The sequence below is a fragment of the Chromobacterium sp. CV08 genome (genome assembly GCF_051129845.1).
Classification (GTDB): Bacteria; Pseudomonadota; Gammaproteobacteria; order Burkholderiales; family Chromobacteriaceae; genus Chromobacterium.
Map to the genome: position 1 here is coordinate 2,475,092 of NZ_CP150453.1, position 223,423 is coordinate 2,698,514.

At 63.8% G+C, this 223,423-nt stretch carries 216 protein-coding genes, 1 tRNA gene and 2 other RNA genes (2 of these 219 cut by a window edge); 120 read left to right on the forward strand and 99 right to left on the reverse strand.

The features are described from left to right. From WNM05_RS11560 to WNM05_RS11675, 24 genes are all read left to right on the forward strand, one after another. Positions 1-262: the 3' portion of a hypothetical protein gene (locus tag WNM05_RS11560; protein WP_434626713.1), read on the forward strand. It extends 113 nt beyond the left edge of the window; the window shows 262 of its 375 coding nt (coding positions 114-375); the start codon falls outside the window, past its left edge; the stop codon is at positions 260-262. Between the two features lie 16 nt (positions 263-278). Further along, positions 279-2,882 (forward strand): hypothetical protein, encoded by a 2,604-nt coding sequence (locus WNM05_RS11565; RefSeq protein ID WP_434626716.1) that lies wholly within the window; start codon positions 279-281, stop codon positions 2,880-2,882. A 145-nt stretch (positions 2,883-3,027) separates the two neighbouring features. After that, positions 3,028-3,792: an AraC family transcriptional regulator InvF gene (gene invF, locus WNM05_RS11570; protein ID WP_434626717.1), complete on the forward strand. Its 765-nt coding sequence runs from the start codon at positions 3,028-3,030 to the stop codon at positions 3,790-3,792. Between the two features lie 41 nt (positions 3,793-3,833). Continuing rightward, positions 3,834-5,495 carry a type III secretion system outer membrane ring subunit SctC gene (gene sctC / locus WNM05_RS11575; RefSeq protein ID WP_434626719.1) on the forward strand — a complete coding sequence of 554 codons (1,662 nt, stop codon included), beginning with the start codon at positions 3,834-3,836 and terminating at the stop codon, positions 5,493-5,495. 6 nt (positions 5,496-5,501) lie between these two features. Beyond that, entirely contained in the window at positions 5,502-6,617 is a 1,116-nt protein-coding gene (locus WNM05_RS11580; protein WP_434626722.1) for a YopN/LcrE/InvE/MxiC type III secretion system gatekeeper, read from the forward strand. A 101-nt stretch (positions 6,618-6,718) separates the two neighbouring features. Continuing rightward, a complete protein-coding gene (locus WNM05_RS11585; protein ID WP_434626724.1) occupies positions 6,719-8,788 on the forward strand; it encodes an EscV/YscV/HrcV family type III secretion system export apparatus protein in 2,070 nt (689 codons plus the stop codon). Positions 8,789-8,803: 15 nt separating this feature from the next. Next, the gene (spaK, locus tag WNM05_RS11590; protein WP_434626726.1) at positions 8,804-9,211 is read left to right on the forward strand and encodes an SPI-1 type III secretion system chaperone SpaK; all 408 of its coding nucleotides are present in this window, start codon (positions 8,804-8,806) and stop codon (positions 9,209-9,211) included. After that, on the forward strand, positions 9,208-10,497 hold the full coding sequence (gene sctN, locus WNM05_RS11595; RefSeq protein WP_434626728.1) for a type III secretion system ATPase SctN: 1,290 nt from the start codon (positions 9,208-9,210) through the stop codon (positions 10,495-10,497). Before spaK ends, sctN begins: the two co-directional genes overlap by 4 nt. Then, positions 10,481-10,936 (forward strand): hypothetical protein, encoded by a 456-nt coding sequence (locus tag WNM05_RS11600; RefSeq protein WP_434626730.1) that lies wholly within the window; start codon positions 10,481-10,483, stop codon positions 10,934-10,936. Before sctN ends, WNM05_RS11600 begins: the two co-directional genes overlap by 17 nt. Beyond that, positions 10,924-11,946, forward strand: a complete 1,023-nt coding sequence (locus WNM05_RS11605) for a SpaN/EivJ family type III secretion system needle length determinant (RefSeq protein ID WP_434626732.1) — start codon at positions 10,924-10,926, stop codon at positions 11,944-11,946. The genes WNM05_RS11600 and WNM05_RS11605 overlap by 13 nt, the downstream gene beginning before the upstream one ends. Beyond that, positions 11,946-12,839: a YscQ/HrcQ family type III secretion apparatus protein gene (locus WNM05_RS11610; protein WP_434626734.1), complete on the forward strand. Its 894-nt coding sequence runs from the start codon at positions 11,946-11,948 to the stop codon at positions 12,837-12,839. The genes WNM05_RS11605 and WNM05_RS11610 overlap by 1 nt, the downstream gene beginning before the upstream one ends. Next, complete coding sequence (locus WNM05_RS11615) at positions 12,826-13,488, forward strand: EscR/YscR/HrcR family type III secretion system export apparatus protein (RefSeq protein WP_434626736.1); 663 nt, start codon at positions 12,826-12,828, stop codon at positions 13,486-13,488. The genes WNM05_RS11610 and WNM05_RS11615 overlap by 14 nt, the downstream gene beginning before the upstream one ends. A 27-nt stretch (positions 13,489-13,515) precedes the next feature. After that, the gene (locus WNM05_RS11620) at positions 13,516-13,776 is read left to right on the forward strand and encodes an EscS/YscS/HrcS family type III secretion system export apparatus protein (RefSeq protein WP_065202245.1); all 261 of its coding nucleotides are present in this window, start codon (positions 13,516-13,518) and stop codon (positions 13,774-13,776) included. A 4-nt stretch (positions 13,777-13,780) separates the two neighbouring features. Beyond that, complete coding sequence (gene sctT, locus WNM05_RS11625; protein WP_434626738.1) at positions 13,781-14,548, forward strand: type III secretion system export apparatus subunit SctT; 768 nt, start codon at positions 13,781-13,783, stop codon at positions 14,546-14,548. Between the two features lies 1 nt (position 14,549). Beyond that, entirely contained in the window at positions 14,550-15,596 is a 1,047-nt protein-coding gene (locus WNM05_RS11630; protein WP_434626740.1) for an EscU/YscU/HrcU family type III secretion system export apparatus switch protein, read from the forward strand. 118 nt (positions 15,597-15,714) lie between these two features. Beyond that, the gene (gene sicA / locus WNM05_RS11635) at positions 15,715-16,218 is read left to right on the forward strand and encodes a type III secretion system translocator chaperone SicA (RefSeq protein WP_434626742.1); all 504 of its coding nucleotides are present in this window, start codon (positions 15,715-15,717) and stop codon (positions 16,216-16,218) included. After that, entirely contained in the window at positions 16,215-17,960 is a 1,746-nt protein-coding gene (locus tag WNM05_RS11640) for a type III secretion system needle tip complex protein (RefSeq protein WP_434626744.1), read from the forward strand. Before sicA ends, WNM05_RS11640 begins: the two co-directional genes overlap by 4 nt. Positions 17,961-17,979: 19 nt before the next feature. Beyond that, on the forward strand, positions 17,980-19,233 hold the full coding sequence (locus tag WNM05_RS11645) for an IpaC/SipC family type III secretion system needle tip complex protein (RefSeq protein WP_434626746.1): 1,254 nt from the start codon (positions 17,980-17,982) through the stop codon (positions 19,231-19,233). 140 nt (positions 19,234-19,373) lie between these two features. After that, positions 19,374-20,549, forward strand: a complete 1,176-nt coding sequence (gene sctA, locus WNM05_RS11650; protein ID WP_434626748.1) for a type III secretion system needle tip protein SctA — start codon at positions 19,374-19,376, stop codon at positions 20,547-20,549. A 22-nt stretch (positions 20,550-20,571) separates the two neighbouring features. Next, a complete protein-coding gene (locus tag WNM05_RS11655; protein ID WP_434626750.1) occupies positions 20,572-22,845 on the forward strand; it encodes a hypothetical protein in 2,274 nt (757 codons plus the stop codon). Continuing rightward, positions 22,832-23,083: an acyl carrier protein gene (locus WNM05_RS11660; protein ID WP_434626752.1), complete on the forward strand. Its 252-nt coding sequence runs from the start codon at positions 22,832-22,834 to the stop codon at positions 23,081-23,083. The genes WNM05_RS11655 and WNM05_RS11660 overlap by 14 nt, the downstream gene beginning before the upstream one ends. A gap of 105 nt (positions 23,084-23,188) precedes the next feature. Continuing rightward, positions 23,189-23,866 carry a hypothetical protein gene (locus WNM05_RS11665; protein WP_434626754.1) on the forward strand — a complete coding sequence of 226 codons (678 nt, stop codon included), beginning with the start codon at positions 23,189-23,191 and terminating at the stop codon, positions 23,864-23,866. A gap of 79 nt (positions 23,867-23,945) precedes the next feature. Continuing rightward, the gene (locus WNM05_RS11670) at positions 23,946-24,881 is read left to right on the forward strand and encodes a substrate-binding domain-containing protein (protein ID WP_434626756.1); all 936 of its coding nucleotides are present in this window, start codon (positions 23,946-23,948) and stop codon (positions 24,879-24,881) included. Position 24,882: 1 nt separating this feature from the next. Continuing rightward, positions 24,883-25,638, forward strand: coding sequence for a hypothetical protein (locus WNM05_RS11675; protein ID WP_434626758.1), 756 nt, complete (start codon positions 24,883-24,885; stop codon positions 25,636-25,638). An 80-nt stretch (positions 25,639-25,718) separates the two neighbouring features. Here the strand turns inward: WNM05_RS11675 and WNM05_RS11680 are convergent, their stop codons facing one another. Further along, complete coding sequence (locus tag WNM05_RS11680) at positions 25,719-26,711, reverse strand: hypothetical protein (RefSeq protein ID WP_434626760.1); 993 nt, start codon at positions 26,709-26,711, stop codon at positions 25,719-25,721. A gap of 226 nt (positions 26,712-26,937) precedes the next feature. Between WNM05_RS11680 and WNM05_RS11685 the strand changes: the two genes are divergently transcribed. Together WNM05_RS11685 and WNM05_RS11690 are read left to right on the forward strand one after the other, a co-directional pair. Beyond that, positions 26,938-27,240: a hypothetical protein gene (locus WNM05_RS11685; RefSeq protein ID WP_434626762.1), complete on the forward strand. Its 303-nt coding sequence runs from the start codon at positions 26,938-26,940 to the stop codon at positions 27,238-27,240. A gap of 58 nt (positions 27,241-27,298) precedes the next feature. Next, entirely contained in the window at positions 27,299-28,072 is a 774-nt protein-coding gene (locus tag WNM05_RS11690) for a substrate-binding periplasmic protein (protein WP_434626763.1), read from the forward strand. 26 nt (positions 28,073-28,098) lie between these two features. Here WNM05_RS11690 and WNM05_RS11695 read toward each other — a convergent pair whose 3' ends face one another. Beyond that, positions 28,099-29,247 carry a hypothetical protein gene (locus WNM05_RS11695; RefSeq protein WP_434626765.1) on the reverse strand — a complete coding sequence of 383 codons (1,149 nt, stop codon included), beginning with the start codon at positions 29,245-29,247 and terminating at the stop codon, positions 28,099-28,101. Positions 29,248-29,640: 393 nt separating this feature from the next. On the opposite strand from WNM05_RS11695, the gene WNM05_RS11700 reads away from it, so the two are divergent. From WNM05_RS11700 to WNM05_RS11710, 3 genes are all read left to right on the forward strand, one after another. Beyond that, positions 29,641-33,093: an alpha/beta fold hydrolase gene (locus WNM05_RS11700; protein WP_434626767.1), complete on the forward strand. Its 3,453-nt coding sequence runs from the start codon at positions 29,641-29,643 to the stop codon at positions 33,091-33,093. Positions 33,094-33,154: 61 nt separating this feature from the next. Then, positions 33,155-35,041 (forward strand): hypothetical protein, encoded by a 1,887-nt coding sequence (locus WNM05_RS11705; RefSeq protein WP_434626769.1) that lies wholly within the window; start codon positions 33,155-33,157, stop codon positions 35,039-35,041. Between the two features lie 13 nt (positions 35,042-35,054). Further along, entirely contained in the window at positions 35,055-36,239 is a 1,185-nt protein-coding gene (locus WNM05_RS11710; protein ID WP_434626771.1) for a metallophosphoesterase family protein, read from the forward strand. Here WNM05_RS11710 and WNM05_RS11715 read toward each other — a convergent pair. Beyond that, positions 36,236-36,553 carry a hypothetical protein gene (locus tag WNM05_RS11715; protein WP_434626773.1) on the reverse strand — a complete coding sequence of 106 codons (318 nt, stop codon included), beginning with the start codon at positions 36,551-36,553 and terminating at the stop codon, positions 36,236-36,238. The genes WNM05_RS11710 and WNM05_RS11715 overlap by 4 nt on opposite strands. Positions 36,554-36,752: 199 nt before the next feature. On the opposite strand from WNM05_RS11715, the gene WNM05_RS11720 reads away from it, so the two are divergent. Together WNM05_RS11720 and WNM05_RS11725 are read left to right on the forward strand one after the other, a co-directional pair. Beyond that, entirely contained in the window at positions 36,753-36,884 is a 132-nt protein-coding gene (locus tag WNM05_RS11720; RefSeq protein WP_434626774.1) for a hypothetical protein, read from the forward strand. A gap of 65 nt (positions 36,885-36,949) precedes the next feature. Then, positions 36,950-37,939, forward strand: a complete 990-nt coding sequence (locus WNM05_RS11725; RefSeq protein WP_434626776.1) for a hypothetical protein — start codon at positions 36,950-36,952, stop codon at positions 37,937-37,939. Here the strand turns inward: WNM05_RS11725 and WNM05_RS11730 are convergent. Next, positions 37,932-38,264 carry a hypothetical protein gene (locus tag WNM05_RS11730; RefSeq protein ID WP_434626778.1) on the reverse strand — a complete coding sequence of 111 codons (333 nt, stop codon included), beginning with the start codon at positions 38,262-38,264 and terminating at the stop codon, positions 37,932-37,934. The genes WNM05_RS11725 and WNM05_RS11730 overlap by 8 nt on opposite strands. 257 nt (positions 38,265-38,521) lie before the next feature. On the opposite strand from WNM05_RS11730, the gene WNM05_RS11735 reads away from it, so the two are divergent. The 4 genes from WNM05_RS11735 to WNM05_RS11750 all read left to right on the forward strand — a co-directional run bounded on the left by WNM05_RS11735 (position 38,522) and on the right by WNM05_RS11750 (position 44,362). Next, entirely contained in the window at positions 38,522-40,024 is a 1,503-nt protein-coding gene (locus WNM05_RS11735) for an alanine/glycine:cation symporter family protein (RefSeq protein WP_434626780.1), read from the forward strand. Positions 40,025-40,226: 202 nt separating this feature from the next. Then, a complete protein-coding gene (locus tag WNM05_RS11740; RefSeq protein ID WP_434626782.1) occupies positions 40,227-41,426 on the forward strand; it encodes a nitrate/nitrite transporter in 1,200 nt (399 codons plus the stop codon). A 38-nt stretch (positions 41,427-41,464) separates the two neighbouring features. Continuing rightward, positions 41,465-41,632: a hypothetical protein gene (locus tag WNM05_RS11745; protein ID WP_434626784.1), complete on the forward strand. Its 168-nt coding sequence runs from the start codon at positions 41,465-41,467 to the stop codon at positions 41,630-41,632. An 18-nt stretch (positions 41,633-41,650) separates the two neighbouring features. Further along, positions 41,651-44,362, forward strand: coding sequence for a nitrate reductase (locus WNM05_RS11750; RefSeq protein WP_434626786.1), 2,712 nt, complete (start codon positions 41,651-41,653; stop codon positions 44,360-44,362). 6 nt (positions 44,363-44,368) lie between these two features. On the opposite strand, the gene WNM05_RS11755 is transcribed toward WNM05_RS11750, so the two are convergent. Continuing rightward, on the reverse strand, positions 44,369-45,130 hold the full coding sequence (locus tag WNM05_RS11755) for a 4'-phosphopantetheinyl transferase family protein (RefSeq protein ID WP_434626788.1): 762 nt from the start codon (positions 45,128-45,130) through the stop codon (positions 44,369-44,371). Between the two features lie 241 nt (positions 45,131-45,371). On the opposite strand from WNM05_RS11755, the gene WNM05_RS11760 reads away from it, so the two are divergent. The 5 genes from WNM05_RS11760 to WNM05_RS11780 are packed head-to-tail and all read left to right on the forward strand — an operon-like array spanning position 45,372 to position 51,168. Beyond that, complete coding sequence (locus WNM05_RS11760; protein WP_434626790.1) at positions 45,372-46,346, forward strand: hypothetical protein; 975 nt, start codon at positions 45,372-45,374, stop codon at positions 46,344-46,346. Between the two features lie 36 nt (positions 46,347-46,382). Next, positions 46,383-47,855, forward strand: a complete 1,473-nt coding sequence (locus tag WNM05_RS11765; RefSeq protein ID WP_434626792.1) for a scabin-related ADP-ribosyltransferase — start codon at positions 46,383-46,385, stop codon at positions 47,853-47,855. Continuing rightward, positions 47,852-48,931: an RHS repeat-associated core domain-containing protein gene (locus WNM05_RS11770; protein WP_434626794.1), complete on the forward strand. Its 1,080-nt coding sequence runs from the start codon at positions 47,852-47,854 to the stop codon at positions 48,929-48,931. The genes WNM05_RS11765 and WNM05_RS11770 overlap by 4 nt, the downstream gene beginning before the upstream one ends. A gap of 49 nt (positions 48,932-48,980) precedes the next feature. Further along, positions 48,981-50,042: an RHS repeat-associated core domain-containing protein gene (locus tag WNM05_RS11775; RefSeq protein WP_434626796.1), complete on the forward strand. Its 1,062-nt coding sequence runs from the start codon at positions 48,981-48,983 to the stop codon at positions 50,040-50,042. Between the two features lie 13 nt (positions 50,043-50,055). Continuing rightward, positions 50,056-51,168, forward strand: coding sequence for an RHS repeat-associated core domain-containing protein (locus WNM05_RS11780; protein ID WP_434626798.1), 1,113 nt, complete (start codon positions 50,056-50,058; stop codon positions 51,166-51,168). On the opposite strand, the gene WNM05_RS11785 is transcribed toward WNM05_RS11780, so the two are convergent. From WNM05_RS11785 to WNM05_RS11795, 3 genes are all read right to left on the reverse strand, one after another. Next, complete coding sequence (locus WNM05_RS11785; RefSeq protein ID WP_434626800.1) at positions 51,156-52,268, reverse strand: RNA methyltransferase; 1,113 nt, start codon at positions 52,266-52,268, stop codon at positions 51,156-51,158. The genes WNM05_RS11780 and WNM05_RS11785 overlap by 13 nt on opposite strands. 74 nt (positions 52,269-52,342) lie before the next feature. Then, complete coding sequence (locus WNM05_RS11790; RefSeq protein ID WP_434626802.1) at positions 52,343-53,557, reverse strand: MFS transporter; 1,215 nt, start codon at positions 53,555-53,557, stop codon at positions 52,343-52,345. After that, positions 53,554-53,994: a MarR family winged helix-turn-helix transcriptional regulator gene (locus WNM05_RS11795; protein WP_434626804.1), complete on the reverse strand. Its 441-nt coding sequence runs from the start codon at positions 53,992-53,994 to the stop codon at positions 53,554-53,556. Before WNM05_RS11795 ends, WNM05_RS11790 begins: the two co-directional genes overlap by 4 nt. Positions 53,995-54,261: 267 nt before the next feature. On the opposite strand from WNM05_RS11795, the gene WNM05_RS11800 reads away from it, so the two are divergent. After that, positions 54,262-55,311, forward strand: coding sequence for an SGNH/GDSL hydrolase family protein (locus WNM05_RS11800; protein ID WP_434626806.1), 1,050 nt, complete (start codon positions 54,262-54,264; stop codon positions 55,309-55,311). Positions 55,312-55,399: 88 nt separating this feature from the next. Here WNM05_RS11800 and WNM05_RS11805 read toward each other — a convergent pair whose 3' ends face one another. After that, positions 55,400-55,741 (reverse strand): hypothetical protein, encoded by a 342-nt coding sequence (locus tag WNM05_RS11805; RefSeq protein WP_434626808.1) that lies wholly within the window; start codon positions 55,739-55,741, stop codon positions 55,400-55,402. 310 nt (positions 55,742-56,051) lie between these two features. Between WNM05_RS11805 and WNM05_RS11810 the strand changes: the two genes are divergently transcribed. Continuing rightward, a complete protein-coding gene (locus tag WNM05_RS11810) occupies positions 56,052-57,227 on the forward strand; it encodes an RHS repeat-associated core domain-containing protein (RefSeq protein WP_434626810.1) in 1,176 nt (391 codons plus the stop codon). Positions 57,228-57,396: 169 nt separating this feature from the next. On the opposite strand, the gene WNM05_RS11815 is transcribed toward WNM05_RS11810, so the two are convergent. From WNM05_RS11815 to WNM05_RS11825, 3 genes are all read right to left on the reverse strand, one after another. Beyond that, positions 57,397-57,816: an SRPBCC domain-containing protein gene (locus tag WNM05_RS11815; protein ID WP_434626812.1), complete on the reverse strand. Its 420-nt coding sequence runs from the start codon at positions 57,814-57,816 to the stop codon at positions 57,397-57,399. A 111-nt stretch (positions 57,817-57,927) separates the two neighbouring features. Further along, positions 57,928-59,034, reverse strand: coding sequence for an RHS repeat-associated core domain-containing protein (locus WNM05_RS11820; RefSeq protein WP_434626814.1), 1,107 nt, complete (start codon positions 59,032-59,034; stop codon positions 57,928-57,930). A 128-nt stretch (positions 59,035-59,162) separates the two neighbouring features. Continuing rightward, a complete protein-coding gene (locus WNM05_RS11825) occupies positions 59,163-60,380 on the reverse strand; it encodes an RHS repeat-associated core domain-containing protein (protein ID WP_434626815.1) in 1,218 nt (405 codons plus the stop codon). 143 nt (positions 60,381-60,523) lie between these two features. Between WNM05_RS11825 and WNM05_RS11830 the strand changes: the two genes are divergently transcribed. After that, on the forward strand, positions 60,524-60,904 hold the full coding sequence (locus WNM05_RS11830) for a hypothetical protein (RefSeq protein ID WP_434626817.1): 381 nt from the start codon (positions 60,524-60,526) through the stop codon (positions 60,902-60,904). Between the two features lie 487 nt (positions 60,905-61,391). Here WNM05_RS11830 and WNM05_RS11835 read toward each other — a convergent pair whose 3' ends face one another. From WNM05_RS11835 to WNM05_RS11845, 3 genes are all read right to left on the reverse strand, one after another. Continuing rightward, positions 61,392-62,069, reverse strand: a complete 678-nt coding sequence (locus WNM05_RS11835; protein WP_434626819.1) for a hypothetical protein — start codon at positions 62,067-62,069, stop codon at positions 61,392-61,394. Positions 62,070-62,579: 510 nt separating this feature from the next. Further along, complete coding sequence (locus tag WNM05_RS11840) at positions 62,580-62,966, reverse strand: hypothetical protein (RefSeq protein WP_434626821.1); 387 nt, start codon at positions 62,964-62,966, stop codon at positions 62,580-62,582. Beyond that, positions 62,963-63,199, reverse strand: coding sequence for a hypothetical protein (locus WNM05_RS11845; RefSeq protein WP_434626822.1), 237 nt, complete (start codon positions 63,197-63,199; stop codon positions 62,963-62,965). Before WNM05_RS11845 ends, WNM05_RS11840 begins: the two co-directional genes overlap by 4 nt. A gap of 493 nt (positions 63,200-63,692) precedes the next feature. On the opposite strand from WNM05_RS11845, the gene WNM05_RS11850 reads away from it, so the two are divergent. Beyond that, on the forward strand, positions 63,693-64,334 hold the full coding sequence (locus WNM05_RS11850) for a hypothetical protein (RefSeq protein ID WP_434626824.1): 642 nt from the start codon (positions 63,693-63,695) through the stop codon (positions 64,332-64,334). After that, positions 64,335-65,888, forward strand: coding sequence for a T6SS phospholipase effector Tle1-like catalytic domain-containing protein (locus tag WNM05_RS11855; RefSeq protein WP_434626826.1), 1,554 nt, complete (start codon positions 64,335-64,337; stop codon positions 65,886-65,888). 161 nt (positions 65,889-66,049) lie between these two features. On the opposite strand, the gene WNM05_RS11860 is transcribed toward WNM05_RS11855, so the two are convergent. From WNM05_RS11860 to WNM05_RS11895, 8 genes are all read right to left on the reverse strand, one after another. Beyond that, on the reverse strand, positions 66,050-66,616 hold the full coding sequence (locus WNM05_RS11860; RefSeq protein ID WP_434626828.1) for a GNAT family N-acetyltransferase: 567 nt from the start codon (positions 66,614-66,616) through the stop codon (positions 66,050-66,052). 418 nt (positions 66,617-67,034) lie between these two features. Further along, positions 67,035-67,349 (reverse strand): hypothetical protein, encoded by a 315-nt coding sequence (locus WNM05_RS11865; RefSeq protein WP_434626830.1) that lies wholly within the window; start codon positions 67,347-67,349, stop codon positions 67,035-67,037. Between the two features lie 521 nt (positions 67,350-67,870). Beyond that, positions 67,871-68,470, reverse strand: a complete 600-nt coding sequence (locus WNM05_RS11870) for a HEPN domain-containing protein (protein ID WP_434626832.1) — start codon at positions 68,468-68,470, stop codon at positions 67,871-67,873. Then, the gene (locus tag WNM05_RS11875; RefSeq protein WP_434626834.1) at positions 68,467-69,510 is read right to left on the reverse strand and encodes a ParA family protein; all 1,044 of its coding nucleotides are present in this window, start codon (positions 69,508-69,510) and stop codon (positions 68,467-68,469) included. Before WNM05_RS11875 ends, WNM05_RS11870 begins: the two co-directional genes overlap by 4 nt. A 140-nt stretch (positions 69,511-69,650) precedes the next feature. Beyond that, positions 69,651-70,733 carry a ribonucleotide-diphosphate reductase subunit beta gene (locus WNM05_RS11880; protein ID WP_434626836.1) on the reverse strand — a complete coding sequence of 361 codons (1,083 nt, stop codon included), beginning with the start codon at positions 70,731-70,733 and terminating at the stop codon, positions 69,651-69,653. A 46-nt stretch (positions 70,734-70,779) separates the two neighbouring features. Further along, positions 70,780-70,992 carry a hypothetical protein gene (locus WNM05_RS11885; protein WP_434626837.1) on the reverse strand — a complete coding sequence of 71 codons (213 nt, stop codon included), beginning with the start codon at positions 70,990-70,992 and terminating at the stop codon, positions 70,780-70,782. A 14-nt stretch (positions 70,993-71,006) separates the two neighbouring features. After that, positions 71,007-71,399 (reverse strand): hypothetical protein, encoded by a 393-nt coding sequence (locus WNM05_RS11890; RefSeq protein ID WP_434626839.1) that lies wholly within the window; start codon positions 71,397-71,399, stop codon positions 71,007-71,009. A gap of 656 nt (positions 71,400-72,055) precedes the next feature. Beyond that, a complete protein-coding gene (locus tag WNM05_RS11895) occupies positions 72,056-74,902 on the reverse strand; it encodes a ribonucleoside-diphosphate reductase subunit alpha (RefSeq protein ID WP_434626841.1) in 2,847 nt (948 codons plus the stop codon). A 659-nt stretch (positions 74,903-75,561) separates the two neighbouring features. On the opposite strand from WNM05_RS11895, the gene WNM05_RS11900 reads away from it, so the two are divergent. Further along, positions 75,562-76,218 carry a class I SAM-dependent methyltransferase gene (locus WNM05_RS11900; protein WP_434626843.1) on the forward strand — a complete coding sequence of 219 codons (657 nt, stop codon included), beginning with the start codon at positions 75,562-75,564 and terminating at the stop codon, positions 76,216-76,218. Positions 76,219-76,606: 388 nt separating this feature from the next. Here the strand turns inward: WNM05_RS11900 and WNM05_RS11905 are convergent, their stop codons facing one another. Next, positions 76,607-77,293: a substrate-binding periplasmic protein gene (locus WNM05_RS11905; protein ID WP_434626845.1), complete on the reverse strand. Its 687-nt coding sequence runs from the start codon at positions 77,291-77,293 to the stop codon at positions 76,607-76,609. A gap of 570 nt (positions 77,294-77,863) precedes the next feature. On the opposite strand from WNM05_RS11905, the gene WNM05_RS11910 reads away from it, so the two are divergent. Beyond that, positions 77,864-78,424: a hypothetical protein gene (locus WNM05_RS11910; protein WP_434626847.1), complete on the forward strand. Its 561-nt coding sequence runs from the start codon at positions 77,864-77,866 to the stop codon at positions 78,422-78,424. Positions 78,425-78,585: 161 nt separating this feature from the next. On the opposite strand, the gene WNM05_RS11915 is transcribed toward WNM05_RS11910, so the two are convergent. Beyond that, positions 78,586-79,305: a type III secretion system effector phosphothreonine lyase gene (locus WNM05_RS11915; RefSeq protein ID WP_434626849.1), complete on the reverse strand. Its 720-nt coding sequence runs from the start codon at positions 79,303-79,305 to the stop codon at positions 78,586-78,588. Positions 79,306-79,706: 401 nt separating this feature from the next. Here WNM05_RS11915 and WNM05_RS11920 point away from each other — a divergent pair, with 401 nt between their 5' ends. Both WNM05_RS11920 and WNM05_RS11925 read left to right on the forward strand, forming a co-directional pair. Next, a complete protein-coding gene (locus WNM05_RS11920; protein WP_434626851.1) occupies positions 79,707-80,630 on the forward strand; it encodes a hypothetical protein in 924 nt (307 codons plus the stop codon). A 402-nt stretch (positions 80,631-81,032) separates the two neighbouring features. Then, the gene (locus WNM05_RS11925; RefSeq protein ID WP_434626853.1) at positions 81,033-81,332 is read left to right on the forward strand and encodes a hypothetical protein; all 300 of its coding nucleotides are present in this window, start codon (positions 81,033-81,035) and stop codon (positions 81,330-81,332) included. Between the two features lie 565 nt (positions 81,333-81,897). Here WNM05_RS11925 and WNM05_RS11930 read toward each other — a convergent pair. The 9 genes from WNM05_RS11930 to WNM05_RS11970 form a co-directional block, all read right to left on the reverse strand. Continuing rightward, positions 81,898-81,987 (reverse strand) — tRNA-Ser (locus WNM05_RS11930). Positions 81,988-82,034: 47 nt separating this feature from the next. Continuing rightward, positions 82,035-83,705: a DNA repair protein RecN gene (gene recN, locus WNM05_RS11935; RefSeq protein ID WP_434626855.1), complete on the reverse strand. Its 1,671-nt coding sequence runs from the start codon at positions 83,703-83,705 to the stop codon at positions 82,035-82,037. A gap of 17 nt (positions 83,706-83,722) precedes the next feature. After that, positions 83,723-84,598, reverse strand: coding sequence for an NAD kinase (locus WNM05_RS11940; protein WP_434626857.1), 876 nt, complete (start codon positions 84,596-84,598; stop codon positions 83,723-83,725). A gap of 9 nt (positions 84,599-84,607) precedes the next feature. Then, complete coding sequence (locus WNM05_RS11945) at positions 84,608-85,276, reverse strand: response regulator transcription factor (protein ID WP_101708329.1); 669 nt, start codon at positions 85,274-85,276, stop codon at positions 84,608-84,610. Continuing rightward, positions 85,276-87,543 carry an ATP-binding protein gene (locus WNM05_RS11950; protein ID WP_434626859.1) on the reverse strand — a complete coding sequence of 756 codons (2,268 nt, stop codon included), beginning with the start codon at positions 87,541-87,543 and terminating at the stop codon, positions 85,276-85,278. Before WNM05_RS11950 ends, WNM05_RS11945 begins: the two co-directional genes overlap by 1 nt. Before the next feature lie 69 nt (positions 87,544-87,612). Continuing rightward, a complete protein-coding gene (msrA, locus tag WNM05_RS11955; protein WP_434626861.1) occupies positions 87,613-88,158 on the reverse strand; it encodes a peptide-methionine (S)-S-oxide reductase MsrA in 546 nt (181 codons plus the stop codon). 17 nt (positions 88,159-88,175) lie between these two features. Beyond that, a complete protein-coding gene (locus WNM05_RS11960; protein WP_434626863.1) occupies positions 88,176-89,102 on the reverse strand; it encodes a histone deacetylase family protein in 927 nt (308 codons plus the stop codon). 4 nt (positions 89,103-89,106) lie between these two features. Further along, positions 89,107-89,322, reverse strand: coding sequence for a DUF1653 domain-containing protein (locus WNM05_RS11965; protein ID WP_434626865.1), 216 nt, complete (start codon positions 89,320-89,322; stop codon positions 89,107-89,109). A 59-nt stretch (positions 89,323-89,381) separates the two neighbouring features. Further along, positions 89,382-89,837, reverse strand: coding sequence for a GNAT family N-acetyltransferase (locus tag WNM05_RS11970; RefSeq protein WP_434626867.1), 456 nt, complete (start codon positions 89,835-89,837; stop codon positions 89,382-89,384). 68 nt (positions 89,838-89,905) lie between these two features. On the opposite strand from WNM05_RS11970, the gene WNM05_RS11975 reads away from it, so the two are divergent. Both WNM05_RS11975 and WNM05_RS11980 read left to right on the forward strand, forming a co-directional pair. After that, positions 89,906-90,853, forward strand: a complete 948-nt coding sequence (locus tag WNM05_RS11975; RefSeq protein ID WP_434626869.1) for a tRNA dihydrouridine synthase — start codon at positions 89,906-89,908, stop codon at positions 90,851-90,853. Between the two features lie 204 nt (positions 90,854-91,057). Continuing rightward, positions 91,058-92,590 (forward strand): cyclic nucleotide-binding domain-containing protein, encoded by a 1,533-nt coding sequence (locus WNM05_RS11980; RefSeq protein ID WP_434626871.1) that lies wholly within the window; start codon positions 91,058-91,060, stop codon positions 92,588-92,590. A gap of 91 nt (positions 92,591-92,681) precedes the next feature. Here the strand turns inward: WNM05_RS11980 and WNM05_RS11985 are convergent, their stop codons facing one another. Both WNM05_RS11985 and WNM05_RS11990 read right to left on the reverse strand, forming a co-directional pair. After that, the gene (locus WNM05_RS11985; RefSeq protein WP_434626873.1) at positions 92,682-92,828 is read right to left on the reverse strand and encodes a hypothetical protein; all 147 of its coding nucleotides are present in this window, start codon (positions 92,826-92,828) and stop codon (positions 92,682-92,684) included. An 18-nt stretch (positions 92,829-92,846) separates the two neighbouring features. Beyond that, positions 92,847-93,443 carry a LexA family protein gene (locus tag WNM05_RS11990; RefSeq protein WP_434626875.1) on the reverse strand — a complete coding sequence of 199 codons (597 nt, stop codon included), beginning with the start codon at positions 93,441-93,443 and terminating at the stop codon, positions 92,847-92,849. A gap of 200 nt (positions 93,444-93,643) precedes the next feature. Here WNM05_RS11990 and WNM05_RS11995 point away from each other — a divergent pair, with 200 nt between their 5' ends. From WNM05_RS11995 to WNM05_RS12005, 3 genes are read left to right on the forward strand one after another with little or no spacing between them, the layout of a single operon-like run. Then, positions 93,644-93,871 carry a ParD-like family protein gene (locus WNM05_RS11995; protein ID WP_434626877.1) on the forward strand — a complete coding sequence of 76 codons (228 nt, stop codon included), beginning with the start codon at positions 93,644-93,646 and terminating at the stop codon, positions 93,869-93,871. Then, entirely contained in the window at positions 93,868-94,659 is a 792-nt protein-coding gene (gene map / locus WNM05_RS12000; protein WP_434626879.1) for a type I methionyl aminopeptidase, read from the forward strand. Before WNM05_RS11995 ends, map begins: the two co-directional genes overlap by 4 nt. A gap of 3 nt (positions 94,660-94,662) precedes the next feature. Beyond that, complete coding sequence (locus WNM05_RS12005; protein WP_434626881.1) at positions 94,663-95,355, forward strand: helix-turn-helix transcriptional regulator; 693 nt, start codon at positions 94,663-94,665, stop codon at positions 95,353-95,355. Here WNM05_RS12005 and WNM05_RS12010 read toward each other — a convergent pair. From WNM05_RS12010 to WNM05_RS12025, 4 genes are all read right to left on the reverse strand, one after another. Further along, positions 95,352-95,921, reverse strand: coding sequence for a type 1 glutamine amidotransferase family protein (locus WNM05_RS12010; RefSeq protein ID WP_434626883.1), 570 nt, complete (start codon positions 95,919-95,921; stop codon positions 95,352-95,354). The two genes, WNM05_RS12005 and WNM05_RS12010, sit on opposite strands and share 4 nt — an antisense overlap. A gap of 79 nt (positions 95,922-96,000) precedes the next feature. Beyond that, positions 96,001-96,606 (reverse strand): GrpB family protein, encoded by a 606-nt coding sequence (locus WNM05_RS12015; RefSeq protein WP_434626885.1) that lies wholly within the window; start codon positions 96,604-96,606, stop codon positions 96,001-96,003. Beyond that, entirely contained in the window at positions 96,599-97,024 is a 426-nt protein-coding gene (locus tag WNM05_RS12020; RefSeq protein ID WP_434626887.1) for a GNAT family N-acetyltransferase, read from the reverse strand. Before WNM05_RS12020 ends, WNM05_RS12015 begins: the two co-directional genes overlap by 8 nt. A 9-nt stretch (positions 97,025-97,033) precedes the next feature. Further along, complete coding sequence (locus tag WNM05_RS12025) at positions 97,034-97,567, reverse strand: GNAT family N-acetyltransferase (protein ID WP_434626888.1); 534 nt, start codon at positions 97,565-97,567, stop codon at positions 97,034-97,036. Positions 97,568-97,789: 222 nt separating this feature from the next. On the opposite strand from WNM05_RS12025, the gene WNM05_RS12030 reads away from it, so the two are divergent. Continuing rightward, positions 97,790-99,616, forward strand: coding sequence for a hypothetical protein (locus WNM05_RS12030; protein ID WP_434626890.1), 1,827 nt, complete (start codon positions 97,790-97,792; stop codon positions 99,614-99,616). A gap of 42 nt (positions 99,617-99,658) precedes the next feature. Here WNM05_RS12030 and WNM05_RS12035 read toward each other — a convergent pair whose 3' ends face one another. Together WNM05_RS12035 and WNM05_RS12040 are read right to left on the reverse strand one after the other, a co-directional pair. Next, the gene (locus WNM05_RS12035) at positions 99,659-100,402 is read right to left on the reverse strand and encodes an alpha/beta fold hydrolase (protein WP_434626892.1); all 744 of its coding nucleotides are present in this window, start codon (positions 100,400-100,402) and stop codon (positions 99,659-99,661) included. A 7-nt stretch (positions 100,403-100,409) separates the two neighbouring features. Next, positions 100,410-100,613, reverse strand: a complete 204-nt coding sequence (locus WNM05_RS12040; RefSeq protein ID WP_434626893.1) for a tautomerase family protein — start codon at positions 100,611-100,613, stop codon at positions 100,410-100,412. A 158-nt stretch (positions 100,614-100,771) separates the two neighbouring features. On the opposite strand from WNM05_RS12040, the gene WNM05_RS12045 reads away from it, so the two are divergent. Beyond that, entirely contained in the window at positions 100,772-101,140 is a 369-nt protein-coding gene (locus tag WNM05_RS12045; RefSeq protein WP_434626895.1) for a VOC family protein, read from the forward strand. Positions 101,141-101,146: 6 nt separating this feature from the next. Here WNM05_RS12045 and WNM05_RS12050 read toward each other — a convergent pair whose 3' ends face one another. From WNM05_RS12050 to WNM05_RS12065, 4 genes are all read right to left on the reverse strand, one after another. Next, the gene (locus WNM05_RS12050) at positions 101,147-101,701 is read right to left on the reverse strand and encodes a thymidine kinase (protein WP_434626897.1); all 555 of its coding nucleotides are present in this window, start codon (positions 101,699-101,701) and stop codon (positions 101,147-101,149) included. Positions 101,702-101,759: 58 nt separating this feature from the next. Continuing rightward, positions 101,760-102,449, reverse strand: coding sequence for a nitroreductase family protein (locus WNM05_RS12055; RefSeq protein WP_434626898.1), 690 nt, complete (start codon positions 102,447-102,449; stop codon positions 101,760-101,762). Positions 102,450-102,748: 299 nt separating this feature from the next. Next, positions 102,749-103,597: a 23S rRNA (adenine(2030)-N(6))-methyltransferase RlmJ gene (locus tag WNM05_RS12060; RefSeq protein ID WP_434626900.1), complete on the reverse strand. Its 849-nt coding sequence runs from the start codon at positions 103,595-103,597 to the stop codon at positions 102,749-102,751. A 13-nt stretch (positions 103,598-103,610) separates the two neighbouring features. After that, entirely contained in the window at positions 103,611-104,357 is a 747-nt protein-coding gene (locus WNM05_RS12065) for a tRNA pseudouridine(65) synthase TruC (protein ID WP_434626902.1), read from the reverse strand. A gap of 37 nt (positions 104,358-104,394) precedes the next feature. Between WNM05_RS12065 and WNM05_RS12070 the strand changes: the two genes are divergently transcribed. The 7 genes from WNM05_RS12070 to WNM05_RS12100 all read left to right on the forward strand — a co-directional run bounded on the left by WNM05_RS12070 (position 104,395) and on the right by WNM05_RS12100 (position 111,172). After that, positions 104,395-104,682 carry a hypothetical protein gene (locus WNM05_RS12070; RefSeq protein WP_434626903.1) on the forward strand — a complete coding sequence of 96 codons (288 nt, stop codon included), beginning with the start codon at positions 104,395-104,397 and terminating at the stop codon, positions 104,680-104,682. A gap of 135 nt (positions 104,683-104,817) precedes the next feature. Continuing rightward, entirely contained in the window at positions 104,818-105,822 is a 1,005-nt protein-coding gene (locus tag WNM05_RS12075) for a BMP family lipoprotein (protein WP_434626905.1), read from the forward strand. 115 nt (positions 105,823-105,937) lie between these two features. Beyond that, positions 105,938-107,467, forward strand: coding sequence for an ABC transporter ATP-binding protein (locus WNM05_RS12080; RefSeq protein ID WP_434626907.1), 1,530 nt, complete (start codon positions 105,938-105,940; stop codon positions 107,465-107,467). Beyond that, positions 107,464-108,555 carry an ABC transporter permease gene (locus tag WNM05_RS12085; protein ID WP_434626909.1) on the forward strand — a complete coding sequence of 364 codons (1,092 nt, stop codon included), beginning with the start codon at positions 107,464-107,466 and terminating at the stop codon, positions 108,553-108,555. The genes WNM05_RS12080 and WNM05_RS12085 overlap by 4 nt, the downstream gene beginning before the upstream one ends. Further along, positions 108,556-109,521, forward strand: a complete 966-nt coding sequence (locus WNM05_RS12090; RefSeq protein ID WP_434626911.1) for an ABC transporter permease — start codon at positions 108,556-108,558, stop codon at positions 109,519-109,521. A gap of 122 nt (positions 109,522-109,643) precedes the next feature. Continuing rightward, on the forward strand, positions 109,644-110,837 hold the full coding sequence (locus WNM05_RS12095) for a molybdopterin molybdotransferase MoeA (RefSeq protein ID WP_434626913.1): 1,194 nt from the start codon (positions 109,644-109,646) through the stop codon (positions 110,835-110,837). Further along, positions 110,834-111,172, forward strand: coding sequence for a 2Fe-2S iron-sulfur cluster-binding protein (locus WNM05_RS12100; protein WP_434626915.1), 339 nt, complete (start codon positions 110,834-110,836; stop codon positions 111,170-111,172). Before WNM05_RS12095 ends, WNM05_RS12100 begins: the two co-directional genes overlap by 4 nt. A gap of 65 nt (positions 111,173-111,237) precedes the next feature. Here WNM05_RS12100 and WNM05_RS12105 read toward each other — a convergent pair whose 3' ends face one another. After that, the gene (locus tag WNM05_RS12105; RefSeq protein ID WP_434626916.1) at positions 111,238-112,332 is read right to left on the reverse strand and encodes an AI-2E family transporter; all 1,095 of its coding nucleotides are present in this window, start codon (positions 112,330-112,332) and stop codon (positions 111,238-111,240) included. A 63-nt stretch (positions 112,333-112,395) separates the two neighbouring features. Next, on the reverse strand, positions 112,396-114,183 hold the full coding sequence (dsbD, locus tag WNM05_RS12110) for a protein-disulfide reductase DsbD (protein WP_434626918.1): 1,788 nt from the start codon (positions 114,181-114,183) through the stop codon (positions 112,396-112,398). A 234-nt stretch (positions 114,184-114,417) separates the two neighbouring features. Here dsbD and WNM05_RS12115 point away from each other — a divergent pair, with 234 nt between their 5' ends. From WNM05_RS12115 to WNM05_RS12165, 11 genes are all read left to right on the forward strand, one after another. Next, positions 114,418-115,212 (forward strand): alpha/beta fold hydrolase, encoded by a 795-nt coding sequence (locus tag WNM05_RS12115; protein WP_434626920.1) that lies wholly within the window; start codon positions 114,418-114,420, stop codon positions 115,210-115,212. Between the two features lie 99 nt (positions 115,213-115,311). Continuing rightward, positions 115,312-116,382 (forward strand): prephenate dehydratase, encoded by a 1,071-nt coding sequence (gene pheA / locus WNM05_RS12120; RefSeq protein ID WP_434626922.1) that lies wholly within the window; start codon positions 115,312-115,314, stop codon positions 116,380-116,382. Positions 116,383-116,443: 61 nt separating this feature from the next. Further along, on the forward strand, positions 116,444-117,025 hold the full coding sequence (locus tag WNM05_RS12125; protein ID WP_434626924.1) for a TIGR00730 family Rossman fold protein: 582 nt from the start codon (positions 116,444-116,446) through the stop codon (positions 117,023-117,025). Positions 117,026-117,034: 9 nt separating this feature from the next. Then, positions 117,035-117,631: a hypothetical protein gene (locus tag WNM05_RS12130; RefSeq protein WP_434626926.1), complete on the forward strand. Its 597-nt coding sequence runs from the start codon at positions 117,035-117,037 to the stop codon at positions 117,629-117,631. Positions 117,632-117,635: 4 nt separating this feature from the next. Beyond that, positions 117,636-118,574, forward strand: coding sequence for a 3-deoxy-7-phosphoheptulonate synthase (locus WNM05_RS12135; protein ID WP_434626928.1), 939 nt, complete (start codon positions 117,636-117,638; stop codon positions 118,572-118,574). After that, on the forward strand, positions 118,571-119,152 hold the full coding sequence (locus tag WNM05_RS12140; protein ID WP_434626930.1) for a uracil-DNA glycosylase family protein: 582 nt from the start codon (positions 118,571-118,573) through the stop codon (positions 119,150-119,152). Before WNM05_RS12135 ends, WNM05_RS12140 begins: the two co-directional genes overlap by 4 nt. A gap of 103 nt (positions 119,153-119,255) precedes the next feature. Continuing rightward, entirely contained in the window at positions 119,256-120,524 is a 1,269-nt protein-coding gene (locus WNM05_RS12145; RefSeq protein ID WP_434626932.1) for a nitronate monooxygenase, read from the forward strand. Positions 120,525-120,833: 309 nt separating this feature from the next. Continuing rightward, a complete protein-coding gene (folE, locus tag WNM05_RS12150) occupies positions 120,834-121,535 on the forward strand; it encodes a GTP cyclohydrolase I (protein WP_434626933.1) in 702 nt (233 codons plus the stop codon). A gap of 13 nt (positions 121,536-121,548) precedes the next feature. Beyond that, on the forward strand, positions 121,549-121,965 hold the full coding sequence (locus WNM05_RS12155; protein ID WP_434626935.1) for a BLUF domain-containing protein: 417 nt from the start codon (positions 121,549-121,551) through the stop codon (positions 121,963-121,965). Between the two features lie 60 nt (positions 121,966-122,025). After that, complete coding sequence (locus WNM05_RS12160; RefSeq protein ID WP_434626937.1) at positions 122,026-122,433, forward strand: FKBP-type peptidyl-prolyl cis-trans isomerase; 408 nt, start codon at positions 122,026-122,028, stop codon at positions 122,431-122,433. Between the two features lie 740 nt (positions 122,434-123,173). Continuing rightward, a complete protein-coding gene (locus WNM05_RS12165) occupies positions 123,174-123,920 on the forward strand; it encodes a substrate-binding periplasmic protein (RefSeq protein ID WP_434626939.1) in 747 nt (248 codons plus the stop codon). Positions 123,921-124,313: 393 nt separating this feature from the next. On the opposite strand, the gene WNM05_RS12170 is transcribed toward WNM05_RS12165, so the two are convergent. From WNM05_RS12170 to WNM05_RS12190, 5 genes are all read right to left on the reverse strand, one after another. Then, on the reverse strand, positions 124,314-124,805 hold the full coding sequence (locus tag WNM05_RS12170) for a GAF domain-containing protein (protein WP_434626941.1): 492 nt from the start codon (positions 124,803-124,805) through the stop codon (positions 124,314-124,316). A 120-nt stretch (positions 124,806-124,925) separates the two neighbouring features. Continuing rightward, a complete protein-coding gene (phbB, locus tag WNM05_RS12175; protein ID WP_434626943.1) occupies positions 124,926-125,666 on the reverse strand; it encodes an acetoacetyl-CoA reductase in 741 nt (246 codons plus the stop codon). Positions 125,667-125,780: 114 nt separating this feature from the next. Continuing rightward, complete coding sequence (rsgA, locus tag WNM05_RS12180; protein ID WP_434626945.1) at positions 125,781-126,656, reverse strand: ribosome small subunit-dependent GTPase A; 876 nt, start codon at positions 126,654-126,656, stop codon at positions 125,781-125,783. Further along, entirely contained in the window at positions 126,653-126,979 is a 327-nt protein-coding gene (locus WNM05_RS12185; protein ID WP_434626947.1) for a 4a-hydroxytetrahydrobiopterin dehydratase, read from the reverse strand. Before WNM05_RS12185 ends, rsgA begins: the two co-directional genes overlap by 4 nt. Then, on the reverse strand, positions 126,976-128,223 hold the full coding sequence (locus tag WNM05_RS12190; protein ID WP_434626949.1) for a M48 family metallopeptidase: 1,248 nt from the start codon (positions 128,221-128,223) through the stop codon (positions 126,976-126,978). Before WNM05_RS12190 ends, WNM05_RS12185 begins: the two co-directional genes overlap by 4 nt. Positions 128,224-128,302: 79 nt before the next feature. On the opposite strand from WNM05_RS12190, the gene orn reads away from it, so the two are divergent. The 3 genes from orn to WNM05_RS12205 all read left to right on the forward strand — a co-directional run bounded on the left by orn (position 128,303) and on the right by WNM05_RS12205 (position 131,400). Beyond that, positions 128,303-128,848, forward strand: coding sequence for an oligoribonuclease (orn, locus tag WNM05_RS12195; protein ID WP_434626951.1), 546 nt, complete (start codon positions 128,303-128,305; stop codon positions 128,846-128,848). A 409-nt stretch (positions 128,849-129,257) separates the two neighbouring features. After that, on the forward strand, positions 129,258-130,910 hold the full coding sequence (gene pgi / locus WNM05_RS12200; protein WP_434626953.1) for a glucose-6-phosphate isomerase: 1,653 nt from the start codon (positions 129,258-129,260) through the stop codon (positions 130,908-130,910). Beyond that, a complete protein-coding gene (locus WNM05_RS12205; RefSeq protein WP_434626955.1) occupies positions 130,900-131,400 on the forward strand; it encodes a CinA family protein in 501 nt (166 codons plus the stop codon). The genes pgi and WNM05_RS12205 overlap by 11 nt, the downstream gene beginning before the upstream one ends. Here the strand turns inward: WNM05_RS12205 and xerC are convergent. From xerC to WNM05_RS12225, 4 genes are all read right to left on the reverse strand, one after another. Continuing rightward, positions 131,397-132,296, reverse strand: coding sequence for a tyrosine recombinase XerC (gene xerC / locus WNM05_RS12210; RefSeq protein ID WP_434626957.1), 900 nt, complete (start codon positions 132,294-132,296; stop codon positions 131,397-131,399). The two genes, WNM05_RS12205 and xerC, sit on opposite strands and share 4 nt — an antisense overlap. A gap of 1 nt (position 132,297) precedes the next feature. Then, entirely contained in the window at positions 132,298-133,149 is an 852-nt protein-coding gene (locus tag WNM05_RS12215) for an AAA family ATPase (RefSeq protein WP_434626958.1), read from the reverse strand. A 69-nt stretch (positions 133,150-133,218) separates the two neighbouring features. Next, on the reverse strand, positions 133,219-133,632 hold the full coding sequence (locus WNM05_RS12220) for a TerB family tellurite resistance protein (protein ID WP_434626960.1): 414 nt from the start codon (positions 133,630-133,632) through the stop codon (positions 133,219-133,221). An 18-nt stretch (positions 133,633-133,650) separates the two neighbouring features. After that, positions 133,651-134,079, reverse strand: coding sequence for a thioesterase family protein (locus WNM05_RS12225; RefSeq protein ID WP_434626962.1), 429 nt, complete (start codon positions 134,077-134,079; stop codon positions 133,651-133,653). A 116-nt stretch (positions 134,080-134,195) separates the two neighbouring features. On the opposite strand from WNM05_RS12225, the gene WNM05_RS12230 reads away from it, so the two are divergent. Then, positions 134,196-134,645 carry a universal stress protein gene (locus tag WNM05_RS12230; RefSeq protein WP_434626964.1) on the forward strand — a complete coding sequence of 150 codons (450 nt, stop codon included), beginning with the start codon at positions 134,196-134,198 and terminating at the stop codon, positions 134,643-134,645. Between the two features lie 131 nt (positions 134,646-134,776). On the opposite strand, the gene WNM05_RS12235 is transcribed toward WNM05_RS12230, so the two are convergent. Both WNM05_RS12235 and ffs read right to left on the reverse strand, forming a co-directional pair. After that, the gene (locus WNM05_RS12235) at positions 134,777-135,100 is read right to left on the reverse strand and encodes a helix-turn-helix domain-containing protein (RefSeq protein ID WP_101708278.1); all 324 of its coding nucleotides are present in this window, start codon (positions 135,098-135,100) and stop codon (positions 134,777-134,779) included. A gap of 264 nt (positions 135,101-135,364) precedes the next feature. Further along, positions 135,365-135,463, reverse strand: an RNA gene (gene ffs / locus WNM05_RS12240) — signal recognition particle sRNA small type. Positions 135,464-135,601: 138 nt separating this feature from the next. Here ffs and argE point away from each other — a divergent pair. Then, positions 135,602-136,768, forward strand: coding sequence for an acetylornithine deacetylase (argE, locus tag WNM05_RS12245; protein WP_434626966.1), 1,167 nt, complete (start codon positions 135,602-135,604; stop codon positions 136,766-136,768). Between the two features lie 206 nt (positions 136,769-136,974). Next, positions 136,975-138,354, forward strand: a complete 1,380-nt coding sequence (locus WNM05_RS12250; RefSeq protein WP_434626968.1) for a sodium-dependent transporter — start codon at positions 136,975-136,977, stop codon at positions 138,352-138,354. Between the two features lie 54 nt (positions 138,355-138,408). Here the strand turns inward: WNM05_RS12250 and WNM05_RS12255 are convergent, their stop codons facing one another. Continuing rightward, positions 138,409-138,687 carry a hypothetical protein gene (locus WNM05_RS12255; RefSeq protein ID WP_434626970.1) on the reverse strand — a complete coding sequence of 93 codons (279 nt, stop codon included), beginning with the start codon at positions 138,685-138,687 and terminating at the stop codon, positions 138,409-138,411. Positions 138,688-138,958: 271 nt separating this feature from the next. Between WNM05_RS12255 and WNM05_RS12260 the strand changes: the two genes are divergently transcribed. Together WNM05_RS12260 and WNM05_RS12265 are read left to right on the forward strand one after the other, a co-directional pair. Beyond that, positions 138,959-140,167 carry an amino acid aminotransferase gene (locus WNM05_RS12260; protein ID WP_434626972.1) on the forward strand — a complete coding sequence of 403 codons (1,209 nt, stop codon included), beginning with the start codon at positions 138,959-138,961 and terminating at the stop codon, positions 140,165-140,167. Between the two features lie 341 nt (positions 140,168-140,508). Then, on the forward strand, positions 140,509-140,865 hold the full coding sequence (locus WNM05_RS12265; RefSeq protein WP_434626974.1) for a hypothetical protein: 357 nt from the start codon (positions 140,509-140,511) through the stop codon (positions 140,863-140,865). A gap of 64 nt (positions 140,866-140,929) precedes the next feature. Here the strand turns inward: WNM05_RS12265 and WNM05_RS12270 are convergent, their stop codons facing one another. The 3 genes from WNM05_RS12270 to WNM05_RS12280 form a co-directional block, all read right to left on the reverse strand. Next, positions 140,930-141,574, reverse strand: coding sequence for a TetR/AcrR family transcriptional regulator (locus tag WNM05_RS12270; protein WP_101708272.1), 645 nt, complete (start codon positions 141,572-141,574; stop codon positions 140,930-140,932). Between the two features lie 66 nt (positions 141,575-141,640). Further along, a complete protein-coding gene (locus tag WNM05_RS12275; protein WP_434626976.1) occupies positions 141,641-142,489 on the reverse strand; it encodes a mechanosensitive ion channel domain-containing protein in 849 nt (282 codons plus the stop codon). 3 nt (positions 142,490-142,492) lie between these two features. Next, a complete protein-coding gene (locus tag WNM05_RS12280; protein WP_434626978.1) occupies positions 142,493-144,103 on the reverse strand; it encodes a peptide chain release factor 3 in 1,611 nt (536 codons plus the stop codon). 134 nt (positions 144,104-144,237) lie between these two features. Here WNM05_RS12280 and WNM05_RS12285 point away from each other — a divergent pair, with 134 nt between their 5' ends. The 9 genes from WNM05_RS12285 to WNM05_RS12325 all read left to right on the forward strand — a co-directional run bounded on the left by WNM05_RS12285 (position 144,238) and on the right by WNM05_RS12325 (position 154,695). Then, positions 144,238-146,463: a TonB-dependent receptor domain-containing protein gene (locus tag WNM05_RS12285; RefSeq protein ID WP_434626980.1), complete on the forward strand. Its 2,226-nt coding sequence runs from the start codon at positions 144,238-144,240 to the stop codon at positions 146,461-146,463. Positions 146,464-146,583: 120 nt separating this feature from the next. Next, a complete protein-coding gene (locus WNM05_RS12290) occupies positions 146,584-147,198 on the forward strand; it encodes a riboflavin synthase subunit alpha (protein ID WP_434626982.1) in 615 nt (204 codons plus the stop codon). Continuing rightward, positions 147,195-147,860 (forward strand): diphthine--ammonia ligase, encoded by a 666-nt coding sequence (locus WNM05_RS12295; protein ID WP_434626983.1) that lies wholly within the window; start codon positions 147,195-147,197, stop codon positions 147,858-147,860. Before WNM05_RS12290 ends, WNM05_RS12295 begins: the two co-directional genes overlap by 4 nt. Before the next feature lie 29 nt (positions 147,861-147,889). Continuing rightward, a complete protein-coding gene (gene ribBA / locus WNM05_RS12300) occupies positions 147,890-149,014 on the forward strand; it encodes a bifunctional 3,4-dihydroxy-2-butanone-4-phosphate synthase/GTP cyclohydrolase II (protein WP_434626985.1) in 1,125 nt (374 codons plus the stop codon). A 59-nt stretch (positions 149,015-149,073) separates the two neighbouring features. Beyond that, the gene (gene ribH / locus WNM05_RS12305; protein WP_434626987.1) at positions 149,074-149,541 is read left to right on the forward strand and encodes a 6,7-dimethyl-8-ribityllumazine synthase; all 468 of its coding nucleotides are present in this window, start codon (positions 149,074-149,076) and stop codon (positions 149,539-149,541) included. 72 nt (positions 149,542-149,613) lie between these two features. Continuing rightward, entirely contained in the window at positions 149,614-150,063 is a 450-nt protein-coding gene (gene nusB, locus WNM05_RS12310) for a transcription antitermination factor NusB (protein ID WP_434626989.1), read from the forward strand. Positions 150,064-150,120: 57 nt separating this feature from the next. Beyond that, the gene (gene thiL / locus WNM05_RS12315) at positions 150,121-151,071 is read left to right on the forward strand and encodes a thiamine-phosphate kinase (RefSeq protein WP_434626991.1); all 951 of its coding nucleotides are present in this window, start codon (positions 150,121-150,123) and stop codon (positions 151,069-151,071) included. After that, positions 151,055-151,561 carry a phosphatidylglycerophosphatase A family protein gene (locus tag WNM05_RS12320; protein ID WP_434626993.1) on the forward strand — a complete coding sequence of 169 codons (507 nt, stop codon included), beginning with the start codon at positions 151,055-151,057 and terminating at the stop codon, positions 151,559-151,561. The genes thiL and WNM05_RS12320 overlap by 17 nt, the downstream gene beginning before the upstream one ends. A gap of 281 nt (positions 151,562-151,842) precedes the next feature. Further along, positions 151,843-154,695, forward strand: a complete 2,853-nt coding sequence (locus tag WNM05_RS12325) for a DNA translocase FtsK (protein ID WP_434626995.1) — start codon at positions 151,843-151,845, stop codon at positions 154,693-154,695. Positions 154,696-154,770: 75 nt separating this feature from the next. On the opposite strand, the gene WNM05_RS12330 is transcribed toward WNM05_RS12325, so the two are convergent. From WNM05_RS12330 to WNM05_RS12350, 5 genes are all read right to left on the reverse strand, one after another. After that, the gene (locus WNM05_RS12330) at positions 154,771-155,250 is read right to left on the reverse strand and encodes a hypothetical protein (RefSeq protein WP_434626997.1); all 480 of its coding nucleotides are present in this window, start codon (positions 155,248-155,250) and stop codon (positions 154,771-154,773) included. 201 nt (positions 155,251-155,451) lie between these two features. Then, the gene (locus WNM05_RS12335; RefSeq protein ID WP_434626999.1) at positions 155,452-155,589 is read right to left on the reverse strand and encodes a hypothetical protein; all 138 of its coding nucleotides are present in this window, start codon (positions 155,587-155,589) and stop codon (positions 155,452-155,454) included. A 123-nt stretch (positions 155,590-155,712) separates the two neighbouring features. Next, on the reverse strand, positions 155,713-156,903 hold the full coding sequence (locus WNM05_RS12340) for a vWA domain-containing protein (RefSeq protein WP_434627001.1): 1,191 nt from the start codon (positions 156,901-156,903) through the stop codon (positions 155,713-155,715). A gap of 132 nt (positions 156,904-157,035) precedes the next feature. After that, complete coding sequence (locus WNM05_RS12345) at positions 157,036-158,049, reverse strand: alpha/beta hydrolase (protein WP_434627003.1); 1,014 nt, start codon at positions 158,047-158,049, stop codon at positions 157,036-157,038. A gap of 26 nt (positions 158,050-158,075) precedes the next feature. Beyond that, positions 158,076-158,501 carry an organic hydroperoxide resistance protein gene (locus WNM05_RS12350; RefSeq protein WP_434627005.1) on the reverse strand — a complete coding sequence of 142 codons (426 nt, stop codon included), beginning with the start codon at positions 158,499-158,501 and terminating at the stop codon, positions 158,076-158,078. Between the two features lie 133 nt (positions 158,502-158,634). Here WNM05_RS12350 and WNM05_RS12355 point away from each other — a divergent pair, with 133 nt between their 5' ends. The 4 genes from WNM05_RS12355 (at position 158,635) to WNM05_RS12370 (ending at position 163,132) form a co-directional block, all read left to right on the forward strand. Continuing rightward, positions 158,635-159,465, forward strand: a complete 831-nt coding sequence (locus WNM05_RS12355; RefSeq protein ID WP_434627007.1) for a cupin domain-containing protein — start codon at positions 158,635-158,637, stop codon at positions 159,463-159,465. Between the two features lie 118 nt (positions 159,466-159,583). After that, the gene (locus tag WNM05_RS12360; RefSeq protein WP_434627009.1) at positions 159,584-161,014 is read left to right on the forward strand and encodes a coniferyl aldehyde dehydrogenase; all 1,431 of its coding nucleotides are present in this window, start codon (positions 159,584-159,586) and stop codon (positions 161,012-161,014) included. Position 161,015: 1 nt separating this feature from the next. Beyond that, positions 161,016-161,528 (forward strand): twin-arginine translocation signal domain-containing protein, encoded by a 513-nt coding sequence (locus WNM05_RS12365; RefSeq protein WP_434627011.1) that lies wholly within the window; start codon positions 161,016-161,018, stop codon positions 161,526-161,528. Next, the gene (locus WNM05_RS12370; RefSeq protein WP_434627013.1) at positions 161,525-163,132 is read left to right on the forward strand and encodes a GMC family oxidoreductase N-terminal domain-containing protein; all 1,608 of its coding nucleotides are present in this window, start codon (positions 161,525-161,527) and stop codon (positions 163,130-163,132) included. The genes WNM05_RS12365 and WNM05_RS12370 overlap by 4 nt, the downstream gene beginning before the upstream one ends. A gap of 695 nt (positions 163,133-163,827) precedes the next feature. On the opposite strand, the gene WNM05_RS12375 is transcribed toward WNM05_RS12370, so the two are convergent. From WNM05_RS12375 to WNM05_RS12390, 4 genes are all read right to left on the reverse strand, one after another. Further along, complete coding sequence (locus WNM05_RS12375) at positions 163,828-164,508, reverse strand: winged helix-turn-helix domain-containing protein (RefSeq protein WP_434627015.1); 681 nt, start codon at positions 164,506-164,508, stop codon at positions 163,828-163,830. A gap of 214 nt (positions 164,509-164,722) precedes the next feature. Beyond that, positions 164,723-165,631 (reverse strand): hypothetical protein, encoded by a 909-nt coding sequence (locus tag WNM05_RS12380; protein WP_434627017.1) that lies wholly within the window; start codon positions 165,629-165,631, stop codon positions 164,723-164,725. A gap of 36 nt (positions 165,632-165,667) precedes the next feature. Next, positions 165,668-165,928, reverse strand: coding sequence for a hypothetical protein (locus tag WNM05_RS12385; RefSeq protein ID WP_434627019.1), 261 nt, complete (start codon positions 165,926-165,928; stop codon positions 165,668-165,670). Positions 165,929-165,995: 67 nt separating this feature from the next. After that, positions 165,996-167,324, reverse strand: a complete 1,329-nt coding sequence (locus tag WNM05_RS12390; RefSeq protein WP_434627021.1) for a hypothetical protein — start codon at positions 167,322-167,324, stop codon at positions 165,996-165,998. Positions 167,325-167,701: 377 nt separating this feature from the next. On the opposite strand from WNM05_RS12390, the gene WNM05_RS12395 reads away from it, so the two are divergent. Continuing rightward, complete coding sequence (locus WNM05_RS12395; protein WP_434627023.1) at positions 167,702-168,532, forward strand: metal-dependent hydrolase; 831 nt, start codon at positions 167,702-167,704, stop codon at positions 168,530-168,532. A 9-nt stretch (positions 168,533-168,541) separates the two neighbouring features. Here WNM05_RS12395 and WNM05_RS12400 read toward each other — a convergent pair whose 3' ends face one another. Next, on the reverse strand, positions 168,542-169,156 hold the full coding sequence (locus tag WNM05_RS12400) for a TetR family transcriptional regulator (RefSeq protein ID WP_434627024.1): 615 nt from the start codon (positions 169,154-169,156) through the stop codon (positions 168,542-168,544). Between the two features lie 112 nt (positions 169,157-169,268). On the opposite strand from WNM05_RS12400, the gene WNM05_RS12405 reads away from it, so the two are divergent. Continuing rightward, positions 169,269-170,636: an MATE family efflux transporter gene (locus tag WNM05_RS12405; protein WP_434627026.1), complete on the forward strand. Its 1,368-nt coding sequence runs from the start codon at positions 169,269-169,271 to the stop codon at positions 170,634-170,636. 64 nt (positions 170,637-170,700) lie between these two features. Then, positions 170,701-171,912 carry a M24 family metallopeptidase gene (locus WNM05_RS12410; protein WP_434627027.1) on the forward strand — a complete coding sequence of 404 codons (1,212 nt, stop codon included), beginning with the start codon at positions 170,701-170,703 and terminating at the stop codon, positions 171,910-171,912. On the opposite strand, the gene WNM05_RS12415 is transcribed toward WNM05_RS12410, so the two are convergent. Beyond that, positions 171,890-172,219 carry a hypothetical protein gene (locus WNM05_RS12415; protein WP_434627029.1) on the reverse strand — a complete coding sequence of 110 codons (330 nt, stop codon included), beginning with the start codon at positions 172,217-172,219 and terminating at the stop codon, positions 171,890-171,892. The genes WNM05_RS12410 and WNM05_RS12415 overlap by 23 nt on opposite strands. A 118-nt stretch (positions 172,220-172,337) precedes the next feature. Here WNM05_RS12415 and WNM05_RS12420 point away from each other — a divergent pair, with 118 nt between their 5' ends. Continuing rightward, a complete protein-coding gene (locus WNM05_RS12420) occupies positions 172,338-173,096 on the forward strand; it encodes a hypothetical protein (RefSeq protein ID WP_434627030.1) in 759 nt (252 codons plus the stop codon). Between the two features lie 278 nt (positions 173,097-173,374). On the opposite strand, the gene WNM05_RS12425 is transcribed toward WNM05_RS12420, so the two are convergent. Beyond that, the gene (locus WNM05_RS12425; protein WP_434627032.1) at positions 173,375-173,641 is read right to left on the reverse strand and encodes a hypothetical protein; all 267 of its coding nucleotides are present in this window, start codon (positions 173,639-173,641) and stop codon (positions 173,375-173,377) included. A gap of 303 nt (positions 173,642-173,944) precedes the next feature. On the opposite strand from WNM05_RS12425, the gene WNM05_RS12430 reads away from it, so the two are divergent. The 3 genes from WNM05_RS12430 (at position 173,945) to WNM05_RS12440 (ending at position 178,303) form a co-directional block, all read left to right on the forward strand. Continuing rightward, the gene (locus tag WNM05_RS12430) at positions 173,945-174,541 is read left to right on the forward strand and encodes an MFS transporter (protein WP_434627033.1); all 597 of its coding nucleotides are present in this window, start codon (positions 173,945-173,947) and stop codon (positions 174,539-174,541) included. Next, positions 174,538-175,416 (forward strand): Hsp33 family molecular chaperone HslO, encoded by an 879-nt coding sequence (gene hslO / locus WNM05_RS12435; RefSeq protein WP_434627035.1) that lies wholly within the window; start codon positions 174,538-174,540, stop codon positions 175,414-175,416. The genes WNM05_RS12430 and hslO overlap by 4 nt, the downstream gene beginning before the upstream one ends. Before the next feature lie 211 nt (positions 175,417-175,627). Further along, positions 175,628-178,303, forward strand: coding sequence for a M9 family metallopeptidase N-terminal domain-containing protein (locus WNM05_RS12440; protein ID WP_434627037.1), 2,676 nt, complete (start codon positions 175,628-175,630; stop codon positions 178,301-178,303). A 98-nt stretch (positions 178,304-178,401) separates the two neighbouring features. Here the strand turns inward: WNM05_RS12440 and WNM05_RS12445 are convergent, their stop codons facing one another. After that, complete coding sequence (locus tag WNM05_RS12445; protein ID WP_434627039.1) at positions 178,402-179,475, reverse strand: hypothetical protein; 1,074 nt, start codon at positions 179,473-179,475, stop codon at positions 178,402-178,404. A 135-nt stretch (positions 179,476-179,610) separates the two neighbouring features. On the opposite strand from WNM05_RS12445, the gene WNM05_RS12450 reads away from it, so the two are divergent. The 3 genes from WNM05_RS12450 to ssrA all read left to right on the forward strand — a co-directional run bounded on the left by WNM05_RS12450 (position 179,611) and on the right by ssrA (position 181,443). Further along, positions 179,611-180,333: a GAF domain-containing protein gene (locus WNM05_RS12450; protein ID WP_434627041.1), complete on the forward strand. Its 723-nt coding sequence runs from the start codon at positions 179,611-179,613 to the stop codon at positions 180,331-180,333. 59 nt (positions 180,334-180,392) lie between these two features. After that, positions 180,393-181,010 (forward strand): GTP cyclohydrolase II, encoded by a 618-nt coding sequence (gene ribA / locus WNM05_RS12455; RefSeq protein ID WP_434627042.1) that lies wholly within the window; start codon positions 180,393-180,395, stop codon positions 181,008-181,010. A gap of 68 nt (positions 181,011-181,078) precedes the next feature. Then, positions 181,079-181,443, forward strand: a transfer-messenger RNA (tmRNA) gene (gene ssrA / locus WNM05_RS12460). A gap of 110 nt (positions 181,444-181,553) precedes the next feature. Here the strand turns inward: ssrA and WNM05_RS12465 are convergent. Together WNM05_RS12465 and WNM05_RS12470 are read right to left on the reverse strand one after the other, a co-directional pair. Beyond that, a complete protein-coding gene (locus WNM05_RS12465) occupies positions 181,554-181,811 on the reverse strand; it encodes a hypothetical protein (protein ID WP_434627044.1) in 258 nt (85 codons plus the stop codon). A 106-nt stretch (positions 181,812-181,917) separates the two neighbouring features. Continuing rightward, positions 181,918-182,235 (reverse strand): hypothetical protein, encoded by a 318-nt coding sequence (locus WNM05_RS12470; RefSeq protein WP_434627046.1) that lies wholly within the window; start codon positions 182,233-182,235, stop codon positions 181,918-181,920. An 896-nt stretch (positions 182,236-183,131) separates the two neighbouring features. On the opposite strand from WNM05_RS12470, the gene WNM05_RS12475 reads away from it, so the two are divergent. Beyond that, positions 183,132-184,463 (forward strand): DUF3422 family protein, encoded by a 1,332-nt coding sequence (locus WNM05_RS12475; protein ID WP_434627048.1) that lies wholly within the window; start codon positions 183,132-183,134, stop codon positions 184,461-184,463. A 78-nt stretch (positions 184,464-184,541) separates the two neighbouring features. Here the strand turns inward: WNM05_RS12475 and WNM05_RS12480 are convergent, their stop codons facing one another. Both WNM05_RS12480 and WNM05_RS12485 read right to left on the reverse strand, forming a co-directional pair. Continuing rightward, the gene (locus tag WNM05_RS12480; protein WP_434627049.1) at positions 184,542-185,768 is read right to left on the reverse strand and encodes a DUF3443 family protein; all 1,227 of its coding nucleotides are present in this window, start codon (positions 185,766-185,768) and stop codon (positions 184,542-184,544) included. Between the two features lie 11 nt (positions 185,769-185,779). Then, the gene (locus tag WNM05_RS12485; protein ID WP_434627051.1) at positions 185,780-186,289 is read right to left on the reverse strand and encodes a DUF2844 domain-containing protein; all 510 of its coding nucleotides are present in this window, start codon (positions 186,287-186,289) and stop codon (positions 185,780-185,782) included. Between the two features lie 433 nt (positions 186,290-186,722). Here WNM05_RS12485 and WNM05_RS12490 point away from each other — a divergent pair, with 433 nt between their 5' ends. From WNM05_RS12490 to serC, 9 genes are all read left to right on the forward strand, one after another. After that, entirely contained in the window at positions 186,723-188,150 is a 1,428-nt protein-coding gene (locus tag WNM05_RS12490; RefSeq protein WP_434627053.1) for a S10 family serine carboxypeptidase-like protein, read from the forward strand. Between the two features lie 285 nt (positions 188,151-188,435). After that, complete coding sequence (locus WNM05_RS12495) at positions 188,436-189,185, forward strand: endonuclease/exonuclease/phosphatase family protein (protein WP_434627055.1); 750 nt, start codon at positions 188,436-188,438, stop codon at positions 189,183-189,185. Positions 189,186-189,517: 332 nt separating this feature from the next. Further along, a complete protein-coding gene (locus WNM05_RS12500) occupies positions 189,518-190,255 on the forward strand; it encodes a methionine ABC transporter ATP-binding protein (protein ID WP_434627057.1) in 738 nt (245 codons plus the stop codon). Beyond that, on the forward strand, positions 190,255-190,941 hold the full coding sequence (locus tag WNM05_RS12505; protein ID WP_434627059.1) for a methionine ABC transporter permease: 687 nt from the start codon (positions 190,255-190,257) through the stop codon (positions 190,939-190,941). Before WNM05_RS12500 ends, WNM05_RS12505 begins: the two co-directional genes overlap by 1 nt. 35 nt (positions 190,942-190,976) lie before the next feature. After that, positions 190,977-191,786, forward strand: coding sequence for a MetQ/NlpA family ABC transporter substrate-binding protein (locus WNM05_RS12510; protein WP_434627061.1), 810 nt, complete (start codon positions 190,977-190,979; stop codon positions 191,784-191,786). A gap of 232 nt (positions 191,787-192,018) precedes the next feature. Continuing rightward, positions 192,019-194,613, forward strand: coding sequence for a DNA gyrase subunit A (gene gyrA, locus WNM05_RS12515; RefSeq protein WP_434627063.1), 2,595 nt, complete (start codon positions 192,019-192,021; stop codon positions 194,611-194,613). Beyond that, a complete protein-coding gene (locus WNM05_RS12520) occupies positions 194,613-195,080 on the forward strand; it encodes a PaaI family thioesterase (protein WP_434627065.1) in 468 nt (155 codons plus the stop codon). The genes gyrA and WNM05_RS12520 overlap by 1 nt, the downstream gene beginning before the upstream one ends. After that, entirely contained in the window at positions 195,077-195,517 is a 441-nt protein-coding gene (locus tag WNM05_RS12525) for a PaaI family thioesterase (RefSeq protein WP_434627067.1), read from the forward strand. Before WNM05_RS12520 ends, WNM05_RS12525 begins: the two co-directional genes overlap by 4 nt. Positions 195,518-195,646: 129 nt before the next feature. Next, positions 195,647-196,735, forward strand: coding sequence for a 3-phosphoserine/phosphohydroxythreonine transaminase (gene serC / locus WNM05_RS12530; protein WP_434627069.1), 1,089 nt, complete (start codon positions 195,647-195,649; stop codon positions 196,733-196,735). A gap of 24 nt (positions 196,736-196,759) precedes the next feature. Here serC and WNM05_RS12535 read toward each other — a convergent pair whose 3' ends face one another. From WNM05_RS12535 to fliD, 4 genes are all read right to left on the reverse strand, one after another. After that, positions 196,760-197,167: a hypothetical protein gene (locus WNM05_RS12535; RefSeq protein WP_434627071.1), complete on the reverse strand. Its 408-nt coding sequence runs from the start codon at positions 197,165-197,167 to the stop codon at positions 196,760-196,762. A 167-nt stretch (positions 197,168-197,334) separates the two neighbouring features. Continuing rightward, a complete protein-coding gene (locus WNM05_RS12540; RefSeq protein WP_434627073.1) occupies positions 197,335-199,785 on the reverse strand; it encodes an alpha/beta hydrolase family protein in 2,451 nt (816 codons plus the stop codon). A gap of 84 nt (positions 199,786-199,869) precedes the next feature. Further along, positions 199,870-200,949: an LD-carboxypeptidase gene (locus WNM05_RS12545; RefSeq protein WP_434627075.1), complete on the reverse strand. Its 1,080-nt coding sequence runs from the start codon at positions 200,947-200,949 to the stop codon at positions 199,870-199,872. Positions 200,950-201,076: 127 nt separating this feature from the next. Further along, on the reverse strand, positions 201,077-202,453 hold the full coding sequence (gene fliD, locus WNM05_RS12550) for a flagellar filament capping protein FliD (RefSeq protein ID WP_434627077.1): 1,377 nt from the start codon (positions 202,451-202,453) through the stop codon (positions 201,077-201,079). 345 nt (positions 202,454-202,798) lie between these two features. On the opposite strand from fliD, the gene cysD reads away from it, so the two are divergent. Together cysD and cysN are read left to right on the forward strand one after the other, a co-directional pair. After that, entirely contained in the window at positions 202,799-203,725 is a 927-nt protein-coding gene (gene cysD, locus WNM05_RS12555; RefSeq protein WP_434627079.1) for a sulfate adenylyltransferase subunit CysD, read from the forward strand. Continuing rightward, on the forward strand, positions 203,725-205,164 hold the full coding sequence (cysN, locus tag WNM05_RS12560) for a sulfate adenylyltransferase subunit CysN (RefSeq protein ID WP_434627081.1): 1,440 nt from the start codon (positions 203,725-203,727) through the stop codon (positions 205,162-205,164). The genes cysD and cysN overlap by 1 nt, the downstream gene beginning before the upstream one ends. 100 nt (positions 205,165-205,264) lie before the next feature. Here the strand turns inward: cysN and WNM05_RS12565 are convergent, their stop codons facing one another. From WNM05_RS12565 to WNM05_RS12590, 6 genes are all read right to left on the reverse strand, one after another. Next, complete coding sequence (locus tag WNM05_RS12565; protein ID WP_434627083.1) at positions 205,265-205,690, reverse strand: organic hydroperoxide resistance protein; 426 nt, start codon at positions 205,688-205,690, stop codon at positions 205,265-205,267. Between the two features lie 96 nt (positions 205,691-205,786). Beyond that, a complete protein-coding gene (locus WNM05_RS12570; RefSeq protein WP_434627084.1) occupies positions 205,787-207,901 on the reverse strand; it encodes a putative bifunctional diguanylate cyclase/phosphodiesterase in 2,115 nt (704 codons plus the stop codon). A gap of 310 nt (positions 207,902-208,211) precedes the next feature. Next, positions 208,212-209,171 carry a hypothetical protein gene (locus WNM05_RS12575; protein WP_434627085.1) on the reverse strand — a complete coding sequence of 320 codons (960 nt, stop codon included), beginning with the start codon at positions 209,169-209,171 and terminating at the stop codon, positions 208,212-208,214. A 271-nt stretch (positions 209,172-209,442) separates the two neighbouring features. Continuing rightward, entirely contained in the window at positions 209,443-209,844 is a 402-nt protein-coding gene (locus WNM05_RS12580) for an antitoxin Xre/MbcA/ParS toxin-binding domain-containing protein (protein ID WP_434627087.1), read from the reverse strand. Between the two features lie 53 nt (positions 209,845-209,897). After that, positions 209,898-210,809, reverse strand: coding sequence for a hypothetical protein (locus WNM05_RS12585; protein WP_434627089.1), 912 nt, complete (start codon positions 210,807-210,809; stop codon positions 209,898-209,900). A gap of 32 nt (positions 210,810-210,841) precedes the next feature. Further along, positions 210,842-211,543: an HNH endonuclease gene (locus tag WNM05_RS12590; RefSeq protein WP_434627091.1), complete on the reverse strand. Its 702-nt coding sequence runs from the start codon at positions 211,541-211,543 to the stop codon at positions 210,842-210,844. Positions 211,544-211,660: 117 nt separating this feature from the next. On the opposite strand from WNM05_RS12590, the gene WNM05_RS12595 reads away from it, so the two are divergent. Then, a complete protein-coding gene (locus WNM05_RS12595; RefSeq protein ID WP_434627093.1) occupies positions 211,661-212,410 on the forward strand; it encodes a DUF2971 domain-containing protein in 750 nt (249 codons plus the stop codon). A 40-nt stretch (positions 212,411-212,450) separates the two neighbouring features. Here the strand turns inward: WNM05_RS12595 and WNM05_RS12600 are convergent, their stop codons facing one another. From WNM05_RS12600 to WNM05_RS12630, 7 genes are all read right to left on the reverse strand, one after another. Beyond that, positions 212,451-212,720, reverse strand: coding sequence for a HigA family addiction module antitoxin (locus tag WNM05_RS12600; RefSeq protein WP_434627094.1), 270 nt, complete (start codon positions 212,718-212,720; stop codon positions 212,451-212,453). Positions 212,721-213,049: 329 nt separating this feature from the next. Beyond that, positions 213,050-213,886, reverse strand: a complete 837-nt coding sequence (locus WNM05_RS12605; protein ID WP_434627096.1) for an alpha/beta fold hydrolase — start codon at positions 213,884-213,886, stop codon at positions 213,050-213,052. 36 nt (positions 213,887-213,922) lie between these two features. Beyond that, on the reverse strand, positions 213,923-214,354 hold the full coding sequence (locus WNM05_RS12610) for a hypothetical protein (protein WP_434627097.1): 432 nt from the start codon (positions 214,352-214,354) through the stop codon (positions 213,923-213,925). Positions 214,355-214,388: 34 nt separating this feature from the next. Next, on the reverse strand, positions 214,389-216,722 hold the full coding sequence (locus WNM05_RS12615) for a hypothetical protein (protein WP_434627098.1): 2,334 nt from the start codon (positions 216,720-216,722) through the stop codon (positions 214,389-214,391). Further along, positions 216,719-218,239 carry a tyrosine-type recombinase/integrase gene (locus tag WNM05_RS12620; protein WP_434627100.1) on the reverse strand — a complete coding sequence of 507 codons (1,521 nt, stop codon included), beginning with the start codon at positions 218,237-218,239 and terminating at the stop codon, positions 216,719-216,721. Before WNM05_RS12620 ends, WNM05_RS12615 begins: the two co-directional genes overlap by 4 nt. A gap of 9 nt (positions 218,240-218,248) precedes the next feature. Beyond that, on the reverse strand, positions 218,249-219,472 hold the full coding sequence (locus tag WNM05_RS12625; RefSeq protein WP_434627102.1) for a tyrosine-type recombinase/integrase: 1,224 nt from the start codon (positions 219,470-219,472) through the stop codon (positions 218,249-218,251). A 1,053-nt stretch (positions 219,473-220,525) separates the two neighbouring features. Then, positions 220,526-221,371 carry a trypsin-like serine peptidase gene (locus WNM05_RS12630; protein ID WP_434635149.1) on the reverse strand — a complete coding sequence of 282 codons (846 nt, stop codon included), beginning with the start codon at positions 221,369-221,371 and terminating at the stop codon, positions 220,526-220,528. On the opposite strand from WNM05_RS12630, the gene WNM05_RS12635 reads away from it, so the two are divergent. Continuing rightward, complete coding sequence (locus tag WNM05_RS12635; protein WP_434635197.1) at positions 221,295-221,480, forward strand: hypothetical protein; 186 nt, start codon at positions 221,295-221,297, stop codon at positions 221,478-221,480. The genes WNM05_RS12630 and WNM05_RS12635 overlap by 77 nt on opposite strands. A 406-nt stretch (positions 221,481-221,886) precedes the next feature. Beyond that, positions 221,887-222,399: a hypothetical protein gene (locus WNM05_RS12640; protein ID WP_434627104.1), complete on the forward strand. Its 513-nt coding sequence runs from the start codon at positions 221,887-221,889 to the stop codon at positions 222,397-222,399. Positions 222,400-222,528: 129 nt separating this feature from the next. Here WNM05_RS12640 and WNM05_RS12645 read toward each other — a convergent pair whose 3' ends face one another. Then, a complete protein-coding gene (locus WNM05_RS12645; RefSeq protein WP_434627106.1) occupies positions 222,529-222,975 on the reverse strand; it encodes an SRPBCC family protein in 447 nt (148 codons plus the stop codon). Positions 222,976-223,181: 206 nt separating this feature from the next. Beyond that, positions 223,182-223,423 carry the end of a bifunctional aconitate hydratase 2/2-methylisocitrate dehydratase gene (gene acnB / locus WNM05_RS12650; RefSeq protein WP_434627108.1) on the reverse strand. It continues 2,347 nt past the right edge of the window, so only the last 242 of its 2,589 coding nucleotides appear in the window; its start codon lies beyond the right edge, outside the window; it ends in the stop codon at positions 223,182-223,184.

The following is a 223,423-nucleotide window of genomic DNA, read 5'->3' on the forward strand; positions in this document are numbered from 1 at the left end:
CTCGGGGCGGGCACCGACGCGCGAAGCGGCGGCGCCCGGCGCCGCGGACGGATTCCGGGCTTGCCTGTCGCAGTTGTGCGGGGAACTGGATACCGCTGTCGGCATGTTGCGGCAGATGGGTGGCGACGGCCGGCTGGCGGCGGCCGAGCGCGGCAAGGCGGACGGGCTGGCCGACAAGCTGGGCGCCTTGCGCGACCAGGTGGGCGCGGCGGTCAATCCCTTGTCGCTGGCGTCCAATATCGCCGCCGCGCGCGGGGAATGAGCGAGGGGAGGCAGTCATGCTGGATGCGATAAGCAGGGGCGCCGTCGCGGCGCCGGGTGGCGCGGCGGTGATGGCGAGCGGTGCCGCCGCCGAGGCGCCGGGGCTGGCGGGCGCGCTGCGCTCGGCCCAGTGCCGGCCGGCGGAGGCGGCGCGCGCGCCGGACGAACTGAAGCTGAGCGCGGCCGATTCGAGCCTGCAGCGGCGCGACGTGGGCCGGGTGCTGGCGGCGCTGGAAGGGCGGGTCGGCAGCCTGGAGGCGCCGGCGCGGCCGCGCTGGGTCGAGGCCCTGCGCATCGGGCCGTTTCGCCGGCAGGAGACGCCGCCGGCCTTGGCCCTGCTGCGGGATCTGCAGCGGCAGTTGGCGGCGGGCTCCGGCCCGACGCTGGACATGCGGGAAAGCGCGCGCTTCTCGCTGCAGCTGGAAAAACTGGCCGGTCTGCTGCCGTCTGGCGGTCCGAGGGCCGAGCTGGGCCGCGGGCTGGCCGAATTGAGCGAGCGGCTGGCGCTGCATGGCCATGCCGCCTGGGCGCGCTTGGCTCGAGCCGAGGCCGAGACGCAGCTGCTGCCGCAGTTCGCCCGTTTCGATCGTCCCGGCGCCAGTTCCGAGCGCCATGTCGGCATCGATGCCGGCATAGGCCTGGGCCTGGGCGAGGGCGGCACGGGCGCCAAGGCGGTTTTCAAGGTCGGCGTGGGCTGGGGGCGCAGCGTCGACAACGATGACGAGGGCTTTGTCTTCCGCAACCGCAGCAAGGCCGCGTCGGCGTCGGCGTCCATCGCCGGCGGCGTCGGCGTCGCCAAGCTGTCGGGCGGCGTGGACGGGCGGGTGCAGCATACGCGTTACGAGGAGTATGACAGCGCCACCGCCTTCGTGAAGCTGAACGCCGACACGCTCGGCCACGCGTCGCGGCGCGACACGCTGGGCCAGGGCGCCCGCGCCGCCGTCGGCGCGCTGATCCGGCTGTTCCGCCCGGGGCACGGCAACGAACTGAAGCATTACCACCGGCTGCAGCAGCAGGCGGCCGACCAGCAGCAGCGTCTGGGCGTGCTGCTGGGTTGGCTGGGTCAGCGCGACGCCTCGGCGCCGCTGCCGGGTTCGCGGCCGGCCGTGGTGCCGTCCGGCGACATCGTCAGCGTCAAGGGCGGCGCCGGCGCGAGCGCCTCCGCGGCCGGACTGAGCGCCGGGGTGGGCGTCTCGGTGGAGCGCATCGACATCCACGCCAAGGCCTGGACGCCGTACTGGCGCGCGCTGGCCTCGCCGCGGCAGGCGGCGCGCGACCCCGAAATCGCCGCGCAGCGGCTGGCGGGCATCGAGGCGCGGGCCCAGGGGCTGTTCGACGGTCCGCGCGAGCGAGCCGGCGCGCGGCCGCTGAGCCGCTTGACCGGCGCCGCGTCGGCGCAGGCCTTGCGCGATAGCGGGCCGGACGCCTTGCTGAAGGCGGCGCGGGGCCTGGCCGCCGAGTTCGACCATTTCTGCGCGGTGGCGCAGCAGCTGGACGCCGGCGTCGGCCGGCGTCACGGCGGGGCGCGGGTCGAGCGGTCCATCGCCGACAGTTGGCGCGGACGCAGCCGCGAGGATGTGCTGGCGAACATGGCGCTGGCGCACGCGGCGCTGATGCTGGCCGCCGCCGAACGGCCCGAGGCCGCGCCGGCGGCGCAGGCATTGGCCGACATCGCGCCGCGGCTCTACGCGCCGCCGATCCGCCACGACGCCGAGGCGCTGGCCCGCCGGACGGCCTTCCTCGATACGCTGGAGCTCAGGATAGTCGAGCGCAGCCACACGCTGAACCTGGGCGGCGGCATCGGTCCGCTGGGGCTGAAGGCCGAGGCGACGCTGATCGAGCGCCAGCGCGTGCATCTGAATCCGGTGCGCGCCGGCGATTACAAGGACCTGCGTCTGACGCTGTCCGGCAGCCTGGCCGATGCCGGCGCGCTGGACAAGCTGAAGGGCGCGCTGATGGCGCAGCTGGCGCCGCACGGCCTGGCCGAGGCCTTGCCGGCGGCGCTGGCCGACGCGCAGTCGGCCTTGTCCGGCCAGCTGGGCGGCGGCGTCACGCTGCTGCTGCGTTTCTACAAGCCGCAATACCAGGGCGAGGCCGACTTCCCGTCGTCGGCGGCCGGTTTCCGCTTGCAGCTGTCGCGGGTGCTGGCCAGCGGCGAGGCCGCGCTCGCGCTGTCCGGCGGCGTGCCGCTGCAGCCGGGCGTCTCGCTGGAGCTGGGGCTGAACGCCGGCGCGTCTGCCGGCATCGTGCTCCGCGAGCGTTGGGGCGACAACAGCCTGAGCGCGCCGATGATGCACTATCTGCATCTGCAGGCCGTCGGCGAGGCGGCGCGCTGGCCGGACCTGAGGCTGGATCAGCGGCCGGCGCTGCAGGGGCTGTTCCGCCGGCTGGCCGAGCCGGGTTCGGCGGTCCGCGCCGAAGCCGAGTATTTCCTGCGCCGTCAGCCGCAGGACGGTTTCGGCGAGCGCTTCGACGCGGCGATGCGCGGCCACGGCGACGGCGAGGCCGGTTTCCGGCGCGCCGAGGCCGCGCTCGAGGAGCTGATGCAGCGACAATACCCGCTGTGGCAGGCCGACAAGCTGGCGTTCCCGGGCTGGTCGGAGTCGCCGGTCGCCGCCTAGGCGCCGTTGCCGAGGTTTGCCGGAGATGATTGAACTCAGATCAGGCAAACCTCGGTTCACCATCAGATTTGCATCAGGATTCCCTGGCGAGGCTGCGGGAAACTGTCCGTCATCGAAGCAAGAGCCCACTAAACGGGCGTGACAGATGACAGACAACGATGTGTTGAATCCGCTGGAAACATTGGGGGCCGCCGCCAAGCGCGGCGTGGCCGCCCAGGAGGCCTGGCTGTTGCAACCGCAGGAGGGGGCGGCGAGCCTGGCCCTGGCCTGGACATCGGGCGGCGCCACCGTGGAGCTGCCCGCCGGCCGGCGCGGCCTGCTGCTGCTGGACCGCCTGGAAGCGACGGTCGCGTCCGGCCGGCTGGCCTTCCGCCCGCTGCGGCTGGAGGCGCTGACCAAGCTGCTGGCTTTCGTGGACGAGGCCCGAGACGAGGCGCAGCGGCCGTGCGAGAAGCGCTGGGCGCTGCTGCCGCTGGCCGACGACGAAATCTGGGACGAGCGCAGGGCTTGCGAATACTGGTTTCTGCGCCAGGTGTTGCAGCCGGACGAGACCTTCGCCGACCTGCTGGCGCTGCTGCGCCACAACGAAAGCTATTGGCTGGTGCGCTTTCTGCTGGCCCAGTCAGCCGGCGGCGACAAGCTGCAGCAGCTGGGCGAGCGCTATGGCGTGTCCTACTCGCATTTTCGCCGCCTGTGCCGCAACGCGCTGGGCTCCGCCGCCAAGACGGAGTTGCGCGACTGGCGGATGGCGCGCTCGCTGCTGGACGTCGCCGAGGGGCGGGACAGCCTGACCCAGGTCGCCTTGAAGCACGGCTATGCGTCATCTTCACATTTTTCCAATGAAATCAAAGGTCTGATCGGTGTTTCTCCACGCGGTCTGTCCAATATCATCCAACTGGCCACCAAATGAAAAAACACCTGTTATGCGCATCGCTGCTGGGATGCGTTTTATTGTCGCCGCCGCTCATGGCGGCGCCCGCCGCCGCCGCGGAGCGGGCCGCCACCGATAGCGGCTATGTCGCAAACAAGGACAGCCTGCGCGGCTTTTTCGACGCGCTGTCGTCGCGGCTGAAGAAGCCGGTGATCGTCAGCAAGCTGGCCGCGCGCAAGCAGATCAGCGGCCAGTTCGACCTGTCCAATCCGCAGGCGATGCTGGACAAGATGGCCCAGCAGCTGGGCCTGATCTGGTATCACGACGGCCAGGCCATCTATGTCTACGACGCCGGCGAGACCCGCAGCGCGGTGTTGTCGCTGCGCAACGTCACCTTGCAGGCCTTCAACGACTTCCTCAGGAAGTCCGGCCTGTACGACAAGCGCTATCCGCTGCGCGGCGACGCCCGCAGCGGCACCTTCTACGTCTCCGGCCCGCCGGTCTTCGTCGACCTGGTCAGCAACGCCGCCGCGATGATGGACAAGCAGAGCGACGGCCTGGACCTGGGACGGCAGAAGATAGGCGTGATCCGGCTTGGCAATACCTTCGTCAGCGACCGCAGTTACGAATTGCGCGACCAGAAGATCGTCATTCCCGGGATGGCGACGGTGATAGAACAGTTGCTGCAGGGCGAGCAGAAGCCGCTGCAGACCGTCGCCGGCGCACCGCCGGAGAAGCGCGGCGACATTCCGGCGATGCCGGATTTCACGCCTGGCGAGGCCAAGGCGGCGCCGTACCAGGCGCGGCTCAGCCTGCCGGAGGCCTTGAAAAAGGACGCGGCCGCCGGCGACATCCGGGTGATCGCCTATCCGGACACCAACAGCCTGCTGGTCAAGGGCAGCGCGGAACAGGTGCGCTTCATCGAGAGCCTGGCGCAGGCGCTGGACGTGGCCAAGCGCCATGTCGAGCTGTCGCTGTGGATCATAGACATGCAGAAGGAAGACCTGGACCAGCTCGGCGTCAACTGGAGCGGCAGCGTCACCGTCGGCAACAAGCTGGGCGTGGCGCTGAACCAGGCCGGCTCGCTGAGCACGCTGGACGGCACCCGCTTCCTCGCCTCGGTGATGGCGCTGTCGCGCAAGGACAAGGCCAATGTGGTGTCGCGGCCGGTGGTGCTGACCCAGGAGAACGTGCCGGCCATCTTCGACAACAATCGCACCTTCTACGCCAAGCTGGTCGGCGAGCGCAGCGTCGATCTGCAGCACGTCACCTACGGCACGCTGGTCAGCGTGCTGCCGCGCTTCGCCGCCGACGGCCAGATCGAGATGTCGCTGAACATCGAGGACGGCCGCGAGACCCGCGCGCCGGACTACACCCAGGACAACAAGGATGCGGGGCTGCCCGAAGTGGGTCGCACCCGCATCAGCACGGTGGCGCGCGTGCCGCAGGGCAAGAGCCTGCTGATAGGCGGCTACACCCGCGACGCCAGCGACAGCGGCCAGGCCAAGGTGCCGCTGCTGGGCGATCTGCCGCTGGTCGGCGGGCTGTTCCGCTACCGCCGCGACAGCCAGACCAATACGGTGCGGATCTTCCTGATCCAGCCGCGCGAAATAGACGAGCCGCTGACGCCGGACGCCAGCGATCTGTCGGCCGACCTGGCGCGCCGCGGCGGCATCGAGACCGATCCGCTGCAGCAATGGGTGCGCGACTACCTGGACCGCGAGCAGCGGTCCGGCGGGTAGGCGGCGATGGACATCACGCCGCGCGCGGTATTCAGCATAGGCCTGCGCTCGCCGAAGCAGATGGCCAGGGCCGAGGCGCAGAAGGACGCGCAACGCCAGAGCGAGGCCAGGCAGGCCGAGGCGCAGCAGACCGAAGACGCCAGCCCGGCGGCCGAGGTGCAGCGCTTCGCCCAGGCGACCGACGAGATGGCGGCGGTGCTGACCCAGTTCCGCAACCGGCGCGACTACGACAAGAAGCTGGGCCATCTGGCCGACAGCTTCGAGCGGGTGCTGGACGACGAGACGCTGCCGAAGGCGCAGCGCGTCATCCAGGTGGCCAAGACGCACGGGGTGTCGGCGGAGGAGTTGCTGCGCCAGGCGCGCGCGCTGTTCCCCGACGCCAGCGACCTGGCGCTGGTGCTGCGCGAGCTGCTGCGCCGCCGCCAGCTGGACGAGGTGGTGCGCAAGCGGCTGCAGGCCTTGCTGAAGCAGGTGGAGGACGAGGCCGAGCCGCGGCAGCTGAAGGCCGGCATCAATTGCGCCCTGAAGGCGCGGCTGTTCGGCAAGGCGCTGGACCTCAGCCCCGGCCTGCTGCGGGCCAGCTACCGCCAGTTCCTCGAGAGCGACGCCGCCGAGGCCGAGGTCTACGCCGACTGGGTGGCCAGCTACGGCCTGCGGCGCCGCGCCGCGGTGCTGGACTTCATCGAAGGCGCGCTGCTGGCCGACATCGACGCCCAGGACCCCAGCTGCTCGCGGTTGGAGTTCGGCCAGCTGCTGGGCAGGCTGACCCAGCTGAAGCTGCTGCGCTCGGCCGACAGCGAGTTCGTCGGCCGGCTGCTGGCCGATCCGCTGGCGAGACGATTCAACGCGGACGAGGGCGGCTGGCTGCTGTTGATGCTGGGCCTGCTGCAGCAGCCCGAGCAGGTCGACGCGCTGCTGGCCGACACGGTCGGCGCCGAGGCGCTGCTCAGCCGCCACGCCGAGCATTCCTCGCTGCTGCAGCTGCTTTACCAGGCCTGCAAGACGCTGCCGCCGCGGCTCTTCCTCGACGAGGCCTGGCAACCGGCCTTGCTGGAGGCGCTGCGCGACATGGCCGCCGTCGCCTACCGGCGCGAACAGGCCGAGCGGCGGCGCGAGAACTGATCGCGAGAGCCGCCAGCCAAGCCGCGCCCGGCGCGGTTTGGCTGGCCGTTTTCCCTGAACCCCGGCGCGGGCCGCGCCGGCTTTGACTGGACGAAACACAGGTGTTGAATTCCCTGCTCAACGGCGCGCGCTCGCGCCCGGAACTGCTGATCCTGCTGCTGATGGTGATGATCATCGCGATGCTGATCATCCCGCTGCCCACCTATCTGGTGGACTTCCTGATCGGCCTCAACATCGTGCTGGCGGTGCTGGTGTTCATGGGCTCGTTCTACATAGACCGCATCCTCAGCTTCTCGACCTTCCCGTCGGTGCTGTTGATCACCACGCTGTTCCGGCTGGCGCTGTCGATCAGCACCAGCCGGCTGATCCTGATCGAGGCCGACGCCGGCGAGATCATCGCCACCTTCGGCCAGTTCGTCATCGGCGACAGCCTGGCGGTCGGCTTCGTGGTGTTCTCCATCGTCACCGTGGTCCAGTTCATCGTGATCACCAAGGGCTCGGAGCGGGTGGCCGAGGTCGCGGCGCGCTTCTCGCTGGACGGCATGCCGGGCAAGCAGATGAGCATAGACGCCGATCTGAAGGCCGGCATCATCGACGCCGACGGCGCGCGCGAACGCCGCAGCGTGCTGGAGCGCGAAAGCCAGCTGTACGGCTCCTTCGACGGCGCGATGAAGTTCATCAAGGGCGACGCCATCGCCGGCATCATCATCATCTTCGTCAACTTCATCGGCGGCATCGCCGTCGGCATGACCCAGCACGGCATGGATCTGTCCACCGCGCTGTCGACCTACACCATGCTGACGATAGGCGACGGCCTGGTCGCGCAGATTCCGGCCCTGCTGATCGCCATCAGCGCCGGCTTCATCGTCACCCGCGTCAACGGCGACAGCGACAATATGGGCCGCAACATCATGAGCCAGTTGCTGGGCAACCCGTTCGTGCTGGTGGTGACGGCGGTGCTGGCGCTGGCGGTGGGCATGCTGCCCGGCTTCCCGCTGATCGTGTTCCTGATCCTGGCCGCGGCGCTGGGCGGCCTGTTCTATTACAAGCGACGCGCGGCCGCAGGCGGGAAGACCGCGGCGGGGGCGGCTGCGCCGGCGGCGAAGGGCGGCGGCCAGGCCGAGGCGGCGCACGCCGCCGACAGCTCGCTGGGCCTGATCGGCGATCTGGACAAGGTCGCGGCGGAGACGGTGCCGCTGATCCTGCTGGTGCCGAAAAGCCGCCGGGCGGCGCTGGAGAAGGCGCAACTGGCCGAGCGGCTGCGCAGCCAGTTCTTCATCGATTACGGCGTGCGGCTGCCGGACATGCTGCTGCGCGACGGCGACGGACTGGAGGACGACCGCGTGGCGCTGCTGATCAACGAGATCCGCGCCGACGCCTTCGCGATCCGCTTCGACCTCTTGCGGGTGGTCAACCATTCCGACGAGCTGGAGGCGCTGGACATCGAGCTGCAATGGAGCAGCCACGGCGGCAGCCGCTGCGCCTGGGCGCGGCCGGAGCAGGCCGAGAGGCTGACGACGCTGGGCTACCAGCTGCGCCCGGCGCTGGACGAGCTCTACCACTGCCTGGCGGCGCTGCTGGCCCGCCACGTCAATGAATACTTCGGCGTCCAGGAGACCAAGCACATGCTGGACCAGCTGGAGGGCAAATACCCGGACCTCTTGAAGGAGGTGTTGCGCCACGCCACCGTCCAGCGCATCGCCGAAGTGCTGCAGCGCCTGCTGGCCGAGCGCATCTCGGTGCGCAATATGAAGCTGGTGATGGAGGCGCTGGCGCTGTGGGCCCCGCGCGAGAAGGACGTGATCAGCCTGGTCGAGCACGTGCGCGGCGCGCTGGCGCGCTACATCTGCCACAAATTCGCCGGCGGCGGCGAGTTGCGGGCGGTGATGGTCTCGGCCGAGGTCGAGGACATGGTGCGCAAAGGCATACGCCAGACCTCGGCCGGCGCCTTCCTGAATCTGGAACCGGCGGCGTCCGACGAGCTGATGGACCTGTTCGCGCTGGGCCTGGACAACCTGGGCGTCGCGCACAAGGACATGGTGCTGCTGGCTTCGGTCGACGTGCGCCGCTTCATCAAGAAACTGGTCGAGACCCGCTTCCGCGAACTGGAAGTGGTGTCCTTCGGCGAAATCACCGACAGCGTGTCGGTCAACGTGATCAAAACCATCTGACGAGGACACAAGCTTATGTTCGCACTGGATATCGCCCAACTGGTCCGCTCGGCGCTGCAGGAAAGCGGCTGCGACCCCAGCCTGCTCGGCGAGCTGGACGGCCATTCCACCATCGCGCTGGACCTGCATGACCTGCCCAGCATCCACATCGCCGCCGACGGCGACGAAGTCTGGCTGTGGGCCCGGCTGACCGAGCACGGCGACGAGGCGCTGGCGCAACGCGCGCCCGAGCTGCTGGACGCCTTGCTGGAAGGCTGCGGCTACGCGCGCGGCGGCCAGCTGCAACTGGCGCGAGCCGACGGCGCGCTCGAACTGAAGGCGCTGTTGGATCCGGCCAGCCTGGTCGACGGCAAGCGCTTCTCCGAGGCCTTGAACGGCTTCTTCGACAGCCTGGAGCGCTTCTGCGGGACGGTGCTCAGATGAAGCCGCCGCGGCTGCTGCGCCGCCTGGCCAGCCCGCACAAGCTCAGCGGTCCCATCCTGGAGGCCTCGCTGCCCGGCGTCGCCATAGGCGAATTGTGCGAGATCCGCGCGAACTGGCGCGAGCGCGACGCGACGGCGCGGGCCCAGGTGGTCGGCCTGAACGGCGAGCGCGCGGTGCTGAGCCTGATAGGCAACGCCCGCGGCCTGTCGCGCGAGGCGGTGCTGCAACCCACCGGGCGGACGCTGTCGGCCTGGGTCGGCGCGGACACGCTGGGCGCGGTGCTCGATCCGACCGGCCGGGTCGTCGAGAGGCTGGCGCCGGCGGCCGGCGCCGGCGGCGAGGCGCGCGGCATAGACGCCGATCCGCCGCCTTACGCCAGCCGCGTCGGCGTGCGCGAGCCGCTGGCCACCGGCGTCCGGGCGATAGACGGCCTGCTGGCCTGCGGCGTCGGCCAGCGCGTCGGCATCTTCGCCTCCGCCGGCTGCGGCAAGACCATGCTGATGCACATGCTGATCGAGCGGGCCGACGCCGACGTCTTCGTCGTCGGCCTGATAGGCGAGCGCGGCCGCGAAGTCACCGAATTCGTCGAGGCGCTGCGCGGCTCGGACAAGCGAGACCGCTGCGTGCTGGTGTACGCCACCTCGGACTTCGCCTCGGTGGACCGCTGCAACGCCGCGCTGCTGGCCACGACGGTGGCCGAGTACTTCCGCGACCAGGGCAAGAAGGTGGTGTTGTTCGTCGACTCGATGACCCGCTACGCCCGCGCCCTGCGCGACGTGGCGCTGTCGGCCGGCGAGCCGCCGGCGCGGCGCGGCTACCCGGCCTCGGTGTTCGACAGCCTGCCGCGGCTGCTGGAGCGTCCCGGCGCCACCGGAGACGGCAGCATCACCGCCTTCTACACGGTGCTGCTGGAGAGCGACGACGAGCCGGATCCGATGGCCGACGAAATCCGCTCCATCCTGGACGGCCACATCTATCTGAGCCGCAAGCTGGCCGGGCAAGGTCATTACCCGGCGATAGACGTGCTCAGAAGCGCCAGCCGGGTGGCGGGCCAGGTGACCGGCGCCGGTCAGCAGCGCGCCGCGGCCGCCGCGCGCGGGCTGCTGGCGCGGCTGGAGGAACTGCAGGTCTTCATCGACCTGGGCGAGTACCGGCCGGGCGACAACGCCGACAACGACGACGCGATGCGGCGGCGCGAGCCGCTGCTGCGCTGGCTGCGCCAGCGCATGGACGAGGACGCGCCGCTGGCGGACACGCTGAGGGAGCTGGATGAGCTTGCTGGCTAGGCTGGGCGCCTTGCTGGGCCGCTGCCGGGCGGCGCAGCGCCGCAGCGAGCAGGCGCTGGCCAAGCTGGCGCGCGAGGACGAGGCCTTGCGGCGCGAGCAGGACGACATCGCCGGCCAGCGGCACGGTCTGCGCCAGCTGCTGCAGGCGCAGCGACCGCAGCGGACGGTGTTCGACCGCGGCGGCCTGTTCGCGCTGCAGCGCCGGCAGGCGGTGCTGCGCCGCCAGTTGCAGAACCTGGACCTGCAGGACGGAGAGTTGGCGGCGCAACGGCAGCGGCTGGAGCAGCTGCGCGCCGAGGAGGTCGAGCGGCGCAGCCTGTGGCTGCGCAAGGAAGACAAATACCAGCGTTGGGCGCGGCTGCAGCGCCGGCGCGAGAGCCTGTCGCGCTTGCGTCGCGAGGAGGCCGAGCAGGAGGAGACGAGGAAATGGACGTGGTGATCCCGACAATCGCTGTGGCGGCGGCGCCGGCGCAGCAAACCGAGACGGCCGGCGTGGCCGAGGCCTTCGAGCGCGAGGCCGGCCGGCTGGCGGAAAAAACGGAGCGCGACCCGCGCAAGCCCGGCGACGAGCCGGGCGCGGACCAGGCGATGCCGCCGGCGGCATGGCCGTGGCAGCCGCCGCCGCCGGCGGCGCTGCGTCTGAAGCACGGCGGCCTGCGGTCCGGCGAAACGCCGGCGCAGCAGCGCGGCGAGACGGGCAAGGCCGCCGGTCCGGCGCATCGGGACGATGCCCGGCGGGGGCAGGCCGGCGCAGCCGCGCAGCCGATGCCGGCGTCGCATTCGGCGCACGGCGCGGCGCGTCTGCCGCTTCGGCTGCAAGACGTGGCGGCCGAAGCCGCGGCGGAAACGATGTCGGCGTCGACGCCGGCGCGCGACAAGGCGAAGCCGGCGGGGCATGCGCCGGCGCCGGCCGCGGCCGAGCCGCGCGCGGAGACGCCGGCGGCGTGGCCGCAACAGCGGGAGGGCCTCGAGCCGTTGCTGCGAGAGCATCTGCGCGCGACGGCGCCGCAGGCGGGCGAAACGCCGGCGGCCCCGCCTCCGGCGCCGGCCCGTCCGCCGCGCAAGCCGGAAACGGAGGCGGCGCCGGCCGCCGCGCCGGTGCGGGCGGAGGCGGCCAGAATCGATGCGCCCCAGGTTCCGGCCGAAGCGCCGCGACAGCCGAAACCGCAGCCGCAGACCGCGCCGGCCGCGCCGCAAGCGGCACCGGCGCCGGAAGCCTCCGGCCTGACCTACCGCTTCCAGAGCTGGGGCGCCACCCACGCCGTCACCGTGCAGGCGACGCCGGGATCGGCGCAGCTGACGCTGCAGCCGTCGGACAGCCTGGTGCAGCAGCGGCTCGGCGAGCAATGGCAGAGCGGCAATCCGCAGCAATGGAATCTGGCCGGGGACGGCAGGGACGGCGGCGGGCAGGACAGGCGCCGGCAGCGTGACGAGGAGGAAGAGGGCTGATGCTGAAACTGAGACAGCTGGATGGGCGCGACCGCGCGCTGCGCCGCGTCGCGGCCGCCTGGGCGGCCCAGGGCTGGCACGCCGAGATGGCGTACCCGCCGCAGATCGGCCGCTGGCTGGAAGTGGAGGACGCCGACGGCCGCTGGCGCGGCTGGCTGGAGCCGCGGACTTGGCTGGAGCACATGGCGCCGGAGCTGGCGGTGCTGGCCAGCGCCGCCGGCGGCGACGAGCAGGCTGCCGGGCTGATCGCCGCCTGCGAGGCGCCGCTGGCGTGGCCGATGCCCGGGATGGGCGGCGGCCGGCTGACGGTTGGCGCCTTCAGCGACGCCGGCGAACTGCCGCGGCGGCCGCTGCTGCGGGCGCAGACCGCCCAGGGCCCGGTATGGCTGGAGCGGGCGCCCGAGCCGCTGCCGGACGCCGGCGCCGATGCGCTGGACGGCCTGCCGCTGCCGCTGAGCTTCATCGTCGGCGCCAGCGACATCAGCCTGGCGCTGCTGGCCACCGTGCGCGCCGGCGACGTGCTGCTGATCGCCGAAACCGGCGCCGACGTGCGCTGCAACGGCCGACTGGTCGGACATTATCGATGCATCGAGGAAGGAATCGTCATGGAATGGCGCAATGAAGAGGAAGCGGCGCAGGAACAGCGTCCGCTGGAGGGATTGGGCCGGCTGCCGGTGCGGCTGGAGTTCGTGCTGCAGCAAAGCAGCGTGACGCTGGACGAGTTGCGCCGGCTGTGCGAAGGCGGCTTGCTGCCGCTGATGCCCGACGCCGAGCGCCGCGTCGAGGTGCGCGCCAACGGCGCGCTGCTGGGAAGCGGCGAGCTGGTGCAGATGGACGGCAGGCTCGGGGTCGAGCTGGCGCAGTGGCGGGGCGGGCTGGATGATGTCGAATGATATTTCGCTGATCGCGCTGCTGGCGTTTTCGACGCTGCTGCCGTTCCTGATCGCCTCCGGCACCTGCTTCGTCAAGTTCTCCATCGTCTTCGTCATGGTACGCAACGCGCTGGGGCTGCAGCAGGTGCCGTCCAATATGACGCTCAACGGCATCGCGCTGATGCTGTCGATGTTCGTGATGATGCCGATCGCGCAGCAGGCCTACAGCTACTACCAGCAGGAACGGGTCAGCTTCAGCAGCGTCGAGGCCGTCAGCGGCTTCGTCGAAAACGGCCTGGACGGCTACCGCGGCTATCTGAAGAAATATTCCGACCCCGATCTGGTGGAATTTTTCGAGAAGGCGCAGACGCAGCGGACCGAGCGCGAGACCGGCGAGGCGGCGGCCGACGAGGAGCCGTCCATCTTCGCGCTGCTGCCGGCCTACGCGCTCAGCGAGATCAAGAGCGCGTTCAAGATCGGCTTTTATCTGTACCTGCCTTTCGTCGTCGTCGATCTGGTGATCTCCAGCGTGCTGCTGGCGCTGGGCATGATGATGATGAGTCCGGTGACGATATCGGTGCCGGTCAAGCTGGTGCTGTTCGTCGCGCTGGACGGCTGGACGTTGCTGTCCAAGGGCCTGGTCCTGCAATACCTGGACCTGGCGACCTAGCGCCGGGCTCCGCATGAAAGGTTTGTCATGAACGATCTGGTTTTCGCCGGCAACAAGGCGCTGTACCTGGTGTTGCTGATGTCGGCCTGGCCCATCGTGGTCGCCACCGTGATCGGCCTCCTGGTCGGTCTGTTCCAGACCGTCACCCAATTGCAGGAGCAGACGCTGCCGTTCGGCATCAAGTTGTTCGGCGTCAGCCTGTGCCTGTTCCTGTTGTCCGGCTGGTACGGCGAGACGCTGCTGGCCTTCGGCCGCGAGGTGATGCGGCTGGCGCTGGCCAGGGGATAGCCGCATGCAGTTCGGGCTGTTCTTCGAAGTCCACGGCTGGGTGGCGGCGGCGGCGCTGGGCTTCGCCCGCGTGGCGCCGGTGTTCTTCATCCTGCCCTTCCTCAACAGCAATGTGCTGACCGGCATGGTGCGCACCGCGGTGGCGATGATGGTGGCGCTGGGCCTGTGGCCGCATCCGCCGCTGGCCCAGGCGGCCTTCCAGGCGCTGCCGCTGATGGCGCTGCTGATGCGAGAGGCGGCGGTCGGCCTGCTGCTGGGCTGCCTGCTGGCCTGGCCGTTCTGGGTCTTCCACGCGCTGGGCAGCATCATAGACAACCAGCGCGGCGCCACGCTGAGCAGCAGCATAGACCCGGCCAACGGCGTCGACACCTCGGAGCTGGCCAATCTGTTCAATCTGTTCGCCGCCGCCGTCTATCTGCAGGGAGGCGGCATGGGGCTGATGCTGGACGTGATGCGGCAGAGCTACCAGCTGCTGGACCCGCTCGGCGACGGCCTGCCGCCGCTGGCGCCGGTGCTGGGCCTGCTGAACCAGATCATCGCCAAGTCCATCGTGCTGGCCAGCCCGGTGACGGCGGCGCTGCTGCTGTCCGAGGCGGTGCTGGGACTCTTGTCGCGCTTCGCGCCGCAGATGAACGCCTTCGCGGTATCGCTGACGGTGAAGAGTGCCGTCGCCCTGCTGATCATGCTCTTGTATTTCGCGCCGGTGCTGCCGGACACGGTCCTGCGGCTGGGCTTCCGGCCCGAGGCGCTGGGCGGCTGGCTGGTGCGCTGAGATGGCCAACAAGACCGAACAACCGACCCGCAAGCGGCTGCAGGATTCGGCCAAGAAGGGCCAGTCCTTCAAGAGCCGCGATCTGGTGGTGGCCTGCCTGACGCTGTGCGGCGTCGCCTACCTGGTGTCCTTCGGCTCGCTGGTGGAGCTGATGGGCGCCTTCCGCCAGGCGATAGCCGGCGGCTTCCAGCAGGACATGCACGGCTACGCCCAGGCGGTGTTCTGGCTGGGGCTGAAGCTGCTGCTGCCCATCTTCCTGCTGTGCGTCGTCGCCTCGGCGCTGCCGGTGCTGCTGCAGACCGGCTTCGTGCTGGCCAGCGAGGCGTTGAAGCTCAATCTGGAGGCGCTCAATCCGGTCAACGGCTTCAAGAAGCTGTTCAGCCTGCGCACGATCAAGGAGGCGGTGAAGGCGCTGCTGTACCTGGCCAGCTTCGCGGTGGCGGTGGTGCTGATCTGGCGCAAGCACAAGGCGCTGCTGTTCGCCCAGCTGAACGGCGGCGTGATGGACGTCGCGACGGTCTGGCGCGAGTTGCTGCTGTCGCTGGTGCTGACCTGCCTGGGCTGCATCGTGCTGATCCTGATCCTGGACGCCGTCGCCGAATACTTCCTGTTCATGAAGGACATGAAGATGGACAAGGAGGAGGTGAAGCGCGAGATGAAGGAGCAGGAGGGCAATCCGGAGATCAAGTCGCGCCGGCGCGAGGCGCATATGGAAATCCTGTCCGAGCAGGTGAAGTCGGACATCGAGAACTCGCGGCTGATCGTCGCGAACCCCACCCATATCGCCGTCGGCATCTATTTCCGGCCGGAGCTGGTGCCCATCCCCTTCGTCTCGGTGATGGAAACCAACCAGCGGGCGCTGGCGGTGCGCGCCTACGCCGAGAAGGTCGGCGTGCCGGTGGTGCGCGACGTGCCGCTGGCGCGACGCATTTTCGCCAGCCACCGCCGCTACTCCTTCATCAGCCTCGAGGAGGTCGACGAGGTGCTGCGGCTGCTGGCCTGGCTGGAACAAGTGGAAAACGCCGGTCGTCCCGACGACGAACCGTGAGCGATTCCTGAATGTTTGACCCCGGCAGGCGCGGTTAAATGACGGTGTCCCCGGTCGAGAGGCCGGGGCGCCAGCCAGCTCTGCCGGGTTGGTGACCTTACTCAGGAGCAGATTTGTGATGGACGCTAATGAAAACGTCAGCGACGACCGTTTTGCAGAGATGGTCTGGGAGGCCGTGAGCGGCGGCGCCACGTTGAAAGACGTGCACGGGATTCCGCAGGACATGATGGAAGGCCTGTACGCCCACGCTTACGATTTTTACCACAAGGGACGGCTCGACGAGGCGGAGACCTTTTTCCGCTTCCTCTGCATCTACGACTTCTACAACCCCGATTACATCATGGGCCTGGCGGCGGTGTGCCAGCTGAAGAAGCAATTCCAGAAAGCGGCCGATCTGTACGCGGTCGCCTTCGCGCTGAGCAAGAACGACTACCGGCCGGTGTTCTTCACCGGCCAGTGCCAGCTGTTCATGCGCAAGGCCGTCAAGGCCAGGCAGTGCTTCGAACTGGTGCTCGAACAAAGCGACGACGAGTCGCTGCGCGCCAAGGCCCAGGCGTATCTGGACAGTCTGCAGCAAGCGGAGGCCGAGCAGTCCCGTCAGCAGGAAAAGGAACAGGCATGAGTGACGCAAGCACAATCGGCCGCAGTGCGTATCTGCACAATCCCAAGCTGGCCGAAACCGCGTTCGAGAGCGTCCGCAAGGACGGCAGCTTCCTGGACGCCGCGGACAAGGCGCTGAAGGCGGTGCTGGCCACCAAGGCCGGCGCCGGGGACGCGCAAGTCCGCGAGCGCGATCTCGCCACGCCGACGCTGACCCAGCCGACGGACAGGGCCAAGAAGGAGCTGGACGGCAGCGGCAAGTTGACGCTGCTGCTGGGCCAGCTGATGTCGGTACTCGGCGATGTCTCGCTGTCGCAGCTGGAAAGCCGCATCGCCACCTGGCGGGCGATGATGGCGGCCCAGGTGGAGATGGGCGACAAGCTCTCCCGCGAGTTTCAGCAGGCGCTGAAGGAGGCCGCCGAGGCCACCGAGGCCTTCAAGGGCGCGTCCGGCCAGTACGACAGCGCCAAGCAGGCCGCCGACGCCGCGCAGCAGAAGGCGGACGCCGCCAAGGCCAAGGTCGACGCGATGACGCCGGAGGAACCCGGCTACGCCGAGGCCCAGGCCGCCAGCCAGCAGGCCGCGTCCGACGCGCTGCAAGCCAGGCAGAAGGCCGACAAGGCCCAGGACGTGGCGGAAAAGGCCCGCATCGTCGCCGTGGACAAGGCCAAGATCGCCGACGACCTGGCAGGCAAGGTGCAGGGCGCCAATGTCAGCGCCGACGTCTCGCGCAAGACCGGCGAGGACAATCTGTCCAATGTCGCCAAGCTGACGATGCTGATGGCGATTTTCGTCGAGCTGGTCGGCAAGAACAGCGAAGAGAGCCTGAAAAACGATCTGGCCTTGTTCCAGTCGTTGCAGGAGGGCCGACAGAAGGAAATGGACAAGAAGTCCGCCGAGTACCAGGAAGAGGTGCGCAAGGCGGAGGAGCTCAATCGCACCATGGGGTGCATTGGCAAGATTCTGGGCGCGGTGCTGACGGTGGTCAGCGTCGTGGCCGCGGCATTCACCGGCGGCGCCAGCCTGGCGCTGGCCGCGGTGGGCGTCGCGCTGATGGTGGCTGACGAAGTGGTCAAGGCCACCACCGGGGTGTCCTTCATGGAAGAGGCGTTGAAGCCGCTGATGGACAAGGTGCTCAAACCGTTGATGGACCTGATAGGCAAGGCCATCACCAAGGCGCTGGAAGGCATGGGGGTGGACAAGAAGACCGCCGAGCTGGCCGGCTCCATCATCGGCGCGGTGCTGGCCGCCGTCGCCATGGTCGCGGTGATGGTGGTGGTGGCCGTCGTCGGCAAGGGCGCCGCCAGCAAGCTGGGCGGCGCGCTCAGCAAGCTGATGGGCGACACCATCAAGAAGATGGTGCCCACGGTGATGAAGGAACTGGCCAAGAACGGCAGCAAGGTGCTGAGCCAGGGCTTCCAGCGTCTGGCCAACAGCATGGGCCTGCAGACCGACGCCGCCGCCAAGCAGATGATGGCCAACACCCTGGGCCGCGTGGTGGTCGGCGGCGAGGTGGCGCAGGCCACCACGCAGGCCGGCGGCAATGTGGCGCAGGGCGTGTTCATGAAGAACGCCAGCGACGCGCTGGCCGACTTCACGCTGGCCCGCGCCGCGATGGAACAGATCGAGCAATGGCTGAAGCAGGCGGTGGAAGTGTTCGCCAGCACCCAGAAGATCACCCAGGAACTGACCACGACGATGTCCGCCGCGCTGCAGCAGAACGGCGAAGCCGGCCGCTTCGTGCTGCGTCAGAGCCACGTCTGAAGAATATGAGGAATCGATGATGAATAACGCCATTACTTCTTCCCCGCTGTTCCCGTCCCGCCTGTCCCAGGCCGTTTCCGAGCAAGCCGACGGCGTAGCCAAGCCGCGCGCGCAGGACGGGCTGATCTCGGTCGGCACGCTGCAGGCCATCCTGAGCCAGAGCGGCGGCGCGGGCCGCGAACTGGCCGGCGCGCTGGCCGGCAAGCCGGACCTGGCCCAGCCGAAACTGAAGCCGCAGGACGCCGGCGTGCTGCACGAGTGGCTGGCCTCCAAGCGCGAGGACGCGGGCTTCACCGCCGGCGTCGAGCACACCGCCAACAAGCTGGAGCAGGCGATAGACAAGGAGCTGGAGCAGCGCAGCGCCGAGAAGGGCGCAGGCTTCGACATCAGCGGCCTGTCCACCCGGATGGCGGCGCTGCTGTCGCAGGCCATCGTGCTGATGTCGGCGCTGCGCACCGCCGACAACGACTTGAGCACCAAGCTGTCGCTGGTCAGCTTCGACGCCACCAAGGCCACCGCGGCCTCGATGGTGCGCGAAGGCATCGCCAACCTGTCCAGCAGCATCGTGCAGAGCGTCGGCCAGGTGGCCATCACCGGCGTCGGCGCCAAGAAGAGCCTGAACGGCCTGAGCGCCGAGCGCGGCGCCTTGAAGAACAACGCGCCCAAGCTCGGCAAGCTCGGCGATGAGGGCCGCAGCATCCAGACCACGCTGGGCCGCCAGAACGCGGTCAAGCTGGGCGCGGACGCCGACAGCCTGAAGCAGGTCGGGCTGAAGCCGCAGAACGGCGCGGCCCGTCCGGAGGTTGGCGCGCTGAGCGGGCAGCCCGGCGCCGCGGGCAGCGTGGCGGACGGCATGGCCGGCGACCAGATCGGCCTGCAGTCCAGCAACGCCCGCCTGGCCAAGCAGCATGAGACGGCCCTCGGCGGCACCGCCGACGGTCTGGCGGTCAAGAGCCAGGCCGAACAGCTGGCGCTGGACGACACCAAGCTGAAGGCCCAGGCCAAGCAGACCACCGGCAAGGCGATCATGGACAGCTCGGCCGCGGCCGGCAGTATCGCCGGCGGCTCCGGCCGCTACGCCTCCACGCTGGAGCAGTCCGAGCAGCAGATCAGCCAGGCTTCCAGCCGCGTGGCCGGCACCGCTTCCGAGGAAACCCGCGAAAGCAGCCGCAAGGCCGACAGCATCATCCAGGAACTGCTGCGCACGCTGGACGGCATCAGCCAGTCCAAGAGCTCGGCGATGGCCGCGATCGCCGGCAACATCCGCATCTGATCCATCCGATCGGAAAGCGGCGGGGCGCGCCAGCGTCCCGCCCGCCGCCCCGGCCCGCCCGGGGCGGGCTTCCGCACCATTGATCCCGCCAGCGTCGCCGACGTGCTACGGCGCCCATGCTGGCCATGCAGGGGAATCCCATGTACGGCATTCAAACTTCGAACTCCATGTCGCCGATGCGGCCTCAGGCACCGGAAGTCCGGACCGACGCGCCGCGTCCGGACGCGGCCGGCGCCGCCGGGACCGCGCGCGTCGTCGCCCAGGGACCGTCCGTGCCGGCGCTCGATGCCGCCAGGACCAAGGCCGACGAGTTGAGCCGCGCCGCGCAGGACGTCCGCCGCGGCGTCGAGCGGCAGGTCTCCCATGAAATCAAGCTGGCCGAGCAGCGCTCGCCGTCTTCCGGCGCGCAAGCGCCGTCGGCCGAGTCGGTGCGCGCCAGGCGCGAAGCGCTGGCCGGCGAACTGGACGATGCCAGGAACAGCCTGACCGTCAGCGCCCGGCTGCTCGACGGCAATCTGCGGGGCATCGCGCAAAGCGACTACGCGATGAGCGCCGAGCAGAAGCAGGATCTGGGCGCGGCGCTGGAAGACGCCTTCGCCGACGCCGAGCCGCAGGCCCGCGCCATCGGAGCGCCTATGCTGTATTCGGCCAAGGCCCCTACCGGCGAGGACATGTCGGACAGCAAGCTGTGGAAGGAGATCGCCGACGCGATAGGCGGGATCAAGGACAACTACCTGGGCATCTACGAAAACGTCGTCGGCCAGTACACCGATTTCTACAAGGCCTTCAGCGACAAGGTCTTGGCGAAGATCGGCAAGTGGATCGAGTCGGGAGGCGACGGCAACAAGGTCAAGCTCAACGTCGGCGAACTGAAGAAGGCGCTGGAGGACTTGATCAAGGATTTCTCGCTGCCGAACAAGGCTGCCGTGCTGTTTCCGACCCAGGCCAAGGGCGACGGCGCGATCGAGGGCGGGGACAAGGCCGCTGCCGAAAAGTGGGCGGACGAGATGGGCCTGCCGAGGTCCTGCGTCCAGCAGACCGGCGGCAAATGGGTGGTGGTGATCGACACCACGCCGATCACCACGATGAAAGACAACGTCCCGGCGCCGGGCACGGGCGTCGTCGAGATGGACAATGCCAAGTTCCAGTCCTGGCAGTCCGGCTTCAAGGCCCAGGAAGAAAACCTGAAGAACACCTTGCAGACGCTGACCCAGAAATACAGCAACGCCAACTCGCTGTTCGACAATCTGGTCAAGGTCCTGAGCAGCACCATCAGCAGCTGCCTGGAAACCGCCAAGTCCTTTCTGCAGATCTAACACCTGATCGGGAGCAAGCGATATGCCCATCACAGCTTCATTGTCGCGCGCGGCGTCCTGCCCGGACCTGAGCGCGCTCCACGCCGGCGCCGGCGCGCCGCGCACCGGCCTGGCCCGGCAGCTGAGCGCCGCCGAAGGCCGCGCCGGCACGCCGCCGGCGCGCGCGCTGTCCGACGGCGATCTGGCCGGCTACCAGGCCGGCTTCGTCAACCGCAGCCTGGAGGCGCTGTTCGCCAGTGCCGGCAGCGCCGACGCGCTGCGTGACGTCTACCACGGTTCCAACAATGTCTACGCCAAGCTGGAGGTCGCCGAATTCGCCAAGGTCTACCATCAGCTGTCGCGGCAGCCGGGTCTGAGCGCCGAGGCGCGCGGCGTGCTGGACGGCCAGGCGCGCCGGTACGCGGAACAGATCTTGAAGGACGGCCTCGGCGAGCGTTCGGCCTTCGGGCCGTGGACGCCGAAAACCGCCAAGGGCTATCAGTTGCGCAGCGCGCTGGAGCGCCAGCTGGGTCAGTTCGCCGGCAAGCATCTGGCCGGCGACGCCGCCAAGCTCGGCGACGCGATGATGCGTGACGAGGTGATGCCCTTCGTGCGGCAATACCTCGAGCACCAGCTGGGCGGGCGCCTGAGCGAAGACGCGCTGCGCCAGCTGTGCGGCGTGTTCGACCGCGCAGCCTTCCAGGCCTTCGAGGCCTTGCGCGAGGCGCGCGGCCACTTGCAGGAGCTGCACGGCCTGGGCGTCGGCAAGCTGGCGCGCGATCTGGACACCGTGGCGGTATTGCCGCTGCTGCTGCGCAATGTATTGGCGCAGTTGGCGCCGCCGCCGCCGAACGGCGCGCGGCCGGAGCCGCCGGCCGCAGCCGAGCCGACCGGCGACAACGGCCCGACGCCGCCGCAGGCGGGAGGCGTGACGATCAATATCGGCGACATCCATATCGACAACAGCCGCCACACCGATAATAGCCGGCGCGTCGTCCACCGCCATGGCGGCAGGCGGCGCGGCGACGGCCCGACGCCGCTGGCGGTGTCGCTGCGACTGCGGCAGGACGGCGCGGCGCAACGGGCCGATTCCGGCCGCGACCGCGGCGCCGAACGCGCGGGCAACCGCTCCGTCGGCGTTGACGCGGCGACCGGGCGCGAGACCGGCGTCAGCAAATCGGGCGTCGACGCCTCGACGCAGACGACGGCAGGCGCCGGGCGCTCAAGCGTAGTGGACGCGCCGCGCGATGCCGGCGTCCAGGCGGGCCCCGTTGCGGATGCGCCGACACCGGGCCCGGCCGCCTTGCCGTTCGCAACGTGGCGCAGCTACTACCCGGAGGCGGTGCTGCGTTCGGTCGGCTTTCAGCAGAACGGCGACGCCCATCCGGCGGCGCGGGCGCTGGTCACCGATTTGCGCAACGCGCTGAGGCTGAACGGCGGCGAGTTGGGAGCCGTGCCGGCGCAGGCCGCCCTGGTCGCGGTGCGCGACGGTTTCCTGCGCGAGGCGCCCGGCAGGGACGGCGCGTCGCAGCCTTACCGGCAGCCGCTGGACGACGGCCAGTGGGAGACGCTGAGGGGCGCGCTGGACGCCCACCCGCAACACGATCAGTTGCGCGGCCAGGTGCAGAGGCTGGCGCGGCTGACCAATCTGACCGGCGGAGACTGGCCGGCCGACAGCGCCGTCGCCAGGCTGCTGGACTGGGCGCGGCCGACGCAGGACGCGCGACAGGCGCCGCCGGCGCCGCAGCCGTCGCTTGCCGCGACCGAGCCGGCCGGCGACCTGGCCGGCGCCGGTCTGGATTTCGCGCCGATGCGCGAGCTGCCGACCGCCGCCTATCTGCGCAGCCTGCAGTTCATCAGCCAGCCGCGCGCGGCCGGAGACCTGCTGCTGGGCACGCTGCGCGGCGCCCTGCAGGTCGACCCGGCCACGCCGGCGGCGCGGCGGGCCGACTTCGAGAAGAGCCGCGACGCGCTGTTGCCGAGCTTCAATCGGGGCGCGGTGCTCGACGACTTCGCCGCCGGCCGGACGGAAAAGCTGGAACCGGCACTGGAGCGGCTGCTGCCGGCGCTGGAGCGCCATCCGCAACGCGAGAAGCTGGCCGGTTTCGCTCGGCAGATGGCGCGCGACACCGCGCTATTGCGCGGTGGCGAGCCCAATCCGCTGCTGAGCCGGCTGTTCGGCGCGCTGGGTCTGGACGCGGCGGAAGAAGCCGCGCGCCGGCCGCAGCCGGCGGCGGCGTCCGACGTCATCCTCACCGTCGACGGCCAGCATGTGAACGCGGCCGCCGTCCGGGAGCGCGGCGATGCGAAGCGTTGACGAGCAGGTCAGGGCGGTGATCGAGGCCAGCCTGGCCGCCGACGCCGCCCGCATCGAGCCGCAGGCCCGGCTGGTCGACGATCTGTACGCCGACTCGCTGGAGCTGCTGGACATGGTGATGGCGCTGAACGACGCCTTCGGCATCGAGATCGGCGTCGACGACATCGCCGGCATCCGGACGGTGGCCGATGTCTGCGCCGTCGTCCGGCGTCTGCTGGGGGCGGGCGAGCCTGCCTGACGGCCGCAGCGGGCCCCGTGAGGGGCCCGTCGTCATCGTCCGCGGATCGGGACCGCGGCAAACCGGTGTATGCTAGCCGGTTTGATCGATACGGAGGAGGTCGCGATGAAGCGGCTTGTTGCGGTTTTATCGTTGTTGCTGGCCGGCGGCGCTTGCGCGTCCGGTCCGGCGCCGTCGGAGCCGGCGCTGGCCGGCCATTACTACCTGCAGGGCGTGCGCGAGGTCGGCGGCGAGCTGCTGCTGAAACCGGACGGCAGTTTCGAATGGGGGCTGAGCTACGGCGCCGTCGACCAGTACGCGCAGGGCCGTTGGACGCTGCGCCAGGGCAAGGTGGAGCTGGATGCCGCCGGGCCGGACAAGGAGCCGGCGTTCCGTCCGTTCCGGGACGAGGAGATGCGGGTGCGCAGACCGGCCGAGCCGGGGCACTGGATCGCCATCGTCGGCATGCCCGGCGTCGGGCCGATGCAGGGCGTGGAGGTCAGCTTCGTCAGCCGCTCCGGCAAGACGGCCTCCGCCGTCACCGACGCCAACGGCGACGCCAGCGTGGAAATGCCGGAGACGGAGCGCTGGACGCGCGCCGGCCTGCGCCGGACCGGCGCCGCCCCGCAGCAATGGTTCGACGTCGCCGGCGACCGCGCCGACCGGCGTCTGGCGGCGTTCGCGGTGGACGACGCCGCCTATCTGGCGCGCGCGCCGTTCCGGACGATGACGCTGACGCCCGATGGGGACGGCGGCCTGGCGACCGACGACGACGGCGGCCGCATGGTGTACCGTCGCCGCTGATCCGTATCGCCCGGCGCTTGAGAGCGGCCCGCAAGCTTGGCTATAGTTTGAGCTAACCGACAGCGAGGACGTGACACGCATGAGGCGTCGCCAATTCTTGAGCACGGCAGCGGGCGGTTTGCTGGCCCTGCCGTTTTCCTTCGGAGCCGCGCGCAAGCCGACCATCACGATTGCGCTGAAGTCGCTGCGCAACCAGTTCTTCACGATGATGATCGCCGGCGCGGACCAGCATCGGGTGACCCACGCCGGCGAGTACCAGCTGACCGTCGAGGGCGTGCAGGAGGAGACGGACGTCAAGGGCCAGCAGGCCATCGTCCAGCGCTGTCTGGAGCGGCGCGACGACGCGCTGATCATCGCGCCCGCCGATTCCAGCGCGATGATCCCCATCCTGCTGAAGGCCATCGCCGCCGGCACGCTGGTGATCAATGTCGACAACAAGCTGGACGAGCGGGCGCTGGTGAAGGCCAACGTCAACATCCCCTTCGTCGGCCCCAGCAACTTCAATGGCGCGCGCGGCGTCGGCGACTACATCCTGCGCGGCCTGAAGCCCGACAGCAAGGTCGGCATCATCGAGGGCTTGCCGCAGTCTATCAATGCCAAGGCGCGCAGCGACGGCTACCGCGAATCCATACGCAGAGCCGGCATGACGCTGGCCGGCATGCGCTGGGGCTACTGGGTCAGCGACAAGGGGCGGCAGGCGGCGCTGGAATTGCTGGACGCGGCGCCGGACCTCGCCGCGCTCTTGTGCGGCAACGACAATATGGCGATAGGCGCGGTCGAGGCGGTCGCCGCGAGGCACCGCATCGGCAAGGTGCTGATAGGCGGCTACGACAATATCAGCGATGTCGCGCCGTATCTGGCCAGCGGCCGTATCGCCGCCACCGCCGACCAGCATCCGGAGCTGCAGATGCAGTACGCGCTGGACCTGGCGCTGCAATCGCTGCGCAACCATACCCGGCAGGCCGATATCCAGACCATCATGCAGACACCGGTGGACCTGGTGAAAGGACGCTGACATGAGGCGGTCGCAACGCTGGCTGGGCCTGGCGCTGGCGGGATGCTGCCTGCAGCTGGCCGCCCAGCCGCTCAAATTGACCGTGGTGGCCGACGAGTCTCCGCCGTTCCTGGTGCACAGCGGCGGCGGTCTGACCGGGCCGTACGCCGACGCGTTCCGGCTCTTGATGAGCAAGGCCGGCGTCGCGGTGGTCTATCAGGCGGTGCCGGCCAAGCGCGCCTTCCTGGACGTGGCCACCCGCGACGATACCTGCGCGCTGGCCGTAAACTTCGACCAGGGCGAGAGCGAAACCGTCAATTTCGTCGGCGTCGTCGGCCCGATCGCGCTGACCGCCTACAAGCGCGGCGACGACAAGGCGGCCATCGCCAACGCGGCGGCCTTGCGCAAGCGCAGGCTGGGCGCCGTCGACATCGCCGAGGTACGGGACTTCCTCGGTTCGGCCGGCTTGTCGTTCACGCCGGTGAAAAACGCCTCCAGCGGCTTTTTGATGCTGGCCGCCGGCCGTTTCGACGTCTTCATCAGCGATGTGCCGCCGGCCCAGGCGCCGGGCAAGGACGCGCGGGCGCCGGCGCCGTTGTTCATGCTGGCGCAGGTGGAACGCTGGGTGGCCTGCAATGCCGGGCTGCCGCCGGCGGTGCAGGCGAGGATGAGGGCGGCGCTGAAGGAGGGCGTGTTCGCCGAGGAGGCGTTGCCGGTATGGAGCCGTTACGGCATGGCGGACTATTACCGCGAGACCCGGAGCCGCTGGCTGAAGTGAGCGCCGGCGCGGACGCAAAAAAACCGCCATGACTACAGGGGGGCTGCAAGGTCACGGCGGTGAAAAGCGGATGTCGTCCGTCAGTAGCTGAGGCTGCTGACGGTCGGGCTGGCGGCGGCGTTCAGATTGCAGCCGGCCTGTTGCTGCAGCACATTGGCGCGCCAGCCCAGCTGGGAGGGCTGGGTGATCGGCTGCTTGTTGACGTCCAGCAGCCTGACGGCGGTGAAGCTCATCGCGCCGTCGCCCGGATAGTCGTCGCAGCTGTTGACGCCGTACACCTCCAGCACGCCGCCGAACGCCCAGTTGAAGGTCTGGCCGTAGTTGCTGGTGCGGCTCAGCGTGCTGGCGACATTGCTCGTCGCGTCGCGCGTGACGATGTTCCACGACGAGCAGGTGGCGGTGCCGGCGGCGCAGTTGTTCGCGACGGTGCCGACGATCTGGTTGCCGCTGGCCGTCGGTTGCGGCGTGCTGTAGTTCACCGCGCCGTCGCGGCAGCAGTTCCAGCTCGCTATGGTCCAGCGATTGTCGTTGAAGGCGTTCCAGCCCAGCACCGGCTGCAGGATGCTCTGCACATTGTTGCGGTCCTGCAGGCCGGGGAAGAAGTAGACCACCTGGCCGTCGCTGGAGGCCGGCGCCGCAGGCACCGTCCAGTTGGCGCTGATGCCGGCGTAGGCCGAACGGGTGATCAGCTCGGTGTCCAGCACCCAGCCGTTGACCTGGTCCAGGGTCGCCGCCTGGGGCCGCGGCGCCGGGCCGTCTGCCGCGACGGCCTCTCCATTCGGGCCAAAGCGCGCGTGCCGGCAACGGGCGCCGGCGCGCAGGCCTCCGCCGACGGCGCGGATGCGGCCGTCGGCCAGCAGCGTTTCGCCGGGACGGACCTCCTGCACGCAGCTCGGGTGGAAGTAGCCGAACGGCGTGATCACGTAATCGGCCGGCACGCCGGCCGGGCGGTGGGCGGCGGCTGCGGTCGGGCGGACGGCGTCCGCCGCCAGGGCCGGGGCCTGAAGCGCCGCCAGCAGCGCGACGCCGCGCAGCAGGCGGCGCATCCATGCTTGCCTTGTCGGAATACTCATGCTCGCTCCTTTCCTGGATGGGGCGGGCGTGTTCTGGCTGCGCGCGCCGGTCGTCTCCGAATGAGCGTAGTTGCTCCTGCCGGTTTCAGGCCTGTCCCTTCTGTCAGCGGAAAACGTCGGCCGGCGGCGGCGATGGCGGCTATGGGGAACTTGCGTCGGACGCCGGCGTTCCAATCGAGTTTGAGCGCCGCCGCCCTGCAGGCGGCGGACATGCCGAGGGGTGGATATGACGAAGGTGATGGCGGTCGTGGCCGCATGTCTGGCTTTGAGCGCCGCGATGGCGCTGGCGGACGGGCATTATCCGGTACGCAGTTCCCAACATGTCAGCGACAGCGACTTCAACAATCAGGTGATTTCCTGCTTCCAGGGCGGCGTCGAGATCATCCACGTCGACGGCGCCCGCAACATCACGATGAGCTATGTCGACGGCGAGCTCCGCCAGCTGTCGTACTACACGAACGAGCGCCCGATGGAGCAGCGCTCGCTGGCGGTGCCGCCCAGCCTGGCTTGCCGCGTCGCGCGGCAGTGAACGACCGCAGCCGGCAGCGGCTAGAATGAAGTGAGGAAACCGCGCAGGCCGATCGTCCATGATCCGTCATCTGCTGCCGTTATGGCTGGCCGCCGCCAGCGCCGCCGCCTGTGCGGCCGCGCCGCCGTTGAACATCCTGACCGAGGACGACCCGCCGTTGAGCTTCGTCCGGGACGGGCGTCCGGCCGGGCTGGTGGTGGAGGTGGTGCGCGAAATCCAGCGCCGGGTCGGCAACCATGACCCCATCTTGGTGGTGCCCTGGGCGCGGGCCTATCGCCAGGCGCAGCAGGAGCCCAATACCGCGCTGTTCAACACCAACCGCATCGCCGAGCGCGAGCGTCTGTTCAAGTGGGTCGGGCCGGTCACGGTGACGCAGGGCAGCTTCTTCGTCCGTCGCGACAGCAAGCTGACGCTGGATTCGCTGGACGGCGCCAAGCGTCTGGGCCAGGTCCTGGTGGTGCGCGACTGGTATCTGCAGCTGGCGCTGACGGCGCACGGCTTCGCCAATCTGAAGCCCATCGCCACGCCTAGCCAGATGGTGTCGATGCTGATGCGGGGCCGGGCGGATGTGATCGCCAGCGAGAACACCACGCTGCCGACCCAGCTCAGACAGCTGGGCTACCGCCCGACCGACGTCCGGCCGGCGTACACCTTCATCCACACCTACGGCTATATCGCCTTTTCGCCGCAGACCTCGGACGAGGTGGTGCGGGCCTGGCAGCGGGCGCTGGACGGCATGAAGCGCGACGGCGGCTTCGCCGCCATCTACCGGCGCTGGCTGCCGGGCGAGCCGGTTCCCGAGCTGCGCGCCGCGCCGCCGAAAAGCGGCTGAGCCGCTCTTAGAGCCTGTTCAAGGTCTTACGCCGCCACCATCGCCGAATAAAGCTTGCCGCGGCGGGAGCGGGCGTCCCTGGCTCCATCGTCCGGGCCGCCGAACACGCCGCCGCCGTGGCTGGCCGCGTTGTGGCACAGCAGCATGCCGACCAGGCGGACCGGGAATCCGGTTTCCGGCTCGGCGAATTCTCGCTGCTCGACGTATTCCTGGAACATGTAGCGCGGCCATTCCCGCCGCACCAGCCGCCGCCATTCGTCGGCGTCGCAGCCGTGGCTGACGCGGGAGCCCGCTTCCCGGCCTCCGCTGTGGGGCTTGGCGATCAGCCGGCAGGACCGGGCCAGCAGCGCCTCGGCCTCCTGCTGGCTGGACAGCGCGAACGACGGGATCAGAAAGGGGCGCAGCGCGGCGTAGTCGGCGGCTTCCATGCAGTCTCCCATGATGCCGGCGTGGTTCAGCGCCGCCAGCAGCCGCTTGTCGTCCACCAGGATCAGCGTGCGCACGTCGTTGCAATAGGCGCCGGTCTCGATCAGCCGCGCCAGCGCGGCGGCCGGTATCAGCGGCAGCTCGCTGCGGTCCATTTCCAGAATGCAGCGGTCCACCGGCTGATCGCGAACCCGGACGCGACCGCCTTCGCATTGCAGCTCCATCGGATGGGCTTGCAGCAGGCGCACGCCGCAGCGGCGCAACTCGTTTTCCAGCAGCAGGACTTCCCCGCCGCGCTCGCCGGTGTGGACCATCGCCGCCGCGCTGCCGGGCGGGTGCATCTCGCGCAGCATGCGCAGGAAGGCGTCGTGGCCGGGCCGCCGTTCGGGGGCCTGGGCGTGGAAGGCGTCCATCAGCTGGCCGGCCATCCAGCCGTTCAGCGGATAACGCGCGCCGAGCCCGCAAAGGCGGGCCTGGCCGTCGCGGTCGTAGACGAATTCGGGCCGGTAGAAACCGACCTGGTATGGGCGGCGGCCAGCTGCGCGCAGCAGGTTTTCGCTCGCCGCCGGCAGTCGGTAGATCGCGCGTATCCGCCGATCGCGGAAATACTGGCCGACGACGGCGCGCAGCGCCGCGTCCAATAGGCGGCTGAGCTCCCGCGGTACGGCGGGGACGGCGGGCCAGGGCGGGGAGCCGCCGGCTCGGTAGGCGGGGCCGGGCGCATCGTCCTGCGTCGGGGTGTCGGTCATGGCTTTTCATCCGCTCGGGTCGACGCGATCGCCGCGGAAAGACCGCGGGCGCGCTGTCTGACCTGTTCTTTGGGACGGTTGAAAAAAATATAGGAGTGGAAATTTTGAATGGATATAGGTACTTACACTGTCTTGCAAACCGGACGGGGTGAGCTATCGCTTGGAATGGGGGGACCATTTTCGACACGGTTCTCGCGGCGAGTCATAAAAGCGTCATACCGTCGTTGACAGCATTGTTCGATTGATCTAGATCGAACAGAAATGTCGGATTTATTTTTACGCCCTTGATTTTATTAAAGATAGATTGAACGCTGCCGCGCGCGCCGCAACGCCGCGCCAGCCTTGCGCATGGTTTCGTGGGCCGGCTTTCCTTCAATGCCAGGGAGCAAGCAAATGGTCCGGATCGCAACTCCAATCAGTGAAATCAAGGAGCGTTACGAAGTCGTGGTGATCGGTTCCGGCTATGGCGGCGGCATCGCGGCGTCGCGGATGGCCCGGGCCGGACGCACGGTCTGTCTGCTGGAGCGGGGACGCGAGATCGTTCCCGGCGAATACCCGAACACGCTGGTCGAGGCGACCGAGGAATTCCAGGTCCACCACCCGGAAGGCCATCTCGGTTCCCGCACCGGACTGTACGACCTGCACGTCAACGCGCAGCAGAACGTCATCGTCGGCTGCGGCTTGGGCGGCACCTCGCTGATCAACGCCAATGTGTCGCTGCAGCCGGAGCCGCAGGTCTTCGACGACCCCCGCTGGCCGGAAAGCATACGCGCCCACGCCGACACGCTGCTGCGCGACGGCTACGCCCGGGCGCGTGACATGCTGAAGCCCGTCCCGTATCCGGACGACGCGCCGCCGCTGCCGAAGATGCGGGCCAATCAGAAATCGTCGGAGCGGCTGACGGCGCAGCACACCTTCTACCGGCCGCCGATCAACGTCAATTTCGATGCGCTGCCGGACGGTCGCAACCACGTCGGCGTCGAGCAGCTGCCGTGCAACTACTGCGGCGACTGCGTCTCAGGCTGCAACAACAAGGCCAAGAACACCACGCTGATGAATTATCTGCCGGACGCCTGCAATCACGGCGCCGAGATATTCTGCCAGGCGTCGGTGCGGCATCTGGAGCGCGACGGCGACGGCTGGATCGTCCATTTCCAGTACGTCGGCACCGGCCGGGAGAAATTCGACGCGCCGACGCTGTTCGTCAAGGCCGACATCGTCATCGTGTCGGCGGGCACGCTGGGCTCGACCGAAATCCTGCTGCGCTCGCGCAATATGGGCCTGGCGCTGTCCGGTCAGCTGGGCCGGCACATGAGCGGCAACGGCGACATCCTGGGCTTCGGCTACAACAACGACGACAAGATCAACGGCATAGGCTTCGGCACCCATGCCGCCAGCGAGGTGGGCCCGGTCGGCCCCTGTATCACCTCCATCATCGACATGCGGGACGAGTCGGACTGGCGCCGGCGCATGGTCATAGAGGAGGGCTCGATTCCGGGCGCCATCGGCGGCGCCATCGTGCCGGCGATCGCTGCGGCGGCGGCGGAGATAGGCCAGCCTACCGAAACCGGCGCGCTGGCGCGGATACGGCACGCCGCCAGAGAGGTGGAGAGCGCGCTGCTCGGGCCCTACCGCGGCGCGGTCAACCGGCTGCAGACGTATCTGATCATGAGCCACGATAATGGCGGCGGCACGATGGCGCTGGACGACAGCGACCAGTTGCGCATCGACTGGCCCGGCGTCGGCGAACAGCCCAACTTCAAGATAGGCAACGACCGCCTGTACCAGGCCACCCGCGCGCTGGGCGGCGATTACGTGCCCAATCCGATCTGGACCAAGCTTTTCAAGCACAGCCTGATCACCGTGCATCCGCTGGGCGGCTGCGTGATGGGCGAGAACGCGGAGCAGGGCGTGGTCAACCACAAGGGCCAGGTGTTCAGCGACGTGGCCGGCGACGCGGTCTATCCGGGCTTGTACGTCACAGACGGCTCGGTGATCCCCACCTCGCTGGCCGTCAATCCGCTGCTGACCATCTCGGCGGTCAGCGAGCGGGCGATGGCGCTGCTGGCCGCCGATCGCGGCTGGACGATAGATTACGCGCTGCCGTCGGTCTCCAGCCGGGCGCCGCAGCCGCTCCGGCCCGGCATAGAGTTCACCGAGACGATGAAGGGTTTCTTTTCGACCGCGCACCGACAGGCGGCCGGCGTCGACCTGGCCGCCTACCAGGCCGCCGCCGACGCCGGCCGCGAGGCCGGCTCGACGATGGGCTTCACGGTGACCGTGGCCTCGGACGATCTGGACAGGCTGATCTCCGACCCCAGCCACCCGGCCGCCATCGTCGGCACGCTGGACGCGCCGGCCTTGTCGCCGCTGCCGCTGACCGTCAGCCACGGCGTGTTCAATCTGTTCGAGACCTATCCGCAGCAGGTCGGCGTCCGGCATATGAACTACAAGATGCGCTTGAGCGCCGAGGACGGCGCCGAGTACTTCTTCAGCGCGTTCAAATCGGTTCCCAGCGACCACGGCGCGCTGCGGGCCTGGGCCGACACCAGCACGCTGTACGTGACGGTCTACAAGGGCGTGGACGCCGGCGGCGAGGTGGTCGGCAGCGGCGTGCTGCATATCGAGCCGGCCGACTTCGCGCGGCAGATGACGACGATGAAGGTCCTGAACGTCTCCGGCGAGGAGCAGCGGCTGAAGCAGTTGGCGCGCTTCGGCGAATACTTCGCCGGCGTGCTGTGGGAGAGCTACGGCGGCGTGCTGGCGCCCAATGTCTACTTCAATCCGGACGCGCCGCCGCGCAAGAAGCGGCCGCTGGCGGTCGACGCGCCGACGGTGGAATTCTTCCGCACCGAGGACGGCGTCGATCTGCGCTTGACGCGCTACCATGGCGGCGACAAGGGACCGGTGATGCTGGTCCACGGACTGGGCGTCGGCTCCAACATCTTCTCCACCGACACCATCCCGACCAATCTGCTGGAGTTCCTGTACAAGCACGGTTACGACGTGTGGCTGCTGGACTTCCGCGTCAGCATCCTGCTGCCGGCCAGTCAGCGGCAATGGGACGGCGACCAGGTGGCCCGCTACGACTATCCGGCCGCGATAGACCGCATCCGCCAGATCACCGGCGCGCGCGACGTGCAATGCGTCGTGCACTGCTACGGCGCCACCACCTTCTTCATGTCCATGCTGGCCGGCCTGGAGGGCGTGCGCTCGGTCGTGTGCTCGCAGATCGCCACCGACATCGTCGTGCCGGCCGCCACCGCGGTGAAGACCGGCCTGCACCTGCCAACGGTGCTGGACAAGCTGGGGGTGAGGTCGCTGAGCGCCTATACCGCGTCCGATTCGGACTGGTTCGAGAAGCTGTACGACGTCGCGCTGAAGGGCTACGCGCTGGCCGAGGCCCAGGGCTATTGCAACAATCCGGTCTGCCACCGCATCACCTTCATGTACGCGTCGCTGTACCGCCACGACACGCTGAACGAGACGCTGCACGACAATCTGCACGAGCTGTTCGGCGTCGCCAATATGCGGACGATGGAGCATCTGGCGCGGATGTGCCGGGAAGGGCGGCTGGTGGCCTTCGACGGCGCCGACGTCTACATGCCGCACTTCGACCGGCTGCAACTGCCGATGCTGTTCATCAGCGGCGGGCAGAACGAGTGCTATCTGCCGGAGAGCACCGAGCGCACCTACGACAGGCTGGTGAAGCTGTTCGGGCCGCAGCGCTACGACCGGTTGGTGGTGCCGGGCTACGGCCACATCGACTGCATCTTCGGCAGCCGGGCCGCCGCCGACGTCTATCCGGCCATCGTCGCCCATCTGGACAAGACCGCAAGCGCCTGACGCCGCCGGGCCGGGACCGCGACGGTCCCGGCCGCGCCGCCGTCCTCACGAGGGATTCGACATGAACAAGACTAGTTGCGCCGAGCGCGGCCTGCGCTGGTTCCAGCGCTTCATCTGGATAGGCATCGCCGTCAATATGGTGTTCGCGATTCCGGCGCTGTTCTGGCCGGACTATCTGAACGGCAGCTTCGGCCTGCCCGGCCAGGCGGTCTATCCGTGGCTGCAGAACGCCGGCATGCTGCTGGTCGGCGTCAGCCTGTTCTACGCGCCGGCCGGCGTCAATGCCGCGCGCTATCCGGTGTATTCCTGGCTGTGCGTGCTGTCCCGGCTGATCGCGGTGGCGTTCTGGATCTATCTGATCCAGACCTCCGGCTATCCGGACGCCTTCCAGCCGCTGCTGTACACCGACGGCGCGATGTTCGTGATCCTGGGCGTCCTGCTGTACATCGGCCTGCCGGCGGATCAGCGGCCGTGGCCCTTGATCCGGGCCGGCCTGTGCGGCTTGTGCCGCTGTCTGGCCAAGTGCTGTTCCGGCGCCCGCCGCAAGATCGCCGTAGTCGTGGTGCTGGTGTTGGCCTTCGTCGGCTACGAGGCTTGGGCCAATCTGCTGCGCGAGGTGCCGCAACCGCCGCTGGCGTCCGACGTCGACCACTTCAAGTACGCGGCGATAGGCCTGGGGCCGGACGCCCGCATTCCGCTGTACGTGTTCTCGGTGCTGCCGCAGGTGTGCGCCGGGCGCATGCCCAGGATGGGCAGCGGCTGGCGGACCTTCGGCTTCATCTACGAGGGCGGGCACGATCTGCCGATAGGCCTGGCCAAGCGGCAGATAGGCTATCCGTCGGTCGAGCCCAACTGCGCGCTGTGCCACACCGGCCAGTACCGCAAGAGCGCCGCCGACGTGCCGGTGCCGGTGCCGACCGCGCCGGCGGCGCTGCTGGATCTGGAATCGTTCCAGTGGTTCCTGTACGACTGCGCCGGCGACGCCGATTTCAACGCCAAGGTGATGGACGCCATCGAGCAGCATTACGATCTGGGGCCGATAGAAAAGCTGTTCTACCGCTTCCTGATCGTGCCGGCCACGCGCCAGGCCTTCCTGAAGCAGAAGCAGCAGTACGCCTGGCAGAAGCTGCGGCCGCTGCAGGGGCCGGGCCGCACCGACACTTTCAATCCGACCAAGATGGTGGTGTTCGGCTTCCCGGACGATTCCACCATCGGCACCGTCGACCTGCCGCAGATCTGGAACCAGAAGCCGCGCGAATCGCTGTATCTGCACTGGGACGGCAATAACAACGACATCCACGAGCGCAACTACGCCGCGGCGATGGCTGTCGGGGCCACGCCGCAGTCGGTGCTGCCGGACGAATTCAAGCGCGTGACCGACTGGCTGCTGTCGCATCCGTCGCCGAAGTGGCCGTTCGGCGGCCTGGACCAGGTCAGGGTGGCGCGCGGCGGGACGCTGTGGCAGCAGAACTGCGCCGCTTGCCACGACTTCGGCAAGGCCGCCACCGGGCAGGTGACGGTGGGGCTGGACGAGCTGGGCACCGACCCGTACCGGGTCCAGTCGTTCACCGTCGGCCTGGTCGACAAATTCCATCAGTTCAAGAAGCCGCCGTTCGACTTCGGCGCCTACCGCAAGACCCAGAGCTACAGCAACACGCCGACCGACGGCATCTGGCTGCGCGCGCCGTATCTGCACAACGGCTCGGTGCCGACGCTGTGGGATCTGCTGCAGCCGCCGGACAAGCGGCCCAAGGTGTTCTATCGCGGCTCCAGCGTGTTCGATACCCGCAAGGTCGGCTTCAGCAGCGCCGCGCCGGACGCCGGGGACGGCGGCTATTTCAAGTTCGACACCAGCCTGCCGGGCAATCACAACAGCGGTCACGAGTACGGCATCCATTTGAGCGACAGCGAGAAGTGGGACCTGATCGAATACATGAAGACCTTGTAGCTGGAGGTGTGCGATGGATTTCGGAGACTGGAAGAGCCGGGTCGAGGCCGGCCTGAGCGACGTCAGGCAGACGCTTGAGCAGAAGCAGCAGATACTGGACCGGCTGCAGCAGGTGCATCAGCAGGTCAGGGCGGTGATAGACTCCGGCAGCACCGAGTCGGGCGGCATCCCGTGGGAGCTGGCGCGGGGCCTGTCGATACTGGACAAGGTGCTGGACGGCAAGCCGCTGCCGACCACCGAGGACGAGCTGCCGACCCGGGTGATGGACGACGGCACGCTGCTCGGCTGCCGCAAATGGGAGCTGCTGGACCCGCTGTGGGGCGAGGCGCTGGTGCAGTGGATAGGCCATTTGTGGGACTACGCGCCGTGGCCCGGCCAGCCGGGCCGGGTGCAGATCGCCGACAAGGTCAGTTTCTCTATCGCCGGCGACTGGGGCACCGGCGACTACATCGCGGCCAAGGTGGCCGAGGCGATGCGGCGGCAGCCGGCCGACTACACGATACATCTGGGCGACGTCTACTACGCCGGCGTCGGCACCGACGAGAGCAACGACCTCGCAGGCTGGCCGCCCGGCCTCAGCGGGCAGTTCACGCTGAACTCCAATCACGAGATGTACAACGGCGCGCTCGGCTATTTCGGCGAATTGTCGAGCAAGTTCCCGATGCAGCAGGGCACCAGCTATTTCAGCCTGCACAACGGCAACTGGCTGATCGTCGGCCTGGACAGCGCCTACCACTCGGACAAGATGAGCCTGTACATGGACGGCGCGCTCGGCGACGCGCAGACCGCCTGGCTGAAGCAGCTGGCCGCCGGCTGGGGCGGCAAGATCATGCTGCTGTCCCACCACCAGGGCTATGTGATGGACGGCTCGGCCACGACGCCGCTGTACCAGAGCGTGGTCGCGGCGCTGGGGAGGGAGCCGGACTACTGGTATTGGGGCCATCTGCACAACGTCATCTGCTACCGGCCGCAGGGCAAGCTGGTGGCCCGCTGCGTCGGTCACGGCGCGATCCCGTACGGGCCGGCCAAGCTGCTGGACGGCAAGCCCGGTGTGGAGTGGGCGGAGACGCGTTCCGCCGACGACAGCCAGTATCCGGAGCGGGTGCTGAACGGCTTCGTCCGGCTGGAACTGGACGGGGCGGCGCTGAGCGAGCGCTTCTACGACGAAAACGGCTGTCAGCGCTGGCCCGAGCGCTAGCCTGCGCGCCGAGTCAGCACGGCAGGCTGGCTCGGCCGCTTTCTGTTTCCATCATCACGGCGCGCGCCGGCGTTTTCAGATGCCGTTTCTCTTCCCCCCTTGGGCCAGGAGTCGATCCGGCGCAGCGTGCCGATGGCGTCCACCAGACTGATCAACGCGATCTGAACAGTGAAGCGGAAGCGGCGGTAGGCGGTGATCGCGTCATGGCGGTCTTCCGGATCGGTGTCCGGAATCGACGGCTGCCGCAGAACCTGGATGCGCCCGGTCTCGTTGGCCGGTATGCCGGGAAGCCGCATGACGCCCCCTTCCAGCATCAATAAGCATTTGCATGATAGAGCGGGTTGGGTATCAGAATGCGGCAGCGATAATGCCAAATGGGTATTTAGGATAATTCTGATAGCGTAAAAGATACTAATAAGAAGTAGAACTTATGCATCTATTATGCGTCTGTAATAGTGTTAGGGTATTTGCTCTAACGGTTACTCATCCCAAACGAATGAAAAGGAGATCGCGATGAACAATCAAGTCCAAACCGCCGACATCGAACTGGACGCCTGGTTCCAGGAGGAAACCTTCGCCGAGGCCGTGGAAATGCTGCAGGACAAGGCGGTGATCCCGTTCGGCACCGCGCTGTGGCCGGTCTAGCAGACCATGCCGTCCAGGTAGTTGACGACGGGGCCTCGCGCCCCGTTTTTTCAGAGGAGAGTTCGATGCGCATCAACGACGATCAGGCGCAAAGCGTCCGCAATATGTATGCCTGCCTGGCCCTGCATCCGGCGGTCAGCGGCAAGGCCGCCGCCGGCGGGACCGTGTGCCTGCTGCTGGGTTTCGACGACTACCACCGCGAGGTCGCCGCCGACATCGCCGAGGGAGCCGGCGCCGGCCTGAAGCTGGAGCTGCAGCTGGCCGCGCTGGAGAGCGCGGCGGCGGACGAGGTGGCGGCGGCGATCGCGCAGTGCGACGCCTTCATCTTCCTGTATCGCTCGTCGACAATGCCCGCGGTCGATCCCAAGGGACCGGCCTTCCTGCTGCCTGTCAAGCAGGCGATGCAGGCCAACTGGAAGAAGTCCATCGTGTTCAAGGACTACGGGCCGCATTTCTACGAGGCCTTCGCCGAGAATCGCGAGCGCATCGCCGCGCGCAACCGCCGGCTGATCGAGCTGGCCGGACAGGCGCGGCAGGTGGTGTTCGAGCAGGCCGGAGGCGGGCGGCTATGCGGCTCCATCGCGCCGGACCAGTCGTGGACCTCGATAGACGGAGACGGCAACGTCGACCTGGTGCCCGGCGAGATCGCCACCTCGATCAAGGACCTGGAAGGCGAGCTGCGCTTCGGCGGCGCCTTCCTCAGCACGATACCGTTCGCCGTCAAATACGGCGTGGTCAGCGATTTCGCGACGCTGCGGATACGCGGCAGCCGCGTCGTCGATTTCAGCTGCGACGACGCGCGCTTCGCGGCGGACTTCGACAAATACCTGAGCGCCAACGCCGGCAACGCCGTGGTGGAGGAGTTCGGCATCGGCACCAACTGCGGCATCCGGGGGCTGTACGGCTTGAACGCCGGTTTCGAGGAGCGCCATCCGGGTCTGCACCTGGGCTTGGGCGGCGGCGCGCTGGGCAGCCATCACCTGGATCTGATCTTCTCGAGCGGGCGCCTGAGCTTCGACGGGCAGGCCTGCTTCGACGACGTTTTCCTTATTTGAGCGGATCCAGCCTGCAGGCCTTGCCGGTGCCGGCGAAGCCGCCGTACAGCTTCATCTGGTCCGGCGTCTTGCGCGAGATGAAGAAGCTGTCCGGCAGCGCCTTGCCGGCCAGCGGCTTGGGCCAGGTCAGCAGGCCTTTCTCGTCCATGTATCCCTTGAAACTCTCGCCGCCGCGGACGACCTCCACCGTCTGGGTGCGCCGGTCGAAACGGAAGCGGATCTGATCGTCGCAGTGGTAGTCGGCCTGGATGCGCTGCGGCGGCTGGCAGCCGCCCAGCGCGGCCAGCAGCAGGCAGGCTGCGGACAGGCGGAAGGGGGTAGGCATGGCTTGAAGCTTTCTACTGGGAGAACCGGGGCCACACTATACCATGCGAGGGCATGCCGCTTGGACCGGCGGCCTTGCAGGCCGACGTCCCCGACTCGGCTCCATGCCATTTATTTAGGGTATTTACTTTATTTTTACAGTAAACCATCTGGCAACACCGAGGCTTTGACCATTATCTTGCGGGTTCCGACAGGACAATCGGCAGCAGGAATATAAAAACACGCCGGTTGCGTATCTTTGCTTACAAAGGAGAACCCATGGAGGAGTTGGTCAATGTCGTCAACGGCGTGGTCTGGAGCCCGGCGCTGATTTACCTGTGCCTGGGCGTGGGCCTGTATTTCTCGCTGCGCACCCGCTTTCTGCAACTGCGGCATTTCAAGGAAATGCTGCGCCTGATGTTCAACCGCCAGAGCAGCAGCGCCGGCGTGTCGTCGTTCCAGGCGCTGGCGATGACGCTGGCAGGAAGGGTGGGCACCGGCAATATCGCCGGGGTGGCCACCGCCATCACTTTCGGCGGGCCGGGCGCGATGTTCTGGATGTGGCTGGTGGCCTTTCTCGGCGCCAGCTCCGCCTTCGTCGAATCCACGCTGGGCCAGGTGTACAAGGAAAAGATAGACGGGCAGTACCGCGGCGGTCCGGCCTTCTACATCGAGAAGGGCCTGGGCATGAAGTGGTACGCCTGGCTGTTCGCGCTGACCACGGTGGTGGCCACCGGCGTGCTGCTGCCCGGCATCCAGGCCAATTCCATCGCCAATTCGATGCAGTCGGCCTTCGGCATCGCGCCGACGGTGACGGCCGCCGTGCTGGCCGTCATGCTGGGCTTCATCATCTTCGGCGGCGTCAAGCGCATCGCGGTGTTCGCCGGGGCGGTGGTGCCCTTCATGGCGCTGGGCTACATCATCGTCGCCTGCGTGGTGATCGCCCTCAACATCGAGCAATTGCCGGGCGTGGTGGCGCTGATCTTCAACAGCGCCTTCGGTCTGGAGGCGGGCATGGGCGCGGTGCTGGGCTTCGCCATCCAGTGGGGCGTGAAGCGCGGTATCTACTCCAACGAGGCCGGCCAGGGCACCGGTCCGCACGCATCCAGCGCGGCGGTGGTCAGCCATCCGGCCAAGCAGGGACTGGTGCAGGCGTTCTCGGTGTACATCGACACCCTGTTCGTCTGTTCCGCCACCGCCTTCATGCTGCTGATCACCGGCCAGTACAACGTTCAGGGGCCGGACGGCGCGGCGCTGTACACCGGCATCGCCGGCGTGGCCGCCGGTCCCGGCTATGTGCAGACCGCGATGGAGAGCATCATGCCCGGCTTCGGCTCGGTGTTCGTCGCCTTGGCGCTGTTCTTCTTCGCCTTCACCACCATCATCGCCTACTACTACATCGCCGAGACCAATATCGCCTTCATCAATCGCAAGGCGCGGCGGCCGTGGCTGATGTTCGCGCTGAAGGTGGGCCTGATGGCGGCCACCGTCTACGGCACGGTGAAGACCGCCGACCTGGCCTGGGGCCTCGGCGATATCGGCGTCGGCCTGATGGCCTGGCTGAACATCGTCGCCATCATCCTGATGCAGAAGCCGGCGCTGGCCTGTCTGCGCGACTACGAGGCGCAGAAGGCGCTGGGCGTGGACCCGGTGTTCCATCCGGAGAGACTCGGCATCGCCAATGCCGCCTACTGGGCAGGCCGTCGCGCCGAAGACAATCTGGATGGGGAGCGGGACGGTCCGCCGCCGGGCGGCAAGCCGGAACCGGTCAGAGCCGGCTAATCATCGTGACGCCCGCGCAAGCGGGCGTTTCATCGACCGCCGCCGGACAAGGGGTCTGCGTTCACGGGCGGCGCGAAGGCGTGCCGCCGGCTGGCAGATTCGGGTAGGTGGTTGCCACAAGGGACAACGGCGTCCTCTCCTGTTTTGATAGCGGAGAGGGCGCCGTTTTGTTTGACGATCCGCATGCGCGCCGGGAGCGATCATGGACCGTACCTTCTGGCAGGCCGGACACCGGCCGACGCTGGCCTGTGCTTTTCTGTATTTCGACCTGAGCTTCATGGCCTGGTACCTGCTGGGGCCGCTGCAAGTGCCCATCGCCGCCGCCTTGCGGCTGTCCACCGGACAGCGCGCGCTGATGGTGGCCGTGCCGATACTGGCCGGCGCGCTGCTGCGTCCGCCGATGGGCATGCTGGTGGACCGCATCGGCGCCAAGCGCGCCGGCCTGCTCGGACAGGCGGCGGTGCTCGCCGCGCTGTTCGGCGCCTGGTTGGCGCAGCTGTCCAGCTTCGGCGGCATGCTGTTGCTGGGCGCCTTGCTGGGCGTGGCCGGCGCCTCGTTCGCCGCCGCGCTGCCGCTGGCCTCGCGCTGGTATCCGCCGCAGCACCAGGGCACGGCCTTGGGCATCGCCGGGGCCGGCAATTCCGGCACCGTGCTGGCGGTGCTGTTCGCGCCGGCGCTGGCCGCCGCCGTCGGCTGGCGGAACGTGTTCGGCCTGGCCTGCCTGCCGCTGGCCCTGGTCTTGCTCGTCTACGCCGCCTTCGCCCGCGAGGCGCCGGCGGCGGCCCCGCCGAAGCGGCTGGCCGATTATCTGCTTGTCTTGAAACAAGGCGACGCCTGGTGGTTCATGTTCTTCTACTCGATGACCTTCGGCGGCTTCTCCGGCTTCGCCAGCGCCTTGCCCGGCTATTTCCACGACCAGTTCGGCTTCGGCGCCGGAACGGCCGGCCTCTACACCGCGGCCTGCGTGTTCGCCGGCTCGGCGATGCGGCCGCTGGGCGGCGTGCTGGCCGACCGCTGGGGCGGCACCCGCTCGCTGCTGTCGGTCTACCTGGCCTGCGCGCTGCTGTTGGGCGCCGCTGCGCTGAACACCGGCGCCGGCGCGGCGCTGATGCTGTTCGTGCTGGCGATGCTGTGCCTGGGCGCCGGCAACGGCGCGGTATTCCAGCTGGTGCCTCAGCGTTTCGGCCGGGAGCTGGGCGTGGTGACCGGCCTGGTCGGCATGGCCGGCGGCATCGGCGGTTTCACGCTGGCGGCCGGCCTGGGCATGATCAAGCAGGCCGGCGGAGACTACGCGCCGGGCCTGTGGCTGTTCGCCGGCCTGTGCCTGCTGGCCTGGCTGGGTCTCTCCGGCGTGCAGCGGCAATGGCGCGACAGCTGGGCGGCGGCGGCCGCCCGCGTCTAAGCGCCTGTTCAAAGCCTTTATTTAAGAGCGGAATGAGCATGGAAAACGGGCCCCGAGTCTGCACGCCGGACGACATCCCGTCGCTGGACGGCCGCATGCTGATAGGGCCGGGCAGCGATATTGCGCGGTTCCGCGCCCGGGGCGGTCCGCTGCGCGGTTGGAACATCGACCTGGCCTGCGGCGAGGCGCGGGCGTCGGTCCGGTAGCGGACGGGGAGGCACGGCATGGCGAAGACGGAGACCCGATCGACCTGCTGCTACTGCGGCGTGGGTTGCGGCGTGCTGATAGAAAGCGAGGACGGCCGGATCACCGGGGTGCGCGGCGACCCGGATCACCCGGCCAACTACGGCCGCCTGTGCGGCAAGGGCCTGAGCCTGGCGGCCAGCGCCGCCGGCGACAGCGGCCGCGCGCGGTTTCCCGAAATGCGGCCGGCCAGGGGCGAGCCGCGCCGGCGCGTGTCCTGGGACAGGGCGCTGGACGAGGCGGCCGACCGCTTTGCCGACATCGTCCGCCGCCACGGCCCGGACGCGGTGGCCTTCTACGCGTCCGGCCAGCTGCTGACCGAGGACTACTACCTGTTCAACAAGCTGGCCAAGGGCGTGGTCGGCACCAACAATATCGATACCAACTCCCGGCTGTGCATGTCCAGCGCCGTCACCGCCTACAAGATGGCCTTCGGCGCCGACGGCCCGCCCACCTGCTACGAGGACCTGGAGTCCGCCGGCTGCGTGCTGTTCGCCGGCAGCAATATGGCCTATGCGCACCCGGTGCTGCTCCGCCGGCTGGAAGACGCCAGGCGCACCTGGGGCGACACGCGCTGGATCGTCGTCGATCCGCGCCGCACCGACACCGCCGCGATGGCCGACCTGCATCTGCAGATCCGGCCCGGTACCGACGTGGCGCTGTTCCACGCGATGCTGCACCACCTGATCCGGGAGGGACTGACAGACCCCGGCTACATCGCCGCCCACACCGTGGGCTTCGAGGCGCTGAAGCGCATGGTGCGAGACTGCACGCCGGCGGCGGCGGCGGAGATCTGCGGCGTCGGCGCCGACGACATCGTCACCGCGGCCGAGTGGTTCGGCCGCAGCCCGGCCAGCCTGTCGCTGTACTGCATGGGTCTGAACCAGTCCAGCCAGGGCACGGCCAAGAACCTGGCGCTGATCAATCTGCATCTGGCCACCGGCCAGATCGGCCGGCCCGGCGCCGGTCCGTTCTCCTTGACCGGTCAGCCCAACGCGATGGGCGGGCGCGAGGTCGGCGGCATGGCCACGATGCTGGCCGCGCACCGCGACATCGCCGATCCCGGGCACCGGCGCGAGGTGGCCGCGCACTGGGGCGTGCCCGAGGGGCGGCTGTCGCCGCGGCCCGGCCTGCCGGCGGTGGCGCTGTTCGAGGCCCTGGCGCGCGGCGACGTCAAGGCGGTGTGGATAGTCTGCACCAATCCGGCCCACTCGATGCCGGATCTGGCGATGGCGCGGCGGGCGCTGGCGCGCGCCGAGCTGGTGGTGGTGCAGGACGCCTATGCCGATACCGACACCACCGCCTTCGCCGACATCCTGCTGCCGGCGGCCAGCTGGGGGGAGAAGGAGGGCACGGTCACCAATTCCGAGCGCCGCGTCAGCCGGGTGCGGATGGCGGCGCCGCCGCCGGGCGAGGCGATGCCGGACAGCTGGATCGCCGTCCAGTTCGCGCGCCGGCTGGCGGCGCGGCTGCATCCGGGCGAGGCCGACCATTTCGACTATGCCGACGCGTCGGCTGTCTTCGACGAGCACCGCGGTCTGACCGTCGGCCGCGATCTGGACATCGGCGGCATGGACTACCGCCTGCTGGAGACGGCCGGGCCGCAGCAGTGGCCGCTGCCGGCGGGCCGCGGCGAAGGGCAGGCGAGGCGCTATGTGGACGGCCGCTTCGCCACCGGCGACGGCAGGGCACGCTTTCACGCCATCGCCTACCGGCCGCCGGCCGAAACGATATCGGCCCGCTATCCGTTCCGGCTGATCACCGGCCGGCTGCGGGACCAGTGGCACGGCATGAGCCGGACCGGGCGGGTCGCGCGCCTGTTCGCCCACAGTCCGGAGCCGGAGTTGCGCATGCATCCGGAGGACGCCGACAGGCGGAAGCTGCGGGACGGCGATCTGGTCCGCGTCGTCAGCAAGCGCGGCCAGTGGGTGCTGCCGCTGAAGACCGACGGCGACATGGCGCGAGGCAGCGTGTTCGCGGCGATGCACTGGAGCCGGCAATTCCTCAACAGCGGCGGCAGCAACGAGGCGACCGTGTCGGCGGTGGACGGGCTGTCGTTCCAGCCCGAGCTGAAGCACGCGGCGGTGCGGGTGGAAAAGGCCGGGCTGCCGTGGCGGGTGCTGGCCGCGCTGCGCGTCGAGGATCCGCCGGCGCTGCAGTCCAGCTTGGCGCCGCTGCTGGGAGCCGTCGGCTATGCGGCGATTTCGCTGGCCGGGCCGGACGTCCTCTTGCTGCGCGGCGCCGACGCGGCGCCGAGGCCGGACTGGCTGGCCGGCGTGCTGGACGCGCTGGCGCTGCAAGCCGGACCGGATGTGCTGGAATACCGCGACGACGGCCGCGGCGTGTTCAAGCGCGTGGCCTGGCGCGGCCAAGGCCTGGCCGGCCTGCTGTTCGCCGGCGGAACCGAGGCCGACAGGGAGGCCGGCGAGCGGCTGCTGCAATGCCTGCTGGCCGGCGAGCCGTGGCAGGAGCCCAGGCTGGCGGCCTTTTCGCCGGGACGGGAACGCGCCGTCAGGCGCGACCGCGTCGTCTGCCAGTGCACCCAGGTCGGCGAGGCCGCCATCGTCGACAGGCTGGAGCAGGGCCTGGATCTGGCCGAGCTGAAGCGGACGCTGGGCTGCGGCACCGTCTGCGGCTCCTGCGGGCCGGAGCTGGAGCGGCTGGCCCGGGCCTGCCCGGTCCGTTCCGCCTGATCCCGCCTAGAGGGACGCCGCCTCGTCCCCGTTCATCGCGATCCATGTCATCACCCGCGCCGCCTCGACGGCGAAACGGACCGGGAAGCGCTGGCCGGCCCGATAGGCCCGGCCCAGGTCCTCGGTCAGCGTCAGCGTCAGTCGGCCGGCCGCCGCGTCCAGCTCGCCCAGGGACGCGGCCTGGAAGTCGAAATACGCCCCCACCCGCGGAAACAGCGCCTTGAACAAGGCCTCCTTGGCCGAGAACAGCAGCGTCAGCGCCGTGTTTTCGCCGACCGGCGAAGCGTTCAGCAGCGGCAATTCCTCATCGCGCGTGCACATGCGCAGCACCGCCTCGCGGCCGCTCGCCGCCAGCAGGTTCTCCACGTCTATGCCGACCAGCGCGTCGGCCGCCGTCGTCGCCAGGCAGACGGCCAGATCGCCGCTGTGGCTGATCGAGCCGCGCACGCCGCCGGGCCACAGCGGCTCGCGCTGCGGGCCGATGGCGATGTCGGCGGCATGGCCGGTCAGCCGGACGACGGCTTCCCGGCCCAGGCGGCGGCCGGCCAGGAATTCGGCGCGGCGCTTGGGCACCGCCCGTCCCAGGCTGTCGGGGAAGGCGACGCCGAAATCGGCGAAACCGTCGTCGTGGTAGGCGGCCAGCTCGAAGCGCGAGGCCAGGCAGACCCAGGGACCCGGCGGCAGGGCGATGGCCGCCGGCTCGGGCGGCGCCATGAAGGCGTCGGCCTGCCAGGTGGTCGGGCGATCCAGGGCTGCGGGGCTGGGCATCATGCCTCCTTCTTCGGGTGTGAGAGTCCGGGCGGATGATGATACCCGCGTTTCTGCCGCCGATGTCGGCGCCGGTATCGGAACGCTCCGAAAAGGCGGCCGCCTCCGGCCGCCGGCGCCGGGGCGGCGTACGGTTGGCCTTGCGGGGCCGCTTCTGGCTGCAGTCCGGTGGTGGAGCCGGACAGGCGGACGGGGAGGAGCGGTCCCGCACCCGATTCAATGGAGAAGAGGAAAGACCCGAATGCCGGCAGACTATGGAAAAGTGCAATGCATCGCCCACGTGCTGGATACCAGTCCGCTGATGGCGGGCAGCCGGGAGCGCTACATCGGCCTGGCCGACGAGGCGCAGGACATCCGGGAGCGCGCCAGGCTGGTGGCCGCCGTACTGGACGCCGCGCACGGCTTGCCGGCGGTGTCCGGCGCCGACGACACGCTGAAAATCCTGATGCTGCCCGAGTTCTTCTTTCGCGGCGCCGGCGGCGCCTACGGCATGGACGGCATCCAGGCGGCGGTGTCGGCCCTGCAGGACCTGGTCCGGGACGCCAAGTGGCGACACTGGCTGTTCGTGTTCGGCACCATCGTCGGACAGTCCTCCCCGACCAGGGACGTCGCGTCGGGCGCGGACAGGCATCCTGTCGACGCCGACGCGAAGGTCGAGGTGTACAACTACGCGCTGGTGCAGAAAGGCGGCTTCGGCAGCGGGGAAGGCGCCGGGCCGGCGGCGGCCCACGCGGTGATCAAGCAATACCTGTCCGGCATCGACTTCATCGAGCATGCCAGTCTGGCAGGCAAGGGCCTGAGCGAGGAGTGGGTCCACCATCTGCAGCCCGAGGGCGACAAGCGCGACGAACGGCAGTCCGTCCCCTACGACGGTTCGGCGGTCTTCCGGCTCGACGGCCTGAGCTTCGGCGTCGAAATCTGCCTGGACCATCTGAACGGCAGGCTGGCCCGTTCGCTGAACCGGCCCGTCGTCGACATCCAGCTGATACCGTCGTGCGGCGGCTATATCAAGCCCAGTTCCGTGGTGGCGCGCCGGGGCGGCTACGTCTTCAACTGCGACGGCTCCGACTATCCGCTTTGCCGTTTGCAGAAAGTGGGCAGCGGCGATCTGGTCGCGGCGAAGACACTGGTGCTGGATGCCGGCTCCACGAGGGTCGGAGAGTTGTTCGCGGCCGGCATCGGCAGGCTGGTCGCGTATCCGGCGCAGGATCTGTAAGCCGGTCCGGGCGACGAGGAGCGGAAGGGAGACGATATGCCGAGGTCTGACATCGCGCCGGCCGTGGGCCGGCTTGCGCGGAGCCTGTTCATATTGGCGATGGCCTGGCCGGCGCTCGGCGCCGCCGCCGAACGCCCCGCCGCCTGCGTGCCGGTGGAGGGGAGGCGTCCGCCATGGCTGGCGGCCATGGATGCCGGGGCGCGGGATGCCTTGCTGGGGACGTCGTGGTATCGGGACTGGCGGACGGTGACGGCCGACCTGTGCACCGATGTCACCCATATCGGCCGCGACAACCCCGGAGTCAAGATAGTCTGGCGCGGCCGGGCCGCCGCCGACGACAAGCTGCTGTTCTACGGCGCCGGCAACCGCCATTACGAGCCGGACACGGTTTTCGGCCAGGGTCTGCAGGTGATCCGGGCCGATGGCAGCCTGAAACTCCGGCCCGGCACCGGCGTGGGCACCGCCAGCGCGCTCAAGAGTTCGACGTATCTGTATGCGTTGGCGGAGCGCTTTGCGCTGGTCAGCCACAACGAGCGCCATTATGTCTACGTGATCCATGCGCCGGGCGGCGTCGCCGTCGACGAGTCGATCGGCATCGCCGGCCCCGACGTCGAGATCCCCGGCGCCGGCAACGAGGAGGAAATCGCCTTCCCGGGCGGCGTGCGCTCGCGCTTTGTCAAAGGCCTGTTCGAAAGCCGTCTGGTCCGTGACGCGGCGTCGCGCGTGTCCTATGTGGAAACGCTGAGCTACACGCCCAACCCGGGATACCTGCAAGGGGCCGGGCCGGCCGGCGACGGCGAGGTGGACGTGATGGTCGCGTCGCACGCGGCGGTGGACGTCGCCGGCGGGCGGTCCGTCGATGCCTCGACCTGGCGCTTTGCCGCCAGGGACGCCGGCGGCGCGGCCACCCAGGTGCGCCTGGCCAGCCATGACGGTTCCGCCGCGCGGTGGGTGGCCACCGGGCGCCGGCAGATGCGCTTTCCGCCGCCGGCCGGCTATGCCTGCGCGCTGGTGGACACGGCCTTGCAGCGCAACCGCGCGCTGGCGGTGACCCGGACGCCGATCGACGAGGCGGAAACGCCCAGGCGCAATGCCGGCACCTGCGTCTATCTGTCGGACCGGGACATCGCGGTGCGCAATGCGTCCGCCGTGGCGGTGCGGGGGCCCGATCATGTCTGGACCCGCCTGTCCGTGCATTGGGACAAGCCGGCCGATACGGCGCGGATCAGGGGGTATCGCCTTTATCTGATGGATATCTACGGCACGCCGGTCCGGCTGATCGGGGAGGTCGACAATCCGGAGGCCACCCGCTACGCGGTGGCGGAGGAAATGGCCCGCAAGCTGGGCCTGAGGGATGCCGTCGACGGCCTGATACAGGGCGCCATCGCCATTTACACCCTGATCGACGGGGCGCCGGAGGCGGAGTCGTCGGTTCCGGTTCGGGTCGGCGTCAGCCACCCGCCGGCCGGCGCTGATCGGCTCACGGTGGCCGGGGGCGCCGAGCGGTGAGCGGCTGCGTACTGGCTTGCGCAGGCGAGCGTTTTGACCCGGTCGGCGGGATGTATCTGCCGGGCCGGGGCGCACGCGGCTACCGTCCGGCGCTGATGCGCTTCGCCGGTCCCGACGCGCTCAGCCCCTTCGGCGCCGGCGGCGTCAACCCGTACGCCTATTGCGACGGCGATCCGGTCAACCGCGCCGACCCGTCCGGCCATTTCAGCGTCGGCGGCGCCGTCGGCCTGGGCCTGGGCTTGCTGGGCGTGCTGCTGACGCCGCTCAGCTTCGGCACCACGCTGGCGGCGGCCTTGTCGATAGGCGCGGTGGTGGCCGGCATCGCGTCGGTCGGCTTGGGCGTCGCGGCGGAAGTGATCGACGACCGCAAGACGGCGGAGATACTGGGCTGGTCCAGCCTGGCGGCAGGCATTGCCAGCTGTATGGCGCCAAAGGCCGAAGCGCTGGTCGGCGCGTTGGATCGCAAGCTGGGTACCTGGCTGCAGCGCCGCAGCGGACTGCTGGGGCGCATCGAGCGCGGCGAGCGCGGCGCTTACGGGTACGCGTTGGGCGGGCGGTTGGGCAGGTGCCTGCTGCCGGCCGCGGAGCCGGAGACCGCGCCAGGCGAAACCGGTCTGGCGCCGTCCCCCTTGTCGATGCTGGACATGAGAATCGTCCTGGCCCTGCCGGAACGGCAGCGCCCGCTGATCGCGATCGGAACGCAGGGCGCGGTTTACGGCGTCGGCAGCTATTGGGTGGTCAAGGCGGCGATGCAAGGGGTGCATGAGTTGTGCGACTCCGCCGCCTTGCAATGCGAGGCCGATATCTTCAACAGGGTATATGGCGCAGGGGCGGCGTGGGTGGTCGAGGACATGTTGTGGATGCGGAAAATCCCGGGCCGCCCGGTCGGTTCGCTCGATCTTTCCGGCAGCGCCGGCAGGGCGATGGGGCGGAAGATCGTCGCCGAGCTGCGGCGCTTGTCGGCGATGGGCATCAGCCATGGCGATCCCCACTGGGATAATGTGCTGGTCGATGATAGGGGCATCGTCAGATTCGTCGATTTCGGCAAATCGGTGCTCCGGACGCCGGCCGCCTAGTCGCGCGGCAGCGAGCGCTGCGGACGGTTTCCGAGGACAGGGGCTTGCGATGAACGAGTGGACGATGGGCTACGATGGCGAGCGTCTTGACCCGGTCGGCGGGATGTATCTGCCGGGCCGGGGCGCGCGCGGCTACCGTCCGGCGCTGATGCGCTTCGCCGGTCCCGACGCGCTCAGCCCCTTCGGCGCCGGCGGCGTCAACCCGTACGCCTACTGCGACGGCGATCCGGTCAACCGCGCCGATCCGTCCGGCCATTTCAGCGTCGGCGGCGCCGTCGGCATAGGCCTGGGCGTGCTGGGCGTGCTGCTGACGCCGCTCAGCTTCGGCACCACGTTGGCGGCGGCCTTGTCGATAGGCGCGGTGGTGGCCGGCGTGGCCTCGGTCGGGCTGGGCATCGCGGCCGAGATGGTCGACGATCGCGGGCTGGCCGACAAGCTGGGTTGGACCAGTCTGGCGGCCGGCGTCGTCGGCTGCGTCGCCGCGATCGGTGTCGGTCGCCTGGCATTCAGGGCCGAAGCGCTGTTTGGCGCGGCCAGTAGCCGCTTGCCGGGGAGTGCCGTCCAGGGCGGCGGGGGGGTATTCGGCCGTTCGCTGCTTGCGCGGCTGGGGGCTCGTTTCCGGCCCGGCGCCGGGCGGGAGGCGGCGGCGATCGGGATCGGGGAGATGAGGCGCGCGTCGTCGACACCGGACATGGCCGCCTTCCTGGCCTTGCCGGAGCAAGAGCGAACCTGGCTCGCGCAGGGCTCGCAGGGCGTCGTCTATGACGTCAGCGAGCACTGGGTGGCCAAGGCGCCGATCCCGGGTGCCGGCAGCCCGAGGAGCGTCGACGCGCTGCGGCGGGAGGCGGATATTTTTAGAAAAGTGTACGGCGCGGAATCGGCGCGGGTCGAGCATGGCATGCTATGGATGCGGAAAGTCCCCGGCCGCCGGGTGCAGGAGCTTCCTCGCAGTGAATACCGGCGGATAGAGGGACGGATCGTTGCCGAATGGAGGCGGCTGGAACGGATCGGCATCCATTACCGGGATCTCAACGGAGAAAATGTGCTGGTCGATCATGACGGTGTCGTCCGCTTCGTCGATTTCGGCATGGCGACGCTCCGGGCGGACTAGGGAGGCGGTCTCAATGAATGGCCTGGCACTGGCTTGCAACGGCGAGCGTTTTGACCCGGTCGGCGGGATGTATCTGCCGGGTCGGGGCGCGCGTGGCTACCGTCCGGCGCTGATGCGCTTCGCCGGTCCCGACGCGCTCAGTCCCTTCGGCGCCGGCGGCGTCAACCCGTATGCCTACTGCGACGGCGATCCGCTCAACCGCGCCGACCCGTCCGGCCATTTCAGCGTCGGCGGCGCCGTCGGCCTGGGCCTGGGCGTGCTGGGCGTGCTGCTGACGCCGCTCAGCTTCGGCACCACGCTGGCGGCGGCCTTGTCGATAGGCGCGGTGGTGGCCGGCGTGGCCTCGGTCGGCTTGGGCATCGCGGCCGAGGTGGTCGATGATCGCAAGGCGGCGGAAATCCTGGGCTGGACCAGCCTGGCGCTGGGCGTCGTCAGCTGCGGCGTGGCGATGGGCGTCAGCCGGCTGGCGCCGAAGGCCGCGACCTTGATCGGCGAGGCGGACATCAAGCTGGGCGCCTGGCTGCAGGGCCGCGGCGGGCTGCTGGCGCGGATCGAGCGCGGCGAGCGAGGCGGCTTCGGACTGGCGCTCGGCGGACGGCTGAGCCGATGCTTCCGTCCGGCCGCGGAACCGGCGGAGGCGCCGATTGAAATGACCGTGGCGCGACGCTCCTCCTTGTCGTCGGAGATGGACGCCTTCTTGGCCTTGTCCCGACGGCAGCGCCAGGGCCGGCTGATCGGGACGGGGACCCAGGGAAGCGTTTACGCCGTCGGCGAACGCTGGGTGGTCAAGGAGCCGCTGCTCGGCGTCCGCGCCGCGCGGGACATCTTCGCGATGCAAAACGAAGCCTATGTTTTCAGCCGCGTGTATGGGGAGGGATCGGCCGTGGTCCGCCACGACAGGCTGTGGATGCGGAGGATTCCCGGCAGGCCGGTCAGCTCGCTCGATCTTTCCTCCTATGAAGTCTGGGAGCTGCAACGGAAGGTTGCCGCCGAACAGCGGCGGCTGGCGGACATGGGCATCTTCCATGGCGATCTCAGCGGGGATAATGTGCTGCTGACCGACGAGGGCGAGGTCCACTTCATCGATTTCGGCAGGGCCACGCACCTGAGGGTTTACTCGGGCTGATGCGCTTGCGCCGTGTCGCGCCGCCGCAGGCGGCTGCTGTCTATCAGGTGGGCGGCGCGCGCCCGCAGCTGGCCGCAGCCGCCGTCCACGTCCTGGCCGGCGGAGTCCCGCACCTTGGTCAGCACGCCGTTGTCGTGCAGATGGCGGCGGATTTCCGCGACGCGCCCGGCGTCCGGCCGCTGGAATTCGTCGCCGTCCACGCTGTTGTACGGAATGATGTTCAGCACGCCGTACTTGCCCTTCAGCAGCCGTATCGCGGCGTCCATCTCCTCGCGGCTGTCGTTGACGCCGGCCAGCAGCGTCCATTGATACTGGATCGGGTAGCCGGTCGCGCGGGCATAGGCCTCGCCCAGCTCCACCAGCTCGGCCGGAGCGAGACGCGGCGCGCGCGGCAGCAGCCGCTCGCGCAGATCGGCGCGGGTGGTGTGCAGCGACAGCGCCAGCGCCGGCTTGACCCGCTGCTGCGGCAGCCGCTCGAACACGCGAGGATCGCCGACGGTGGAAAACACCAGATTCTTGTGACCGATATTGCCGTCGGTGCCCAGCCAGTCTATCGCCTCCAGCACATTGTCCAGATTGTGCGCCGGCTCGCCCATGCCCATGAACACCACCTTCTTCACCGGGCGGATGCGGCGCGCCAGCGCCAGCTGCGCCGCGATCTCTGCGCTGCCCAGCTGGCGCAGCAGGCCGGACTTGCCGGTCATGCAGAAGGTGCAGCCAACCGCGCAGCCGACCTGGCTGGACACGCAAAGCCCGTCGCGCGGCAGCAGCACGCTCTCCACCATCTGGCCGTCGTTCAGCGCCACCAGCAGCCGCAGCGAGCCGTCGGCCGCCGTGTGCTGCGAATGGATGCGCGCCAGGCCCTCCAGCCGCGCGGCGATCGGCGCCAGGCCGTTGCGGACCGACAGCGGGAAGTAATCCTCGCTCTTCTGATGGCGGGTGCCGGCGTCCAGTGGCTGGCCCTTCAGCCAGGCGCGGTTGATGCGGCCGACGTGGCAGGGGCGGGCGCCGATGTCGGCGAGGGCTTGGTGGAATTCCTGGATGCGCATGGTCTGGATACGGTAGTGTCGCCGCGCGGCCGGGCCGCGCGTTTTGCTCAAGGCGCGTAGGGTAGCGCAAGACGGCGGCGAGCGGGCGACGATTTTGCCGGCCGTGGCCGCCGTTTCGCGCGGTCTCAGCCGCGGGCCGCCTGTTCCGCCGGCTGTATCAGCAGCCGGTTGGCGAAGAAGCAGATCAGCGCCAGCACCAGGTAGACCGCCAGCAGCGCCGGCGCGTCGTGGATGGACAGCAGGCTCAGCAGGAAGGACGTCGCGCTGGTCATCAGGATGTTGATCAGGAACATCAGCGCGGTGGCGGTGCCGGCGATATGGCGGAACAGCGCCAAGCCGCGCCCCATCGACATCGGGAACAGCATGCCCTGGCCGAAGAACATCAGCGCGCTGACGGCGCACAGCAGGGCCAGGCTGTCCGGCCACAACCACGACAGCGCCAGGCCCGCCAGCGTGACGGCCAGCAGCAGCCGGGTCATGCCCTGCTGCACGCCGGCCACCGGGAAGCGGCTGAGCAGGTAGCGGCAGATGAAGGTGGCCAGCAGGAAGACGCAGCCCAGGCCGAAGGCGATGTGGCCGAACACGATGGGCGAGTAATGCCAGCCGGACTGGATGATGAACGGCCCGACGGTATTGAAGGCGATGCTCATCGAGTAGATGGCGCCCATCAGCACCACCATGCCCATGAACTGGCGGTGACGGACCACCTCGCCGAGATTGCGGCGTATCGTCGGCAGATTCAGCGGATGGCGGCGGAAATGCGTCTCGGGCACGAAGCGGGCCACCAGCGCGCCCATCACGGCCATCGAGGCGGCGAAGAACACGAAGCAGGCCTGCCAGCCGGCGTAAACCTGCAGATAGCCGCCCAGCACCGGGCCGATGATGGGGCCCAGGCCGAACATGCTGCCGGACACCACGCCTATCTTCACCAGCTCCTGCGGCGCCAGCACGTCCGGATAGACCGAGCGCGCCACCACCGAAATGGTGCCCACCATCAGGCCCTGCAGCAAGCGGGTGGCCAGCAGCGCCGGCAGCGTCGGCAGCCACAGCGGCAGCAGGCTGATCAGCGCGAAGCCGGCCATGCCGCCCAACAGCAGCTTGCGCCGGCCCCAGGCGTCGGTCAGGAAGCCGGAGCAGAAATTGCCCAGCGCGTAGCCCAGCAGATAGAGGCTGATCAGATTCTTGATCGAATTGTCCGATTCGCCCAGCTGGGCGGCCATCGCCGGCAGCGACGGCGAGACCAGGTCGACGGCCATGCCGAAGAACGGCATCACCAGCAGCAGCACCAGGATCAGTCGTTTCAGCTGCTTCTGCGGCAGCGGATGGATGTCCACGCTCATCGCGGGCTCCCTTCGTCTTGCATCTGCATATTGGCTTGCATCCTGTCCAGCAGGCGCTGGGTCTGCTGCAACTCGTCGGCGCTGAAGCCCTGGAACAGCCGCCGGTCCACGCTGTCTACCGCGGCCAGCAACGCCGGCATCAGCTCGGCGCGGCAGTGCTCGGTCATCTCCACGAACATGCAGCGGCGATTGGCCGCCCAGGGGCTGCGCCGCACAAGGCCGTCCTTCTCCAGTCCGTCCAGCGTTCTGGCCAGCTGCGCCGGGTCCATGTCCAATTGGCCGAGCAGGGTCTTCTGCGTGCAATCGCCGCATTGATGCAGCATCAGCAGGATCTGGCGCTGCGAACGGGTGATGGTTGTGTTTTGCAGGCGGCTGTCCATCAGGCGCCGCTTCAGGTTGACGATATGCGCCAAGCGATGGCCAAGGAGGTGGATCATGTTTGTTCCGATATTGACTTTGCAAACAATTGTATTAGTCAATTGTTGATAAAGTCAATTTAATTGGAGGGGACTGTCTGATGTCGGATCGCGGCGGGCGCATGAGGATGGCGCCGCTCAATCGCCGGCATGGTCGTTTCACGCAAGCCCATGCCATTGCCGTTTGCTAGCCTGGCCGGCGACAACCTATCGACAAATCGCACAGGAGATCGAAGCATGCCCGTCGTACCCGTACCCGGTAAATTATTCGTGCCCAGAAAGCACTGCATGAGCGCGCAGACGCGCGCGACCGAGCTGGGGGCCCGGATCCGGCAGGTCCGCCACGATGTCGCGTCGCCCGCTCGGCATGCCGCCAGCCATGGGGGAGGCGGGGCCGCGGACAGGCCGGGCCTGTTCGACCTGGCGGTCAGGGACCAGCAAATCCGGGGCGGGCAGTGCGGCGGCGGGCTGCGGACCGAGAACGGCGCGCTGGCCCATGTCAGACGGCTGGTGGTGATAGGCGACAGCCTGTCCGACTCGGAAGGGCGGATGTGGAAAAAGACCTGCGGCATCATGCCCTCGTCGCGCCAGTATTACGATGGGCGCTTCACCAACGGCTTCGTCTGGACCGACTTCCTGGCCTCACGGGCCTTCTTGGACAAGGAACTGGTCAATTACGCCGAAGGCGGCGCCGTCGCCGGCAAGTATTCCAAGCTGAATCCGGTCTTCCTGTTCATTTCCCATATGGAGCGTCAGATAGACAAGCATGATTTCCGGCCCGGCGACATGGCGGTGCTGGCGCTGGGCAGCAACGACTACATGACCTTCGGCAAGACCGACGTCGGCAAGGTGATGCGCAGCTACCAGAAACAGATAGACCGGCTGGTCGACAAGGGCGTGACGGACATCCTGGTGCTTGGCGTGCCGGACCTGTCGAAAACGGCGTATGCGCGCACCCAGCCGCAAGCGTATCGCGACACGATGCAGGCATTGTCGCGGCAGCATAACGACGAGTTGCGGCAGAAGATCGCGGAGCTGAACGACAGCCAGCGCGGCAAGCAGGTGGCGATCCGCTTTTTCGACACCGCCGGCGAACTGGATGGCCTGATGTCGCTGGCCGACGAGATCGGCTACGACACCCGCCATCCCAATCACGAAGGTTATATCGACTTGCCGCGCGTCATCGGCCTGGCCGGCGACAGGCGGCCGCTGGACACCGCGCCCCGCCGGCTGTTCCACGACACCGTGCATCCCAGCCAGGAGGCGCATCAAATCCTGGCCTCGCGGATGGCGGACTTCATCCGCGAGCAGTTCGGCCGGGAGGCCCCGGCAGGCTGAGCGGCGCAAGGACGGTGGCCCGCCCCCCGCGGCCGCCGTTCACTGCGGGATCGGACGGATGGATGCAGCCGGCGATGCCGAAACCGCCTTATTCCGCCTGCTGCCCTGCCATCTGTCCGCCGCCGGGGCCGAGGCGGACGGTGCGGCTGAACTGAGGCTGCGCGCCGCCCTGGGTGCAGTTCATCCAGTCGGTGGTGAAATCCTTGCCGCTATGGTCCGGGTAGACGGCATAGTATTTTATCCCGGCCGAAACACCGCCGTTCTCCGCCTTGCCCGAAGCCAGTTCCAGGTAACAGGACTCGTACATAAGCATCGTGCCGTACGAGTAAGTGCCGATGCCGTCGATGAAAACCGGCGGGACGATGGCGGAAGCGTCGGGAATATACGGGTAGATGCGAACGTTTTTGACTGGATGTGGAATGGGGGTCATGACGATTCTCTCCTGATAAATGGCGCGGGCTTGAAAAAATAATCAGCCGCGTCGGGTTGGAAGGCCCGCCCACCTTAAATTAAAAGAAATGCCTTATCGCCTGCCTCAAAGGGTAATATTTGATTGCGGAGCATGGTTTGGCGATTGTCGGCGTATTTTCAGGAAAGTCGTATTTGCTCATTGATCTATTGATTTGTCTTGTCGATTTATTTGCCGGGTCGGATTCGTCCGATATTCACGGCGGCGGCGAACAATTGCGGCGGGCTTCAGTCATATAATCGCGAATATCACTTGGTATCCATGCCTTAAAATGAAAATCGACAGCGTCTTGGGATTCAATGGAGAGCGTATCGATCCGGTCAGCGGCGCGACGCATCTGGGCAACGGCTACCGGGCCTACAGTCCCGCCCTGATGCGTTTCCATTGTCCGGACAGCCTCAGTCCGTTCGGCGCCGGCGGCGTCAATGCCTACGCCTACTGCGACGGCGATCCGGTCAACCGGGCCGATCCGTCCGGCCACTTGGGCTGGCAGGCCTGGACCGGCATAGGCCTGGGCATCGCCGGCCTGGGCTTGGCGGCCATCAGCGCGGGGACGTCCATCATCGCCTCGGGCGGCATCATCGCCGCGCTGGAGAGCGCCTCGGCCGTATCGCTGGCGATAGGCGGAGCGGCGGCGGTGGCCGATGTGGCGGCGATAGCCAGCGGCGCGATGGAGGAAATCCGTCCGCGAGCGTCGGCGGTACTGGGATGGGTGTCGTTGGGGGCGGGCGTCGCGGGGGCCGTGCACGGCGCCTTCGGCCTTGGGCGGATATTGACGGCCGGGCTGCGCCGGCGGCTGGGCACGCTGATGAGCATCGGCCTCAGCGGGCGGGGGGCCGCGGCGATGGCGGACCCTATTATCGTCTCTCGCATCAGCACCTTGCCGCAGAGTGGGGTCTATACCCTGGGCATTAGCACCAGGCTCAATTCCGGCGGCGAGATCGAGCGGGAGGTGGCCCTGGCTTATCGCGGGATCGCGAATGCCCCGAATCATCTGGACGTGGTCATCAATATGAGCATGCGCCAAAACAGGGGCGCCCACGTCGCCATCAACGGTGTGTCATGGGAACTGAAGCGACTGGTCAAAGAGCTTAAAAAGGTGGTGCCCGATTTCGATCAGATCAGGAGCGTCAGAATACTGGGCAGAGGAACCGGCAGGATGGCCCATTCGCTGCCAAGGGGAAGCAAGTTCCGCATGTACACTTTTGGCGGCAATCATTTTTTTACCCATGCCAATGATAATTTCCTGTACCGGAATGTACTCAGGGCGGCCGTGGAAAGATTTGACGCGATTGGTCTTGAAGGCGGGACGTATAATCGCGCCATTGCCGAAACGAATGCCTTTTTGAATGCCGAGCTGACTCAAATACCCAACGAAAACACCCGGATATTGACGATAAAAGGCATACGGAACAGCGATGTCTGGCTTACGCCGGCATCGGCTTGAGCGGTGGGTGCGCGCCGGGTCGCGATGCTCGGCGCCGCGTCGTTTGCCATCCGCTTAGACCCGCTAACAAAACCGCGCAGCGTACCTGAGCCAAGGCGCGCCGACGCAGGCAGGACAAGTAGTACGACAAGGAGGCGCAACGCAGGATCAGGGGTTTTGTTAGCGGGTCTTAGCGCAGTACCTCGGCTTCCAGCCGCTCCAGGTTCTGCTCATTGGCCGGGACGACGATGGCGGCCATGCGCTCGGCCAGCTCCGCGCTTTCAAACCGCTGGACCCAGGACACCCGCGTGCCGCCCGGCGTGGCGGCCAGCGATATCGTCAGCCGGTATTTCGGATTGGCGACATGCTGCACCACCACGGTGGTCGGCGCGGCGATCTCGGCAAACACGTTCTCGTTCGGGTAATGCCGGCCGTCCGGCCCGTGCATCGTGAATGCCCAGCGGCCGCCGGTCCGGAACTCGCACACGTCGAAGGTATTGCTGAAGCCGGCAGGCCCCCACCAGCGGGCCAGCCGCGCCGGATCGCTGATCGCGGCGAAGACCTGTTCCACGCTGGCGGGAATCTCGCGGGAAGTGGTGAAAGGATTCATGGCTTGCTCCATTGCAATGCCTGCCCCGGATGGGGCGAAACCGGCTGAATCCTGACAGCATAGCAGCTGGATCGCCGGACAGGGCAGGCCCGAACACGGTTTCCCGCGTGTTCAAGAGGCGCCGGTCCAGGGCTCCAGGGGGAGCAGGCCGTCGATTTCCGTCTGCGTGACCTCCGAAATGTCAGCGACGGTGATGCTGCTGAGGCGGACGTGGGCCTCGGTCAGGATATTGGCGCCGCCGGTCTGTCGGAAGAGCTGTTCCTCGGTCCGGATTTCCAGGCTGGGCCGAACGGGAACGAACGAGGGGATTTTCAGCAAATGGCGGCTCAAGGCGGCAGACGGGAAATTGCGCAGCAGGGAGACGCCTTCCACCCGCTCCGCCTTGATCCGGTATAGAAAACCCGCGCCGTTCAAGCCCAGTGGCGACTGCTTCCAGTGCAGTGCGCCGATCATGGTCTCCGAAACAATCAGCGTAGGATCCGCCGCGCCCCGCATATCGGGGACGCCCCTGAATTCGGTGGACGGCGGGAAGCCCGTCCGGCGTATGGTGGCTGGCGAGCGCATATCGGCACGATACAGTCCTCCGGCAAACCCCGTTTGTTCGATCAGCCCCAAGGCGTTGCGCGTCGCCGTCGCCGGGGGAAGCGCCGCCGGGGCCCCGCGTCCGCTTAGCCCCGCCTGCAGTAAATTGCCCAGCCTGGCCCGGAGACCGGCCGTGGCCCTGAGCGCACCGGCCCCGATGGCAGCCATGCCGCCCGCCGCGCCGGCGCCCAGCGACATCCAGGCGAGTATCGCCGACGCCTGCGGGGCGCGTTCCTCCAGCGAGCCGCTGGCGATCGCCGCCGCATCGGCCGCCACGACGGCTCCGCCGATGGCCAGCGATAGGGCCGAGGCGGTTTCCAGCGCCGCGATCACTCCGCCGGAAGCGGCGATCGAGGCGCCCGCGGTGACGGCGGCCAGCGCCAGGCCGGCCACGCCCAGGCCTATCGACGTCCAGGCCTGCCAGCTCAGGTGGCCGGACGGATCGGCCCGGTTCACCGGATCGCCGGCGCAATAGGCGTAGGCATCGACGCCGCCGGCGCCGAACGGACTCAGGCTGTCCGGGCAGCGGAAGCGCATCAGCGCCGGGCTGTAGGCGCGATAGCCGTTGCCCAGGTGATACTGCCAGTTGGCCGGGTCTGACCGCTCGCCATTGAATTGCAGCGCACTATCGCTCATCGTCCACCCCCATTCTGCAATCAGCCCAGGCTCTCATTGCGAGCCGTTAACCATGCCGGCACCGCCCGTATCGGCGCCGCTCGCTTCTGGCGCGCTGCGAGGTTTTTCGGCGGCGAGTGGTCGGGAAATCAATAATAGGCGCCGATATGTTCTTCCAATATGCCCGGGGAAATCGGCCGATAGGTGACGGGAACGCCTTCCGTTATCTGCAATAATTCCGAGCTGCGGCCGACATTTTCCACGAAGTGATTCGCGACACCTTCCGTAAACAGCCGGTTGCCGGGGAATTCCACATCCATATTCGTGATCAGTACATCCAATGGGCCGCCAATGACGAGACGTCCTCGCCAGCCGGTTGTCGTGATGCCGGACTTTTCCGCAAATTTGGCGGCGAAACTGCCGTAACCATTTGTCGCGCTATCGCACATCAGAAATCGAACTCTTTTGATGACGCCGGAGTCCAGCGGATAGTTTTTGTTTCTGAGCCATGCGAGCGCCTGGGTCACGGTGAATCCCTCGTCGCCGGCATCCGCCACCAGCAGGCGGGCGACCCTGCTGCTGGTGCCGTGCACTGCCAGGGTCAGCCTGAGTTCGTTATCGGCATGATCATAAAAAGAGTAATCCAGCCAGATGCCGGGCACGCCCCATGGAAACCCAGGCGATTGTCCCAATAGGCTGAAGTTATGCGGGTTGACGCCGTCCAGCGGCGATATCGATGGATGCCATGCCGGTCCTCGGCCGCTCAAACCGTTTTTCAGAAGCGGTGCGATATGGGATTGCAAGCGTTTCAGCCCGGCCGCAACGCGACCGGCTGCTTGAGCCGCGCCGACGCCGGCCCCCGCCGCGCCGGCGCCCAGGGATATCCAACCGAGTATCGCCGACGCCTTCGGGTCGTATTCCTCCAGCGCGCCGCTGGCGATCGCCGCCGCATCGGCCACCACCGCGGCGGCGCCTATCGCCAGCGAGACGGCCGAAGCGCTTTGCAGCGCGGCGATGATTCCGCCGGAGGCGGCGATCGAGGTGCCCGCGGTGACGGCGGCCAGCGCCAGGCCGGCCACGCCCAGGCCTATGCCGGCCCACGCCTGCCAGCTCAGATGGCCGGACGGATCGGCCCGGTTGACCGGATCGCCGGCGCAGTAGGCGTAGGCATTGACGCCGCCGGCGCCGAAGGGACTGAGGCTGTCCGGACAGCGGAAGCGCATCAGCGCCGGGCTGTAGGCGCGATAGCCGTTGCCCAGATGGACGGCGCCGCTGAAGGTATCCCGACGTTCGCCATTAAATCCCAGCACACCGTTCTCCATTGATTTTCCTTTCCGGACATAGTAGATCAGACTCAATCGCCTCATGCGGCTTTTCCATATTGTTCTGGGCAATATCCGATATGGGCTGCTGCCTGCTCCGCATGGCCCGAGTCTGAGCGTCAGCTTACCGCGCGTCCTGCGCGCAGTTTGTCGCGAGGCGCGTGAGCCACGCGCCACGATGTCTGCGCATGGCTTTGCCGATCATGCATTACAATCGTAAGTCCGCATGCGGGAGGCAATTCATCCGAGGTAAATCATGCGGGCTTGGCCGGGCAGGGCGGCTGGTGTCGGACGAGGTTGGGTCAACGGCGATGAGTGTTCATGCGATGAGTGATGAGATGCGGAAAATAAAGATAAGCGAAGGAAAAAGGTTTTTGATCCTGACGGTGAGCTATTGGGTGTTCGCCATCGCGTGGTTTTGGCGCGCAACGGATGGGGAGTGGATGTATTTCATGGTTTTCCTGCAGATGGCGGCGATGTATTTCCTGCCGATAATGGGGGCGCTGTGGATGGCTTGCTCGGCCATCTCATGGCTGCTTTCCCGCCATGCCGGGCGCAGTCTGGGCTGAGTGCCGAGGAGAATCGGGCCGCGCCCCCGTATGGTGCATCGCCCCGAGGGGTGATGCATCCTACAGTCTTCCTTTTGGCGATGTGTCACGCAGCTGACAGGCGAACTGGCTGGCTGTGCATGTTCGAACCTTGCGCACCACCCGCTAGGCGGATTGCGTTCAGCCCGCTTGCCCATACGCTTCGCAAGGCGGCAAGTGTCGAGCTTGTCAATTCGCTTCGCCAGGCGCAGCTGGCGGGCGGTGGCCAGCTTGAGCAGCTCCGCGCTGGTGGCTGGCATCCTGCCGGGCGGGGCGATCAGCTCTGCCATGCCGCTTAGCGTGGAGACGCTGCTGGAGAGGCCGATCAGCCTGCCGTGCGGCCAGCGATGTCGTTTGTTCGGCGCAAAATCCGGTAGGGTGCGTCACCCCGCAGGGGCGACGCACCAACAATGAAGTGTCATCGTCGGATAAGGCCAAATTAACCGGCCATCCGCCAATAAACCCAACATCAAGCTGTCATCCGCCCCATCCGCTCGGCCAAGCGCAAATGGCAGGCCGCCGCCAGCTTGATCAACTCGACGGTGGTGACCGGCAGCTTGTCCGGCTCGGCGATCCGCTCCGCCAAGCCTCCCAAGGTACTGACGGTGCTGGACAGGCCGATCACCCGGCCGTGCGGCCAGCGTTGCTGGTTGTTCGGCGCGTAATCCAGCGCCACCACCCAGCGCGAGTGCTGCCACGGGCCGGGGCCGCGCAGCACGTCCTCCATCACCGCGCGGCTGACTTGCTGCGCCGCCTCGGCGGCCAGCGCCAGGGCCAGATGCAGGCGGGCCGCCGTGCCGGCCGCGCCATTCGTGCCATTGTCCCGCAGCAAAGCCGGCCGGGTTTCCTCCTCCCACCAGCGCCGCAGTCGCCGCGCGCCCGGCTTCTTCACTCGCCGCAAGGCCTCGTCCAGCTCGCCCTCGGACAGGCACAAGGCCGGTTCCTCGCCATCGGCCAGCCGCAACAGCCGCCCGGCCGGCTCGCCCAGGATTTGCAACAGGCCGGCCAGCTCCAGCTTCATCGCGGCCGCGACGTCCGCCGCGACAAACCAGAAGCCCTCCGACCGCCGCACCACACGCATCGCCAGGCTCTTGGCGTAATCGAGGCGCAGCGGCGTCTCGATAGCCTGATCGTTTGGCGGGTTCATGGCCGGATCTCCAGTGCGAGCTGGCTTGAGTCGTTCGGATACAAGGGCGGAGCAGGGCGCTCAAGGCAACGGACGGGATGAGAATGGAGAGAAGAAAGAGAAACGACAAACACAAGACGAGCATCCATGGTCATGGACTCCTAGCGGTTTTGTCTAAAGCGCCCCCTGTTGAGAGGGGCGGCCGGGTACTTCAACACCGCCGCTAGACGGCCCGCAGATTTTCCCCGTTGCCGGGGTATTGTATGGCTGCACGCTACCCGGCCATAAGCTTTGGGCGTGCCGGGACAGCGGCACGACAGGAAACCTATGGACGCAAAAGCCACGACTTACGGGCGCGGGCTAACCGCTAGCGGAGAGGTGTGTTGAGCACCAGAGGCAAATCTAACAGCGACGCTGCTTGGGGTCAATAAATTCTGGACTTTCTCGTATTCCTATATAAATTAGCGATGAGCTGACTAGCTTTCGTTGATTTATTTTCACTGCTGGGGTGGGTTTATGCGCCAAATCATGTTAAACGTAGTTTGATTCCGTCTCTTTTTTCAGTTTTATTTTTATAAATATGGCAGCGGAAATACATATTGCTGTGAATGCCAGGCCAAAAAGATAGATTGCGGGCAGGGTTTTTTTCTCACTCCCGTAGGTGCCGTGGCCGGCGATGGTGATGAAGAGAATCAGGCTTGTGATATACATCCCTACGACTATTTTATTTGCATTATTTTGCCATTTTCCATTTGATGTGGCACCAGCCAGCAGGACAACGATGGGCGGCAGGGAGAATATTGACGATGCAAGGTAGGTTTGCCAGTTTTGCAAATCAGAGCCTTCGCCACCGAATACCATGCCAGTCGTAAACCAATAGATCACTGCAAAAAAAGAAACTAAGAGAGAAAAATTCATTTGGCAGGCTCCAGGCTGTCGACGTCTATCCCCATCGCTTGCCCTATCTTTTTCCGCTGATAGCAAGTTCTACAGCCTTCGCCGGCTTGTATCTTGTTGGATGGCAGGCCTTTATTTTTGGCAAGAAAGCGCTTGAAATATACCGGACCTTGCTTGAAGTATGTAACCAGGACAGCCTCTTGCTTTCTTGGTGGCAAGTCTTTAATTGCGGGCCACATGTCTTTTTTTTGCATGCATAATTACAAGTGCAGAGAAGTGTGCGCGTCCTTTAGAGCCGCTAACAAAACCGCGCAGCGTACCTGAGTCAAGGCGCGCCGACGCAGGCAGTACAAGTAGTACGACAAGGAGGCGCAACGCAGGATCAGGGGTTTTGTTAGCGGGTCTTATTGGTCAAAATGGGTCACGCTGGCGATGGGGCGGGCCATGTTCATGATGATCAAACCTCTTAGGTATTTGACTGATTTGAAAAAAAACTACTCAGATGAGTCGCCATCTCCGGAGTGGGCGGTTTAAAGTCGACATCGGGAGTAAAGGTTAATAGGAATTATTGTCGGTAACAGATGGTATGCGTTTCATCTGCGTTCTACCTCAATTACTCTCCCATAACATTCCGCCAAACACGGTATCGACCAGTTCAATAAGTATGCCAACGCAAGAATGATTTCATTGGCATAGTCCCCCCCTCTGGGACGTAATGCCTTGCAACGCAGGGATGCAGTTTCGCACATGGAACGCACTGTAGGGCTATTTACGGGGCAGGAGTCGCCGCCTTGCTGCACAGCATGCCCCTGCGGGGCTGTTCAGTGCATCAAAGGACAGGTTTCAAAACTCACCAGTGTGGTAAGGTACTACCCTGCTTACAATCTCGGCATGTCCATGAAATCGCTCTTCCCCCTCCTAGCCCTGTTGACCGCCTGCACTACAGCCAATGCGGATGATCCCTACCTGCGCAAGGGCATCAGCATGGATAATGCTGCCTTGAACTACGTCAATCGCGGAGTCTTCTTCCGCCTTGACGGTGGGTACAATGGTGGCGGTCTTGCGCGAGCGGCAAAAGACGATAAGCTCGGTACTGCTGGTTCTTCATGCTGCTTTACAATTACTGATTTGAAGAAGCCCGTGCAGGTTGAGCTGAGGTGGAGCCCGATCAATGAACCAACTGTTCTAGACTCAAATGGAAGGTTGGTTTTCGGAAAAGAATTAACTCCTGCAGTTACAAAAAATGTAACTGTAAACCTCCCACATCGCTTACCTAGGATTATACCAAATGATTACAAGAACAGTGAAGACGTGATGTGCCTTGTAATCAAAGGACTTGAAGACGTAGAGCTAAAGTACTCCAAGGGCTATGATTGCAAAGATGAATGAATGGCACTGAGGCAAGCTGGCGCATATATCGAAGATGAAGTGCTATTGGCTGCGCACAAGGCTGCCAAAATGGCCAAGCTATCGTGCGAACTCGGTGGTCAGACTTGGAAAGAGCGCATTGAATGCAAGTTCTTCCCAAAATTCACCATGTTTTTCGATGGCACGATGAACAACCTGAATACCTCGCCAGACAACAAGTCCAATGTGGCGCGGCTATTTCTGGCCGCCTACGACGACAGGGGGAAGGAATACTATCCCCGCTACATCACCGGCGTTGGCACCTTATACGAACCCAAAGACAACCCAGAGGTCGGAGTAGACAAGGGTGGTGCGATGGGTGCTGGCTTTGGCAAGGGTGGCGACATGCGTTTAAAAGACGCCATCCTCTTTATCGAGAAGACGCTAGGCAAGAATTACACGACGGCTATCGCCCATATCAAAATGCTACGGGTGAATGTAATTGGTTTCTCGCGTGGCGCAACCCTTGCCCGGGCATTCGTTAACAAGCTTTTGAATGAAAAATCCGGCGAGGACTCGAATGGTCGACTGGTTTACAAGCTCGACTACTACGGCATAACTGTACCGCTGGAAATCGGATTTCTCGGCATATTCGATACTGTGGCCTCGGTAGGTGGTCCACAGCTGCATGCGGATTGGGCTAAGGATTTGCGTGTACCTTCCGCAGTGAAGCACTGCCTCCACCTTGTGGCCGCGCACGAGGTCCGGAACGCCTTTCCACTGGATTCAATTGAATACAAAAACAACTATCCCGACAATAGCGAAGAGGTTGTCTATCCGGGCGTACATTCCGATGTCGGTGGCGGCTATTACCCGAATGAGCAAGGGCGAAGCCTGGAATACACCAAAATACCTCTGCGGGAGATGTATTTTGAGGCGCTGAAAGCCGGTGTAGGGCTACAGTCGCTTATGGAAATGGAAGACGAAGTCAAAAAAGAGTTTGTTCCTGTAGAAAAAGATGCGCTCATCCAAAAATACCATCAGTACATGGAATATGTGAAAGCACCATCCGATAATCTAGTTTCAGCGGTCCAAGGCCACCGTCCTGTATTCTTCAGATGGCACGCGGATGTAGAGCGCAGTGGCAATAAGACTCGATTGTTTGCCGGTTTGGCTAAAGAAGCCGACTGTTCCGAATGCCTATCTGCGCCAGCAGAACGTATTCGAGTCGAGCGGAACGAAAAGATGTGGACAAGCAGGAAGATGAAGGACGCGACAGGGCAAGGCAAGGAATTGGTCACCGAGCACAAACGACTGGTTCGTCGCATACCGTTCATTAAGGACCCGTACGAGCGCGTCGGTGGTGAAACTGTCGGTCGGCCCAGGAATGCCTACGAGGAGCTAATCTACAGCGCCTGGACCAGCCCGCATCCGCTGCCTGGCTACATCAACGAATTCTTTGAAAATTACGTACACGATTCGGTCGCCGCGTTCGATAGCTGGCCATGTGCCCTGTACGATCCTCGGAAGATATTCATGCATGAGGATACGGTGCTTGCCCAGAACAGGAAGCCCGAAACGGACGCGATAGCGTAACCATCGGACAATATTGTCCTAACTCGCTTTGGCGTGCAAGAGCCGCTAACAAAAATCAGTTTCACATCTGGAGCAAGGTGCGCTGATGCAGGCTAGAAATCTCTACTTTTCGCCGCTACAGTTTTAGGAAGAAGGTCATTTGTATATACCATGGTTGGTGATCATCGAGTAATCGCATATATGCATGTATTACGTAGATTACCATTTGGTTCTCTACGTTCATTAAGCATGATTCCTTCTAGATGGTACCCTGCGCGCTCTGCAACTAACCGACTTGGCCAGTTTTCACTATCTGGAAAACATTCCAAACGGTTTGCGTTCAAGTAAGTGAAGGCGAATTCTGTGATACCCTTTACGGCTTCTGTAATGAGCCCTTTCTTACAAAATCGGGTTCTTCCCCAATAACCAACTTCAAATTTTGGAATGTCCCAATTTATGCGGTGAAGCCCTGTAGCCCCGACAAGTGCGTTATCTGATTTTTGAAAAATTAGCATCGGAAGATCTTTACGTGCAAGGAACGCAGAATGGCAAATTCGGCAATAAGCCTCGGATGAGTCAAGAGAAGGTTCCTCAAGTGACCAAGGCAGTGATGCTGGCCATTTTCTCAATTCGGCTAGAGACTCGATAACAGCCTCATAAACAATTTTTCCATCCCCCGATAGGGGGGAGCGAATAATGAGGCGTTCGGTCTCGAAGTGATCGGGAAAGTTTAGAAGAATCTCTGCCATAGACAGCCTTTTTTAGAATATAAAATAAAAAGCGACGTTAGTCGACATTTTTCCAATTGACATGTTGCTGATTAGGTGGCAATCCGATTTGGTGTTCCGGTTGATGGCACGCAGGATGTCGCCTTTGTTGTCCAAGCAGGGGAAGACTGCTTTTTTGCCGAGGAACAGCAGAACAAGGTCTATCTGTTCAAGTGGTTTGAGTGTGACGACCAATCTGGCGGGACGCCTGACGGGGCTGACTTCAAGGTTCAGAAGTAAGAAGAACCACGCTGGGCTAAAAGGAGAAGCGCAGTAAAACGGACAAGCTTGCACACTAAATGTAAGTTGTGCCCGAATCCGCTATCTCTCGTAGGTAACTGCCACTTGGTCCACTTAATGGGCCGGGTTGGTAAATATTGGGTATTTTTGGCTTTAAAGTTTATTGTGTTGGTTTTGCTCTCCGGATGTAAATGACTCGGACTTTGTCATTGAAAATGCCAGCAAGAAATGAACCAATCTTCAGCTTGATATCGAAGTCCTCATTTTTCGACGTGTAAACCTTCATTTTCACCACGACAGGCCAGCTCCATTTGGATGACTCCATCGATCGGATATAGCATCCGGCATAGTTGGTCTGCAACCAATCCTTGGCCATGTCTCGAGCGATGTTTTCACGTCTCTTGTTTTCGAGAGATGCGCCGTAAATAAATAATGGTGCGATGAGGAGTGTTGGTAAAAATTTCTCCCAGGCCATTTTGTAGTATCTCGCTATGTATGGTTTTCAAGCTAGTATGATCGAATCAACTTGCCAGAATCTCCATCAGCGCAAGCCGGCTTTCGAATCAGACTCTGGGTTTCAAGCTGCCGGTTGTCCGACGTGGGGAGACGGTAGCACCTACTGCTGAGCGGATCAAAGATTCGCACGCATGTAGTTCCGGCAGCTCCCCGAGTCTGGTTTGAAAGACGGGGTTTCGCAGCGCGGTAGGGGCGGCCTGGGGTTGTCTGCGTGCGAACGGGACATGCTAGGTTGGCCCTGCATGTCCCGTTCGCTCAGCGATGGGATTGGTCGCACAATCCTTTTGCCTGTTTGCCAAGCGGAACTGGCATGAAAAACATTATCCGCGAAGCGGATTCCAAAAATATAATAATCGTCTCAATGGGTTGTTTCAACTTCGCAGTAAACGTTGGGCTTCACAAGTTCAGCCCGACCTGCCGTGCTCGTGATGGGAGTAATTGGGCAAATTTTAGATCGTTTGGGCTTAAAAAGATGCTTGATTAATATGTGACATCATCAATTGCATGTGCAACCATTTTTACAAATTCTAAGACTTTCTGTACTTCTGTAATATCAATTGGCCAAAGCTCAATTGGTAGTCCAGGTCTTATATCAGCTTCGTGAGCAATTTTGTTTCTTCTTTCGATGATTAACTCTAATCTTCGTTTGACTTCATCTGCTCGTTGGCCCAATTTATTGGCTACTTCTTTCCATAGTTCTACATTGGAAAAGAGGCGAATGGCGTCAGATATTTTGTCTGGCCTTTGAAAAGATAGGAATGAATGTTTTGTTCGGACCTCTTCCAAAAGAACATCTCTTACATCTGCACCTCGGGAAATTGCGAGTAAGCTGTTGGCCCCGACAGGAAATTTTCGGAGGGCGTCCGTAATGGGTCTTTTCCCCTCGGCAATTTCTGCAATCCTAGTTAAAGATATTTGATGCACATACTGGTCGAGGGCGCTTACTATTTGAACTAGTGTGGAACGTAGTAAGTCGCTTAAATCGATGATGGCTGTAGTACTCTTGGAAAGGTGCAAGTACAGACCAATGTTGTTGTTTATCCTCTCTGTGCTGAGGTTAAATTGCTCTATGGGGGTCATTTTGATGTTAATGTTATCAGGCGGTTTGCTGCGAGATTAAATAATTCATCAAACTCTTGCATTGATTTTTTGGTATTTTTTAAAATGGCCCCGCCTAGTTTAAGCTGATCATCGCTTAGTGCGAAGATGGGTACTTGATGTTCCTGAGATGCGGCGATTAAACTGTTGAAGTCGGACATTTGAATTAGTGGCTTGTCTGGGGTGAAGCCAGCGTCAGTATACTTTTGAGAGTCTAGCAGCATGCCGTTGGAGATGAGAGCTGGTAGAAGTACATCTCTAAGCCCGGCTTCCAATTCATCAATCCAGCGTTGGAAAGCACGAGAGGCCTTGCCATTTCTGGGGCGGTACTTCTGAATTATCGCTCCAAGGAATTTTGGGCTTACCTTAGGGAAAGGGTAGCTCGCTTCAAGCAAAGACTTGCTCTCGCTGGCGATGGAAGACCAATTGCGCCATCTTGGTAAAACAGCCGCTAGTGAGTGAACTGCCATTGTGGAAAAATAGTCTGGATGCATCGGTACAATAAAATAGTCCGAAGTCATTGTCAGGTTTTGATTCATGGGTCCAAGACTAGGGCTCATGTCAACCAGTACGCAATCAATCTTATATTTTTTGGCAGTTATGTCTATCAAGTAGCGCACAGAGCCTGGTAGGTTCCGAAGTGCTCCGAGGGAGCCCGATAGTTCTTGAGCAATGCCTAATGTTACCTCGTACTCGGCTATCCCAATATGACCCGGCAGTAGAAATAAATTCGCCTGATCACCCACTTGAGCGCACGAGACGGGCTTAATAGGGCTTGGCCTGGATTCAAAGGCTGGGGCTAATCCATCACGTAGATTGTAAGGTTGCTTGTCGGATGCAAGTGCCGAAAAATCATCCAATCCCTTGAAACCCATCACCATGCCTGTAAGGTTACATTGGGGATCTGCATCTACTAGAAGGGTTCGTACTCCCTTGGAGGCTAGCTTCCAGCCGAGATTGAAGGCAGTTGTTGTCTTACTAACGCCACCTTTATGGTTAAATAAACTAATAACAGAAGCCATAAGAATTCCTTCTAGGTGTATTGTTTCTTAATTTTGCATTTTAAAGTGCTTAAGGGTTTTCTCTGTCTAGATGGACATAAAATAAAAAGGCATACCGAAGTATGCCTTTTGACTTGTTGCTTTGCAACTTTTACGACATATCAATCCCAGCTCAACGCCCCGCCAGTCTGATACTCGGTCACGCGAGTCTCGAAGAAGTTCTTCTCCTTCTTCAAGTCGATCATCTCGCTCATCCACGGGAAGGGGTTGTTCACGCCCGGGAACAGCTGATCCAGACCGATCTGCTGCATGCGGCGGTTGGCGATGAAGCGCAGGTATTCCTTGAACATGCTGGCGTTCAGGCCCAGCACGCCGCGCGGCATCGTGTCTTCGGCGTAGGCGTATTCCAGCTCCACGGCTTGCTTGAACAGCTCGACGATCTCGGCCTTGAAGCTTTCGGTCCACAGCAGCGGGTTTTCCAGCTTGATGGTGTTGATCAGGTCGATACCGAAGTTGCAGTGCATCGATTCGTCGCGCAGGATGTACTGGTACTGTTCGGCGGCGCCGGTCATCTTGTTTTGGCGGCCCAGCGCCAGGATCTGCACGAAGCCGACGTAGAAGAACAGGCCTTCCATGATGCAGGCGAACACGATCAGCGACTTCAGCAGCTTCTGGTCGTTTTCGACGGTGCCGGTCTTGAATTCCGGGTTGCACAGCACGTCGATGAACGGGATCAGGAATTCGTCCTTGTCGCGGATGGACTTCACTTCGTGGTAGGCGTTGAATACTTCGCCTTCGTCCAGGCCCAGGCTTTCGACGATGTACTGGTAGGCGTGGGTGTGGATGGCTTCGTCAAAGGCCTGGCGCAGCAGGAACTGGCGGCATTCCGGGCTGGTGATCTGGCGGTAGGTGCCCAGCACGATATTGTTGGCGGCCAGGCTGTCGGCGGTGACGAAGAAGCCCAGGTTGCGCTTGACGATGCGCATTTCGTCTTCGGTCAGCTGGCCGGTTTTCCATTGCTCGATGTCGCGCTGCATGTTCACTTCCTGCGGCATCCAGTGGTTGGCGCACTGCGCCAGGTACTTTTCCCAAGCCCACTTGTGCTTGAACGGTACCAGCTGGTTGACGTCGGTCGTGCCGTTGATCACCTTCTTGTCCACCACGTTTACGCGGCCGGTGCCATGGGCGTCCATGGAGGAGGGGGCGGCGGACGGGGCGGGGACGGTGTCTTCGAAGTTCAGCATGGATGCTCCTGATTTCTGGTTTTGCCGCGCCGGGCGCGGCGGTTGCTTATGCGGTTTTGACTGCTTGTTCTTTGCGCAGCTGCGCGGCCTGGGCCGGCTGCAGCTGGTCTTGCCGGTCTATGCGGACCTCGCCCGGCGCCGGCGGGTCCGGCTCCTGTTGCGCGGCCGGCACGGCCACGGCATGGGCGCCGACGTCCACCATGGCGGGGCGGCGGCCGCTGATGCTCTTGCGCAGCAGGTAGTAGGCGGTGGTGCTCATGGCGTCTCCCGGGATTAGAAACGCAGTTGTTGGGCCAGTTGGCGGATCAGCCGGCGTTCGCAGGCTTCCTCTTCCACCTGCTCCTGCAACCGCTTGCGCTGGGCGCGCAGCGCCAGCAGCTGACGGTATTGCAGGTTGGCGGCGGCCAGGTCCTGTTTCAGCGTTTCGATCTCGGTCTGCAACTCCTCCGGCTGGCAGTAGACCACCAGGGTGTCGCCTTCTATCCAGGCCTTGCGCCAGACGCTGCCGCGCGGCAGGCGGCGCGATTCGTTGAAGTAGTCCTTCCACTCGCTGGGCGGCGCCAGGCTCAGCTGCAGATACATATTGAACAGCAGGAACTGCTTGTCGGGGTTGTGCGATTTGTCTTCGCAAAAGCCGGTAATGCTGATGTTTTCAAATGCCTGCATCTGACCCTCCCATACTGCCTGTTGCAAAGCTGCCGGGCCGGCGGCGCCGCTGTCGCGGTTTGCCGCCCTGCCTGGCGGCGGCCTGCGGAGGCGACGCTTCAGGCGTCGCCATCGTGCACTGCATCGGCATCGGTGTCGTACTGCACCACGCCGTCAATCTTCCAGTCGTCGGCTCCGTGGCCGGCGCGGCTAGATGAAACGCCATCGATCTGTAACGATCCGGCCGGACCGCCGCATCGCGGCGGGACCTGTGGTCCGCATCCCGAAACCGCCTGTCGCCAGGCGGCTTGAGGATGGGGAGGCTGGCGGCCTCCCTGGCTGGCGTCGCCTCGCCGGTTTGGTGGAGCACCATCGTTAGATGGTGTCCCAAGAGTGATGCCTCTTTTTCAACGCAATTTAGTTGAAATTGGTTTGAAGAAGAGGGCTGGCTGTATTGCACAGCCAGCACCCCCAAAAATAATTGGTTCAATTACTTCTTGTTGCTTACGGGGTTGAGCTCAAGTGAGCTTTTAATGCGAGGGGCACTAAGAGAGCCCTTCACCGAGTAACCGTTCGATACTGCGAAAACAATTACCCCTCCAATTACCAGCACAACCACTACAGTAACCACAACCAAGCCTATGACGGAAGATTTATCCATGTTGTGATGCGATCCATCACTGGCAGGATTCGCAATCGGGATTGTCGATGCTGCAGAACTTGGCGTCGGTGGCCGGGGTGTTGTCCACCGCGGCGGCCGGAGCCTGTTGCACCTGGCTGGACACGGCGTTCAGCTCGCCGCCGCGGCCGGTGGACTTCTCGGCGCTGGTGGCGGCCAGGGTGCGCAGGTAGTAGGTGGTCTTCAGACCGCGCAGCCAGGCGTGCTTGTACAGCTCGTCCAGTTTCTTGCCGGAGGCGCCGGCCATGTACAGGTTCAGCGACTGGGCCTGGTCGATCCACTTCTGGCGACGGGAGGCCGCTTCCACCAGCCATTTCGGATCCAGCTCGAAGGCGGTGGCGTAGATGGCCTTCAGTTCGGCCGGCACGCGGTCGATCTGGCCCAGGCTGCCATCGAAGTACTTCAGGTCGGCGACCATCACTTCGTCCCACAGGCCGGCTGCCTTCAGGTCGCGCACCAGGTATTCGTTGGTGACGGTGAATTCGCCGGACAGGTTGGATTTGACGAACAGGTTCTGGTAGGTCGGCTCGATGGATGCGGACACGCCGATGATGTTGGCGATGGTCGCGGTCGGGGCGATGGCCAGGCAGTTGCTGTTGCGCATGCCGTGCTGCTTGATGCGCTCGCGCAGCTTGTTCCAGTCCATCCGCTCGGTGCGGTCCACTTCCAGATAGCCGCCGCGTTCGGCCGCCAGCAGGTTCAGGCTGTCGTGCGGCAGGATGCCGCGGTCCCACAGGCTGCCCTTGTACGACGGGTAGCGGCCGCGTTCCTCGGACAGCTCGGTGGAGGCCAGGTAGGCGAAGTAGGCCACCATTTCCATCGATTCGTCGGCGAATTCGACGGCGGCGTTGGAGCCGTACGGCACGCGCTTGATGTGCAGGCAGTCCTGGAAGCCCATCACGCCCATGCCCACCGGACGGTGCTTCAGGTTGGAGTTGCGCGCCTTCTTCACCGGGTAGAAGTTGATGTCGATGACGTTGTCCAGCATGCGCAGCGCGGTGCGGATGGTGCGTTGCAGCTTTTCCGCGTCCAGCGAGCCGTCGGCCTGCAGGTGGGCGGCCAGGTTGACCGAACCCAGGTTGCACACGGCGATCTCGTCTTCATTGGTGTTCAGCGTGATCTCGGTGCACAGGTTGGAGCTGTGTACCACGCCCATGTGCTGTTGCGGGCTGCGGATGTTGCACGGGTCCTTGAAGGTCACCCACGGGTGGCCGGTCTCGAACAGCATGGTCAGCATCTTGCGCCACAGCGACAGCGCCGGGATGCGCTTGTATACCTTCAGCTCGCCGCGCGCGCCGCGGGCTTCGTAGGCGGTGTAGGCCTTTTCGAATGCCTGGCCGAACAGGTCGTGCAGGTCCGGGGTTTCGGACGGGGAGAACAGGCTCCACTCGCCGCCTTCCATCACGCGCTTCATGAACAGGTCCGGAATCCAGTTGGCGGTGTTCATGTCGTGGGTGCGGCGGCGGTCGTCGCCGGTGTTCTTGCGCAATTCGAGGAATTCCTCGATATCGGCGTGCCAGGTCTCCAGGTAGGCGCAGACGGCGCCCTTGCGCTTGCCGCCCTGGTTCACCGCCACGGCGGTGTCGTTGACCACCTTCAGGAACGGCACCACGCCCTGCGATTTGCCGTTGGTGCCCTTGATGTGCGAGCCCATCGCGCGCACCGGGGTCCAGTCGTTGCCCAGGCCGCCGGCGAACTTGGACAGCAGCGCATTGTCCTTGATGCCTTCGTAGATGCCGTCCAGATCGTCGGCGATCGTGGTCAGGTAGCAGCTGGACAGCTGGCTGCGGCGGGTGCCGGAGTTGAACAGCGTCGGGGTGGACGACATGAAGTCGAAGCTGGACAGCACCTTGTAGAATTCCACGGCGCGGGCTTCGCGGTTCACTTCGTTCAGCGCCAGGCCCATGGCGACGCGCATGTAGAAGGCCTGGGGCATTTCGATGCGGGTGCCGTCGATGTGCAGGAAGTAGCGGTCGTACAGCGTCTGCAGGCCCAGGTAGCCGAATTGCAGGTCGCGTTCGGCGTCCAGTGCCGCGCCCAGCTTTTTCAGGTCGTATTCGGCCAGCCGTTCGTCCAGCAGCTCGGCGGCGATGCCCTTCTTGATGTAGTCGGCGAAGTAGGGCGCGTATTGCTTGCCCATTTCGTCCTGGCTGACGGCCTCGCCCAGGATCTCCAGGCGGATGTTGCCCATCAGCAGGCGGGCGGTCACGTAGTCGTAGGCCGGGTCCTGCTCGATCATCGAGCGGGCGGCCAGGATGGCGGACTTGCCCACTTCTTCTTCCGGCACGCCGTCATAGATGTTCTTCAGCGTCTCGCCCAGGATGGCGTCCACGTCGATGCCGGCCAGGTTCTTGCTGGCGGCCTCGATATTGGCGCGCAGACGGGCCACGTCCAGCGGCAGCTTGCGGCCGTCCTTGCGCAGCACGTTGATCTGCACGCTGGTCAGCGCTTCGCCGCGGGCGGCGCGCTCTTGCGAACGCTGTTCGCGGTACAGCACGTAGGCGCGGGCCACGTCGTGCTCGCCGAAACGCATCAGCGACAGTTCGACCTGGTCCTGGATGTCTTCGATGTGGATGGCGCCGCCTTCCGGCTTGCGGCGCATCAGCGCGTTGACCACCTGTTCGGTCAGCTGGGCCACCTTGTCGCGGATGCTGGCGGAGGTGGCGCCTTGCTGACCCATCACCGCCAGGAAAGCCTTGGTCATGGCAATGGAGATCTTGACGGGTTCGAACGGCACCACCGCACCATTGCGACGGATGGTCTTGTACAGGCTGAAATCGGCTTGCGGTGCTGCTTCGCGGCCGAGTTCCGCGGCGGTTTGCCCTTCAAAGGTGGTCAGTTGCATGTATCCCTCGATAAAGAGAAGTTTACGTCCGGCCGCGCTGCGTTCTTGAGGGGCAGGTCGGCTTGTGGACAATTCTGTTGAAAAGCTGTGTGCGGGCTGTGGGTAAACACAAGATGTACCGTTTGCACCGCTGAATCTGCCCAAATTCTAGTGGTGGGGGTGACGTAGTTCAAGTCTTGACTTTAGGCGGGAATCTGGCAGCTGGGGCGGAAAGCCGCGCCGTTATTGGCTTTGCGGCGACAGAAATTTTTTGATGGCCGATTTTGACTTGAAATGCGGCCGTCAGAAAATTGCAGAAAGTCGCCGGAATCCTAGCAGCAGGTGCCCGTGGTTAGGCCGTCACTAGATGTTGTGTCATCAACTGTTGCGTGGCCGCTACGCTGTTGGCGTAAAATTGCGCGGCTGGCGGGTATGGCAGCGGTCGGGGAGAGGGTGGCAAGCCGAAAACACGCCAAAAATGCCAATGACATATCCTTTGTGCCGGTTTTGCGCTCCTGTCCGCATGGTATATGGTGGCCAAGTGTCCGCCATGCCGTATCGGAGCCTGTCATGCCAAGCGTGATGTCGTTCGCCGCCGCGGCCAGCAGCGAGGCGGGGGCAAAGTCCTGTAGCTTGCAAGCCGGCGGCGCCTGCCGTTCGGCCACCCCATGGAGAACGCCATGCCTTCGCCGCGAACGCAGTATATACACGCCCTCCGGTTTTCCAGCCTGACCTCGCTATACGATCCCCTGATCGCGCTGACCGGGCGCGAGCGCCACGTCAAGGAAACCCTGTTGACCATCGCCCGGCTGCAGCCGGGTCACTGCGTGCTGGACGTCGGCTGCGGCACCGGCACGCTGGCGGTGATGGCGGCGCGCAAGGTGCCGGCCATCGCGCTGCACGGCCTGGACGGCGACGCCGAGATCCTGCGCCGCGCCGCGCTGAAGGCGACCGAGGCCGGCGTCGGCCTGCGGCTCAGCCACGCGATGTCGGATCGCATGCCGTACGAGGGCAGGCTGTTCGACAGGGTCCTGTCCAGCCTGTTCTTCCACCACCTGCCGATGGATGGCAAGCGGGCCACGCTGCGCGAGATGCTGAGGGTGCTGAAGCCCGGCGGCGAGCTGGTGATAGGCGATCTGGGCAAGCCGCAGAATGCGCTGATGCGGGTGCTGAGCCTGACCACGCAGTTTCTGGACGGTTTCGAGACCACGCGGGGCAACGTCCAGGGGGTGCTGCCGCGGCTGATGCGGGAGGCGGGCTTCGCCGAGGTGGCGGTGGCGTGTCAGATTCCCACTTTCTACGGCACTGTGGCCATCTACCGCGGCATCCGGCCTTAGCCCGCTGACAAAACCCCCGACCCGGCGTTGCGCCTCCTTGTCGTACTCGCTGTACTGTCTGCGTCGGCGCGTCTTGGCTCAGGCGTTCTGCCAGGTTTTGTCAGCTGTTCTTGGCGCCGGCTTGCGATTTCACGAGCAGCGCAGTCCGGCCCGGCAGGCCGGATGCGTGGCGGCGGACATAGGACCGGAGGGGCTAGGCCTGCGTCTTCCCGCGAGGCGGCCTGTCGGAGGCGGCGCGCGGTTTTGCGGCTTGACGGGCTTGCCGGCAGGCGTCAAACCCTTGCGTGGCAGCGGCCGCGCAGGCGGGTGCAGGCGGCTTGCGGTCCCGGCATGGTTCGCTTGCCGTCCCGGCCGTGCGCGGCCCACTGACGCGCGCTGCCAGGCGGGTTCAATTGCCGGCGGGGTCGGGGAACTTCAGCATGTCCGCCGCGTATTTCTCGCCGACGTATTTGGTGTAGATCTTTTTCAGCGTGCCATCGGTCACCATGCTTTTGACGATCTTTTTCCACATTGCGATCTCCTCCTTGGTGAAGGCTTTTCTGGAGAAGACCAGGTTGTGGATGATGGGCGGATCGGGAAACCAGTCCGCTATCACCACGCGATCCCGGATCATGAACTGGTCGAGATAGAACATGCTGGCCGGCGGCAGGGCCACGATCAGGTCCAGGCGCTTCGTCTGCAGCATCCGGTACAGCTGTTCCTGTTCCGCCACTTCCAGCACGCGATGCTGCGCGCGCAGCGCGTCGATTTCGGTATCGGCGGCCGTGCCGTGCTTGTAGCTGCGGATCACGCCCACCATCTTGCTGCTGGCCTTGAACTGCTCCAGGCTTCTGAACGGCTCGTCCTTGTTGAAGATCACGTAGTTTTTCAGTTGCATGCAGGGAATGAACCAGGCGAATTTTTCCCGGGCGTCGTTCTGTATCCCGCTGCCGGTCATCATCACCGTGCCGTCCTCCAGCTTTTTCCAGATCCTGGCCCTGGGCATGTACTCCAGCTGGAATTCCCGTCCGCTCCGCTTGGCCAACTCGTTGGCGATGTCCTTGTCTATGCCGGCCTTGGTGGCATCGTTATACAAATAACCCAGCTCATATAAGGCAAAACTTATCGGTTTGGTATCGGCGTAAGTCGTCGATGCCGCATTTATGCCGATAATGCATGCAAATATGCTGGGAAGAACACTCGGCTTTCCAAAATTCATACGTTTCTCCCGCGACCTCAGCCACTTCCGATTGCCACCTTATATCCGTATCGAATTTGGTTTTCCATTTTTGATCTATCTGGTTTTTATGATCGAAATTTTGATAAGTGTATGAATGTTTTAGGAATATTTCCGATAAATATCGCCGGTTCGGCGCCTTGCTTCGGCCGTGAAACTGATTTCTGTTCGCCGCGCCTAGGAATGATCCTAAAAACCGTCGCTGACGCATCGTGGGCTGGGCCGCTGTGTTGTCCTTCACGTCGGGCCTGCTTGCGGCGTTACGGCCCGGCGGTGGGCGTGGTCGGGGAGGCCGCGAGCGGGGGCGGGTGATCCGTCCGTTGATGCTGTCACGGATGGCCGACGCTTCCGGCGACGCGAGGATTCGCGGCGCGCGCTGGTCGAAGCGGCCCGGCCATATTGAGGCAACATCGGTTTCCAGGAGTGTAAATGTCATCAGGCGCGGATATCCGGCAACAGTCGTCGGCGCTGCCGCTGTTCATCGGCTTCACCGAGGCGGGCGAGGCGGGCTTGCATTTGTTGCATGACTGGGAGGATTACAGGCATTGGCTTTGCGCGGTGATTCCAGATCCGCTGGAGCAATCGTTCTTCGCCTGCCATTGCCGTTTGCAGGCCGCCGTTCAGCGCTATTTCGACAGCGGTGGCGAGGCTTGCCTGGTCTATTCTGTGGCGACGTACTCGGAGGTGTTCAGCTATTCGGCCGCCGGTTTGCAGTCGGCGCTGTGCTCGGACGAAATGTTCTACCGGATCACGCGTCAACCCGGCATCACCGCGCTGGCGGTGCCGGATCTGTCGGTGCTCGACGACGGCAGCGCCGATGCCGGCGACGAGTTCATCAAGGCATGGCACCGGATGCTGGCATTCTGCCGATGCCTGCGGATGCCGTTCAGCGTGCAGGATGTGCCCAGCCATCCGGACGCGGCGCGAATCTGCGTGGCGCTGGCCAGGGAAACGCTGGGGGCCGAATACTGCATCGCGCACTGGCGATAAGGGGCTTGGCGGCGTATCCCCGGCGACGGAGCGGTGGGGGGCTCGGGCTGTTGTTGCCGAAGACGCGGCAGGCGGAGCCCGGATCGTCGATTGGAGATCGCACCGGACCCGAACCCCGTCGATGTGGATGGCCGGCTGGCCTCGGCCGGCCGCGGCTGACCTTATTCCGTCATCAGGCGGTAGAACGGCTCCTCCCGCAGGGCCTGGCTTTGCGCCTCGCCGCCATCGCGGTCGCTGCGCAACTCGTTGCGATAGCTGACATATCGCCAGCCGTCGGGACGCACATCCGACTCCGGATAGTGTCCGGGCTCGATCCCTTGTTCGAACAGGCTGTTCTCCAGATTCTCGATGAAGTGCCGGGTCTTGTTCAAGGCCGCGGCGCTGTAGATCGAGTCCGCTTGATCAGGCTTCACATACAGCGTGATTTGCGCGCCGGCCCCGACGCGGGCTTGGTGGTCGACGCGCGCCATATCGGTGACTTTCCACTTGTCTATCGGGCTGTCGTCGGAAAACAGCAGGCCGGTCAGCGCCTGAAACGCTTGCGGCACTTGTTCGCTGTGGATGCTGATATGGAACTTGTCGCCGGCGAACTCGCCCAGGTTCTGCGGATTTTCGCGGCGGGCGTGCATGAAGACATCGCCGCCATGGTTTTCCATCCGGAAACCGTTGCTGACGGCCGAGAAACCGCTTTGACGCATGCCGGCATAGTCCGGCGCATGAAACGCCTGTCGAAAACTCGGCAGCGGCAGTTCCCGCATTTGCTTGCGCAGGCCGTCAAAATGGCTGTGCAGCTGCTCGCGGGTCGAGGGCGCGTTTTTCTCCATCGGAGAGCTGAAATCCAGAGGCGTCAGGTTCAGTTTGAATTTGGGTCGGATCGGCATGGTGGGCGCTCAAGGGAAAACCGGATATTCCATTGCCGTGTCGACTTTCTCTTTCAGAAAATGTCCATTCAATAACGGTTGCGACGGCTGCCGCGGCGGCGCTAGCTCAGACGCTGGACCGGCACGGGATGCGCCGCCGCGCATCGGCCGTTTTTTGAAAGTGGATCTTCGGACCGCCTGATATAAGAGCCCGTTCAACGTCTTTTGCGGCAGCAGCCAGCTCTGCCGGATACCGGGCGGCCAAAGCGGCTTGCCGCAGCGCATTCACTGCAACAGACGTTTGACAATGCCATGTGCCGGCAGAAAACGGCCCCGGAGGGCAGCCCACGACAGCTTGATGCGGCGCCTGGGCCCTCCCGGTATCGGTGGTTTTCAATGACTTATTTTTGGAGCGTCAAGACATGTATGGAATTACAGCTTCGGGCGGTTTGAACACGATCCAGAGCCATGCGCCTGAGCATTCCTCGGTGGGGGAAAGCAAGCGGCTGGAAGTGGCGGATTTGAAAAAGACGATGCGGCCGGAGGACTTGAAGGCCAGAGGGGCGGCGATATCCGAGTTGTCCAAGCTTGCGCCGAGCAATGGCATGAACTTGTGGAAGGTCAATGTCGACGGGGCGGAGCTGCATCTGCTGGGAACGATGCACAGGGAAGGCATCATCCAGGACAAGCATCATGGCGTTGAGCTGTTGAATCTCGTCCGGGACAAGAAATTCGATGTGGTCTACCTGGAAGTGCCGGGCAACTCGACCGGGAAAAGCCTGGATGAGCTGGCCGGGCAGGTCCAGGAGGTGCGGAAAGGCCGCGAGCAGCTGGCATCGGCGCAGGAGGGCGGGAAGCGGGCCGATATCCTCCGCGCGGAGATGAGGTTGAAGCAGTACGAGTCGGTTTGCGAGATCAACAAGGCGCCATACGACGATTTGTTCCTCAGCGCGGCGGGCAAGGTCGAATATCTTGAAACGGCCGATTCGCGGGTCCAGCTCGCCAATCATTACAAGGATGACGGGGACCAGGTCAGGACTTATCGCCAGGGCGGGGAGACGACGGACGCGGATCATGGCGACGACACGTTCATGACCGGTAACGAGAACGCCAGCTTCCTCGAATATGGCCAAAGGCTCGCGGAAGAGGGGAACGATTACGCCTGTTGCGAGGCGCGGAGCAATCAATGGCTGAGCGACAAGTTTTTTGACAACAAGGGCGATTACGAGAACCGGAACATCCTCTGGGTGGTTGGTGCCAATCACATCCCCGGGCTGCTGGTGACGCTGCAGGCGATTGGCGGCGACGGGGTGAGTTTCGAGCCGGTGCTGCCTCGCGGGCAGTAACGGAGGAGTCGATACCCAAAGCATTTCAGGATCATGCAGCGGATCCCATGCCTGTGTGCCCCTCATGACCGGATCCGCGAGCAGATCAGGACGCCAACACTCCTGGCGGCCTGGTCGCCAAGGAAGTGAGCGGCGTTTCACTGATAACGACGTGCCGTAGCGGCAGATGTTCCCTTGAACGTACAGAAGCCCGTATCTACAGCCAAGGGCGGCTCGCCATCCCTCCATGCTCCATTTGGTATTCAATGCGTCTTCCTAACGCTGCCTCTATGCCTGATGTTGCTGGACGATCATAGGGGACGGCCATGCCATTAAAAAAAGAATTTTAAGATTGGTCTTATTTCGGGTGGGGCATGTGAAAAATAAAATTTGTTGAACGCTACTTGAGAGGAGTTGATGTTGATGGAAGATCACGCGGCTATCGACGGATTGACGAAAATCCTTATATCTACTTCTGAAAAAGGAAAGGATATCAGCCCTTTTCTACTTCGCCGCGTAGACAATCTCTTGAAGGCGGCACAAGCCAAGCAAACGGATAGGCGCAAACTCCATGTCTTAATTGTTGCACGAGCTAAGTGTAGAAAAATAATAGCAGAAACCAGAGCGGGATGGCCGAGCAAATTAGCCAAGCAAGATGTATGTCTGCTGATCAAAGCATTTAGAGATAACTTGACAAGCAAATGTGCCAAAAGCTTAACTTAACCAATCGATTAAGCTCAAGCATTCTGAGTCGGTTTTGTTTTAATGCTTTGCGGTGAAAATTCATATCGCAGGCCAACTTATCTTTTCCTCCGCGTCGTAGTGATGAAAGATGGGCGTGAAAATTTCTCCCCCAATTTTTTCATCATTTGTGCGGAGCTTTTCCAGGCAAGCGCAACAAGAGGCGCTTTCAACCCACGAAATTGGGGCCACCCGCCGGTTACGAAGCTTCGACCGGCCTGGCAGACGTTGAGCTCCCGGACGACGTCGTCGGCCTCGGCGGCGAGCCGGGAAGCATCGTCTCCATCCACGGCAGAAAGGTCGGCTGGCGTCGCCACTGCGGCAAGTACCAAACAGCCTAATGGGATGTCCTGCGTGGCGACTGCTCCGGCTTTGGGACTTGATGGAAGGGGGGAAGCGGAGTGCCCTAAAATTTGGGGCAGATTTGGGGCACGCTAAACCACTTAAACCCGTCTTGGGCGCTGAGCGTGCCCAAAAGGAAAACCGCCGAAACCCGCACCACGTCTAGACTGTACGTGGATTAATGCGGATTTCGGCGGCTAGTATTTGGCGGAAGCGGTGAGATTCGAACTCACGGTGGGCTCGCACCCACGACGGTTTTCAAGACCGTTGCATTAAACCACTCTGCCACGCTTCCTTAATTCGGTAAGAGCCCGCAATTCTATAGCGAATCGCCGTTTCTGCCTAGAGGGCGGCGGCGTTGGCGGCCAGCATTTCCGCCGCGTGCTCGCGCGTGGTCTGCGTCAGCTCGGCGCCGCCCAGCATGCGGGCGATTTCCAGCACCCGCTGTTCGGCGTCCAGCGGCGCGATGCGGCTGAGCACCTGGCCCTTGTGCTCGCGCTTGCTGACCTGCCAGTGATGGCGGCCGCAGGACGCGACCTGCGGCAGGTGGGTGATGCACAGCACCTGGTAGCGCTGGCCCAGCTCGCGCAGCATGTGGCCTATCACCTCGGCCACCCGGCCGCCTATGCCGACGTCCACTTCGTCGAAGATCAGTGTCGGCACGCTGGCCACCTGGCTGATCACCACTTGCATCGCCAGGCTGATGCGCGACAGCTCGCCGCCGGAGGCCACCTTGGCCAGCGGGCGCAGGCTGGTGCCGGCGTTGGCCGCCACCAGGTATTCTATCGACTCCATGCCGTGGGCGCCCGGTTCGGCCAGCGCCGACAGCTCGATGGCGAAGCGGGCGCCGCCCATCGCCAGCCGCTGCATTTCCTTGCCGATGCGCTCGGACAGCTCGCTGGCGGCCTGGCGGCGCTTGGCGGACAGCGCCTCGGCCAGCGTGCGGTAGCGGGCCAGGCTGGCGGCCTCGGCCACGCTGAGCGCCTCGACGTCGACGCTGGCTTCCAGCGCGGCCAGCTGCTGCTGCCAGTCGGCCAGTTTGTCGGCCAGGTCGGCCGGCTGCACGCGGTATTTGCGCGCGGCGCTCATCAACAGGTCCAGCCGGCGTTCCATCTCGGCCAGCTGGCTCGGGTCCTGCTCGATGTCGCTGGCGTAGTCGCGCAGGCTGTACACCACTTCGCGCAATTCGGCGTCCACCGAGTCCAGCAGCGACAGCGTGTCGGCGAGTCTGGGGTCGAGGTTGGCCAGCTTGGACAGCCGGTTCTGCACATGGGCCAGCTGCGTCAGGCAGCTGTTGTCCTGTTCGGACAGCATGTCCACCGCCAGCTCGGCGCTTTGCACCAGTTCGGCGGAGTGGGAGAGGCGGGTGTGGTTCTGGCTCAGCGCGTTCCATTCGTCCGGCTGCAGGTTCAGCTCGCTCAGTTCGCCTATCTGCCAGGTCAGCCGCTCGCGCTCCACTTCCGATTCGCGCGACAGCCGTTCGGCGTCCTGGCGCGCCTGGCGCGCCGCCTGCCATTCCTGCCATACCTTGTGGGTGTCGCGCGCCAGCGCGGTGGAGCCGGCGTAGGCGTCCAGCAGCTGGCGCTGGGTTTCGCTTTTCATCAGCGACTGGTGGGCGTGCTGGCCGTGGATGTCGACCAGGAACTCGCCCAGCTGCTTCAGCTGGGCCAGCGTCGCCGCCTGGCCGTTGATGAAGCTCTTGGAGCGGCCGCTTCGGTCCACCAGTCGGCGCAGCAGCAGCACGCCTTCGTCGCCGGCCAGCTCGTTGCCGGCCAGCCAGGCCTCCACTTCGGGGCGCCGTTCTATCGAGAATTCGGCGGTGATTTCGGCGCGCTCGGCGCCTTCGCGCACCTGGGCGCCTTCGGCACGGTCGCCGAGCAGCAGGCCCAGGGCGTCGAGCATGATGGATTTGCCGGCGCCGGTCTCGCCGGTCAGTACGGTGAAGCCGGCGGCGAAGTCCAGCGCGATGCTGTCGACGATGACGAAATCCTTGACGGTCAGCGAGAGAAGCATGGTGTGGTCTGTTCCGTTCAGATCAGGCGCTCGCCCCAGTGCAGCTTGTGGCGCAGCATGTCGTAGTAGTTGTAGCCCTCGGGGTGCAGGATGCGCAGCGGGTTGCGGTAGCGGCGGATCAGCACCCGGTCCATTTCCATCAGGTCGCAGTGCAGCTGGCCGTCGAAGTGCACGCGCGCGTCCAGGCCGCGGGTCAGCATGAACTCCACCTCACAGGAGTCGTTGACGGCGATCGGACGGTTGGACAGCGACTGCGGGCAGATCGGCACCAGCGCGATGGCTTGCAGCGTCGGGTGCAGGATGGGGCCACCCGAGGCCAGCGAGTAGGCGGTGGAGCCGGTGGGGGTGGACACGATCAGGCCGTCGGAGCGCTGGCTGTAGACGAACTGGTTGTCGATGAAGACTTCGAATTCGATCATCGAGCCCACCGCGCCGCGGCTGAACACCACGTCGTTGAAGGCCAGCGCGCTGGCCACCTCGGCCTCCTCGCGGACGACGGCGGCCTGCAGCAGGATGCGGTCTTCCGGCACGAACTGGCCGTGCAGGATGGCGTCGATGGAGCTGAGCATCTCGTGCAGCGGGATGTCGGTCATGAAGCCCAGCCGGCCCTGGTTGATGCCGACCAGCGGCACGCGGTACGGCGCCAGCAGCCGGGCTATCGACAGCATGGTGCCGTCGCCGCCGAGCACGATGCAGAGATCGGCCAGCTTGCCCATGTCGTTGCGGTCTATCAGCACGTGGCCGTTGGCTTCGTCCGGGCCCACGCTTTCCTTGTCGATCAGCACCGTGGCGCCGCCGGCGGCCAGGTGGTCGGCCAGCAGCAACAGCGACGGCGTGATGCCGGGCTTGCTGTGGCGGGCTACCAGGCAAATATGTTTGAACAATCGTTCCATGCGGCGATTCTACTGGGTCGGCGGCGTTTCTGTGAGGGAAATATCCTTGTTGCGCTTTTTGCCTGTGGCTTCAAGCGCTTTCAGATAGAAGCGGATCAGGTCGGCCAGCGAGTCCACGCCCAGTTTGCTGAACAGATTGGCGCGGTGCACTTCGATGGTGCGCGGCGACAGATCGAGCTCGCGGGCGATCTCCTTGCTGGACAGGCCGTCGGCCACCAGCTCCAGCACCTCGCGCTCGCGGCCGCTGATGCGGGACAGCTGGGTCATCACTTCCTGGGTTTCCTCTTCCTGCTGGTGCTGCTGGATGCTGATCAGGATGCACTTGCGCAGGCTGGAGATCAGCCGCGCCTGGTCGATCGGCTTGGTCAGGAAGTCGTTGGCGCCGTTCTGGAAGGCCCGGCGGCACTGTTCGATGTCGCCGTGGCCGGTGATGAAGACGATGGGAATGTGGATGCCGCGCTCCAGCAGCTGTTCCTGCAGCGCGAGGCCGGTGATCTGCGGCATGCGGATGTCCAGCACCAGGCAACAGATCTGGTTGCCCTGGTAGTCGTCGAGAAACTCCATCGCGTTGGGATAGGTGACGGTGCGCATACCCTGGGCCGTGATCAGCATGGCCAGGGAGTCCAGTACCGCCGTGTCGTCGTCCACGATGAAGACGGTCGGGGTGGTGTTTTGCATCAGGCTTCTACTCCGGAAGGTACGGCCATGCTGCGCGCCGCGCATGGCAGGTCGATGATGAACTCCGCGCCGGATCCGGGCTTGTTGCCGGCGCTCAACTTGCCGCCGAAAGCTTCGATCGCGGTCTGGCAGATCGCCAGGCCCAGCCCCATGCCGTTGGGCTTGGTGCTGAAGAACGGGTCGAAGATCCGATCCAGCTTGTCGGCCGGAATGCCGCTGCCGTTGTCGCTGATGATCAGCTGCACCCGCTCTCCTTGCTTGCGGGTGGTGATGTTCAGCCGCCCCCATGGCCGGGTGTGCTCCATGGCTTCCACCGCGTTGCGCGCCAAGTTCAGCACCACTTGTTCCAACTGGATAGTGTCAGCGTATACCACTGGCAACTCGGGCGCGAAGTTTTGCTCAATATGGATGTCGTGATCCTGCAATTCGTAATCCAGCAGGGACAGCGCGTTGTGAACAGCCTGATTCAACTGTACCGGCACCAGTTGCTGGTTCTTGCGGGTGACGAATTCGCGCAGTCGGTGGATGATGCGGCCGGCGCGGTCGGCCTGATTGACCGACGAGGTCAGCGCGCGGCGCAGCATGGCCATGTCGATCTCGTCGTCGTCCAGCAGGCTGAGGCCGGCCTGGCAGTAGCTCATGATGGCCGACAGCGGCTGGTTGATCTCGTGGGCGATGCCGGAGGCCATCTCGCCCATGGTGTTGATGCGGGCCACCCGCGCCAGTTCCATCTCGTGCTGTCTCAGCCGGGTCTCGCTCGCTTCCAGCGCGGCCAGCATGCGGCGGCGTATCGGCGCGGTGTCGCGGAAGGTGAGCACGGCGCCTATCAGCTGGCCGTTGCGGCCGAGCAACGGCGCCACCGCGCCCTCCACCAGCAGTTTCTCGCCGCTGTGGCGCTTCAGGTAGCAGTTTTGCGCCAGGTGGACCACTTGCCGGCTGGCGATCGCCTGCTCCATCGGGTCCTGCGTCGGTTGGCGCGAGAATTCGTAATGCAGCGGCGCCACCTGCTGCAGCCGGCGTTGCAGCGCCTGGGCGGCGGGCAGGCCCAGCAGCGTTTCCGCCGCCGGGTTCAGGTACTGGATGATCTGGCGGGTGTCGACGCTGATCACCGCGTCGCCGATGCCGCGCAGCGCCACGCTGGCGTATTCGCGCTCGCGAAAGATGTCGTCCTGTATCTGCTCGCGCGCCTGGCGGTTGTATTCCAGCAGCGACAGCGCCGTCCACAGCAGATAGGCGGGGACCAGCGCGAACAGCATGCACAGCGCCAGTTCGGCGGCGGAGAGGCGCTCGAACTGCAGCTGCCGCTCCAGCACCAGCTCGTAGGGCAGCGACGGCAGGGCGCTGCGATGACTGAGCCGAGGCAGCAGCCGGGCCAGCCGTCCGCCGTCGCGCTCGGCCACCAGGCGCAGCGGCGCCGCCTCGCCGTCCCGGCGCAGCAGTTGCACCGAATAACGAGCGGCCTGCGACGGCGGCAGGGCCAGCAGCGGCTTCAGGTAGAGCACTTGCATCACCACGCCGGCGGCCTGCTCGATGCGCACCATGGGCACGGGCGACGGCGGCGCGGCCTTGTAGACGGTCTGGAACAGCGCGATGCCGAATTCGCCGTTGCGCAGCCGCAGCGTCGGCGACACGGCCTGCATATGGCCGAGCGCCCGGTTGATCGACGAGGACAGCACGCTGTCGTTCAGCAGGTCCAGACCCATCTCGCGCCAGTCGGCCGAGCCCAGTCCTGGTTCGGCCATGCTCAGCGGCAGATAGCGCGAGCGCGGCGGGGCCGGGCGCCAGGCGGCCGGGTCGCGCCAGTCGTTGCGCTGGCCGTGCAGGTAGTCGCGGATGGCGTAGCGCTTGCCTAGGCGCTGCGACAGGCGGGTCTCGAAGTCGGCCCGCTGCTCCTGGGCTATCAGCGGCTGGTAGCCGATGAAATAAAGCTGGGGCTGGCTCTGGCCGGCGGTGAGCGCCAGCGCGCGGATGCGGTCCTGGCTGTCGCCGCGGGCGAGGCCGGCGATGTCGGCCGCCTCAGCCTGCAGCAGTTCGCTGCCGCGCAGCCGATGGCTGCTGTTTTGCAGCAGTTGCTCGGCCGCCTGGTGGAAGGCCTGGCGTTGCTGGCGCAGATCCTGCAGCAGCGCATGGGCCAGCAGCAGGCCGAAAGCCAGCAGCCAGCACAGGGCGCCCAGCCATTTGCTGCGTGTCGTGGAGGCGCGCAGCAACTGCAGATGGATCTTGAGCGCGCGAAGGGGGGAGGGGCGGGGCACTTCGACGTCTGGCATGCTTCTGGTTTCGATGAATGCGGGTATGGGGCTCGTGCCGCAGGACGGCCGACATTATACCGGCCGCATTCAGTTTTGCGCCTCCGGGTTTTGCAGCAGATGGGAAAATTTTCGCCGGATCTTGGCCAGCTTCGGCGATATCACCAGCTGGCAGTAGTTCTGCTGCGCGTTCTGCCGGTAGTAGTCCTGATGGTAGTCCTCGGCCGGATAGAAGCGCGGCGCCGGCGCGAGCCGGGTGACGATGGGATCGGCGAACACCTGCTCCCGCTCCAGCTCGGCGATGGTGCCGGCGGCGGTTTCGCGCTGGACTTCGTCCAGGTGGAAGATGACCGAGGCGTACTGGCTGCCGACGTCGTGGCCCTGGCGATCCAGCGTGGTCGGATCGTGCACGGCGAAGAAGACCTGCAGCAGCGTGGCGTAGTCGACGACGGCCGGATCGTATTCGATCTCCACCACTTCGACGTGGCCGGTGGCGCCGGAGCAGACCGCCCGGTAGTCCGGATCGTCGACATGGCCGCCGCAGTAGCCGGACACCACGCGCCGCACGCCCTTCAGGCCGGAGAAGGCCGCTTCCAGGCACCAGAAGCAGCCGCCGCCCAAAATCGCTTTTTCCATGATTCCTCCGTGGATGGTTAACCGTGCCGCGCCGCCGCCTGGCGGAGCGCGGCGTCGCCGAACAGCTGACAAGCCAGTCTGACGGTTTCGGCCTGGATTGTCACGGTGTCGGCGATGGGATCGGCGTAGCCGCCGCCCATCGCCACCACCAGCGCCGTGTCGTGGCGCCGGCAGGCCTCCATCACCAGCCGGTCGCGCGCCGCCAGCCCTTCGAACGACAGCGCCAGCCGGCCCAGCCGGTCGCCGCGGTAGGGGTCGGCGCCGGCCAGGTAGAACACCAGGTCGGGCCGCGCGGCGGCGAAGACGCGCGGCAGCGCGTCCCGCAGCGTGTCCAGATAGGCCGCGTCGCCGGTGCCGTCGGGCAGGTCGATGTCCAGCGAGCCGGCGACGCGCCGGAACGGGAAATTGCGCTCGCCGTGCATCGAGAAGGTGAAGATGCGCGGCTCGCCGGCGGCGATGGCCGCGGTGCCGTCGCCCTGGTGCACGTCGAGGTCGATGACCAGGACGCGGCGGGCGAGCGCCTCGTCCAGCATCAGCAGCGCGGCCACGGCGATGTCGTTGAACACGCAGAAGCCGGCGCCGCCGTCGCGGCAGGCATGGTGGGTGCCGCCGGCCAGATTGACGCCGCAGCCTTGCTGCAGCGCAGTGCGGCTGGCGGCGATGGTGGCGCCGACCGAGCGGCGGCTGCGCTCGGCCAGCTGAGGCGACCATGGCAGGCCGATCTCGCGCTGGGCGCGGGCGTCCAGCGAGCCGTCCTCTACCGCGGCGACATAGTCCGGATCGTGGGCGCGGGCCAGTTCGTACGGCGTGGCCGCGGCGGCGACTTCCATCCACGGCGCGGCCCAGACGGCCACCCGCTCCGCCAGCAGCCGGTATTTCTCGGCCGGAAAACGGTGGCCGGCCGGCAGCGGCAAAGGGAAGGCGTCGGTGCGGTACAGGCGCATCGGTCTACAAGGGCTGGATCAGCGCGAAGCGCGGCACCCGTTCGCCCTCATGTTCCACCGTCTCGTCGAACATCGCCGCCGGGCGGGCCCACAGGCCGTAATCGCCGTACAGCGCGCGGTACATCACCATGGGCTCCTGGGTCTCCGAATGCTTGGCGACGCCCAGCACCTGGTAGAGCTGGCGGTTGCGGAAGTGCTGATAGATTCCGGGAGACGGCATGCGGGCTTCCTGTGTGGATTGGGAACGGGCGCCGAGGATGCCGCAGCCGGCCGGCAGCGTCAAGACGCGTCGCTGCTCCAGTAGTAGACATGAAAGTCCTGGTCCTGGACGAAGCCCAGCCGTTCGTATAGCTGCTGTGCGCGCAGATTGTCGTGGGCGGTCTGCAGCATGATCTGGCCGCCGCCGAGATCGCGCGCATACTGCTGGCAGCGCGCTATCAGCTGGGCGCCTATGCCCAGGCTGCGCGCTTCCGGCGCCACGAACAGGTCGTGCAGCATCCAGCACGGTTGCAGCGTCAGCGAGGAAAAGCCGGCGTACATCAGGGCGAAGCCTTGAGGACGGTTGCCGACGCTGGCCAGGAAAGCCACGGCCTGGCGCCGGCGCAGCCGCTCGCCCAGGTATTCCAGGCAGGCTTCGGGAGGCTGGCTCACCCGGTAGAAGGCGAGGTAGGCGGTGAACAGCGGCAGCCAGCTGCCGACCGATTCCGGCGTGGCGATGGTGAGGTTGGCGCTCAATCGATAATCTCCGTCATGTTTTTATCCGCGCTGCGTTACAATAACGCCCTTTTTCAGCAGGTTAGATAATGAAGCTGGTGCTTGCCCCGATGGAAGGGTTGGTTGACGATGTGATGCGCGACGTGTTGAGCCGCATCGGCGGCATCGATCTGTGCGTCACCGAGTTCGTGCGCGTCACCTCGGTGCTGCTGCCGACGCGTACCTTCATGCGGCTGGCGCCGGAGCTGGCGAACGCCGGCAAGACCCGCGCCGGCGTGCCGGTCCGGGTGCAGCTGCTGGGCTCGGACGCGGCCTGTCTGGCCGAAAACGGCGCCAAGGCGGCCAGCCTCGGCGCGCCCGGCGTTGATCTGAATTTCGGCTGTCCAGCGCCCACTGTCAACCGTCATCGCGGCGGCGCGGTGTTGTTGAACGAACCGGAGCTGTTGCATGAGATCGTCGGCGCGGTGCGGCGAGCGGTGCCGGCCGCCACGCCGGTCACCGCCAAGATGCGGCTGGGCTACGAGGACAAGAGCCGGGCGCTGGAGTGCGCCCAGGCCATCGCCAGCGCCGGCGCCGACGAATTGACGGTGCACGGGCGGACCAAGGTCGAGGGTTACCGGCCGCCGGCCCACTGGGACTGGATCGCCCGCATCCGCGAGGCGGTGGCCATACCGGTGACGGCCAACGGCGAGGTCTGGACGCTGGACGACTATCGCGCGATCCGAGCCGACAGCGGCTGCGACACGGTGATGATAGGCCGCGGCCTGGTGGCCTGTCCGGATCTGGCGCTGCGCATCGCCGGCGGCGGTCCCGCCGAGCCGATGCGCTGGGACGCCATGCTGCCGTGGGTGAGGGATTTCTTCGGCCAATGCCGCGACAAGTCCGGCGAGAACCGCTACCCGGTGGCGCGGCTGAAGCAGTGGCTGGGCCTGCTGAAGCGCACCTGGCCGGAGGCCGGCTATTTGTTCGATGAAATCCGCCGCGAGCAAGAGCCTGAAATCATTGATGATATTCTGATGGCAAAATTGGGTAAGTAGATATACTCATACCGGAAATCGGGAACAGTTGTTAACATGAAATGGTGTCCTGTTTTGGTAAAACAGGGCTCTGTAATTTCTGCCGGCCAGCTCGGCCGCGGATCTTACACTTCCCCGATACCTTGCACCCCTCCCTCGCGGGAGGGATTTTTTTTATCCGCCGCCGTGAGCTATGAATAGAGCAAAAATCATGGCGGAGCAGGCATGGAGTCCACCCCCGCGGTCGGCTGGCTGGAAAAACTGATTCCGGCGGTATGGTATGGCCCGCTGACGGTTTTCGTCGGCGTCACCGCCGCGTTCGCGGCGCTGCTCTACCTGTTGCGGCCGGACAGCCGCAAGCGGGTGCTGCGCACGCTGCTGATCGCGTTGGCGGCCTTGCTGGTGGTCAATTTCAGCGGTCAGGGCGCCGCCGGCCAAGTCGTCCGGCAGACGGCGGTGATCGTGATGGGGCTGGCGCTGATCCGGCTGTGGGCGATGCTGCTGTTCCGCCTGCTGATGCCGCTGCTGCGGCTGCATCCGCCGCGCATCCTCGAAGACATCCTGGTCACGATAGGCTACGTCGGCTGGGGCCTGGTGCTGCTGCGGCTGGCCGGCCTGGACTTGAGCCACATCGTCACCACCTCCGCTGTCATCACCGCCGTGCTGGCGTTCTCGATGCAGGACACGCTGGGCAATATCCTGGCCGGCCTCTCGCTGCAGTTCGACAATTCGGTCGAGATCGGCGAATGGATCAAGGTCGGCGACCTGGTCGGGCGGGTGGTGGAGATCAATTGGCGCGCCACCACGGTGGAGACGCGCAATTGGGAAACGCTGGTGATCCCGAACAGCGTGCTGATGAAGAACCATTTCGCCATTCTCGGCAAGCGCCACGGCTGTCCGCAGCAGTGGCGGCGCTGGGTGTGGTTCAGCATCAGCTGGGACACGCTGCCGACCCAGATCATCTCGGTGGTGGAGAAGTCGCTGCGCGAGGCGCAGCTGCCCGGCGTGGCGCTGACGCCGGAGCCCAACTGCATCCTGATGGGCTTCGAGAACGGCTACAGCCGTTACGCCGTCCGCTATTGGCTGACCAATCTGGCGGCCGACGACCTGACCGATTCCATCGTGCGCACCCATATCGACGCCGCGCTGCGCCGGCACAATCTGCGCATGGCCTCGCCGCACTACAATGTGCTGACGATCAAGGAGAACGAGAAGTATATGGAGGCGCGGATGAAGAAGCACCTGGAGGAGCGGGTGCAGGCGCTGCGCCGGGTGGAGTTGTTGTCCGGACTGAACGACGAGGAGATGGTGATCCTGGCCGATCAGCTGAAGTTCACCCCCTTCGTCACCGGCGACATCATCATGCACCAGGGCTCGGTGGCGCACTGGCTGTACATCATGCTGTCCGGCGAGGTGGAAGTATGGGTGGCGCTGCCGGACGGTGAGCGCAAGCTGGTCGATGTGCTGAAGGCCGGCAGCTTCTTCGGCGAGATGGGGCTGATGACCGGCGAGTCGCGCTCGGGAACGGTGATCGCCCGTTCCAATGTGGAGTGCCTGAGACTGGACAAGGAGGCCTTCCAGTCGATACTGGAGTCGCGCAAGGAACTGGCCGAGGCGATTTCGGCGATATTGGCCGAACGGCTGGAGGAGCGGCGCAACCGCCTGCCGGAGGACTGGCAGGATGTCGCCGGCAACGCGCCGCGCCGCGGCGAGCTGGTGGACCGCATCCGCAATTTTTTCGGGCTCAGCAAGCACTGAGCGTCTGTTCGGGGGCGGCCCGGCATTGTCGACTCTCGCCGGTGTGCCGCCCAGTATCCGCGCGGTGGGCCGGAACGCCCGCAGCGGCCACTCAGACGAACTGCACCGGCATGTAGTAGTCGCGGCCCGGCCGGCTGACCAGCACCTGGGGCTGGCCGGCTATCATCGCGCGGTAGGAGCGCGGCAGCCGCTTCCAGTCGTTGAATTTCATCTTGATGCTGTCGTTCTGCTGTCCCATTGCTGTCTCCGTCGCTGGCTAGTCCACTTTATGGATGACGTTGGTCACCACGCCCCAGATATGAAACGAGGCATCCTCGGGCACGTCTATCGGCCGATAGGCCGGGTTTTCCGGCAGCAGCCGCAGGCCGTTCGGGCCGCGCTCCAGCCGCTTCACCGTCAGTTCGCCGTTCAGCGCGGCCACCACCACCTTGCCGCTGCGCGGCTCGCGGCTGCGCTCCACCAGCAGCAGGTCGCCGTCGTGTATGCCGGCGCCCTGCATCGAGTCGCCTTTCACCGTCACCATGAAGGTGTCGCCGGGGCGGCTGACCAGATGGGTGTTGAGGTCGATGTCGGCTTCTTTCAGATCGTCTGCCGGCACCGGCGAGCCGGCCGGCACGCTGCCGGCGAACAGCGGCAGCGAGAGCTCGCTGAGCTGGGCGCCCAGCGTGCGGAAGTCGGAAGCCTGGGCGCTGTCCGCCGTGCGCCAGCTGCGATAGTCGTCCAGCCACTGCTGCAGGATGGGCTTCAGCGGCTCCGGCACGCGCAGGGCGACGGTCTTGTCGCCGCCGAAGACCGATTTCCGGCCGGCGCCGGAGCGCTTGCCGCCGTGTTGTCTGGGTGTGTCCTTGTCCATGTTTTGATTCTGTACAATATCAAATGGAATTGCAAGAAGGCCGGCGCCGCATCGGGGCCAGGGGATGGTTCAAAGGCGTCGGAGCCGCGCCGTCAAAGGCTTGGCCGGCTGTTGGCAATCGGAGACAGGAGACGGAAAGCTTGCCAGTGGCCGCCAACTAATATACGTTCCATATATTAAACGTATATCGAGGGGCGCCGATGGGCATCGTCAAGATTTCGGAGCAGATGCATGACAATCTGCGCGCGGCCAGCGAGGCGCTGAGCCGTTCGATCAATTCCCAGGCCGAGCACTGGCTGCGCATAGGCATGCTGGCCGAGCTGAATCCGGACCTGCGCTACAGCGAGATCTGCCAGTTGCTGCTGCGCGCCGGCCAGGATGGAAGCGGACTGGATATTCAGCGGCAGGCGGAGGAGGCGGCGCGATGAGCAAGGTGGTGATCAAGTCGCCGGCCGAGGTGGCCAAGGCGCGCGAGGCGGGCAAGCTGGTGGCGGAGCTGCTGGCGATGATAGGCGAGTATGTGAGGCCCGGCGTCAGCACCGAGGAGCTCGATGCGCGCTGTCACGAATACATCGTCAAGGTGCAGCGCGCCAAGGCGGCCAATGTCGGCTACTACGGCTACCCGAAGGCCATCTGCTCGTCGGTCAACCAGGTGGTGTGCCACGGCATTCCGTCGACGGAACAGGTCTTGCGCGACGGCGACATCGTCAACATCGACGTGGCGGTGATCAAGGACGGCTGGCACGGCGACAGCAGCCGGATGTTCTACGCCGGCGCGCCGTCGCCGGAAGCGCGCCGGCTGGTCGAGACCTGCTATGACGCCACGCGCGCCGGCATCCTCGCGGTCCGTCCCGGCGCGACGCTGGGCGACGTCGGCCACGCGATCCAGAACGTGACCGAGGCCGCCGGCTTCAGCGTGGTGCGCGAATACTGCGGCCACGGCATCGGCCGGGTCTATCACGAGGAGCCGGAGGTGCTGCACTACGGCCGCCGCGGCGCCGGCCTGAAGCTGAAGCCCGGCATGGTGTTCACCATCGAGCCGATGATCAACGCCGGCAAGGCGGGCACCCGGCAGTTGAGCGACGGCTGGACGGTGGTGACGCAGGACGGCTCGTGGTCGGCGCAATGGGAGCATATGGTCGCCGTCACCGACGACGGTTTCGAAGTGTTGACCGCCTGGCCGGACGGGCTGGGCGGCTATCCGGCGCTGGCCTGAGCGATGGCGCGTTCCGAGCGCCTGCTGGCGCTGTTGCAGCTGCTGCGCCGCCACCGTCGCCCGGTGACGGCCCAGGCGCTGGCCGACGAGCTGGCGATCAGCGTACGCACCGTCTACCGCGATATCGCCAGCCTGCAGTTGCAGGGCGCCGACATCGCCGGGGAGGCGGGCATAGGCTATCAGCTGCGTCCGGGCTTCCTGTTGCCGCCGCTGATGTTCGCCGAGGAGGAGATCGAGGCGCTGGTGTTGGGCATGCGCTGGGTGGAAAAGCGGGCCGACCCCCGGTTGGCCGGCGCCGCAGGCAATGCGCTGGCCAAGGTGGCGGCGGTGCTGCCGGACGATTTGCGGCGGCGGCTGGACGACGAGACGCTGCTGGTGGGGCCGGCCGAGGCGCCTGACATCGCGGTGGACATGGGCGCCTTGCGCGACGCGATACGCCGCCAGTGCAAGCTGGTCCTCTGCTACCGGGACGCCGACGGCGGCGACAGCCAGCGGGTGGTGTGGCCGTTCGCGCTGGGTTTCTTCGAGAAGGCGCAGGTGCTGGCGGCCTGGTGCGAGCTGCGCCAGGACTTCCGCCATTTCCGCTGCGACAGGATAGGGCGCTGCGACAGCCTGGACGAGCGCTATCCGCGCCGGCGCCAGGCCTTGCTGAAGGAATGGCGGCAGCGCCTGGGCATCGCCGCGGACGCGCGCTAGCGTTTGCGGTGCTCGGCGGCGTGCAGCGCCAGATAGGCGTCCAGATCGGCGCCGCCGATGTCCAGGGCGGCCAGGATCTCCTCCATGAAGCTGACCGGCGCGGTGCCGGGCGCGGTGACGACGCCCCGGTCTCCGACGGCATGGGGCACGTTCTGATAATGGGCGCCGCCGGCGTAGCCGGGCAGCGCCAGGTTGTCGGCCGAATTGGAGGTGTGGCGCACCTTGTCGAGCACGCCGGCCTGCGCCAGCACGCGGGTGCCGTCGCAGATGCCGGCGACGACGACGCCGCGGGCGTGGGCGGCGGCGACCAAGCCCGCGATGTCCGGCGCCTGTTCGGTTTGCCAGATGGTGCCGCCGCAGACGATCAGCAGGTCCAGCGGTTCCAGTTCGATCGCTTCTATCGCCAGATGCGGCGTGACCATCAATCCGCCGGCGGAGGTGAGCGGCTTGCCGCCGGGCCCGGCGTAACGCACGTCGAAGCCGTAATAGCCGCGGGCTGAGGCGTTGATCAGCGCGGTTTCCCAGTCGGAAAAATTTTCGGTGATGATGGTGAGGGCGCGTTTCATCGGATTGCCTTGAAGTGTTTGGAGGGGAACCGGGACCTTGCGGGGTCCGCAGGTGGCCAAAAGGTAATCGATGCCGCTGTCAGTTTCTGTCAGCAGTCTTTGTCGACGCTGTTTTTGTGAAGCCAAACCTGCGCTGCGCGACGGTTTGCGATGCCCATTGCTCGGCCGCGAGATAGATCAGGTCCACTGCGGGGTCTTTCACGTCCGGATAGCTGTCCGGATCGGCCAGACCCGCCGCCAGGCGCCGTTTCAGTTCCCCATAGGCGTCCACCGTCGCCGGATGCGCGCGCAGGTAGTCGCGGAACAGCAAGGCATAACGCTGGTTGGCGCTGCCGGCGCGGCGCACGTGGATGTGCGCGCGGCGCAGACCTTCCGGTTCCCGGAAGAAGAATTTGCGCCATTGCTCCGGCGCGGCGTCGCTGCCCGGCGGCAGGTGATCGCGATTGAACGGCTTGCGCTCGAAACCGGCGTCCTGCAAACGATTGGCAACCGCCTCGTCCAGTTCCGCGACTGTGATCTGGATATCGATCACATCCTTGGCTGCCAGGCCGGGCACCGAGGTGGAGCCGATATGGTCGATGCTCAGGGCCAAATCCCCCAGCGCGGCGCGCAATCTTTCCGCCATGGCCTCGAACTCGTCCGCCCAGCGCGATTGATGCGGAATGATCGTCACCGCTTCAGTCATGCTTGAGCTGCTCCGAGAAATGGTGGGCGACGATGTCCATATTGCGGTTCAAATAGAAGCGGTGGGCGCGGTGTCGCTGCACGCCGGAATCCAGATGGATTTCGCCGCAGCCCTCGGCTATTGCCAGCTGGCGCAGCCAGGCCATCATCGCCGCGCCGTGGCCGCGCGAACGGGTGGTTTCATCGGTGGCGAGGTCGTCGACGTACAGGCTTCGTCCGGCCACCAGCGTGCGTTGCAGGCGGAAGCCCGCCACGCAGGCGACGGCGCCATCTTCTTGCAAGTAGGCCAATTGGTAGCCTTCGGCCATTTGCGCGCGCACCGCGGCGACGAAGGTCTCCGACCGCAGATGCGGCCGCAGTTGCCGCATCACGGGGAAGCAGCGCTCGATTTCCTGGTCCTGCCGGGCCGGTTGGATCATAGGTTTCTCCTAATCCTTGATGTGGCTGTACATCCAGAAGTCGCGCGACGGGCCGCGCACCTTGCGATAGCTGCGCATCAGGCCCTCGCGCTGGAAACCGTTGCCTTCCAGCACCCGTATCGAGCGGATGTTTTCCGGCAGCGCCGTCGCCTGGATGCGTACCAGGCCGGCATGACCGTGGCCCCAGTCGAGCAGGGCGGCGCAGGCCGCTGTCGCCAGCTTGCGGCCCCAGGCGGACGGACTCAGGTCGTAGGTGATCTCGGCGCTGGCATTGAGCGGCGAGACGGTATGGAAGCCGGCGGTGCCGAGCAGGCGGTCGCTGCCCCTATCGGCGATGGCGAAGCGCAGCGCGCTGGATTCGGTGAAGCGCTCCGCTTGCCAGGCGTAGTCCGCCAGCTCGGACTGTGCCCGCAGATTCCAACTGGTGTGTTCGAACACCTGCGGCAGCGTCAGGTAGTCGTACCAAGCCAGGATGTCATCCGGGTACAGCGGGCGAAGAATGGCGTCAGGGTGGTCCAGCGTGGGCATGGCGTCGAACAGCATCGGTTTTCCGTTTCGTGCGTGGTGGGTCTGCGGCCGCAGCACTCGGCGATGAGGTCCGCCATCGCCTGCATTGTCGGCAGCTCGGGCATTCGGTCAATATGATGTCATGTTGGCGGCATGCCCGCCACAGGCGGAAACCGGCGGCGCATAGGATTATCAGGTTGACAGGCATCGAGCCGTTTACTGAAATTCGAACAGGCTCCGGTATGAGGATGTGCTCAAATGCGGGCAATTCCATTGCGTTGGTCTTTTCTGCTACCGGTGGCGCTGCTGATCGCCTGCGGCTCATCCCAGGGCGTCGACGGCTATGCGATTTCCGGCACGCTGTCCGGGTTGCCGGCGGGCGCCCAGCTGGTATTGGCCAATAACGGAGCGGATTTTCTGACGCTACGGGCCAACGGCAGTTTTGTGTTTCCCAAACGAATTTCCGCAAAGCAGCCTTACAATGTGACGATCAAGTCCATCGCGGCCGGAGAGTCCTGCCTGCTGTCGAACGCTTCCGGCACGGCGGCGTCCGATGTCAGCGATATTTCCGTCGTTTGCGCCAGTACGCCGAGCACGCAGTCCAGCTATATTGTCGGCGGCACCGTTTCCGGCCTGGCGGGCGGGGGCTCGCTGGTCTTGCTCAATAACGGCTCCGACGCCATCACCTTGAGTGCAAACGGGCGCTTCCAGTTCGGCGCGTCCGTCGCCTCGGGAAATGCCTTTGCCGTTTCAATCAAGACCCAGCCGACAGGGCAGGTCTGCAGCTTGACGAATAATTCGGGCATCTCGATTGTCGATGTCGGCAGTCTCGCCGTCACTTGCGCGAATACTTCGTCGACTCCGCAGCAGCGCTACACGGTCGGCTTGACCGTGAGCGGCCTGGATGCCGGCAGCGCGCTGCTTCTGAAGAACAACAACTCCGATACGCTGAATGTGTCCGCCAATGGCGCGTACACCTTTGCGCTGCCCTTGCTTGCCGGCAGCCAGTACAACGTCACGCTCGCCTCCCAGCCGGTTTGGCAGTCCTACTCGCTGAGCAATCCATCCGGCACCGTCACGGCCGATGTGGCGAATATCGCGGTCAGCTGCTCCGACAGGGTGGCTACGGTGACCACGCTGGCAGGATCGGGCGCCGCCGGTTCCGCCGATGGGCAAGGGGCCAGCGCCTCGTTCAATTTTCCGGCGGGTCTCGGGCTGGACGGCAGCGGCAATTTGATCGCCTCTGACTACGGCGACGGGACGATACGCAAGATAGACGCGGGCGGCAATGTCACGACCTATTCTTCGTTGACCTATGTCGGAACCGGCGCCATCAGCCAGCCCTTTGGCGTAGCGGTGGCGGCGGACGGCTCCATTTACGAGGGGTGCGGCGCTTGCAATCTGATTTACAAGATCATTCCGACCGGGACGAACAGCGCCACCGTGACGGTATTGGCCGGATCGGGCGCGACCGGCTCCGCCGACGGGCAGGGCGTCGGCGCGTCGTTCAACTCCCCGCTGGGCGTGGCGGTGGACGCCGGCTCCAATGTCTACGTGGCGGATACCGGCAACAATCTGATCCGCAAGATAGATCCGAGCGGCAATGTCGTGACCCTCGCCGGGTCGGGAACGCCCGGGTCCGCCAACGGCCAGGGGACCAGCGCGTCGTTCAACTCCCCCGCGGGGATCGTGATCGACAGCGGCGGCAATCTCTACGTGGCGGAGGCGGGCAACGGGCTGATCCGCAAGATAGATCCGAGCGGCAATGTGGTGACCTTCGCCGGGTCGGGCGGGCCCGGTTCCGCCGACGGCCAGGGGACCAGCGCGTCGTTCAATGCGCCCACGGGTCTAGCGATAGACGGCAGCGGCAATATCTATGTGGCGGACTCGGGCAACAATCTGATCCGCAAGATCGATCGGAACGCCAATGTCGTGACGCTGGCCGGCTCGGGAACGGCCGGTTCCGCCGACGGCCAGGGCGCGGCCGCGTCGTTCAACGGCCCGACGGGCATTGCGCTCGATGGCAGCGGCAATGTCTATGTGACGGACCAACTCAACAATCTGATTCGCAAACTATCGCCATGAGCGCTTGTTTGGGCGCGCGGCATGCGATGGCCGGCGCGGGCTTCAGCCCAGGCAGTGGGCCGCGATGAAGTCCGCCGCCGCCTGCAGCGTGGCTTGCGGCGCCTCCAGGTGCGGGCTGTGGCCGCAGCGCGGCAACGTCGTTTGCCGGCCGTTGCGCGTTTGACCGGCGATGGCGTCCAGCTGGGCCGCGCTGCCGTACTGGTCGTCGGCGCCCTGCAGCGCCAGCAGCGGGCAGCCGATGGACGGCAGCGCGTATGCTATGTTCCAGTGGGCGAAAGCGGGACTCAGCCAAGTGCCGGACCAGGCGTGGAACAGCGTCTCGGCCTTGTCTCCGTGGTATTTGACCAGGCCGTCCAGCTTGCCGGCCCGCCAGGCGTCGACAGCCGCGCGTACGCCGGCGAGCGTGGCATCCTCGACGAAGACATGGGCGGCGACGGTGATCGCGCCCTTCAGCCGGGCCGGCTGTTCCGCCGCGTGCAATAGCGCGATGCTGCCGCCGTCGGAATGGCCGATCAGGATGTAATCCCGCTCGGGCAGGCAGGCCGCCAGCACCGCCGGCAGCTCGTTCAGCGCGTATTCGTGCAGATAGTGTATCGTCCGCGGCCGCGCCAGCGGCTCGGACCGGCCGTAGCCCTGGCGGTCGTATACCAGGCCGGCCAGTCCGGTGGTCTGGCACAGCCGGTCGGGAAAGCCGCCCCACATCGCGTCGCAGCCCAGGCCTTCGTGCAGGAAGACCAGGCAGGGGCGCGACGGGTCGCCGTCTATGAGCCGGTGGTGGTGTCGCATGCCGATCTCACTCCGCGCTGCCGCGTTTCCCGTCGTTCGTCAATTGGCCGGCGTCGCCCCGGCTCTCTTCGAGGGTTTCCCGGATCACGATATGGCTGTGTTCCGGTTTCTTGCCCGGATGTCGGACCCGCGACGCGCGGATGTCCTTTACCCGTTCGGCTTTTTGTCGGCGGGGCGCGCAGGCGGTGATCTGCGCGTTGACATCGGGCATGGCTTGAATCCTTCGTCGGTATGCCGGGTGGCGCCATTGGCGGATGGCGCGATCATGTTGTCATGGTTGCCGGATGATCGCTACTGACAGAAACTGACAGTAGCGGGGAGTAGCATGGGGACCTGCCGCAAGAAGCGGCATCAACCAGGAGAACCATCATGCAATATCCCGACCTTGTCATTCTGTATGTCGAACAGCCGTCGCGGAGCGCGCGTTTCTATTCCCGCCTGTTCGATCTGGCACCATTGGAGGAGACGTCGACTTTCGCGATGTTCCGCTTCGCGTCGGGCATGCGTCTGGGACTGTGGGCGCACAAGGAGGTGAAGCCGGACGCGGAGCTCGTGAGCGGAGGAGGGGAGCTGGCCGTTCGGCTGGACGATTTCGCCGCGCTGGATGCCTGCTTCGACAGTTGGCGGGCGCAGGGACTGCGCATTGTCCAGCCGGTCACCGACATGGATTTCGGCCGCACCTTCGTCGCCCTGGACCCGGACGGCCATCGCCTGCGGGCCTATGTGGCGACGGAGTGATGGGCCTCAGTCGGTGTGGAAGCAGTTGCCGCACACGGCGCGGTAGCGCGCCTCTCCGCCGATCTCCACTTGCGGGCCTTCCTTGACCCGCTTGCCGGAGTCGTCGATTCGGATGTGCATCGTCGCCTTGCGGCCGCACTGGCAGATGGTCTTGATCTCTTCGACGTCCTCGGCCAGCGACAGCAGCCAGGCCGAACCGGGAAACGGATGGCCCTGGAAATCGGTGCGCAGGCCGAAGCAGATCACCGGGATGTTCCGGGTATGGGCCAGCCGGTGCAGCTGCTGAACCTGTTCCGGGGTCATGAACTGCGCCTCGTCCACCAGGATGCAGGCGGTATCGCCGTAGTCCTGGGCCAGGAAGTCGAAGCCGGCGTCGAAGGTGTCGGACTCGCGCTGGATGTTGAGCCGCGAGGTGATCATGCCTATACCGTAGCGGTCGTCGATGGCGCTGGTGTACAGGGCCACCTTCTTGTCCATCGATTCGTAGTTGTTGGCGATCTGCAGCAGCTGGGTGCTCTTGCCGCTGTTCATCGCGGCATATCGGAAAAACAGTTTGGCCATGGCGTTTCTGGGCGCGTGGGAGCATTGCCGGGCGCGCAGCATACCATGGCCGGCGCGTTCAATAGAAGCTGGCGATCTCGTCCAGAGGCTTTTTGCCGATATTGGGCACCATGCAGCCGTCCGCCGGGTAGCCGACCACCAGCAGGATGTAGGGCTTCTCGTGGGCGGGGCGGTTCAGCAGCTGGTTCAGGAAATTCATCGGGCTGGGCGTGTGGGTCAGCGTGGCGAGGCCGGCGTGGTGCAGCGCGGCGATCAGGAAGCCGGCGGCGATCGATACCGATTCCGGCACGTAGTAGTTCTTGATCTCGCCGCCGTCGGCCAGCATGGTTTTCTTCTGGCCGAAAATGGCGATCAGGTACGGCGCGGTTTCCAGGAAGGGCTTGTCGGCGTCGGTGCCCAGCGGGGCCAGCGCGTCCTTCCATTCCTGCGGCGCGCGGTGTGTATAGAATTCGCGTTCCTCGGTTTCGGCGCCTTCGCGTATCTTCCGTTTCAGCTCCGCGTCCTCGACGACGACGAAATGCCAGGGTTGGTGGTTGGCGCCGGACGGCGCGGTGCCGGCGGCGAGCAGCGCGTTCTCTATCACTTCGCGCGGAACCGGCTGGCTGGTGAATTCGCGCACCGTCTTGCGGCGGCGGATGTCGGCGTAGAAGGCGCGGGAGCGCTCCACCATCTCGGCTTCGGGATAGCGTCGGTAGGTGCTCAGCGGTATGAAGGCCGGCTGGCCCTGGTTGAACGGCAATCTGCTCATGGCGGCTCCTGTCGGTGGGCGTAGCGTTGCCGGCGCGTCGATCCGGCGGTTTGGCGGCGACGCGGCTTTCCGTGCCCGTGTCCGGGCGGCCGGTGGCCGATTCGGTCGCCTTCCGGCGATAGCATGGCAGCCTTTTTCGTTGAAATGCAATCGGCATTATGCATTTGAGTAGCTGTTTGTCATGTAATTTTATTTCATGTCAAAATACTTCAAGTAAAGCGATGCGACTTGACGGGGCGGGGCGGCCGGACGTAAAAAAGCGCCCTACGCGGGCGCTTGTCTCCGAGTGGCGCGAGGTTTTACAGATCGCCGCCGGTTTCCAGCACGAAGCCGGCCTTGGCGTCCCGGCCCAGATGCGCGACCAGGTAGGGCAGCACCTCTTTCAGCGTCTGCGGCAGCGTCCACGGCGCGTTCAGGATGAACATGCCGCTGCCGTGCATGCCGAAACCGTCGGCCGACGGGCCCTGCACCTGCAATTCGGCGCGCAGCCAGTTCTTGGCCGGCAATTTCTTCAGTTCCGGCAGCATCTCCTTCATTTCCGCCCGTTGCAGGCACGGATACCACACGGCGTAGACGCCGGTGGCGAAGCGCTTCAGCCCTTCTTTCAGCGCGGTGGCCACGTTCTGGTAGTCGCGCTTGTCCTCGTACGGCGGGTCGATCAGCACCAGCGCGCGGCGCGGCGGCGGCGGCAGCACGGCCTTGATGCCGTCGAAGCCGTTGGCCTGCTGGATCTGCACGCGGCGGCCGCTGCCGTCGAAATTCTGCTGCAGGATCTGCGCGTCGCTGGGGTGCAGCTCGAACAGCCGCAACTTGTCGCTTTCCGGCATCACGTCGGCCGCGCACCACGGCGAGCCGGGGTAGAACTTCAGCTCGCCGTCCGGATTCATCCGCTTGACCACGTCCACGTAGTTGCGCACGGCCTCCGGCAGGTCGTCGCGCTGCCACAGCCGGGCGATGCCGGTTTCGAATTCGGCGTTCTTGACGGCGTAGCCCTCGGTCAGCGAGTAGGCGCCGGCGCCGGCGTGGGTGTCGATATACCAGTAGGGCTTGTCTTTCTGGCCCAGGTAGTTCAGCAGCTCGATCTCGATCAGGTGCTTGAGCACGTCGGCGTGGTTGCCGGCGTGGAAGGCGTGGCGGTAGCTGAGCATGGTTCTTGTTCTTTCAGATGGTTGATTCGATTCCGGCGGCGCCGGCGGCGTCTAGCCAGCCCAGCCGCGACAGCAGCGCGGAGAAGTCGCGCTCCAGCGGACAGCGCAGCAGCAGCGGGCCGCCGTCGGGCAGCGTCAGCCGCATTTCCACGCAGGCCAGCAGCATCCGGCGACAGTCCAGCTGGTCGGCGAACATCCGGTTGTGGCGGCCCTTGCCGTAGGTGGAGTCGCCGATGATGGGATGGGCGATGTGCTTCAGGTGGCGGCGCAGCTGGTGGCGGCGGCCGGTCTGCGGCGACAGCTCCAGCAGGCTGTAGCGGCTGCTGGGATAGCGTTCCACCATGATGGGCAGCTCGACGCGGGCCAGCGTGCGGTAGTCGGTGACGGCCGGCTGCGGCGCGGTTTCCACCGCCTCGCCTATCCATTCCAGGTCGTCGGGGCGGCGGTTCAGCGGGTGGTCGATGTGTCCGGCGCCGTCGGTATGGCCGCGCACCACCGCCAGGTAGCGTTTCTCCACCTGCTGGCGCTCGAACTGCCAGCTCATCTCGCGGCCGGCATCCTTGTCCAGCGCGAACAGCAGCGCGCCGGAGGTGCCTTTGTCCAGCCGGTGCACCGGATAGACGCGCTGTCCTATCTGGTCGCGCAGCAACTGGACGGCGAAGCGGGTTTCATGGCGATCCAGCACGGTGCGGTGCACCAGCAGGCCGGCGGGCTTGTGGATGGCGATCAGGCGATCGTCCCGATAGAGTATCTGAAGCATGGAAACGGAGGTCTTGAGCAGGGCGGAATTGTAGGGCTTGCACGCTGCTTTGGATATAGCCCTTATGTTTTGTGTTGGATCAATTCAGTCATTGACAGTCATGACAATCGGTAAATGTCAATCGCATAATCCAGCACTGGCGCGGCTTGCGGGCGAATCAGTATTTTTAGGTGAAGAAATGTTTGCGACACGGTATTTCAAAGTCGAGAGGAAATTGTTTACAGGCAGGTTAACGCTCATTACAATTCGCCGCGCTCAGAAGAACGACAAAGTGGTGTCTGCAGCCGGTTTTTGCATTGCGCAGGAGGCGGTTCAGGCCGCTTAGGCACAGCTGGAGCTGTAGTCGGCAGGTTACATGCCGATCGCAATTCGGCTGTCACCATCAAAGTCCGCGCTGTTGCAATCGCCGCGCCTGCATGGAGCCTGGCGCGTTGACCCAACTCAACCAAGAGTTATAGAGATGACCATCCAACTGAAACGACTCAGCTTCGCGGTTGCCGCCGCGGTCCTGTCCGCAGCCGCCTGCGCCAAGGACTTCACTCCCGCCGTGATCTACGATCAGGCCGGCAAGTTTGACAAGAGCTTCAGCGAAGCCGCCTACAACGGCGCCGAGCGTTTCAAGAAGGACTTCAAGGTCAGCTACCGCGACGGCCAGATTTCGTCCGACGCCCAGAAGGAACAGCTCTTGCGCAAGATGGCCGGACGCGACACCGACATCGTCGTCGCCGTCGGCTTCAACTTCGCCCAGGCCGTGGAAACCGTGGCCAAGGAATTCCCCAAGGTCAAGTTCACGCTGATCGACGCCGTGGCCAAGGGCCCGAACGTGCAGAGCATCGTGTTCAAGGAGCAGGAGGGCAGCTTCCTGACCGGCATGGCCGCGGCGCTGAAGTCCAAGACCGGCAAGGTCGGCTATATCGGCGGCATGGACATCCCGATGATCCGCGCCTTCGGCTGCGGCTACGCCCAGGGCGCCAAGTACGCCAACAAGAACGTCGTCGTGCTGCAGAACATGACCGGCACCACCCCGCAGGCCTTCAACGACCCGGCGCGCGGCACCGAACTGGCCAAGAGCCAGTTTGACCGCGGCGCCGACGTGATCTTCGTCGCCGCCGGCGGCACCGGCCTGGGCGTGCTGCAGGCCGCCAAGAACGCCGGCAAGTTCTCCATCGGCGTCGACAGCAACCAGAACTACCTGTATCCGGGTTCGGTGCTGACCTCGATGGTGAAAAAAGTGGACGTCGCCGTCTACAACACCTTCAAGGAAGCCAAGGACGGTTCCTGGAAGTCCGGCGTGAAAGTGCTGGGCCTGAAGGAGCATGGCGTAGACTGGGCGCTGGACAAGTACAACCGCCCGCAGATCACGCCTGACATGGAGAAGAAGATCAACGAGGCCAAGGCCGAGATCATGGCCGGCAAGATCAAGGTGGTCGACTACCGCGCCAACAACAGCTGCCCGGTGCAATAAACCGGCAGCGACTTCCCCGGAAAGTGGGGCACAGCCGCGGTGATCCATCATCGCGGCTGTTTGTTCATGCCGCCGGGGAAACACGAATCGAAGAAGAATCGGGAACATATCAAGCATGACCGAGTTTGCCATTGAGCTGGCCGGCATCAACAAGAGTTTTGGTGCGGTCAAGGCCAACCGCGACGTGACGATGAGCGTGCCGAAGGGAAGCATCCACGGCATCATCGGCGAGAACGGCGCCGGTAAATCGACGCTGATGAGCATTCTGTACGGCTATTACCACGCCGACAGCGGCACCATCCGCGTGGACGGCAGGGATGCGCGCATCCGAAACAGCCAGGAAGCGATCCGCCTGGGGATAGGCATGGTGCACCAGCACTTCATGCTGGTGGAGACCTTCACCGTGCTGGAGAACATCGTGCTGGGCGCCGAAGGCGGCCGGCTGCTCAAGGGCGGCATGGACGAGGCCCGCGAGCATCTGAAGCAGCTGAACGAAAGCTACTCGCTGGAGGTGGACCCGGACGCGCTGGTCAGCGATCTGGGCGTCGGCCTGCAGCAACGGGTGGAAATCCTGAAGGCGCTGTACCGCGGCGCCGACGTGCTGATCCTGGACGAGCCGACCGCGGTGCTGACGCCGCAGGAGGCCGACCACCTGTTCCACATCCTGCGTTCGCTGAAAGAACAGGGCAAGACGGTGATCCTGATCACGCACAAGCTGCGCGAGGTGATGGACATCACCGACAACGTCAGCGTGATGCGCGCCGGCACCGTCGTCGACAATGTGCGCACCTGCGACGTCGACAAGGAAAAGCTGGCCGACCTGATGGTGGGCCGCAAGGTGTCGCTGAAAGTCGACAAGGCCGACTGCAAGCCCGGCGCCGCCGTGCTGGACGTCAAGGGCCTGACGCTGATAGACGCGCGCCAGGTCAAGCTGCTCGACAATCTGAACTTCCAGGTCAAGGCCGGCGAGATCGTCGGCGTGGCCGGCGTGTCCGGCAACGGCCAGTCCGAATTGCTGGAAGTGCTGGCGGGCATGCGCGAGCCCAGCGCCGGCAGCATCGTCTACAAGGGCGAGGACCTGCTGAAGCTGCCGTGCCGCCGCAAGCCGCGCGCCGCCGTCTACCGCCAGCGCGGCATCGGCCACGTGCCGGAGGACCGCTCGCGCGAGGGCCTGGTCAAGGCCTTCTCGACGTTCGAGAACGCGATACTCGGCTACCACGACGACAAGTCGCTGAGCAGCGGTCCGCTGTATTCGCGCAAGAAGCTGGTGGAGCGCACCCGCGACTTCATCGCCCAGTTCGACATCCGTCCGGGCAATCCCTTGCTGCGCGTGGGCCTGTTGTCCGGCGGCAACCAGCAGAAAGTGGTGCTGGCGCGGGAGATACACGCCGACCCGGACCTGCTCTTGATCGGCCAGCCGACGCGCGGCGTCGACATCGGCGCGATCGAGTTCATCCACAAGCGGCTCGTCGAGCTGCGCGACCAGGGCAAGGCCATCTTGCTGGTCTCGGTGGAACTGGAAGAAATCCTGGCGCTGGCCGACCGCATCCTGGTGATGGCGGGCGGTCAGATTACCGGCGAAGTGGCGGCCAAGGACGCCGATACCATTTCCCTCGGCCTGCTGATGGGGGGGCACAAGCATTGAAATTCGGACAACCATCGACCTTGCCGCGTTGGGCGCAGCTGACCGTGCTGCCGGCGCTCAACCTGCTGGCCGCCTTGCTGGTGACGGGCCTCGTCACCTGGATGATTGGCGAGAATCCGTGGGAATGCCTTAAGCTGCTGATCAACGGCGCCTTCGGTTACGGCGAGGGCATAGGCTACACGCTGTTCTACACCACCAGCTTCATCTTCGCCGGTCTCGCCGTCGCCACCGCCTTCCATGCCGGCCTGTTCAATATCGGCGGCGAAGGCCAGGCCTACCTGGCCGGCCTGGGCGTGACGCTGGTGATGCTGGGCCTGGACCACGTGCTGCCGTCCTATGTGCTGATTCCGCTGGCGGTGCTGGCGGCGATGGGTTTCGGCGCCGCCTGGGCCTATATTCCGGCCTATCTGCAGGCCAAGCGCGGCAGCCACATCGTGGTGACGACGATCATGTTCAACTTCATCGCCTATTCGCTGATGTTGTACCTGATCAGCCACCAGCTGATCGAAGCCGGCTCGCAGAATCCGACCACCCGCCTGTTCGGCCAGAACGGCTGGATTCCGCAGATGCACGAACTGTTCTCCGGTCTGCCCAGCTCGCCGCTGAACCTGTGCTTCGTGTTCGCGCTCCTGGCCGCCGGCCTGTTCTACCTGATCGTCTGGCACAGCCGCTGGGGCTTCGAATTGCGCACCGTCGGCACCAACGAGCACGCCGCCGGCTATGCCGGCATGAGCGTCAGCCGCGTCATCATCGTCGCGATGTGCGTATCGGGCGCGCTGGCCGGCCTGTCCTCGGTCAACGATCTATTGGGCTCCTCGCACCGGATGAACGTGCTGTTCACCAACGGCGTCGGCTTCGTCGGCATCGCCGTCGCGCTGATGGGCCGCAACCATCCGGTCGGCATCGTCCTGTCGGCGCTGCTGTTCGGCGCGCTGACCCAGGGCGGTTCGGACCTGTCGTTCGAGAAGCCGATGATCACCCGCGAGATGATCCTGTTCATCCAGGGCCTGATCATCCTGTTCTGCGGCGCGCTGGAAAACCTGTTCGAGCCGTTCATCGCCGGCCTGTTCAAGCGCAAGGACAAGTAAATGGAAATGTTCTTCAGTCTCCTCGATTCCACCGTGCGCGTGGCCACGCCGCTGGTGCTGGCGGCGCTGGCCGGCATGTTCTCCGAGCGCTCCGGCGTGGTGGACATCAGCCTGGAAGGCAAGATGCTGGCGGCGGCGTTCGCCTCCGCGGCGGCGGCCTATCTCACCCACAATCCGTGGATAGGCCTGCTGGCCGGCATGATGGCCGCCGTGTCGCTGGCCATGGTGCACGCCTTTGTTTCGGTCACCTACAACGGCAACCAGCTGATCTCCGGCATGGCGATCAACACCATCGCCTCCGGCATCACGCCGGTGCTGGGCCTGGCCTGGTTCCAGCAGGGCGGCAACTCGCCGCAGCTGCCGGACGACGGGCGCTTCCACGAGATCACGCTGCCGTTCGCCGACGCCGTGCGCGACGTGCCGGTACTGGGCCTGGTCTACAGCAAGCTGATATCGGGCCACAGCATCCTGGTATATCTGACGGTGCTGGTCGTCATTCCGCTGGTCACCTGGGTGCTGTACAAGACCCGTTTCGGCCTGCGCCTGCGCGCGGTCGGCGAGAACCCGCACGCGGCCGACACCGCCGGCATCTCGGTGGCCAGGGTGCGCTACACCGCGCTGTTCTGGGGCGGCATATTGTGCGGCATGGCCGGCACCTATCTGTCCGTCTACCAGACCGGCAGCTTCATCAAGGAAATGACCGCCGGCAAGGGCTTTCTGGCGCTGGCCGCGCTGATCTTCGGCAAATGGCGTCCGGTTCCGGCGGTGATAGGCTGCCTGCTGTTCGCCTTCGCCGACGCGATCCAGATCCGCCTGGAGGGCGTGGCGCTGCCGGTGATAGGCCAGATTCCGTCGCAGGCTATCGCGGTCATCCCCTATGTGCTGACCGTGCTGCTGCTGGCCGGCTTTGTCGGCCGCGCGATGGCGCCGAAGGCGATAGGCGTGCCCTTCGTCAAGTCGCGCTGAACCGGCGGCCCTGTCTGCAAAAGCCCGCCCGGCATGGCCCGGCGGGCTTTTCTCATGGCGGCCCGTGCTATGATGGAGGCTTGTCAGGCGGGCGGGGCCCGCCCATCAACAGGACGTTTCGCATGCTGAGCTATCAAGAGGCGCGCGACTGGCTGCAACAGCGCGCCAGGCCGCTGACCCTGCGTCAAACCGTGGCGCTGCCGCAGGCCGCCGGCCGGGTGCTGGCCGAGCCGGTGGAGGCCGGCATCGACGTGCCGCCGCATCCGAACAGCGCGATGGACGGTTACGCCGTACGCTGCGCGGAATTGAGCGGGCCGTTGCCTGTGTCGCAACGGATACCGGCGGGCGCGGACCCGCAAGCGTTGCAGCCGGGCAGCGTCGCGCGCATCTTCACCGGCGCGCCGATTCCCGCCGGCGCCGACGCGGTGGTGATGCAGGAGCAGGCGACGGTGGACGAGGCCGGCCTGGTGAGCTTCTCCGTCGCGCCGAGGCCGGGGCAGAACATCCGCCCGCGCGGCGAGGACATCGCCCGCGGCCAGTGCGTCATCGCCGCCGGCCGCCGGCTGTCTCCGGCCGACCTGGGCCTGGCCGCCTCGATAGGCCTGGCCGCGCTGCCGGTGCTGCCGGCGCTGCGGGTGGCGGTGTTCTTCACCGGCGACGAGCTGGTGGAGCCCGGTCAGCCGTTGGCGCCGGGGCAGATATACAACTCCAACCGCTACTGGCTGCAGCCGGCCTTGCAGCGGCTGGGCTGCGAGGTGATAGACCTCGGCCGGGTCGGCGATGCGCTGGAGCCGACGCGGCAACTGCTGCGCGACGCGGCGGCGGTGGCCGACGTCATCGTCACCTGCGGCGGCGTGTCGGTCGGCGAGGAGGATCATGTGCGCGCGGCCGTGGAGGCCGAGGGCGAGCTGACGCTGTGGCAGGTGGCGATCAAGCCCGGCAAGCCGCTGGCCTTCGGCCGCGTCGGCGAGGCGGACTTCATCGGCCTGCCGGGCAATCCGGTATCCGGCTTCGTCACCCTGCAGACGCTGGTCCGGCCCTTCCTGCTGCTGCGCATGGGCCTGAAGCCGGACGAGGCGGCGCCGGCGCGGCACCGCGCCGATTTCGAATGGACGCGTCCCGATCCGCGGCGCAGCGAATTCCTGCGCGTGCGCAAGGTGGCCGGCGACGGCGGCTGGATGCTGCAGCTGTATCCGCAGCAAAGCTCCGGCGCGCTGACCTCCTGCGCCTGGGCCGACGGCCTGGCCTGGCTGGCGCCGGGGCAGGCGGTGTCGCCGGGCGACGAGCTGGCCTATCTGCCGCTGGACGGGCAATGAGCCGCATCCGCTTCGTCGCCGAAGACGGCGCCTTGCTGAACGAGGCCGAGGCGACGGCCGGCGACAATCTGCTGGACGTCGCCCGACTGGCCGAGGTGCCGCTGCACTGGCGCTGCGGCCAGGGCACCTGCGGCACCTGCAAGGTCCGGATAGCCGGCATGGCCACGCCGCAGCGGCCCGGCCGCAAGGAACGCAATGTGCTGCTGCGCGCCGGCGCGATAGACGCCGAGCTGGCGGCCAGCGACGAATGGCGGGAGGCCGAGCCGTGGCGGCTGGCCTGCCACCTGGCGGTGGAGGAGGGCGCGGACTGGGAAGTGCTGTGTCCGGACTATTGAGCCGGCGCGCGGCGATGACGAGAAAAGCCCCCTGACGGGGGCTTTCGCTTTACGGCGGGGCGGGTTCAGCCCTGCTCGCCCTCGCAGGCCAGCTCCTCGTTGTCGTCCTGTTCCAGCCAGTGACGCAGCATGGTCAGGCCCACCGCCAGCAGCGTCGGGCCGATGAACAGGCCGATCACGCCCCAGGCGATCAGGCCGCCGATCACGCCGAGGAAGATCACCGACAGCGGCATCTGCGCGCCCTGGCTGATCAAGAGCGGCTTCAGGACGTTGTCTATCGTGTTGATCAGCAGGAAGCCCCAGATCAGCAGGAACACGCCCAGGCCGGTGTGGCCGGTGTAGAACACCCAGGCGGCGGCCGGCAGCCAGACGATCAGCGTCGGCAACTGCGCCACCGCGACGATGAAACAGACGAAACCCAGCACCAGCGCGCCGGGCACACCGGCGATCAGCAGGCCGATCACGCACAATATGGTCTGAGCCAGCGCGGTGCCGACGACGCCGGTGGTGACGCTGCGTATCGTGCGCGCGATCACTTCCGGCAGCTCGCTGGCGGTTTCGCCGCCCAGCTTGACCACGATGCGCTCCACCAGGTCCCACAGCTTGTCGCCGTTGATCAGCAGCAGGCCGGCGACGGCGATCGCCAGCACGATCTCCAGCAGGCTCAGGCCCAGGTTGGCGCCGCCGGACAGCAGCCACAGCGCCGCCTGATTGATCGCCGGACGGACTTTCTCGAAGAAGCCGGGCAGATCGGCCTGGGTGTTCTGCCACAAGGTCTGCAGGCTGTTGCCGACCACCGGCAGGTTGATCAGCCAGGCCGGCGCGTCCGGCAGCCGGAAGCTGGTCAGGTCGTGCGCCAGATTGGCCAGGTGCGGCAGCGTGTCGGCCAGCGTCAGCGCCATCAGGCCGATGGGAATCGCCAGCGCGGCCGACAGCGCGAGCACGATCAGCAACGCCGCCAGCTTGTGGCGGCCGCGCAGCCGAAGCTTCAGCCGGCAGTACAGCGGCCAGGCCGAGATGGCGATGATGGCGGCCCAGGTCAGCGCGCCGAGGAACGGTTGCAGCACTTTCAGGCAGGCGACCACCAGCAGCGCCAGTATGGCGACGCGGAAGACCCCGAGTATGCTGACATTGGAAAAGGCATTGGACAGGGGAGGCATGGAGGCATCCGTTCAAGGTGGCGGAAATGGCGGCCGGCGCGACGGCGCCGGCCGGATACGGCGCTAGTTTGCCACCTTGCCCAGTTCGCCGGCAAATGCGGCGGCCGGCGTGTAGCCGACGACGCGGCCCGCCTCGCGGGACTGCGGGTCGAACAGGATGATGCCGGGCGGGCCGAACAGGCCGAAGCGCTTCAGCAGCGCCTGATGCTCGGCCTTGTTGGCGGTGACGTCGGCGCGCAGCAGCACGAAGCGCTGCATCTGCGAAGCCACCTGCGGCTGCGGGAACACCTCGGCCTCCATCTCCTTGCAGGCGATGCACCAGTCGGCGTAGAAGTCCAGCAGCAGCGGCTTGCCGGCGGCCTTGGCCTCGGCCAGCTTCGCGTCCAGCTCGGCGGTCGAGCCGACCGGCTGGAAGTTCTGCTGCGCGTGCGCTGCTTCGGCGTTGCCGGCGGCGATCAGTTTCAGCGGATAGCGCGGATTGTCGGCGCCGGACAGCAGGCCCAGCAATTGCGCGCCGCCGAGCAGGAACAGCAGCAGGCCCAGCGCTTTGCCGAGGCGCGCGCGCGCGCCGGAGCCGGCGGACAGGCTGTCGAAGGCGCCGAGGAAGACCGCCGCGCCTATCAGCAGCGCCGCCCACAGCAGCATCACCAGCGAGGCCGGCAGGAAGGGCGTGGCCAGCCAGATGGCCAGGCCCAGCATCACCACGCCGAACACCGACTTGACCGCCTTCATCCAGTTGCCTGCGCGCGGCAGCACGTGGCCGCCGAAGGTGCCGATGACGATCAGCGGCAGACCCAGGCCCAGCGCCATCGCGTACAGCGCCGCGCCGCCGAGGGCGGCGTCGCCGGTGCTGCCGATATAGCCGAGCGCCAGCGCCAGCGGCGGGGCGACGCAGGGGCCGACGATCAACGCCGACAGCGCGCCCATCAGGAAGACGGTGACGGCCTTGCCGCCGGACAGGCGGTTGGAGGTGTCGGCCAGCCGCGACTGCAGGCCGCTGGGCAGCTGTATCGAGAACAGATCGAACATCGACAGCGCGAACACCACCATCAGCGCGCTGGCCGACAGCACCACGGCCGGCTGCTGCAGCCAGACGGTCAGCAGCGAGCCGGTCAGGCCGGCGACGACGCCGACGGCGGTGTAGGTCAGCGCCAGGCCTTGCACATACAGCAAAGACAGCAGGAAGCCGCGGCGACGGGTGAGAGTGGCGCCCTGGCCGGCAATCAGCGACGAGACGATGGGCAGCAGCGGATACATGCAGGCGGTGAACGCCATGCCGAGTCCCGCCAGCAGAAAGGTGCCCAGTGTGGCCAGCCACCCGCGGCCGGCCAACTCGCTGTTACCGGCCGACGCTTTTCCCGCGGCGTCGGCGCCTCCCGTCCACATGCCCAGCTTGCCGCCGGCGCCGCCGACCTGCAGCTTGTGGGTGTACGGCGGATAGCAGACGCCGGCCTCGGCGCAGCCCTGCAGCTTCACGTCCAGCCGGAAGTCGGCCGGCGCCCCGGCGGCCAGCGGAATGGTGACCAGCTGCTTGCCGTGGTAGATGGTCTGCTTGCCGAAATAGGGGTCGGATTTCTCCTGGCCGGCAGGCAGCTCCGCCTTGCCGGTCAGGTCGGCCGGCACGGTGCTGATATGGATGCGGTCGCGGTACAGGTAGTAGCCGGGCGCGACGTCCAGCGTCAACCGCAGCGTGTCGCCGTCGCGGCTGACCTGGGCGGCGAAGGCTTTCTCCGGCGGCAGCAGGTCGTCCTGGTTGACCGCGTGGGCGGGCAGGGCGATGCTCAGGCAGGCGACGAGCGCCGCCAGCCAGCGCCAGGCCGAGCGGTAAAGGGAGTTGAGGTATGCTTGCACTTGCAGACTCTGTTCTGGGGTTGGCGATAGGGTTCTGACGCGGCGGTCGGAACATCGGTTCCGTGTCGCCGGATCGTGATGCAATATGCATTAAATCGCCTGATCCGGCAAATGGCGCGGCAGGGGGCCAGTATAGCCCCGCCGACCGGACGGCGACAGCGCCCGGCTTGTGAAAAATAAGAATGAGCATATCAGGCCCGCTCAAGGATTTTGAACGGGCTTTCAGAGGGATCTATGAGGGAAACCATTCATTTCGCCCACGCCAACAGCTTTCCGGCGTCGGTCTACCGCAAGCTGCTGTCGCGGCTGGGCGAGCATCACCAGGTCGGCTTCCTGGACACGATAGGCCACGACCCGGCCTATCCGGTCACCGACTGCTGGCCGCATCTTGTCGACGAGAGCATCGCCCACATCGAGGGCCACTACGCCGGCCCGGTGGTCGGCGTCGGCCATTCGCTGGGCGGCTTCCTGATGTTCTACGCCGCGTTGAAACGGCCGGACCTGTTTCGCGCCATCGTCATCCTCGATTCGCCGCTGATGGGGCCGTCGCGCTCGCTCGGCATCTGGCTGGCCAAGCGCTTGGGCTTCATCCAGCGGGTGACGCCCGGCGGCAACTCGCTGAAGCGGCGCGACAACTGGGCCTCGGCGGCGATGGCGCGCGACTATTTCGCCCGCAAGGCGATGTTCGCGCGCTTCGACCCGGACTGCCTGGACGACTACGCCGAGCTGGGCACGCAGGAGGACGGCCGCGGCGGCCGGCGGCTGAAATTCCGGCCCCGGGTCGAGCACGACATCTACGCGACGCTGCCTCACGACTTTCCGCGGCATCGGGGGCGTCTGAAAGTGCCGGCGGCCGTCATCGCCGGCGAGGAGTCCGATGTGCTGGGAGAGGCCGACATCCGTTTCATGCGGCGCCATTTCGGCCTCCGGGTCGAATTCCATCCCGGCAGCCACCTGTTTCCGCTGGAGCGGCCGCTGCAGGCCGCCGAACACATCCTCGAGCTGCTGGAGCGGCTGCCGCGCGGCTGACGGCGGTCTTGCTGCGGCGCGACAAAGCTTGCGACGGATGATGTTCTCGCGGAAACTAAGGCTAACTCCAGCCTGCATGAAAGACCGAAGCCTGTGACGATGGAACACCTGCTGAAGCAACACCGAGACGCCATCGACGCCATCGACGTCGAAATCCTCAACCTGCTGAACCGGCGCGCCAGCCATGCCCGCGAAATCGGCGAGATCAAGGGCGGCGGCGTCATCTACCGCCCGGAGCGCGAGGCCCATGTGCTGCGCCGCCTGAAGGATCTGAATCCGGGGCCGCTGCCCAGCGAGTCGATCGCCCGCCTGTTCCGCGAAGTGATGTCCGAGTGCCTGGCGCTGGAAAAGCCGTTGTCCATCGCCTACCTGGGACCGGAGGGCACGTTCAGCCAGCTGGCGACGATCAAGCACTTCGGCCACGCCGCGCGCACCGTCGCCTGTAGCTCGGTGGACGAAGCCTTCCGCCTGGTGGAGTCGCGCGCGCTGGACTACGTGGTGGCGCCGGTGGAGAATTCCACCGAGGGCGCGGTCGGCCGCACGCTGGACCTGATGGTCAGCTCGCCGCTGAAGATCTGCGGCGAAGTGGTGCTGCGCATCCATCATCATCTGCTGCGCCAGGCCGAGGGCCTGGACGGTATCCGTCGCGTCTACGCCCATGCGCAGGCGCTGGCGCAATGCCACGAATGGTTGAACAAGAACCTGCCCGCCGATGTCGAACGGGTGTCGGTGGCCAGCAATGCCGAAGCGGCGCGGCTGGCGGCCGAGGACGAGTCGGCCGCCGCCATCGCCGGCCAGGCCGCGGCTGAACGCTACGGCTTGCTGAAACTGGCGGAGAACGTAGAGGACGAGCCGAACAACACCACCCGCTTCCTGGTGCTGGGCCTGCAGGACGTCGGCGCCACCAGCCAGGACAAGACCTCCATCGTCGTGTCGGCGCCGAACCGGCCGGGCGCGGTGCACCAGTTGCTGGAGCCTGTGGCGGCCAACGGCGTGTCGATGAGCAAGTTCGAGTCGCGTCCGTCGCGGGCCGGCTTGTGGGACTATGTGTTCTTCATCGACCTGGAGGGCCACCGCCAGGACGAAAACGTGCAACGCGCGCTGCAGGGCTTGTCCGAGCGCACCTCCTTCGTCAAGGTGCTCGGCTCCTATCCGACGGCGGTGTTGTGAGTCTTCCGGCATGATCGGGGGGCGGAATCTTCCGGCCCTTGTTTTTTAACGGATAAAGAAAATGAAATCGATCTGTCTGTTCTGCGGTTCCAACAAGGGGACGCGGCCCGAGTACGAGGCCGCCGCGCGGACGTTCGGCCGCACGCTGGCCGAGCAGGGCATCACCCTGGTCTACGGCGCCGGCAAGGTGGGCCTGATGGGCGTGGCCGCCGACGCGGCGCTCGAAGCCGGCGGCCGGGTGGTCGGCGTGATTCCGGAATTCCTGAAGGCCAAGGAAGTGGCCCATATGGAGCTGAGCGAGCTGCATGTCACTGAAACCATGCATCAGCGCAAGGCCATGATGGCGCAGCTGTCCGACGGTTTCGTCGCGCTGCCGGGCGGCTTCGGCACCTTCGACGAGCTGTTCGAGATACTGACCTGGGCGCAGCTGTCGGTGCACGACAAGCCGGTCGGCGTGCTCGACGCCGGCGGCTTCTACCAGCCGCTGAGGGCGCTGGTCGAGCACGCGGTAGGCGAAGGCTTCGTGCCCAAGGGCAATCTGGACCTGTTCCGCATCGAGCGGGACCTGCCGACGCTGCTGGACTGGATGGGGCAATACCGGCCCAGCCGCGTCGCCAAGTGGCTGGACCTGACCCGCACCTGAGCGCGCGACATGGGAAAGGCTGATACGCGGGCGTCGCCGTGGTCGCGCGCGCGGCGGGCGATGGCCTGGCCGCTGGTGCTGCTGCTGGCGGCGGTCATCGTTTTTGAAGAGTGCGCGTGGGACGAACTGGCCGCGGCGCTCGCCAGGCTTGGCCGCTGGCCGCCGTTCGCGGCGCTGGAACGCTGGGTGGCGAGTCGCGCGCCGAAGACGGCGCTGGCCCTGTTCCTGGTGCCGGCGCTGGCCCTGCTGCCGGTCAAGCTGGCGGCGCTGTTCCTGATCGAGCAGGGACATGCCCTGCTGGGCCTGGCGGTGATCCTGCTGGCCAAGGTCGGCGGCACCGCGCTGGCGGCCTGGCTGTTCACGCTGACCCGGCCGGCCCTGATGTCGGTGCCGTGGTTCGTGCGCTGGTACGAGCGCTTCGGCCGGCTGCGCGCCTGGGTGTTCGAGCGATTGCGGACCTCGCTGCCGTGGCGCTGGGCCAGGCTGGCGAAAATGCGGGCGCGCCGTTTCTGGGCGCAGCCATCGCCGCTGACGCGTCTTGCCCGGAGACTGGCCGATCGCTGGCGCCGGAACGCTTCCGCCGGAGGCAGGGGACAAGGAGACTGAGTAGATGATCGTCGTGATGAGAGCCCGCGCGAGCGAGGCCGAAGTGCGGGACGTGGTGTCCAGAATAGAGGGAGCCGGTCTGGCTGCCCACGTGTCCCGCGGCATCGAGCGCACGGTGATAGGCGCGGTGGGAGAGGAAAGGGGCATGGACGCGGCCGCGTTCGAATCCATGGCCGGCGTCGAGCGCGCGCTGAGAGTGGTCGGCGATTACCGCATCGTGTCGAGGGCGGCGCAGCCGCAGGATACGCGGGTGAGGATGGGACGGACGGTGTTCGGCGCGGGCGGGACGGCCTGGCTGGGCGGCTGCGCGCAGGACTGGAGCGAGGACGCGCTGCGCGCCGTCGCGCGCCAGGTCGCCGCGGCCGGAGGCGGTCTGTTGTACGCCGGCGGCGGGCGCAGCCACGCCAGCCCCTACCATTACCGGTCCCTGGGCGTCTCCGAACTGGAGTGCCTGCAGGACGTCGCCGGAGAGGTCGGCCTGGGCGCCGTCGCCGAGCTGTGCGACGTCCGTCTGCTGGATGCGCATCTGGAGCGGCAGACCGAGGCGCTGCTGCTGCCGCCGCAATCGTTGAGCAATGTGGAATTGCTGCGGGAAGTCGGCCGCATCAATAAAGCTGTCATCTTGCAGCGGGACAATCGTCTGAATTTGGACGAGTGGCTGACCGCGGCGGAACACGTCGCGCTCGGCGGCAACCATCAGATCGTGCTGTGCGAATGCGGCGGCGACGGCCAGTCCGTCAGCCTGGACGTCGGCGGCCTGGCCAGTCTGCGCAGGCGGACCCATCTGCCGCTGATCGTGGCCGCGCCGATGATAGGCGGAGTGGCGCTGGCCCGCGCGGCGATGATCGCGGGCGCCTGCGGCCTGATGCTGGATGGCGCGGCGTGGACCGAGGAGGAGACGCCCGCCTGGCGGGAATGGTTGCTGGCCGGCGCCGCCCCATGAGCGCTCTGGAGGGCTTGCTGACGGAGATCGCGGCCTGTCGGGCCTGCGAGGCGTCGCTGCCCTGCGGCCCCCGGCCGGTGCTGCGGGCAGCCGCCTCCTCGCGCATCCTGCTGGCCGGCCAGGCGCCGGGACGCAAGGTGCACGAGAGCGGGGTGCCCTGGGACGACGCCAGCGGCAAGCGTTTGAGGGAGTGGTTGAGCGTCGACGCGGATACGTTTTACGATCCGGCGTGTTTCGCCATCGTGCCGATGGGCTTCTGCTACCCCGGCACCGGCTCGAACGGCGATCTGCCGCCGCGTCCGGAATGCAGCCGGCTTTGGCATCCGCGCCTGCTGCCGCTTCTGGGCCGGGTGGAACTGGTGCTGGCGGTGGGCGCCTACGCGCAGGCCTACCATCTGCCCGCGCGAAAGCGCACGCTGACGGAAACGGTGGCCGCCTGGCGCGAATATTGGCCGGCCGTGGTGCCCTTGCCGCATCCCAGTCCGCGCAATCAGATGTGGCTGGCGCGCAACCGGTGGTTCGAGGCCGAGTTGCTGCCGGCTTTGCGCGGAAGAGTGGGGGAGGTGTTGGCGCGATAGTTCGGAGCGTTTTGCGCAAGCATGAGCAAAAACTCTAAAAATATGGATTTCCACCGTTCCGCAGGTGATAATTCGGCCCAGTTCTATGGAGAGACCCGTCACGATGAAGTGTGTTGATGATTTTCGCCTGAAACTGGGCAGGCACGAACTGGTGCCCGTCGTCATCGGCGGCATGGGCGTCGACATTTCCACCGCGCAACTGGCGCTGGAAGCCGCTCGCCTCGGTGGCGTCGGCCATATTTCCGACGCGATGGTGCCGACGGTGACCGATCGCCGTTTCAATACCAAGTTCGTCAAGAACAAGCTGGCCCAATACAAATTCAATGTCGAGAACCCGGACAAGTCCGTGGTGCGCTTCGATCTCGGCGTGCTGGAAGAGGCGACCCGCCTGCACGTCGGCAACACCATGCAGCAGAAGCGGGGCGATGGCCTGGTCTTCATCAACTGCATGGAAAAGCTGACGATGAACGCGCCGAAGGAGACGCTGCGGACGCGGATGCGCGCGGCGCTCGACGCCGGCATCGACGGCATCACGCTGGCGGCCGGCCTGCACCTGGGCTCGTTCTCGCTGATCGAGGACCACCCGCGCTTCCATGACGCCAAGCTCGGCATCATCGTCTCGTCGCTGCGCGCGCTGCAGTTGTTCCTGAAGAAGAACAGCCGCAGCGGCCGCCTGCCCGACTACGTGGTGGTGGAGGGGCCGCTGGCCGGCGGCCACCTGGGCTTCGGCATGGATTGGGCCGAGTATGACCTGGGCACCATCTTCGCCGAGATTCGCGACTGGCTGCGCGCGGAGCAACTCGACATCCCGCTGATTCCGGCCGGCGGCGTCTTCACCGGCAGCGACGCGACCGCCTTCCTAGAGGCCGGCGCCGGCGCGGTGCAGGTGGCGACCCGCTTTACGGTGGCCCGCGAATGCGGTCTGCCGGAAAAGGTCCAGCAGGAGTACTTCAAGGCCAGCGAGGACGACATCGAGGTCAATCAATTGTCGCCGACCGGCTACCCGATGCGGATGATCAAGCGTTGTCCGGCCATCGGCGACAGCATACGGCCGAATTGCGAGGCCTATGGCTATCTGCTCGACGCCAAGGGCAGCTGCTCCTACATCGACGCCTACCACAAGGCCCAGGCGGAAAATCCGGGCGCCAAGCGCGTGCCGGTGTGGGAAAAGACCTGTCTGTGCACCCATATGCGCAATTTCGACTGCTGGACCTGCGGTCATTACGCCTACAGGCTGAAGGACACCTCGCACCGGCGCGACGACGGCAGCTACCAGCTGCTCAGCGCCGAGCATGTGTTCCACGACTACCAGTACAGCCGCGATCACAAGATCGCGCTGCCCAAGCGCGAAGAATACCTGCTGGTGGGCTGACGGCTGGGTTTCGAATGGGGCGGCATTCCTCGCAAGGGGAATGCCGCTTTGTTTTGCTTGTGATAATGTCAATGTCAGGTATTGCTACTGCGCTTTCAATTATATAGCATTAATGATTTGCGCCCGACGTCCGCGGGCGCGGGAAGGGCGGCGATGCCAGCGTTTGCATCGAATTGCCGGCTGATCTACCATCGGCGCACCATGTCAGGCTTCCGGCATGTTGATGGCAGACCAGGCTCTTGCAGCCGCGCCGCGCGGTTGCCACCTACCCGGAATGATTTCCATTTTCTTGCGAACAAGTAATAAACAATGAGCAAAATCGACAAGCAGAACCAGCAGGAAGCCGTTTCCCACAAGATCCGTTACCGTCTGCAGCAGGCGGGCGCCCGTTTCCATGCCAACGATAATATCGCCGACTTCATCGAGGACGGCGAGCTGGACGCATTGCAGGACGAAGTGCAGGCCAAGCTGAAGGGCGTGCTGGAAAGCCTGGTGATCGATACCGAGAACGATCACAATACCCAGGACACCGCCAAGCGGGTGGCCAAGATGTTTCTGCGCGAGGTGTTCCGAGGCCGCTATGTGCAGATGCCGGCCAGCACCGAGTTTCCCAATGTCGAGCGGCTGAACGAATTGATGATCGTCGGCCCGGTCACCGTGCGCAGCGCCTGCTCGCACCATCTATGCCCCATCATCGGCCGCGTCTGGGTGGGCGTGATGCCGAACGAGAATTCCAATCTGATCGGCCTGTCCAAGTACGCCAGGCTGATAGACTGGGTGATGACGCGCCCGCAGATCCAAGAGGAGGCGGTATCGCAGATCGCCGACCTGCTGATGCGCAAGCTGCAGCCGGACGGCCTGGCCATCGTGATGGAGGCCGACCATTTCTGCATGCACTGGCGCGGCGTCAAGGACAGCAACAGCAAGATGACCAACAGCGTCATGCGCGGATCGTTCCTGACCGATGCCAATCTGCGTCGGGAATTCCTGTCGCTGATGCATAAACCGTAACGGAGGCATGGCCATGCTGGTTCGCCTGATTTATTGCAGCCGAGCGCAAGAGCCGATCAGCGAGGCTCTGGTCGACGAGATTCTGGGCGTCGCCAGGCGGAACAATCCGGCGCAGGGGATTACCGGGCTGCTGTGTTACAGCCAGGACATCTTCATGCAGGTGCTGGAAGGCAGCAGGGCCCATGTCAACCGCCTTTATCTGAAGCTGGCGCACGACGCCCGCCATCATTCGCTGACGCTGCTGTCCTTCCAGGAGATCGAGCAGCGCAAGTTCGCCAACTGGAGCATGGCCGAGGTGGCGCTGGACAAGCTGAACGCCTCGTTGATCCTGCGCCATTCCCCGCTGCCGATGCTGGAGCCGTTCACGATGCCGGGCGCCGGCGCCGAGCGCCTGCTGGAGGATCTCGCCGAGTCCGGCAGCATACAGTAGCGACGCATTCGCACCGGCGGGCCGTCCGGCCCGCCGTTCATCAAACCCATGGAAAGAATCATGTCCCGACTCAGCATCATCGCCGCGCTGGCCCTGCTGGCCGGCGGCGCGGCCGCCCAGGCCGCCCCCGTCACCAAGACGCTGCCATCCGGCGTCAGGATAGAGACCCTGGTCGCCGGCAAGGGCGCGCTGCCGAAGCCGACCGACACCGTCAAGGTCAACTATCGCGGCACCTTCAAGGACGGCAAGGAATTCGACAGCTCGTACAAGAACGGCGGCCCGATCAGCTTCCCGCTGAACCGCGTGATTCCGTGCTGGACGCAGGGCGTAGGCACGATGGCAGTCGGCAGCAAGGCCAAGCTGTTCTGCCCGGCGGCCACCGCCTACGGCAGCCGCGGCGCGCCGGGCGCGATCCCGCCCAACACCGACCTCTACTTCGAGGTGGAGCTGCTGGACATCCAGAAGTAGCCCGCGAAGCGCCGGAAAAGCCCGGACCGGCCTAATGCCGGTCGGTTAAGAAAAAAGCACCGTGGTCCAAAGATGGGACGCGGTGCTTTTTTGTGATTTCACCTGCGCTTGGCAGCAAGAATGACTGAGCGTGCTTGGCCGCTCGAACGGGTTTGATCGGCTAGGAGCCGCTAACAAAACCGCGCAGCGTACCTGAGCCAAGGCGCGCCGACGCAGGCAGTACAAGTAGTACGACAAGGAGGCGCAACGCAGGATCAGGGGTTTTGTTAGCGGGTCTAAGGGAGAGACCGCTTTTCACTATGCGGGGGCATTCATGCCCCCGCCGTCGTTTTGAATGTCGGAAGTCGGCTGACCGGCGGCGGGTATCCAAGACCCGCATGCGGGCGGTGCCGATTGTACCGATGCAATGTACGCGGATGCCGGCATCGCGCATCGGACGAGCCACACGCTGCCGACTGATGCGGATGCCTGTTCTGACGCGGCATGCCGGGAGGGAGAGCGTCCAGCTTGAACGAGTCCGGCGATCTGTTGACGGAATGCTTGGGCTCCTTGAGCACAAGCAGTGATGTGTCTACGGAACGGAGGCAACGTCAGTGGCGGAAATTATATTGTCTATATTTGACTTGTCGAGTATTCACAAGTGTTGCATTGCCGCGCCGGAAAGATTTGGGTGACGATTGAAGTTGCTCGATTTTTTAATTCCCTGCCTCATTATTGCCTGATGATTTGGGAGAGGAAGTGTGATCAATAGAATTGTTGGATTAGTCATTGCCTTATGGCTTGTGCCAATCTGTATGGCGGAAGGCGTTCTTTCCATCCAATACCGAGACAAGCCTCCTTATAGCTACGAAAAAGATGGCAAGCCTGCAGGTTTTTTGATTGAGCGAACGGTTGAAGTGCTACGTTATGCCGCAATCGATGCCGAGTATGTGGAGGTTCCCATTAAAAGAATTGTTGTGGATATTAAGGCAAATAAAAAAGCCATTTGCTCTCCGGGATGGTATAGGACCCCTGATCGAGAGGGTTTTGCTCAGTTCTCGTTGGCAATTCATAAAGATAAGCCGCACATTGTATTGGCCAATGCCAACGTGGCAAGGAAAATTAAAAGCAATGGCACTTTGAAAGAGTTGCTTTCCAATAAGGGATTTGTGCTTGGCAGGGTGGTAGGAGTCTCTTATGGCCCAGAGCTGGATGCCATGATGAATAGTGCAACGGCTACAGTCATGAGCGCCACGGTAGAGCCAGGCGATCTCGCCAGGATGATTGCCACTCATCGCGCAGATTATATGCTGATTGATGTGGAGGATTACAATTTTTTATTAAAAAACAAGGTGGTGGATCAGGCTGATTTGACGGTTGTAAAGTTTGATGATATTCCGGCTGGACTGACGCGCTATATCATGTGCAGCAAGAATGTTTCCGCTGAGACTATGCGGCGTATCAATAAGGCCATACAAGCCGTTCTGTCGGATGTTCAGGCGCAATAGCTTTTGACCGCCTGGTTTGGGGGCGGTGTGGCGAGGCCGGTTGAAATGTCAGCCCAGAAACCGGTTGACGATCTCTTGAGTAGCAAGGCGAGGATGGGAAAGTAAGCAACTTGAATTGATATGGCAATCGAGCGGCATCAAGACGGGGGCTGCCAGACCAGGTCTGAATTCATATGTCAGTAAGATTCATTCTCCATGAAAAATGCCGCCCACTTGGCTTAAGACCCGCTAACAAAACCCCTGATCCTGCGTTGCGCCTCCTTGTCGTACTACTTGTACTGCCTGCGTCGGCGCGCCTTGGCTCAGGCACGCTGCGCGGTTTTGTTAGCGGCTCTAAGTGAACGGCATTGCGGACCGGCCGGCTTTTTCCATTGCGGCCGCTGTCCGGCGGCTTCAGCCGGCCGGGAACAGCGCCGCCAGCGGCGCGACGATGCGCTCGAGGTAGTCGGCGTCGGTCTGGTCGAAGCTGGAAAGCTGGTCGGAATCGATGTCGAGCACCGCTACGACCTGGCCGGCGGCGTCGCGGATCGGCACGACGATTTCGGAGCGGGCGCTGGACGAGCAGGCGATATGGCCGGGGAAGGCGTCGACATCGTCGACCAGCAGCGTACGGTTCTGCGCCCAGGCGCTGCCGCACACGCCGCGGCCGTAAGGGATGCGGGTGCAGGCGATCGGCCCCTGGAACGGCCCCAGCACCAGTTGTTCGTTCTTCACCAGATAGAAGCCGGTCCACAGCCAGTCGAAGGTGGCCGCCAGCGCGGCGGACAGATTGGCCAGCGCGGCGACGAGATCGGTCTCGCCTTGAATCAGCGCGTGGGCTTGCGGCAACAGGGTCTGGTATCTCTCCGCCTTGTCGGCGCCGTCTATGATCAGGTGTTCTGCCATCGGTATCGCAATGTTTCGGGATTATGGAGCTGACAGCATACACGGCTTCAGCGAAAAGAAAACGCCGCCCGGAGCGGGGCGGCGTCAATGGGGTCTGAGGAATCTTGGCAGCCCGAGGGCTTACATCATGTGCTGGCCGCCGTTCATCGCGATATTGCTGCCGGTGATGAAACCCGCGTTGTCGGAGCAGAGGAAGCCGACCAGCGCTGCGATCTCCTCGGGCTTGCCGAGGCGGCCGACCGGTATCTGGGCGATGATCTTGTTGCGGACGTCTTCCGGCACCGCCATCACCATTTCGGTGGCGATATAGCCGGGGGAGATGGTGTTGACCGTCACGCCCTTCTTGGCGACTTCCTGGGCCAGCGCCATCGTGAAACCGTGCATGCCGGCCTTGGCCGCCGAGTAGTTCGTCTGACCGAACTGCCCCTTCTGGCCGTTGATCGACGAGATGTTGACGATGCGGCCGAAGCCGGAATCCAGCATGCCGTCCAGCACCGGCTTGGTCATATTGAACACCGAGTCCAGATTGGTGCGGATCACGGCGTCCCAATCGTCCTTGCTCTGTTTCCTGAAGCTGGCGTCGCGGGTGATGCCGGCATTGTTGACCAGGATGCCGACCGGGCCGATGTTCTTGGCGATGCGCGCCGCCACTTCCTGGCAGGCGGCGAAGTCGGTGACGTCGCACAGATAGCTGTGGATGTCGTTGAAACCCAACCCTTTCATGTCGGCATGCCAGGCCTGCTCGCGGCCGGGCCGGCTGTAGGTGGTCACCACCACGTGTCCCGCTTCGGCCAGGGCCCTGCAGATGGCGGTTCCGATACCGCCCATGCCGCCTGTGACAAGCGCAATCCGTTTCGTCATGATGCTGGCTCCTCAGTTGGATTTGAAATTTTATGCTTGCGTGATACCAATCCCTTTTGTTACAGCATATTCAGGCAGCGATGAAAAGTAAATAAAGAGTGTGTGCTTTCTTATTTACAATCTGGCCGGCGCCAACTCCTGCGTCAGCCTCTGTAGCAAGTTTAGCCGATGCCGCGCGATGCCGCCTTTTTCCGCTGCGGCCATAATCGCACAATTCGGCTCGACGCAATGCGAACAGTTATGGAACCGACACTGGCCAATATACTGGCGCATTTCCGGAAAATAACGGATCAAATCGGATGCTTGCAGGTGTTTCAAGCCAAACTCCTGCAATCCGGGCGAGTCGATCAGGTGGCTGTCGGCGTCCAGATGGTAGAGCGTCGCGTGGGTCGTGGTGTGACGGCCGGAATCCAGAGCGGTGGAGATATCGCCGATGCGGGCGTTGGCATCCGGCAGCAGCGCGTTCGTCAGCGTGGACTTGCCCATGCCGGACTGGCCGACCAGCACGCTGGTATGGCCGCTGAGCAAGGGCCGCAGCGGGGAGAAGTCCTGCTTGGCCGACAGGGTCAGCAGCCGATAGCCTAGGTCGGCGTACAGCTGCAGCTTGTTCAGCAGCGCCGCGGTTTCCGGCAGGTCCGACTTGTTGACGACGATGACGGGTTCGATGTCGCCGGCCTCGGCGGCGATCAGGCAGCGCCCGAGCAATTCCTCGTTGGGGCTGGGTACGGCGGCGACCACGAACAGGATGCGGCTGACGTTGGCGGCGATCACCTTGGTCTTCCAGTCGTCCTGGCGGTAGAGCAGGCTGCGGCGTTCGTGCGCGCGTTCGATGACCGCCTGTTCCTGGTTCTGGATCAGGATGTCGACGTGGTCGCCGCAGGCGTAGTCGACGCGCTTGCCGCGGGTGGTGCAATCGTAGACGCGGCCGTCCGCTTCCACGATGAAGCGACGGCCGTGGCTGCGGATGATCTGTCCGGTGCTGGCGGTCATGGGCGGCGCATCAGCGCTTCGGTCTTCGCCGCGCAGATGAAATCGTTGAGGGTCAGGCCGCCGGCGTCGTGGGTGCTGAAGTTCACCACGGCGCGGTTGTAGTGCACGGACATGTCCGGATGGTGGTCCTCACGATGGGCGATCCAGGCCAGCGCGTTCACGAAGGCCATCGTCTCGTGGTAGTTGGCGAAGCGGTAGGTCTTGTTCAGCTCGATGCCGTTGACCTGCCAGCCGGGCAGGCCGGACAGCAGCTGGGTCACGGTGTTTTCGGCCAGCGGGTCCCGGCCGTGTTGCGGGGTGCAGGACAGTTCCAGCAGATTCATGCTCGGTTTCCTTTCAGGTGTTGGATGCGCAGCGCGGCGGGCGGATGCGAATCGTAGAAAGTCGAATGGATGGGGTCGGGCGTCAGCGTGGACGCGTTGTCGCGGTACAGCTTGACCAGCGCGGAGACCAGATCGTCGGCCCGGGTCTGCTCGGACGCGAAGTCGTCGGCCTCGTATTCATGCACGCGGGACAGCCGGCTGGACAGCGGCGTCAGCGGGAAGGTGAAGGCCGGCGTCGCGGTGAAGAACAGGATCAGCGCCATCGCGGTGCTGGGCGCGGAGACGCCGAGCCCGGCGTAGAACCACGGCGCATGCAGCAACTGCCCCAGCAGCCACAGCAGCGCCAGCGACAGGACGAAGACCGTCGCGATGCGCTTGGCGATGTGGCGGCGCTTGAAATGGCCGAGCTCGTGGGCCAGCACCGCCTCGATCTCGGCGTGGTTCAGCTGAGACAGCAGCGTGTCGAAGAACACGATGCGCTTGGCGGCGCCGAAGCCGGTGAAATAGGCGTTGCCGTGATTGGAGCGGCGCGAACCGTCCATCACGAACACGCCCTGGCTCTGGAAGCCGGCGCGCTGCAGCAAGGCCTCTATCCTGGTCTTCAGCGCCTCGTCCTCCAGCGGCTGGAACTTGTTGAACAGCGGGGCGATCAGCGTCGGGAACAGCGCCACCATCAGCAACTGGAACGCGGACCAGACCAGCCATACCCACAGCCACCACAGCGGACCGGACACGTCCATCAACCACAGGATCAGCGCGATCAGCGGCAGGCCGATCGCCGCGCCTAGCGCGATGCCCTTGAGCTGGTCGACCAGATACAGGCCAGCCGTCATCTTGTTGAAGCCGAAACGGCTCTCGATGCCGAAGGTGCCGTACAGCGCCAGCGGCAGCGACACCAGGCCGGAGACGACGGTGACGGCGGCGATCAGCGCGACGCCGGACAGCAGCGGCTGGGGAAACCATTGCATGCAGCGTTCGGCCAGCCATTGCAGGCCGCCGCCGAAAGTGAGGGCGGCGATCAGCGCGGTGTCCACCCATGCGCCCAGCAGGCCCAGCCGGGTCTTGGCTATGGTGTAATCAGCGGCGTGGCGGTGTTGTTCGGCGGTGATGCTGTCTTGGAAATCGGCCGGCACCCGGTCTCGGTGGCGGGCGATGTGGCGGATATGCCGCCAGCCCAGCCACAGCTTCAGGCACAGCGTCAGCGTCAGCGCGGCGGCGAATAGCAGGGAGAATGCTTCAGTCATGGGTGTCCGTGCAGGTATCGGGTTTGCCGCGCGGGCGGCAATGAAGGAAAATGGCAGGGTTTTCCAAAGATTGACTAGTATGGCACAAGATACCAATAACCTCATCTGGCTCGACATGGAGATGACGGGCCTGAATCCGGACAGCGACCGCATCATCGAAGTGGCGATGATCGTCACCGACAGCAACCTGAACGTGGTGGCCGAATCGCCGGTGCTGGTGATCCACCAGTCCGACGCCATCCTCGACGGCATGGACGACTGGAACAAGAACACCCACGGCAAGAGCGGGCTGATCGAGAAGGTGAAGAACTCGGCCGTCAACGAGACCGAGGCCGAGCAGCGGCTGCTGGACTTCATGGCCCAGTACGTGCCGGAGCGCGGCAGCCCGATGTGCGGCAACACCATCCATCAGGACCGCCGCTTCATGGCGCGCTGGATGCCCAGGCTGGAAGCCTATTTCCACTACCGCAACCTGGACGTGTCGACGCTGAAGGAGCTGTGCAAGCGCTGGAAGCCGGAAGTGGCCAAGGGCGTGGTCAAGCGCGGCAAGCACGAGGCGCTGGCCGACATCATGGAATCGATCGAGGAAATGCGCTACTACCGCGAGCACTTCCTCAAGCTGTAGTTAAGAGCGGCTAACAAAATTCCTGGTGCGGCGTTGCGCCGACTTGTCGTACTCAGGTACTGCCTGCGTCGGCGCGCCTTGCCCCAGCCGTGAAAAAGATTTTTGTTAGCCACGCCGGTTCAAGGTCTTTTTGCGAGCAGCGCAGCCCAGCCGCAGGCGGCCTGCTGGCTGGGCTGTCCTCCGGGCCGTTTTCTGCCGGCACATGGCATTGTCTAACGTCTCTGGCGGTGAATGCGCTGCGGCGAGCCGCTTCGGGCGGCCTGTATCCGGCAGAGAATGGCGGCTGCCGCAAAAAGACTTTGGACAGGCTCCAAGAAGCTCCAAACGCGGCGGTTGCCGCGACGGCAGGGCCGGCCGGATACCGGGCGTCCCTTTTCCTGGCGTTCACATTATTCCATTGGCAGGAAACATGGTTTCTCAGCGCCACACCGACATCAATTCCACCCAGATCTGGTCCAAGCTGCACCAGCATCAGCGCGCGACGCGCCATATGCACATGCGCGAGCTGTTCGATCTCGATCCGCAGCGCTTCCAGCGCTTTTCGCTGGAGCTGGACGGCCTCTTGCTAGACTATTCGAAGAACCGCATCACCGAGCGCACGCTGGAGTTGCTGTTCGAGCTGGCCCGGGCGGCCGATCTCGCCGGCTGGATGGAGAAAATGCGCACCGGCGCGCACATCAATGTCAGCGAGGGACGGGCGGCGCTGCACACGGCGCTGCGGCTGCCTGCCGACGCGCGGCTGAGCGTCGACGGCCGCGACGCGGTCGCCGACGTCCACCGGGTGCTGGCCCGGCTCAAGGATTTCAGCGAAGAAGTGCGCGACGGCCGCTGGCTGGGCTTCACCGGCCAGCCGATACGCGACGTGGTCAATCTCGGCATCGGCGGTTCCGACCTGGGGCCGCTGGTGGTGAAAGAGGCGCTGTCGGCCTATGCCGACCGGCGGCTCAATGTCCATTTCGTGTCCAATGTGGACGGCCAGCACCTGGCGCGCACGTTGGAGGGGCTGGATCCGGCCCGCACGCTGTTCATCGTCGCCTCCAAGTCGTTCACGACGCCGGAGACGCTGCTGAACGCCCAGGCCGCGCGCGGCTGGTTTCTGCAGGCCGGCGGCGAGGCCGACATCGCCCGCCATTTCGTCGCGGTGTCGACCAATGAGGCCGCGGTCAGGGCCTTCGGCATCGACCCCAGGCATATGTTCGGCTTCTGGGACTGGGTGGGCGGCCGCTATTCGGTATGGTCGGCGATAGGCCTGCCGGTGATGCTGGCCATAGGCTACGACCATTTCCGCGCCTTCCTCGACGGCGGCCATGCGATGGACCGCCATTTCTTCGAGGCGCCGTTCGCCGCCAATATGCCGGTGCTGCTGGCACTGATCGGGATCTGGTACAACACCTTCTATCGCGCGCATACTCATGCGATCATGCCGTATGACCACGGCCTGCGCCGGTTGCCGGCCCATATCCAGCAGCTGGACATGGAGTCCAACGGCAAGCGGGTGGGCCGGCTGGGCGAGGCGCTGGATTTCGACACCGGTCCGGTGATCTGGGGCGAGGAGGGGGCGAACAGCCAGCACGCCTTCTTCCAGTTGCTGCACCAAGGCACCCGGCTGGTGCCCTGCGACTTCATCCTGCCGCTGAACAGTCATTATCCGCTGGCCAATCAGCACGACGTGCTGGTGGCCAACTGCCTGGCGCAGACCGAGGCGCTGATGCGCGGCAAGACCGAGGCCGAGGTGATGCAGGAGCTGAGCCGCTTGACGGGAGAGGAGCTGGACATGCTGCTGCCGCAGAAGCTGTTCCCCGGCAACCAGCCGTCGAACACGCTGGCGCTGGACAAGGTGACGCCTTACAGCATGGGCATGCTGATGGCGCTGTACGAGCACAAGGTATTCGTGCAGGGCGTGATCTGGGGCATCAATTCATTCGACCAGTGGGGCGTCGAGTACGGCAAGCAGCTGGCGCGGCGCATCCTGCCCGAACTGGCCGGCGACGCCGGCGGGCTGGCGCACGACAGTTCCACCAACGGTCTGATCCGACATTACAGGGAGCGCCATGTCAAATAACAGGCAATTGGCCGCCGATCTGGGCGCGGCCCTTCTGTCGCGCGGCGAGAGCGTGGCGACGGCCGAATCGTGCACCGGCGGCCTGATCGCCGCGGCGATCACCGACGTGCCCGGCAGCTCCGCCTGGTTCAGCCACGGCGTCGTCAGCTACGGCAACCAGGCCAAACAGCAGCTGCTGGGCGTGCAGGCGTCGTCGCTGATGAATCACGGCGCAGTCAGCGAGCTGGTCGTGCGCGAGATGGCGGCCGGCGCGCAGGCGCTGGCCGACGCCGACTGGGCGGTGGCGGTGTCCGGCATCGCCGGACCGGACGGCGGCACGCCGGAGAAGCCGGTGGGCCTGGTCTGGCTGGCCATCGCCCATCCGGGCGGCCAGACCGAGGCCTGGAGCTGCCGCTTCGCCGGAGACCGCCAGCAAGTGCGGGAGCACGCGGCGGCCGAAGCGCTGTCGCGGCTGATCGAGCGCATCCGCGGCCACGTCAGGCCGGCCTAGTTCTCGTCGTCGTCCGGCTTGCGCCCCTTGCGCGCCCGCGGATGGGCCTTGTCGTACACCTTGGCCAGATGCTGGAAATCCAGCGCCGTGTAGATCTGGGTGCTGGACAGATTGGCGTGGCCCAGCAGCTCCTGCACCGCGCGCAGGTCGCCCGACGATTGCAGCAGGTGGGAGGCGAAGGAATGGCGCAGCATGTGCGGATGCACGTGCTGTTCGGCGCCGGTCTTGATCGCCCAGTCGCGCAGCCGCTTTTCCACCTGGCGCCCGCCTAGCCGCCTGCCGTGGCGGCCGGTGAACAGCGCGGCCTCGTCGGCGGACGCCTGCCGCGACTCCAGCCACTGCCGCAGCCTCTGCATCGCCTCGGCGCCTATCGGAACCAGCCTGGTCTTGCCGCCCTTGCCGCGCACGCGCACCAGACGGTCGGAAAAATCGACGTCCTGCAGGTCCAGCCCCACCGTTTCCGACAGCCGCAGGCCGCAGCTGTAGACCAGCTCGAACAAGGCGCGGTCGCGGATGTCGAGTTCGCCGTCTCCGTCTATCCGGTCCAGCAGCGCGGCGGCGCCGTCGACCGGCAGCGCCTTCGGAAGCAGCTTGTCGCGCTTCGGCGGGCGCAGGCCGGCGGCGGGGTTGTCGTCGCGCTGCAGACCCTGCTGCAGCCAGTGGTAGAAGCGCCGCCACGACGACAGCCGCCGCGCGAGGCTGCGGCTGCCCAGGCCCTGGGCGTGCAGCCGAGCCAGCGCCTTGCGCAGATCCGCCGCGCCGGCGTCGCGCAGCGGCAGCGGCTGCAGCAGCTCCTGCAGCAAGGAAAGATCGGCCCGATAGGCTGCCAACGTGTGCGGGCTGCGGCCGGCCACGGTCAGGTGGGCGGCGAAGCGGGCGATCAGGTCGTCGTCCACGTCAGCCCCGGCGCAGCCGCGCCATCTGCATCAGCCGCTCGAACAGCTGCAGGTCCTGTTCGTTCTTCAGCAGCGCGCCGGCCAGCGGCGGCGGCGCGCTCTGCGCGTGGCGGGCAGCCAGCTCGTCCGGCGCGACCGCCTCGCCGACCAGCAGCTTCAGCCAGTCCAGCAGCTCCGAGGTGGTCGGCTTCTTTTTCAGGCCGGGCAGCTCGCGGATGGAGAAGAATACCTCCAGCGCCTGCTTGACCAGCTGCTGGCGGATGTCGGGGAAGTGGACGTCGACGATGGCCTGCATCGTCTCGGCATCGGGAAAGCGGATGTAATGGAAGAAGCAGCGGCGCAGGAAGGCGTCCGGCAGCTCCTTCTCGTTGTTGGAGGTGATGATGATGATCGGGCGCTGGCGCGCGCGGACGAATTGCTGGGTCTCGTGGACGAAGAATTCCATCTGGTCCAGCTCGCGCAGCAGGTCGTTGGGGAATTCGATGTCGGCCTTGTCTATCTCGTCTATCAGCAGCACCGGCGCCGTCTCGGCCTCGAAGGCCTGCCACAGCTTGCCCTTGATGATGTAGTTGGCGATGTCGTGCACTTTGGCGTCGCCGAGCTGCGAGTCGCGCAGCCGCGACACCGCGTCGTATTCGTACAGACCGTGCTGGGCCTTGGTCGTCGACTTGATCGGCCAGATGATCAGTTCTCGGCCCAGGCTGGCGGCCACTTCCTCGGCCAGCATGGTCTTGCCGGTGCCGGGCTCGCCCTTGATCAGCAGCGGGCGTTGCAGGGCGATGGAGGCGTTGACGGCCATCATCAGGTCGTCGGTGGCGATATAGCGTTCGGTGCCGGTAAAGCGGGTAGTCATCGGGATAGGCTGTGGTACGTGGTGGTGGGTGGTCGAAAGGGCGGCGCCGGATCCGGGCCGCCCAAGGGATCAGCGGGTGAATTCCCGCGCCAGGTCGTCCAGTGTGACGCCCCAGCTCTTCATCATGTGGCTGAGCAATGCCATCTCGCTGTCGCTGATGGTGCCGTCCGACTTGCCGATGTCCATCGCCAGCACGCAGGTCAGGATGCGCTTGCGGCGGTCGGTCACGTCGGCCAGCAGATTGTCTATCCGTTCGCGGTCGAGCAGGCGGATCGAACCGTCGTCGCCGGCCTCGTCGGAAATGTCGTCGCACAAGTCGCGGAAGACCTGGGCGAACTGTTTGCGCGGCAGATTGATCAAATGGTAGACGTGCAGTTTCTCCAGCAGCTCGAGTTCGCGCGGATCCATGTTGCCATCTGTGATCATGAACATGGCCAGGAGTCTGGCCATCGCCTCTGGGCTGTTGGGCGGGTAGTGTCTCATGGCGCCATTCCTTGTTTGCTATTGGCTGAGCTTCCCGGAAAAGGCTTCCGGCATATGGGCGATCTTGCGTATCCGGTAGTCGAAAAAAACGATACCTGTCTTCAATCTTGCCACTTCTGCACCGCTGTTGTCATCGACTGCCTGATAAATCAGATCCAGCCCGTAGCGGCCGGGGTCGGCGACGCCGATGCGGAAGCGCAGCCTGTCGCCGTGAAAGGCCTCCGTCTTGTAGCAGGCGGCGATGTCGGCGACGACCAGGCCCAGCCCCTCTATCTGCAGCTCGTGCGGGTAGCCCAGGTGCTTCAGCAGCCGTATCCTGGCCTCGTGGGCCAGGCGGAGCATCGCGTCGTTGCCCAGGTGGCCGGCGTAGTTGATGTCTCCGATGCCGACGTCGAGGCAGGTCTCGAACACAAAGCGTTCCGGCAATGCCAGTTCGATGCGGGCCATGCTGGGTCTCCGAGTGGGTCATGGCATTTATGTCAAATAAAACCGGCCGCTGTCAAACGCCGGGCGGCAGGATTTGATAGACTGAGGGCAGGCCCTCTCTATAGGAGTGGAACATCATGTACCAGAGAATCTTTGTTCCGGTCGACGACAGCGATACCTCCAATCTGGCGCTGAGCGAGGCGTGCAAGCTGGCCAAGGTCTTCGGCTCCTCGATCAAGCTGGTCCACGTGGTCGACCTGGCCCAGTTCGGTTGGGGCGGCACCGAGTTCCTCGACGCGACCGAGTTGCAGAAGTCGATCAAGCAGGCCGGCGAGCAGGTGCTGGGGCAGGCCGGCGAGCGCGCCAGGGCGCAGGGCGTCGAGCCCGAGTGCAAGATACTGGAGAGCTGGGGCGACAAGATCGCGGCGGTGCTGTCCGACGACGCCTCGGAGTGGGGGGCGGATCTGATCGTGATGGGCACGCACGGTCTCGGCGGGCTGATGCACCTGCTGATGGGCAGCGTCGCGGAAGGCGTGCTCAAGGTGGCCGATATGCCGGTATTGTTGCTGCGCGCCCCGGAAGACTAGCCGCTTGCCATATTGACGGCGGTGAAGCCGAGGAGGGTCCTCGGTGGGCCCGGCGCCGTTTTGTCCGACATTCGGGCGATAAAAAAGCCAGCCGGGCGTCGCCGGGCTGGCTTTTCTGCGGGGAGGGGCGCTTAGCCGGCTGCGACTTCCGCGCCGCCTTCCTGTGCCTCGATCTTGGTACGGACCGCCTTGCGCAGGCTCTTGTACAGATCGGGGTGGGTTTCCTTCAGGTATTCGACGATCTCGAAGTCCTCGCGGCGGACCTTGGACAGGTCGATCTGCTCGACGTGCACCAGGCGCAGCAGCTCGCGTACCGGCTTCGGCATGTTGCGACCGCTTTCATAGCGGGAGCCGCCGGACTGGGTAACGCCGATGCGGCTCCAGAACTCTTGTTGGTTCAGGCCCAGCTTGCGGCGGATCTCCCGCGGATTCGGGATTTTTTCAAACAGTTTCATGAGTGTTCCTCTCGTATCTGAAACAAATGGTTCTAATATTTTTTTAGGACTTCGCCCTGCTTTTTAAAAATAGCAAAAAAAATCCAACAGGAATATTTATGATGCAGGGAAATTAGTGAAGTTCCATGAATTTGAAAATTCAGCTTTGCTAATGTTAGCGGAATCTAATCGTCAAGGACAATGGAATCAGTTCTGAACGATGTAATATGGCTGAAAAAGTGTCGCAATTTTGCAATTGTACTGGGCACAAACAGGGAAGGGAGGGGTGGCGAGCCCGACCCCCGGCACTTGCACTAAATAACTGTGGCTGCTTCCTTCCGGACCTGACCAGGTTCGCTACCGTGCAATGCGGGGAGGCCCGCCATAGAGAAAACGGATTCTATCCAACGATTCGCTATTTGCCAAGCATTTTTTGCATGGAATGATGCCGCCGAAGACGCTATTGCCTGCCGGGCACGGCGGGTGCAGACTCTGCCGATACCGCTACCGACAGGATTGCCCATGCCCAACGACGCTCGAAGCCTGCTGGCCGAACTGATACGCTTCGACACCACCAGCCGTTATTCCAATCTGAAGCTGATCGAATGGGTCCAGGCCTATCTGGCCGGCTTCGGCATCGCCGGCCGGCTGACGTACAACGACGACGGCAGCAAGGCCAATCTGTTCGCGCGCATCGGCGCGCCCGGGCTGCCGCTTGTCGTGCTGTCCGGCCATACCGACGTGGTGCCGGTGGACGGTCAGGACTGGAGCCGGCCGCCGTTCGAGCTCGGCGACGGCGGCGACGGGCGGCTGTACGGGCGCGGCAGCGCCGACATGAAGGGCTTCATCGCCTGCGTGCTGGCCCGGGTGCCGCTGTTCGCGGCGCTGGCGGCCGACGGCAAGCTGGCCCAGGGCATAGGCATCGCGCTGTCCTACGACGAGGAGGTCGGCTGCCTGGGCGTCGGGCGCCTGATCGACGGCCTGCAGGCCGACGGCGAGAACATCGCCGGCTGCCTGGTCGGCGAGCCGACCTCGATGCGGCCGGTGATCGCCCACAAGGGCATCGCCCATTACCGCTGCAAGGTGAAGGGCAGGGCCGCGCACTCGTCGCTGACTCCGCAGGGCGTCAACGCCATCGAATACGCGGCCCGGCTGATCACCCATATCCGCAAGCTGGCCGACGCGGAGGCCGCGTTCGGTCATCGGCAGTCCTTATATGATGTGCCGTTCACCACGATGCAGACCGGTTTGGTGCACGGAGGCGTGGCCTGCAATATCGTGCCGGCCGACTGCGAATTCATGTTCGAGTGCCGCTGGCTGCCGGGCGACGATCCGCAGCGCCTGGTGTCGTCGGTGTCCGATTACGCCGCCAATCTGCTGTTGGAGATGCGAGCCGTGGCGCCGGAGGCCGACATCGTCATCGAGCCCATGGTGTACAGCCCGGCCTTCGAGTCGGACCCGGCTTCGGCCATCCGCCAGTACGTCGCCAGCCTGTGCGGCTGCGACGGCGGCTCCGGCGTCGCCTATACCACAGAAGCGGGGCTGTTCAGCCAGGCCGGCATACCGTGCGTGGTGCTGGGCCCGGGTTCGATCGAGCAGGCGCACCGCCCGGACGAGTATATCGAGGCGTCGCAGTTGCAGGCCTGCTACGACTGGCTGGGCGCACTGGCTAACAAGTTAATCAAATAGACGTAAAAAATGCTTTGCCTGTATCAGCGTTAGGCCTCAAAATTCTGCCCCGGTAACATCGAAGGTCGACGAGTCGCCAACAAAACCACGCAGCGCATGAGCCGGACGCGCCGGCGAGGCGCGGTATCCGCGGTTTGTTGACGGCTCCATAAAGAAGCCCGCTCGGAGATTTCCGCGCGGGCTCGTTACATTAGCGAGAGAACAATATGCAGGACAAATCGAAATCGGGTGGAGAGGCGAAGTCGCGGGACGGATTCACGTCCAGCTTCGGCGTGCTGGCGGCGACCTTGGGCTCGGCTGTGGGACTGGGCAATATCTGGAAGTTTCCGTATCTGACCGGCACCAACGGCGGCGCCGGCTTTCTGGTGGTGTATGTGCTGGCCACGCTGGTGGTCGGCCTGCCGGTGATGATTTCCGAAATCATGCTGGGCCGCAAGGCCAAGCGCGACGCCGTGACCACGCTGGCCAAGCTGGCGCCGGCGGGTAAGCCTTGGTGGCTGGTCGGCGCTTTCGGCGTGTTCGCCGCCTTCCTGATCATGGCCTTCTATTCCGAGGTGGCGGCCTGGGTGTTCGCCTACATCTTCAAGGCGATAGGCGGCGAAATCCTGTCGCGCGATCCCAAGGTCACTTCTGACGCGTTTTCTTCGCTGATTTCCGATCCGCTGCAGTCTCTGCTGTGGCAGTGGCTGGTATTGGCGCTGATCGGCGGCATCCTGCTCTTGGGCGTGTCCAAGGGCATAGAGGCGGTGACCAAGAAGCTGATGCCGCTGCTGTTCGTGCTGCTGCTCGTCATCGGCGCGCGCAGCCTGATGCTGCCGGGCGCCGGCCAGGGTCTGGCCTTCCTGTTCGCGCCCGACTTCTCCAAGATCAGCGCTGCGGTGGTGTTGACGGCGATGGGCCTGGCCTTCTTCAAGCTGTCGATAGGCATGGGCACGATGATCACCTATGGCAGCTACTTCCGCGACGACCAGGATATTCCGCTGACGACCTTCCGCGTGATGTGCGCCGACCTGTTCGTGTCGCTGCTGGCCGGCATCGCCATCTTCCCGGCGGTGTTCGCCTTCGGCTTCAAGCCCGAGGCCGGCCCGTCGCTGCTGTTCATCACCATTCCGGCGGTATTCGCCAGCATGCCGCTGGGCCATCTGTTCATGGTGGTGTTCTTCGTGCTGGCCGCCATCGCCGCCACCGGCGCGATGCTGTCGATACTGGAAGTGCCGGTGTCGGTGCTCAGCGAGCGCTTCGGCATCAGCCGCGTCCGCTCCACCGTGATCAATCTGCTGCTGCTGGCGGTGGTCGGCGCCGGTTGCGCGCTGTCCAACAGCCTGACCGCCGACTTCAAGATCCACGGCATGACGCTGTTCGACCTGTTCGACTTCATCACGTCCAATGTGCTGATGCCGCTGGGCGGCATCTGCCTGTGCCTGTTCACCGGCTGGGTCTGGGGTTTCGACCGCTTCCGCGATGCGCTGAGCAACGGCGGGACGCTCGGCAACGAGCGCCTGCTGAGGGGGCTGTTCTTCGTGCTCCGCTTCGTTTCGCCGCTGCTGATCCTGGCGGTGATGCTGAAGGGGTTGAAAGTGTTCTAAAACGGAAAGGCCGGACGATGTCCGGCCTTTTTCGCATCGACGTCCGGTGCGCCCTCAGGGCAGCGGAATCTCCTCGTCGGGCGCCTGCGCCGGCGGCGGGGTGAAGCCGTTGATGTCGCGGGCGCTCTTTTCCAGCAGCAGCACGATGGATGTGTTCAACGCGCCGAAGGCCCAGCTGGCCAGCAGGAACACCGAATAGGCGCTCAGCTTGTCGGCGAACAGCGCGTGGCCGTGCAGCGTCAGTTCGGCGGGGTCGAAGATGGAGTAGAACACGCCGGTGGCGATGACGGCGATGATGAACGACGGCCAGAACAGCAGGATTCCCTTTTTCATCGAGTGTCTCCGGATGGCATGGAGCGGCAGGTAAGGCGCCGCGCGCGCGGCGTCACGCTTCTGATTATGCCATCGGCGGGCATTTGTCGATGTGCGGTCGCAATATCCTGCCGTGCCGGCCAGGGCCATGGTTTGTCGCCGGTCGGCGCGCTCGTGTTAGACTGTTGTTCGACAGCGAACAGCCTTGCATTCGGAAGGCAACAGCACGATACGGTTTTTCTTATGGCCGGCGCCGAGCCGCCGGCCGATCTGCAAAGCAATGGAGCCTGGTATGACTTCTTCGATCTTCGCCGGCGTGGAGCTGGCGCCGCGCGACCCCATTCTCGGTTTGAACGAGGCCTTCAACGCGGACGGCCGCGACACCAAGGTGAACCTCGGCGTCGGCGTCTATTCCGACGACAACGGCAAGATTCCGCTGCTGGCCGCGGTGCGCGCCGCCGAGAAGGCCAGGCTGGAAGCGCTGCCGGCGCGCGGCTATCAGCCGATCGAGGGGGGCGCCGCCTACGACGCGGCGGTGCAGAAGCTGCTGTTCGGCGAGGGCAGCGAGCTCTTGGCCGCCGGCCGGGTGGTGACCGCCCAGGCGCTGGGCGGCACCGGCGCGCTGAAGATAGGCGCCGATTTCCTGCGCCGACTGAATCCGAAGTCCAAGGTCTACATCAGCGACCCGTCGTGGGAAAACCACCGCGCGCTGTTCGAATCGGCCGGCTTCGAGGTGGAGAACTACCCGTACTACCACGCGGCCAGCCGCGGCGTGGACTTCGCTGCGATGAAGGCCTTCCTGGCCTCGCTGGACGCAGGCTCCGTCATCGTGCTGCACGCCTGCTGCCACAATCCGACCGGCGCCGACCTGTCGGCCGCGCAATGGGAAGAAGTGGTGCGGATTTGCCGCGAGCGCGGCCTGCTGCCCTTCCTCGACATGGCCTACCAGGGCTTCGCCGACGGCATAGACGCCGACGCGCTGGCGGTACGGCTGTTCGCCGGCTCCGGCCTGCAGTTCTTCGTCGCCAGTTCCTTCTCGAAGAGCTTCTCGCTGTACGGCGAGCGGGTCGGCGCGCTGTCCATCGTCACCGCGTCCAAGGACGAGTCGGTCCGCGTGTTGTCCCAGCTGAAGCGCGTGATCCGCACCAATTACTCGAATCCCCCTATCCACGGCGCCGCCATCGTCGCCGCGGTGCTGTCCAGCACCGAGCTGCGGCAGCAGTGGGAGGACGAGCTGGCGGGCATGCGCGACCGCATCCGCGCGATGCGGCTGGCGCTGCTCGAGGCGATCCGGGCGCGCGGCGTCGCCGCCGACTTCTCCTTCATCACCGAGCAGCGCGGCATGTTCTCCTACACCGGCCTGAGCGCCGCGCAGGTGGAGCGCCTGCGCGAGGAGTTCGGCATCTACGCGGTGTCCACCGGCCGCATCTGCCTGGCCGCGCTGAACAGCCGCAACGTCGAGTACGTGGCCGGGGCGATAGCCGCGGTGGTGCAGGGTTGACAGGCCTGGCCCGACAAAGCGAACCCCGGCATCCGCCGGGGTTTTCACATGCTTTGCCGCCGCGCTGATTAAGTGGATGGCAGTTTTGGGCGAATTTTTAATGCATTTGACATCAATGGCTTGCGCTTGTGACGCGGCCGTCCAAAAAGCAGTGGCCAAAAGGACAGGTTTGGTCTAGTAGCCATAGGATTTGCCCGCTGCGCCATTGTCTACGCCGAGAAATATCCGCATGATGCTGGAAGACATCAATGAATGTCGGATTGCTGACCCTGGTTCAAACGGGGCGGCAAGAACAATAATCCAACAGCTTGTTTAGAGGGGAAACCCTCGGGGTAGATGCCATGACTGCGACTTTTCCTGAAGTGCTGGTTCCGCAGGCCATCTCTGCGGGTGCTTTTGACGCGGACGATGCCGATGTCCGCAACAACCTGGGCCTTCTCGGCCTGCTTGACGTTTATTCCCGCGACAGCCGCTATCGGCTGACAGTATCGCTGGAGCCGGTGGATCCGGATGCGCGCCCCGCGCTCTGGAACCTTGAAGTGGAAATGGAAGTATGCGCCGACGGCAGCGTCGCCCGTCGCGCAGGGCGGCAGCTGGAGTACTCCGGCTCGGCTCCCGGCAGTCATTTGCGCAAATTGTTGGCCAATGGCGAATTGCTGGGCTATCTGATGCCCGGCACCGCCGCAGCAGCAGCCTGAAGCGGCACGCGCCAAACGAAAAGCCACTCCCAGGAGTGGCTTTTTTGCTTGCCTGCGCCGGGTCTTACACTGCGTGGCGCTCGCACAGCGAGCGGAAGGCGTGCATGTACTCGGGTTGAACGTAGGGCTTCAGCAGTGCCAGCACCTGCAGGACGCCGCGATGGCCCGACTCTTCGGTGATCGGGGCCTTGGGCCGCGAGGTCTGTTCGAAGGCGAACCAGAATTTCACCACCAGCCAGATATTGATGCTGACCGCCTCGATGTCCTCCTCGTCCATTTTCAGCAGGCCGAGGCGGATGAATTCGCGGAAGTGCTCGCCCAGGATGTTCTTCAGCTCGGTGTTGACGAACTGATGGTACTCCGACTGCATCTGCGGATTGCGCGCCAGCATGCCCGGCAGGTCGTAGAACATGAAGCGGAACTGCCACATCGCCAGGAAGGCGGTGTCCAGGTAGTTGACCAGGTCGTCCACCGTCATCTTCCGGTCTTCCGGCACGGCCAGGCGCTGGTTGATGAACTCGCGGTACATCGTGAAGATTTGGTAGACGATTTCTTCCTTGTTGCGGAAGTGGTAGTAGAGATTGCCGGGGCTGATGCCCAGATGCGCCGCGATGTGGTTGGTGGTGATGCTGCGTTCGCCCTGTTCGTTGAACAGCTTCAGGCTCTCTTGGATGATGCGGTCGTAGGTCTTGATTCTGGTTTTACTCATGAGGCACCGGCTGGGAGGAACTTCGCATAGCGCAATTGTATACGATGTTTGGAGTTGTTGCTCTATTCATTGCGGGTTGACGACGGGATAGCAATCGGCCATGAATCGATGCAGGATGGCTTGCTCGATACGTTGCCGCTCCCGCGCCGGAATCGCGATGCGCAGGATCAACTGGTAGCGTTTTTCGTCGACGGGCTGGATGGAAATGCGGGGCTCGACCGACGGAATGTCGACCAGGTAGCGCTTGGCCATGTCTTCCATGTGGCGGCGCGCCACGTCCACATGCGACTGGCAGGCGCCCTCGGCCGCCGACATCAGCATCCGCTCGGCCTGCGTCGGCGGCACCGAGTAGGCCATCGGCACGTTGATGATGTGCATCACGTACTCGCCCATATAGTTTTCCCGTATCACCGGCGTCGACAGCAGCAGGCTGTTGGGAAAGGTCAGCGCGCGGCCTGTCATCTGGTGCGAGCTGTGGTTCGGTCCGATCTCCATCACGGTGGTCGACAGCAGGCCGATGTCGACGACCCGGCCGCGCACCGTACCGACCTCGATGTGATCGCCCAGCGTGTAGCTGTTCGACATCTGCCGGACCACGCCGCCGGAAAGGCACATGATCAATTCCTTGGTGGCCAGGATCAATGCGGCGGCGAAGGCCAGCATCGACACCGCCAGCGTCTGCAGCTCATTGGCCCAGATGAAGCCTATGCCGGCCAGGCCGGTGAAGAACAGGCCGTTGCGGGTGTTGATGGACCAGCGCCGGCGCGCCTCGACCGGCACGCGGCTGTTGGCCGCCAGCAGCCGGTCCACCGCCACGCGGGTGATCAGCAGCGTCAGGATCAACAGCAGCGAGCGGGTGATCTCGTGCGAGTAGTTCTCCCGCAGGAAGGCGATCAGGTCGAGGATGGTCCGCATGCCTCAGTCGTTCAGTTTCACCGCATGTTCGCGGGTTTCGTGGAACACGATGTCGGGCCAGCGCTCCTGCGTCAGTTGCAGGTTGACGCGGTTGGGCGCCAGATAGGCGAGGTTGCCGCCGGCATCGGTTGCGATGTTCATCTGCAGCGTCTTGACGAATTCGTCCAGCTTCTTGCGGTCGTCGCAGCTGAACCAGCGCGCCGACCAGATGCTGGCCGATTCGAAGATGGCGTCGACGCCGTATTCGGCGGCCAGCCGGCTGGCCACCACCTCGAACTGAAGCACGCCGACGGCGCCGAGGATCAGGTCGCCGCCGCTGTGCGGCTTGAACACCTGCACCGCGCCTTCTTCGCCGAGCTGTTGCAGGCCCTTTTGCAGTTGTTTCAGCTTCAATGGGTTTTTGATCCGCACCGAGCGGAACAGTTCCGGCGCAAAGAAGGGGATGCCGGTGAAGGCCAGGTCCTCGCCCTCGGAGAAGCTGTCGCCGATCTGGATGTTGCCGTGGTTCGGGATGCCGATGATGTCGCCGGCGAAGGCCTCTTCCACGATTTCGCGGTCGTGCGACATGAAGGTCACGACGCTGGAGGCGGCGATGTCGCGGTTCAGGCGCAGGTGCTTCATCTTCATGCCGCGCTCGAACTGGCCCGAGCAGACGCGCAGGAAAGCGATGCGGTCGCGGTGCTTCGGATCCATATTGGCCTGGATCTTGAACACGAAGCCGGAGAACTTGGCCTCCTTCGGGTCCACGCTGCGCGAGGTGGCGTCGCGCTCCTGCGGCGCCGGCGCCCAGTCGATCAGCGCGTTGAGGATTTCGCGCACGCCGAAGTTGTTGATCGCGGAGCCGAAGAATACCGGCGTCAGCTCGCCGGCCAGGAATTCGTCCAGGCTCCATTCATTGGAGGCGCCCTTGACCAACTCGATCTCCATCCGCAGCTGTTCCATTTCCAGCGGGAACAGTTCGTCCAGGCGCGGGTTGTCTATGCCCTGGATCACCTCGATGTCGGAAACCAGTTTTTCGGTGCCGGCCTCGAAAAGGATCACCGCGTCGTTCAACAGGCTGTACACGCCGCGGAAGGTCTTGCCCATGCCGATCGGCCAGGTGATGGGCGCGCAGCGGATCTTCAGCACGTTTTCCACTTCATCCAGCAATTCCAGGCTGTCCCGCACTTCGCGGTCGCACTTGTTCATGAAGGTGACGATGGGCGTGTTGCGCAGACGACAGACGTTCAAGAGCTTGATCGTCTGTTCTTCGACGCCCTTGGCGGCGTCGATCACCATCAGCGCGCTGTCGACGGCGGTCAGCACGCGGTAGGTGTCCTCGGAGAAGTCCTGGTGGCCCGGGGTGTCCAGCAGGTTGACGGTGTGGTCGCGATAATCGAACTGCATCACCGACGACGCCACCGAAATGCCGCGCTGCTTCTCGATCTCCATCCAGTCCGAGGTGGCGAACTTGCCGCCTTTCTTGCCCTTCACCGTGCCGGCCATCTGGATGGCGCCGGAGAACAGCAGCAGCTTTTCCGTCAGCGTGGTCTTGCCGGCGTCGGGGTGGGAGATGATGGCGAAGGTGCGGCGGTGCGAGACTTCTTCGGCGATGCGGGAGAGTTCGGCGGACATGGGCGATGGCTTGAGAATTCAGTAAAACCGGGCATTTTACCGGAGTTGAGGCGGCGATGAAATTTATATGTTAATATTTGATAACGATTATCAATTACAAAAATGTCCACCCCGTGATGTTGCACCAGAAAAGCATGGCCAATGGCCGCAGTCCGTCCGCAGTCTTCCCATTCTGCCTGACCGTCCTCTCCCTCAGTCTCGCCAGTTCGCCGTCCCGGGCCGCCGAAGCCGGCCTCCAGCTCGACACCGTCAAGGTCAGCGCCGACGCGGTCGCGCTGACGCCGGCGGTCAGCAAGCTCGGCCGGGAGGAGATCGCCCGTCCGCAAGCCCGGTCGCTGGCCGAGGTGCTGGACGCGCTGCCGGGCGTCAATGCCGGCGGCTCGCCGCGTCCGGGCGGCCAGACCATCAATGTCTGGGGCTTCGGCGACGTCGAGCAGGTGCAGGTCTATCTCGACGGCGCCGGCCAGGGCTTCGACAAATACCAGCAGGGCACGTCCTTCGTCGATCCCGAGCTGCTCGGATCGGTGGAGGTGATCAAGGGCGGCCATTCGCCGTTCTACGGCAACGGCGCCTTCGGCGGCGTGGTGAAGGCGGAAACCAAGACCGTCGACGAGCTGCTGCTGCCGGGCCGCAGCGTCGGCGGTTTCGCCAAGCTGGGCTACCAGGACAACGGCCGCCGCTTCAGCCAGTCGCTGGCCGCCTACGCCGGCGGCGCCGGCAAGCCGGCCGACATCCTGGCCTACATCACCCACAGCCGAGGCGAGGACGGGACGCAGCCGGACGGCACGCCTTATCGCTTCTCTGGCGGCGAGCAGCAGGGCGGCATGCTGAAGCTGGGCTGGCGTCCGGCCGAAGGCCACAGCCTGAAACTGGGCCTGGTGCGCCAGGACGACGAGTTGCGCACGCCGTGGGCCGCCAGACGCGGCGACATTCCGGCGCCGTCGGCGGCCGACATCAAGAAATACGGCCTGGACCAGGCCTGGCTGTTGAAGACGGTCTGGCGGGAGCAGCGGATGGATTCGATGAACGCCAGCTGGAACTACGTCGGCAGCCGGATGCCGTGGCTGGACCTGACACTGAGCTACGCGCAGTCGCGCCGCTTCCAGCACGACACCCGTCCCGACAACGCCAGCAGCACCGCTTTCGACTCGCAGTTCGGCAAGGAGAGCTGGGTGACCCAGCGCGACAAGCAATGGGATCTGCGCAACGTCGCCAATATCGGCGAAGGCTGGAGCAGCCAGGTGGTGACCGTCGGCGCCAGCTGGTCGCGCAAGGACCGCGACGCGCTGGCCTATATGCCGAGCAAGGCCAAGGACAAGGCCTATAACTATGGACTGATGAATCCGCGCTACTCGCCGCCGGGCAGCGAGACGATGCAATCGGCCTATTGGGTGCACGAGTGGAAGCCGCTGGACGGCGTCAGCCTGACGCCGTCGCTGCGCTACGACGACATCGAGGTGCGCGGCAGGCGGAATCTGGCGTCCACCTACAACAACCCGGCCAAGGGCCACGACTACAGCCCGCTGCATTTCTCCGGCTGGTCGCCGCGACTGGCCGCCAGCTGGCGCTTCCTGCCGAACTGGACGCTGGACGCCGGCTATGCCCGCACCTGGCGCGCGCCGAACGCCGACGAGGTCTACGACGTGCAGACGCTGGGCAGCACCACCGCCAGCAGCCGTCAGCTGCGGCCCGAGAAATTGAAGGCGCTGAAGTTGGGGCTGTCCTTCGACGGCGGCGGCGTGCTGGCCGCCGGCGACAGGCTGGCCGCCAGCCTGACCTGGTTCCGTCAGGACGTCACCGACGCGATAGGCCAGCGCATCGGTCCTAACCGAGGCGACGCGCCGGGCGCGCCGCTGCCGGCGGTGATAGGCTTCTACCGCAATCTGCCGGGCTATGTGGTGGACGGCTTCGAGTTCGACAGCCGCTACCAGTGGCGTGGCTTCTTCGCCGGTCTGTCCTTGTCGTCCATCGTAGGCGAACGCCGCCACAGCCTGCGCGATCCCTGGGGCAGGGACGAGCCCATGGTGGATGTGCCGCCGCGCAAGGCGGTGCTGTCGGCCGGCTACACTTTCGCGCCGATAGGGCTGACGCTGGGCGCCCAGGGCAAGTTCGTCCGCGCCCAGGACCGTGTGCCGCAGAACGTCAATCCGGAGGCGGTCAGCTACGCCTATCCGGCCCAGCACGGCTATGCGCTGGCCGGTCTGTTCGCGGTGTGGCAGCCGAAGCAGGCCGCGTTGAAGGGCATGGAGGCGCGGCTGTCGGTCGACAATCTGTTCAACCGCAGCTATCAGCCGTATCTGACCGAGGGCGCCGAGGGCATGGGCCGCGCGATCCGCAGCAGCGTGTCCTGGCGTTTCTGATCCGTCGCGCAGCTTTCCCGAACCGGCCTCTGGCCGGTTTTTTTATGCATGCCGCGGATTGGAAAACGGCCGTTCGGCTACAATATCGTCCAAACGACAATCAAAGCGAAGGAGCTTGCCGTGTTCACCGGTATCGTCCAGGGCGTGGCCGAAGTGGTCGCCATCGAAGAAAAACAGGATTTCCGCACCCATATCGTCCGTCTGCCCAAGGACATGCTGCCCGGCCTGCAACTCGGCGCCTCGGTGGCCCATAACGGCTGCTGCCTGACCGTCACCCGCGTCGACGGCGACCTGGTCCATTTCGACCTGATGCAGGAAACGCTGCGCGTGACCAATCTGGGCGCGCTGAAGGCCGGCGACGGCGTCAATGTCGAGCGCGCCGCGCGCTTCGGCGACGACATCGGCGGCCACGCGATGTCCGGCCATGTGATGGGCCTCGCGGCGGTCTCCGACGTCATTGAATCCCCGAACAACCGCACCGTCTGGTTCGAGCTGCCGGCCGGCCTGGAAAAATACGTGTTCACCAAGGGCTATATCGGCATAGACGGCATCAGCCTGACGATAGGCGCCGTCGAAGGTCGCCGTTTCTGCGTCCACCTGATCCCGGAAACGCTGAACCGGACCAATATCGCCGGCCGCAAGCCGGGCGACAAGATCAATATCGAGATCGACCCGCAGACCCAGGCCATCGTCGACACCGTCGAGCGCGTTCTGGCGCAGCGCGGCCAGGCGTGATTTTGCGCGATCTGCCGGTGCTGGCGTCGTGGAGCGGCGGCAAGGACAGCTGCCTCGCGCTGTGGCGTGCCGTCCAGGCCGGCGCCGAGCCCAGGGCGCTGCTGACGATGCTGGACGAGGCGGGCGGGCGCTCCCGCTCGCATGGCGTGCGACCCGAAGTGCTGGCCTTGCAGGCGCGGGCGATGGATTTGCCGCAGCGGCTGGGCCGCGCAAGCTGGGACGATTACCGCGAAGTCTTCATCGGGCAGTTGCGCGCGGCGGTGGCCGAGGACGGCGTCGAGGCCGTGGTGTTCGGCGACATCGATCTGGACGGGCATCGCGAATGGGAAGAGAGTGTCTGCGTCGAAGCCGGACTGGCGGCCGTGCTGCCGCTCTGGCGGCAGCCGCGGGCCGAGCTGGCGCGGGAATTCGTCGCCGCGGGCTTCGTCGCCCGCGTCGTGATGGTCAACACCGCGCTGACAGACGAAAAGTGGCTGGGCCGGACGTTCGACCAACGCTTGATAGAAGACATGATGGCCGACGGCGTCGATCCGTGCGGCGAGGCGGGCGAGTTCCACACGCTGGTGCTGGACGGACCCTTGTTCAAACGGCCGCTGGCGCTGCGTGACGGCGCGGTGGCGAGGCTCGGCGAATACCGGGCGCTGGATTTATTGCCCGCATGAGACGGGCGGACAGACAAAGGAACAGAGAAATGGCCATTTCCCCGATTCAAGACATCATCGCCGACATCCAGGCCGGCAAGATGGTGGTGCTGATGGACGCCGAAGACCGCGAGAACGAAGGCGATCTGGTGATGGCGGCCGAGTTCGTCACGCCGGAGGCGATCAATTTCATGGCCAAGCACGGCCGCGGCCTGATCTGTCTGACGCTGAGCGAGGAGCGCTGCCAGCTGCTGAACCTGCCGATGATGACCGGCAACAACGGCACCAGCTTCGGCACCAATTTCACCGTGTCCATCGAAGCCGCCGAGGGCGTCACCACCGGCATTTCCGCCGCCGACCGCGCCCACACGATCAAGACCGCCGTGGCGAGACTGGCCAAGGCCGGCGACCTGGTGCAGCCGGGCCACGTGTTTCCGCTGAAGGCGCAGAACGGCGGCGTGCTGATCCGCGCCGGCCACACCGAGGCCGGCTGCGACCTGGCGATGCTGGCCGGCGTCGAGCCGGCCGGCGTGATCTGCGAGATCATGAACGACGACGGCACGATGGCGCGTCTGCCGGAACTGCTGGAGTTCGCCAAGCAGCACGGCCTGAAGATAGGCACGATCGCCGATCTGATCCAGTACCGCAGCCGCACCGAATCGCTGGTGGAGAAGGTCGGAGAGCGGCCGGTGGAGACGCCGTTCGGCAGTTTCGACCTGCACGTGTTCCGCGACATCACCACCTCGGCCACCCATCTGGCGCTGAGCAAGGGCACGATCCGCGCCGACCGCGAGACCCTGGTGCGGGTGCACGAGCCGCTGTCGGTGATCGACGTGCTGGCGCCGTTGTGCAGCCATCATTCGTGGACGCTGCCGAATGCGCTGGAGACGATAGAGGAGGAGGGCTGCGGCGTGATGGTGTTGCTGTACCGCGACGAGACCGGCGTCGACCTGGCGCAGCGGGCGCTGGGCCAGGAGCCGCAGCGGCAGAAGTGGGACAGCAAGACCTTCGGGATAGGCGCGCAGATGTTGAAGGCGCTCGGCGTCGGCAAGATGAGGCTGATGTCGAGTCCGGTCAGCCTGCCGTCGATGGCCGGCTTCGAACTGGAGGTTACCGGCTTCAGCCAGCCGGGCCATTTCCATGTCGACGGCCAGGACGGCGCGGGCGTGGCCTAATCGCCGCGCTTGGGGTACAATCGCCGGCTTTCCTTAGTGTTTTCGCCGCGAGGACTCCCATGCTTGAAACCATCCAGCGTATCGAACCCAACCTGTCCGGTCAGGGCCTGAAAATCGGCATCGCGATGGCGCGCTTCAACACCCCGGTATGCCACGGCCTGCGCGACGCCTGCCTGGCCGAACTGAGCCGGCTGGGCGTGGCCGCCGCCGACGTGACGCTGGCCACCGTGCCGGGCGCGCTGGAGGTGCCGCTGGTGCTGCAGACCATGGCCAAGACCGGCCGTTTCGACGCGCTGGTCGCGCTGGGCGCGGTGATCCGCGGCGAAACCTATCATTTCGAGCTGGTATCGAACGAATCCGGCGCCGGCGTCACCCGCGTCGGGCTGGACTTCGACATTCCGGTAGCCAACGCCATCCTGACCACCGAGAACGACGAGCAGGCGGAAGTCCGCATGCAGGAGAAGGGCGGCGACGCCGCCCGCGTCGCGGTGGAGATGGCCAATCTGCACAAGGCGCTGCGCGGCTGATCCGGCCCGCCGCCATAGACGGGAAGCGCGCGCCATCGCCGCTTCCCTTGCTCTTTTCAAGGAATCGCCAACATGAAAACCGCCCGCCGCCGCGCCCGTGAATTCGCCGTGCAAGGCATTTACGAATGGGAGCTGAATCCGGACCGTCCGGCTTCGCTGATTGAAAAGCACCTGCGCGAGAACGAATACTTCGCCAAGGCCGACGAAGCGCTGTTCCGCAACATCCTGTACGGCGTGCTGAAGGACGTGGGCACGCTGTCCGTCCAGATCGGCCGCTATTACGAGCGCGCCGAGGACGAGGTCAGCCCGGTCGAGCGCGCCGTGCTGCTGATGGCCGCGCTGGAACTGACGCAGAGCCCGGAAACGCCGTACCCGGTGATCATCAACGAGGCCATCGAGATCACCAAGACCTTCGGCGGCACCGACGGCCACAAATTCGTCAACGGCGTGCTGGACAAGCTGGCCGCCGAAGTGCGCGGCGACGAAGTGCTGGCGCAGAAGCAGCGCCGCAAGCAGGACTGAGCCGGCGCCGCCGTTCGATCACACCCGCCGCCGGCGGGTGTTTTTGCGTGAGGGGCCATGAAGGAATTCGAACTGATAGGCCGTTACTTCCAGCGTGCCGCGCCGTCGGCGCTGCTGGGCGTCGGCGACGACGCCGCCATCGTGCGGACACGGCCCGGCCATGATCTGCACGTGTCGGCCGACATGCTGGTCGAGGGACGCCATTTCTTCGCCGACGTCGCGCCGCGCGCGCTCGGCCATAAGACGCTGGCCGTCAATCTCTCCGATATGGCGGCGATGGGCGCGACGCCGCGCTGGGCGCTGCTGGCCATCGCGCTGCCGCGCGCCGACGAGGCCTGGGTGGCGGAGTTCGCCGCCGGCTTTTTCGCGCTGGCCGACGCGCACGGCGTCGAACTGATAGGCGGGGACACCACCGGCGGCCCGCTGACGCTGTCGGTCACGATAATGGGGGAGGCGCCGTCCGGCCGAGCCTTGCGGCGCGGCGCCGCCAGGGCCGGCGACGATATCTGGGTGTCCGGCGAATTGGGTCTGGGCGCGCTGGCGGTGCGCCATCGCCTGGGATGGCTGAATGTAAACGATGCGGAACTGCTGGCCGCGGCCAGACACAAACTGGAGTATCCGGAGCCGCGGCTGGCGCTGGGCGCGGCGCTGCTGCCGCTGGCCCATGCCGCCGCCGACGTGTCCGACGGATTGATGGCCGATCTCGGCCACATCCTGAGCGCCTCCGGCGTCGCCGGCGAAGTCTGGGCAGACAGCCTGCCGTCGCATCCGCTGCTGGAGGCCGACAGACTGGCATACCTGGACTGCCTGGCCGCCGGCGGCGACGATTATGAACTGGTGTTTACCGCGCCGACGGCGAAGCGAGACCGCATCGAGGCCGCCGCCGCGGCCTGCGGCTGCCGCGCCACCCGCATCGGACGCGTGCTGGACGGGCAGGGCGGCCGCCTGCTGGACGCCGCCGGCCAAACCGTAAAATTGCACAAGGAAGGTTATGACCATTTCGGCTGAGACTCCGAAACCGGCGCCGAACTGGCGCTTTCTGCTGAGCCGGCCCGAGCATCTGCTGGCCTTCGGTTTCGGCAGCGGCCTGATGAGGAAGGCGCCGGGCACCTGGGGCACGCTGGTGGCCTACCCGTTGTTCTTCCCCTTGCAGGCGCTGGGCGTTTCCGGCTGGATGCTGACGGCGCTGTGCCTGCCGCTGTTCCTGCTCGGCGTATACGTATGCGAGGTCACCGGCAAGGCCTTGGGCGTGCACGACTACGGCGGCATCGTCTGGGACGAGATCGTCGGCATGCTGCTGGTGCTGGCTTTCGCGCCGGCCGGCTGGGCCGGCTGGATCCTGGCCTTCGCGCTGTTCCGCCTGTTCGACATCGTCAAGCCGTGGCCGATACGCTGGTTCGACCAGCGCGTAGGCGGCGGTTTCGGCGTGATGGTGGACGACGTGATCGCCGCGCTGTTCGCGCTGGCGGCGCAAGCGCTGATCTGGCGCTGGCTGTAAGAGCCTGTTCGGGCGGCCCTTCGGGGCGCTCTTGCCGGTGCATGGCTTTGTCGAACGTCTCTTGCGGTGCGCGACGCTGCGGCGGGCGGTTTTCCGCGAGATGCCGTAAAGGATCGTAAACCGGCGCCAACGCAAATCGGCCTGCCGGGCAACGGCAAAGTCGTTACAATTCGACGATAAAAGTGACAGGCGGCTTGATGGATGCGTGCGCGCATCTCGCCGCCATCGACCAAAACGCGCCCGCGGCGACGGCGGGCGGCTAGAATTCGGGGTTTTCGACTGTGTGGTTTGTAGTCCTACTGTTGCCGCTGCTGGCGCTGGCCGGCTGGTTGATCAAGAGCGGAAAGCTGTCCTTGCCGATGCTGACGCAGAAGCTGGACCGCATGCTCGGCGTCGAGGGCCGGGCCGAGCGTTACGAGCCCGATTACTTCGCCGACGAGCCGCGAGAGGCGGCTGCGGCCGATGCGGAAACCGCGGTGGCGGCCGAGGCCGCCGAGATCGAATCCCCGCCCGCGGCGCCGACCGCGCCGGAGCCGGAGGCGGTCCCGCCGGCGGTACGCCCCGCGCGCAGCGAGACGGCCGCCGAGCCGGCGCGCGAAACCATCGTGCTGCCGCCGCGGCAGCCGGCCGCGCGGCGGGATCCGCCGGCCGTGTTGCCGACGCTGGAGCTGTCGCGCGACTACCGCAAGAAAGCGCGTCCGTTGCCGCGCGTCGCCGAGCGCGACGACCTGCCGGTGATAGGCCTGTCGGAGATGCAGGACAATCTGAAGCAGGACTACCGCCGCCGGCAGCACGCGCGCGGTGCCGAAACCGATAAGGACCGCGGCGGCGAGTTGCCGGTGATCGGCAGCCACGAGGTGCGCGCCAAGATCGCCAGCCTGCACGCCCATCGCCGCGCGGCCTCTTCCGCGCCGGCGCCGCTGCCCCCCGTGGAGCTGGTTCCGATTCCGCGCGCCAAGCCGGCGGCCCGGCCCGAACCCGTCAGGCCGCTGCCTGTCGTCGAACTGCCGCGTCCGCCGCAGGCGGCGAACCCGGGGCCCGCCGAACCGCCGGCGGCGCCGATAGCCGAGATCATCGTCGAGCCGGTGGGCATCCCGCTGGCCGAAAACCTGGCCGTCGAGTTTGAAGCGTCGGCGCCGCTGCCGCCGGAGAAGACCGTCGCAGAGGCGTGCCACGCAAGCGCCGAAAGCGTCGAGTCGTGGCCCGGTATAGGCGAGCCTGAGCCGGCGGCGGTCGACTCCTTGCCCGAACTCCCGTCTCCGATCGAGGTTGTCGCCGAAGCGGAAGTCGAAGTCGAGGCGAAAGTCGAGGCGAAAGTCGAGGCGAAAGTCGAAGTCGAGGCGGACGCGCCGGCGACTCAGCCGGAAGCCGAGCCGCCCGCCGTCCGCACGCCATGGCGCTGGCCGCAGACGCGCGACGTATTGGTTCAGCAGCAGGACGCCAAGCCGGCCATCGTCCAGCAGACGGTGCTGCAGGAGCCGGCGCCGACACTGGCGGCGACCGCGGAAAAGCTGGCCGCCAGTCCGCTGCCTTGGGTGTTGATGGATGCGCCGGCCGCGTCGCCGGCGCCGCAGGAGCCCGTCCCGCCGACGGTCGCGGCTACGATCGATGCCGATGCCGAAACGCCGCCTACGCGCGTCGATTACGACGACTCCATGCTTCCCGGTCTGGACTTGCTGAATCCCGCCGATGCGGCGATGGAGGTCTGCAACCAGGACGAACTGATCGAGCGCGGCATCGTGATCGAGGAGAAATGCGCCGAATTCAAGGTCAAGGTCAGCGTGGTGGACGCCTACGCGGGTCCGGTGATCACCCGCTACGAGGTCGAGCCGGCGGTCGGCGTGCGCGGCAACCAGGTGGTGAACCTGATGAAGGACCTGTCGCGCGCGCTGGGACTGGCCTCGATCCGGGTCGTCGAGACGATACCGGGCAAGACCTGCATGGGCCTGGAGTTGCCGAATCCGAAGCGGCAGATGATCAGGCTGTCGGAAATCTTCTCCGCCGACGTCTTTCGCGACTCGGCGTCGCGGCTGACGATGGCGCTGGGCAAGGACATCACCGGCGAGCCGGTGGTGACCGATCTGGCCAAGGCTCCGCACCTGTTGGTGGCCGGCACCACCGGTTCCGGCAAGTCGGTCGGCGTCAACGCGATGATATTGTCGCTGCTGTACAAGGCGACGCCGGACGAAGTCCGTTTCATCATGATCGATCCGAAGATGCTGGAGCTGTCGGTCTACAACGACATCCCGCATCTGCTGGCGCCTGTGGTCACCGACATGAAGCTGGCCGCCAACGCGCTGAACTGGTGCGTCGGCGAGATGGAGCGCCGTTACCGGCTGATGAGCGCGCTGGGGGTGCGCAATCTGGCCGGCTACAACCAGAAGGTGTGCGAGGCCGCCGAGCGCGGCCAGCGCATCGTCAATCCGTTCAGCCTGACGCCGGAAACGCCGGAGCCCTTGGACAAGCTGCCCTTCATCGTGGTGGTGGTGGACGAATTCGCCGACCTGATGATGGTGGCCGGCAAGAAGATAGAGGAGCTGATCGCCCGTTTGGCGCAGAAGGCCCGCGCCGCCGGCATCCACCTGATCCTGGCGACGCAGCGGCCGTCGGTGGATGTGATCACCGGCCTGATCAAGGCCAATATCCCGACCCGTATCGCCTTCCAGGTGTCCAGCAAGATAGACAGCCGCACCATCCTGGACCAGATGGGAGCCGAAAGCCTGCTGGGCCAGGGCGACATGCTCTACCTGCCGCCGGGCACAGGCTATCCGCAGCGCGTGCACGGCGCCTTCGTCACCGACGACGAGGTCCACGCGGTGGTCGAGCATCTGAAGCAGTTCGGCGAGCCGGACTATGTGGAAGGCTTGCTGACCGGCGAGAGCGAAGCCGACGACGCTTCCGCGGACGCCACGACCAAGGCGCAGGCGGCGACTGAGAGCGATCCGCTGTACGACGAGGCGGTGGAAATCGTGCTGCGTACCCGCAAGCCGTCGATCTCCGGCGTGCAGCGCCATCTGCGCATAGGTTACAACCGCGCCGCGCGGCTGATCGAGGAGATGGAGGCCGCCGGCATCGTCAGCGCGATGGAAAGCAACGGCAACCGCACGGTGCTGGTGCCGCAGCGCGATTTCTAGCGCGGCTCCCGCATCGCCCGCAATGAAAAGCGCGCCTTTCGGCGCGCTTTCTTCATCCGGGGCGCTGGACGAGGCTTACGGCCACAGCTGGCAGTATTCGGTATTGGACTCGTAGTTGCCGCTGACGGAGCCGTCGCTGTTGATCTTCTTGGTCCAGCCGTTGGGCTGGCGGCTGCTGGGTTTGACGCCGCAGTTGATGTGCACCCAGTGGATGCCGACGCCGCTGGTATAACGCTGGCCGCACAGCTGCAGGCGGTCGCCCGGCTGGATGGTGTTCAACGGGTAGGGCACGCTTTCGCCGGCCGAATCGTAGCCGGATGCGTACACATTATCCATCGCCACGTCGTAGGTGCGGCCGTCCTGGTCGGCTTGCAGCGAGACGTGGGTGTGGGACAGTTCGACGCCGTTCAGCATCTGGCCGGAGGCGAAGCTTGGTCCGCTTACCACGGTGCCGGTCAGATAGCTGCCGGCGGCGGCGCGACAGTCGGATTTGGCGTCGGCGAGCGCCGAGAACGAAACGCCCAGCAGACAGGCGGCCAAAGCGAGTTTCTTCATTTGATGACCCTTGTAGAATAATGATGTTGTTCTGTTGCGTGGGTCATTCTAGTGAGAATGGGTATCGCCAATGTTTCAATTGCGATAATAATGATGTGTTTGTTTTGCAATGGTGAATAAAGTGTTAAGGCAGGCCGCCGCCGGCGGACGCCGGCAATAAAAAAACGCGCCCGGGGGCGCGCTTTGCCTGCTGCGGTCCGATCAACGGCGGCGGCGTTGCGTCTCGTCGCTCCGGATCCGGATCGGCACCAGTTTGGCTTGCTGTTGTACCGGGGTAGCCAGCAATTTGGCGACTGCGACCACCGCGACGATGAGGGCGGCGAAAAGAAGGATTTGCATGGTATGACTCCCCGTGGCTGAAGCTGAGGCCGATTTCGGATTTGTGCTGCGGCCCCTGAATTCCATTCTGGGCTACAACCTGCCTGCGACTCAAGCAGAAAATTGTGTGACTACGTTAATTTTTCAAGCCGGCGCGGCAGTTTTTTTCAAATCGCGCATCGCGAGGTCCAGTCCGGCCAGCGTCATCGGCCGCATCCGTTGCGCCATCAGTTGGCGTATCATGCCCACCGACTGGGTATGGCTCCAGTATTCCTCGGCCAAAGGGTTCAGCCATACCGCGTGCTTGAAATGCTCGAGCAGCCGCCTCAACCAGACTTCGCCGGACTCCTCGTTCATGTGCTCGACGCTGCCGCCGGGGTAGGCGATCTCGTACGGACTCATGCTGGCGTCGCCGACGAAGATCAGCTTGTAGTCGCGGCCGAAGGTGTGGATCAGGTCCCAGGTGGGAAAGCGCTGGCTGTGGCGGCGGGCATTGTCCTTCCACACCGATTCGTACACGCAGTTGTGGAAGTAGAAGTACTCCAGGTGCTTGAATTCGGTCTTCACCGCGGAGAACAGCTCCTCGCAGGCGCGGATATGGTCGTCCATCGAGCCGCCGACATCGAACAGCACAAGCACCTTGGCGCTGTTGTGCAGCTCGCGCTGCATCTTCAGGTCCAGCATGCCGGCCTTGCGCGCGGTGGCGGCGATGGTGGCGTCCAGATCGAGGATGTCCTCGGCGCCGTCGCGGGCGAATTCGCGCAGCCGGCGCAGCGCCAGTTTGATATTGCGGGTGTTCAGCTCGGTCTTGTCGTCGAAATTGCGGAACTCGCGCTGGTCCCACACTTTCACCGCCCGGCGGTGGCGCGAACGGTCCTGGCCGATGCGGACGCCCTCCGGATTGTAGCCCCAGGCGCCGAACGGGCTGGTGCCGCCGGTGCCTATCCAGCGGTTGCCGCCCTGATGTCTTTCCTTCTGCTCGTCCAGCCGCTGGCGCAGCGTTTCCATCAGCTTGTCCCAGCCCAGAGCCTGAAGCTGCCGCTTCTCCTCGTCGCTCAGATATTTCTCCGCCTGCTTGCGCAGCCATTCCTCGGGAATCGCGCGCTGCAGGTCGTCCAGCGCCAGCTCCAGGCCCTTGAAATGATGGCCGAACACCTGGTCGAAGCGATCGAAGTACTTTTCGTCCTTCACCAGCGCCGTACGCGCCAGATAATAGAATTCGTCCAGATTGCCGAAGGCGACATTGCGCTGCAGCGCCTCCAGCAACAGCAGGAATTCTTTCAGGGTGACCGGCAGGCCGGCGGCGCGCAGCGCGTAGAAGAAATCGATCAACATGATGGACAGGACGGGCTAGGGTTCGGGACAACAAGCATCTTGCCGCGCATCATACTATGTCCTGGCATGGCCGGGCAGCCATTCGTCGCCGGCGCGCCATGCCGGGACGACGGCCCGGCATGGCGCGATGCCTCAGCGCAGGCGGAACCTCAGTTCTTCGCCCGCCTGGCGCAGAGCGGCGCGCGTGGCCGGCAGTCCGGACAAGGCGTTCAGCAGGCCGAAGTCGTGGATCATCCCGTTATAGCGGGTGGCCACCACGCTGACGCCGGCGGCGTCCAGCTTGCGGGCATAGGCTTCGCCCTCGTCGCGCAGCACATCCTTTTCCGCGGTCTGCACCAGGGCCGGCGGCAAGTCCCGCAGCTGCCGCGCCGTCGCCTGCAGCGGCGAGGCGTAGATATCCCGCCGCAGCGCCGGATCCGGGGCGTAGGCGTTCCAGAACCACTTCATCATCGCCCGGGTCAGGAAATGGCCGTCGGCGAACTCCCGATAGGACGCATCGTCGAAATCGGCGTCGGTCACCGGCCACAGCAGTACCTGGGCGCGCAGCTTGGGACCGCCGTTGTCCTTGGCCATCAGGGCGACCACCGCCGCCATATTGCCGCCCACGCTGTTGCCGGCCACCGCCAGGCGGCGACCGTCCACTCCGATTTGCGCGCCGTTCTCCGCCACCCATCGGGTCGCGGCATAGGCCTGCTTGATCGCCACCGGGTAGCGGGCTTCCGGCGACGGCGTGTAATTGATGAATACCGCCGCCGCGCCGGACTCGACGACCAGGTCGCGCACCAGGCGCTCATGGGTCGGGTAGTCGCCGAGTATCCACCCTCCGCCGTGGAAGAACATGAAGGCCGGCAGAACGCCCTTGGCGCCGGCCGGGCGGACTATCGTCAGCTTCAGCGGCTTGCCGTCGACTTCGATCAGCTTGCCGCTGATGTCGGCCGGCGGCAGCTTGACGCCCTGCTGCGCGCCGGTCAGCACCTGCCGAGCGGCGGCCGGCTCCAGCGTCTCCAGCGCCGGGCCGCCGCTGCCGGCCAAGGCGTCGAGAAAGGCCTGGGTGCGGCCTTCGATGCCGGGGCTGCCGGCAGCCGCAGCGGATCCGGCAAGCAGGACGGCGAACGAGGCCGCGGCGATATGGCGTTTCGGTTTCATGGCATTCCTTTCGGTCTCTAGTTGGTTCAAACCAGGAGCAGGCGCACGTCGATATTGCCGCGGGTGGCGTGGGAGTAGGGGCAGACGATGTGGGCCTGCGCTATCCAGTCCCGCGCCTCATCGTCCGACAGGCCGGGCAGGCTGATCCGCAGCTCCACTTCGATGGCGAAGCCGCTGGCGATGGTGCCGATGCCGACCACGCCGGTCGCGCTGGCCCCGGCCGGCAGGGTCCGCTTCTGCCTGGCGGCGACGAAGCGCAGCGAGCCGAGGAAGCAGGCGGCGTAGCCCGCGGCGAACAGCTGCTCTGGGTTGGTGCCGGGACCGCCGGCGCCTCCCAGTTCGCGCGGGTTGGACAGTTGGAGATTCAGCGCGCCGTCCGGCGATTCGGCGCGTCCTTCGCGACCGCCTGCGACGGTGGCCTCGGTGCGGTACAGGATTTTTTCGATAGCCATATTGTGCTCCTTGTGGTTTGGCGGGTTTCAGTCGGGCCGTTTGGCGACGACAACTGTATGCCGGCTTCGAATACGATAAGATTCATAAAATCCTGAAAATTTGATAGAGAGTATTTTTATGGCCGATGCGTGCGTGAATCGCCTGGACACGCTGCTGCACCGCTTTCCGGTCCGGGCGCGGATGTTCCATTCCGGCGCGCTGTGCGGCGTCACCGACTTTTCCACGCCCGGCGCCGGCGGCCAGCTGCACCTGCTCAGGGCCGGGGCAATGGAGGTCGTCCATCCGGGACGGACGCCCGCGTTGAATGTGAATGTCCCCAGCCTGCTGTTCTATCCGCGGCCCTTGCCCCGCCGTTTTATGGTGGATCCCGAACGGCAGGCCGAGCTGGCATGCGCCGAGTTGCTGTTCGACGGCGGCGTGGAGCATCCGATCGCGGCGGCGCTGCCGGAAGTCGTCTGTCTGCCGCTGGCAGACATCGCAGGCATGGAGCAGGTGCTGACGCTATTGTTCGACGAGGCTTTTGGCGACAACTGCGGCAGGGAGGCCGTCGTCGACAGGCTGTTCGAAGTCGTGCTGGTCCGGCTGCTGCGCCATCTGCTGGAGGCCGGGCAGCTTCGAGGCGGCATGCTGGCCGGCCTGTCGCACCCGAAGCTGAGACACGCGCTGACGATGATGCACGAGCAAGCGGGCAGGGCGTGGACGCTGGAGGCGCTGGCCGATAGCGCCGGGATGTCGCGCAGCGTGTTCGCCGGCGTCTTCCGCGAAGTCGTCGGCTGCACGCCGGGCGCTTATCTGCAAGGCTGGCGGGTCAGGCTGGCGCAACAGGCCCTGGGCAGGGGGCGGAGCCTGAAGATGATCGCGGAAGAGGTCGGATACGGCAGCGAGGCCGCGTTGTCGCGGGCGTTCAAGGCGCAGTGCGGAGCGACGCCGCGGCAATGGCGGCAGCGCCGCGACATCGATTGAAGCCGCCAGGCGGGCCGGCGGCATGACATCCGGGCATGGTGACAGTGGGGCGGGCTGATGCTAATCTTGCCTAGAGCCCCGGCTCTAATATTTGGCTTCGATAAATAAGGATAACATCATGGACGCCATCAAGATGCCCACCGCGGAGGAAAGCGCGCTGCTGGAGTCGTTTTCCAGGCTGAGGACCGCTTCGCGCGCCGCGCCTTACCCCACGGCCGAGACCCGCAGGTCCTGGCTGAACGCGCTGGAACGCCTGCTCCAGGAAAATCGCCAGGCGCTGGTGGACGCGGTCAGCCTGGACTTCGGCCAGCGCAGCAGCGTGGAAACGCGGCTGGCCGAGCTGTTTCCGTCGCTGGAGGCGGTCCGCCACGCGCGCCGCCATCTGAATCGCTGGATGCGGCCGCAGCGGCGCGGGGTGTCGATATGGTTCCAGCCGGCCGGCGCCAGCGTGCTGCCTCAGCCGCTGGGCGTCGTCGGCGTGGTGGTGCCGTGGAATTATCCGCTGTTTCTGTCATTCGGGCCCATCGTCGCCGCGCTGGCGGCGGGCAACCGGGTAATGGTCAAGATGTCCGAATACACGCCGGCAACCGGCGCCTTGCTGGCGCAACTGGCGGCGCGACATTTCGGCGACGACCTGCTGACCGTAGTCAACGGCGGCCCGGAGCTGGCCCAGGCCTTCACCCGCCTGCCGTTCGACCACCTGCTGTTCACCGGCTCCACCGCCGTTGGCCGCCACGTGATGCGCGCCGCCGCGGAGAACCTGACGCCGGTGACGCTGGAGCTGGGCGGCAAGTCGCCGGCGCTGGTGGCGCGCGGCGCCAACCTCCGGCGCGCCGCCGAAGCCATCGTCGCCGGCAAGATGATGAACGCCGGCCAGACCTGCGTGGCGCCGGACTATCTGCTGGTCAACGACAAGGACCGCAGCCTGCTGCTTGACGAAATCCGCGCAGCGGCCCGGCGCGCCTATCCGACGCTGGCCGGCAACCCCGACTACACCGCCATCGTCAACGATCGCCACTATCAGCGGCTGCGGCAGTGGTTAGACGGCGCGCGGCAGGCCGGAGCCAGGGTAGAGGAGCTGAATCCGGCCGGCGAGGATCCGGCGGCTGCCCGCAAAATGGCGCTGACGCTGGTGCAGGACTGTCCGGACGATTGCGCCTTGATGCGCGAGGAAATCTTCGGCCCCATCCTGCCGGTGGTCAGCTATGACAAATTCGACGAGGCGCTGGCCTATATCAATGCCCGGCCGAGGCCGCTGGCGCTGTATCTGTTCGACGACGACGCGCTGCGCATCGAGCGGGTGCTGAAGGAGACCGTATCCGGCGGCGTCAGCGTCAACGACACGTTGCTGCACGTGGTGCAGGAGGATCTGCCCTTCGGCGGCGTCGGTCCGTCCGGCATGGGGCATTACCATGGCCGTGAGGGCTTTCTGACCTTCTCCAAGCTGAAGCCGGTGTTCCGCCAGAGCCGCCTGTCCGGCACCTGGCTGACCCGCCCGCCATACGGCGGCGCCGTCGAATGGCTGCTCAAGCTGATGCTGCGCCGCTGACATGCCCAGCCGCCGCCGATTCCTGCAGGCAGGCGCGCTGGGCGGCGCGGCCTTGCTGCTGGCCGCTTACGGCGCCATGCCGGCGGCCGATCCGGCGCCGGCCGACGGCCGGTGGCGCTGGCTGCAGCCGCGCGACGCCGAGATCGTCGCCGCGTTGGCCCCCGCGATACTGGGGCGGAACGATCTGCCGTTGGCGCAGGTGATCGACGGCGTCGATCTCGCTGTGGCCGGCTTGCCGCCGGCGGTCCGCCAGGAAGTGCGCCAGCTGTTCGACCTGCTCGGCAACCGCTGGGCGCGGCGCTGGCTGGCCGGAATCAGATCGACGTGGCGGCGGGCGGAGCCGGGCGAGCTGGCAGGCTTTCTGCAACGCTGGCGGGACAGCCGCTTCTTGCTGCAGCGCAGCGCCTACCAGGCGCTGCACCAGCTGATAGGCGCCGCCTGGTATGGCAACCCGGCCAGTTGGGCGGCCATCGGCTATCGCCTGCCGGCCGGCGTGATGGAGATGCTGCCTTGAGCGGCAAGATTCCCGATCCGCTGCGCGCCGGCCTGGCCTCCGGCTGGAAGGTGTTCGACGGTTCGCGCCAGATTCAGGATCTGGACTGGAATGCCGACGTGGTCATCGTCGGCAGCGGGGCCGGCGGAGGCATCGCCGCCGAGGTGCTCAGCGCGGCCGGGCTGGATGTATTGATCGTCGAGGAGGGCGGGCTGTACAGCTCGGGCGATTTTCGTCTGAACGAAGCCCGTGCCTATCCCGAGCTGTACCAGGAATCGGCGTCCCGGCAGACCGCCGACAAGGGCATTTCCATTTTGCAGGGACGCACCGTAGGCGGCGGCACCACGGTCAACTGGACCAGCGCTTTCCGCACGCCGCCGGACACGCTGCGCTGGTGGCAGGAAAGCTATGGCCTGGCGACGCTGACGCCAGAGACGATGCGTCCCTGGTTCGAGAAGGCCGAGCAAAGACTGGGGATCGCGCCGTGGCAGGGCGTACCCAATCCCAACAACCTGGTGCTGGAGCGCGGCTGCCAAGCGCTGGGGCTGCGCCACGCGCGGATCAGCCGCAATGTCCGAGGCTGCTGGAACCTGGGCTACTGCGGCATGGGCTGTCCGACCAACGCCAAGCAATCGATGCTGGTGACCTGCATCCCGGCCGCGCTGGAGCGGGGCGCGCGCCTGCTTACCCGGGTGCGGGTGGAGCGGCTCCAAGGCGACCAGGCGGACAAGCGCATCGTCAGCCTGCGCGGCAGCCTGCTTGCCGCCGACGGCCTGACGCCGTCCGGCCGCAAATTGACGGTCAGGGCCGGCCACGTGGTGCTGGCCGCCGGCGCCATCGGATCGCCGGCCATCATGCTGCGCAGCGGCCTGTCCGACAGCGCCGGGCTGACCGGCAAGCGCACCTTCCTGCACCCGGTGGCCCTGTCCGCCGCGTTGATGCCGGAATTGATCGAACCGTATAACGGTGCACCGCAAACCGTCTATTCCGACCACTTCATGCATACCCAGTCGCTGGACGGACCATTGGGCTTCAAACTGGAAGTGCCCCCGATCCATCCCTTGCTCGCCGGCGTGACTTTTCCGGGCTTCGGCGCGGCGCAGGCGGAGCTGCTGGGGCGGCTGCCGCATCTCCATGCAAGCCTGGCCTTGTTGCGGGACGGCTTTCACCCGGATAGCCAGGGAGGGGAAGTCGGTTTGCGCAGCGATGGTTCGCCGCTGCTGGATTATCCGCTCAACGATGTCGTGTGGGACGGCGTTCGCCGAGGCTGGCTGGCGATGGCGGAACTGCAGTTTGCCGCCGGCGCCAAGCGGGTGCTGCCCCTGCATACCGGCGCCGAGCCGACGTCCTCCTGGGCGGAGGCGCGCGCGATGATAGAGGACTTACCGTTGCAGGCGCTGCGCGCCAAGCTGGTGAGCGCCCATGTCATGGGGGGCATGGCGATGGGAGACGACCCCGCGCGCGGGGTCGTCGACGAATGGGGAAGGCATTGGTTGTGGCGCAACCTGACGGTGGTCGACGGCTCGATATTCCCCACCAGCGTCGGCGCCAATCCGCAACTGTCCATCTATGCCTTCGCCTGGCGAGCCGCGTCGGCATTGGCCGCGCGCCTGACCGCAGGCTAGCGGCGCATGCGCCGGCCGACTGCCGGTTCCGATGGCGCCGTTTGGGCCGGAGCAGGGCCGGCGGAGGGGCGCGCTTTGTCCCTTTCGGCGGTAGTGATAAGAGCCGCTAACAAAACCGCGCAGCGTACCTGAGCCAAGGCGCGCCGACGCAGGCAGTACAAGTAGTACGACAAGGAGGCGCAACGCAGGATCAGGGGTTTTGTTAGCGGGTCTAAAACCGCTTGTCAATCGATATCAGCTTTGTCTTCGATTTTAAATTCGCCTGCATTGCGCGAAGAGTCTAACTCTGTCATGGATTTTGATTAAATAAACATCATTGGGAAATCGATCTATGGAAAAACTGACCGTTTGTCTGGGTGAGAGATAGTAATGATCGGGAAGCGATCCTTCCGGATTGGACTCCATTGTGTCGATATTTTTTATATCTATCGTGGAGATTTTTCCAAATAGATTGATTGAAGGATTAAATGCGATGTCGCGCCGCACCCTATCGCCCCGGTTTGATTCGCCATAAAATATAAATCGTCCGACCACTTCATTAAAGTAGAATTTTCCGCTCAAATAGATGGGCTCTGATTGGTAAACCGCATCAAACCGCATGCTCCTGAAATCCCCCGAACACTCCAGTCTAGATACCAGCAGATAGTCGCAGAGGAAGAAAACAGCATAAAAACTCAGAAAATACATTGCAACTTTTATTGCAACTTTTCTTGATTTATGCATTTCCAAGCCTCATAGCTTTTTGAGCAGATAAAAAAAACTGCTCGGCCACTTTCTGAGTATGCATAAACTCGGGAAGCGGCCTTTGCCTTTTCAAGTGATTCAAGGTCTATTTTTGATAGGGCACCTTTGATGTGTATGGTAGTGGTTTTTCCTTCTATTTTTTTAGTGGAGGTATCGTAGGTGCTGACTGAAAGAAAAGAAGCTGCGATACCCAGGGCGCAACTTGAGACAATTAAAGCTATATGTGACAGCAGGTTGGCATGTTTGAGTTTTAATACCAAGCTCTTGCTTGAAGGGCTTGCATCGTAGCGAGTTCCGCCGTCACTCATCACTTTTTTCAAATTCAGCGGTTCAAAATTTCCGACATAATAACAGGCCTTGCGTGGCACTGTCTTGATCAGTGGGGCATCCAATCCGACCTGTTTCAGCTGAGAGCGCAAATCAAAGATGGTCTTGTTATAACTGCCATTCCCCACTACGGTATCCGGCCATACGGTCGAAATAATCTCTTTCTTGTCGGTAATTCCATTCAGCAAGCAATGCAATAATTCGCATTCCGCCCTTCTTAACTCAGCCTTCTCCCCATTTTCAGACTCTAGCAAGCTTTGATTGTAAAAAAATGAAACTGCGCCTTCTCCTAACTTGTAGTCCATGACAGCCGTCTCCAATGATGCTTTTTTTGTAGTTCTTCAATCATACCCATCATCTGTTTATAGTAAAACTTTAATTTTATCTGGAGCTTATTCCATACACACGTCAATCATGAAGAACGAGTCGCATGTAAAATGCAAAATAAATGCACAAACCATTTGGAATGTGCATTTAAGCTAAAAAATAGATATGTACTACTTTAAATGAAAATAATCATCATCCAAACTGCAGAGGTTCAGCCGGGAAGCAATAGTATTCGACATCAAGCGTTGATTCGACATTGACCTCGACCATGTCGCGGAATGTTCCCAGGCCCAGCTTTCCGATATCACGGGCAACCATATGAGTGTGGGGGCTGCCTGATTTTTGCGGCGGCACCTGAGGGTAGACCTTCTCCGGGTACTCCACCGTCACATAGCCTTCGAAAGAGTAAGGCACGATGTACAAATATTTTGTCACCTGCCGTTTTTGCACCGCCATCACTCTCACTGATGAGTTGGCCGGAATCTCGCCCGATATCTCGGCATCCGCCCGGACTTCCATGGAGGTCTCTCCTCCCAGGGATGGGTCAATATGAACCTTGCCCATGGCTGCGGCCTGAGTTTCCAAAGTCGTAGTTGTGGAACCGGAAAATTCGTCGCGATATTCATAATCATCGCATTTGGGGTTGACGGTTTCCTGTCTTGTTGCTGCGGTTTCGGCAATGGCCGGGGCAATGGAGTATGAGCCGGCGTACTCGATGCCGGTAATGACATTCCATGAGATTTTGTTGAAAATGGAAAATTGAATCGAATCGGCAAAATGTTTTCCAACGCCTGAAAGATTCGTGTACACCCGATTGCTGAGCAATATCGGATCGGAGTGCAGAGTCGTATACTCCTCCACAATTGCAGGTGTGCCGGCTTTCAGATATGCCTGCCAGCTTATCGGAATCGGCTCGGTACCCTGCAGCGCGCCGAACTCAACGTCATTGATCGATATCCAGTTTGGTTGGTATCCACTGTCGGCCAAGGCCGGCGAGGCGAGAATGGCATCACTGACTCCGATTGCCAAAATCTCTTTCGCTGTAATCAGCCTCCTGGGCTTGATGTCCAGTGCGATATGAGGTGCATTGTTATTAATCATGACAAAGCCTCCATATGGCTGGGGTATCGGGATGACTCATTGTTGACTGGTATTCTGATCAAGCAAATCGGTCAAAGATCGATATCCCATATTTTTGATGAGAGACGACGATGGCGTGGCCTCCAAAACGTCCCCCGTGCTGGACCATGCATTGCTAAAGGCTTGATTGAAGCTGGCAAGACCTGCTTTCCCCATCAGGAACTGCGTGGCATCCAATACAACATTCATAGAGGTATGCATATTTTCAATTCCCTCGCCGGCAGATAGCCGACGCTTGATTTCATCCAGAGTAGACATTTTCGATTCCTTATCAATTTGAACGAGAGTAGAGTGCTGGTCATGTGCATTCACGGTGTGCATTATCCTATTTTGATATCCTCCTGATTGCATGGTTGTAAAAATCAGCCACAAACAAACAGCCATTACGTCCCATTGCCAGTCCTGTTGGGTAAGCATATCTCGCAGCTGCGGCGGATCCGTCTTCAAGTCCATAGGTGGATCCTGACAATGTTGTGACGTTTCCTCCTGGATCGATTCTCCTGATTTTTTGATTGTAACTATCGGCCACATATACCTCTCCATCAAAACCGACCACGATACCTGTTGTGTAATATCCATAAAAATTGAAGCTTGCGATGCTAGCTTTCCCATCGCGGGCACCTACGGCTCCGCTTCCGGCCAGGGTTGAAACAGTATTATTGTTGATATTCAGCTTTCTTATGCGATTGTTACGGCTGTCTATTACATATATCAACCCGGTTTCAGCATCGATGGCCACGCCTGACGGATAATAAAACTTTGCCTTTCTTAAACTGCCATCCGCAAAGCCGGCACTGGATCCCGAGACGGTGGTGACCGTGCCGTCTTCGGTAATTTTTCTGATCAAGTTATTGCCGCTGTCGGCCACGTAAATTGAACCATCCACGCCCACGGCAATACCCATTGGTATATAAAATCTCGCTTGACTTCCCTTGCCATCCAGATAGCCTGCCGCATCATCTCCTGCGATTGTTGTAATGGACCCATCAGCAGAAGCCTTTTTGATTTTATTGTTAAAGCTATCGGCGATATAAACATCGCCTTTTCTGTTGACTGCGACGCCGCCTGGGAAGTAAAGACTTGCTTCACGGCCGGCAATCGTAGTGACCAGCTTTGTGGTATTGTTGATTTTTCTTATTTTATGATTCCAGAAATCAGCAACGTATACATTGTTGTTGGAGTCAGTGGCTATCGAGATCGGATAGAAGAATTGTGCAATTCTTGAATAGCCATCACGATAGCCTGCAATGCCGGATCCTGCGATGGTCGTGACAGGAGGCATTCCCCAGGCCGAGGCCTGCACGTCGACCGAATGCATCCCCGCGATCATTTTCGAAGCATCAACCATCAAACTGCCTGGTGCCGGCTTTTCGGCAGCGGGAAAATGAATGTCGTTCTGATATGGAAGGAATGTTTCCGCCACGCGCGGCACTATGGGGCGCAATGTCATCCTGTCGCTGTGTTTGCTGTTTTCAGTGATCCAGGAGCGGCCAGGTTGATAGCGGTAAGCTGAGTGCATGATTGACCCCGACTCCAGCTTTATCGGCATGATTGCCAATCTGCTTCGGTCAACTGATCTGCAAGCGCCGTCACCACAAGCGACCATGAACAGCATTAATAGAGCAATCACTGTCCGCGACAGGCTTTCCCTCATGATGGCCTCCCTTTGGCTTTGATTAAGTTGACAACCATGCGTACATCGCAACTCTAGTAAGCTGGCTGGGTGGCCATCAAGGAGGGTAATTGATAAATAATGAGGAATTTTTTTGATAATTTCAGATGCTTGTCAGGTATTGGATCGGGTAATGATTTCAGCAGCCCGCTCCGCAGTTATTACTTGATTGATTCCTGATGGGTGTCGGTTGTTATTGCGCGTATTGCTCAATGACCCGGTCTTGCCGATCCCTTATCCAAATCTGATTTGAACAGGATTGCCGGGGGGCGGCGCCGTTGTTGCGTCGGATTCGAAATCAGCAGAAGTCGAAGTCGATTCGGCAATGGAAACGGGCACCGGAAGTCAGGGGGGGGCGGATGATCGCGATGGTCGGCTGCCGGCCGGGCTTCCCGCGCGGCAACAAGACTTCATCATTTCCCGCGGCACCAATCGCCGTACCGGCTGTCTGTGCCTGTCCGGCGCTGACGACCGTCAGCAAGGCTGCGTTCCGCCGCCGGCGTACGATGGAGCGCGTTTTCAATTGGATTGACGGCAAGTTTTGCGCCGGCGCGCCGCATGCAGTAGCATGGCGGCCCCGTCAAGCGGCCGGCACGAGGCTGCCCGCGGCGGGAGCGGCTGCGCGTCGGACAACAATATGCCGCGGGGAATATTACGATGGTTGCAAGAGAAAGCGGCAGGGTGGCAGGATGATGGTGGCGACGCATATCGCGTTTGGCGCGTTTTGCGCGGTGTCGGCCGCGTTGTGGCTGCACTTGCCGGCGGCCGCGGCGCTTGTGCTGCTTGCCGGCGGGCTGGCCGGCTCCTTGTTGCCGGACATCGATCATCCGAAGAGCTGGCTGGGCCGGCGCATTCCATTCGTTTCCGGACCGGTGGCCTATTTGTTCGGGCATCGCGGCATCACCCACAGTCTGCTGGCCGTGATCGGGGTGTTCTATGCCTGCGCGGCCTGCCTGCACGGCTGGGGCATCAAGCTGGGACACGCGATGCCGCTGGTGCTGGGCATTTGCGTCGGCTACGCCTCGCATCTGGTCGGCGACTGGCTGACGCCCGCCGGCATCCCTTTGCTTTGGCCGGTGAGGACGCGTTTCCGTGCGCCGCTGATGCTGTTGAGCGCCAAAATGGCCGAGCCGCTGATGGTGGTCGGATTGTGGTTCGGAGCCGGCTTCCTGATGTCCAAAACCTTTTAGAGCCTGCTTTCAGCCATGCCGTAGGCTGGCGGCGTGGGGCAGGCCCTGCAGCGCGCCTCGGAGAATGCGCTGGCATCGGAGCAGGGCGGCCGGCCCTTGCTCGAGCAGATCGTACAGGCCGGTGAACAGGCAGACCAGGTAGTCGGCTGTCAGCGCCGCGTCCAGCGTCGACGGCAATTCGCCGATAGCGACGGCCCGGCGCAGCTGGCGGCGAACGTAGAGCATCGTCAGCCTGTCCATCATCTCGCGCCGGCGCAGCACGCTGCGGTTTTCCGCCACCTGTTCGCACTTCAGATACAGTATCTGGCTGACCCGCTGAGGCGAGCCAGGCTCCAGAAACTGCGCCAGATAGTAGCAGCCCACTTCCAACAGCGTCTCGCAGGCCGATTCGCGCGGGGCGGGGAAGCGCAAGGCGTCCAACGCGAAAGCCCGGTCTATCATCGCCTGGCACACCTGCAGCTTGTTATCGTAGTGGCCGTATACCGCGCCGCGCGACACGCCGGCGGCGTCGGCGATTTCCGCCATCGTCGCATTGGCCACGCCATTGGCGAGAAAGACCCGTTCGGCGCCGTCCAGAATCGCATCCCGGGTTTTCTGCGAGTCTTCCTTGGTCTTGCGGGCCATATCGTTTCCATTCCTGATTTGCTGTCGACCGCATTGTGCTGGAAATTAATTAATCATGCATGACTGATTAAATGATAGAATGGCGCATTGTCAATTATCCAAGTGATGTACGATGCCGAGCGCGCATACCAAAGACCTCGACACGCTTCCCGTCGCCACGCTGTTCTGGCGCTACGCCATCCCTTCTATCGCCGGCATGCTGGTAACCGGCTTGTACGCCGTCGTCGACGGCGTCTTCGTCGGCCATTACGTCGGCAGCCACGGCTTGGCGGCGATCAATCTCGCTTACCCGCTGGTGATGTTGCAACTGGGACTGGGCGCGATGATCAGCATGGGCGCCGCCACCCGCATCGCCATCCAGCAAGGCGCCGGCAACGATGCCCAGGCGAGGGGCACGCTGTTGTCCGCGCTCTTGCTGCTGGCCTTGCTGGGCGCGGCGATTCCGGCGCTGGGCCTGCCGAACCTGGAGCGTCTGCTGGGCTGGCTGCATGCGGACGGCCAGCTCGAGGTGGCGGAGCAGGCGCGCGGCTATCTATGGTGGATGCTGGCCGGCGCGGGGTTGACCATCGGACCGATGCTGCTGACTTATCTGATGCGCAATGACGGCCGTCCCGGCTTGTCCACCGCGCTGATGGTGCTGGGCGCCTTGCTCAATATCGTGCTGAACTATCTGTTGGTCGGCGTGCTCGGCATGGGACTGAAGGGCGCGGCCATCGGCACCTTGATCGCCGAGGCGGTGGTGATGGTGCTCGGCCTGGCCTATTTCCTCAGTCGCCATGCCGGCCTGCGGATCCGGCTCGGGGCCTTGCGCGCCGATTGGGGCGGGCTATGGTCGATCGCGTCACTGGGCGTTCCCAGCCTGCTGATGGAGCTGAACCTGGCGCTGCTCCTGTATGCGCACAATCGCCAGTTGTTGAACTGGGGCGACGACCTGAGCGTGGCCGCCTACGCGGTGGCCGGATATAGCGAGTCGCTGTTCACGTTGGTGATCCACGGCCTGGCGGTGGGCATGCAGCCCTTGCTCGGCCACGCAACCGGCGCCGGACAGCCGGAGAGGGCGCGGGCGGCGCTGCTGCACGGACTGAAAGTCAGCCTGGCCATCGGCGTGGCGGCGCTTGCGGCCGTGCAGCTGTTTCCGGCCTTCATCGCCGGCTGGTACAGCGATGGCAGCCCGGAGCTGATAGCCGCGGGCAGCCGAGCCTTGCGCCTGCATCTGATGGCAATGCCGCTGGACGGACTGGTGGTGGTCGGTTGCACGGCGCTGCAGGCGATGGCATTGACGCGACTGGCGCTCGGCGTCACGCTGGGCAAGACCGCGCTGCTGTTGCCGTCGCTGGGCCTGCTGCCGCTGTTGCTGGGGCTCGATGGCGTGTGGCTGGCGATGCCGCTGGTCAATCTGCTGCTGGGCGCGCTGGTGGCCGGCGTGCTGTGGCGCCAGCTTCGCCAGCTGGGCGCCGCGGGCCGACCCGTCGATGCCTGATGGGGAGCGGCGCTTATTCTGCTATGCCATATTGATATCTCTACGGTTGGATTGGGATGGAGACATGGCACGATTCGAACAAGCGCGTCAGCAGGACATGGAGCGCCGCGACCGATTGTTGCGCCAGCGCCTGCAGGAAGCGGGCATCCGGCAATACGTCGCCAGCGGCGCGGAAAGCATCTACTACCTCTCCGGCATCAGTTACGAGCCGCTGGAGCGTCCCTTTTTCCTGTTGCTCGATGTCGACAGCGGCCGCCGCCGCCTGCTGGTTCCCCAATTGGAGCATGCCCACCTGAAACAGGCCTGGGGCGTGGCAGCGGACGATGTCGGCAGCTACCGCGAATATCCGGCCCCGTCCGGCGAGCGTTGGCAGGACAAGTTGTCTCCGTTGCTGCAGCCCGGTTTCGCCTTCGATCCCTCCGCGGCCTTGCCGCTGGCGGAGTTTCTGCAGCAGGCCGGCGGTCATGCCGACGACGCGCTGGACCATGTCCGCATGATCAAGTCCCCATGGGAAATCGCCAAACTGGCGCGCGCAGGTGCCTACGCGGCGGAAGGCGTGAACCGCCTGTTGGGCGGCGCCTATGACGGCGCGTCGGTGGCCGAAGGCTTCGCCGCCGGCCAGCAACTGCTGCGGCGCATCATCCGTGACGAGCCGGATTTCGATCCGCTATGCACCCGCGTGCTGCTGGCGCCGTGGCCGGCGCCTCTCAGCGCTCAGCCGCACGCGATTCCGCAGTTGTCGCAGCGTCTGAACGGCGGTCCGCACGTGGTGATCTCGGTGGTCCGGCTGGATGGCTACACCGCCGAATGCGAGCGCACGTTCTTCACCCGGCCTCCCGGCGCCGAACAGCGCGAACGCTTCGCCGCAATGAGCCGCGCGCGCCAACTGGCGATGTCGATGCTGCGGCCGGGCGTGGCCTGCGCCGAGATAGACGGCGCGGTGAACGATTTTCTCGGCGGACAAAGCTTTGGAGACTGGAGGCTGCGCCTGCACCGTTGCGGCCACGGCCTGGGGCTTGGCAACCACGAGGCGCCGTGGTTGGCCCAGGGCAGCGCCGATGTGTTGCGGGCGGGCATGGTGGTGTCGATAGAGCCCGGCATTTATCTGGATGGAGAGGGGGGGTATCGTCATTCCGACACGCTGGCGATCACCGACGACGGCTGGCGGAATCTGACGGGAGAGGCCGGGGTCGATTTGGAAAGTCTGGTTGTCGACGATATGCGGCCGATGGCCAGGATGAAAGGTTACTTCATCAGAAAGTCCGTTGCCGCTTGATTGTTTTTGTTGAGCTAATTTTTTTAAAAAACCTTCCAGCTGAATATAAATAATATCCGCACCAAATAAAAGGCCAGTCTTGAGACTGGCCTTTTTTGCTGCTGCCATACGGTGTGCAATTTGAAAAACCTGTCGCAACCAATCTGTGGAGATCGCTGCAGCGAAGGCTACCCATTGGGAAAGGCATTGCGTGATGGGTTGATTTTTGTTGAGGTAATTTTTTTAAAAAATCTTCCACTGGTATATAGGCAATGTCCGCATTGTTAAAAGACGGATTTAGACTGGCCTTTTTTACCGTTGAGATCATACAAACGATTGAACTAATCTTTTCTAAACATTTTCCACTGAATTGGGATTGAAAATTCCAATTTGTGAAATATCAATGCAATTTACCGTTTAGATAGGATGGGTTTGATATGTCTAGAATGGGAAAGTCCGAGGTTGTAACTCCGAGCGCATTGTCGGTTCTCGATCGTGGCAAATTGGTTGATCAATTATATGGGGTGCATTGCGACATATTTGATGGTGTCAGCAAGGAGGATTTTGCCAATTACGTGGTTCATTCAAAGGCAAACCAAACGCGCATTCTGATTCATAACAATATAGAGGGGCGGCCTGTCGGATATTGCGCGATCCATTTTTTCGAGCAAAGGCTCGATGGTCGCGATGCGACGGTGATCCGGATGGAGGCGGGGCTGATGCGGGCGTACCGCGGACGCAACCGCAACGCGCCCTTCGTTTGCCGGCAGGTGCTGGGATATCGGCTTAGCCGGCCAGGCAGGCGCATTTATTATCTGGGCGCGCTGGTCCATCCTTCCAGCTATATGCTGCTGGATAAATATGCGCCTCGAGTGTGGCCAAGCGTCGACGCGTCCTCCGAGCTCGATTACGGCGGCGTGATCGGTCAATTGAGCCGATTGTTCGGTTTGCAGCCGGTCGACCCGGCGGAGCCGGGCATCGTGCATGTAGGTTGGCAGACCCGGGACGACGAGCTGGACCGCCTTCGCTGGCGGCAGCATCCGAATCGGGCGGCCCAGTTCTACATCCAGCGCAATCCCGGCTATCACCTGGGCCATGGCTTGCTGACGCTGGTGCCGGTCACGCTGGGCGGGATCGTGCACGCCGGCGGACAGCTGCTGCGCCATCGACTGGGTTTGAGACCGCAGGCCCTGTCCCGCGGTTGATCTGCCGCCACGAGGGCGCGGCGCGTCCTGACTTTGACGGGTGGCGTAGGCCCTGGACTCATCATGGCCTACGCCATCCGCCTTGTATCCGGCCTTCTGTTTGGGCTGCGCTGCTCGCAAACAAACAGGCTCCCGGGACCCGCGCGCGCTTGCCGTGCCGCTCGCGTCGTCCTTTCCCGTACGCCTTGCCCACGATACTGTACGAGCCACTCTCCGAGGCCGCCAATGGCAAGACCCCGCGGTGTCGCGGGGTCTTGATCCGGTCGCTGCGCCGTGTTTCAGGCGGTTTTGGCGTTGGGCGGAATTTCGATCAGGCCTTTGCGTCCTTCACGGGGCTGATAATCGACATGCGCCACTTGCATCAAGGCCATGTCTTTCAAGCGCCGGCGCAGCGGGTGAGCTTCTGCCGTATCCTCCGCGCCCCCGAGGGCTTCGTTTGAGGATGTTTGCAGCTTCTCCTTGATCTGTTGCTTTTCAAACCAGGTCAGGGGACGCTGCAGGATGGCCTCCAACGGCTCATCCAGTTCAAAATTGCTGTCAAGCATGGCACTCACCTCTTGAAAAAGGGGTCTCCGCCTTCAGCTGGTGGCGTGGGGCGGGCTGAACTTTGCCTTTACATCATATGTAGGTTCTACAGGTTTGTTTATAAGTAGGAACCGCTAGCTCTCCTGAAAATGGCCGTTGGAACAGTAGCTTACAAATTTTCTCGACTCGTCCCTGTCTGAGGGAGCCGGCAGGGACGTGCGCATCGGGGAGCGAGGGCGGGCTGGTTTGTGCTATCATTCCCGGTTCGGTGTCGGGTGCCCGGGGCAAGCGCCGTCGCTCCCGACTCATTAAGAGGTAACCGCATGACGACCATCGTGGCCGTGCGCAAGGGCAAGCAGATTGCCATCGCAGCCGATAGCCAGACCACCTTCGGCGACGATCAGAAATTACTGGCGCCGTACGACTGCTTCCACAACAAGATCTTCCGCCACGGCGACAGCTATCTGGCGGTGTCGGGCTCCGCCGCGCACGACCTGGTGCTGCAGGGCGCGCTGAAAGAGTTGAAAAAGAAGGATCTGGGCAGCCGGCAGGGTATTTTCGAAACATTCCGCAAACTTCACCCGAAGTTGAAGGACGCGTTCTACCTGCGTCCGGAAGAGGATGAGGAAGACCCGTACGAATCCAGCCAGATGATGGTGGTGATCGCCAATCCGCAGGGCATCTTCGGCGTCTATCCCATGCGCGAGATTTACGAATTCTCCCGCATCTGGGCGATAGGCTCCGGGCGCAAGTTCGCGATGGGCGCGATGTACGCGGTTTACGACCAGGACCTCTCCGCCAAGGAGATCGCTGAAATCGGTGTGCGCGCCGGCTGCGAATTCGATGTCAGTTCCTCGCTGCCGCTGTCCATCTACACCGTCGAAGTGGCCGCCGAGGCGGCCAAGGAAACATCAGAATGAACCAACACGACACACTGCAACGATTTTTGTTTGACGGCGCGCCTGTCCGCGGCGCGCTGGTGCGGCTGGACGGCGCCTGGCAGCAGGTGCTGGCCCGACGCGCCTATCCCGAGGTCCTGAAAACCATATTGGGCGAGATGATGGCGGCCTCGGTGCTGATGGCGGCCAATCTGAAATTCGACGGCGCGCTGATCCTGCAGATCCACGGCAGCGGCGCGCTGAAGCTGGCCGTGGTCGAATGCAATCATGACCGCACGGTACGGGCCACCGCAAAATGGGACGGCGAGCTGGCCGACAAGCCGCTGGCCGAACTGCTGGGCGAAGGCGGCAAGTTCGTGCTGACGCTGGAGCCTCGGCTGGACAAGAACCAGACCTGGCAGGGCATCGTGGCGCTGGAAGGCGCTTCGGTCGGTGAGATGCTGGAAAACTACATGCTGCGTTCCGAGCAGCTCGACACCACCCTGGTATTGGCCAGCGGCGACGATGCCGCCGCCGGCATGCTGCTGCAGCGGCTGCCGGAAGGCCATGGGGAGCCGGAAGGCTGGAACCGCATCCAGATGCTGGGCCGGACCTTGAAGGCCGAGGAGCTGCTGGGCCTGGGGGCAGAAGACATCCTGCATCGCCTGTTCCATGAGGAGCAGGTTCGGGTGTTCGAGCGGGAAGCGGTCAGTTTCAACTGCAATTGCTCGCGGGAACGCGTCGGCGACATGCTGACCATGCTGGGCGGCCAGGAGGTCGGCGATGTGCTGTTGGAGCAGGGCAGCATCGAGATCGTTTGCGACTACTGCAATCAGCACTACGTGTTCGACGAGGAAGACGCCAACCAGCTGTTCGACTACGACGTGGTGACCGCCGCACGCGAAGCCCGCCATTGATCGAAGGCATGTTTTGACGAAAAGGCCGCGAAAGCGGCCTTTTTTGCGCCTATCTAGGCGTATTTTTGCGTGAAAATTACCTTGTCGGTTTTATTGTTTAAAATCAGCCTTTGGTCTTAAACACAATACTCAATTCTATCGTCATCCATTATGCTTCGCCTCGCCAGGAAAAATAGCCTGGCGTCATTTCAACGAGCTTATGGATGACAGAATGAATAAAACAATACGTCCCCGCCGCGGCCTGGCATGGGGATTGTCCGTGATGGCGGCCGCCGCGCTGTCCGCCTGCGTGGCGACCGATGGCGGCAAGCCGGCCGCTTCCAGCCAACCGGCGCCGCAGGCCAATCAGCCCTCGGCCCGCTACTCGTCGCACTCGCCGGCCCTGGGCGAGAAGCCCGACTACCCGCACGGCCTGCCGCCGGCCGCGCCGGAAGGCGATGGACCGGCTCCGGCGGCCAAGCCTCAAGGCCCGCAGGGACAGGCCGCCCATCGCTTGGCGGCCCGCGCGCAATCGACGGCCCCGAGCTACGCCGACTGCGATCCCGGCAAATTCGGCCAGCTGTCCGGGCAGGAGCTGGTGCGCTATGTGGCCAGCGTCGACGGCAGCTGCGTCAATCGCCTGTTCCAGGCCGACGCCCTGAGCTACCGCGCGGTCTCTCCGGCCAATATGAAGCTGGTGGCCGCCGAGGCCCGCCGGCGCGCGGCAGTTTGGGACGGCCAGAACGCCAACGGCCTGTGGCCGCTGGCGGTCTTTCTGAAGGCAGGCTACTTCCTGCAATACAGTCATGCCCAGGAAGTCGGTGATTACGGCCCCGCCGTCGACCAGCCGGTGATGCAGGTGGTGGAGGCGATGGCGGCCAATCCGGCGCTGTGGGAGGTCAAGGCCATCGACGGCCGCGGCGACCACGACGCCTGGTACCGCGAGCGCGACGCGCGCCAGAGCGTGGCCGAAACGCTGATTCTGGCCGACTCGGTGCGCAAGGCCGACTACGCGCTGCCGCTGCTGACCCGCTTCTTCGGCCGCTACAACGCGGCGGCGAAAGACAACTGGGCCCGCTTCGCGCTGCATCCGATGCAGACGCTGCTGTTCAATATGCATTACCAGCAGGGCTTCGCCCAGAAGGTGGAGCAGGGCCAGCTGGACGGCCTGGTGGCCAGCCTGGCCGCGCTGACCCGTGCCGGCCAAGCCGCCTTCGCCGATGAACAGATGTTCCTCAACACCCTGCGCGAGACCGGCCGCTTCATGCAATACCCGCGGACCGCGCCGCAGGCCGAGGCCGCCATCGCCCAGCATTTGAACGGCGAGAAGTTCGGCGCTGCCTGGGCCGAGGCCGTCTATGCCTTGAAGACGCTGGGCAAGGTGCCGTGCGAACGCTACGGCATCTGCCAGGCGGAGCAGGAACTTCGCGCCCGGCTCTTCCCCAATCGCTGGAGCTTCGACAACGGCAAACTGGTATTCGAAACGCCGTTGAGCCTGGCCGAGGTGGAGCCGCTGTACTACGCGATGAAGCAGGTGCAGACCCAGCTGTTCCGCGTCGCCGGCACCAATCAGCCGGTGGCGGACGATCCCAACGCCAAGCTGCGCATGGTGATCTACGGCAGCAAGACCGCCTACCAGCGCTTCCAGGGCCTGCTCAACGAGCTGTCCACCGACAACGGCGGCATCTACATCGAAAAAGACGGCACTTTCTACACCTTCCAGCGCGAAGTGCCGAAGGAAAGCTATCTGACGCTCGAGGAACTGGTACGGCACGAATACGTGCACTACCTGTCCGGCCGCTTCATCCAGCCAGGCATGTGGGGCACGTCCGAGTTCTACCGCGACGACCGCCGCATGCCGTGGTATGACGAGGGCTTCGCCGAGTTCATGGCCTGGAGCACCTCGCGCGACGGCATCAAGGTGCGCGGCCACGTGGTCGACGTGGTGGCGGGCGGCTGGCCGGCAAGCTTCCTGGAGCCGTCCCGCATCATGCGCTCCAGTTACAGCGACGGCTGGGACTTCTACAGTCATTCCGCGCTGTGGTTCTATTATCTGAACCAGCAGCAGCCCGGCAAGATCGCCGACATCCTGGCCTCGCTGCGCGCCGACGACGTCAAGCGCTTCGACGGCCTGGTCCGCGACATGGGCGGCGACGCCGCGCTGGTCGCCGGCTTCCGCAGCTATGTCGACCAGCAGGTGAAGCTGGCGCAAGCCGGGCAACTGGGCAACACCTCCACCGTCGAGGGCACGGACTGGATGGCGCAGGACAAATGGCAGACCGTGGACGCCGCCGCGGTGGAGGCCGCGCTGCGCCGTTCGCTGCCGGTGGGCTGCCAGGTGTGGGCCGACGGCAAGGACAGCGCGCTGCGTCGTTTCGAATGCCAGGGCACGCTGCCGCTGGCCGCAACCGACAACACCCAGGCGCGCCAGGAACTGGACAAACTGCTGGACGGCGCGCTGCAGAATCTGGCGAAGACCGGCGGCCTCAACAACCTGATGGCGACCAACTGCTCGGCCACCGACTACGACTTCAAGCGCAAGACCGCCGCGCTGCGCTGCGAGGGGCCGCTGGGTCCGGCCGGCGGCGCCAAACCTCTGCCGCCGAAGGATGGCGAGCTGGGCCTGGCGAGGCTGAGCTACGGCGGCGCGGCGCGCTGCCTGCGCGGCCAGCTGCAGGGCGTCGGCGGCGTGGAGCGCTATCAACTGGTGCAGGCGCCGCAATTGGGCCGGGCGGCGCTGTCCGACTGGGGAACGTTCACTTATCGCCGCGATCTCGATCAGCCGGGCGTGGCCGACAAGATGACGGTCCGTCTCAGCAAGGGCGCGCAGTTCCGCGACGTGGTGGTGGAATTGAACGCCACGCCGCGCGACATGCCGGAAGAGCAGTGCTGGGCGCAGGCGGGCTAAGGCCGCTCTGAGCCGATGGAAAACCGAAGCCGGGCGATGCCCGGCTTTTTCGCGCCCGAATGGATCCGGGGCCGAGGACGGGCGGGTTTGGCCGCCGTCTACAAGGCTTGCACCGAGATGGAGCCCGGCTTCTCCAGCCATTCGCGAAAGGCGTCGCCCAGCCGCTCGCTTTCCGCCGTCGCCGCTCGCCAGTGCCGGCGGCGCAATTCGTCTCGGCCCAGGTGGCGGCGAAAGTCCCTGCGGTCCGGCAGGCCGTGGCCGGGAAGGGCGGCCAGGTATTCGCGCGACGGCGCCAGCAGTACGGTATTGGCGTGATTGGCGGCGCTGGGCCGGCGCCAGGGCAGCGTCTTGTCGAACCAGCCCGGCACGATGCGGTCGGTGAAGTGCGGGTACAGCGCGATGTCGTCGCCGTGGGCGAACGGAAAGTCGATGTGGTAGTCGGTCAGCCCGCCATCGCGGTAGACGGCCGACGGTGCCTCAGGCAGCTGCACGCCGAGCAGGACGCCGGGAATCGCCACCGTGCCCATCAGGGCGGTTTCCAGATTGTCGGCATCGAGCGCCTGCAGCCGCGTCGGAATGGCGTCCCTGGGCGCGAAGCGCAGGCTGCTGCGCGCGTCGTGGCAGATCACCCGGCTGAAGCTATGGCGGATCAGCGGCCGCGACACCGCGTTCAATGCGGCGGCCAGCGCCAGTCCGGACAGCAGCGCTGCCTTGTTCTCGCGGTTGGCGAGCCCGCGCGACTGCACCAGCAGCAGATTGAGCCGATAATGCGGGTGGGCGAGTATCGCCGCCAGGCCGCCGTCGCCGAGGATGTCGCGCAGCATCTGCCGGGTCTGGGCGGTGATCTGGCCGGCGGTGACGCCGGGATGATAGCTTTCCGCCGTGTAACGCTCAGCCAGCCGCGCCAGCGCCTGCGCCGGATCGTCCTGCATCGCGCAGGCGAAGCGCCAGCCTCCTATCGAGGCGCCGACCAGTTCGCGCTCGCGAGGCGCATCGGCCAGCCAGCCGAATACCGCCTGATCGAGGCCGGTGATGCCGACCGCCTTCGGACCGCCGGCGGCGCCGGGCAGGAAGGCCACCTGCTCGGGGCGCAGGCCGTCCTGCAGCAGCTTGCGGGCGCGGGCGCCGGCCTTGACGGTCAGCGCGGCTTGGCGAATATGAATGGCGGTCATGACGATATATGAGTGGTGGTCATTACGATATAAGAGCGGCGAAATGGCGAAGCGTGGTCGGGTTTGCTATGCTGTTCCGTTTCGAATCACGCGCGCGTCGTGCCGCGTCGCGCGCCGCAGCCCAGGAGTTCCCCGATGATACCCGCAAGCCAGCTGACCGACTATCTGCGCGAACAAGCCCTGAAACTCGACATCACCGAATTGCAGATCGCGGTGATGACGCTGCAGGCGGTGATCGCCATCGACAAGCCGGCGCCGCGCCGCGACCTGTACCGCTACCAAGTGCCCAAGCTGGGCGAGGGCGGCAGTTGCTCGCTGTTCGACGAGCTGGACGAAACGCCGTACGACCTGGCCGCTGTCCTGGGCGGCGAGTCGGCGGAGACCACCGCCGCGCTGGTCAACCTGGCGGCGCTGCTGGATTCGGTCAATGCCAAGGTCGGCGCCGACTGGCTGGGCATCTACCGCAAGATCGGCGTCGGCGGCGATGCGGTGCTGGTCAAGCTGGCCTATCATGGCGTCGAAAGCCGTGCCGAGTTTCCGCTGACCGAGGCCTTCGCCGAATTCAGCAACAATAGCCGCGTCGGCCTGACCGGTTGGGCGGTGCTGATCGACGATGTGGCGCAATGGCGCGCCGAAGGCGGCGGCTACTACGAGTGTGACCCGAAGGTGAAAAGCGAGATCTGCCTGCCGGTGCTGGGCGCGGACGACAATGTGCTCGGCATCATCGACGCCGAATCGTTCACCGCCGGCCACTTTACCGAGGAGCGCCAGGTATGGCTGGCCGCGCTGGCCATCGTGCTGCCGCAACTGCTGATCAAGCTGCCTCCGCTTGAAAAAGCGGAATCCTCCCCCAACTAAGCGGTCCGGGCCGCTTGAGCGGCCTGTTCGCATTGCCATTGAAATACTCCGGAGAAGTCATGTCGTCGCAACCCCAGCCCGTTCCCGAACCCGTTATCCATTACATAGCCAGCTGCAAGCTGCCCACGCCGTGGGGCGAATTCTCCATGCACGGCTTCGAGGAGGAAAGCGGGCAGGAGCATGTCGCGCTGACGCTGGGCGAAGTGGCCGACGGTAATCCGGTGCTGGCGCGCCTGCATTCCGAATGCCTGACCGGGGACGCGCTGTTTTCCCTGCGTTGCGACTGCGGCTTCCAACTGGAGGCTGCGATGGAGGCGATCAGCAAGGAAGGCAGGGGCGCGCTGCTGTATCTGCGCCAGGAAGGCCGCGGCATAGGCCTGATCAACAAGATCCGCGCCTACAAGCTGCAGGATGGCGGCGCCGATACGGTCGAGGCCAACGAGCGGCTGGGCTTTCCGGCCGATATGCGCGATTTCCGCATCGCCCGTCACATGCTGGAGCATCTCGGCATAGGCAGCGTCCGCGTGATGACCAATAATCCGCGCAAACTGGCGACGCTGCAGAATGCCGGCATCAATGTGGTGGAGCGGGTGCCGCTGCAAGTGGGGCGCAATCCGTACAACGACCGCTACCTGGATACCAAGGCCGCCAAGCTGGGTCATATGCTGTTCAAGTAAATTGCGCAGGCGGGCCATGCGAAGGCTCGCCAAGCGATGATAGTTGTAATACAATGACTGTCTTGTCTGGGGGCGACCTGGTTTCGACGGGGGTTGCGAAGCAGATGAGGGCATACCGGGATTTCAGTCACCCCGTAAAACGCTGAATTTATATAGTCGCAAACGACGAAACTTACGCTCTGGCAGCCTAACGGCCGGCCAGACACTACAACGGTTCGCAGATGGGCCGGGGGCGTCAAAACCCTGTAGTGTCACTCTACATCTGCTAGTGCTGTTCCGGGTTACTTGGTTCAGTGCGAAATAATAGGTAACTCGCCAAAGTCCAGCCTGTCCGTCGGCGTGGCAGCGGTTAAATCCAAATGACACGACTAAGTATGTAGAACTCACTGTAGAGGACTTTCGGACGCGGGTTCGATTCCCGCCGCCTCCACCACCAATTCCGAGCAAAATCAATTGCTTGCAAAAAAAGCCCTGCTTCTGCAGGGCTTTTTTTCGGCCTGCGACATGCCGTTTCCATCCGGGCGCAAAAGGTGTGCGGCGGCATCAATCGAAGAAGCCGTCCCTTAGCGCCTGGGCGAACATTTCCCCCCAGGCGTCGTGCAGTACCTGCAACTCCCAGGCCTTGTCTTTCGAAAGTCGGTAAACCCTGATGTCGATTCGCTGGGACTGTTCGCGGCCGAGCCTTGGATGGCTGAAGGCGAAAGCAAAGTCGTTTTGATCAAAACCTTTATCGTCCAGAACCGGCTGGATCACGTCCCGGACCTCCTGAGGTAACTGAGCGAAGAACATCAAGTTGACCATAGCCGGCCTCCCAGGCCCGATGCCTTGCAAATCCTTTTATCGTCCAAGCAACGAAGCGCGGCCTCTTTGCAAACCGACGGCGAATGGGGGCGGATGCGCGGCCGGGTCAGGAATCGCCCTGATCGCCTCCCGTGCTGCCGGCGTCCACCAGCGGGGCATCGGGTCGCGGTGTGCGATGCAGGGTTTCCTGGACGATTTCGGCAAACAGCTTGCAATCCGTCTTGGTGCCGATGAATAAAAGCGCGCCATCGCCACCATGCCTTCCTCCCCGGTGGCGGCGGTTGAAAGCCCTGCGGTTATGATCGATGTATCGAGCGAGAGGTTCGATGCACAGTGCCGTCTGCGCGGGCTGCCACGCGACGCACCACAGGTCTTTCGGCTCAATTCTTTTTAGTACAGACAGTTCCGTTTCGGATGAGTGCATGATCGGACGATCCTTTGCCGACTTTGAATGACATGGGCATTTTGCCTGATGGCGCCGGCAAATGCATGCAAGAAGCCGGTTTCAAGCATAGGATGCGGGTTTGGCGAATACCGGGGGAAATCATGGACCGTTTCGCCTCGCCTCGCTTTGGACTTCCGCCCGGCATGTGTTCGGAATAGTCCGTTATTTTCTGCTGCGCGACCCGATCCCAGGCTGGCGCATCCATCATGTGCCCGTGGCGACTCGAGCTCGTGGGCGGCGCGAGGGGGATGGGGTTCCCAGAGCCTGCTCAAGGTCTTTTTGTGAGCATCGCAGCCCAGCCTGCAGGCAGATGCAAGGAGGAGGGCGTAGGCCTTGTGCTTCCAAGACCCAGCCGCAGATGGTCTGCCGGAGGGCTGCCCTTCGAGGCCGTTTTCTGCCGGCGCATGGCTTTGTCGAACGCCCCTTGCCGTGAACGACATTGCGGCGGGCCGTTTTTCGCGCCCTGAATCCGGTAGAAAACGGCCGCCGCCGCAGAAAGGCCTTGAACAGGCTCTCATAGGAATACTCTGAATATTTCAGGAAGCCGCGGCAAGAAGCGGCAGGACCGCTCATGCTGCGTATGTGGCGTGCCTTGCTCGTCACAGTCTTCTCCAAGGATGTGTTGGCCCGGCTCGCGCCGGGTCTCTTTTTGTCGACGCCATCCTTGCGCCGTTTGGGAGCGGGCTGTCGCGGGATGCGTACTCACATGTCGTTATCTCGGCAACTACCATTGCCCGGCCCTGTGCCGGGCTTTTTTTGCCTGCGCGGAATGATTCGATCGGCGGAGCCGGAGGGGGACTCAGTTTTCATTGCGAATGTTGCAGTGCAGCATTCTGCGGGCTATGCTGAAGTCGTCTCATCCGGGAGCTCACGCCATGCCTCTTTCCCAGACCGCGGACAGGGCCGACATCCGCCTGAACGAGCATCCGCAACGCCGGCAGCTGAATCGGGAGGCCCATCTTCGCGCGCCCCAGCATCTGGCCGCCGGCATGCGCGCCAGCTACCTGGCCTATTTACACCGCCATGTCAGCCGAGAGCGGGAGAATTGGCTGTATCGGGAACTGGCGGCGCAGTTGCAGCTGTCCTGCCCGGCGCTGGACGACGGCCAGTTCCTGCTTAAGACGGATTTCGGCAGCATACGCTGGGAAAGGCACGGCGAGTTTTCCGCGCTGACCGTCATCGCCGACGACGCGGAGCCGCAGGCGTTCGCCGAGCCGGCGCTGCAGGCGCTGCCGGCCGACTGGCTGGCCTGGCTGCCCGGCAATGTGCTGGTGGCCGCCCACGCGGTGCTGATGACGCCGGCCGTCCTGCCCTTGCTTGTCGAAGATCTGTCGGCGCAGCATTTCGGCGGCAATGAGCTGGTCGGCGCGGAAATCGGCGATGGCGCCGGCCGTGCCTACACAGACTTGCGCATCCACGACGACGGTTTTTCCCGATATGTGCTGGTCGATTACTATATGGGCCGGCATCAGGCCGGCCGCATGCTGCAGCGCGTGCTCGAGCTGGAGACCTACCGGATGTTGGCCTTGCTGGCACTGCCGGTGGCCAGGACCATCGCGCCGGAACTGGCAAAGGTGGACGAAGAACTGGCGGAATTGACCGGCGCGATGTCGTCGGCAGGCGCCGACAGCGAGGCGCAGCAACTGCATAGACTGACCGAACTGGCCGGCGCCGTCGAAAACGCGCTGTCCCGCACCGACCACAGGCTCAGCGCCTCGCAGGCCTATTACGATATCGCGCGCAACCGCATCGCCGAATTGCGCGAACGGCGCATCCAGGGTCTACAACCGTTCCAGCAATTCGTCGAGAGACGGTTGGCCCCGGCGATGGACACTTGCCGGGCTGTCGCGATGCGGCAGCGCGAACTGGCCGAGCGGGTGAACCGCGCCACGGCATTGTTGCGCACCCGGGTCGACATCCGCCGCGAGCGACAGAATCAGGCGCTGCTCGCCTCGATGGAGCGTCGCGCCGCGATGCAGCTTCGCCTGCAGCAGGCGGTGGAGGGCTTGTCCATCGCCGCCATCACCTATTACGCCACGGGCCTGCTCGCCTATCTGTTCAAGGGGGCCAAGGCTGCTGGGCTGCGGCTGAACCCCGAGGTCGCCACCGCCGTTGCCGTGCCGGCGCTGGCCTTGCTGATTGCCTTGGGTCTGCATCGGATGCGGAAAAGCTTGCACCGGGACGAGGGCGATCCGGCCGTCCGATGACGGCGTCGGTTCGACAAGCCGCCGTCAGACGCAAAACGCCCGGCGGCGCGAAAGGCGCCGCCGGGCGCGACACGCTCTTTACAGTCCGTTAAACGGCCCGATGAGAACGCTCTTTCCATCGGCGGCCGGCACCTTCGCCCCGTCCATCGCGAAATACAGCGTCTTGCCATAGAAGTAGGGCAGGCCGATCAACACGTCCTTTTTGCTGCGGCCGCCCAGCTGACTCAGGGCCGCGTACTCGAAATCGGCCGGTATGGCCGGCGCGACGGTGAACGAGTAGCCCGACATGGTCGTTCCCTTGGCGTCGGTAAGCGTCATCGACACGACTTCCGGTTTCGACGGGTTGTACCACCATTTGTTCGGATAGGTAGCGGTCAGTCCCTGCAAGCCGGGGAAGCTCAGAAAATTCGTTCCGCTGTCGATGGCGTCGTAAAACTTGCTGCCCTCGAATGTCGATGCCGGATGCGAACCCACCTGCAGCTTGATGCTGGCCATCCCGGTTTGCTTCGTCATGTAGGCGATTCTGGTGTTCGAGGCCAGTTGGTTGTTGACCTGGGTGCCTATGCCCAAGATCAGCTTGCCGCCGACGCTTTCCTGCTTGTTGCCGGCATGGAGCGGATCGAGTTGCAGGATCACGCCGTTATTGTCGTCAGGCAGGCGGCCTATCGGATTGGGCACCATCCGTTCCAGGCCGACCTTGGTCTCCTGGCAACTGGTGGCGTTGCAGGTGTAGTACAGCGGATTGCGGTCCACAATGTCCGGCGACACGCCGATGGTGCCGTTGGCGCCGAAAGCCTTGACCGTGTCCTGCACCGGTCCGTTCGACGCACAGTCTTCCGGGGCGTCCGGAATGCCGTCAGCGCCGATCAGCTGAAAGGGCACGCTCTTCCCGTACTGGGGATTGAGCGCCTTGCCCTGGGTCGGGTCGGTGCCTAGCCAGACATCGGCTTTCGAAACGCTGCCCCAGACGGCGCTCTCCACATACTGCAGACATTCGGTGACAGGCTTGCCCTGATACATTTGCGGAGTCAGGGCCTTGCGCACGCCCGGCTTCAGCACCGAGGAGACGATGCGCAGGCCGGCGGCTCCGGTGTCCACCAGGATGTCGGGGATGGTCTGGCAATGATCGGCGTCGGTATGGCCCGGCGCGCACAAGGTGATGCTGACAGTCGGGATATTGACGTCGGGGATGGCGTTGCTGTGATGCACGGTCATCGGCAGCACATTGGCAGGATGGGGGACGGCGGCGTGGGCGGAGGCAAGGCTGCCGGCCGCCAGCAAGGCAACGAGGGTCGAGTGGCGCATGGTCATCCCTTTCATTGAATATCGCTGACGGCGACGCCGGCCGGCACCCGTTGCGGGATATAGGCCTGGCCGGAGAAATTCGGCACTTTGCCGAAGGAGTCGACGACCAGTGTCGAAGTCGAAATCGACAGCATCCGGCGCGAGCGCTGGGCAGGTTCCCGCGACTGGAGCGCATTGCGGTAAGTGGCGTAATTGGCGAGGCCGAACAGCTGCCGCAGATTCGGAATCACCGGGCCGGCCCAGGTCACGCCGAACACGACGTCCTTGTGCAGGTATTCGCGCACCTCGGTGCCGTTCTTGGTGATGAACTTCTTCACCTGGTAATTGCGTCCGCTCGGCGTGACATCGATCGTCTGCTGGGTCGCCTGCTGAGCTGCCGCGGTTTTTTCCGGGGCGGCCCGCAAGGCTGAGAAGTCCTGCTCGACGCTTTGGGCATTCCCCCCAAGCGAGGCCGAGGCAGACAGTGGCGATAGCATCAACGCCAGATAGATTCCTGTTTTTTTGAGTTCCTTCAACGACATATCTGTAGCACTCCATGCATGCGTGTAGATGGGCGCGGGGGGCCGGAAACTGCCGTAGATGCCTTATCGCTCGATACTCCGCTCCCGATTGGAATGCGCGGCCGACATATTGCGCCGCGCGCCGGCTGCGAACCTTGAAACTACATCGGCATAAAACCACCTCCAATCCATCGTCATCTTGAATGCCTTGACGCTAACTGACCGATTGGGCGGCGAATGTCGGGACGGGGTTTTTCAGCCAAATCCTATGCGGACCATTTCGGATAGACGCGCCGCGACTCCGCCGGAATCGGATCGATCCGAATAAGGCTGGCGGTGGTTGGCGACAGGGCATGGCTGGCGCCTACGATGCAGTCGCGGCTTTACCAACGCCCGCCGGCGACATATTCCGCATCGTCATCATCGTTAGCCGGGGACTCAGGGGGGAATGGTAATGGCAGTCGGCTTGTGCGATCCGGTGATTTACTCCAGCGATGCCGATGCGTCGCTGCCATCGTGCTCCGTACCGGAAACGGCCGCAGTGACGCGGCATATCCTGTTGAGCAAGACCGACCGTTCGCGGCATTTTTCCTATACGGCAAACGCGGGGCATTTGACGGCACGCGCATCCAATGGCGATGCGCAAGCGTCGATATTCTATGTCGCGTATACCGTGGACCAAAGCACACGGCCTGATCGCCCGGTCACCTTCTTCTTCAATGGCGGGCCGGGCGAGTCCAGCATCTGGCTACACCTGGGATCATGGGGGCCATATCGCGTTCAGACCGGCATGCCCGATTCAGCCGTCACGACTTTCTCGTTGACGGAGGCGGAGGATACCCTGCTGACCGAGTCCGACCTGGTATTCATTGACGCCCCGGCAACCGGTTACTCGGAGGCGATTGCGCCGAACACCAATCAGACATTCATGAACGAATCGACGGATGCCATGGTATTCCGCGACTTCATTCTTCGCTATCTGTCCGCCAATCAGCGCATGACATCCCCGGTTTATCTATACGGCGAATCGTATGGCGGCTATCGCGCATGCCTGGTGGCGCAGCTGCTCGTTGCCGGAGACAAGCCACTGAATGGCTTGATTCTTCAATCTCCGGCACTATCGTTCATGCCCGCAACGGAATCGTATTCAGTGGATTCGTTGCCAACGGTTGCCGCGATCGCCACCTACTTCGGCCGCTCGGACAAGCCGGACACGATGGGGCTGGACAGCTATTTACGGTCAGTTCAGCAGTTTGCCGTCGGGCCGTTCGCACGCCTGGCACGGCAATATGAAGAGGCGAGGAGGAAAAAGGCCATCCCTCCGGTGATGCCCCCGGAGATGCTGAAGCGCCTCGAGGGCATCAGCGGTTTGAACAGGGCGTTGCTGATTGAACATTTCCCATATTTTGGCGGCATCCTGGCGCTGGATTTTATTCCGGGGAAAATACTGGACTCATACGATGCCAGAATCGTGATGCCGCGTTCAGGCGATTTGCCCTTGGCTTATCAATGCATACGCGCGACGCAGCCGGCTTATTTTTCGAATTTTCTGCAATACCATGGCAGCACTCCCTACGTATTTCACCACGACATTCCCTTTTCGTCCTCATCGCCGATAGTCGATCCTGTCGCAGGCAGAGGGCGAAAAGAAGCGGTGTCAAACCTATCCAAGGCGATTTCGCTGCGTCCAGGCTTGAAGGTTCTGGCGATTACAGGAATGTACGACCTGATTGTGCCGTTCACTTCGGTGGAAAATGCGCTGGCGGATCTTGGCAAGCGTGAAATGATTCAAATACTGCGAGTGGAAGGCGGGCATATGTCCTATTTGGCGGACAAGGCGCGGCCCGTCATGCGCCGGCGATTGCGGTCTTTCTACCGCTGATTCGGCCGAAGCGGGCGGGCCGGAGGGGGAGGGAAGGCCTTGCCTGACCAAAGGCCGCGCCGATATGCCGGCCGCGTCCGCTCCCGAAGCGCGTCGCAAGCATCCCCCGAGATGCAGGGCGGGGCATGGTCGATCCGTCTCCCGAGCAAGAGACCGTCGTGTCTTCAGAGCCTGGGCTTCGGCTACTGCTACAATTGATCGTCAGGCATTTCATTCCCAGGCATCCATTCTTGGCGCACTTCCAGGTCGACGTTCAACAGGTGGTGCGCAAGTTGTTGTTTTTATATGAAATCCATCTCCGTCATAACCTACAACATCCACAAAGGCATGTCCCCTCTGAACCGTCATCTGAGGGTGGGCGACATGGCCGAGGCCTTGGCCGAGCTGGCGCCGGACATGCTGTTCCTGCAGGAAGTGCAGGGCAAACATCTGGAGCGGGCGCTGCGGCATCAGCGCTGGCCGGCGCAGCCTCAGCACGACTTCCTGGCCAGCCGGCTGGCGCACCGGGCGGTGTACGGTTTGAACGCCAGCTACGAGCACGGCCACCACGGCAACGCGCTTTTGACCCGCTTTCATGTCAGCCACTGGTGCAACCGCGACATCTCGGTCAACCGCTTCGAGAGCCGGGGCGTGCTGCAATGCCAGTTGCAGCCCGACGGCTGGCCCCAGCCGGTGGTGGCGCTGTGCGGACACTTCAATCTGCTGGGCTTCGACAGGCGCAAGCAATACCGCGGGCTGGCGCGCTATGTTCAGGAGGCGATAGCCGAGCACACGCCGCTGATCCTGGCCGGCGATTTCAACGACTGGCGCGGCGAGGCCAGCATGCTGCTGCGGCGCGAGCTGGGCTTGCAGGAGGTGTTTTTAGAGACGCGCGGCAGCCATGCGCAGAGCTTTCCGGCGCGGATGCCGATGCTGCCGCTGGACCGCATCTATGTGCGCGGCTTGCGGGTGGAGTCGGCACGGGTGTTGTCGGGCAAGCCGTGGTCGGTGCTGTCCGACCATCTGCCGCTGTGCGCCCAACTGAGTCCCTTGTGAGTCGGCGGGGAGGATGGCGCGGTTCAAATAAAACTGAAAATTCTAAGAAAAGAACGGATTTTCATATTGCAAAGCATTTTTTGCAATATGGCGACAGTTCCATATAATTTTTCACAAGGCGGTTGACGCTAAGCGAAAAAGCATGTTCAATCTCAATCAAATTTATCGCCGATTTGAACACAGCTTGCGGGCGTAAAACAGCTAAAGCGTGGGTAGACAGACCCAGCATCACCGAATCCGTCTACATCTAATCTCCCGGATATTCCGAAGATTTCCACAGCCAAAGCCCGCCGCAGCAATCGGCGGGCTTTATGCTTTTGGGAGTGTTTGGAATGATTCATCTGCAAAATGTCCATAAACGGTTCCGCCGCCCGGATGGCGGCTGGTTCGACGCCGTCGCGGAAACCTCGCTGACCGTCAAGGCCGGCGAAGTCTTCGGCCTGATCGGCTTCTCCGGCGCCGGCAAGTCCACCTTGCTGCGCCTGATCAATCTGCTGGAGCGTCCGGATGCCGGCGCCGTCATCGTCGACGGCCAGGACCTGACCAGCCTGTCCCCGAAACAATTGCGCGCCGCGCGCCAGAATATCGGCATGGTGTTCCAGCAGTTCAACCTGCTGGCCAACCGCACTGTTGCCGGCAATGTGGCCTTCCCGCTGGAAATCGCCGGCTGGAGCAAGGCCGACATCGAAAAACGCGTCGCCGAGTGTCTGGCCGTCGTCGGTCTCGAGGACCGCGCCGAGCATTATCCGGCCCAGCTGTCCGGCGGCCAGAAGCAGCGCGTCGGCATCGCCCGCGCGTTGGCCCCGCGGCCGCACGTGATTCTGGCCGACGAGCCGACTTCTGCGCTGGATCCGAAAACCACCCAGTCCATCCTGGATTGCCTGCAGGACATCAATGCGCGCTTCGGCGTCACCGTGGTCATCGTCACGCACGAGATGCACGTGGTGCGCAGCATCTGCCATCGCGCCGCCGTGCTGGACCAGGGGAGGGTGGTCGAGATCGTCGATGTGAACAATCGCGAGGTGGAGGCCGATTCCGACCTGGCCCGCTCGTTGCTGGAGGCCGCGTAATGGATGCCGCAAGCTTGAACGAAGCGCTGCAGAACCTGCAATCGATGGGCCCGGAAATCCTGCAGGCCGTGCAGGAAACCGGCGTGATGCTGGGCGTGGGCCTCGCCGCCGCCATCCTGTTCGGCGGCCCGCTGGGCGTGATTCTCTACCTGTCCCAGCCGGGCCAGATGTTCGCCAACCGCGCCGTCAACGGCGTGCTCAGCTGGCTGGTGAACCTGGTGCGCTCCTTCCCCTTCATCATCCTGATGGTGGTGCTGATCCCGCTGACCCGCGCGCTGGTCGGCAGCACCATAGGCCCGGTGGCCGCGTCGGTGCCGCTGTCCTTCGCCGCGATTCCGTACTTCGCCCGCCTGGTCGAGCAGACGCTGCGCGAGATTCCGCGCGGCGTGGTGGAGGCGGCCGAGGCCATGGGCGCGAGCCCGATGCAGATCATCTTCAAGGTGCTGGTCAACGAGGCCCGCGCCGGTCTGATCTCCGGCCTGACCATCCTGACCATCAGCTTCCTCAGCTACACCGCGGTGGCGGGCGTGGTCGGCGGCGGCGGCATAGGCGACCTGGCCATCCGTTACGGCTACTACCGCTTCCAGACCGACGTGATGGTGGCCATGGTGGTGCTGCTGGTGGCCCTGGTGCAGATCATCCAGCTGCTGGGCAACCGCCTGGCGGCCAAACTGGACAAACGCTGATTTTCAAGACGCGCAGAATTTATAAGGAGAGAGTAATGCGTAGATTCGTCATCAAGGCAGTTGCAGCATCCATCGTGGGCCTGGCCCTGGCAGGCCAGGCGCTGGCCGCCGATCCGGCCAAGAAGGAAATCGTCATCGGCACCACCGTCGGCGACTTCGGCGACATGGTCAAGCAGTCGATCAAGCCTATCCTGGAAAAGCAGGGCTACGCCGTGAAGCTGGTGGAGTTCACCGACTACGTGCGTCCGAACCTGGCGCTGCAGGAAGGTTCGCTGGATGTCAATGTGTTCCAGCACAAGCCCTACCTCGACAACTTCGCCAAGGAGCACAAGCTGTCTCTGAAGGAGGCCTTCCAGGTGCCGACCGCGCCGCTGGGCATCTACCCGGGCAAGCTGAAATCGCTGAAGGACGTGAAGCCGGGCGTGACCGTGGCCGCGCCTAACGATCCGTCCAACTTCGCCCGCGCGCTGGTGATGCTGAGCGACCTCGGCTGGGTGAAGCTGAAGCCGGGCGTCAACCCGCTGACCGCCTCCGAGCGCGACATCGCCGTCAATATCAAGAAGGTGAAGATCGTCCAGCTGGAGGCCGCCCAGCTGCCGCGCTCGCGCAGCGACGTGGACTTCGCCGTCATCAACGGCAATTACGCGACCAGCTCCGGCATCAAGCTGACCGACGCCGTCTACCAGGAAAAGAGCTACGCCTACGTCAACTGGGGCGTGGTGCGCGCGGCGGACGCCGCCAAGCCGTGGGCCAAGGACGTGGTCGCCGCCTACAATTCGCCGGCTTTCAAGGCCTATACCAAGCAGAAATTCGCCGGCTACAAACTGCCGCAGGGCTGGAACTGAGTTTTCTTGTAACACTCCTGGCTACAAGACTTGCGGAGGGCTGCGGCCCTCCTTTTTTTATGCCCGCGCGCCCCGCCGCGAGCCGCCCGGCGGGCAGGCATGCGGCCGGCCTTTCATGGTAGAATGGAGGATTGCCACATCATGTCGGTCGCCGCCGCGGAGCGCGCCATCGTCGATCAGACGACGGCCCCCGTCGCGACGGCCGGATCCATCCTTACGAATCAAGACACTTATGACCGATAACCTGTTCGCCAAGGAAACGATTCCAATCAGCCTCGAAGAGGAGATGCGCCGCTCCTACCTCGATTACGCGATGAGCGTGATCGTGGGCCGGGCGCTGCCTGACGTGCGCGACGGCCTGAAGCCGGTGCACCGCCGGGTGCTGTACGCGATGCACGAGCTGTCCAACGACTGGAACCGTGCATACAAGAAATCGGCGCGTATCGTTGGCGACGTGATCGGTAAATACCACCCGCACGGCGACACCGCGGTCTACGACACCATCGTGCGGATGGCCCAGGACTTTTCGCTGCGCTACCCGCTGGTGGACGGCCAGGGCAACTTCGGTTCGGTCGACGGCGACAACGCCGCGGCGATGCGTTACACCGAAATCCGCATGGCGCGCATCGCGCACGAGCTGCTGGCCGACATCGACAAGGAAACGGTGGACTTCGGCCCGAACTACGACGGATCCGAGCACGAGCCGCTGATCCTGCCGGCCAAGATCCCGAACCTGCTGGTCAACGGTTCGTCCGGCATCGCGGTCGGCATGGCCACCAACATCCCGCCGCACAATCTGAATGAAGTCGTCGATGCCTGCCTGGCGCTGCTGGCCAACAGCGAGCTGACGATAGACGAACTGATCGACATCATCCCGGCGCCGGACTTCCCGACCGCCGGCATCATCTACGGCACCGCCGGCGTCAAGGAAGGCTACCGCACCGGCCGCGGCCGCGTGATCATGCGCGCCCGCACCCACGTCGAGCCGATAGGCAAGGGCGACCGCGAAGCCATCATCGTCGACGAGATTCCGTACCAGGTGAACAAGGCGCGCCTGCTGGAACGCATCAGCGAGCTGGTGCGCGACAAGCAGATCGAGGGCATCTCCGACCTGCGAGACGAGTCGGACAAGTCCGGCATGCGCGTGGTGATCGAGCTCAAGCGCGGCGAAATGCCGGAAGTGGTGTTGAACCACCTGTTCAAGCTGACCCAGCTGCAGGACAGCTTCGGCATGAATATGGTGGCGCTGGTCGACGGCCAGCCGCGCCTGCTGAACCTGAAGCAGATTCTGGTCGAGTTCCTGCGCCACCGCCGCGAGGTGGTGACCCGCCGCACCATCTTCGAGCTGAAGAAGGCGCGCGAGCGCGGCCATATCCTGGAAGGCCTGGCCGTCGCGCTGTCGAACGTCGACGAGATCATCGCGCTGATCAAGGCGTCCGAGGCGCCTCCGCAGGCCAAGGCCGCGCTGATGGCGCGCGCCTGGCGCTCGTCGCTGGTCGAGGACATGCTGTCCCGCGTAGAGGGCGACAAGGCGCGTCCGGATAACATCGATCCGGCCTTCGGCATGAAGGACGACGGCTACCACCTGTCCGACACGCAGGCGCAGGCGATACTGGACATGCGCCTGCAGCGCCTGACCGGCCTGGAGCAGGACAAGATCGTCGGCGAATACCGCGAGATCATGGACGTGATCCAGGACCTGCTGGACATCCTGGCCCGTCCGGAGCGGATCAACCAGATCATAGGCGACGAGCTGACCGCGATCCGCGCGCAGTTCGGCGACCCGCGCCGCTCGGAAATCGAGCCTTACGGCGGCGACATCAATATCGAGGATCTGATCACCCCGCAGGACATGGTGGTCACGATTTCTCACGGCGGCTACATCAAGGCCCAGCCGATAGATGACTACAGCGCCCAGCGCCGCGGCGGCCGCGGCAAGCAGGCGGCGGCCACCAAGGACGACGACTTCATCGAGACGCTGTTCGTCGCCAACACCCACGACTACGTGCTGTGCTTCTCCAGCCGCGGCCGCTGCTACTGGCGCAAGGTCTACGACCTGCCGCAGGGCGGCCGCCAGAGCCGAGGCAAGCCGATGGTCAACGTGCTGCCGCTGGAAGAGGGCGAGAAGATCAACGCGCTGCTGCCGGTCAAGGAGTTCCGCGACGACCAGTATGTGTTCATGTGCACCGCCAGCGGCACGGTGAAGAAGACCCCGCTGGTCGACTTCTCCCGTCCGCGCACCGCCGGCATCATCGCCGTCAACCTGGAAGACGGCGACAACCTGATCGGCGTGGCGCTGACCAACGGCGACGACCAGATCATGTTGTTCTCCGACGCCGGCAAGGCCGTGCGCTTCAGCGAGACCGACGTGCGCCCGATGGGCCGCAACGCCACCGGCGTGCGCGGCATGATGCTGGGCGACGAACAGCAGGTGATCTCGCTGCTGGTCAGCAACTCCGAGCAGCAGATGGTGCTGACCGCCAGCGACGGCGGCTACGGCAAGCGCACCTGCGTCGGCGATTTCCGCCGCACCAGCCGCGGCACCCAGGGCGTGATCGCGATGGATCTGACCGACAAGACCGGCCTGAAGCTGGTGGCGGCCAGCCTGGTCGAGGAAACCGACGACATCATGCTGATCACCACCGGCGGCGTGCTGATCCGCACCAAGGTGGCGGAGGTGCGCGAGACCGGTCGCTCGGCCCAGGGCGTGCGCCTGATCAATCTGGACGACGGCGAGAAGCTGATCGGCCTGGAGATCGTCGCCGAATCCGAGGCCGAATGCGAAGAGGGCGACGGCGAGGCCGCGCCGGAGCAGGGCGAGGCGTAATGATCCCGACTCCCGCCAATCCACGGGTGCTGGAGATGATGAGCCAGCTCTTCGTCTCCTTTCCGCACTGCGCGACGCTGGGCTTCGAGTACGTCGGCACCGAGGGGCGCAAGCCCACGCTGCAGCTGGCGTGGCGGGAGGGCCTGGTCGGCAATCCCGCAACCGGCATCCTGCACGGCGGGGTGATCACCTCGCTGGTCGACACCTGCAGCGCCATCGCGGTGACCGCCCAGCTGCCGGGCCTGGAAACGATAGCGACGCTGGATCTGCGCATCGACTATCTGAAATCGGCGACGCCGGGCAAGGCGATACGCTGCACCGCCGAATGCTACCGGCTGGCCAGCCAGATCGCCTTCACCCGCGCGGTGTGCTATCACGACGACCCGTCGGATCCGATCGCCCACGGCGTCGCCACCTTCATGCGGGAATCCAGCCGCACGCCGATGGTGCAGGAGGGCGGACGATGAGCGAGTTCATGCAACGCTTCGCCGAACTGCGCGACCGCAAGGCCTATGCCGAGATCGTGGCCGCGCTGCCCTATGTCAAGCTGATGGGCACGGTGATGGCCGAGGACGAGGGCGGCGAGCTGCGCTTCGAACTGCCCTTCCTGGAGCGCAATGTCGGCAACACCGCATTGCCGGCGCTGCACGGCGGCCTGATCGGCGGCTTCATGGAAAGCGCGGCGATGATACATCTGATGTGGAACCGTGAATCGCTGGAGGCGCCGAAGATCGTCGACTTCTCGCTGGACTACCTGCGCCCGGGCCGACCCCAGACCCTGTTCGCCCAGTGCGAGATCACCAAGCAGGGCAAGCGGGTCGCGCATGTGCTGATCGAGGCCTGGCAGGACGACCGCGCCAAACCGGTCGCAGTGGCCCGCGCCCACTTCTTGCTGAACAATTGAACACGCCATGCAGGCTGTTTGTCAGAAAACCGGCGCTTTCCCTGGCGGGAGACGCCGGTTTTTTCATACACTCGAGATGAGGGCCCGGAGCCGGCCCAACCCGAACACGCAAAGAGACAGAGGATAGACATGGCCAAGGTTTACAACTTTTCCGCCGGTCCCGCCGTACTGCCGCACCAGGTGCTGGCCGAGGCGCAGAGCGAATTGCTGGATTGGCACGGCTCCGGCATGAGCGTGATGGAGATGAGCCATCGCGGCAAGGAGTTCATGGAGATCATCCATGACGCCGAGCACGATCTGCGCGAGCTGATGCGCATTCCGGCCGGCTACAAGGTGCTGTTCCTGCAGGGCGGCGCCTCGCTGCAGTTCGCGATGGCCCCGCTGAACCTGCTGGGCGACAAGGACAGCATAGACATCGTCAACACCGGCCACTGGTCAAAGCTGGCGATCAAGGAGACCAGGCGCTACGCCAAGGTCAATGTGGTGGCCAGCAGCGAAGACCGCAATTTCTGCTATATCCCGGACGAATCGGCCTGGCAGCGCGATCCCCGGGCGGCCTATCTGCACTACACCTCGAACGAGACGATAGGCGGCCTGCAGTTCCCGGACATCCCGGGTACGCTGGACGATGTGCCGCTGGTCTGCGACATGTCGTCGGACTTCCTGTCGCGCGAGATCGACATTTCCCGTTTCGGCATGATCTACGCCGGCGCGCAGAAGAATATCGGCCCGTCCGGCCTGACCGTGCTGATCATCCGGGAGGATCTGCTGGGCCGCGCGCGCGCCGACATCCCGACGATGCTGAATTACCAGGTCCACGCCGACGCCGATTCGATGTACAACACGCCCGGCACCTATCCGATCTATATCGCCGGCCTGGTGTTCAAATGGCTGAAGGAGCAGGGCGGCGTCAAGGGCATCGCCACCCGCAACGAGGAAAAGGCCGGCCTGCTGTACCATGTGATAGACAGCAGCGGCGGTTTCTACTCGACCCATATCGAGCAGCCGTTCCGCTCCAAGATGAACGTGGTGTTCCGGCTGAAGGACGAGGCGCTGGACGAGATCTTCCTGCTGGAGGCGCGCAAGAACGGCCTGGCCCAGTTGAAGGGCCACCGCGCCGTCGGCGGCATGCGCGCGTCGATCTACAACGCGATGCCGATCGAGGGCGTGAAGTCCTTGGTCAACTTCATGATGGACTTCGCGCGTCAGTACGGCTGATCGGGACGGCGTCCCACCGTCCGCTCAGGCCACGGCCCGGCCGGGCGGCTCGTCTCGGTCGGCGTCGGCGCGGGCTCTGAGCGCCAGCCGTATACCCCGGCTGATATTGCCGTCCCCGAGCGCCTGGGCGATATCTATGCTTTCCGCGTCCAGATAGACATTGTGCCGCGCGCCGCCCTCCATTCTCGGCGGCGCGCCGGCATTGGAGGCGATGCCCAGCGCCATTTTCACCAGCCGCTGGTCCAGCGGCCGCAGGATGCCCGAGTTGGCCATGCTGTAGACGCCGTTGCTGTATTTCCTCAGCAGTGCGCCGCTTCTCCCCGCCAGTGTGATCACGCCGACCACCTCGTAGCCGGGCATGTCATCGAACTGATACAGCCTGGGCCGGCCGGGCTGCTCGATATAGATGCGGCGGCCGTTGTTGTCTCGCATGGGTTTTCTGCCTTTGTCTCTCCTTATAATCCATTTTGTACACATGGAATCAAAGCGCAAGCCGAATATGTGTGTATGGCGGAAAACGACGCCGCCGGCCCGGCGGTGATGCAAAAGCCCGGCGGCGCCGGGCTTCGGGTGGCGGGCCGCCCCGGCGGCGGCGCCGTCTATCGCGGCGCGGCGGCCTGCTGCGCGCGCGGCGCCGCGTGCCTGACGTACTGATCCAGCCAGCGATCCTCCTCCCACAGCATGTGCAGAATCGATTCGCGCGCGCGGTAGCCGTGGCTTTCCGCCGGCAGCATCACCAGCCGCACCGTTCCGCCCAAGCCCTGCAGCGCCTGGTACATCCGCTCGCTCTGCAGCGGAAAGGTGCCCGGATTGTTGTCGGCCTCGCCGTGGATCAGCAGCAGCGCGTCCTTGATCTGCTCGGCGTAATTGAACGGCGACATCGTCTGATACACGTCCTTGGCCTGCCAGAAGCTGCGCTCCTCCGACTGGAAGCCGAACGGCGTCAGCGTGCGGTTGAAGGCGCCGGAGCGGGCGATGCCGGCGCGGAACAGACGGGTGTGCGCCAGCAGATTGGCCGTCATGAAGGAACCGTAGGAATGGCCGCCGATGGCGATGCGGTCGCGATCGGCCACGCCGAGACGCACCACCTCGTCCACCGCCGCCTGCGCGTCCATCTTCAGCTGTGGCAGATAGCTGTCATTGGGCTCCTGCTTGCCGACGCCGATGATGGGCATAGAGGGGTCGTCCAGCACCGCGTAGCCGCGCGTCAGCAGCGCTTCCGGCCCCCAGTACCCGATTCGATTGAAGCGGTACGGCGAATCGGTGACCTGTCCGGCGGTGTCGGCGCTCTTGAACTCGGCCGGGTAGGCCCACATCAGCATAGGCAGCGGACCATCGCGTTTGGCATCGTAGCCGGGCGGCAGATACAGCGTGGCGCTCAGATCGACGCCGTCGGCGCGCTTGTAGCGCAGCTGCCGTTTCTGCACGCCCTTCAACTGCGGCGTCGGGTGAGGGAAGAAAGTCAGCTGGCGCAGCCCGTCGGCCTGGTCCAACCGCCTCAGATACAGATTGGCCGGCGTTTCCGCCTGTTCCCGGCTGAGCAGCGCGCGCTTGCCGTCGTCCAGAACCGCCAGCGGCTGTTCGTACCACGGCGCTTGCGAACGCCACAGGCGGGTGGTCTTGTTGCCGGCCAGGTCCAGCCGGTCGATGAAGGGGCGGTCGCCGTCGGGGCTGGCGCCGTCTCCAAGCAGATAAAGGCTGCCGCCGTCGGCGCTGGTCTGCAAGACCGGCTGGCCGTCGGCGTTGCTGACCATCGCCGGGCTGCCCGGATCGGCATAGCGGTCTTCGGAACTGCGCCGATTCAGCAGTTCGGCCGGCTTGCCCGGCTCGGCGGGCCTGACGCGCCAGGTCTTCAGATCGCGCGTCTTCCACCAGTACTCGCTGACCAGGGCCAGATCGCCGCGGCCCCACTGGATGTCGGCGAAGCGGCTGGCCAGCTCCTGCAACTTGAACGGCGGCTGCTTGAACGGCGCCGCCTGAAGATACAAGGCGTCGCGGACCTTGGCCGCGGCCTCCGGATCGCCGCCGTCCTGGGCCTCGGCCCAGAACAGCGTCGCCGGCGCGTCGGCGCGCCATTCGACGCTGCGCGGGCCGGTTTCCACCGCGTCGTTGCCGGACGGCATCCGCTCCAGCAGCGGCCGTTGCGCCAGCAGGCGCAGGCTGCGGCCTTGAAGGTCGAGCACCTCTATCCGCTGCGGAAAGCGGTTGATCGGCACCAGCGTGGAGTAGGGGCGTTGCAGACGCGCCGACAGCAGATACTGACGGTTGGGCGACGGCTGCACGGCCAGGTAGCGGTCGGGCTGGCCGATCAGCCGCGTCTTGCCGTCCATGTCCACCAGCGCCAGTTGGCTGCTCAGCTGATAGTCCAGCAGATCGGCATCGTACGGGGTCTTCAGCAGATCGGGATAGGTGCGGGTCTGCGACAACTTACCGCCTATGCTCTGCTGGATGTTGGGGCCGGTCGGCGTCGACGGTTTCAGCGGCGCCGGTCCCTGCCGGGCCGGAACCAGCTTCACCAGCAACTGATTGCCCATCCAGGCGAAGCCCCGCCCGCTGACGGCGTTCAGGTGAAAGGCGCCCAAACGGCGGGCGCGGGCGCTGGACACGTCAAGCAGCCACAATTCCACCCCTTTGGCGCCCCACAGCGCCAAGGCCACGCGCTTGCCGTCCGGCGCCCACTGGCTGTCGGCGATGCGGGGGCTCTCCGGCAGGCCCGCCACCGCCCGGCTCTTGCCGCTGGCGATGTCGAGCAGGGTCAGGCCGTTGCCGAAATCGAAGCGGCTGGCGGCGCGCATGCCAGGATTGATGCGCAGGCCGGCCAGCCTCAGCTCCGGCTGCGATACGTCGGCGATGCCGGGCAGGCCCGGCCGGCTGGTCTGCAGGATGGTGTCGCGCTGCGGATTCAGCGACTGCAGCGGGGTGCGCGGCGCGTTGACCAGCGCCGCCAGCTCGGGCGGCGGCGTCTGGTAGCCATCGGCGGCGCCCGCCGCGCCGGGTGCGAGAAGAACGGCCAGAATCCATCCGGCCAACGGTGTGCGGCTGAGGGTCATGCAATCTCCAAGGGCAATTCGGCTGACGTAAAGATGCCAAACTGCGCCATTGCGCCGCCGTCGTCAAGCGACTGGCATTCGGACTCAGGCCACCTGGGTCCCCAGCAGCGCCTGCGGCTGCAGGCCCTGCGGCGATACCGTCGGATAGTCGAAGAACTGCAGCGCGAGCCCCGACTCGTCGGCCTCAAAGCGCGCGGGGAAGCCGAGCGGCAGCGTCGTCTTGTCGGCGATATGGCCGAAGGGCAGGCCGGTGAACACCGGCACGCCGCTGATGCGGCGCAGCTCGGCCACCACCGCGTCGAAGTCGTAGCCCGGATCGTAGACGTCGACATGCTTGCGCATGGAGAAATCGCCGAGGAAGATCGCCCGCTGCTTCGTCAGCACGCCGGACAGGTAAAGCTGCTGCAGCATCCGCTCCACCCGGTACGGCTGCTCGCCGACATCCTCGAGGAAGAGCAGGCCGCCTTTGACGTCCGGCAGATAGGGCGTGCCGACCAGACTGGACAGCACGCTGAGGTTGCCGCCCCAGAACAGCCCTTCGCCGCGGGCGCTGGCATGGGGGCCGGCCACGTTCAGACTGCGCTGCGGCGTGGTGACGGTGCGGAAGAATTCGTCGATGGCGTAGGCGCTGGGCGCGGCGCTGCCGAAATCGCCCAGCATCGGACCGGCGAAGCTGCCGACGCCGCTCTTGGCCAGCAGCGCCAGTTGGATGGCGCTGAAGTCGCTGTAGCCGACCAGCAGCGAGCGCGCTTCGCGAACGCGCGCCCCCAGGCGAGCGAGGTCCAGTTGCGGCAGCAGGCGCATCGCGCCGTAACCGCCGCGCGCGGCCAGCACCATTTGCGGCAGCTGCGGCTGGGCCAGCAGGCGGTTCAAATCGGCCAGCCGCTCGGCGTCGGTGCCGGCGAAGCGCTGATGGCTGCGCGCCAGCGCCTCGGTGTTCTCCAACGCGAAGCCCGCCTGCCGCAGTCGAGGCAGCGCCAGCTGCTGCTGCCTGGCCGGCACGATGCCGGAGCAGGCGGTCAGGTACAGGCGGTGGCTGGCCGGCGGGGCGGACGGAACGTTCTGGTCTATCATTGTGCGGCATCCTTGCAGGGCGGCTGCGCCGGCGCCTATGGTCAGGCTTTGCAGCAGCCGGCGGCGGGAGAGGTCGATATCGGGAATCATCTAGAGTCGGACGGATAAGGCTGGCATCGGTTCCATTCGCCACGGGCCGGCGACGGAATCCCCGGAGTATACGCCAAAAGAAAAGGCGGCCTCCAGAATGGACGCCGCCCGACAACGATCGGAGCGCTCAGGCGATCAGGTTGGCCATGCTGGTGGAGGCCTGCTCCATCTGCGCCAGCTCGCTGTTCAGGTTGGAGTATTCGGTCAGCAGATTGGTCTGCTCGGTGCTCAGTTGGCTTTGCAGTTGCTGCTGCAATTGCTGCTCGGTCGTCACCTGGCTGTTGATATTGGTCTGGTCACTGGTGATCATGCCGCCCGGCCCAAGTAGCGAGTTGATGGTGGTGTTGAACACATTGCCTATGCCGGTATTCTGCGGATTGCCGAACAGATTGCTCACCGCCGACGGGTTGGCGGCCAGGGCCGCGTTGAACGTGGTGGAGTTCAGCGACAGCGTGCCGTCGGCGTTCTGCGTGATGCCCACCTGGGCGAGATAGGCGTAGGAGTTGACCGGATCCACGCCCGACACCGGCGTGCCGAGCAGGCCGGCCAGCTGGTCGTGCAGGCCGGTCAGGTCGGAGCTGATGTCGGTATTGGTCGGCGTGCTGCCGACGGTGGTGGTGCTGGTGGTGGCCGAGTTGGTGGTGCTGACCACCTGGTTGTAGGCCGAGATGAAGGTCTGCAGCGTCGAGGCGATGCCCGACGTGTTCTGGCTCATATTGATCGTGGTCTGCCCCAGTTTTTCCAGCGTGATGCTGGCGCCGTTGACCACATTGGTCACGGTATTGCTGCTGGACGAGACACTGACGCCGTTCACCGTCATCAACGCGTTCTGGGCATTGGCCGATTCGCTGGCGGCGGTGCTGCTTTGCTGCAGGCCGGCCAGCGTATTGCCCGACGTGCCGTTGCTGTCGGTGCCGCCGGCGGTGATCGAGAAGGTGTTGGTGGAGCCGGACTGCGACGAGTTCAGCACCAGCGAGTAATTGTTGTTGTACTGCACGATGGACGCGTTCACGCCTATGCCGGCGCTGTTGATGCTGCTGGCGATCGACGACAGCGAGACATTGCTGCCCAGCTGGACGGTGCTGCTGGTGCCGCCGACATTGAAGGTCAGCGACGACGGCGCGCCGGACAGCGTGGCGTTCTGATCGGTGATGGACGTACCGCCGGAGGTCCGGTCGAACACCAACTGCCGCGACTGCGCCATCTGCGTGACATTCAGCGCATAGGTGCCGGCGGTGCCGCCGCTGGTGGCGGAGACGCTGGCCACGGTGCCGTCCGAGGAGGAGGCGGTGAACTGCTGCAGAAACGTGCCGGAGGCCAGCGTGGTGGCGGCGCTCTGCAGGCTGGACAGCGCGGAACTGACCTGGCCCAGCGTGCTCAGCTCGGACTGGTAGTTGCTGACGCGCTGCTGGCTCTGGGTGAGCGGCTGCGAGTCGGCCTGAATCAGTTGGCTGACGATGGATTGCACGTCCAATGGACCTGCTGTGGCGCTGATGGATGACATGACGTCGTCTCCCAGTGGCCCCCCTGAGCTGCCATCAGGCGGGCGTGTTGCGTTTAGGGCTGTTGTCTGGCTGTCATCACGGAGTGCGCGGTCTGTCGCCGCTGTCTTGCCAGCGTGGTGCGATATGGCACCGGTTGACGCTTTATCGGCGCCGGCGGACAAAACTTTAGCCGGGTATCTGGATTGATCTTAGCACCGCGCCAGCCCGCTCGGCTTGCCCGTAATCCATATTCCAGCATTGAAGATTTTAAGATTTGCTAAGCTTATATTGATATATCCAATCGGTTTTGAATACCCTCGAATATTTCCGGTAGATTGACTGCAACCATAGAACAGGCTGCAAGCATGGATATCGATCAAGCAAGGCTGACCCACCTGCAACAACTGGAAGCCGAATCCATCCACATCATCCGCGAGGTGGCGGCGGAATTCGAAAACCCGGTGATGCTCTATTCGATAGGCAAAGACTCCGCGGTGATGCTGCACCTGGCGAAGAAGGCGTTCTTTCCCGGCAAGCCGCCGTTCCCGCTATTGCATGTCGACACCACCTGGAAGTTCCGCGACATGATCGCGCTCAGGAACAAGCAGGCGCGCGAGAACGGCTGGGACCTGCTGGTCCACGTCAACCAGGACGGCGTCGACGCCGGCGTCAATCCGTTCACCGCCGGTTCGGCCCGGCACACCGATGTGATGAAGACCGAGGCGTTGAAGCAGGCCTTGAACAAGTACCGCTTCGACGCGGCCTTCGGCGGCGCGCGCCGCGACGAGGAGAAGAGCCGCGCCAAGGAGCGCGTCTACTCCTTCCGCGACAAGAACCACCGCTGGGATCCGAAAAACCAGCGCCCTGAGCTGTGGAACATCTACAACAGCCGGATAGACAAGGGGGAAAGCATACGGGTGTTCCCGCTGTCGAACTGGACCGAGCTCGACATCTGGCAATACATCTATCTGGAAAATATCGAGATCGTGCCGCTGTATTTCGCCGCCGAACGCCGGGTGGTGGAGCGCGACGGCATGCTGATCATGATAGACGACGAGCGCATTCTCGAGTACCTGACGCCCGAGGAGAAAGCCAGCATCACGACGCGCAAGGTGCGCTTCCGCACGCTGGGCTGTTATCCGCTGACCGGCGCGGTGGAGTCGGAGGCGGCGACGCTGCCTGAGATCATCCAGGAAATGCTGCTGACCAAGACCTCGGAGCGGCAGGGCAGGTTGATAGACCACGACAGTGCCGGCTCGATGGAAAAGAAGAAAATGGAAGGGTATTTCTGATGTCGCACCAATCCGAACTGATCGCCGGGGATATCCTGGAATACCTGCGCCAGCACGAGAACAAGGACCTGCTGCGCTTCATCACCTGTGGTAGCGTGGACGACGGCAAGTCCACGCTGATCGGCCGGCTGCTGCACGACTCCAAGCTGATCTTCGAGGACCAGTTGGCCGCGATCGCCCGCGACTCGAAGAAATACAATACGACCGACCAGGACATCGACCTGGCGTTGCTGGTGGACGGCCTGCAGGCCGAGCGCGAGCAGGGCATCACCATAGACGTCGCCTACCGCTACTTCAGCACCGACAAACGCAAATTCATCATCGCCGACTGCCCGGGCCATGAGCAGTACACGCGCAATATGGCCACCGGCGCCTCGACCAGCAATCTGGCCATCATCCTGATCGACGCCAGGCGCGGCGTGCAGACGCAGACCCGCCGCCACAGCCACATCGTCAGCCTGCTCGGCATCCGCCACGTCATCGTCGCCGTCAACAAGATGGACCTGGTCGACTACAGCGAGGAAGTGTTCAACCGCATCCGCGACGAATACCTGACCTTCGCCGCCCACCTGAGCATTCCGGACATCCGCTTCGTACCGATCTCGGCCTTGCGCGGAGACAATGTGGTCGGCCGCACCGAGGCCGCGTCGTGGTACAAGGGTTCGACGCTGATGCATCTGCTGGAAACGATACAGATAGGCCACGATGCCCCGCTGTCGGCCTTCCGGCTGCCGGTCCAGTACGTCAACCGGCCCAATCTGGACTTCCGCGGCTTCTGCGGCACCATCGCCAGCGGCGCCGTCCATCCGGGCGACACGGTGCTGGCCCTGCCGTCCGGCAGGCAGAGCCGGGTCAAGGAGATCGTCACCTTCGACGGCCGGCTGGCTCGCGCCCAGGCCGGTCAGGCGGTGACGCTGACGCTGGAGGACGAGATCGACATCTCCCGCGGCGACATGCTGGTGCGCGCCGACGAGGCCCGTCCCTATGTGTCCCGCAGCTTCAACGCCCATCTGGTGGCGATGGGCGAGACGCCGCTGCGTCCGGGCAAGGAATACGGCTTCAAGCTGGCCGGCAAATTCGTGACCGGCCGCATCGAGGCCATCGTGCACCGCACCGACGTCAACACGCTGGAGGACAGTCCGGCGGAGACGCTGGCGCTGAACGAGATCGGCCTGTGCCGGATCACGCTGAACAGCCCGGCCGCCTTCGACCCTTACCGCGACTGCCGCGGCAGCGGCAGTCTGATCATCATAGACCGGCAAGGCAACGGCACCGTCGCCGCCGGCATGATCGCCTCGCCGAACGACGACGCCGGCGTGACCGAGCTGACGCCATGGCAGCACTTCGAGCTGGAGCTGGACCAGCTGCTGGGCAAGCATTTTCCGCAGATGACGCGCGCCGAGCTGGCGCGCCGCTTGAGCGGGGGCGGCGAAGCCTGAGCAGTCACACCGGCGACGATGCGATGCAAAGCGCCCCGGCATGCCGGGGCGTTCGTCATTCGCTCTGGCGTCCAGAAGCCAGGCGTGCCTGGCAGGCGCGCTATTTGAGGACGATATCGACTTCGATATTGCCGCGGGTGGCATTCGAGTACGGGCACACCTGGTGCGCGGCATTCAGCAGTTCCTGCGCCACCGCGCGCTCCAGGCCGGGCAGGCTGACCGTCAGCTGCGCGGCGATGCCGAAGCCCTGCGGAATCGGCCCTATCGATACGCTGGCGTCGATCGCGGCGTCGGCCGGCACCGCGATCTTCTTCTGCCCGGCCACATGGCGGAGGGCTCCCATGAAGCAGGCCGAATAGCCCGCCGCGAACAGCTGTTCGGGGTTGGTCGCGCCGCCGGCGCCGCCCATCGCCTTCGGCACCGCCAGCTTGACGTCCAGCAGGCCGTCGTCGCTGACCGAGCGGCCGTCGCGGCCGCCGGTGGTATGGGCCCTGGCGGTATACAACACTTTTTCCAGTTTGTTCATCTCATCGCCTTTCATGCGGGTTGAAAGCGGGACGATTATCGCCCGCGGGGAACGGCCGGAGCCGGCGCGCCGTCTCAAAGGACGGTGTGCCGATGTTTACGGCTGCGCCGTCAGCCAACGCGCGGCGAAATCGTCCGCCGGTGCAGGGCGGCCATAATAAAAACCCTGGATCACCGTGCAACCGGCCGAACCCAGGAAATCCACCTGGCTGGCGCTCTCCACGCCTTCCGCCACCGTCTCCAGCCCCAGGCTGGCGGCCAGCGACACGATGCTGCGGATGATGGCCTCGCCGCCGCCGGCGCCTATGCCGAGAATGAAGGTCCGGTCTATCTTCAAGGCCTGCACCGGCAGCTGGCGCAAATAGGCCAGCGACGAATAGCCGGTGCCGAAATCGTCGATGGACAGCCGCACGCCCTGCGCGCGCAAGGCCTCCAACGCGGCCAGGGCGTCGTCGGCCGCCATGATCACGCTTTCGGTGATTTCCAGCTCCAGCAACGCCGGCGACAGGCGATGCCGGTCCAACACCGCCCGTACCCGCCCGGGAAAGCCTTCCAGCTCCAGCTGACGCGCCGACAGATTGACCGAAACCGGGGGCAGGGCGACGCCGTCGTCGCGCCATTGCGCCAACTGGCGGCAGGTCTTCTCCAGCACCAGCTCGCCAAGCGCGACGATCTGGCCGCTGTCTTCGGCGATGGGAATGAAGCGGGCGGGGCCGACCGTTCCCAAGGCCTCGCTATTCCAGCGCGCCAGCGCCTCGGCCCCGACCAGCGCGCCGCTGGAGGAGTCAACCTTGGGCTGGAAGTGCACATCGATCTCTCCGCCCTCTATCGCCCGGCGCAGATGCCGCTCGATGGCGACGCGTTCGGCTGCGGCGGCCGACAGCTGCGGCGTGTAATGCTGGCAGCGGTTGCGGCCTGCGGCCTTGGCCTGGTACATGGCCAGGTCCGCGTTGCGCACCAGCGTGTCGACATCGACGCCGTCGCTCAGCGCGAAGCTGATGCCGATGCTGGCGGACAGATAGATATCGTTGCCGTTGATCGCAAACGGCTTATTGAACAGCGACAGCAGCTTGCGAGCCATATCGTCGGCGGCGGCGCGGTTGCCTGGCTGCTCCAGTATGCAGACGAATTCGTCGCCGCCCAGCCTGGCCAGCAGATCGCCCGAACGGACATGGCCGGAGAGGCGGGCGGCGACCGCGATCAGCAGTTGGTCACCGATATAGTGGCCCAGCGTGTCGTTGACATCCTTGAAACGGTCCAGGTCGACGTACAGCAGTGCCAGGCCGTGTTCGCCAAGCGAGGACCGTTCCAACAAGCGATGCAGGCGTTGCTGGAACAGCAGGCGGTTGGGCAGGCCGGTCAGCGGATCGTGATGCGCCAGCCTGTCCAGCGTCTCCTCGGCGCGACGGCGTTCGGCGATCTCGTCCTCCAGCCGGCGGTTGGCGCCTTCCAGTTCTCGGGTGCGCTCGGCGACGCGATGGTCCAGATCGCGGTTGGCGTCGGCCAGCGCCCGGGCCTGACGGGCGATGACGCGGCCGGCATGGCGCACCACCAGCATCTGGGCCACGAACAATACGCCCATCAGCCCGCAGATCGCCAACGTCAGCCACATCAGCTGACGCGCCGTGCTCGAGATGAAGGGCGTGGCGTCCAGATAGATCTCCAGCACGCCCTCGACCTTGCCGTCCGGCCCATGCACCGGCACATAGGTGGAAATGATGTCGCGCTCGGTCAGCGTATGCTCGAACGCGTCTATGCTGTGGCTGTGCGCCAGTTCGCTGGCCGGCGTGTTCGACGCCGCCGAGCGGAAGCCGGGATTATCGCTTTCGTCTTCGCCTATCTGCCGCGTGTCGGTGGAGAACAGCGTCAGCCCGTTCAAGGCGTAGACTTTCAGCTTGATCGCGTCCGTGCCTCGCATCAGCCGCACCACGGCGTCGCGCAATTGCGCCTGGCGCGCCACCTGTCGCAGGCGGTCCGGCTGTCCGGCCAGCGGAATCAGCGGGCGAAAGCCCGGCCACAGTGAATTCTCGAAGATCTGCGCCAACGAAGCGGCCCGGCTCTTTTCCAGCTTCAGCAGTTGCTCCGCCGAGTAATGCCGCAGATAGCCAGCCATCAGCGCGGTGGCGCTGCCCATCAGCAGCAAGGACAAGATGAAGAAGTAGGGCACCAGTCGAAATGGCCGGCCGGCTGCGGATGAACGGTGTCTGGCCATGGCGGGCTCGCGCGCTCACGGGATGATAGTCAGTGTAGGCCAAGAGTTCGCAGTGCATGGTCGTAACACTCGGCAGCTTCCATAACCAATAATTCGCAAACTTGGTAATTGCGGTTCATGTTGCACCAACAAATGGCTTGTAAAATATAGAAATTTTAGAGAAATGGCTTTCAAAGCCGTTGCGTATGGCTGATGGCGCTATTTGTTGCGCAACATCGTCTTGATGGTAGCAACACCCGATGGTGCAAAATGACCTGATATGCTCGCACCGTCACAGTGACTGTTGCGTAAGGAGGAAGCAGGAGAGCGCTCAATCGTCCCGTTGAGCTTGCCAAGCATGGTAGCCACACAGTCCTCCATATTCCTGATCGTCAGGCCCAAGTGCCTCACCACACACCTCACAATTCGAGTGGTGAAGACCTTCCTCGCATGCAATGCAGACACCGTTTTCGCAGATAAATGTATGCCTGACACAATTGGGGCACATTGCCACAGGCTCATCCCCTCCATCCTTAATGGCAATGTAGCTGTCAACTGCGTAGCAGTCGTCAACCGCGTCCTCAATGATTTGATCGAAGTTCGAGTCTTGCGCGCAAGCCGCGCAATGGAAGATCAGTTCTTCGTGGTACCCGATGTTAGGGTCTAAGGGCTTCACCAATTCAGAGCCACAGTAAACGCAGCGAATGTAAGCGGCGATCCGGCTTCCAGGTGCCAACTTCCACCGTATTACTCCCATGGCGTCGTGGCATGAGGCCAGCTCACGCTCATACACTTCGTTCTGTGTCAGCAATACGCTCCAGGCCTGGTCACCCAAAAGGTCGGCGGGTTCCTCTTCGAGTTGGATAGCAATAAAGTCGCGAATGACAACGAACGACTTTGCCAGTACTGCACGAACAGTCTCGGCCGTAGCAGTTGTCATGTAGTGTTCGATGTTGTTGCGTAGCTTGATAACTTCGTCTAAATGGTTGAAATCTGCTGTTATGCCAAGTGACATGAAGCGTTCTTTGATCTGTTGAACATCAACAGTTGACTTGCCATACCCGCAGAAAGTAACGCTCCCATCTGGGAGATGTACAGGCCGCATGTCTTTCTTAATGAGTACCTCATCAGATCCGGGGGGCGAGAGCTGACGTAGCTTTTCCTTGAAAAGCAGCAAAATGCCGGCTGTGACGTTGCGTATGGCCGAAAGACTTCGCCGATCATCCCCGACAAGATAGTCCTCGACACCGATTTGGATCGAGGCAATGGCATTTTTGAGGATCGTGTCCATGGATAGATCTCAACGGGAATGACCGCAATCCCTTTAGTCGAGTATTTGGCGTGTCAGTAGCGAGGCCCGCTTGCTGGCGAAATCGTGTTTGACCTTCTCATGTCGGATGCCGGGATCCGCATCGTCCAGAGCAGCTTGGACCGCTTGACGAAAATAAGAATCGTAAGCAGACGTTGAAGCGGTGCTCGCAGGAGGTGTAGTCGTCACTGGTATGATTGATTTGAGCTTGGGCATGGCTTTACCCTTAGTAGACAGAGCATTGATTTTGAAACTAAACCGGCAAACCCCAGGAAATCGAGTGGAGAATCCGTTTCACCAGCGTAGCGCCAAGAGCAGTATCAAGTAAGTCTAGCGGACGGCAACCCAATTCGGGATGATGGTGACTTAACCACTCGCAGGCCATTACATCACTTCCTAGTACGGCAGCCGCATCCATGGCAAAACTTACTACTCGCAGTAGCCTTTCGCTAACTGCTGGATCCAAAGTCCCAATTGTTTCGTGGTTCTTGGAAGGAATATGAGGGACGAAGCCAATGACATCGCAGAGCATTTCTCTAGGTAGCTGCAGTTGCTCGGCCGCAAGAGTCAAAAAACTTACGGGCAGCCCTGTACGAATTGCATGGATTTGCTCGTTTACTGGCGCATCAAGCAATGCCCACTTTTCTAATGCCATGGCCCGTTACTCCGTGATGAGGGACTTCATCAATATACTTTCTCACACATACTCTAATTAAAACCATAATACGCAGAAATCGACTGACTCAGCAATCCTCCGGCTACAGCGATCGATACGTTCCAAGCACCATCAGCAGCTTTTGCAACCATTCCTGCGATCCATTTTTTAACCTTGGGCCCCATTTCTTTTCGCATGACCGCTTCTGACCCGCGATCTTGATCTATAGCCATTTCCATTTCCTGTAAATCTTGCTCTGAAATCCCTTGCTCACGAAGGCCTTGAACCAAGCTGCCCATGTCATTTTGATGGATTTTATTAATTACTTTCTGCGAGTTTCCATCACCAATAAGAATGGTTGTATTGTCGCCAAATACTGTATTCCGAAACAATTCAGACACAGCAATCTCCTTAGAAACTTGCTTGATAGATTCGGGATCTGGCTCCTGAGGTATTTTATCTGAAACCTGAAGAACTAGTTCTAGCAATCGACTTTTAACTTCAGACTTTATTTGAGTAAAGGCCCCAGGTGAGCACTTTCCCCAAGCGTTTTGAATGACAAAGCCAGGACTAAGGGCTTTACTTAAATAATGATAGTACTCTGGCGGAATAATCAGAGACATATCATTACCTTCCTTGCCCCATTTCTCAACAACAGAAATGCTATCTCTGGCATAATAGATTTCAATTTGCTTACGGACTTCAGCTTCTATCCCTTTTGTTGCTAGTGCAATACTTTTATGCATCCATGCCACATTTGCAACGTTGCCAAAAATGGTGACTGGCAACTTTCTATAGTCCGGCAGAGCAACATCTTTGTGATAGCCTTTTATCTCACTTCCGACCCATTGCTTCATTTCTTCTTCACCAAGCTTATGAGCTAAGACTTGGGCCTTAAATAAAGCATTTTCTAAACTTTGATCATTTGAGCTCAGAGTGTCAATTATTTCGTTAAGCAAACGCATTTGCATCGCCTATGGTTAAATTTGGGATAATTTTACATCTCCAGCAACTCCTTCATTCTAAAATAATTTTTTGCGTGATGCTTGGCAATGTTGCATTTGCTACATATGGTTTGTCCATTTTTGTAACAGGTTTTTCCGCCATCCTCCCATGCTAGAGTATGGTCTACCTCTAAGTGAAAGCCAAGTTTCATAAGTTTAATTTTATGCATTCCGCACGCTTGACAGCAATGCTTGTCACGCTCAAATATAATAGCCCTCAAGGTTGGTGGGAATACCCTGGAGGCATATACTTTATCTTGGATCGCTTTTATTCTACTTAAAAGATTCAGCTCGGATCGATCATTTTTCTCTCGTATGGCGTTCTGTTCGTGGAGTTTTTTTGTAAAAAATTTTGATACTTTAATGTAGCGAAACTCTGCCACGGGATCGGAGTATTTTCCGTATTCACCATCTTTCAAGCCAACATAAAGCCGGGCCTCAATTTTTGCTGTATTGTCTTGACCTGAAATTCGCTTGGCAAGGTTGGCTTTAAAGTACCCTTTGAATATATCAATGGAGTATTTTTTATAACTTATTACATCTGATGTTATTTTATCTTCAAGTTTGTAAACTTTTCCATTGAAATATGCCCCTGCGCGAATTGCAAAAATAGCCAACTCCCATATTTGCCCATTCTCCTCGGTGGATTTTACTAATTCGTTGAACTTATTTTCTAGATAGCGAGGCATGCCCATATAATTAATCTCTGTTTTGGTTTTGATTGGTGATTTATACTGATACAGTATGTGTTGCTTCTTGCAGCCCAAGACACAGCATGAAAAACTACCTTAACTCAATCTTCGGCAGGAATCATGATCTTATACAAATACGTTAGTTACGAGACTGCGAAAATAATTTCCAAAACCCCAGGGCTAAGATTTTCTCCTAGTGATTCGTTTAATGATCTGTTTGAGACGTCGTGCCATTTCTTTAAAGACTACAAGACGGAAGAGATTTTTGGTGAATTCAATCGAGAAAATGCATTGCGCAGGTATGGTATGCTTTGTCTCTCCAGAAGTCCAATCAATCAATTAATGTGGGCACATTATTGCAAGGATGATGTGAATGGGTTGCACTCCGGCGCAGTCATCGGGATTGATGTAGAGAAAGCGGGGCTGAAAAGTGTGGGCAATCTATTGATTCCTGTTCAGTATGGAAGTGTTATTTACACCGCAACCAAGCCTGATTATAACTACAAGGACTCATACTCGGATAGTCTATTTAGTGGTGATGCAAGTGCCTTTTCCTCTGTGGACTTAGAAGCGCTGCAGCGCGTTTTTCTGCATAAGCATAGCAGCTGGGGTTACGAAGAGGAAATTAGAGCAGTCAAAAGGCTGGAGGAGAATGGGCCATATATTTATCAAATTCCAGCAGATGCAATTGTTGATGTGACTTTCTCGTATGGTCTTGATTTTGGAGATCATGCCGACAGTCTTTTTGATATATTTAAAACCAATTTGCCGAATTGCGTGCCTTACTTGTGCTTCCCGGATAAAAAAACATGGCAGCTTGATAGAGTGACTTATGAGAAATACATTTCGCTAGCTCAAGGAGAGAATTAGCCTAAGTATGAGGGCTCTCAGTCCAAGGGGAGGGTGGGGGTCACAGCTTTTCCACACGTGGCCTTGGTTTCTGCTGCTCCTGCCAAAGCTCCCAGGCGGTTTGCATTCCTAACCACAACTCTGGGCTGGTACCCAATGCCTCTGCTAAACGAAGCGCCATATCAGCACTAATGCCGGTATGGCCGTGCAGGATGCGAGAGAGGGCGGTACGCGTTACGCTTAGCTTACAAGCGGCCTCAGTTATGCTGATGCCCTGCAGCCAGTCCTTAAGTACTTCGCCAGGATGTGCTGGATTGTACATACGGCTCATTCAAGCTCTCTCCCATTGCAGACTATATGATGATATCAAGCTCTTTTGCTCAATCGACATTTATGTACCCTTCTCAATACCAGTTCTTACTAGCTTTGACGCTGCGTTCCACTAGCAGCATCACCAGTGCCTCGGTCAGCACACCTATTTACCGTAGCTAACGCAGTGTCAGACGGATAGCTGGCATTAGTCATTTTGAGTAAATATTGGTCATTTTGAGCAAGGACTTATGCTGCCATTCAATGCTTATCACATAAAGGCCAGCTGCCGACGGTTATGATGCCAAGGTTGTCAGGCGAGCGATAAGTCAGGGGCCCTACCCATTGCCGTCATTTTGTCTCAGGAATCTTGCCGGCGGCGCCGATAGCCGATGCCCCCGTTGCCTCCTGATAGAAGCGGTCGATGACTTCGACCATTTGCGACAGGCCCGGCTGTTCCAGCGGATAGTGTCCGGCATTCTCTAGCATAACCACCTTGACCGGGACTCGGCGTACCCGGTTGAGGAAAGGCGTGCTCAGATGCAGCGGCGTCCAGCGGTCCTGCGCCGGCTGCGTCAGCAGGATGGGGCAGACGGCGAAGTCTTCCGGCTCCTGCGCCGGCTGGTAGCTTAGGTAGGAGCTGAGAAAGGCGATGGACATGGCGTTGCCGGCGGAAGAGCGGTCGCGCATGAAGGCTTGCAGCGCCTGCTTGTCGTTGACCAGCGCGTTCATCTTGCTGGTCAGGCTCATCGGCAAGCGCATGCCGGCCAGCGGTGTTTTTGCCGTCAGGTTCAGCATCGGGCCGCCCACCCGGCTCATGAAGCGGTTCAGCGCCGTTTCGTCACGAACTTGGGCATCGCGCTGATCGAGAAAGGTCATGCCGGCGATGGCCTTGACCCGGCGATTGCGCGCGGCGACGTGATAGGTCTCCATGCCGCCGGCGCTCAGGCCGTAAAGCACGACTGGACGGTTGTCGCGCGCCAGCTCCGCGTCTATCAGGTCGCTGCCGGCCTGCACCCAGTCGCTGCTGCCGCTGTGGTTCGTCCTGGGGCTGGGGTGCTGCCTGGTGCAAACGCCTTCCGGCCGGTTGCTGTGTCGTTCGGCGCATGCCGAGGATAGGCCGGCGCTATTCGCCGCCCAATTCGCGCTATCACACGTGAGCATGTTTTTGTGATCGACGACCTGCATCCCCGCTGGTCAAGAGCTTGACTGAAGTGGTGCTTGCTAGTTTTTATCAAAAGAGGGCATAGGAGATATCTCTGCTAGAGGAAGAGCCCCAAGCTGTTCTAGCTCGACCCGTGCCTCGCGATAGTGGGCGAAGAACTGAGCCCACTTGCTAAATCCGCCCAATTCTCCGACTGCCTGTATCATTGCTACATGTGAGGCCGTCAGCAATGTGACCTGTTTTTCAAGTTCTGCGATGCGTAGATCCTTATCTGCCAGCGCCTCAGCAGTAGCAGCCTTCGATTGCTTGGGAATCCTGTCGCTCCAGCGGCGATATTGTTCCTGACGTTCCTGGTAGTGCTTAAGCAATTTGGAACGCGCAGGATGCCGAGTGATCGTTGACGCCGCACTCATCTTCGAATGGAGGCGAGAAACGGCTCGAGCGGTGATGGGTTCATCGCTCGCCAGCAGGTCTTCCAGAATCTTTTTCATCTCGGCATCCTCGAATGCCGGCAGAGTGTTTTCGTTAGACATCCATTACCCCACGTTTTTGTGTCTTTGATAAGTCAGGCCCACTCGGGAAAGGGTGTTCTCCCTTTGCGGTGGCAAGTATCTTTCTGACACCATCCAGACGCTCAGTGACATGCGCAATCTGGTTCTTCCAGCCAACACTCTTCGATGACCGTGATTGAGCAAGATCCAGCGCTGAAGAGAGCTTACCTTCCAAGCGAATCAATGCAGCCCTTTGCTCCGGCAGATTGGTAGCTGAGAGGTGGCGGCAGCCAGAAAAACACTCTAGGTGTTTCGGGCATGGATCAACAGTGAAGCTATTCAGACAATGTCCATAGGGTGTAGCGTGGAAACCGTCAGCTTCTGCTTTGAGATATTCAAACGCTGCAGTATCGCCTTCGGTTGCCTGGATACGCTTGAACGCTTCCACAATCGGACCGTGCGCCTTTCCGGTGGCGATCATCTTGGCAACCGTAGTAGCTTTTTCTCCCAGGGTGAACTCAACCTCCATTGGAAGTTCCATTGTGTCGAGTTCCTCAGCTAGACTGCGATGATCGTACTCATAGCTTTGGGCGACGCTACGGCGATTGAATCGTTTCGAGATGATGGTGTCTGCGACCCCAAGCCGGAACAGCTCGGTGTTTTGCAAGTGGCGTAAGGAGTGGGAGGTCAGTGATAAATTACGGTCTTCCTCGCCCATGCCATAGCGTGTAAATAAGGTCTCTGAATCTTTTTTCGGCATTAGCGCACAGGCGAGAAATGAAGGGTCGGGAACATTGACAGCCATATACCGAGTAATGTCACAGAGTCCGCCATTCCGCTCCTCTATAAGAGATCGCTTCGGGTGCAACAGCAGCAATTCCCATGGTTGCAGCTGCCCATTGGCCAGCTTGAATGGCGCAAGATCGGACACCTTGGTTGGCACGTTGTCACGCAAATAATTTTCTAACTCGCCAATATGCAGGAACGCGCCGCCCCAGCGCATCCGAGTACCGGGGGAAATGGCACTACCATCACTTCTCCGATAGAAAATATCGCAAGCACTCATTGCCTTGCCAAGGCGAGTAAAATATTGATAGGCAGCCATGTCCAATCGACCACCAGTAGGTGAGAAATACTCGTCTACTTGAATGCGGTGCAGCGTATCAAAAACTGAGGCGTCAAATCTATCCTTGTAACGGCCCAACCAGTATGCACGCGTATCCTCGGGAAGTTGGGCCCAGAAAGGATTGCCGGCTAAATACGGATATAGCTGCGTTATTGGTACTATGTCATCGCGCTCAAACCAGGGTAAAAGCCGGCCTGTTTCAGCCTGTCGCCGGAGTGTGGACCGCAATGGTGCTGTTAATTCAGCAGCCCGGTCCAGCGCATCAGAAATCAATTCCTCGAACACTTGAGGGACATGCTGGGTGGCTTCGACCAGTACGTGGCTGTCACTTCCCTCCGTTTGCTGTTTCTCGGCAAAGTGGCGGATCATTAACGAACTGGATATGCCGCCTAGTTCACCTGCCAACCCGCCGTGCCGGTTGGTATATTCACGTCGCCGGCCCCAATCTAGTGGCAGTAGTGCGTTTTCTCCGATGCGAAAGCCCGTGGCTATCATTGTTTTTAGGCCAATGAAGCGTAGCTCATCAACGAAAGTTTTGGGCTGCTCCGTCATGATGATGCGAATGAGTTCCCAGAAGGCTCGTCGTTCAGGCAGGCGTTCGGCACGCTTACGTTCGTCCAAATCATGACGCAGTTCATCCTCAGATTTGACGTGCTTGGCTTTTCTGGTTTGACGGGTCTTTAACCGTTGATCAGCCAGAGCAGGGTAGAGCGGGCTGGCGTCAGTGAGATGGTAGACATCGAGAACTGTTTTCACAACGCCAGCTACTTGATCTCCCAATTTTCCCGAAGCTTGGACTACTTTCCCGACTTGCACGGCGAGTCGCACATCATCATTAACTAGAGCCCATGGGGCTTTGTTTTCCACGCAAGTCGCAATGACACGTAATGGACGAATGACATTGTTTGCCACATGGTTAACGGAATTGCGCTTGGAAAACAATTGAATCGTGACCGCTGCCTTTATCAGGTCTTGCCAGAATTCTGACAAAACAAATGGCTCTACCTGAGGGGCATCTATACTGGCTCGCTGTGCATTCAACGTTTGTAGCGATTTTACATCGCAGCCAAAATCACGTAGATAGAAGTAGGGCGGATGGTCGTCCTTAACCAATTTATTGAGATTCCAACGCTCTTCGGTCGAAACTGCTCCCTTTTCATCAACAGACATTACCCATGAAATGTCACGTTCCTCAGCTAAGCTTTGGCCGAGCTTGATAAATGATAGGTAATGCTGGTTCATTTAGCGTCCCCGCGAAGTTCTTCGATGATCGCCTCGACGGATGAGATTGTATGTTGCAGCTGTAGATACGCTGGGGAATTTTTGTCGCCACGCGACGACTCGTGAAAGAATAGTACAATGCCCCGAAAATCGGAAAGCACCTGCTCGTGAATACGAATCTCGTGGACTGGCATAAACTTGTGACAACCATAGCAGGCCAAGATGGGGTTGGATGGACACAGGGGTTGTCCGCTAGAACAGCCTCCGATGCCGGCAATTGAAATACCGTGCGGAACCCCTGCGATCTGCTGATCATCTTTCAGATCGGCCAATTCATCAGAGCTGATGAATTTGTCGTGGGCAATTCTTGCTACCTTGGTATAGATGTCAGACAGACCAAGTGCTTTGTTCACCAATTCTGCTTGGTTGGCGGATGATCGGTAATACACCAGACCGGTGGTAATGTCGGAGTGCCCCATGAACTCTGCAAGCTCCTCCTGGCTGGCGCCCGCATCAACCAAGCGCTGGGCCGCAGTATGACGAAGATCCGTGGCGGCGGCCCTTTCTGGCAGGATTTTTTCAAGCACAGCGGCGATGCGGGGACCAGGAGGCTGCTGAAACGCGTCAAATAGTCGGTCTTTACCACTTCCCCCTTCTTGCCTACGCCGCATGTAAAGCTCCTTGATCAAAACAGACCATTCGCGTTTCACCTTGCGAGTCATAGGGGTGGTCTTTGATGCGCTTTTCTGCTTTGCCATGTAAAAGGTAAGGTGCACAGACGGGGAGGCTGGATCATCGTTCCACACGCGTACATCGCGCAGCTTGACCATCGCAATCTGAATCGGACGCATTGCAAATTGATAGGCACACAGCAGCATACCTGTATCGCACAAGGCCGGCGTGTTAACCCGATTTGGCGTAAGCCTCAACCACTCGGACATTTGATCCAAGTAACGAACGATCAACGCCTCTTCCTCTGCCAACAAAAAGGCATCGCCGGAACGTACGCTGGCGTACTTATCCTTCGTCGGCAAGGGGAGAGCATAGGCTAGGAAGTTTGCATAGTTATTTGACCAGCCTTGCAATTGATGGGCTGCAAGTAGCCTCAATAATGATTTAGCTAAGAGAAAAGCCGATTCTGGCATTTCTCGTGCTCGCAGTATTGTCCATACCAAGCCCACGCTGGTTGGGCCGCTCGCTACCAACGCCTCCAGATTTTGCCGTAATAGATGTGGCGCCCCACCAAAATACATCAGAACAGTTAATGGACTCAGATCTTGCGCCAACAGGAAGGCAAAGACATGCTTCAATAGCAATGTGTGCACGGAATCATAAGAAGAAAAATCGATACCCGACTGTCGGCCTTGGGCAATGATCTCAAACCGCATACTGCTTTCAGGCTGCGGGATTGAGCGTACAACATCCTCAAGCTCATCGTAATAGCGCAGCGAAGAAGGGAGGCGAGGCAATTGCTTGACCACTTCCGTCAGAACGTCGGGATCTGGTTGCGTAATAGAGATAAGAGGGTGTGTTTGCATGGCCACAGCTTATTTAGGGATCGCGCGCAACAACTCGGCGCGATCATCAAAGGCATTGTTCCAAACTTCGGCCAGACGATCTTCGAACACAGCGCGCGCATAGCGTGCGGGCATGTTCGAGGCTTTCGACCAGCCAAAGAAGGTTCGCAGTTTGGCGAGAGCGACATCCATCGGGTCCTCTTGAACTAACAACTGATTCAGTCGAAGCACGGCGCAGGTGTGACGCAGATCGTGCGGAGATACTGAACATTTACCCGTTCTATCCTCTAGCTCTTTTAATACGGCCGTCGGCAAGGCTTGGGTAATGGCCGAAAATGCCTTGCTGATGGATTCGGTCGAGAGTGGGCTGTCTAGCTGTGAATTCAGCAAAAAAGGATGCTCGGGCTTGCCACGAAAATTCTCGGTATAGATTTGGATGATGCTGGCGACTAACTCGCTTACCGGGATTTGCCGTATGGAAGTCTCGGTTTTTATGCTGGGTCGTGAGTGGCGGGCATCGATGACTTCATCGTCATAAGGATTTCCTTGTACGTTCAGCCAATACCGCTGCCGACCCTGCTTGCGATCAAATGCGGACTTGATACTGTCGGTGGCCAATAACAGTAGTTCGCCACGACGTAGGCCTTGATGCAACATTAGGATGAAAATCACGTAGACCCGCCAACGAGTCCTCGCTTGCTTGAACGGGTTTTTTGATGTCTCCGGATCTAGGACGTCATACATTGCCTGCACAACTGATGCAGGCAGAGACCGAACCGTCTCGACACTTCGTCTCGGCCTGATGTGTAACTGGCCGTAGAGCAGGTTGAGTTGATACAGTCGCTGCTCAATTGCGGGCAGTTTTTTGTTAGCCGGGTGGCCCTTGGACAGCCACGTAGTCGTATTGACTACGAACTCCAACCCTGTTTTCCAGCACAGTTCGTCCGCCCCGGAAATCTCCGGCTGGTTATGTATGGTAACAAACCAAGACTCTAGGATTTCGGCTAGCGCCACGTGATCGATAGCACCCAGGGCGTCATCTAAGGCCCCGGGACCACGAAGCTGGTCGGCATGGCAATACAAGCGCTCGATATAGCGCAATTTTTTGACGCGGGTCGTATCCGCGAGAGCGCTCAAGTTCATCATGGCCCATACGGTGGACCAATAACGTGGCAAGTTGTATTGATCGACTAGCAGCGCCGAGCGCAGCGAGCGCGGTAGACCAGCATCCCAATGCTCTGTGAACAAATTCATTCTCAGCTGTTGACATGGCGGATGTTCGTACCAATGCCTGATGTAAAGAGTCAGCCAGGCTCTCGCAATCTCAAATAATATGTCAAGCTATTTGTACTTTTCAAGCGGGTGAGCTCTATCGGGAAATACAGTCCGTAGGCAACAGAGTTCAAAGAAAAACATACCAGATGCTCGATTTCGTGTTGCAGTACAAATCACTGAAGGCATACGAATTATGCAACACTGAAAAACTTACCAGGACTTCGCATAATCTATATTATGTCAAATTATGGATGTATCGGTAAAAGCGGCTCGCGCAATCAGCGTCAGCGCCCAATAACTGACTTGCTGATGGCGCGGCCGTGAACCGGTGCCGCGCGTAGTGCATCCATGGCTGCGCCATCACTCAGAAACGGCGCTGGGTGTTCAGCGACCGACACGGCACGCACATCATCCACCCATGCACAGCCCAGTAGGTCTCGTAGCCAGGACGCACACGCAGGAATGACAGCCCCCGATCCAGGTCATCAACAAGCAGAACATACCGACAGGACCGCCCTCACATGCCATAGGTCAGCACGGTAACCTCAGCGGCAAGAACCAAGCTCAGCAAAACAAGAAATGCATCTGCAAGCCCTATCCGCTACTTCACTCTTTTCAACAGAGCCAAGCTTCATTAGCTATCAGTCGGTCCACTCTTTCAATATCACCATCGAACCGCCGAAGCAATGTTGCATATCCGTCCATATGCACTTCAGATGGCTTTGATAATAAATATTTCTTAGTCGGCTTTCGTCGATATGCTTTGGGACGAACCACTCGCAACTGCTCTGATGCAGAGGAAGCCTTGCCCAGGCAATATGAAACCCAACAAGCCATTCCAACACTAAAAATCAACAAGCAAAACATCAGCTCTATCTCGAATACCATAGAAAAACATAATAAAATCGATGGCGCCACACCAAACTGACCGTTCTATCCGCCCGCGCTACTGACCTGAAGCAAAAGCAAAATCTCATCCACGCCGAGGCGGGAACAGCGTGCAGGCTGTTCCCGCCCTCCGGCCAAGCCTCATCACGGAAGGCGGTGCAGCGCCTGCGTCAGCAGGTTCCATTGCTCGATCGACACCGGCACGCCGCCGGCATTCAGGACCTTGTTGCTCATAGAGCCGTCGGTGACGATGCCCAGCGCCTTCGCCTGCCAGTCGCCGTTCTCCTGCAACAGGATAGGTCCGCCGCTATTGCCGCCCTTCGGGCCGCAGTTCGACGACACGAACTGGCCATTGACGATGGGCTGCACCGTCCACTTGCCCAGGCATCGCAGCATGCTCCTGCCGTCGTATCCGGAGTTCGGATAGCCGACCAGGTATCCTGTGAACGAGTTCTCCAGCGGCCGCTCCTGGAACACCAGGCTCAAGCCGCCCGTCTTCTCCTCTATCCGGCCCTGCACCCTGACCGCCGCCACATCCAGGCCCGGCAAGGAACCGTCGTCCAGCGTGGCGGCCTGAATCCCGGGCCAGACTCCTAGCGGACTCGGCGCGACGGAGGTGCCGTCATAGGCCGGCACGAAGGCGAAGTCCTTATTCCACTGCGGCGGCTGACCGGAACGCACGCAGTGTCCCGCCGTCAACAGCAGGTCATGCCGCGGCGCATGGACCACGCTGGCGCTGCAGGAACCGCGTTCGCCATTCCGGTGGCGGAAAAACAGCCTTCCGATGGACTTGGACGCCGGTACTTTCCCATAGGGGCGGGACACCTCTGCATAGCCGTTTATATCGGCCCCAGGCGTCAGAATATTGGAGTTTCCCGTCGCGATCGCATGAGTCTGCGGATCCCGATTCAGCTTGGCCATCTCCGAAGCCGTCCATACGGTAGACAGCTGCGTCGCATCGATGGTGCCGGAAACCTGTACCGCGGCCATCGCCGCGCATGGCGCGCTGAAACATAAAACGCCGAGCAGCGCTGAAAAATCAGACCTCATCTCACCCTCCTCGATCGGCATCGCGATCAACTGGTGCAAGCTTGTCTGAATAATTACCGCTGCATGGCGCTGCGGGATTTATTTTGGGAAAAATCTGATATGTTCCGATGCGCCGTCCCATCTCCACTTCATGTGTTATCCCGAACGCTATCCAACAAGCTATTTTTTTGCAGCAAAAGCACTAAAAGCTGCATATCACGGGAAAAACAAAAAAGCATTCATCATTTTTTTATGAAGCCCGGCGATTTTGCAACACGTACGAATCGGGAAGCGAACGTTTGCTTGCGTTGTTGGTTTCGTCTGACTACACTGCACGCCTTTTATCATGTCTAGCCAATATAATTGGCGAGCCATATAGATTCAATAATTCAATTTTTATGGCACTTTACTCCAGATTGCACACGGGGTATTGGCTATCAGGTGATGATGTGAAGTATTTTGCGGTATTTGTTTTCATGGCATTCTTTGCTGTCGGCAATGCATTCCCCCAAGACACCGGCAACAATATCAACCCGTTCGGCAGCACCACGATGGACGGTAGGATCAAGGACTTCCCGCGGCTGAAAGTCACCGCCGGCGTCGCCTCCGTCAGCGACATCCACGAAGCCTGCGGCATGACCAAATGGATATGGGCGATCGGCGCCTTCATGCAAGGCTGCACCAGCTTCGGCCAGGACATGCAGTGGGCCCATATCCGCATCGCCAAACACGCCGCCACCCGCGATCTGCGCCACGAGGTGTCCCATACCTGCGGCGAATATCATGGCGACACCATGCCCCGTTATATCGATAACTGGAAACAACGCACCGGCTGGCAGCCATCCGCCGACAATGTCTGCACGCCCGAATACGAGGCGGAAACCTATCAGCGGCTTTACCTGGAACTGAAGCAGGCCGGCTGGCAACCCGGCGACGAAGAGCAGGCCAGAATCGCCGAGGACCGCGCCCGCCGCGGCGTCGGCAAGTAGACGCCCGCGGGCTGACGACTAGGCACTCGTCAGAATGGTTGGCCGCTTTGGCCAGCCGACATCCCTTTCCCGCTCCAGCAGGCAACAGGCTTGCGGGCTGTTTTCTGTCGCTGCGCGTCGGCAGTGCCGCTATTGCGCCTGCGGAAAGATGGGCTCGCCGGTCTCCAGCAGCGATTTCAGATTCGACAGGATTCGCGGCCAGCCCCAGGCGACGGCCTGAATGAAGGCCGAAGTTTCGCGCTCCATTTCATGGGAGACGAGCAGCTTGACCACGCCCTCCTCTTCCTCCAGCACGATATGGCAGACGCTGTCGCCCTCTTCCCGCATTTCCGGCTTCCATTCATTGTGCCAGCGCAGCGTCAGCCGATATGGCGCGTCGACCATCAGCACCTGACCGCTGTCGGCCAGTCGACCATCGGGAAAAACCAGCCGCCATGGCGCGCCGACCTGCCATGTGGTTTCGATATGCATGCCGAACCAATAGAGCCGCGTCAGCTCCGGCTGGGTCAGCGCCCGCCAAAGGCGTTCAGGCGCGGCCTGGATATAGATGCAATAGGCGAATGTCGACTTGGCCATCATTCCCTCCTGTCCGGCAAACAACCATGCTGGCATGGGTCACTTTCATCGTAGGCGGCCGCAGCGGCGCATGACAAGCGCGAGCGGCGGGATAGGCGGACGGGCAGCCGGCACGGCGCCGGCTGCCTTCGGAACCGCCGGAAAAACAAAACGCCGCCCAGTTTTCACTGGACGGCGTCGCGCCGAGACTAGCGGCTTTCAGGCCATCAGGCCTTGCTGGCGGCCAGTTCCTGGTATTCCTGGATCTGGTCGAAGTTCAGGTATTGGTAAACTTCGGCGCTCTTCTCGTTGATGATGCCGATATTGGCCTGATACTCCTCCACGGTCGGGATCTTGCCCAGCTTCGAGCAGATCGCGGCCAGCTCCGCCGAACCCAGGAACACGTTGGAATTCTTGCCCAGACGGTTCGGGAAGTTGCGGGTGGAGGTGGACATCACGGTCGCGCCTT

What these genes read in the sequence shown, in the direction of transcription:
- folE (WP_434626933.1), top strand. Translation starts at nt 120,834, where the DNA reads ATGAGCAAAATCGACAAGCAGAACCAGCAGGAAGCCGTTTCCCACAAG.
- WNM05_RS12410 (WP_434627027.1), top strand. Translation starts at nt 170,701, where the DNA reads ATGGCACGATTCGAACAAGCGCGTCAGCAGGACATGGAGCGCCGCGAC.
- WNM05_RS11795 (WP_434626804.1), bottom strand. Translation starts at nt 53,994, where the DNA reads ATGATCCACCTCCTTGGCCATCGCTTGGCGCATATCGTCAACCTGAAG.
- pheA (WP_434626922.1), top strand. Translation starts at nt 115,312, where the DNA reads ATGGAACACCTGCTGAAGCAACACCGAGACGCCATCGACGCCATCGAC.
- WNM05_RS11895 (WP_434626841.1), bottom strand. Translation starts at nt 74,902, where the DNA reads ATGCAACTGACCACCTTTGAAGGGCAAACCGCCGCGGAACTCGGCCGC.
- WNM05_RS11820 (WP_434626814.1), bottom strand. Translation starts at nt 59,034, where the DNA reads ATGAGCGATAGTGCGCTGCAATTCAATGGCGAGCGGTCAGACCCGGCC.
- WNM05_RS11630 (WP_434626740.1), top strand. Translation starts at nt 14,550, where the DNA reads ATGGCCAACAAGACCGAACAACCGACCCGCAAGCGGCTGCAGGATTCG.
- WNM05_RS12475 (WP_434627048.1), top strand. Translation starts at nt 183,132, where the DNA reads ATGCCTCTTTCCCAGACCGCGGACAGGGCCGACATCCGCCTGAACGAG.
- WNM05_RS12350 (WP_434627005.1), bottom strand. Translation starts at nt 158,501, where the DNA reads ATGGCTATCGAAAAAATCCTGTACCGCACCGAGGCCACCGTCGCAGGC.
- WNM05_RS11835 (WP_434626819.1), bottom strand. Translation starts at nt 62,069, where the DNA reads ATGAACCCGCCAAACGATCAGGCTATCGAGACGCCGCTGCGCCTCGAT.
- WNM05_RS11720 (WP_434626774.1), top strand. Translation starts at nt 36,753, where the DNA reads ATGAACAATCAAGTCCAAACCGCCGACATCGAACTGGACGCCTGGTTC.
- WNM05_RS12585 (WP_434627089.1), bottom strand. Translation starts at nt 210,809, where the DNA reads ATGCGTTTGCTTAACGAAATAATTGACACTCTGAGCTCAAATGATCAA.
- WNM05_RS12270 (WP_101708272.1), bottom strand. Translation starts at nt 141,574, where the DNA reads ATGAGTAAAACCAGAATCAAGACCTACGACCGCATCATCCAAGAGAGC.
- WNM05_RS11920 (WP_434626851.1), top strand. Translation starts at nt 79,707, where the DNA reads ATGTATGGAATTACAGCTTCGGGCGGTTTGAACACGATCCAGAGCCAT.
- WNM05_RS12225 (WP_434626962.1), bottom strand. Translation starts at nt 134,079, where the DNA reads ATGGCCCGCATCGAACTGGCATTGCCGGAACGCTTTGTGTTCGAGACC.
- WNM05_RS12185 (WP_434626947.1), bottom strand. Translation starts at nt 126,979, where the DNA reads ATGAATCTGCTGGAACTGTCCTGCACCCCGCAACACGGCCGGGACCCG.
- WNM05_RS12065 (WP_434626902.1), bottom strand. Translation starts at nt 104,357, where the DNA reads ATGCTTCAGATACTCTATCGGGACGATCGCCTGATCGCCATCCACAAG.
- WNM05_RS11870 (WP_434626832.1), bottom strand. Translation starts at nt 68,470, where the DNA reads ATGACCCCCATAGAGCAATTTAACCTCAGCACAGAGAGGATAAACAAC.
- WNM05_RS12035 (WP_434626892.1), bottom strand. Translation starts at nt 100,402, where the DNA reads ATGCGACACCACCACCGGCTCATAGACGGCGACCCGTCGCGCCCCTGC.
- WNM05_RS12520 (WP_434627065.1), top strand. Translation starts at nt 194,613, where the DNA reads ATGATCCCGACTCCCGCCAATCCACGGGTGCTGGAGATGATGAGCCAG.
- WNM05_RS12025 (WP_434626888.1), bottom strand. Translation starts at nt 97,567, where the DNA reads ATGCTGTTCGACGCCATGCCCACGCTGGACCACCCTGACGCCATTCTT.
- WNM05_RS11730 (WP_434626778.1), bottom strand. Translation starts at nt 38,264, where the DNA reads ATGCCTACCCCCTTCCGCCTGTCCGCAGCCTGCCTGCTGCTGGCCGCG.
- WNM05_RS12525 (WP_434627067.1), top strand. Translation starts at nt 195,077, where the DNA reads ATGAGCGAGTTCATGCAACGCTTCGCCGAACTGCGCGACCGCAAGGCC.
- WNM05_RS11710 (WP_434626771.1), top strand. Translation starts at nt 35,055, where the DNA reads ATGGATTTCGGAGACTGGAAGAGCCGGGTCGAGGCCGGCCTGAGCGAC.
- WNM05_RS12320 (WP_434626993.1), top strand. Translation starts at nt 151,055, where the DNA reads ATGACCATTTCGGCTGAGACTCCGAAACCGGCGCCGAACTGGCGCTTT.
- hslO (WP_434627035.1), top strand. Translation starts at nt 174,538, where the DNA reads ATGAACCAACACGACACACTGCAACGATTTTTGTTTGACGGCGCGCCT.
- WNM05_RS12490 (WP_434627053.1), top strand. Translation starts at nt 186,723, where the DNA reads ATGGCAGTCGGCTTGTGCGATCCGGTGATTTACTCCAGCGATGCCGAT.
- WNM05_RS12140 (WP_434626930.1), top strand. Translation starts at nt 118,571, where the DNA reads ATGAGCGCTCTGGAGGGCTTGCTGACGGAGATCGCGGCCTGTCGGGCC.
- WNM05_RS12400 (WP_434627024.1), bottom strand. Translation starts at nt 169,156, where the DNA reads ATGGCCCGCAAGACCAAGGAAGACTCGCAGAAAACCCGGGATGCGATT.
- WNM05_RS11810 (WP_434626810.1), top strand. Translation starts at nt 56,052, where the DNA reads ATGAAAATCGACAGCGTCTTGGGATTCAATGGAGAGCGTATCGATCCG.
- WNM05_RS12020 (WP_434626887.1), bottom strand. Translation starts at nt 97,024, where the DNA reads ATGATCCAACCGGCCCGGCAGGACCAGGAAATCGAGCGCTGCTTCCCC.
- WNM05_RS12605 (WP_434627096.1), bottom strand. Translation starts at nt 213,886, where the DNA reads ATGCAGGTCGTCGATCACAAAAACATGCTCACGTGTGATAGCGCGAAT.
- WNM05_RS12570 (WP_434627084.1), bottom strand. Translation starts at nt 207,901, where the DNA reads ATGGCCAGACACCGTTCATCCGCAGCCGGCCGGCCATTTCGACTGGTG.
- WNM05_RS12510 (WP_434627061.1), top strand. Translation starts at nt 190,977, where the DNA reads ATGCGTAGATTCGTCATCAAGGCAGTTGCAGCATCCATCGTGGGCCTG.
- WNM05_RS12155 (WP_434626935.1), top strand. Translation starts at nt 121,549, where the DNA reads ATGCTGGTTCGCCTGATTTATTGCAGCCGAGCGCAAGAGCCGATCAGC.
- WNM05_RS11690 (WP_434626763.1), top strand. Translation starts at nt 27,299, where the DNA reads ATGATCCGTCATCTGCTGCCGTTATGGCTGGCCGCCGCCAGCGCCGCC.
- WNM05_RS12220 (WP_434626960.1), bottom strand. Translation starts at nt 133,632, where the DNA reads ATGAGACACTACCCGCCCAACAGCCCAGAGGCGATGGCCAGACTCCTG.
- WNM05_RS11605 (WP_434626732.1), top strand. Translation starts at nt 10,924, where the DNA reads ATGGACGTGGTGATCCCGACAATCGCTGTGGCGGCGGCGCCGGCGCAG.
- WNM05_RS12060 (WP_434626900.1), bottom strand. Translation starts at nt 103,597, where the DNA reads ATGCTCAGCTACCGCCACGCCTTCCACGCCGGCAACCACGCCGACGTG.
- WNM05_RS12390 (WP_434627021.1), bottom strand. Translation starts at nt 167,324, where the DNA reads ATGAGGGAAAGCCTGTCGCGGACAGTGATTGCTCTATTAATGCTGTTC.
- WNM05_RS11940 (WP_434626857.1), bottom strand. Translation starts at nt 84,598, where the DNA reads ATGGAACGATTGTTCAAACATATTTGCCTGGTAGCCCGCCACAGCAAG.
- WNM05_RS12090 (WP_434626911.1), top strand. Translation starts at nt 108,556, where the DNA reads ATGGAAATGTTCTTCAGTCTCCTCGATTCCACCGTGCGCGTGGCCACG.
- WNM05_RS11640 (WP_434626744.1), top strand. Translation starts at nt 16,215, where the DNA reads ATGAGTGACGCAAGCACAATCGGCCGCAGTGCGTATCTGCACAATCCC.
- WNM05_RS11765 (WP_434626792.1), top strand. Translation starts at nt 46,383, where the DNA reads ATGCCGAGGTCTGACATCGCGCCGGCCGTGGGCCGGCTTGCGCGGAGC.
- sicA (WP_434626742.1), top strand. Translation starts at nt 15,715, where the DNA reads ATGGACGCTAATGAAAACGTCAGCGACGACCGTTTTGCAGAGATGGTC.
- cysD (WP_434627079.1), top strand. Translation starts at nt 202,799, where the DNA reads ATGGATATCGATCAAGCAAGGCTGACCCACCTGCAACAACTGGAAGCC.
- ribH (WP_434626987.1), top strand. Translation starts at nt 149,074, where the DNA reads ATGCTTGAAACCATCCAGCGTATCGAACCCAACCTGTCCGGTCAGGGC.
- map (WP_434626879.1), top strand. Translation starts at nt 93,868, where the DNA reads ATGAGCAAGGTGGTGATCAAGTCGCCGGCCGAGGTGGCCAAGGCGCGC.
- WNM05_RS12430 (WP_434627033.1), top strand. Translation starts at nt 173,945, where the DNA reads ATGACGACCATCGTGGCCGTGCGCAAGGGCAAGCAGATTGCCATCGCA.
- WNM05_RS12470 (WP_434627046.1), bottom strand. Translation starts at nt 182,235, where the DNA reads ATGCACTCATCCGAAACGGAACTGTCTGTACTAAAAAGAATTGAGCCG.
- WNM05_RS11790 (WP_434626802.1), bottom strand. Translation starts at nt 53,557, where the DNA reads ATGAGCGTGGACATCCATCCGCTGCCGCAGAAGCAGCTGAAACGACTG.
- WNM05_RS11645 (WP_434626746.1), top strand. Translation starts at nt 17,980, where the DNA reads ATGAATAACGCCATTACTTCTTCCCCGCTGTTCCCGTCCCGCCTGTCC.
- WNM05_RS11680 (WP_434626760.1), bottom strand. Translation starts at nt 26,711, where the DNA reads ATGAGTATTCCGACAAGGCAAGCATGGATGCGCCGCCTGCTGCGCGGC.
- WNM05_RS12375 (WP_434627015.1), bottom strand. Translation starts at nt 164,508, where the DNA reads ATGGACTACAAGTTAGGAGAAGGCGCAGTTTCATTTTTTTACAATCAA.
- WNM05_RS12045 (WP_434626895.1), top strand. Translation starts at nt 100,772, where the DNA reads ATGCAATATCCCGACCTTGTCATTCTGTATGTCGAACAGCCGTCGCGG.
- WNM05_RS12170 (WP_434626941.1), bottom strand. Translation starts at nt 124,805, where the DNA reads ATGGCAGAACACCTGATCATAGACGGCGCCGACAAGGCGGAGAGATAC.
- WNM05_RS11750 (WP_434626786.1), top strand. Translation starts at nt 41,651, where the DNA reads ATGGCGAAGACGGAGACCCGATCGACCTGCTGCTACTGCGGCGTGGGT.
- WNM05_RS12645 (WP_434627106.1), bottom strand. Translation starts at nt 222,975, where the DNA reads ATGGCCAAGTCGACATTCGCCTATTGCATCTATATCCAGGCCGCGCCT.
- WNM05_RS11900 (WP_434626843.1), top strand. Translation starts at nt 75,562, where the DNA reads ATGCCTTCGCCGCGAACGCAGTATATACACGCCCTCCGGTTTTCCAGC.
- WNM05_RS12115 (WP_434626920.1), top strand. Translation starts at nt 114,418, where the DNA reads ATGAGGGAAACCATTCATTTCGCCCACGCCAACAGCTTTCCGGCGTCG.
- WNM05_RS11965 (WP_434626865.1), bottom strand. Translation starts at nt 89,322, where the DNA reads ATGCCGTCTCCCGGAATCTATCAGCACTTCCGCAACCGCCAGCTCTAC.
- WNM05_RS12205 (WP_434626955.1), top strand. Translation starts at nt 130,900, where the DNA reads ATGTCAAATAACAGGCAATTGGCCGCCGATCTGGGCGCGGCCCTTCTG.
- WNM05_RS12160 (WP_434626937.1), top strand. Translation starts at nt 122,026, where the DNA reads ATGTCCCGACTCAGCATCATCGCCGCGCTGGCCCTGCTGGCCGGCGGC.
- WNM05_RS11865 (WP_434626830.1), bottom strand. Translation starts at nt 67,349, where the DNA reads ATGGCCTGGGAGAAATTTTTACCAACACTCCTCATCGCACCATTATTT.
- WNM05_RS11855 (WP_434626826.1), top strand. Translation starts at nt 64,335, where the DNA reads ATGGCACTGAGGCAAGCTGGCGCATATATCGAAGATGAAGTGCTATTG.
- WNM05_RS12345 (WP_434627003.1), bottom strand. Translation starts at nt 158,049, where the DNA reads ATGAAACCGAAACGCCATATCGCCGCGGCCTCGTTCGCCGTCCTGCTT.
- WNM05_RS12485 (WP_434627051.1), bottom strand. Translation starts at nt 186,289, where the DNA reads ATGTCGTTGAAGGAACTCAAAAAAACAGGAATCTATCTGGCGTTGATG.
- WNM05_RS11995 (WP_434626877.1), top strand. Translation starts at nt 93,644, where the DNA reads ATGGGCATCGTCAAGATTTCGGAGCAGATGCATGACAATCTGCGCGCG.
- ribA (WP_434627042.1), top strand. Translation starts at nt 180,393, where the DNA reads ATGTCGTCGCAACCCCAGCCCGTTCCCGAACCCGTTATCCATTACATA.
- WNM05_RS12615 (WP_434627098.1), bottom strand. Translation starts at nt 216,722, where the DNA reads ATGAACCAGCATTACCTATCATTTATCAAGCTCGGCCAAAGCTTAGCT.
- WNM05_RS12360 (WP_434627009.1), top strand. Translation starts at nt 159,584, where the DNA reads ATGGACGCCATCAAGATGCCCACCGCGGAGGAAAGCGCGCTGCTGGAG.
- WNM05_RS12285 (WP_434626980.1), top strand. Translation starts at nt 144,238, where the DNA reads ATGGCCAATGGCCGCAGTCCGTCCGCAGTCTTCCCATTCTGCCTGACC.
- sctT (WP_434626738.1), top strand. Translation starts at nt 13,781, where the DNA reads ATGCAGTTCGGGCTGTTCTTCGAAGTCCACGGCTGGGTGGCGGCGGCG.
- WNM05_RS12030 (WP_434626890.1), top strand. Translation starts at nt 97,790, where the DNA reads ATGCGGGCAATTCCATTGCGTTGGTCTTTTCTGCTACCGGTGGCGCTG.
- WNM05_RS12480 (WP_434627049.1), bottom strand. Translation starts at nt 185,768, where the DNA reads ATGCGCCACTCGACCCTCGTTGCCTTGCTGGCGGCCGGCAGCCTTGCC.
- WNM05_RS11950 (WP_434626859.1), bottom strand. Translation starts at nt 87,543, where the DNA reads ATGCCAGACGTCGAAGTGCCCCGCCCCTCCCCCCTTCGCGCGCTCAAG.
- WNM05_RS12565 (WP_434627083.1), bottom strand. Translation starts at nt 205,690, where the DNA reads ATGAACAAACTGGAAAAAGTGTTGTATACCGCCAGGGCCCATACCACC.
- argE (WP_434626966.1), top strand. Translation starts at nt 135,602, where the DNA reads ATGCCCAACGACGCTCGAAGCCTGCTGGCCGAACTGATACGCTTCGAC.
- gyrA (WP_434627063.1), top strand. Translation starts at nt 192,019, where the DNA reads ATGACCGATAACCTGTTCGCCAAGGAAACGATTCCAATCAGCCTCGAA.
- WNM05_RS12055 (WP_434626898.1), bottom strand. Translation starts at nt 102,449, where the DNA reads ATGAGCAGATTGCCGTTCAACCAGGGCCAGCCGGCCTTCATACCGCTG.
- WNM05_RS12545 (WP_434627075.1), bottom strand. Translation starts at nt 200,949, where the DNA reads ATGATTCCCGATATCGACCTCTCCCGCCGCCGGCTGCTGCAAAGCCTG.
- WNM05_RS11960 (WP_434626863.1), bottom strand. Translation starts at nt 89,102, where the DNA reads ATGCGCCTGTACCGCACCGACGCCTTCCCTTTGCCGCTGCCGGCCGGC.
- WNM05_RS11815 (WP_434626812.1), bottom strand. Translation starts at nt 57,816, where the DNA reads ATGAATCCTTTCACCACTTCCCGCGAGATTCCCGCCAGCGTGGAACAG.
- WNM05_RS11705 (WP_434626769.1), top strand. Translation starts at nt 33,155, where the DNA reads ATGAACAAGACTAGTTGCGCCGAGCGCGGCCTGCGCTGGTTCCAGCGC.
- WNM05_RS12250 (WP_434626968.1), top strand. Translation starts at nt 136,975, where the DNA reads ATGCAGGACAAATCGAAATCGGGTGGAGAGGCGAAGTCGCGGGACGGA.
- WNM05_RS11740 (WP_434626782.1), top strand. Translation starts at nt 40,227, where the DNA reads ATGGACCGTACCTTCTGGCAGGCCGGACACCGGCCGACGCTGGCCTGT.
- WNM05_RS11845 (WP_434626822.1), bottom strand. Translation starts at nt 63,199, where the DNA reads ATGCAAAAAAAAGACATGTGGCCCGCAATTAAAGACTTGCCACCAAGA.
- WNM05_RS12640 (WP_434627104.1), top strand. Translation starts at nt 221,887, where the DNA reads ATGGCATTCTTTGCTGTCGGCAATGCATTCCCCCAAGACACCGGCAAC.
- WNM05_RS11685 (WP_434626762.1), top strand. Translation starts at nt 26,938, where the DNA reads ATGACGAAGGTGATGGCGGTCGTGGCCGCATGTCTGGCTTTGAGCGCC.
- WNM05_RS12600 (WP_434627094.1), bottom strand. Translation starts at nt 212,720, where the DNA reads ATGAGCCGTATGTACAATCCAGCACATCCTGGCGAAGTACTTAAGGAC.
- WNM05_RS11580 (WP_434626722.1), top strand. Translation starts at nt 5,502, where the DNA reads ATGGACATCACGCCGCGCGCGGTATTCAGCATAGGCCTGCGCTCGCCG.
- WNM05_RS11805 (WP_434626808.1), bottom strand. Translation starts at nt 55,741, where the DNA reads ATGACCCCCATTCCACATCCAGTCAAAAACGTTCGCATCTACCCGTAT.
- WNM05_RS11615 (WP_434626736.1), top strand. Translation starts at nt 12,826, where the DNA reads ATGATGTCGAATGATATTTCGCTGATCGCGCTGCTGGCGTTTTCGACG.
- WNM05_RS12425 (WP_434627032.1), bottom strand. Translation starts at nt 173,641, where the DNA reads ATGCTTGACAGCAATTTTGAACTGGATGAGCCGTTGGAGGCCATCCTG.
- WNM05_RS11600 (WP_434626730.1), top strand. Translation starts at nt 10,481, where the DNA reads ATGAGCTTGCTGGCTAGGCTGGGCGCCTTGCTGGGCCGCTGCCGGGCG.
- WNM05_RS11735 (WP_434626780.1), top strand. Translation starts at nt 38,522, where the DNA reads ATGGAGGAGTTGGTCAATGTCGTCAACGGCGTGGTCTGGAGCCCGGCG.
- WNM05_RS12075 (WP_434626905.1), top strand. Translation starts at nt 104,818, where the DNA reads ATGACCATCCAACTGAAACGACTCAGCTTCGCGGTTGCCGCCGCGGTC.
- WNM05_RS11885 (WP_434626837.1), bottom strand. Translation starts at nt 70,992, where the DNA reads ATGAGCACCACCGCCTACTACCTGCTGCGCAAGAGCATCAGCGGCCGC.
- WNM05_RS12340 (WP_434627001.1), bottom strand. Translation starts at nt 156,903, where the DNA reads ATGTTGATCGATTTCTTCTACGCGCTGCGCGCCGCCGGCCTGCCGGTC.
- WNM05_RS12620 (WP_434627100.1), bottom strand. Translation starts at nt 218,239, where the DNA reads ATGCAAACACACCCTCTTATCTCTATTACGCAACCAGATCCCGACGTT.
- WNM05_RS12630 (WP_434635149.1), bottom strand. Translation starts at nt 221,371, where the DNA reads ATGGCCGCGGTACAGGTTTCCGGCACCATCGATGCGACGCAGCTGTCT.
- WNM05_RS12125 (WP_434626924.1), top strand. Translation starts at nt 116,444, where the DNA reads ATGAAATCGATCTGTCTGTTCTGCGGTTCCAACAAGGGGACGCGGCCC.
- WNM05_RS11660 (WP_434626752.1), top strand. Translation starts at nt 22,832, where the DNA reads ATGCGAAGCGTTGACGAGCAGGTCAGGGCGGTGATCGAGGCCAGCCTG.
- WNM05_RS12230 (WP_434626964.1), top strand. Translation starts at nt 134,196, where the DNA reads ATGTACCAGAGAATCTTTGTTCCGGTCGACGACAGCGATACCTCCAAT.
- WNM05_RS12330 (WP_434626997.1), bottom strand. Translation starts at nt 155,250, where the DNA reads ATGAAGAAACTCGCTTTGGCCGCCTGTCTGCTGGGCGTTTCGTTCTCG.
- WNM05_RS11670 (WP_434626756.1), top strand. Translation starts at nt 23,946, where the DNA reads ATGAGGCGTCGCCAATTCTTGAGCACGGCAGCGGGCGGTTTGCTGGCC.
- ribBA (WP_434626985.1), top strand. Translation starts at nt 147,890, where the DNA reads ATGGCCATTTCCCCGATTCAAGACATCATCGCCGACATCCAGGCCGGC.
- WNM05_RS12465 (WP_434627044.1), bottom strand. Translation starts at nt 181,811, where the DNA reads ATGGTCAACTTGATGTTCTTCGCTCAGTTACCTCAGGAGGTCCGGGAC.
- WNM05_RS11830 (WP_434626817.1), top strand. Translation starts at nt 60,524, where the DNA reads ATGGCTTTGCCGATCATGCATTACAATCGTAAGTCCGCATGCGGGAGG.
- WNM05_RS11985 (WP_434626873.1), bottom strand. Translation starts at nt 92,828, where the DNA reads ATGGGACAGCAGAACGACAGCATCAAGATGAAATTCAACGACTGGAAG.
- WNM05_RS12235 (WP_101708278.1), bottom strand. Translation starts at nt 135,100, where the DNA reads ATGAAACTGTTTGAAAAAATCCCGAATCCGCGGGAGATCCGCCGCAAG.
- orn (WP_434626951.1), top strand. Translation starts at nt 128,303, where the DNA reads ATGGCACAAGATACCAATAACCTCATCTGGCTCGACATGGAGATGACG.
- WNM05_RS11725 (WP_434626776.1), top strand. Translation starts at nt 36,950, where the DNA reads ATGCGCATCAACGACGATCAGGCGCAAAGCGTCCGCAATATGTATGCC.
- WNM05_RS12445 (WP_434627039.1), bottom strand. Translation starts at nt 179,475, where the DNA reads ATGACCGCCATTCATATTCGCCAAGCCGCGCTGACCGTCAAGGCCGGC.
- WNM05_RS11665 (WP_434626754.1), top strand. Translation starts at nt 23,189, where the DNA reads ATGAAGCGGCTTGTTGCGGTTTTATCGTTGTTGCTGGCCGGCGGCGCT.
- phbB (WP_434626943.1), bottom strand. Translation starts at nt 125,666, where the DNA reads ATGACGAAACGGATTGCGCTTGTCACAGGCGGCATGGGCGGTATCGGA.
- WNM05_RS12405 (WP_434627026.1), top strand. Translation starts at nt 169,269, where the DNA reads ATGCCGAGCGCGCATACCAAAGACCTCGACACGCTTCCCGTCGCCACG.
- WNM05_RS11990 (WP_434626875.1), bottom strand. Translation starts at nt 93,443, where the DNA reads ATGGACAAGGACACACCCAGACAACACGGCGGCAAGCGCTCCGGCGCC.
- WNM05_RS11915 (WP_434626849.1), bottom strand. Translation starts at nt 79,305, where the DNA reads ATGCCGATCCGACCCAAATTCAAACTGAACCTGACGCCTCTGGATTTC.
- WNM05_RS11695 (WP_434626765.1), bottom strand. Translation starts at nt 29,247, where the DNA reads ATGACCGACACCCCGACGCAGGACGATGCGCCCGGCCCCGCCTACCGA.
- WNM05_RS12275 (WP_434626976.1), bottom strand. Translation starts at nt 142,489, where the DNA reads ATGCGGACCATCCTCGACCTGATCGCCTTCCTGCGGGAGAACTACTCG.
- WNM05_RS12095 (WP_434626913.1), top strand. Translation starts at nt 109,644, where the DNA reads ATGCTGAGCTATCAAGAGGCGCGCGACTGGCTGCAACAGCGCGCCAGG.
- WNM05_RS11610 (WP_434626734.1), top strand. Translation starts at nt 11,946, where the DNA reads ATGCTGAAACTGAGACAGCTGGATGGGCGCGACCGCGCGCTGCGCCGC.
- WNM05_RS12595 (WP_434627093.1), top strand. Translation starts at nt 211,661, where the DNA reads ATGATCTTATACAAATACGTTAGTTACGAGACTGCGAAAATAATTTCC.
- WNM05_RS12385 (WP_434627019.1), bottom strand. Translation starts at nt 165,928, where the DNA reads ATGTCTACTCTGGATGAAATCAAGCGTCGGCTATCTGCCGGCGAGGGA.
- WNM05_RS12130 (WP_434626926.1), top strand. Translation starts at nt 117,035, where the DNA reads ATGGGAAAGGCTGATACGCGGGCGTCGCCGTGGTCGCGCGCGCGGCGG.
- WNM05_RS12415 (WP_434627029.1), bottom strand. Translation starts at nt 172,219, where the DNA reads ATGATCTCAACGGTAAAAAAGGCCAGTCTAAATCCGTCTTTTAACAAT.
- WNM05_RS12505 (WP_434627059.1), top strand. Translation starts at nt 190,255, where the DNA reads ATGGATGCCGCAAGCTTGAACGAAGCGCTGCAGAACCTGCAATCGATG.
- WNM05_RS12540 (WP_434627073.1), bottom strand. Translation starts at nt 199,785, where the DNA reads ATGACCCTCAGCCGCACACCGTTGGCCGGATGGATTCTGGCCGTTCTT.
- WNM05_RS11975 (WP_434626869.1), top strand. Translation starts at nt 89,906, where the DNA reads ATGAAGCTGGTGCTTGCCCCGATGGAAGGGTTGGTTGACGATGTGATG.
- cysN (WP_434627081.1), top strand. Translation starts at nt 203,725, where the DNA reads ATGTCGCACCAATCCGAACTGATCGCCGGGGATATCCTGGAATACCTG.
- WNM05_RS12590 (WP_434627091.1), bottom strand. Translation starts at nt 211,543, where the DNA reads ATGGGCATGCCTCGCTATCTAGAAAATAAGTTCAACGAATTAGTAAAA.
- WNM05_RS12420 (WP_434627030.1), top strand. Translation starts at nt 172,338, where the DNA reads ATGGGAAAGTCCGAGGTTGTAACTCCGAGCGCATTGTCGGTTCTCGAT.
- WNM05_RS12280 (WP_434626978.1), bottom strand. Translation starts at nt 144,103, where the DNA reads ATGTCCGCCGAACTCTCCCGCATCGCCGAAGAAGTCTCGCACCGCCGC.
- WNM05_RS12265 (WP_434626974.1), top strand. Translation starts at nt 140,509, where the DNA reads ATGACTGCGACTTTTCCTGAAGTGCTGGTTCCGCAGGCCATCTCTGCG.
- WNM05_RS12105 (WP_434626916.1), bottom strand. Translation starts at nt 112,332, where the DNA reads ATGCCTCCCCTGTCCAATGCCTTTTCCAATGTCAGCATACTCGGGGTC.
- WNM05_RS11755 (WP_434626788.1), bottom strand. Translation starts at nt 45,130, where the DNA reads ATGCCCAGCCCCGCAGCCCTGGATCGCCCGACCACCTGGCAGGCCGAC.
- WNM05_RS11780 (WP_434626798.1), top strand. Translation starts at nt 50,056, where the DNA reads ATGAATGGCCTGGCACTGGCTTGCAACGGCGAGCGTTTTGACCCGGTC.
- WNM05_RS12380 (WP_434627017.1), bottom strand. Translation starts at nt 165,631, where the DNA reads ATGATTAATAACAATGCACCTCATATCGCACTGGACATCAAGCCCAGG.
- WNM05_RS11620 (WP_065202245.1), top strand. Translation starts at nt 13,516, where the DNA reads ATGAACGATCTGGTTTTCGCCGGCAACAAGGCGCTGTACCTGGTGTTG.
- WNM05_RS12080 (WP_434626907.1), top strand. Translation starts at nt 105,938, where the DNA reads ATGACCGAGTTTGCCATTGAGCTGGCCGGCATCAACAAGAGTTTTGGT.
- WNM05_RS11655 (WP_434626750.1), top strand. Translation starts at nt 20,572, where the DNA reads ATGCCCATCACAGCTTCATTGTCGCGCGCGGCGTCCTGCCCGGACCTG.
- WNM05_RS12335 (WP_434626999.1), bottom strand. Translation starts at nt 155,589, where the DNA reads ATGCAAATCCTTCTTTTCGCCGCCCTCATCGTCGCGGTGGTCGCAGTC.
- WNM05_RS12440 (WP_434627037.1), top strand. Translation starts at nt 175,628, where the DNA reads ATGAATAAAACAATACGTCCCCGCCGCGGCCTGGCATGGGGATTGTCC.
- WNM05_RS11860 (WP_434626828.1), bottom strand. Translation starts at nt 66,616, where the DNA reads ATGGCAGAGATTCTTCTAAACTTTCCCGATCACTTCGAGACCGAACGC.
- WNM05_RS12500 (WP_434627057.1), top strand. Translation starts at nt 189,518, where the DNA reads ATGATTCATCTGCAAAATGTCCATAAACGGTTCCGCCGCCCGGATGGC.
- WNM05_RS12610 (WP_434627097.1), bottom strand. Translation starts at nt 214,354, where the DNA reads ATGAAAAAGATTCTGGAAGACCTGCTGGCGAGCGATGAACCCATCACC.
- WNM05_RS12580 (WP_434627087.1), bottom strand. Translation starts at nt 209,844, where the DNA reads ATGGCATTAGAAAAGTGGGCATTGCTTGATGCGCCAGTAAACGAGCAA.
- WNM05_RS12450 (WP_434627041.1), top strand. Translation starts at nt 179,611, where the DNA reads ATGATACCCGCAAGCCAGCTGACCGACTATCTGCGCGAACAAGCCCTG.
- WNM05_RS11875 (WP_434626834.1), bottom strand. Translation starts at nt 69,510, where the DNA reads ATGGCTTCTGTTATTAGTTTATTTAACCATAAAGGTGGCGTTAGTAAG.
- spaK (WP_434626726.1), top strand. Translation starts at nt 8,804, where the DNA reads ATGTTCGCACTGGATATCGCCCAACTGGTCCGCTCGGCGCTGCAGGAA.
- WNM05_RS12495 (WP_434627055.1), top strand. Translation starts at nt 188,436, where the DNA reads ATGAAATCCATCTCCGTCATAACCTACAACATCCACAAAGGCATGTCC.
- sctN (WP_434626728.1), top strand. Translation starts at nt 9,208, where the DNA reads ATGAAGCCGCCGCGGCTGCTGCGCCGCCTGGCCAGCCCGCACAAGCTC.
- WNM05_RS12255 (WP_434626970.1), bottom strand. Translation starts at nt 138,687, where the DNA reads ATGAAAAAGGGAATCCTGCTGTTCTGGCCGTCGTTCATCATCGCCGTC.
- msrA (WP_434626861.1), bottom strand. Translation starts at nt 88,158, where the DNA reads ATGGAAAAAGCGATTTTGGGCGGCGGCTGCTTCTGGTGCCTGGAAGCG.
- WNM05_RS12135 (WP_434626928.1), top strand. Translation starts at nt 117,636, where the DNA reads ATGATCGTCGTGATGAGAGCCCGCGCGAGCGAGGCCGAAGTGCGGGAC.
- rsgA (WP_434626945.1), bottom strand. Translation starts at nt 126,656, where the DNA reads ATGACCGCCAGCACCGGACAGATCATCCGCAGCCACGGCCGTCGCTTC.
- WNM05_RS11675 (WP_434626758.1), top strand. Translation starts at nt 24,883, where the DNA reads ATGAGGCGGTCGCAACGCTGGCTGGGCCTGGCGCTGGCGGGATGCTGC.
- recN (WP_434626855.1), bottom strand. Translation starts at nt 83,705, where the DNA reads ATGCTTCTCTCGCTGACCGTCAAGGATTTCGTCATCGTCGACAGCATC.
- serC (WP_434627069.1), top strand. Translation starts at nt 195,647, where the DNA reads ATGGCCAAGGTTTACAACTTTTCCGCCGGTCCCGCCGTACTGCCGCAC.
- WNM05_RS12005 (WP_434626881.1), top strand. Translation starts at nt 94,663, where the DNA reads ATGGCGCGTTCCGAGCGCCTGCTGGCGCTGTTGCAGCTGCTGCGCCGC.
- WNM05_RS12575 (WP_434627085.1), bottom strand. Translation starts at nt 209,171, where the DNA reads ATGGACACGATCCTCAAAAATGCCATTGCCTCGATCCAAATCGGTGTC.
- WNM05_RS12010 (WP_434626883.1), bottom strand. Translation starts at nt 95,921, where the DNA reads ATGAAACGCGCCCTCACCATCATCACCGAAAATTTTTCCGACTGGGAA.
- WNM05_RS11890 (WP_434626839.1), bottom strand. Translation starts at nt 71,399, where the DNA reads ATGCAGGCATTTGAAAACATCAGCATTACCGGCTTTTGCGAAGACAAA.
- WNM05_RS12395 (WP_434627023.1), top strand. Translation starts at nt 167,702, where the DNA reads ATGATCGCGATGGTCGGCTGCCGGCCGGGCTTCCCGCGCGGCAACAAG.
- fliD (WP_434627077.1), bottom strand. Translation starts at nt 202,453, where the DNA reads ATGTCATCCATCAGCGCCACAGCAGGTCCATTGGACGTGCAATCCATC.
- WNM05_RS12365 (WP_434627011.1), top strand. Translation starts at nt 161,016, where the DNA reads ATGCCCAGCCGCCGCCGATTCCTGCAGGCAGGCGCGCTGGGCGGCGCG.
- WNM05_RS11880 (WP_434626836.1), bottom strand. Translation starts at nt 70,733, where the DNA reads ATGCTGAACTTCGAAGACACCGTCCCCGCCCCGTCCGCCGCCCCCTCC.
- sctA (WP_434626748.1), top strand. Translation starts at nt 19,374, where the DNA reads ATGTACGGCATTCAAACTTCGAACTCCATGTCGCCGATGCGGCCTCAG.
- WNM05_RS12260 (WP_434626972.1), top strand. Translation starts at nt 138,959, where the DNA reads ATGACTTCTTCGATCTTCGCCGGCGTGGAGCTGGCGCCGCGCGACCCC.
- WNM05_RS12190 (WP_434626949.1), bottom strand. Translation starts at nt 128,223, where the DNA reads ATGACTGAAGCATTCTCCCTGCTATTCGCCGCCGCGCTGACGCTGACG.
- WNM05_RS11910 (WP_434626847.1), top strand. Translation starts at nt 77,864, where the DNA reads ATGTCATCAGGCGCGGATATCCGGCAACAGTCGTCGGCGCTGCCGCTG.
- invF (WP_434626717.1), top strand. Translation starts at nt 3,028, where the DNA reads ATGACAGACAACGATGTGTTGAATCCGCTGGAAACATTGGGGGCCGCC.
- WNM05_RS12050 (WP_434626897.1), bottom strand. Translation starts at nt 101,701, where the DNA reads ATGGCCAAACTGTTTTTCCGATATGCCGCGATGAACAGCGGCAAGAGC.
- WNM05_RS11700 (WP_434626767.1), top strand. Translation starts at nt 29,641, where the DNA reads ATGGTCCGGATCGCAACTCCAATCAGTGAAATCAAGGAGCGTTACGAA.
- WNM05_RS12100 (WP_434626915.1), top strand. Translation starts at nt 110,834, where the DNA reads ATGAGCCGCATCCGCTTCGTCGCCGAAGACGGCGCCTTGCTGAACGAG.
- WNM05_RS11980 (WP_434626871.1), top strand. Translation starts at nt 91,058, where the DNA reads ATGGAGTCCACCCCCGCGGTCGGCTGGCTGGAAAAACTGATTCCGGCG.
- thiL (WP_434626991.1), top strand. Translation starts at nt 150,121, where the DNA reads ATGAAGGAATTCGAACTGATAGGCCGTTACTTCCAGCGTGCCGCGCCG.
- WNM05_RS12015 (WP_434626885.1), bottom strand. Translation starts at nt 96,606, where the DNA reads ATGACTGAAGCGGTGACGATCATTCCGCATCAATCGCGCTGGGCGGAC.
- WNM05_RS12625 (WP_434627102.1), bottom strand. Translation starts at nt 219,472, where the DNA reads ATGAATTTGTTCACAGAGCATTGGGATGCTGGTCTACCGCGCTCGCTG.
- WNM05_RS11565 (WP_434626716.1), top strand. Translation starts at nt 279, where the DNA reads ATGCTGGATGCGATAAGCAGGGGCGCCGTCGCGGCGCCGGGTGGCGCG.
- WNM05_RS11840 (WP_434626821.1), bottom strand. Translation starts at nt 62,966, where the DNA reads ATGAATTTTTCTCTCTTAGTTTCTTTTTTTGCAGTGATCTATTGGTTT.
- WNM05_RS11800 (WP_434626806.1), top strand. Translation starts at nt 54,262, where the DNA reads ATGAGCGCGCAGACGCGCGCGACCGAGCTGGGGGCCCGGATCCGGCAG.
- WNM05_RS11925 (WP_434626853.1), top strand. Translation starts at nt 81,033, where the DNA reads ATGGAAGATCACGCGGCTATCGACGGATTGACGAAAATCCTTATATCT.
- WNM05_RS11945 (WP_101708329.1), bottom strand. Translation starts at nt 85,276, where the DNA reads ATGCAAAACACCACCCCGACCGTCTTCATCGTGGACGACGACACGGCG.
- pgi (WP_434626953.1), top strand. Translation starts at nt 129,258, where the DNA reads ATGGTTTCTCAGCGCCACACCGACATCAATTCCACCCAGATCTGGTCC.
- WNM05_RS12535 (WP_434627071.1), bottom strand. Translation starts at nt 197,167, where the DNA reads ATGCGAGACAACAACGGCCGCCGCATCTATATCGAGCAGCCCGGCCGG.
- WNM05_RS12215 (WP_434626958.1), bottom strand. Translation starts at nt 133,149, where the DNA reads ATGACTACCCGCTTTACCGGCACCGAACGCTATATCGCCACCGACGAC.
- WNM05_RS11850 (WP_434626824.1), top strand. Translation starts at nt 63,693, where the DNA reads ATGGAACGCACTGTAGGGCTATTTACGGGGCAGGAGTCGCCGCCTTGC.
- WNM05_RS11745 (WP_434626784.1), top strand. Translation starts at nt 41,465, where the DNA reads ATGGAAAACGGGCCCCGAGTCTGCACGCCGGACGACATCCCGTCGCTG.
- WNM05_RS11715 (WP_434626773.1), bottom strand. Translation starts at nt 36,553, where the DNA reads ATGCTGGAAGGGGGCGTCATGCGGCTTCCCGGCATACCGGCCAACGAG.
- WNM05_RS12040 (WP_434626893.1), bottom strand. Translation starts at nt 100,613, where the DNA reads ATGCCCGATGTCAACGCGCAGATCACCGCCTGCGCGCCCCGCCGACAA.
- WNM05_RS11760 (WP_434626790.1), top strand. Translation starts at nt 45,372, where the DNA reads ATGCCGGCAGACTATGGAAAAGTGCAATGCATCGCCCACGTGCTGGAT.
- WNM05_RS11775 (WP_434626796.1), top strand. Translation starts at nt 48,981, where the DNA reads ATGAACGAGTGGACGATGGGCTACGATGGCGAGCGTCTTGACCCGGTC.
- WNM05_RS11825 (WP_434626815.1), bottom strand. Translation starts at nt 60,380, where the DNA reads ATGAGGCGATTGAGTCTGATCTACTATGTCCGGAAAGGAAAATCAATG.
- WNM05_RS12145 (WP_434626932.1), top strand. Translation starts at nt 119,256, where the DNA reads ATGAAGTGTGTTGATGATTTTCGCCTGAAACTGGGCAGGCACGAACTG.
- nusB (WP_434626989.1), top strand. Translation starts at nt 149,614, where the DNA reads ATGAAAACCGCCCGCCGCCGCGCCCGTGAATTCGCCGTGCAAGGCATT.